The sequence below is a fragment of the Aeribacillus sp. FSL M8-0254 genome (genome assembly GCF_038008845.1).
Classification (GTDB): domain Bacteria; phylum Bacillota; class Bacilli; order Bacillales; family Aeribacillaceae; genus Aeribacillus; species Aeribacillus composti.
In genome coordinates this window covers 350,001-580,686 of the sequence record NZ_JBBOZY010000001.1, presented here as the reverse complement: position 1 = coordinate 580,686, position 230,686 = coordinate 350,001, and the positions used below count along the sequence as shown (strand labels likewise).

The window sequence follows — 230,686 nt, the reverse complement described above, 5'->3', positions numbered from 1 at the left end:
AACATTTAATTTCCTCCTTCCGCCCATGGAAATAATTTTTTATTAATGTAGGCAAAGCATCTGTCAATAATAAGTCCCAACAGCCCGATAACAATGATTCCGACAAAGATGGACTCGGTATCCATGAAACGCTGCGCTTTCATAATCGAATATCCAAGACCGTTGTTTGCCGCCACCAGCTCTGCTACAACTAAATACGTCCAAGCCCATCCCATAATCAGCCGCATAGTTGTCATTAATTTCGGAAGCATTGCAGGGATGATAACCTTTGAGATGACTTGCCAGCGGTTTGCTCCAAGAGTATAGGAGGCATAAAGTAGGTCTTTATGAATCCGGTTTGTGTCATCTGCCACCATTAAAACGAGCTGAAAAAAGCTTCCGATAAAAATCACTAAAATTTTTGCTGTTTCCCCAATTCCTGCCCAAACCATAATAAGTGGAATAAAAGCGGCTGCCGGCATATACCTGATAAACTCAGAGACGGGCAAAATAACCGATTCTGCAAGCTTAAAAGTGCCAGCCAATATTCCGAGCGGAATCCCTAACAGACATGCCAGTAAAAACCCCATAAAAACTCTGTAGACGCTAATCCCGATTTCTCCCCAATACTCCGGACTTGAAAGGGCAGCAAAGAAAGAGCCCACAACAGCTGCGGGAGTCGGAAGAAATACTTCATCCACAAGTTTTAAATTGCTCAGCAAAATCCAAATGAGCAATAACAAGATAAAAGCAGCTGATACCCCAGTAAAATACCATTTTTTCGGAATATCCTCGCGTATTTTGAATAATGTCCATTGATGCCTTTTTCTTTTTTGAAGCTCCATCCATTAATCCTCCTTACTTTGCCCGTTCAATTTCCGCTTTAATAAATGAGGTGTCAACGAAGTTGCTAAAATCAGGAATGTCTTTAATAAAACCTAACTCTTTTAAAAATTCCGCATTTTTTTCAGCTGTGTAATAAAAAGATTGATAGTTATCCCCCTCTTTAAAAGCGTTCAAGCTTTCTTCAGGAGAAAACAGCTTGAATCCTTTCATTCCTACATCCAGCTCTTCTTTTGAAATTCCCGCCTCGTCCGCTATTAGTTGAATCGATTGATCGTAATTTTGCGAAAGATAGTCAACCGCATCAAACCATGCTGCTACGATTTTTTGCACGTCCTCTTTCCTCTCTTTCGCAACATCTCCTCTTACAACAAATAAGTCGGAAATCAAGCCTGGAAAGTCAGCGGATGTCACCAACTTATGTCCTTTTCCCTTATTCACTGCCATGCTTAAAAAAGGCTCCCACAAACCGGCTGCATCCAATTTTCCAGCTATAAATGAATTTCCCGCATCTTGAACAGATAAGTTTGTAAATTTCACATCGGATTCCTTTAATCCCGCTTCATGCAATGCCGTGAGCAGAAAAAAGTGTTCAATCGTTCCTATTTCCGTACCGACTTTCTTCCCTTTTAAGTCTTTAACCGAGCGAATATCATTTGAAGCAACAAGCCCATCGCCGCCAAGTGAATTATCTGTAATAAATACCGCTTTTAAATCAATTCCTTTTTCTAAAGGGGAGATCGAATCAAGCAAAGCTTGGCTGTTTCCATCAATTTCTTCCGTATTTAATGCAGAAAGGGAATCAGCATATACTGGAAACCAAACCAATTCGACATCCACTCCATGTTTTTCGAAAAAACCCTTTTTTTCTACGAGATGCCATAAATACCAGCTCGGCAAGGCGCTGAAACCAATCTTAATCGGTTCTTTTTTGCTGCTATTGCCGCCAGAAGTTTCATTTGCAGATTTACTTCCGCAAGCAGCCAACAACAAGCAAAAAATGATAGAAAGAACAAGTAGTGGAAGCTTCTTTTTCTTCATGTCTTTCACCTCGGCTTTATATTTTTCATCTCATTTTGAATTTAGGTATTTCAAAATAGTGCTTAAAGAAATTCTGTTATATCCCCCTCCCCAGATTTTTAAATTTTCAGCTTTAAAAAAATAAAAGCCAGAGAGAATAGATCTCCCAGGCTTTTATCCTTCCGTGTATATAGAAGTTGCAATCAAACGCAGCTTCTATACGCTCTCTCTCGGACCAGACTTACCGGCGGTGATACAGCCTGCCAGCAACGGAACCCTAGACAGCTTTGATTTCCCACTTATTTCGGGGAACGATATTCACTTTTCATCATTCCAAGATACGCTGGCAAATGTCAGCTTTTCACCTTCTTTTTCCGGTTGACAGAGAATGAGAGATCACTACAAACTCTTTAGGGGGATTTTTTTATTTATTAAGAATTATAGTTTATATGACTATATCTGCAATAAATATGTAATATTATCTAACATAATTTCTCGAAATATTCACATATTACGGAAACTATTATTACATAAAAGAATTGTATTTTTTTTCAAAAAAAACAGCATGAAAAGCTGCAAAACGTTCAAATCTTTTTAAAAAAAGCATCTGCCCTTAATCAGCAGATGCTTTTTTCTTGTGCAAAATCATTCCGAGTCATTTATAAGCGTCAATAAAGGTTCGCCAATTTTGATTTGTTTTTCTTTCGTTTCATTTATTTCTTTGTAGTGACTAGTGTTGGTTATAACAACCGGTGTCGCCAAATCAAAGCCCGCCGACTGAATTCCATTTATGTCAAATTCAATGAGCAGCTGTCCTTTCTCTACACGGGCGCCTTGAGTCGTATGAGCAGTGAAAAATTTACCTTCCAATTGAACGGTATTCATGCCGATATGAATCAAAATTTCCGCACCTTGATCAGATGTTATGCCAATTGCATGTTTCGTAGGAAAAAGAGTCGTTACTGTGCCGGATACAGGCGCTACTAATTTTCCTTCCGAAGGCTCAATGGCTACGCCTGCGCCGAGGGCCCCGGATGAAAATGCTGCATCCTTGATGTCTGATAACGGCTTTACTTCGCCGTTAAACGGGCTGAAAATAATTTCTTTTTTACCTAATAATTCTTCTTCCGCGTCAGCCTCAGCTGTTGCTTGTTGGGATTGCCGATCTGCTTCTGTTGCCGATTTTTGACTGAATCCAAAAAGGAAAGTGAGGATAAAACCAAGGATAAAGGCAACGGTAATGGCAATTAAAGTGCCCCACAAACCAAACGTAATGCCTTCAGTCGGACTGATAAAGGATGGAATACCAAAAATTCCGAGACCTCCCAGCATATACATTTTTGAATCAAATACTCCTATGAGTCCTCCGCCAATTGCCGCAGCAATACAGCTGATAATAAACGGTTTTTTGAGCGGAAGCGTAACACCATAAATCGCCGGTTCTGTAACCCCGAAAACTCCGGAAATAAATGCAGGAACACTAAGCGTTTTCAATTTTTGCTGTTTCGTTTTCACCATTACGGCAAGTACAGCACCTATTTGTGCAAAAGAAGGAGCAAATGCCATCGCTAAAATAGGATCCGCTCCCATTGTGCTCATATTGTTGATGGCAATCGATACAAGCCCCCAATGAAGACCGAAAATCACAAATACTTGCCAGAACCCGCCAAGAAGCAGCCCTGCGATAATTGGCGATAAATCATTGATGGCAACTGTTAGTTGACCTAGAAGCTTTCCTGCCCAAGTTGCAATTGGCCCAATCAATAAAAATGTTAAAGGAACTATGATAATCAGTGTAAAAAAAGGAACTAAAAATGTTTTCACGACATCAGGAATAACTTTCTTAAACCAATTTTCCACCTTCGCACTAAAATAAGCAGCCAAAATAATCGGAATAACGGAAGATGAATACGTCATTAAAATGACCGGAATGCCAAGAAATGTAATATAAATAGGCGACTCAAACATCGTGCCTGAAAACAAAGTGTAAAGCGCTTTTCCGCTAGTAAGATTAGATAGTGCCGGATAAACCAATGACGCCCCGATCGCGAGAAGCTGAGATTTTGTTTAATTACGATTCACGACTCGATCAATATGAATTGTCAAATATAGTTTTTCTTCCGAAGTTATTTCATGGCCATGCACCTTTTGAATATAATCTTTTATTTTTTTCGTGCAGGCATAAGCTTCCGGATGCTTATTTTTTACGATTTCATACAATTCATCATCGTCGCTCTTCAGCAGCATGTTGTTTATGAGCCGTTGCGCGAAAAATTTCAAGTGGGTAAGGAAACGGAAATAATTTAATGAATCCTCGTCAAGCTCAATTTTAAAATGGTATTTTACAATATTCAGTATATCTTGAATAATCTTTGTCATATTGGTGACATCCGTCATTTCTTCATTCAGCTCAGCATTGACGAAATGCATCGCAATGAAACCGGCTTCATCTTCAGGCAGTTCATCGCCAATTTGTCTTTAATCATTTTCAGTGCTTCCAAAGCGATTTGAAATTCATCTTTATATATCCGCTTGATTTCCCAAAGTAATGGATTCACAATCTTTATCCCTTGTTTTTGCCGTTCTATGGCGAAATTAATATGGTCTGTCAGCGATATATAAATAATATCATTCAGTTTTTTGCCAAGTTTATTTTTCGCGTATTGTATCATTTCCTCCGTTACTTTTACATATTCCATCGGAACCTCGTACAATAGCGATTTAAATTTACTGGCCATATCCTGATTTTCCAATTTAAATATCTTTTCAATTCTGTCTTCATCAACCTCATCGCCAGGTCTTTTCTTAAAGGCAATCCCTCGTCCCATGATGACCAGCTCTTGATCATCTTGTATAACGCTGATCACGTTATTATTAATCACTTTTGCGATTTTCACGCGTACCCCCTGCCTTTAGTTTGATGCTATTATACCTATATATTGCAAAATGCACCCGATATTATTTATGAAAGAAGTCCTTAATTAAGAGAATTTACGATTTATTAGGATTTGTCAATACAAAAATTCGATTGCTAAAGCAGATTTTCGTTTTTTTTCATAGTAAGAGTCCGCCATCATGCGTTGGGTACAGCCCGACGATAAGGGGAGGTGAATTCACTTCTGTCCAGTACGCTTTCTATTGGTCAAAATGATAAAAAATAACGGCGAGAACACATGCCCCGCCGTTTTGTCATTTTATTTAAGCGAAATCTTTTTTCCCTGTTTAATCGATTCATAGCAAGCTTCGATTACAGTCATATTTTGGATCATATTTTCGTTTGTGTAGGAAGGATTTTTTCCATGCAGCACCGCATCTGAAAAATGCTCAACTTGAAGAGCGTATTGATCCGCTACAATGCTTTCGATTCTCTGTTCATTTTCTTTTTCAACAATGACTAAGCCTTCTCCTCCTTGGCGGTCAGGTCGATAGGCTCTTGGAACGCGAATAGAACCTTTCGTTCCGACCACTTCATAAACATTTGAAAAACTCGCGTGAAAACTGCAGTCAAAAACGGCTTTGACTCCATTGTCAAGCTCCATATATCCGACAGCCGTCGTATCAACGCGATGAACAGGATCTATTTCGGCATCTACTCTCACTTCAGCCGGTTCGGCTTGAATAATATTTCGAATCGAATGAATACAATAGCAGCCAATATCATAAATACTGCCGCCGCCCATATCAGAATTTAAACGAATATTTTGCGAGGCAGGATCCAAATAAAACGAAAAGTTGGCTCTCATTAATTTCACGTCGCCAATTTCACCTGATGCGATGATATCTCGAACTCTTTGGTGCTGTGGGTGAAATTGGTACATAAACGCTTCCATAAACTTCACATTGTTTTTTTCACAAACGGCTGCCGCTTCTTTCGCTTCCTCAGCTGTCAACGTTGCCGGCTTTTCACATAATACATGTTTTCCTGCTTCAGCTGCCTTCACAATCCATTCTTTGTGCAAATGGTTAGGCAGCGGTATGTATACAACATCGATATCTGGATCCTTTAGCAAGTCTTCATAACTTTTATAGGCTTTCGGAATATTTAGTTCATCAGCCACCCCGATCACTTTATCGGATCGGCTTGCTATCGCCGCCACAACAGCATTTTTAGATCTTTGAATCGCAGGAATCAACTGCTTTTTAGCGATTTGTGCTGTGCTTATTATTCCCCAACGAGTTTTCTTCAATTTCTAAATCCCCTCCAGATCAATTTTGAAAAAACATAATCTTGTCAATTATTTTTGAAATTCTTTTGATTTTACATTAATATTTTTTGGTTATGAAAACGCTTTTTTATATTTTACCACATTTTCACACAGCGTCCATACAACTTTTCAGCAGCTTCCTTCACAAGAATTCAAACCGTTGCTGCCACCGTCACCAGAACATTGACCGCCTGCCAACTTTTTATGTTTGAAGATGTTTGTTTGTGCTTGCAATATTTTTGCCACCGGACCAATTGGAACAATCGTATAAATGTTTTCCCTTGCTTGTGTGAACACATAATGGAATCGGTGCTCAAATTCCTTCAGCAGCAAATACGGCAAATCACTCGGTTGCCGAGGGAATGTTGGCTTTGACATTTGCAAGTTTTTGAAAGAGGAATGTTGCTAGATTTAAATTTTTGTTTATGATTGAATTTTTGTGTTTTTTTCGACTAGTCGGCCCTTAAAAGTGATTTCGTACAGATTATCGTTCATTGTCATTCGCCTCTACTTCATTCGTTGCATTAGACAGTTTAGCTTATTAGATGTATAGTATATTTGGAAATAATGGAAAGAGGCGAGTCCAATGGTATACATAAAAATGAACAGTCCAGAATATGTAAAGGCCAGCATAGCTCTTTTTTTCGGCGGTTTTGTCACCTTTTCCATTTTGTATACAACACAGCCTTTACTGCCTGTTTTCTCAAAAGAATTTCATATCTCTGCCGCATCAGCCAGTTTAACCGTATCGGCTTCAACCGGAACACTGGCTTTTATGATGCTGGTAGCTGCTAGTTTGTCAGATGTTCTTGGAAAAAAGAAAATCATGATCATCTCGATGCTGCTTACTTCCATACTCTCTATGTTTATTGCTATGAGCCCAAATTTTCCTTTGCTTGTTGTATTCCGAACACTGCTTGGAATTTCTTCAGCAGGCATCCCCTCTCTCGCTATGGCGTATGTAGCAGAAGAGTTTCATCCAACTGCAATTGGCAAAGTGATGGGATTGTATATAAGCGGAACAAGCATCGGCGGAATGGCCGGCCGAATAATCACTGGCTTGTTGACAGATTTTTTTTCATGGAGAACCGCTTTATTTTCCATCGGAGCGCTAGCTCTTATTTTAAGCATCGTCTTTGCTTTTATTCTACCGACACCAAAGAATAGCGACAAAAAACCGTTTAATATAGAAGCTGTTATAAAGGCATATACTGTACACTTAAAAAATAAGCCGCTTTTATCTCTCATTTTTTTGGGCTTTTTATTTATGGGAAGCTTTGTGACATTATACAATTATATTGGCTATTTACTGAGCGAGCCTCCTTATTCATTCAGCCAATCATTGCTTGGCTTCCTTTTCATCGTCTACATTTTCGGAAGCTTCAGCTCTGTATTTTTAGGCAAAAAAGCTGATGAACACGGCCATTCAGCCACGCTAATTTTTGCCGTCGCTTTGACTATTTCCGGAGCCATTCTGACTCTTTTTCCGCCAGTATTGGTGAAAATTATCGGCATTTCACTATTTACATATGGTTTTTTCGGCTGTCATTCCATTGCCAGCGCTTGGATTGGAGAACGGGCGGATAAGAATAAAGCTCAAGCATCTTCTTTATATCTTTTATTCTATTATTTGGGATCAAGCTTAGTTGGTACATTTGGGGGCTATTTTTGGATTCATTTCCATTGGGCGGGAGTCATCTTGTTTATCGCTGCTTTATTGCTATCAAGCGTACCTTTTATTCGGTATGCTGAGAAACGTCTTTAACCGTCAGAAAGTATAATAGATTAGTGCAATCGAGTAGGAGGGAGCGATTAACTCCCGTCCTCTCACACCACCGTACGTACGGTTCCGTATACGGCGGTTCAATTAAGATGATTGACGCAAGTCTTTATAACTTCCGTGAATAGCTGTTCTCTTTATGCCAGTGGTCACTCCACCCTCCAAGAGGTCTCCCACGGGATTCACCGCTTCCTTCCTCAAGTGAGGTACTACGTTTTCTGTGTTCATCATGACTCACTGAATGCCAAGGGCTATTCTCTCTTAATTGTTCGGTCCTTCTTAGTTGTTCTAGACCAACTAATACTATGACCTCTGCTGACTTCTGACGGTTCAGCTACTTATCACTAAGTAGGTTATGAAGCGTACTTCACCTATCCGCCAGACCTCCCCGGGTAAGTACATGCACTTTCACACCATCTATCCGCCTCATTTACTCGATATGACCTTCGACAGAAAGAGCTTTGTTTTGTTTTGCAAACTCACTCAATCATACCTAGCCTTATATGAGGTTCGTGTTCCTCGGACCGGTGTTTTGCCTCCAGCTTCCTTCAGATTCCGCGTCACCACGGACACCCTTGCTCTTGGCTAACCTCTACTTCTGTCTTCGGGGTTCGGGACTTACACCCTATAGTTCATGTACATGCCGGGCGCACGAAAAAAACGCTTAGCCCTGTCGGAAGAGCTGAGCGTTTTTTTAAGAAAAAATTTATGGTGTTCGGATTATCGTGCAAAATTCCCATAAAAATTAGAGATGGTTCAGCATGTCATAAGCAGAAAATTGCATGGAATTCCTGTAAACTGTCCACTGTTTTACACAGCTCATTTCACGTAAAACCCCTCAAAAAATGCCACTTTTCAAAATAAAAATATGGCAACCTTCATCTTTAAAAAGTTCCAGAAAATAACATCTTTTTTCTATTGACTTTTACGTTGCGTAACACCATATAGTTGCTAACGCAGAGATGTAATAGGTGACAATGAAGGTAAAAGAAGCAGGGGCTTTTCAAATAATCAAAATTTGCAAGGTGGAAGCAATGAAAATAGTCATCGAAAATACAATCGAACAAGATGAAATTGTTCGATTTCTTTCAAATCTTGCTTGACATATAAAACTTGTAACAATTGATATGTGGAACCCTTATAAACTGTCAATTGTGATAGCTAAAATTCATATTGTTAAGTCAGCAAACAAAACCTGATAGAAAATTCGGCAGGCTGTCAGTTAGAATGGATTAGTCAATGAATGAGTTTATGAAAAAGTGTTAGATGCCGATTTTTCTATTGTAGCTAAAAGCATGGAAGAGGGTGTTTTTACCCTCTTTCCACACTTTTTTGGATATCCAAAATTATATTAATTGAAGAGAAACAAATTTAATTTCAAGGAATTCGTCCAGCCCGTAGTGGCTTCCTTCTCTTCCAAGGCCGCTCTCTTTCATTCCGCCAAAAGGTGCTTGGGCGACAGACGGAAGGCCGTCATTGATTCCGACAATGCCGTATTCTAGATTTTCAGAAAACCAAACAGCCTTTTTGAGAGATTGGGTGTAAACATACGCAGCCAAACCAAATGGTGTACCATTTGCACGTTGGATAACTTCTTCATCATCTGAATATGTGCTGACCGGTGCCAATGGACCAAATGTTTCTTCCTGCATGCACAACATATCATCTGTTACATCAGAGATTACAACCGGCTTCATAAAAAATCCTTTGTCCATATTCACGGCAGGTCCTTCATGGAGTTTCGCGCCTTTTTCGACTGCATCTTCTAATTGATGTTGAACTTTTTTGACTGCATTTTCGTCAATAAGCGGTCCAATGTCTACCTTCTCGTCAAGGCCATTCCCTACTTGCAGTGTTAAAACAGCTTCATGAAATGCTTTTAAAAACGGCTCCTTAATTGACTCATGGACATAAATCCGGTTGGCGCATACACACGTTTGACCGGCATTTCTGAATTTTGATTGCACAACGCCCTTTACAGCTTCTTGAATATTTGCATCTTCTGTTATGATAAAAGGTGCCAAGCCTCCAAGTTCAAGCGATACTTTTTTTACGGTATCCGCTGCTTTTCTCATTAACAGCTTTCCAACTGGAGTAGACCCTGTAAAAGTAACCTTCTTAACGCGTGAATCTTCCATCCAAACATCAACGACTTCAGCTGGTTTTTCAGTCGTTATAACATTGATGACACCTGCTGGAAAACCTGCTTCATGAGCACATTCTGCTAATAAAAGTGCTGTAAGCGGTGTTTGTTCAGCCGGTTTTATGACAACTGTGCATCCGGCTGCAAGGGCAGGGGCGACTTTCCGTGTGATCATCGCCGCCGGAAAGTTCCAAGGAGTTATGGCAGCAACGACTCCAACAGGTTGTTTTTGAACGATAATTCTCTTCGAATGAACAGATGCCGGAATCGTTTCGCCATAAATCCGTTTCGCTTCTTCTGCAAACCATTTCACAAAGCTGTTTGCATATTGTATTTCGCCTTTCGCCTCGGCGAGCGGTTTTCCCTGCTCGATTGTCATCGTGGATGCCAACACTTCCAGCCGATCATTTATGAGCTGATACCATTTTTCCAGCAATTCTGCTCGTTCATAGGCTGTCGTTTTTGACCAAGTTTTAAAAGCTTCGTGAGCTGCATCGACAGCCAGCTTTGCTTCCTTGGCGGTTCCGTTCGGCACATAACCAACTGTTTCAAAAGTGGCAGGGTTTTGAACGGCAAAATTGTCATCCAACTGAACAAATTCTCCGTTAAGATACAGCCCTTTTGTCAATGGTTGTTCTTTCATACTGCTTGAATCTCCTCTCTCTCTTTTTCTTCATTCGAGTGGCGAGTAAATATGCGGTCGTTTTCTCCGCGCAGAAAATCTTTCCCATACAGCAGGATGCATAAAAGGATGCCGGCAGCAAAAGCCATTGTTGCTCCTTTTATGACGAGGATTGCACCAACAATCCCCGCAATTCCAAGATCACGCTGGCTGCGGGACTGCATGACACCGATACGAACGCTTACATAACCTTGCACCAACAATGTCAAAGCTAAAGCAACTCCAAGTATCGGTTGTACTAAACTTACTATAGGCAGCAAAAATAGTCCAGTATTTGTACCCCAACGGAACGATCCTGCTCCGCCGAAAAACGAATGCATCGCTTCTTTACCTTTTTTAAACCGCTCGATCACGACCACTTGCATGGCAGCCCACATCGGACCGCACATCGTAATATCAGGGCCGATCATGCTCATTAGAATGTTTCGGCCACCAAATATTAAGTGGGCGCGGTTCGGATTGTAATCAATTTTTTCATCGGTACGTATGACATCAGATTCAGAAAGGAGAGCTTTCGTTTTCAGCACATCTCCAAACACAACTAAATACGTTGCAAAAACAGCAGGTACTGCCTTCACGAAAAACGATAATGCAGGGAAGCCAAGGCCAAATACCGTATATTCCGCCCAAAGTGTGGCGAAATCTGGTTTACTGAAGCCCCATTGAATGTCCGGCCATTTCGCTTCTCCAACAAGAGGCGCTACGAAAACAGCTAGCAAAATAGCAGGTAAAATCCCTAAATTCCCTAACAAAGCCCAGCCTTTGTTTTTTTGCTTTAATTTTTCGAAATGTTTAGAGAATATTAGATAAAACGCAAAGCCAATGCAAATTGTGATCGTAATCGGGAATAATTCAAACTTTCCTCCGGCTTCAAAAATCGATACGACAGCTCCAATGCCGGCACCCAGTATAATACCTGATTTAATGGCGTCAGGCACTAAACGCACCACTTTGCTGGCAAGTCCCGTTACTCCTAAAATGATGGATAAAATTCCAAGAGTCAACTGAAATGCAATGAGTGCATAGATTCGGTCCTCACCTTCAGGAAATTGTTTAACAAACAAAACAATCAATGGAATCGCAGGAGTGACCCAGCCTGGAATGACCGGGTCACCAAGCAGATGATGCAGTAAATATAAAAGTCCATTCAATACAACAACAGCGAGAGCCACTTCAAACGGCATCCCTAAATGATCCGCTAAAAGAGTAATAGCACCAAGGTCTACCGCACACATGAGCAAACCTTGCACATAATCGGGCCATTCAAACCGATAATGAATGAACGGCAGACGTATTTTAAAGGGGCCTGCAGGGATATATGGCGTTTCAGCGCCGTGCGGACGATTTTTCCATTTCATGATCATGATTTTCCCTCCTATCAATAGGCAGCACGGTATATTTGTTCAATATCTTTTTTGCTTAATTTTCGAGGGTTATTGCGCAGAAGTCGCGTTTGCTTTAAAGCTTCCTCAGCCATTTCAGAAATCGCGGATTCCGGAATATTAAATTCACGCAAAGATTGCGGAATTTCCACATAGCGGCATATCCGGATCATCGCTTCAATCGCTGCATCAGCCGCTTGATCATCGTTTAGATGATCTACTTTTTCACCTAACGCTTCTGCGATATCACGGAATCTTTCTAAACAAGCTATTTTGTTCCATTTCATGACGTATGGAAGCAGCAAGGAGTTGCTTACACCGTGCGCTATATGAAAACGTCCTCCAAGAGGATAAGCGAGAGCGTGCACTGCTCCAACGCCTGCATTACCAAAAGCCAATCCCGCCATGAGACTCGCTGTAATCATCGCCTCACGTGATTCGATGTTTTCCGGGTTTGAATACGCTTTCGGTAAATGGGTGGAAATAAGTTTCATCGCACCAATTGCCAGTGCATCCGTAATTGGAGAAGCAAACTTTGAAATATATGCTTCCACAGCATGAACCAATGCATCCACTCCGCTTGCTGCTGTCACGCTAGGAGGGCACGTAATGGTCATGATCGGCGAAACAATTGCGACATCAGGTAATAAGTACGGACTGACAATCCCTTTTTTCACCTGCTCTTTCGTATCCGACAAGATTGAAATATTCGTAACTTCGGAACCTGTTCCGGCAGTTGTCGGAATGGCTATTAACGGCAGCCCTGAGAAAGGTCGAGTCCAGTAGAATAGTTGATTTCTAACTTCCCGCTTCTAAAGGATGCAAAAAAAAATGAACATTGTTTAAATAAAATCGAATTTGCAAAGACTTGAATTAAAAAAAATGAATCCTTGCATAAAGTTAATCGTAAATTATATCAAAAGCATAAAACATTAACCGTCATATCGAAGATCAAATTTGCGGGGGGAAACTATGTATACACACGCTACGAATAGAAGTCAAATGCCCAGTGTTTTAAAGGCGTTTGCCGTTTCTTTGGCTATCGCCATGCTAGGAATGGCAGCGGGAATATATGTGCCGCCATCACTGTTTTTGCCTCTTGCCATAATTGAACTTGGCATGATTATTTTTGCATTCTTTTTGCGCAGAAAAAAAGCTATTTCTTATACATTTCTATATAGTTTTACGTTTATTTCAGGGATTACAGCCTATCCAATGATCTCGCATTATGTTTCAACAATCGGCGCGCACGCGGTCATTATGGCACTAGCCGCCACAACCGCTGTTTTTACTGGATTAGCTGTATATGCAACTGCAACAAAACGAGATTTCTCATTTCTTGGCGGAATGTTATTTTCTGCCCTGCTCGCTTTTCTGATCATTTATGTTCTTAATCTTTTTTGGCCGTTGAACTCAGGCGGCATGCTCGCATTTTCCTTCATAGGAGTATTAATTTTCAGCGGCTACGTATTATATGACTTTAATCGAATGAAGCATTACGGTGTTCATCCAGAAGAAGTGCCGTTAATAGCCCTAAATCTATATTTAGACTTCATCAACCTGTTCATTCAAATTTTACGAATCTTTGGCATTTTTTCTTCAAAAGATTGAAGGAGAGCTAAAAAAAGAAAGCTGCTTGCAAAAATTTCGGGTATTTAAAAATTTGTAGAACCGGCGCAATTTTTATATCAGAGTCATCTAGTGCCGGTTCTTCTTTTCACTCGTTAGGAAAGCTTTTACGGTTCCTTTTTTTCATTTTACTTTTGCTTGCTGCTCTCCTTTTTTGTCCTTGCAACAAGCCTAATATTTCAGCATGTTTGTTCTTTTTGCCCGGCGTTTCACTGCAAGTTTCAAACGCGTTTGCCCTGTACGGCTGACTGGTGACATGCAGCTGAAATTTGCTGTGATCAACTCTTTTTGACAAATACCCGATTTGAGTATTTTCCAGAATTATTCCAACTTACATTTTTACCTATAATCTTTTATAATAAAAAATATAGTGAAAAGAAAGGAGGCAGCCCTTTTAGTATGGAAGACGTTGCATTAAAAACAATTTTACAGGCGCTGAAAGAGCATTCTGAGCACATTGACTCAAGATTTGATCATCTTGAAAAAAGAATGGATGGCTTAGAGGCAAGAATGGACAAACTGGAATCTAGAATGGATAAGCTGGAATCTAGAATGGACAAGCTGGAATCAAGAATGGATAAACTGGAAAACGATTTGCAATCTTTTAGAAAAAACGTGGATGAACGCTTTACACGCTTAGAGAAAAAATTGGAAGGGATTCGCGCTGAATTAACAGACGCACAAGAAACCCTCGACTTCGTGTCCAGCAAAACATTGAAGCATGAAAAAAAGCTTAGACAATTATAGCTTAAGTTCTCATCTTCCAAAAATCGCTGCAATATTTTTTCCTTTCCTATTCACCTTCAGTTTCTGCATCTTTAGCCTTTTTGACAAAACGTAATAATCAAAAAATAAAAAGGGCGCCAAAAAGAAGCTTTCGGCACCCGTATTATCTAGTTATTTAATTGTGACTTTTACTTGTTTACGTCCGAATTGGATCGCATCTTGTTCAGTAGGCATATGGATATCAATTTTTTTGCCGCGGATTGCACTGCCCGTATCAGCAGCAGTATATGTCCCGTATCCTTCTATATATACTTTGCTTCCTAACGGTATAACACTTGGATCTACAGATACAACTTTTGAGTCTTTTGTTAATACAGTTCCATTTGCTGTTTTATTTCCTACTAAAGAATATGCGGTGGCTTCCATTGTAATCGTTTCGCCAGCATCTTTCGCTCCGTTATCTTCTTGAGCTTTCGTTGCAGTTTCTCTCGCTTGAACTTCTTGCTTGCTGACAGTTTGATTAGAGCTGTTTTCCTCTTTAGGTGAAGAAGACGTTGCTTCTTCATTTTTTAAACTCTTTTCATTCGCAGCATATGTACTGGTTTTATTTGCAGATGCTGTGTTTTTATCATTCGTCGTTGTTTCTTGCTGTACGACTGGTTTGTTCACTTTCTTTTCTACTGTACGTTCCTCTTTCGCTGCTTGATCAATTATTAAAACATCACCAGCAAAAATTAAATCGGATGTTAAGTTATTCGCAGATTTTAGTGACGAAACGGTCACACCGAATTGATCGGCAATACTGCTTAACGTATCTCCAGATTTGATTGTATATTTTATTTTTTCACTTACGACTAATTCTTGATTTGGATAAATCGTTTCAGTCGTTAAGCCGTTCCATTCTTTTATATCTGCCACTGATACATTATATTCTTTAGAGATTTCCCAAAGAGAATCACCTTGTTTTACCTTATATGTTTCAGCAGAAGCTTGACCTACAAATGGAAGCGAAGTCGCTACTGCAGCTGTAAAAGCAATGATTGTTTTTTTCATGATGAAAAATCCCTCCTTTTCCCTACAACGACAATCATAGCAATTTTATGTAACAATAGCTTTGCAAAAAGATATTAAATAGATAACAGTTGCATTTCAAAGAAGAAAAGACTGTAAAATTTCATACTAATATTTAGGAATTTTTCACTTCAGTTACTGTTACGCCAGTGCATTATTCCTTCTCTTCTGATTGCTCAGGCAAAATATAAGCCTTGCCATATTTTCGCTTAAACCTCGCTTCACTGCTATTTCATCCAGTCCTCAAATAAATTTGTCGTGTTATATATGGAGGGATTTTCAGACATGAATTGATAGCTTATCATTCTTGATCTACATTGATTGGACAGTCGATCTTTATCCAAACCGATCTATATGTCATAAAATCTCGAAAACCAATCGTTATACACCATTCTAGAAAAACAAGGAGACGGTGCTCAGACCAACCGACTCAGTGCCATCATCATGGATATCTCTGGTAAAATAACGAAAGACATGAACCTCTATTTTTGCTAGGAGATTCATGTCTATTTCAAAAGGCCGATTTCCCCTTCCTTGACTTCAAAGTTAAATCCCTTTCATGCCGTTTTCGCTTGTTTTGGGTATATGTAGGTTAATTGTTTGATCTCAATCATTCCTCCACCAATCCTTTCGCCAGCCATTTCGCTTGAAGCACTAACGCTTCGGCAAACTTCTCCCCTATCTCATCGCGGTACAAAAGCTGCAAAAAGAAGCTGCGTATGACCGCGACGATTGTACGTGGGTTTTCTTTTACCATAACTCCTTCGGCTTGCCATTTTTCAATAAGAGGCACAAGTGCATCTTCATCCTCTGTCGTATGCTGGTCAACATATTCCGGCGGTAACTTCCGCATTAAAAGTTCATATTCTTTTCGATCAATCATCAAGCGCAAAATTGGTTCTTGTTCGATCAACTTTACAGCTTGTACTAACAAATCTGCCAATCGTTCTTGCGTTAACGGCTTCTCTGTCCACTCAACTAGAAGCATTTCTCTTAATTTTCGTTCCTCCATTTGAAACACTTCATAAAACAACGCTTCTTTGGAGGGGAAAAATAAATAAAACGCTCCTTGTGAAATGCCAGCAGCTTCAGTCAAAGCCGCAACAGTTGTTTTTTGTATCCCGTATTGACGAAACATTGCTTTGGCTGCTTCTAATAATGTTTGACGTATCGTTTCCTTTTCTTCCTCACGAAATTTACGTGGGCATCGAATCACCTTCTTTATGTTTATATGAATATTTTTATTTTATATTCACAGAAAGTGTGAAAAAAATCAAGAAAAATCTTTCTTCAAGAATGGGGCTGTCTAATAAGCGTTTTTTCGGCTTATTGACGGCCCCTTTTATGTTTTAGAAACGTTGATATATCATCGATGTTTATGATTTTTTGTTTTCAATAGGGATTTGACTTTCTAAGACAGCTCCTTCTGTTTTTTTACCATATTTACTAAATTCTATTTCATTTTTTCACCAAAGCATGCAGAAAATTCTCTAAGCTGAATTTGTCCAAAATCTGACTTCTTTTTTTCAAGACTTATTGCACAGCTCTTCTTTTAACAGCTTCGGTAAATAATCGATATGAAATACATCATCTGGAAAGGTGATTCCTAAGTCTTCATCTTCATATAAAAACTCTTGAAGCACCTCATTTAATGCCGTCATATAAAATTCATGCAAAAATTCGTAGCTGAAGGTTTCCCGAGGCATTAAAGATTGCGCACACACATTCGGATGGCAATAATTTAAATACGTGCGGCACGGAGTCGGTCTGACCTCGTAAACTTTGCAAGTATTGGACGACCGATCTAAAAATGGACAGCTCACTTGTTCAGAAATGTACTTGAATTTAAATTGGGGATCTTCATGAAAATCGATGGAGCATACTTTTTCCAATTGCTCCTTGTTCGATTCAAAATAATTGAACAAATGTCCAAGAATATCCTGTTTTTGTTCTTCTGGCAGGCTTTGAATATATTGCAAAATTAATTTTGCTTCCAAGCGAGTGGTAATAATCGGAAAATAACAACAATAAGCACAGCCTTTAAAACAGGAAGGTTGTATATTCACTTTTGTTTCAATTTCTTTAATTTGGGAATCTATTAATTTTAAGAGTGCTGTAAATGTTTCTAAAATAATTTCGGAAGCACTTTCGTTTTCTGGGTTTTCTAAAATATGATCAATCGTGTCATAAAACAGCTGCTCATCCGGAATATAATGTATATTAATTGTTTCACAGATTTTCAACATGTCTTCGTAGGTTAATCGATTATCCAAAAGACGTCGACTCCTTGCAACAATGTCTTTTCAATATCGTAAATCATCGCCTGCAAAAAATCCATCAGGTACATCTTTTAAAATTTCAGCAACCAAAATGCACCTTTAGCCGTCAAACCGCTTCCAATCAGCCGCTTTCTACAAATGATTCGATAATTTTAACATTCGTTACAGTCCCAGTTTGTCTCAAGTACATTCAGGTGCTGAGCGCTGGAATATGTCTAGTTTCAGGAGATCATACCCAAAAGACTTCCTTATTTTAAATATTTCAAAATAAGGTCATAGCAAGTTTTCTTATAAAACTCATGAAGATGATCTTCATCACGCATTAACCACTGAATGAGACATCCATCGATGATCGAGCGAATCATTTTGGAAGCTGTATCGACATCGATGTCAGCTGAAAACGTTCCTTCCTCTTGACCAAGAGCAACAATGTCGCGGCCGATTTTCCAGCAGTTTTCGTAAAACTTGAGATTTATAAGCCGATATTGCGGATTTCGGCTCGCTTGTGCCATAAAATCAAGGTACACTTTGTAAAATTTTTTATTCTTTTTTGGATCGATAAAAACAGAATGGAGATAAGCCTCTAATTTATTTATCGCTGCTGTCTGCTTACTAACTTCTTTATACTCATGTTGATAAATGCGATCCGTCACCCATTCTAGCAAGCTTAAAAAAACATCCTCTTTATTTTCAAAGTAATAATTCGTAACCCCTTTGCTTACACCTGCATAATCAGCAATATCCTGTAATGTTACCGTTTCGTACCCTTTATCTGAAACAGCTTGAAAAGCAGCCCTTAAAATTTGTTCTCGCCTTTCTTCTGCTTTTTTCTTCATACATACACCCCTCGAACTTCGGTCATAACGCTATTATACATGAATTTTTGACGATAAAAATATTTTGACCGGTCAGAATAATTTTGTTATCGTAAAAGCAAGAATATGAAAAACAATAAGGGGGATGTCGAGTGGACCACTTCAAAGCGTTAGTCGTGAACAAAACGGAGACAGATTTTTCAGTGAAAGTACAAACCATTTCCATGAATGACCTTCCAGAAGGAGATGTCGTCATAAAAGTTGCTTATTCCAGTGTCAATTATAAAGATGGATTAGCTTCCATTCCGAATGGGAAAATTGTAAAATCGTATCCGTTCGTACCAGGTATCGATCTAGCCGGCACTGTTGTTTCTTCTAAAGATCCTCGCTTTAAAGAGGGAGACGAAGTTATTGCAACAAGCTATGAAATCGGCGTGACACATTACGGCGGCTACAGCGAATACGCCCGCATTCCTGCAGATTGGATTGTCCCTCTTCCAAAAGGATTGACACTAAAAGAAGCTATGGCTTTAGGAACAGCTGGTTTTACGGCGGCATTGTCTGTCCATCGTTTAGAAGAAAATGGATTAACTCCTGACAAAGGAAAAGTACTCGTTACAGGAGCAACCGGCGGAGTCGGAAGCATCGCAGTTTCCATGTTGGCAAAACGAAACTATCATGTTGTCGCAAGTACAGGTAAAGAAACAGAACATGAATATTTACGCGAGCTTGGCGCAAAAGAAATCCTTTCTCGTGAAGAAGTTTGTCCAGAACAGATCCGTCCGTTAGATAAACAATATTGGGCAGCAGCCGTTGACCCTGTAGGCGGGAAAACCCTTGCTGCAATCCTTAGCAGAATTCAATACAACGGCTCTGTAGCAGTCAGTGGGCTAACTGGAGGCAGCGACGTTCCAACGACTGTCTTCCCATTTATTTTGCGAGGAGTCAACCTGCTTGGCATCGATTCGGTCTATTGCCAAATGGAATTGCGAAAACAAATTTGGGAGCGAATGGCCGCTGATTTAAAACCTGATAAATTACTAGAATCTATTGCACAAGAAATCACACTCGATCAGCTTCCTGACGCATTATCGAACATTCTAAAAGGCAAGCTGCGCGGCAGAACGGTTGTAAAGCTCTCATAATACTCGCAGCACTTTCTGGGTTTTGATTGAAAATAGTTCCCTTTTTGAAACGGGAAATCGGTATTTAAAAAAATTTTTTAGTGAATTGATGGGGGTGTCTAATAAGTCGTTTTTACGGCTTATTGACGCCCCCTTTAATGTATTAGAAACGTTGATGTATCGGTGTTTATGATTTTTTGTTTTCAATGGGGATTTGACTTTCTGGACAGCCCCTGTCAACAGTTCTTAAAAAAAAAGTTTGTAACTCATTACCAGCAACTAATCCGCAGCTTTTTTTAGATAAATTATTTCTTTTAGTTCGGTCTCAGTCTTTTTCGTACATGGTATGCAACAGAAAATTCGACCCTAGCTTTACACCTTTGTTTACACAGTCAACTTGTTTAAAACAGCGGAATAGGTTTAATCAAAAAAAAGCATGTACCTGTCTATATAAACCAAGCTTAAATTCTATATCTAAATTATCTAACAAATCAACTTTTTTTCTGTGAAAATCAATTAACCATGGCTGAAGCGGTATACCCCACAATCAAATTGGATACCCTATTAACGACCAAAAAAAGGCAATAGGAAAGCAGAGCTACCTTATTTTTAGGTATCTCGTATATTTCTGAACCTTTTTGGTTATACTAATTTATTTACTGCTCTCGAAACGGTTCTTTTCGAGAAATGATGCAGTAAATGATGGTAAGCATTCGGTGCGCGATCGCAACGAGTGCTTTTTTCTTTCCCCTGCGTGCCGCCAATGACCAATATTTCGCTGCCAAACGTTGATTCCTACATCGAGACAAAGCCCAAGCCGCCTCACATAACGCCGACTTGATATGCGGATTCCCCTTCGTCGTTCGGGTACTTTTTCGTTTTCCAGCACTTTCATGATTTCCCGGCGCGACTCCCGCCCATGAAGCGAGGTGTTGAGACGTTGGAAATTGTCCCATATCGACTCCGATTTCAGCGATAATCACGGCAGCGGTTTCCTTCTTGACCCCCGGTATGGTCACAAGAAGCTCCATCTCTTGTTTGTATACTTGTAAGAGTTGGTCGATTCGTTCTTCGATGTCTCGAAGTAAACTTTCCAACGATTCGATGTGCTTCCACGATTGGCGAATCATGAACAGTTGATGGTTGGTCAATGTACCAAAGAGAGAATCCTGAATTTGTTGTTTTTTCCTCTTCATACTCCTGTGAATGCAAGCATCGACTTCGGTTTCTTCGATGTATCCCTGTTTCATTAAACGTTCCAGTAGCTTTCGCCCAGATACACCAAATACATCCGAAATCACGGAACTTAACTTGATATTGGAACATTCCAACACTTTTTGAATGCGGTTTTTCTCCGCGGTTAACTGCCCGATCCATTTTTTGCGCAAGCGAGTTAAATCCCGTAATTCTCGAATGTTCTCAGGAGGTACGAAACTCTTCTCGATCAATCCGTAACGCAACAATTTGGCGATCCATTCTGCATCGGAAACATCGGTTTTTCTCCCCGGTACATTTTTGATTCGCTGAGCGTTGGCAAGTGTAATGTCAAAGTAATCTTCCAAAATATTGAACACAGGTTTCCAGTAAACGCCCGTACTCTCCATCGCAATATGAGTGACACCACGATCTTCTAACCATTTCAGAAGACGAAACAAGTCTTTCGTGAAAGTAGGAAATGTTTCAACTTCCTTTTGAACGTGTTCTTCCTCTCCAAGAAGAGCACAAACGACAATTGTTTCGGCATGGATATCTAATCCTGCACAACGATGATAAAGAACATCCATGATTCTTACTCCTTCCATCGATAAATTCGCAAACAGGGAGTCCATTTGCACGTTAGGCATTTTTCTGTTCGTAGTCACCTTTTCACACGAAAAGGGCTGACAATGGGTGGAACACCAAATGGACTCAAACAGTTTTTATTACAGGGTCGAACCACCATTAAAGAGAACGTCTTTCAAAACTGTTTGCGTTCATATCCATTATGGGAAGAAATGATGGATTTTTGGGGAGTAAAATTACTCATGTATGTTTTTATTTCCAAAGAACCTATATTTTGAATACTAAGTTCTTCTAAAGAAATTTCGAAAAATTTAGCGAATTTTTACCTATTAATGAACATTATGGTTCATCACCAAAAGATGTACTTGATTTTTACGTTAAAATGTGATAGAGGTCTCTAGACGGACACGCAAAGTAAAACGCTGGATATTTCGATACCCATATCCTCGCCTTTTGATCAATTTTATTTTGTTGTTGATTCCTTCCATTGGACCATTTGAGTAAGAAAAAACGATGCAAGAAAGCACTGCGTCTCTTCGGGTGATGAGTGCCTTGGCAATACTGCGTACGGCGGCACAGTCGCTAAAAAGGTACCGGTCAAACCATTGGGTCAAACGAGTTTCGGCTTGCTTTCTTGTTTGGCTTTTGGATACGTAACGGAAATGTTGAAGTGCTTGATAGACATCACGTAAATAAGCACTTTCTTGGCACCATTGTCGAACTTCCTGTCTCTCTTCTTCTGTTAATTTTTCTGGACGTTGGCTTAACAATCGGCACACGCGGCGAACGCTTCCATGTTTGGTTCCGCCTTTGGCAAGGTATTTGCGACAACGTTCCAGTGCATCGGTGAATAACTGAATCACATGGAAGTGGTCAAGAACATGGATGGCTTTTGGACATACCTTTTCAATGGCTTTTCTCATGGCAGGAGCCAAGTCGCTGACAACATACTTCACTTTGGAGGCGACGGGTTGAAGCGCCTCCACAATGGCTTCTTCATTTTTTCCAGAAGCAATGGAAAGGACATTCCGAGTCTGTGTGTCCATCACCGCTACTCCGTAATCATGTCCCTTTCGGAAAGCGAATTCATCCACACATACTACTGTAGGATTCGATGTTGGTAAAAGAGCCGGGGCATATTGATAAAACCAGCGTTCTACTGTCGTATAGGCGAGTTGTAACAAGCGAGCGACTTCTTGAATCGTTTTTCCGATGCATAACTGGGCGACCCAATGTTGAAACGATTCCGTCGCGATACTGTGAGACGGAAGTCCCGGATAAGAAACGGTGAACGTCAGAAAACAGGCTTGGCAACGCCGTCTTTCTATGGGAAGTTCAATCCAAAATAAACCGACCGTATTGGTATAGCCATGAATCCATTGTTTTCGTTTCGATGATATTTTGGTTGTCCGTCCGAAGCAAGTCGGGCAGATCGGACAATGAGGAGGGAGGGAAAGTTCAAAAATCCATCGTTCTCCCTCTTTTCGTTCTCCATGAATAAGAAAGCCTGGTAAAGTGATCAAATCTTTGATAAACTGAGATTGCATGCGAAATTTCCTCCATGGTTGATGGTTTGGTCACCTTTACCATACAGGAAATTTCGCATTTTTTGTACCCTTGATCAGAAAACAACCTGATTGTCAAGTACATTTTGTGGTGAAGAGCCAACATTATTCTAATTATGTTAATATTTACAATAAAATTGTTAAAGGGAGAAACTAATGAGAATTTTAATTGCTGGTGACTCTTTAACATTACCAAGACCGTATCGCATTAATGAATTTAACCCGGAGAAAGATAAAGAATTAGCAGTTCAATATCATGAAACATATGGAAGTTTACTTCAAAAAGAATTAAATCGATTATATCCAAATAAATATTTTGAAGTTATAAACAGAGGGCAAAGAGCTTTTACAATAAAACATGTTGTAAACCAGATTTTTGATCACGTTTATTATTTTCAACCAAATATTTTTATATTACACGTTGGTACGGGAACAGGCCTTTTTTATAATAATCAACCAATTCATGGATGAACACTTGCGGTACTGCATCTCCCTCAATCACACCCATCATCGTTTTCCCTTCTGCCATCAGATCATTGTGGACATCGAGGGTCATTTCAGGTGTAACACCTACAATGGCAACTTGTCCAAGCGGACGCAATGCTTGAAGAGATTGGCGGACAACAACAGGTACACCGGTCGTTTCAACGGCATAATGAGTGCCGCCATTCGTAATCTCTTTAATGTTTTTCACAATATCGACTTCTTTGCTATTTAATGAGCAGTAGCTCCTAATTCTTTCGCCATCTCCAAACGATTCGCATGAATATCAATAGCGATGATATGTTTGCATCCGACGATTTTGGCTGCCATAATCGCACTTACCTTTCGTCAACATTCCATATTTTTTATATCTGAATACTTATGATTAGAATCAAATCCTTGATAGGTCTAGGTTTTTGCTATGTTGAACAGTTTACTGGACTCATTTTTCTTGTGGATTTAATGACAAAAGTAAGCAAGCAAAATGCCAGTTTGACTCAGAACTTTCGTAATTAAAACAAAAACAATCAACTTACTAATTTCGTTTTTCGACGCCTGCCCAACTAAATTAGCTTCTCAAAAATTATCAAGAAACTTTAAAGTACAAAAAATAACCCTTTCTGAAAGAGAAAGGATTATGTCAAGTCAGATATGTTTCTATTTTCGCTAGGCATTCATCAATGATTTTATCTATTTCTTCAATTTGTGCATCTTCTGGATTATACTTCTTTAAAATTTTTAGATTACGAGCTTTCCAATCCAATGATTTAATTTGATCAGTTAAAACTACCCCTGTTATTGGATAGCCATCGCCATCAAGGGATATTCCTTCTTTTGGTAAATCCACTTCGAAAGGATAACCCTTCTTTTGATTGGTAATCGGACAAACAGCTATAAATCCTGTTGCTTGATTGAATTTTTTAGGCGACAAAACCATAGCATTTCTTCTCCCAGCCTGCTCATGACCAGCTTGTGGATTGAAGTTTAAAACAACGAAATCGCCTCTCTCTGGTACGTCTGCTGGCATTAAATCAATTCACGCCCTTCTGTTCCGAAATCAATTTCCTCGTGTCGATTTTCAGGTATAATCTGTGATATTAGTTCTTCCAGTGTGTATTTCTTCCGTGTTCTTTTTGGCTTTAATCTGATGATACCTTCATTTTCAATCACGTTTAATTCCATTTCGGAACCTTGTTTGATTCCTATTTTATCAGCAACATCTTTTGGGATACGAATGCCCAAACTGTTTCCCCATTTTTGAGCAACAACTGTAGACATGTAGTCCCCTCCTTTACTTTGGTTTATTTTGCTTTCTAAATGTTCCTTTGAGTTCATTATATCACCCTTAACCCAAAATGTATATACATAGTATATACATTATTCCAAAAAATGATACCCCTGATTTTTCGACAAACAAAGTAAACGTTAAATAGTCTCCACCTTTTTGAAGGCCGGGACTTGAAGTATTATTTAGTTAACTTATTTAAAAAATAAACATTTTTATTTCTTAAAAAAAAATTCACACCATTCAAAATCATTTATATCATCAATATCAATAGAACGATCTTTTGGCATCAAATAGGCAATTGTTTCTGAACTTAAAAAAGAGCGATTTTTTAATAACGCTTCTCTTTGCCCAACATATACTGCACCGTTTAGTAAAAATGGTTTTTTAGCTTTTTGCCTTTGGTAAGGGAAATTGTTATTAATTATTGGTTTTAATATACCTTGTTCATTTATATGAAACATCCATTCTGGAATAGCTTTGCTTTCAGCAACAGATACGCAAAATTTATGATTATTCTTTACACATAAATCAATTGCTCCATCAATATCTTCTGCTAGTCTTAAAGGAGATGTTGGCTGCAAAACAACTATGTATTCATATTCAGGAAAGTATTCCAATGCATGAAGAATTGGATCGATACCTGGTGTGTCATCTTGGGCTAATTCAGCAGGTCTTAAAAACGGGACTTCCGCCCCCCATTCTTTAGAAATCTTAGCAATTTCTGTATCATCTGTTGAAACAATTAGTTTATCAATAAATTTGGATTTCTTTGCTTCTTCGATTGTCCAGGCAATTAATGGCTTATCTATTAACATTTTAATATTTTTTCTTGGAATTCCTTTTGATCCACCTCGTGCGGGAACAATCGCTAAAACTTTGTAATTATTAATCATCCAAATACCTCCGAAAACTCCAAATTTGCTTTTTCAAAATCGGGCATTTTCCCAATATCTAACCAGTATTCTCTTATAGGAAAAACACTTGTTTTTTTCTTTTCTTTTATTAGTAAATTAAAAAGTGAGGGCATATCATAAAATTCATTTTTAGGAATATAATCAAGCACCTCAGGATTCAAAACGTAAATCCCCGCGTTTACAAAGTAACGCTCAATCGGTTTTTCTTCTATTGAGCAAAGCTTTGTACCGTCTGTTCTGACCACACCATATGGTACTTGATGTTGGTATTCTCTTACACACATAGTTGCGACGGAATTGGTTTCTTCGTGGTATTGCAATAACCGCTGAAAATTCACTTTTGTTAAAATGTCCCCATTCATGACGATAATCGGTTTTGATGGTTTTTCAGGAAAAAGAGACAGTGCACCTGCCGTCCCGAGCTGTTCATCTTCATCAAGATATTGGATGTTCACCCCCCATTTTAAACCATTTCCAAAATAATCCTTGATAATTTCACGTTTGTAATTGACAGAAAAATAATATCGATGGAATCCGTATTCAATAAAACTTTCTAATATTGTTTGCAAAATCGGCTTCGTACCGACAGTTAACATTGGTTTTGGAATATTTTCTGTTAACGGACGAAGACGAGTACCTAATCCCCCTGCCATTAAGACGACCCAATTATCGAATGAAACGGTATCCAATAATATATCTGAAAAAATGACATCAACAACTTCGCCTCGTTCATTTAAAAGTGGAAGTTGCCGCAGCTTTTTTTGTTGAAATAATTTTTTTATTTCTTGTTTTGATGCTCCAACTCTCATTGAAATAGGGTGATGATTCATAACTTTGGTTACTTCTTGATCGAGAGAGATTCCTTTTAATATTCCCCTTCTTATATCCCCATCTGTCACTGTACCTAAAAGTCGGAAATCATCATCCACTACTAAAGCGATTTGTGCAGCGGTTTGGTCAATATTTTTCATCGTTTCGATAATAGATGTAAAAGGAGATACTAACAATTGTTTCCAGTCTCTCATTTACTCACTTCCTTAGCAGGATTACCATAAACTTTCTTATTATCGCCAATATCTCTTAAAACCAATGAACCTGCTCCGACTAGCACATTCTTTCCAATTGAGATGTTTTGAATAATTTTTGCACCCGTTCCGATATGAGTACCTTCTCCAATTTTTATACCGCCAGATAAGACGCAACCAGGAGCAATATGGCAATGTTTGTCTATAAAGCAGTCATGGTCTATACAAGTTGAGGTGTTTACAATAGTATTATCGGCAATGTTTACAAATGGTTGAATAACCGCACCTGCCATAATTTGCACGCCTTCACCTAATGTAGCTGTTTCAGAAATCACAGCAGAAGGATGAATTGTGGTAGAAAAACGATAACCTTTTAGTTTAAAAAAGTTAAAAATGTTTGCTCTAGGTTTTGTATCAGATATAGAACCGAGAGCATTAACCAATTCAATTTCTTGCGGATCATATTTTAATATTTCTTCGTCTCCACCTAAATAAGTAATACTGTAAGGATTATTTTCCTCGTTAGGTGCTGTATAACCTATTATCTCTCTTTTCTGCAGTAATAGAATGTCAACCAATACTCTCGCATGCCCACCATTTCCAATAATAATCACCGGTTTTAAGCCCATTACTTTATAACCTCATCTTCTTCATAATCTTGCCCTGCTTTTTGTCCTATGTAATCCCAATAATAGTATGGTTCAATTCCAGTTCCAGGCCGCTTCACCGTTAGATTATCAAAGGTAAATAGTTCTCCTTTTTTAATTGATTTAGCCGCAACTAAACTTTTTCTAGCCACTTCTTTATTTTTCAGCTCTGTCTGTGTCGGTTTTTTTTGCTTTTCACCAAGAGCTTTTTCAATGATTCGAATCGATTGAATCATTTCTTTTAATTCATGTGGATCTAATGATGCTTTATGATCAGGGCCTGGCAATGTCTTATCCAACGTGAAGTGTTTTTCGATGATTTTCGCCCCTTTGGCAACAGCGGCAATCGGAACGACAATTCCTTCTGTATGATCCGATAATCCAATCGAAAGATGAAATTCTTTTTCCATATCATCCATTGCATTCAAATGTACATCTTCGTATGGTGTCGGATATTCAGTTGTGCAATGTAAAATGCTTACTTTTTCTTGCAGTATCATTTTGGCTTCATCTGTTTGATAAAAACGTTTTACTTTATCAAATGAAACATCCGTCTTTTTCGCAAAGCCGTAAGCTAAAAACGCTAGTGCATGATGAATTTCTTCCTTTGTAGCCATTCCTGTCGATAAAATCACATCGACACCATGCAATGCAATTTTATGTAAATAAGGGGCATTCGTAATTTCACCTGATGGTATTTTTATAATATTCAATTTCAATTCTTGAATTAAAAAATCTACACTTTCTAAATCGAAAGGTGTAGATAAAAACATAATACCTTTTTCATCACAATATTGCTTTAGCTTTTTAAAGTCCTCATAGCTTAACTCCAGCTTTTTCAGCATTTCATATTGTGATAAGGATTTTCCAATATTCTTTTTTTGATATTCTGCCTGCTGCGCTGATTTTGTGACCAAATGTTCAGTTTTAAAAGTTTGAAACTTAATCGCATTCGCACCGGCTTTTTCTGCGGCATCAACGAGTTGAAATGCCAAGGTTAAGGAACCGTTGTGATTAACTCCGGCTTCAGCGATAATAAATGTTTGCTTCATATAATCTCTCCATCATAAAACTCTTTTGTCATTGATTTTATATCTATGTTTTTTAAAACTTTTAATATTTGTTGAGAAGTTTCACCGTTTCCAAAAATTTTATATTCACTGTCTTCTTTAAATTCATAATTTAACGCTTTAATTATTGCTTCTGTTATTTCTTTAACATCTGGATTACAATCAAAAACAGAATTTGGTCTAATTCTTCCTTTTTGCCTACTACCAATGTTGACTGTAGGAGTTTCCAAGTAAGGAGCTTCTATAAGACCACTAGAAGAGTTCCCAATTATGACATTTGCATATTTAAGTAAACTCAAATAGCGTAACTGCCCCAATGAATCAAAAAATTTTCGTTTATCGGGCTTTTGACTCACATATGAGCCAATCAAGTTGTTTATCTTTCTCCCATTGTCATCTGCATTGGCTTTTGTAAAAATCATAGTTGCATTGTTAAAATTATTTAGCGCCTCTAAAAGTTCTTCAATACCTTCAATTGGATTGGTACTTAATGTTGTTGGATGGTGGGTTATTAAAAAAATAGGCTCTTCTAAATAAATTCCCAGTGACTCTTCTAATTGTTTTTTTGACAGCAATTGCAATTTCATAATGTTTTCAATTCCCGGTGCTCCCACATTATAGACTCGATTCGGATACTCTCCTAATCGAATCACTCGCTTTCGATGTTCTTCCGTCGTTACAAAGTGAAGATAACTCATTTTTGTTACCGCATGTCGAATTGCGTCATCATATGCGCCATAAGTTACTTCCCCACCATGAATATGGGCAATTGGTATTCTAGCAATCATCGCCGCTTGAGCTGCTGCTAATATTTCAAATCGGTCTCCTAGTAAGACTAAAATATCAGGTTTTAACCGATTTAGAGAATCTGCAAATCCGATTGTTCCTAATCCCAGCGATTTTGCAATTCCTATCGGTGTATCGCTAGATAACAGCATTTCAACTTTTTCATTAATCACAAAACCGTCTTCTTCAATTTGCTTATATGTCAAACCAAACTCTGGGGATAAATGCATGCCTGTCGCAATAATTTGCAGTTCTAAATCAGGATCTGACTGTATTTCTTTCATTAACCAATATAAAAGACCGTATTCTGCTCTCGTGCCTGTTACAACACATATTTTTCTTTTATCCATCCGAATCTTCTCCTAAGTGTGGGCTACTAGGAACATTCACAATTTGATACCGTAATTGTTCTGTTACCGATAAATCAGCTTTTGGACAGTTTTGAAAAGGATTCAAAAGATGCAATGGCTTCCATACAGGCCTTGACATCACGTTATAATTATTTAACTTTTCCAAAACTTCATCTATGTTATAAATTTTTTCATCAAAAATTAATGTTTGCAGCCAGTAATTGCTTTTCGCAAACTTAGGCTCTTTAAATAATTTAAATCCATCATAACCTTCTATCAATTGCTCATATTTATTAACAAGTTGACGTTTCTTTTCAATCAAATCTTCTAACTGTTCAAGTTGTGCACATCCTAATGCTGCATTTATATTTGGCATACGATAATTATATCCTATTTCATCATGTTCATATTTCCAACGATGAGGGAGTTTGGCAGTAGTAGTAAGATGCTTCGCATAATCTGCCAGTTTCTCATCATTCGTCAAAATTGCTCCTCCACCGCCGGTTGTAATAATTTTGTTGCCATTAAAACTCATGGCAGAAGCTTTTCCGAAATTTCCCGTATGAATCCCTTTATAATAAGAACCCAGCGATTCTGCGGCATCTTCAACCATGATTATATTCCATCGTTCACATATATCTAACAATGGATCTAAATCAACAGGATGGCCAAATGTATGCATTGGAACAATCGCTCGAATGATTTTACCGGTTTGTTTATTTACACAAACATTATTTTTTACTATCGCTATATCTTTTAAATAATCTTCCAACTTAAATGGATCAATACCTAATGTTGTTTTGGAGACATCCACAAAATGTGGAACAGCCCCACAATAAACAACTGCATTTCCAGTTGCGACAAAAGTTAAGGAAGGGATTAGTACTTCATCATTTGGTTGAACCCCTACAATCTTTAAAGCAATATGAAGGGCGGCGGTTCCGTTCACAACAGCAACCGCTCTTTTTACACCTGTAAACTCCGCTAACAATCGTTCAAATTTATCTACATACTTTCCGACTGAAGACACCCATCCTGTCTTAATACAATCAGATACATACTTTTGTTCATTTCCTATAAATGTTGGCTCATGCAGCGGTATAAAATCTTTCTCTGGGCACATGTTTTTAATTTTTTTAGCTAATTCTAATAAAACATCGCTCATATGTTATACACATCTGCCTTATATTGAGATAGGTTTCTTTCGTCTGTAAACCATTCAATTGTTTCTTTTAATCCTCTTTTAAATCCTTCTTTCCCACCATATTTAGGCTCCCAGCTCAGTAAAGTTTTGGCCTTCGAATTGTCCGCCCACAATCTTTCTACTTCACTTTTTTCCGGGCGAATCCTCACATCATCTGTTTCAATTTCAATATCGACACCCATTACCTCAGCAATAAGTTTCGCTGTCTCACCAATCGATATTTCGAAGTTGCTGCCGATATTAATAACTTCACCGATTGACTGATCGTGCTTCATGACAGAAATAAAGCCTTCTACCGTATCTTTTATGTAATTAAAATCACGTGTTGGATGAAGCGAACCAAGTTTGATTTTCCGCTTACCAGATGCAAGTTGTGTAATAATCGTCGGGATAACCGCTCTTGCCGATTGTCTTGGACCATATGTATTAAAAGGACGAACAATCGCAACAGGCGTTTCAAACGAACGATAAAAAGCGATTGCCATTTGGTCTGCCCCAATTTTAGAAGCAGAATACGGTGACTGGCCTTGAAGCGGATGATTTTCATCAATTGGTACGTATTGTGCCGTCCCATACACTTCACTTGTGGATGTATGAACAACTTTTTGAATATCTAATTCCCGAGCTGCTTGAAGGACGTTTAATGTCCCCTTAATATTCGTATCGATATATGTATCAGGTGAATGATAAGAATAAGGAATCGCAATTAAAGAAGCTAAATGTAAGACAACATCGCATCCTTTCATCGCCTCTTTTACACCATGCGGATCACGTATATCTCCCGCAAACACTTCAAACTCGTTTTTTAATGGCGAATGATCTAACCAGCCCCATGAATTAAAAGAGTTGTAATAAACAAAAGCTTTTACATCATATCCTTGCCGAACCAATTCTTCTGTTAAATGAGATCCAATAAATCCATCAGCACCAGTAACTAAAATCCTCTTTTCCACTTTACCCCTCCTCTCTATTTCCTTTTATCCCCAATATTTGTTCATATATTTTAGAAATATCCTCCGCCACCAACCGATACGATACAACCCACTCAGCGATTAGGCGTCTATATTCCTTCACAATCACTTTTGCCTTGTGAATGAGATCAGAGCTGTCTCGGACAGCGGTTATTTCCTTTGATGCCATTTCATATTCAAATTGTGTCATTGACCGAAGAAATACTTTGTAAAATAATGTTGCTAAGACTTCATTTACTTTCTCATCCAATATCGTAAATAAACGATGCAGCTTATTCAGCTTTCTTGCATTAACCGTTTCTTCTATTTTATTTATGAAGCTATTAATTTCCTTTATTTTTCCTTCTATTTGTTCCGCATCTGTGATCAACTGCTGCCATTGTTCTTTTATATATTTGAGATTGTAATTAGGTTTTTGATCTGACAGCCAATGATTCATTACAATATTTTGGGGAAGTTCTTGGATAATGGATGTTAATTCTTTATAAATCGTATGCTTGATTTTTGCTCCATTTTTGGTCGTATTATAAACTGTCTTATCTTTCATCCCCGATAAAATAAGTTCCATACTTGTTTTCATCCGGACAAATCCGTCATTTGTGAGGACTTTACCCCCATCCACAGATTCTATTTCAAACACTTTCTCCATTTCTTTTTCGTTCAATTCATTTTTTACAAAATCATACTGAATTCCTGATGCATAACGTTTATTTTGCTGATAGGAAAAATTTTGGCCCACTAAAATAATAGGATTAAAATTCAAATGATTTAGCAATTGTAAAGTAATAATTGAGATGGATGGAGAGTCAACTGCAATATCGATATGATCATATTCGTTATGTTTGATGATATATGCTGAAATATAATCTTGACTTGTAATAAAATGCACCATTTTCCCTGGGTAATTTTCCAATGTTTCAAATCCGACACTGGAACCGAAAACGATCGGAATGGCCGTTATTCCTTTTTCTTTTATTTTTTGGAAAACGAACTGATTCTTTTCAGAAGGGTCGTATGTAAAAGCCGCATCCGGATATATATCATGTTCAATTAATGCATTAATCGCAGAGCCGACAGAAAAAATATAAGCAGAACGATCTTTTTTAATTTTTTTTAAGTTGTCGATTTCTTCATTTAAAGACGGTCCTGCAGAAACTAAAATAGCAGGCTTGTTTTCAAACAAAGACGTATCAAAATCGGTTAATATGTTTGGCGTTTTTAATAAATACGGGAAATTTTTCAAACTATTATATGTCCAGCGTTTTTGAAAGCTGATCGTAGTGATAAATCGACTTTTTTTCTCCTTTAAATATTGTTGAAATGCAGTGAAATATCGATTGACCTCTTCTTTAAAAATTCTATCATAGCTCGGTAACACAATGATTTGCGGGGGGGTGTTTACATCGTTGACATCTTGTAAAATCGCTGGTGCAATGTGTTCTTCTTTTTCAACTAAATGTAAATGTTTGATGTTTGAATAGACTTTTTTCTTTTTTAAATTTATGGCACTGAGTGCTTTTTTTAATATGAAAGGATTAAACTCAATGATAGAAAACCAAGAAGGTGAAAACGCTTCTGCAATGGCTTCGATATGATATCCTAGCCCAAAACCGATAAAAATGATCGGCTCACTCTCTTCTAATTTTGTTTTTATTTTTTCAACGAAAACAGCTGTTTCTTTTTCAGGATTATAAGCACTGTGAATAAATTGCTTTTGGTTGTTTGTTTCGATTTGCAGTGTTTTTTGTCCGTTTTTCGCCTCAATTAATTTTACATTCTCTGATTCGTTTAATTCATCTAACCGTTCTAAAACATTTTTCGCTTTTTCCCGCAAAATGATTCGATTATCAATTAGCATTTGAATCGTCCTCTGCTTTTAATATCTCTTTCATTTGTGCAAATAACGGCAAAAGTTCATATTGAATAAAATCCGCTATAAGGGTAAAATCTAGATTTTCCATTGCTTGAAGGAGCTGCTCAGATACGGATCTTATTCCGGCAACAATGTTTTCATGATTTTCTCCTAATTTGGATTGGGAAAAAATTTGGTACAAATAATTAAGTCCTTCGGAAAGATGGACAAATTGCTGCCATATGTCCCCCGTGTTTTCCCCAGCATACAATTTTTCCGACAGCTGTATTAAAACCTGTTCTGCCCTTTCAATATATTGATAGCCTTCATGTTTCAATTCTAACATCCATTCACGTTCAGTGATTCCAACTATTTCAACAGGAACCTCCTGATTGCTGTATTCATTTATTAAATCTTGTATATCAGAATAAAATGGCGTACCGTTAACAAGAAAATGGCTAAAAACAAGCCCGTTTTCATTTAATCTATCATTTACGTGTTTCATAAACTTTTCGAGCTCATCAAGATTATCTCCGTTAATTTTTAACACTTTATCTTGAAAAATAATATTCATCGCGCTACTCCTCAACTGATGGTTTCTTATATATTATATCGACAAAATCCAACAAAATATAAATATAGAATACAATACGTAATAAGAATAAACCATGTAATCCCTAAATTTTTTATTAAGCTTAAAAGCAGAATTTAACTCAGTTATTTATGCATATATTTCTCAAAATCTTAGCAGTAAACTTTGGCAACTATTATCAATTTATGTTACAATATATACGAACATATGTTTTGTTTAAGGTGATTAAAAGTGAGCTCACAAAATAACTTTTTATCTCGTTTATGCGGAAAATTATTAGGTGATGGTTGTCTTACAAAACAAGAGGGACGAAAGCCTAGGTTTCAATTTGTCCATAATATCCATGATAAACAATGGGCTTGGCATTGCTTTCAATCTCTAAAAGAATATATTCCGTTAAATGAACCAAAGTATAAATTTGTAAAAGATAAAAGAATCAAAAGGGGCTTCACTGAATGTTACATTGTTCAATCAAAAACTGCAGAAAAAATTACGGAACTTGAAAAAATATGGTATAAAAATCGGATCAAACGGATTCCTTTTCCATTTTTGCATATGTATTTAAATGAGGAAGCGCTCGCATGGTGGTATCAAGATGACGGCTATTTAAAAACAGAAAATCATATTCCTAGAAAGATAGTTCTCTCAACAGATAATTTTAGAAATGAAGAAAACAAGCAGTTGATCAAGTTGCTGGAGTACAAATTTTCACTCGTTTTCTCTCTTGATAAGCAAAATCGTCTCGTATTGTATGATCAAGCACAAATTATTTATTTTCAACAGCTAATAAATCCTTATCTCCACCAATCAATGAACAGAAAAATTCTCCAAATACCTATTATTTATAAACATAATGGTGCAAAAAGAACGACTATTTATTTAACCGAAAACATTGATCTGAAAAGGCCTACAGATGAAATTAACAAACAATTAAATTTGCTACCTCAATTATATAAAATAATTGAAACAAGGGAGGGTTATTTATCCTTTTACCGCCAGCATGTTCATATATTTTTGGAAAATGCTCCACAAAAACCATATCAAATAAGGATTGAATCAAGACATTGGAAATATTTGCAGTTGGTCAAATCCAAAACTGGATGGAATATAAGTACAATAATTTTTCTATGCTTTTCTATCTCAAACTAAAAAAATCTAGTTAAAAATTCGCTTTTAAATTGTGATTCATCACCACTTTTTGTGATTTTGGCAAAAAAGAAGAAAACACTTACAAAAACCTGGCAATAATTTTAGCTACCACACAAACATAAGGAGGTTTTGTAAGTGCTTTCTATATCACTAGAATTGCCAGAATTTGAAGTGATTAAACAACTTTCTTTCTCCAATCAATATTTTGTTCATGTTCAAAAAAAGTGTCATGAGGAACGTTGTCCTTATTGTAGATGTATGACTTCTTATGTCCATGACAGGAGGACAAGAAAGGTTCGTAATCTTCCTATTCTCAATCATTCTGTGTATTTATTTGTGCTGGTCAAACGATATCAATGCCAAAATTGTCAATCGATATTCTCGGAGCCTTATGAGTCGATTCAACCTAATAAACACCAAACGAATAAGTATCGTGAATACTTGTTTGAATTATGTCAGGATACAACTATACAAGATGTAAGTCGAAAACAAGATTCCGTATTCGACCTTAGAGAGAATGTACTACTCGGTCGCTCAAGAAAAAGCTGCCCTTCATCAAAAACAAATTCATGAAGCTTTAGATAAGGATGAACTGGTTTTAAGTTTCGATGAGGTGTCTGTACGAAAAGGTCATCGATACGAAACCGTTTTGACAGAGGCGAAATTAGGCTGTATCATCGGAATGCATAAAGACCGAGATTGTGATTCCACGAAAAATCATCTTTTTCCATAAACTATCTAAATCAAAAAATTTTTAAATTCTCACAAATATTTTTCCCATTCGTTTCACAAATATTTTCCCCATTTTGCTTATCTATTTGCTTTAAGTTGTCCATAACTGCTGATTTCGGATGACAATAATGATTTCGGTCACTATAAGAAAGAATAATTTTTTCATAATTAAACTTTTCCCAATCATCTGGCTTAAGTTTACCACTGTTTCCACCATGGTGCGGAACGATCAATATTAATTTTTTATTTTCTTTGTCATGAACATTTGTTGATAAAATATATTGATAAAGCTTATGATATTGTTGATCACCAGTAAAAAGAATATCTACATTATTCCCTTTAACAAATAGGACAATACTATCTAAGTTTCGTGATGAAATTTTCTTTGATCTAGATCTATATAATTTCAAATATTGTGAATCGTAAATACAATTTAGTTCTACCTCTTTACTTGATTTATGAAAACCGGAAATACGAAAAAATTTTATATGATGCTGCTCAATATAATTTACCACCATTCTGGCAGTGTTCGTATGCGGTATGAACTCCGGCGCAATAATTCCCGCTATCTTTTGACAAGTTTCATTTTGAAAAAACAGTAACGATTGATAATGGTCTACATCCCAATGACTAATTATGATAAAAATCACATCATCTTCCTTAATGGCAATCTTTTCAATTAAATTTTGTTTATCTGATAATCTATAATATTTATCAGCTCCAATATCAAAAAATATCCTATTATTTCCAACACGTACCTCATTCCAATTTCCGTGTCCCACATCCCATACAATTAATTTAGCTTCTTCACTCCAAGAAATTTGTGAAAAAAAATCTTTCAAATCTTCCATTCTTTATACACCCTATATTGTACAAAATCCACTTCTTGTTCACTTATGTATTTCGCCGATATACGAAATAAAAGGAATCTATCTTTAGAATGAAAGTTAAATTTTTTTAAGTCATATTTGAAATTTCCCCAAAATTCTTCAGGTAGTTCATACCATTTTCCTTCTCTCGGACATTTTTGCTTAACCCATTTCACATTTTCCAATTCTATTAAACTTCGACTATCTTCTTCATTCCACGGAACGGAAAAACCACGAGATTCCCACCATTCCCTTAAATCATCCAATGAATATACGTCAAAGATTACTAACCCATTGTCATTTTTAGATTCACAATAGACTAGCACATAACCACTCCCGAAAATGTTAAATCACAGTTTTCTTTATTCAACAAGTAGAATAGAAAACTGTTTTCAAAGGGACAGCCTATGCTGTCTCTTTTGCTCTCAGCTTCCCCTCATCAAACCGTACGTGAGGTTTTCCCTCATACGGTTTTCCGACGTTCTTCTTCCTTTGGCTTTCGTTCTTGTCTAACTTGCTAATTTCACTAATAAGCCTTGCGTTAATTTTATAACTTCTTTCATTCTCGCATGTTTCTTCCTTTGGGTCTTCTTCTTATTCCAGTACAGAGTAAGTCTTTCTAATACATTCCAGTCCACTTTATTTAGCCACTTCTTGGCGATGGCCGAAATACTGTAGTAATTCTTAAATCCTTGTAAAATTCGATTGAGCCCTTTCACCAGTTCTTTGATGTCCATAAATCGCTTGTTCCTTGGACTCGTATATTCCTTAATCTTCATTTTCATCTTCTTGGCTTTCTTACTTGGAATGTGAGGCATGACATAAACTTTCGAGCCACCCTTGTTCATCACAGGAAATTTCCGATGGTGTAGATCTAGAAAGTCAAATCCGTTTGTGTCGTCCCATAGGTTGACCAGTTTGGATCTCTGTGTTGATTTCAAGGTCGAGTTTCTTCATGATGGCTTTTAGTACTTGAATGCTCTCCAGCGCCTCGTTTTTCGTGCGACACATGATCACGAAATCATCTGCGTATCGCACCAGTTCTCCTAAGTGTAGGAACTTCTTCTTTCATATCGTGTCCATATAATGCAGGTAGCTGTTCGCTAAAAGAGGCGAAATGACTCCGCCCTGCGGGGTACCCTTTTCGGTGTTATGAAACTGTCCATCTTCCATTACCCCCGCTTTCAGCCATTTCCGAATCAGTTTCAACACTCGGCGGTCACTGATTCTCATTTCCACTAACTTCATCAGTTTTTCTTGATTGATGTTGTCAAATTACCCTTTTAATATCCACATCTACTACCCAGTATTGCTTCCTACACAGTTTTCGAATCCTTGCGATGGCTTGATGAGCATTTCTTTTCGGTCTAAACCCATATGAACAGTCTTGGAAGTCTGCTTCAAAGATGGGTTCCATGACCATTTTCGTTGCCATCTGTACAACTCGGTCTTTTACCGTTGGAATTCGGGTTGGACTTGCACCAACTAGCAGATAACAGCTTAGCTGAGTACGCTGAATATAAAAGAGACTCTAGAAAACTAGAGCCTCTCTTAAGTAATAGAAAATTAACGAAGCAATTGTAATACGCCTTGTGGAAGTTGATTTGCTTGAGCCAGCATCGCTTGCGCTGCTTGAGAAAGGATGTTGTTCTTCGTGAATTCCATCATTTCTTTCGCCATCGTGCGAACATTTGCTTTCACAAATGACTAGACTATCTCTTCACCCTCAGCTTTACCTGTTAGGGGCCGGGCACTTCGGATTGATACAGGACGATGGAAGAATCCTGCACATCCTACGGACTTCATCGCCATAGCATTCGCCTTAGGCGGTATGTCCTAGTCGTTGAACCTTCTCCACTCTTTCGAGACAGGAGCTTGGCTGCTCGGTTGCCCAATCCTTTGGCTTTTCAAGCCATCACGCTTGCCGTTTCCAGCTTCGTTGTGGCACCAAAGGCTCTAAGGGGTTTCCAGCAATTCACCCGGTGATACTCCCAGCCGTTTCCAGCTAGGACGACTGTGCTTGTCGCCGATTAAGCGGCTAAAGCATAATCTACGTCGCGGATACGAGATTCAGCAGCAGTTAAGTTTTCAGCAGAAGCACCTAAGTTGTTGATAGTATGCTCTAAGCGGTTTTGCATTGCACCAAGTTTTGCACGTTCTGAAGAAACTTTATTAATTGCATTATCAATAGTGGTGATTGCAGCATCTGCACCAGATTGAGTATCAATTTTTAAACCGCTAACCCCTATTCCACTAGCTTTCATGTTAGCAATTGTTAGTTCTACATTTTGCCCAGAATTTGCACCAATATGGAAAATCAGTCCATTACCTGAACCTGACAATGTACCATCCAACAAATTTTTAGTGTTGAATTGAGTTGTATTAGCAATGCGATCAATTTCTTCAATTAATTGATCTACTTCTTTTTGAAGTTCGGCACGGTCTGTATCTGTATTTGTATCGTTTGCTGATTGCACAGCTAATTCACGCATACGTTGAAGGATGGAATGAGTTTCGTTTAAAGCTCCTTCAGCTGTTTGGATTAAAGAAATGCCGTCTTGTGCGTTTTTAGATGCCATTTCCAGTCCGCGGATTTGCCCGCGCATTTTTTCAGAGATCGCAAGACCTGCTGCATCGTCGCCAGCGCGGTTGATGCGGTAGCCGGAAGAAAGTTTTTCAAGGTTTTTTGCAGTTTGTGTGTTGTTAAATGAAAGTTGGCGGTAAGTGTTTAACGCCGAGATGTTGTGGTTAATTCTCATGATTTTTTCCTCCTTGAATTGTTGTTTTCCACTTCCATGTGGTATGTAAAGAGCAGCGTCGGCCGCCGCTGCCCTTTACATGTTTTATATCGGATTGTTTTTTTGATGTTTAATAGGCTGAAAAGAAAAAATGGGACTTTTTTAATAGAAAAATAAAATGGTTGAACATCCTTGTTTGATTACGGTTTTTACAGCTTCAGACCTCAGGTTTATTTTTGTTGAGCTTTTCTTGAAAATGTTTTAACAGGTCAAGGTCGGTGCGGGAAGCCGCGCTGTTTTCTGTTTGAATGGCGTCATATATTTCCTTTCGGTGGATGTCGATTTGTTTTGGAGCTTTAATGCCGAGTTTGACTTGATCGCCTTCGATGGCGGTGATGGTAATTTCAATGTTGTCGCCGATAATGATGGATTCGTTCAGCTTTCTTGTTAAAATGAGCACGGCTTCACACCTCCTTCTGTTCCATAAGTGGATGCTTTGTTTTATAAGTAGTGCCTGTTAAAATTACTTGCTTGGCCCTTTTGTTTTTTTGATTGATGATGACCGGAGCAAGCAGATTGGCGGTTGTGTTTTCGAACGGCTCTTCTACCGTCAAAATCACATAGACAGCGACATCTTGTTCCGACTCGATTTCCAGCTGCTCAATCGTCGCATCGTCTAAGTCGATAGCATAGTCTTTGAAAAATAAAAAAGGAATAGTCATGACAAAAGCAAGTTCCTTTGTGTTGATCGATTGCAAAATAAAAAATGGCGATTCGGCGCCAAATGGCAAAAGCACAAATCGCTTTTCATCTAAAAATCCCGGAATGCCCGATGGAAATTGGATGATGCTGTCGCTTGCAGCTTCTATTTCACCATGATATTTTGTCTTTAGTCTCATGCTCTCACAACCTTTATATGTTCATTTCAAAGTTTGGTCCTTTAAAGGTGAGGTTGGCAAAGTCGATTTTTAACTTTTGGTATTGGGCGATTTTTATATCGACTCTGCCACGGTCGTAGTGAATGACCGGCTTATTGGGAATGGCACGAAATTCGGCTTTTTTTAAATGCCAATTAATGTCAAGGTTTCCTGGTTCGTAATCAAATTTCACACTGAACAATGATGGAATCCAGCCGACATTCACTTCATACATCGGGGATTCGCTGTTTTCTTTCGCTTGATCAGCCAGCGGGCTGCCGCCGTTTTCAATTTTCATCAGTTCATCTCCTTGCTCTGCGCGGCGGGCAATACCTTCAAGCCAAGCTTGATAGCTTTCCTCAGCTATTTTTTCAATGAAGCGGAACGTGTCAGCTAAATTTCGGTCTTCCCACGCTTTCGTTTGATCGATTGTCAATTTTCCAGGTGTGCGGTTGATTTCCATCGCTATTTTCGCCGGCTGTAAATCGATATCCGCTTTCGGCTGTTTGATCGACTGCTTTCCAGGAGTAGTGTTGATCGCAATTTTCGCCATTTGGCTTTCCATTCTAATTTGCGGCAGGAGCATTCCTCTCACCTCGACTGACAACAAAAGTTTTAAAGCAGAAAAGAAATTCTCTTCGAAGAAACAAAAATTCAACAGACAATAATAAGCAAGTGCTTCAACTATCCTATGCAAGAAGTTCCTTCAAGGGGGCTCTTGTCAAAAATATGAATGACTCACAAGACTATACCGTTCTAATCAACGAAAAGTGAAATTTCTTCAGTAAACTATGTACCTCTTTTAGCAGTCGGAAAACATGGAACAAAAGCAAGGCATACGATGAACAAAAAGGACCTTTATGCAGGTCCTTTCGCTCTCACATTATCGCAAAAAATCAACTAAGTTTGGCTGAATGATGCGGGCGCTGACAGCAAGCGCTGCTCTGTGCGCGCTTTCTTGCTCTTTCAAGTCGATGATGACCCGTTCGATGTCGGCATCTTCATTGTCTGACAAAATTTTTGTAGAGATTACTTCCTGTTGACCGATGCGGTTTTCCATCTGCTCGATCCGGTTGTAACGGGCACCAAGCTCAGCCCGTTCTGCACTGAGAGCATCAATATGGTCATCAAGCTGGCCGAGCAGGGTGTCCAAGTTCGTTGTGTCGTTGTTTTCCAAAGCATTTTGAATGTCTTGAATTGTATCAAACAATGCTTGGTTAAAGACATTGTCAGGCGTTATATTCACTTGGATTTGAATGTTTTTTGAAAGCTCGATTTTAAACGGTTCATTGTTGTTATTAACGACAGGCGGGTCGCCGCTGACAGGCGCTGAGTCTGTTTTCGTTCCATTAAAAATATAGCGGCCGGCCACTTGTGTGTTGGCGACAGCAACAAGGTCGTCTTTAATTTGTTTCAATTCGCGGGCAACCGCATCACGTTCGTCTTCCGAATTTGTACCGTTTTTTGCCCGAATCAAAAGCTCACGTATTCGTTGCAGCCCTTGGTTGGCCTGTTCTAATCCCGCTTCAGAATTTTCGATCCAAAGGTAAGCCTCTGATAAATTTCGTTTATATTGTTCAACTTCCTTTAAGTTAGTCCGATAGTACAATCCTTTCATTGCTACAACGGGATCTTGGGACGGGCGGTTGATTTTTTTTCCTGTCAACATCTGATCTTGATATTTTCCCAGCAGCTCATAGCTTTTACTTAAATGGCGGAGTGAATTTTGCGCAAGCATCGATTGAGTGACACGCATATGCTGCACCTCTCTTTCATTAAATAAATTTTTTGTATGAATTCATAACGTGCAAATAGTACATTTCTTATATGATTTGCACTTCATCGCCTTATTTCATTTCATACATTCTAAACCCGACAATTTTTGCTTTCATTTTCCACTATGGTTATTCAACAGTCAATTTTACTTTATCTCCCGACCAGTCCCATGCCGTTTATGATTCGGTCTAAAATTTCATCCTGCAAAGTGATCATTCTTGCTGCGGCGTTGTACATATGCTGGAATTGGATCATGTTTGTCATTTCTTCGTCTAATGAAACGGAGCTGACGGATTTGCGGCGTTGTTCAACAGATGAAACTAAGGTTTCTGAATTTTCCTTCATCCGCTCCGCTTCTTGTGTCATAACAGCCATTTCGCCGATAACAGCTTCAAAATAACTTTGAAACGAAGTATTTTTTACTTCTGCAAGCTTCAGCGCATTTTGGCCGTCGCCGATTTCTCCTGTAGCAGAAGCTGCAATTCGATCGCGATTCATATCATCCGATACTTTAATGGCAGCCGCAGCGCCTTTAGGAGAGCTTAAACCTCCGAGATCAAAGAAATCGCGCTGTGTTTGAACACCGTTGTTTATGTCCTCAAGGCTCCATCCGTTTCTGTGGACAGTGTTAAATGCGTTCGCAAAATCATATGCCATTTGATCTAAATCTGACATCATGCTAGGATAGATGCCGCGTTCAATCGTGCTGCCTATGTTCGTATAGCCGTGCGCCTCGATTAAGCCTTTTAAACTTCCATTGATGTTTAAATTTTCAACAAAATCGTCTGCCCCTATCATTCTTCCACCAACAGAAATAGATTCGATGAGACCGTTCGACTTGGATTCATTGAGGCTAAATTGTCTTACTTTGTATCTATTTCCGTCGACAAGGGTGATTGGCGGTTCGAAGCCAGCGAGCTCGACAGTTACTTTTCCTTCGGCTACTTTCAAAGCGTTGCCTCCGCTTTCAACCGGCGTCACTTTAATATCAATATACGAAGAAAGCTCATCCAATAATCGATCGCGCTCATCATACAAATCGTTTGGCAAATAACCATTCGGTTCTACTTCGCCGATTTGTTTGTTAATTTGGTTGATTTGCTCAAGCAAAGAGTTGATTTTCGTTGTTGCGACATCGAGTTCGTTGCGTAAATCTTTCTGATTATGCTTTAATGATTCCGCCAAATAATTGAACGTTTCTGTAACAGCTCTTCCGCGCTCAAGGACAACAGAGCGGGCACCGAGGTTGGAAGGATTGGCCGCCAAATCTTGCAACGATTGCCAAAAGCTATCCATGGTTTCGTTCAAGCCTGTCTCGTTTAGCTCGTTCATCACATCTTCCATTCTCGATAATGCGTTGAATCTAGAGCTCCAGTAGCCAAGCTTAGAATTTTCGCCGCGATATTGTACATCAAGATAGCGGTCGCGGATCCGCTGCACTGTTTGTGTATCCACCCCTGTTCCAAACTGCCCAGGGATATCAGCTCGAAAACGGCCTGGTGTCGGATACGCTTGCTTTTGCACAAGGTTTACCCTCTGCCGCGAATATCCAGGTGTCTCGGCATTTGCTACATTATGTCCAATTGTATATAAAGCGCTTTGTGCGGCATACAATCCGCTTCTAGCCGCTTCCAGTCCAAAAAATGTTGATACCATTGCGAATTCCCCCGTTAAATTTTTGAATCAAACCATGAACGCCGTTTCGATTGCTTCGATTCTTGATTCGGATTCGTGTAATTCGGCGATGCTTCCTCCGGCATGAAAAGATCAAGCGTTAAATTCACAACCTGCAATGCTTGCAATGCCAGTTGTTGATTGACAAAATTCGCGTTTTTCAAATTAGCCAATACGTTTGTCAATTTTTCTTTTAGATTTATCAACCGTTCTTTATCCTCATTTTCCGCTTTTTCAATACAGGCGGAAATCGTTAAATCGTCTTCTCTTTCTAAAAAGCAAGCCGCTGCTTTGATCCGTTCCTTTTCAGCATTTTCAAGCTGCATTACATATTTCTGCTCTTCCTTTAAAAGCTGCATTAATTGATTAACATCATCTTTTTTCAGCAAATCCGTTTTTTTTACTGCCAAGTTATACAATTGTTCATGAATGATTAACTGCTTTTCTAAAACGTTAATTAAATTGGCAAGAGACACGAAAACGTCCTCCCCGCAAAATTCAATACAATCATATTTACCGGGCTTCGTTCCGAACATTGACAAGATGATCCAAAGCCGGACATGAAAAATAATTTTTTGTTGTAAAGATGAAGATGCTAAAAATGCAGAAATGTACAATATAGTTGCCCAGCACATTTTCATTCTGTTCCAAATCAAAAATCGAAACAGGCTGCTTCGTACGCAACCAAATCAAAAACCGAAACGGATTGGCGCAATTTATTCTTCATTTTTTTTCTTATAAAATTGGATCATGCTTTTCGCGATCAGGTCTGGGGCGATTTTGTAAGTCCCGCTTTCAATTTCTTTTTTTATCGCCTGCACTTTTTCTTGGCGCTGAAGATCAAAACCGCTCGTCTGCTGAAGCTGTTTTGCCTGCTTGGATATTTCCACTCTATCTTTTTGGACTTCCACTTTCATCTGCTTGCTGGCATCCATTTGCTTTTGATAAGGATTAACGTTTGATGACCGATAGCTGTGAATCTTCATGGACACCGCCTCCTTTCCTGCTCTAATGGAACGATTGTTTCAGCTGGAAATCTATCTCTATATTCATTATCGGATCGATAGAGGGATTTGTTAACGTTTTTCATTATTTTTCGGTTGGATAGCGTAGTATGTTTGCATCTTCTCTTTCTCCTCCTGAAACTGCTCTTCTCTTTCCATTTGCTCAATTTGAGACTGTATTTCCTTTTTGCAAGAAACACAAAGTTTTCCCTCGCGAATAAATTTGCCGCACCGTGAACAAGGATAACCAAGGTTCGGGAAGTTCGCCAGTTGAATGCGTCCTTGATGAATAAACTTCAGTATTAAGTCCTCTTCCACTCCTGTTTTTTCCACAACTTCAGTAATGGTCGATCTGCGGTTTTCCTTTTTTCTCAAAAAGTTATATACTGTTTCAAATGCCTTTTCTTCCTCTTGGTAGCAAGCATCACATATTGAACGAAGCCGCGTTTTGACAAACAAGGAACCACATTTTGGGCAGTTTGCTAATTCCCCCATAAAAATCCACCTTTCAAAAATCTTCCTATTATTATTATTTTATATCGGAAAAACGGATTTGTCATTTAGCTGCGGACAAGCGTAAATGATTCGACACTTTTCGCACCAGCGTTCATCAGCTGCTTTGCAGCTTGGCGTACCGTTGCGCCTGTTGTGTAAATGTCATCGATGATAACAATATGTTGACCATGTACTTGTTTTGGATCTGTTACCGTAAACATATTTTTCGTCTTCATTCGGTCGATCCGTGATTTTTTTGATTGTTTTGCTGCATCTGTTTTGCGCAAAGGCTCAATAATCGGAAGCTGAAGGAGCTGGGCCAATAATTTTGCTTGATTAAACCCGCGTTCCAAAAGCCTTTCTTCACCTAATGGGATGGGAACGAGAATCATCGATTTGTCGAAGTGATGGCGAAATGCTTTCACAAAAGGTTCGGAAAACATCTGCGCCAATATCGCATCCCCGCGGAATTTAAACCTAGCAAGCACTTCTTTCATAAATTCATTATATTGAAAAACAGAGCGGTTTTTCTTTATCACTCCATGATAGTCAGGATGTTTTTCCCAAGCCGCGCAATCAGTACAATACTCGGCTTTTTCGCTTTGCCTCCCGCACATTGGACAAATGGGGCCTGATATAACGTTTAGCTTGCTGGAGCATTCTTCGCATAAAACAGGGTCTTTTTCGAGGAAAAAAAGCCGCCTCCAAGTCAAGCGGACATCTATACTTTTAAAACAATAAAGACATCTTCTCATAATTCGCATCAAGCCTTTCTATTGTCACATCGTGGGTTTTCTGAAACAATTCTTGCGCATTCTGCCAGGCTGACAAGAAGAGATGTCATTTGCTGCCGATCAAAAAATTCCGCTCTTACATATGTAATTTTATCTTCACTCGTTACATAACGGGGCTGAACTCTATTTAACACTAGAGCTAAAACATCATTGCGGCAAGTTGGGCACGTGCATTCCATATGAAATTGGTCAATATATTCATCTAGCAATTCTTCCATAATTTTTTCCAGAGCGTTTACTATCATGTCCTCACCCCAAATATATGATCTCTAATCTGTATTATATTGGATCATACTGGAAAAAGGAATTTCTTTTTTCATCCAAAATTGAAAAGATCTTTCCAACTTTACACATTCTGTATCGTTTCCTTCATTTTCTAAATACTAACACTTTAACAAATCTTCCTTTGCCGCTTCCCGATTCATAGCAAGAATATGGTGTTTCGCTGCAATCATTTCATTTGTTTTGCCATAATGGAAAAAGATAACGGAGCCTGTTGGATTGTTCATGCTCCGTCCAACACGGCCGGATATTTGAACAAGGGCACTTTCTGTAAAAATGGTTTCTTCTGCTCCTAAAACAGCTGCATCAGTTCCAGGAACTGTTACACCCCTTTCCAAAATGGTAGTTGTGACAATGATCGGAATCCGGCCATTTCGAAATGCCCGAACCTTTTCTTTCCTTTGGGGATCTTCGGCATGTACTCCTTCAACCGCTGAATTCAATTTTTTTAGTAACGGAACGACATCATGAAGCACTTTGATTTCCGGTACAAATAGAAAAGCTTGTCTTTCCTTTTGCATTTGTTCGGCTGCCCATGTGATGATATTTTTCGGCAGCTTTCCTTTCTCCAATCTTTTTTTCCAATTGCCGCACCATTTGAATTCAGGAACAGGTAGGGGATAACCATGGTATCGAGCAGGGATTTTCACAATTTCGGAAGGCTTAAAATGCTGCTTAATTGATGAGGAGGGAGTCGCAGTTAAATAAATAAGGGAGCTGTTTCGTTTGCGTGCTTTTTCAACCGCAAATTGCAAAGCATAATCTACAGAATATGGAAAAGCATCCACTTCGTCAAGAATCACCACGTCAAAGGCTTCTTTATACCGAAGAAGCTGATGAGTCGTTGAAATAGTAATTGGGCTCAGCTTCAAACGATCTTCGCTTCCTCCGTAAAGCACTGCCACATCGATGCTCGGAAAAACGTTTTTCAAACGCGGTCCAAGCTCCAAAACAACATCCGTACGCGGTGCAGCAATGCAAACAAATAGCCCTTTCTGCAAAGCTGTGTTTATGCCGGCAAACAGCACCTCTGTTTTTCCTGCTCCGCAAACTGCCCAAATGAGACAGTCTGTACGCTGCAAAACGGACTCCGCGATCCGGTCAGATGCTCTTTTTTGCGCCGGAGACAGCTCGCCATCCCATTGCAAAAAGTTTGTTTGATCCGATTGAATCGAATGTTTTTCCTCCTTATCTCGTCTTGGAAAACTAACAAGCTTTGAACATTCACTTACTCGCCCCATCATGATACAGTTCCGGCAATAATGACAAAACTTTCCGCACCTTGCACAGTCAAAGCCTGCAAATAAAAAGGGCTGATCATTTCCACATCGATTGCAATAAAAAAAACCGGATTTTTTCACAACACCTTGTTCTATTTCAACGAAGGGGGCATTTTGAACGGCATCCATTGAAAACGGGAGCTCATTTGAAAGGAGATGTCTTCCGAGAAGATGTTTTTGGAGATCATGATCATGCATATAAAACCTCCGTTTGTACATACCATATTGTTTCTTACTATTATTTTTTACCTTATATTTTCTGAAAAATCAATATATTTAATCAATTGCTCTTATTGCTTTTCGTCCGAATGAAAGATGCTAGATGAATCATTTATATCCTTCATTTCTGTAAAAAATAAAAGGTGCTTTTTGCACCTTCAGATGGTCAGACACCGTTCCATTTTTTGGTGAATCGCACCTTTTCTCGTTTTGAAGGGGAAGTTCTTTTAAGAGGATGGATACAGCCATTTATCACAATGGGTTTAACGTTTTCTTGCAATTACTTTTTATACCAGCAGAGACCCATAGCTCCCTCACCTAGATGAGTTCCAATGACAGCGCCAAAATAGCTGATAATAAATTCAGAATTTGGATATTTACTTTCGAGCTCCTCTTTCATTTTTTTGGCATCCTCCGGTCTGTTGGCATGAATGACAGCCGCCCGCACCGGATGTTTGCTTGCAGCTTCGTCAAATAATTGATAGATACGTTGGATTGCTTTTTTGCGCGTACGAATTTTTTCATACGGCACGATCACTTTATCAACAAAATGAAGAAGAGGCTTCAGTTGCAGCAGGTTCCCTATTAAAGCTTGAGAACCGGTTAATCGTCCGCCGCGCTGAAGATGAGAAAGATCGTCCACCATAAAATAAGCATCCATTGATTTTTTAATTTCATCAAGGCGAGCGATGATCTCTTCCGTTTTTTTCCCTTCCTTTGCCATTTTCGCTGCTTCAATTGCATAGAATCCCTGAGCCATACAGCTTATTTCCGAATCGTAAGGATATACCTTAATGCTGTCTACCATTTGACCTGCTGTGACAGCACCATTGTAAGTGCCGCTGATACCGCTTGAAAGATGAATGCTGATGACTGCATCATATTCTTTCGATAAGCTTTCAAACAACTCGACAAATTCACCAACTGGCGGCTGAGAAGTTGTAGGCAGCTCTTTCTGGCGCTTTATTTCTTCCCAAAAACTCTCTGCTGTCATATCTATCTCTTCACGATAAGACTCGTCTCCAAAAATAACGCTAAGAGGAATCATATGTATGCCATGCCTCTTTCGAACTTCTTCAGGAATGTAAGCAGTACTATCTGTTACAATCGCAATTTGCATCATGTTTTTCCTTTCCTTTTAATAATTTCATTCTCTCCTTTATAAGACTATTTTATAAAAAAAGCAAGCTTTTATCATTAACTTTGGCGGATTTCCATGAAACTGCAAGAGGATGAAAAATTTTTTAGCTGCTTCAAAGTCTTTATACTGCCATTTATGCGGATTTCGTTTTGTCGATCGGCTCATTACGATTTTCGTTGAGGTTATTCTTATGAGGTCTACACCTTTTTAAAGGATTTTTGAGCAGCTTAAACGGAGCTTTTATGTGGATTTCAATTGCGGTTACCAATTTTGCTGCATTTTTTCTTGTTTCTGAGCAAACCGGCCTCTTCCCAGCGACTGTTGTTATTTGAAGAGACCGTTATGCTTCCTGTTGATACATTTTCACCTAAGTTGATTCTGCAAAACCGGAACGTTGAATGTAATGCTTCCTATGATTCATTTTCGCCGCTTCTGATTAAAAACAACATTTCTCTGGTCAGGATCCGAATAGATTGACAAGTTGCCAAATGATATTATGTTTCCAGCCGTAATGAAGAAATGCAATTGAATTCATTTATCATCACTGGACAATCAGCCAAGTCGGAAAAAACAATATAGATACACCGGGCAAAATTGGTATTTAGAAATCAATCTCACTTTCACGGTTTGTCGGTTCAAGTCGTTCAAAATTAATCGCCATGGAAAATATGTAACTTTACTTAACTTCCACCCAGCCGTTTTTAATGGCAAGAACTACAGCTTGTGTTCGATCGTTGCAATTTAATTTTTGCAAAATGTTACTGACATGGTTTTTTACCGTTTTTTCGCTAATGAACAGCGTTTCACCGATTCTTCTATTGCTTTTTCCATCAGCAAGCATTTGCAAAACTTCACACTCACGTCGGGTTAAAATATGAAGAGGGCGCCGGACTGTAGCTGGAATTTGTCCATTATTGGCTGATGACAGACGGCGGAACTCATTGACTAGATTGTGAGTTACTTTTGGATGTAAATAGCTTCCTCCCTCTGCCACGATTTTAACTGCTTCTACTAAAGTGTCAGCATCCATTTCCTTCAATAAATATCCTCTCGCTCCGGTCTTCAAAGCATGTATCACATAATTTTCATCATCGTGGATCGATAATATAATAACCTTCGTATCCGGATATGAATTAACCAGCTGCTTAGTAGCTTCAACGCCATTTACACCAGGCATATTAATATCCATAATGACAACATCCGGCATATAGCTTTCAACAACTGTTAAAGCTTCACTGCCGTCATAAGCTTCCGCAACCACTTCAAAATTAGGCTCAAAATCAAGAATGCGTTTTATACCTTCCCGAAACAGAGCATGGTCATCTATTATGACAATTTTAACTTGATTATTCATTTACAATCCTCCCCATTATTATTTTTTCAGTGATGTATGCATGAAGTCAATCAGACCATTTCTCTATTTCATAGATTAGTAGGCAATTGAATAATAATGAACGTTCCTTTTCCGGGTGCAGAATGGACTGCCATTTTCCCATTCAACAGCTCCACCCGTTCTTTCATTCCCATTAAACCGAATGACTCCTTTTTTTCTTTAAACACTTTCTTGATATCAAAGCCTTTGCCGTCGTCTTTTATTGCAACATTTACTTGGTTTGGACGGACTTCAAATTTAACGTCAATTTGCTTTGCTTCCGCATGCTTCAAAGCGTTCGTTACAGATTCTTGAACTAACCGGAACAAGGCCACTTCAAATTTCGGCGGGAGCCGTTTTTCTTCCACATCACTGATGTTTTGAAAATTGATTTTTATGTCTTTTTCATATTCTTGAATAGTAGAAAGGTACTTTCTAAGTGTTGGAATGAGACCTAAATCATCCAAAGCCATAGGTCTTAAGTCGTATATAATGCGCCGAACCTCAGTTAACGCATTTCTCACCATTATTTTCAAACTTTGAACTTCCTGAAACCCTTCTGCAGTCCCTTTTTCCCGAAAAACTCGTTCAATCAGATCAGAGCGCATCAAAACATTGGCAAGCATTTGAGCTGGTCCGTCATGTATTTCACGTGACACCCGTTTCCGTTCTTCTTCCTGCGCTTCTATAATTCTTAAGCCAAAGGCTTGTTTTTTCTTTGCATCTTCCAGCAAATCGCCAACCTGCCGCAAATCTTGGTTTAAATATTGCAGCACAACAGTAATTTGACCTACTATGACCTCTGCTCGTTCAATCATTTCTTTTAATGATAAAAGCCGGAGGTCCAATTCATCCCGCCGTTTTCTTAATTGTTTTTCTTTTTCTTGGAGCATGGCCAGTTCAATTTGAATATTTTGCGCTTTTTCATAGGCATTCAAAATATCTTGTTCTGAAAACTTGTTGAAGTTGCGGCTGACTTCCACGAGGCGCTGCCGTGCGATTTTCGATTGAATCGTCAGCTTATCGGTTTGCTTTATCACCTCACTTACTTGCTCTTTCACTTCTTCCAATTCTTTTACTATTTTCTCATACTCTGTGCGGGATTTTTCACCGATTTCAAAAATTTGATCTTTGCTCGATTGGACGGTTTCGATCATTTTATTTAAAATATCGTCTATTATAGCAGAATCTAATTTTTTGGAGTTCACAGCCTTTTCCTCCATTTTAAAAAAGTTGTTACAAAAACTTTATCAGTTCATAATTGAAGTAAAAATTTTGTCGTTTTATAATATTCTAATGTGAGTGTTTTTTTATAAAAAAGTCGATTTTTGTCAAAAAAAGTTATGCCGTTTTGTTTCTTCTGCGGAGGTGATACACAATTGCTTTCCTCCTATTATACCGTAGCTGGCTTTGGAGAGCATGAAATCGTGATTCAAAAATCACGATTTATCTGCTATATTAATCGTGCCAAAACTGAGAAAGAAGCTCAAGAGTTTATTAATACAATCAAAAAAAAACATTGGGATGCCACACATAACTGCTCCGCATATTTAATTGGAGAGCATGACCAAATTCAAAAAGCGAACGACGACGGAGAGCCAAGCGGAACAGCAGGAGTGCCGATGCTTGAAGTGTTGAAAAAGAAACAACTAAAAGACACTGTCGTTGTTGTCACCCGTTACTTCGGCGGGATTAAACTCGGCGCCGGCGGGCTGATCCGTGCATACGGAAAAGCTGTTTCAGAAGCCATTGACCACGTTGGCATCATCGAACGCAAGCTAATGAAAATTATTCGCACTACGTTTGATTACAGCTTTCTCGGCAAAATCGAAAACGAATTGCGCTCGTCTGTCTATAAGCTGAAAGACATCTACTATACCGATCATGTGGAAGTTGAAACATATGTAGAGGAAGGCCAGGTTCAAAGCTTCAAAGACTGGATGACCGATCTCACCAATGGGAAATGTGTGATCCAGGAGGGGGATTTCGTTTATTTGGAGGAGAAAATCTAATTTTTTTATGGAGGAAATTATATGAAAAGTCAACAATTGAAAAAAACACGAAAGAGAAAAAAGAGAAAATTATTTAAACGAATTGTGCAGCTTTTTATTTTAATTTTGTTAGTGTTTGCCGGCTACACAGGATATACGTTTTGGAAAGTTTATAATTCCGCTTATGACGATTTGGATCGGGTGAAATCAAAACTGCGCGATGAGGAGGTTACGATATCGAATGACCCTGTTTCCATTTTGATTATGGGTGTTGAAGACTACTCCAGCGGCGGCAAAGGCGGGCGGTCGGACACTTTAATGGTTGCCACGTTTAATCCAAAAGATGAAACGATGAAACTGTTAAGTATTCCAAGGGATACAAGAGTTTATATAAAAGAAAAGGATAAGAAAACAAAAATTAACCATGCATATTCCTACGGTGGAAAAGAGTTGACAATCGAAACAGTCGAAGACTTTTTAAACATTCCTATTGACTATTATGTGACAGTCAATTTTGAAGGATTTAAAAATATTATAGATATTCTCGGCGGAATTGAAGTCGATGTCCCATTTGACTTTAAACAAAACAGTGACGACAGAGTCGCAGAGAAGCTTGAATTTAAAGAAGGACCGATGACTTTGGACGGTCGTCATGCTCTTGCCTACGCAAGAATGCGGCTTGAAGATCCGCGCGGAGACCTCGGAAGAAATGAAAGACAGCAGCAGGTCGTAATGGCAGTAATTGATAAACTTTCCTCTATCGGAACTATTACGAAAATTGATAAATTAACAGATGAAATCGGCGATAACGTAGAAACAAATATGAAAGTAGCCGAGTTGCTAGCTTTTTACAAAAAATATTCAGATTTTAATTCTTCCAAAATCGAGCAAGTAAAACTAGAAGGCACACCAGAATATATAAATGGCGTTTCCTATTATATCGTAGACGATGAATCCCTTGCGGAGGTACAACATGATCTGCAAGATCACCTAAATTTTCAATTGAATAATAGGGCTTCCCTCGAATAAATAAAAAAAAGGGACGTCCGAGAAGTCTTAAATAAAGCCAGTGGAAAAAATGAGCTGTTTTTTCCACCGGCTTTTGTAATTTTTTCGATTTTTTGCTGAAAACAGTCGCCGACTATTTTAAGATGTCGGATAACTGCCATAAATCCCAAACTCGACATAGATATTGCCGAGCCGCGCAAACGTATAAGACAGATTTCCCTAAAGGAAAAAGCTGTCAATCTTTTGACAGCTTTTTCTATTTGGCAAAGGTTATGAATTATCTTTTTGCGGTTTATTTAAAGAAAATATTTTTTTCAACATATTAAGAAAAGGTTTTTGATTTTCTCCGATTAACCCAACTATCTCAGCACCGATTTGAATTATAATAATCAGCACAATCATAATGATCAACGATGCCCATAATGTCGCATGAGTAAAGAGAATCGCTGAAACGCCGAAGCATGCGCTTATTAAATAAATGATTAGCACCGATGTCCGATGACTAAATCCTAAATCAACTAAGCAATAATGCAGATGATGTTTATCAGCCATTGTAATGCTTTGCTTGTTCAAAATTCTTCTAATGATCGCAAAAATAGTATCAAATAATGGGATGGCCAGCACAATAATCGGAATGACAAAACTGAACAGTGCAACATTTTTAAACAATCCTAACATCGAAATGATCGCGACCGAATAGCCTAAAAACATTGCGCCCGTATCGCCCATAAATATTTTGGCAGGATAAAAATTATGGACAAGAAATCCTAACGTGCTGCCGATGAGAATGACAGACAGAGCAACAACAACTAAACGGCCATCCATAAATCCCATAATCATAATGCTTGTCAAGGCAATCGCTGTGACTCCTGCCGCAAGACCATCTAATCCATCTATCAAGTTAATGGCATTCGTAACGCCGACAATCCACAAAATTGTCAAAGGATAGCTAAGATATTCTTCTATGTAAACCGTTCCAACAAACGGCAATGTTACTTTATCAATCAAAAGCCCTGATGTCACGACAACGAATGCAGCCAACAATTGCCCGCATAATTTCTGTTTCGGTGTCAAAGTAAAAATATCGTCTAAAATGCCAGTAATTAAAACTATAGTAGCCCCTAAAATAATTTTTAACATGTGAGGATCATCCGGCTGCAAGTACAGAAAACCGATCACCACTGCAAAAAAAATGGCGAGCCCGCCTAAACGGGGCATAACTTTTGTGTGAACTTTTCTTCCTTCTGGATAATCCACTGCATTTATTTTTAAAGCCAATTTTTTTACAAAAGGTGTAAGCAATGCCGCCATTACGAATGTTAAAATAAAGGCTATTATATATTGGGAATAATTCATATAATCCCCCACTCATCGCAAGAAGTATTCACTTCTTTCATCATAGCAGAAATGGCGAAACTTTCAACAATATTATTTTTAAATTTTTATAACTATTTTATGACTCATTTATTTTTGAAACGATTGGTAAAAATCAAGCAGTTTATTCCCTTCACTTTTCCAATTAAAGCTTTTTAAAAATTCGTTTCTCCCTCTTTCCCTCATTTGATTTAACTGGTCCTGACCGCATTGCAAAAAGAACAGAATGGCATCCGCTATTTCTTTCGGATTTTCAGGGTCGACCGCTCTGCCGCTTCCTGCTTTTTTCAGCACCCGATCATAATGCGGAAAATTTGATGCAATCGGAATAACACCGCCTGCTAAATATTCGAAAATTTTATTAGGCAAACAAACAAGATGATTCGGAACAGGCAAATAAGGAATAATCCCTATCGATGCCTTTTCTAAATATGTTTGGATTTGCTCATAAGAAACTTTCCCAGCAAATTGAATTTGGCTCTCAAGTCCATATTGACGGATTTTATCTTTTATTTCTTTCTCAAAAGATTCTGCTTCAAACCCGCCGACAAACAGCAGCTTTGCATCCATTTTTTCAGAAACGATCTTGAATGCCTTAATTAATTCCCGAATGCCTCTTATAGGTGTAATCCCGCCTAAATATAAAATAAGTTTTGGATCCTTTTGATTGATGCTGAGTTGTTCAAACATTTCAAGCAAAGGGTAGTTTTCAATTTTGCAGCTTTTATATTTTTTATATCTTTCCCCTACTTCATCTGTTGTATAGATAACCCCGGAAATAAACTGCAAAGAAATTTTCTCAATAATCTCATATGCGATCCGAACAGGAATTTTTACCCATTTTTTTAAATATTTTTTGCTCATAATCGCATTCGGATAATGCTCATGAACATCAAAAATTACAATTTTACGTGTTATAAGCCTTAACAAAACCCCTACAGGGAGCAATTCCGGATCATGAAAATGATAAACATCTGCGTTCGTTTTTATTGCTTTTTTTATAATAGAAAATGTATGTAAAAAACGTTTCCATTCTTTCTTCGGTTTATCAATCGGAATCAGTTGTATATTATCATGTTCAATTATTTTTTCCGGTTTTGGAGCAATCAGCGTAACCTCGTAGCCGGCTTTTTGCAGCGTTTTGCACTGTTTATGATAAATTCTTCCATCATAAGCATGATGGACTGTTGTTAACACGCACACTTTTGTCATATTCTCCAACCTCTTTATGCATTGTCATTTTCATAATTTTACTTTACACTATTAGATTAGCGAATTCTATTTTCATATAGAGGGAATTAACATGAAAATCATTTACATTACACAGCATTTTCCACCTGAAATAGGCGCTGCGCCTGCTAGAGCATACGATTTAAGTTATTATTTAGGAAAATTAGGACATAACGTTACTATTATAACAGCCTTCCCTAATCATGAAACGAATTTTGGCATTTTTAAAAAAGAAACGATGGATCATGTAAATGTTTACCGTATGTTTCGGATGAAAGATACGAAACAAAGCGCATTGCGGCGTTTAATGAATTATTTTTCTTTTACTTTTTCAAGCTTTATTGGAGGGATTTTTGTTCAAAAGCCTGACATCGTTTACGCTACTACGCCACAGCTTTTTCAAACTTTTTCCGGATGGCTTTTAAGCAAATGGCACAGAGCCAAATTTGTTTTGGAGGTCCGCGATTTATGGGTGGATTTTGCTGAGATTCTTGGCCAATTCAAAAATAAAAAACTTTTAAACCTTGCACGGAAGTTGGAAAAATTTTTATATAAAAAGGCTGATCTCATTGTCGTTGTGACCAATGGATATAAAGACAGATTAGTATCCGAAGGAATTCCGGAAGAAAAAATTATTGTCATTCCTAACGGCGTCAATCCTGCTTTGCTTAATGACACTTATGCTAATTATAAAGATATAAAAACAGAGTACAATCTTCAAAACAAACGAGTGATATTATATTCAGGGAATATCGGCTCAGCCCAAGGACTGGAAACCGTTATTCAGGCGGCAATCAAGCTTAAAGACAATTCTGATTATATATTTTTATTCATCGGTGAAGGGGTCGAAAAAAAACGGTTAAAAGAGTTAGCTGAACAAAATCAGTTATCAAACGTTCGATTTATCGATCAAATTCCGAAAGATGAGCTTATTTCCTATTACAAAGCAGCAGATATCGGTATTGTTAGTTTAAAAAAGCATCCTCTTTTCTCTATTACGATCCCATCGAAAATGTTCGATTACCTTTCCATGTCCATTCCTGTTTTAATCGGTGTTGATGGAGAGGCGAGACAAATTATTGAAAAATTAAATGGCGGTTTCTTCTTTGAACCTGAAAATGCAGACGACTTTATCCGTGCTCTATTCAACGCCTTTGAAAATGAGGCGGAATTAAAACGAATGCGGAAAAATTTGAAAGAACGGCTGCTAGCACACTACAATCGAGAAATGTTCGCAAAAAAACTATCAGATCATATTGAATTACTTCATAAAAAGAAAGAAAGAGGGAATACTTAAAATTCCCTCTTTCTTAATATGGTTGGAAAGATTGTGGTCTTTCTTCTCTTTTGCCAAAATGATATAAAATGGCCTCTACTATGCGCTTAGAAGCATTTCCATCTCCATATGGGTTCGACGCTTTCGCCATTCGTTCATACTCCTCTTTATTTGTAAGCAGCTCTTTGGCCATTTTGTAGATGGTCTCTTCGTCCGTCCCCGCTAATTTCAATGTACCCGCTTCAATACCTTCAGGTCTTTCTGTCGTATCTCTTAACACAAGAACAGGTTTCCCTAATGAAGGCGCCTCTTCTTGTACTCCGCCGGAATCGGTTAAAATAATGTGCGAACGGGCAGCGAAATTATGGAAATCAAATACATCAAGCGGTTCAATAAGATGAATCCGATCGTCGTCTCCTAAAATTTCATTCGCTACCTCACGAACAGCAGGATTTAAATGAACCGGATACACAACTTGTACATCATTATGCTCTTGAACAATTCTTTTAATAGCTCTAAACATGTTGCGCATTGGTTCACCCAGATTTTCCCTCCGGTGGGCAGTTAGCAAAATCATCCGATCCGAACCGATTTTATCGAGAATATCGTTTTGATAAGAATCTTTAATAGTTGTTTTTAAAGCATCGATCGCTGTATTTCCAGTAACAAAAATGGAATCTTCGTTTTTATTTTCTTGAAGAAGGTTTTGTTTTGACTTTGTCGTCGGTGCAAAATGCAAATCCGCAATGATACCTGTTATTTGTCGGTTTATTTCCTCTGGGAATGGAGAATATTTATTCCATGTTCTCAGCCCAGCCTCTACATGTCCGACAGCAATTTGATTATAAAAAGCCGCAAGACTGGCAACAAATGTTGTTGTCGTATCTCCATGTACCAACACAATATCAGGCTTGACATCTTTCATAATTTGATCAAGCCCCTCAAGTGCTCTCACCGTAACGCCTGTCAATGTTTGTCGATCCTTCATAATATTGAGGTCATGATCAGGCTTAATTTCAAACAGTTCAAGAACTTGGTCCAGCATTTGCCGATGCTGAGCTGTTACCGTCACAATCGATTCTATTTCGTCCGAATATTTTTTTAGCTCCAACACTAACGGAGCCATTTTAATCGCCTCAGGTCTTGTACCAAATATGGTCATTACCCTAATCTTTCGATCCATTCTGACGTCTCCTTTTTCGTTAATATGCACCAATTACTAAATTATCATAACCACAATCATTGTACAAACGAATTTCATATTTTTCACCAAATTGCTAGAAACTGTCCAATAAGTTCCTAAAATGAAACAAATGGAGAAAACTTGCTGCTTTTCTCCACTTGTTTTGTATACTTTCGATTTTTGTTTAAAGCAGCTTGGCGGATGACTGTTACTTCACTATGTTGTGAACCAATTCCGCAATTCTAAACTCGATTTGTACCTTGGTGAGTTCCCGCAAAAGTTCTTCGGAACGACCGATTGTCCTTAATGCAACCGCATTACGAACTAATGATACTTGGAACCTGTCACGATCTATTCTGCCCTTCTCCTTCTGCTATAAAAAATTGTAGCACATACCTTGACCGTGGTCTGTGCTACTAATCTTAATAAGTTTTTTGCTTAATATTTTTTCATAGTTAAGATAAAAACTTGGGGAGTTAATGACTTGGGAGGAGAGATTTTAGTAGTGTTTCATTCCTCAAGTTAAGATAAAAACAGAGTTAACGCAGGTATGACACAACAAGATGAAGCTGAGTTTCAATTCCTCATAGTTAAGATAAAAACGTTAACGCCGATGATGTAGTCGCAGTCATCTTGCGTAGTTTCAATTCCTCATAGACCCCCATGCCGTTTGATAACGGCACCAGCAGATGATGAAAATAATAACACATTTATCGTATAATGGAGACACGGCTGGATAAGAAAGGTCGTCTTACCTTGGTGCCTTAAGCACGTCTTATAGACAGACCTCGACGACCCGGTGTACCACTGATTGTTGCTCCCTTTCGGGAAGCACGCGGGATAGAATAGTCTTTGATGGTCGTCGCACCAGCCTTCTATCATTAAGCCACAAGGAGTGTTGAAGAATGGATATGGATGTTGTCTTCTCTCGTGTCTGTGGCCTTGATGTTCACAAAAAGAACGTTGTCTGTTGTATTATCACTCCGGATCATAAAGAGATCCAAACGTTTTCCACCATGACCGATGATTTACTCACCATGATCGACTGGATCAATTCCCATCGTTGTACCCATGCCGCTATGGAAAGCACCGGCTCCTATTGGAAACCTATCTATAACTTACTGGAAAGTGAAAACATTCAACCCATCGTCGTTAATGCCAAACATATCAAAAACGTTCCCGGTCGCAAAACCGATGTCAAGGATGCGGAATGGATTGCCACCCTCTTACGACATGGACTTCTCCAAGGGAGCTATATTCCTAATCGAGAACAACGGGAACTACGCGAACTCGTGCGCTATCGTCGTAGCTTAATTGATGAGCGGGCAAGAGAGATTCAGCGCATTCAAAAAGTCCTCGAAGGAGCAAACATCAAGCTTGCATCCGTCGCTTCCGACGTATTGGGCAAGTCTGGTCGCGCCATGCTTGAAGCTATTATTCAAGGCGAAACGGACCCTCATATTCTTTCAGAATTGGCTCAACGTCGACTGAAAAACAAAAAGGAACTCCTAAAAAAAGCATTGAAAGGCTTAATCGGACACCATCAACGCTTGATGCTTAAAACCCAGCTACAACACATTGACCACCTCGACCAACTCATTAAAGAACTCGATGAAGAAATCAAACAGCGGATGCTCCCTTTTGAACAAGACCTGGAGCGGTTGGACACCATCCCCGGCGTCGGACGCAGAGGCGCTGAACAAATTTTAGCTGAAATCGGAACCGATATGAATCAATTTCCTACCTCTGCTCATCTGTGTTCTTGGGCCGGCATCGCTCCAGGGAATAACGAAAGCGCCGGCAAACGAAAATCTGGGAAAACGAAAAAGGGCAATAAAAAATTGCGTTCCGCTTTAGTTGAAGCAGCGCGAAGTGCCGCTCGGACGAAAAACACTTATCTTTCCAGTCTGTATCGGCGCATTGCCGCTAGACGTGGAGCCAACCGCGCCGCTGTTGCCGTCGCTCATCGCATTCTCGTGATCATTTATCACCTCTTAAAACGCAAACAAACTTATAATGAACTGGGACCTCATTACTACGAAGAACGCAAACATCATCATGTAGCAAGACAAGCCATTAAGAAGTTAGAAACCTTAGGTTATACGGTCACGGTGGAAAAACAAGATCAAACGGCATAACCTCTATTTTCCACTATATACCAATAACTAGTGGAACACATCCCCCCATCCTTTTTTTGCGTTTTTCCCCCTTTAAATTTTCGGGATAGTTAAGATAAAAACCCCCCAAAAAATGTTGTTAGATCAGCATTCCGATTTAAATGGTTGATTGGTTAATTTCATTTTAGCCAATGAGTAAAAATTTATCAATCCTTTGATTTGCGCGGGCTCAATGGAGATTTAAAAGAGTCGTCGATCCCCTGGGATTTTTGCACGATTGGAGGTCGACGACAAATTTTATTATTTTTAAAACAGACGTATTCAGTTTGCGGCTCGATAACTCCATCCTTTATAAATATATGTTTTTCTAGAATGCTTTTACTGCTGCTTCTGTTTTTGTGCTGAATATCCATCGGCTTTTTCCATCCCTTTTTGAACCATTTTCACATTGATCCTTTTAAGACCCAAATATCTAGGATATTTGAAAAGATTGTTTAATTTTGCGATTGTCTTCGAACCAGCTAAAAAATACACCGTCAATCTCAATTTTTTGCGTTTTTTTCAATATAACTATATCTAAGAAGTGGAAAACCTTGAAGTGTTTTTTAAAAAAGGATGTCCCTAATTACTTTTAGGACACCCTCATTGTTTGTTATCGAGTATTTCTATTTTTATATGCTTCGTCAGCTAGCATAATGCCAATGGACTGATTTTTCTTCCAAATGGATGGGAAGTAAGATATCGGAACAGGACGATTGCCAACATATGGCGCGACCTCAGGAGTAAAGGCCGGTTTTTTCTGTGTTGATATAAACCAGTCCGTAAAACCTCCCCCGCTAGGATTATTGCTCGGTGGAACGAGACGATAACCTGTTTTTGATGCTATCATACTCGCTATTTTTCTATCTCTTACTTCATGCTGTTTTGGTGTATTAAAGTGCCAATATATTATCTCGCCAGAAGAATGATAAGAAACCGCCGTTTTAAAATTTCTGCTTAGCGTAAAGTTAACCATTGCCTTTGCTTCCGGTTCATTTAATGGTCTAGGCCCTTTGTAATTTTGAGGGGATGGTCTTCCTGTATTCCCAGCAATTCTATACCAATCTGCTGGGTATTGCCGGTTTAAATCCACTCCCCGAATGTTTGCTTTCCATGCTGCAAAATTCGTGCTGCCACCGTTTAGTTTTAATACATAGGCAGGATTTTTAGCGCTTCTGTGCCCTTTTTGTACTAATGTCACCCCATCCGGATTTACCATCGGTACAAACCAAATGGAGGCATTATTTAAAATGCTTCTTACAGGATAGCCGTCAACACGTAAATTTTTTGAATATGCGTAAGCATATACATCGATCATTTCCATCAGCAAGTTTGTCGTGATATATTCTCGCGCATGATGGGAACCGTTTATCATAATTTCCGTTTTGCCTTTTCCAAGCTTCACTGCATATATGTTTCGTCCATCAACCGATTGACCGATAATTCTCTTACTAATGAGATTAGGATAAGCTTTCTCTAATTCGCTAATATCCCGGACCATCTCTTCATATGTGTAAACTTGATTGGGGTTTACAAGATTCCCAGGTTTCGCCTGTTTTTTTAACGAAACTTTTACATCACTCTTATGGACGTAGCCAACCCGATTAGCAATATGGATTTTTACCCAGTTGCCATATACCCCTTCAATCGGATATTCAATATTTTTTAACAATGTTACAATAGGTACAAGTGTTTTATTTGAATTATCATAAACCACAGCATCTCGTAAAATTGTTATTTTACCATTGTTTTTTAAAGAACTTATTTGAAAGTTTGGGTGGGATAACGGAACAGTTGAAAATTTATAAACATATCCCTTTGATAAACCAAATTGAATTTCATGCCAATTGCCCTTTCCCCCAGTTCTCAAATAGGACTGACCTTTTCGTAATGAACCGACTTTCACTAGCTTCCCACTTTTTTTAATAAATACATTCAAACTATCACTTGTAACTTTAAAATACTTAGTGTTTGAAGGAAACAAAACCTTAGCATTGCTTTTATGAATAAAGCCGATTCTTCCGACATAATCAATCATCCACCAATTGCCTGCATCTTTAATTACTGGATATTCAATCCCTTTTTGTATAACCCCCAATTTTTCCAATTTTCCAGATGAATTGTCGTATACATTAGCATCTTTAGTGATTTTAATAGAATAAGAGTCAAATTTAAGGGCTTTGTTTTCATTTTTTATTGATGGAGAGCTTATACCAACTGTCGAATCATTATGAATATATCCTTGAATTTTTCCAAATTTTACGATATGCCAATTGCCTTTTGCACTAATTCTCGGATATATTTGTCCTTTTTGCAATGAACCGACTTTTGTTAGTGACTTTCCTTTTATGTATAAAGGAACATTATCATCTGTTACTTTAAAATATTTCACATTGGATGAAAATAAAAGCTCTGTTCCATCTTTGTGGATATAGCCAATTCTCCCTAAAAAATCGACCATCCACCAATCTCCTACATCACGAATGACTGGATATTCAATGCCTTTTTGAATAATCCCAAACCTTACTAGTTTTCCAGATGAATTATCATAGACAACAGCATTATTTGTAATCTTAATCGTAAACAAACTGTTTGTAAATTTTTTATTTTCATTTTTCAGGTTTGCAATAGATAATAGAGTAGATGACTTTTGGTCAACATATCCTTGAGTTTTACCGAATTTGATGACATGTATACCGTCCTTTTCACCAACTCTCGGATAAATTTCTCCTTTTTTCAAAATTGCAACCTTTATGAGCTTTCCATTTTTGTCTATATATACAGGTACATTCTCTTCTGACACTTTGAAATAGTTAGCATCAACAGCACTCATCATTTTCATTTTATTTTTTTGTTGTTCATCATTTTCTGCGTTGTAATCGGTATTCTTTATATTTTTACTTTCTTCGTTGCTTCGATTTTCAATTCCAGCGTTTTCTTCCAGATTATCAATTGATTCAGAGTTTTTTTGTATTTTATTTTCTACCTTTTGTTCCTCATTTAATTCCGAACCCATTTCATTTTCCGGTTGTGGATTCTCTTCAAAAGTGATTATTCCTTCACGATTGCCAATAATTATTTTTAACTTGTTTTCATTCTCTTCTATGAATGGAATGTTCTGACCAGGTTCTATGTATGCAATTATTTTGTTCGATGTTGGATCCGAAACTTTCACACGTTCCTTAAAACTTTTAAAATCTACTATACTGCTATTTTCGCCATTCACATTATAGTAATTTAATTGGCTTTCACTCAGTTCAAATTGATCTTGCGGCAGTTCCATTTCTTTTCCGAGCCAATCAAATACATAATTTCCGTTTTCAGTTTTTTTCACAAAAATTTCAGCATCTTTGGAAATAGTGCCTAAAATTTGATTTGTATCATCTGTGATCACAAAATCTTTTTTTAACGAAACGAGAGAAACAGCATCAGTTTTATTAGCATAAACATCGTTTAAAACTGGCTGAAAAAATAAAGAAAATATCATGATAAAGGCTAAAAATATAGAAAAATACCTTTTTGTCACAACATCTCCTCCTGAATAAAAATTGTGCCGCTTAAAAGATCATATCATTATGTTGTATCGGTATAAATAACAAATTTTTTATCACTCAAAAAAATAATGCCCAAAACAATTGGGCAATTCATTCAGCTATATATGTTTACATACTGCTTGCACAACTCTTTCCAATGGCGCTCCCGCTCTACCCATTTTCTGCTTTTTATGCCAATATGCAGATCTGCCTGAGCTTTTTTCATACATTCGTATAATGATTCAACATTCTCCGCTTCAAAGATTAATCCGGTCTCACCTTCGATCACCATTTCCTTCAAAGCTGGAATGTCGCTGACAAGCACAAGTTTCCCCATCGCCATTACTTCGTAAGGTTTTAAAGGAGTAACAAGCCGGCATACTTTCGCATTAATACGCGGAAACGGAAACACATCAATAACAGAATAATATTTTTTTACTTCATCGTGCGGGACTCTACCTACAAACGTAACGTGTTCGGCTATATCAAGTTGTTGAGCAAGTTCTTTCAATTCAGCGACAGCAGGTCCATCACCTACTAAAAGGAAATGAAAATCTTCACCATCCTGTTTCAATCGTTTAATAGCTTTTAAAGCAAAGTCCAGTCCTTCGTATTTTGTCACAGAGCCGATGAACCCGTAAACAATTTTTCCATGCAAATCATACAAGTTCATGAGCTCCTCATCTCGTTCTTCAGGAGTAAAAACATCTGCGTCAACACCATTTGGAACGATGAAAATTTTATTTTTTTCAACTCCTAAAGAGATCAATTGTTGAGCTAAGCTTTCACTTATTGTTACAACTTTATCTGCTAATTGGCAGCAATAGATTTCATATTCTTCATGCATCCGGTAACGTTCGGAATGTTCAAATCCTTTTACTTTGCTCGCTGTCGTATCGTGCCAAAAGCCCCTTACTTCATAAACAGTAGGAATGCCCAGCTTTTTAGCTGCTTGAATAGCCGGCAAAGCATTTTGAAAATTTGACGCTGCATGTACAATTCTCGGTTTTATTTCCATCAATAAATTTGCAAACTGCTCAGCATAATGTTCGAAATACATTGTCAGCGGAACAACGTTTAAACGAATATCTTGCTGCGTGTACAGCCGATAATGTTCAATTCCATCAATGTTCTCTATTTTCGTTTTCTTCCGATTTAGGGGCCATCCGAGTTTTGTCACGACGACCGGTTTGAGCCCAAGCTTCTTTTGATGAACGACAATTTCTCTGCTTCGAATGGTATATCCATTAACCTCAGGCATAGATTTATTTAATACGTGGACAATTTTGTCGCCTAATGCGATCTGCGGCAAATCTTTTTTCCACGTCCACTTTTCCTTCATCCGTTCTTTTTCATCTTTTGCGATCTCATAATCGTTCTTGAGTATTCGTCGAATGAAAAAAGGAAGCTCTTCAAAATATTTCACACGCTCAGAAATGTTTCCCAATCGATGATGAACCCCAATCAATGTTCTTAATACAAACAGACTTCTCGGCCGCAATTGATACGCTTTATTTAGAAGAAGCGATGCTTCAGCATAATACTCATGTTCATAAGCATATTTCGCCAAATAAAAAAGCATCTTCGTTTTATGATGGCTGCTATAGCTGTCGATTTCTTTAAGCAGTTCTTCTTGTTGGCGATGTTCAAGAAGCCACCTTTTTTTCACACATTCAAATTCGAAATCGCCTGCAATAAAATGATTCATTGTTTCTAAATGCTCTTTTGCAATTGGCAATTTTCTGTTTGAATGAAACAGCTTGTGGACGAAAGTCTTTAACATTTTAATCGATAAATCGTGATCTATAGTCCTGCACCAATTCATAAAAACAGAAAAATCATCAAGTGTAATAGAATCGTTCATCATTTGTTCATATAAAGAAATAAGCTGATTGTTTTCTTTTAATGTGTTTAACAGCTCCCTGCTCAATAAATGGATATATTTTGATTCCACCGCATTTCTTAATGAATAAAGCTCTTGTTCTGAAAGGACAGCATTTTGCAAACTTTCGATGAGCATATTTCTTAACAGTTGGGAGCGTTCACCTCTGTTGTATGCTGTCATGCACTGATGAAAAACTGTTTGGTACTTTTTTTGATCCTTCGCTTTTATCGCTTCTTTTAGAGGCAGTAAAATTTCTTCTGAATAAGGGATTGATACCCCTTTTCCCCATAACCATCGCAATACAGTTTCATACTCGTCTCCGTCTTTTTGTTGAAGCAATGCGATGACTGCCTGTGTTTGTTCCAATTCCGGAAGGTTTTCAATGGTTTGAATGGCCGTATGAATATCATAGGAGACACGTTGGAATTCGTCTTCCCATTTCTTTCTTATATCATAAATTTCAACTATGTGCTGATAAACTTCCTCTACATTTTTATTCTGACCCCATTGTAAAAACAGTTCACATAGCTGTTTGGCTATTTCAATTTTTTCCTTGCTGTAAGCGTATTTTACAAACGATAATTGCATCTCAGTCGGCAAAAAATGGCGGTGTTCTGTATTTTCCAAAAGCAGCAGAAGTGGTTTAGTCCTTCTTTCCAAATAGAGCAATTTCCCTTTTAATTTCACTATTTCTTCATTTTGATCAGAAAGCTGGAAAATTTCTTTTAAAGCTTTGGCAAAAAGAGAAAGTGATTCCCAAATAAGAGCTTTTATATAGCGTTTTTCTGTATCTTTCAATTGGTTTGTCCGTTGAATCATGTTCATGTATACAAGATGTTTATTAAATTTTTTTGCCAGTGGAATCAAATCAATTGCCGTTTGCAGAGAGTCCCCTTTTTCTAAATACAGGCGGAAAAGGCGATTTTGCACTGGCTGAGATTTTATAAATAAAGAAAAGAAAACGCCCATTTTTAAGATCCATTGTTTCATTGGTTTCATAACCTCCAGCATATAGAAGAAGAGGCTGCTCAAAGACATTTTTTCAGGAAGATTGCACTCCCCGACATGAGCCAGCCTCTTCATATATTAAAGTTTTGAACCAATTTTTAAATAGTGAAGCCCAGCTTGTTCTACTTTTTCTTGATCAAGCAGGTTCCGTGTGTCATAAACAATCGGAGATTTCATCACTTTCTTGATTGCCGCAAAATCCAAATCTTTATAAGCAGAATGATCTGTTAAAATTACCAATAAATCAGCATCTTTTGCCGCTTCCTCGACCGTATCCACTTTTCCTTCTACATCTGCTTTCACGTGCGGATCATGAATGCTGAGCTTGAATCCTGCTTTTTTCAGTTCCTCAATAATCTCTAAAGAAGGACTTTCCCGCATATCATCAATATTGCCTTTAAATGCCAACCCTAATACAGCAATCTTCGGCTCTTCGATTTCCTTTACAATATTTTGAATGGTTTTCACGACAGTTTTTGGTGTATTGGAATTAATGCTGCGTGCCAGTGTAATAAGCTTAGACTGCTCAGGTGCTTTTTCAATAATGAAATACGGATCAACTGCAATACAATGTCCACCAACACCAGGTCCTGGTTTATGAATGTTTACGCGCGGATGATAGTTTGCAAGCTCAATTGCTTCCCATACATCAAAATTCAATTTTTCAGCAATTCTAGCAAGTTCATTAGCAAAGGCAATGTTTATATCGCGATAAGTATTTTCCATTAATTTAACCATTTCCGCAGTAGTAGCATCTGTCTTATGAATTGTTCCTTTGACAAAGCGTTTATAAAGCTGTACAGTCAATTCACTTGATTTTTCATTAATCCCACCGACAATGCGATCATTTGATACAAGCTCTTCAAACAATTTGCCTGGAAGAACTCTTTCAGGTGAATGTGAAATATATAATTCTTCTCCAATAACCAATCCTGATTTTTCTAAAATTGGAATCATTACGTTTTCAACTGTTTTTGGCGGTACAGTAGATTCAAGAATGACAAGATTCCCTTTTTCAATATACGGAAGAATCATCTCGGTTGCACTGCGGACATAATCAACATTAGCAGAACCGTCCGGATTAACCGGCGTAGGAACTGCGATTATGAATGCGTCAGCTTTTTCCGGTTTCGTGCTGACTGTAAATTGTCCAGCATCAATAACTTCAGCAAGCATTTCAGGCAATCCGGGTTCTTCAATATGAAGTTCTTTATTATTCAACATATTAACAACTTTTTCATTCACATCAACGCCGTGCACCTGCACACCATGTTTTGCAAACATTACTGCAGTTGGCAGACCGATATAACCTAGACCCATTACACACAATCTCATGAAATGTACACTCCTTTTGCACTAATAAACACCATTATATTATACCAAAAATAAAAATACACAACTATTTTTCAAAGTCTTCGATACATTTCGACAAGTTTCATTTTTTCCTTTTGCCATGAATACTTTTCTCGTTTTTGTAAACAGTTGTTTTTATAGAAATCGTAGTTTTCATAAATTTGTAACACGGCTTTAGCAATTTGTTCAGGAGTTTCTTCCGTACAAATGCCTGTTTGTTCATTTTTGACTATATAGCTTTTTCCAGGATGATCGGAAGCTATAGCAGGAATGCCGGCTAACAAGTATTCAAATATTTTGTTAGGTGTAGAAAAATAATTGTTTCGGCTTATGTTTTTATACATAACAAGCCCTGCATCAGCCTGTTTTGTATAACATAAAATATCGCTAGCAGGTACTTGTTCATGAAAAAACACCCTGTTTGCCAAACCGTTTTCCAAAACAGCCTTTTCTAGATCACTCTTGATCCGGCCATTTCCAACAAGCACTAATTTAAAATGCTCAGGCAGCAGCTCCATTGCCTTTAAAATCTCTTCCAATCCTCTGTGAGGATCAATGCCGCCTTGAAAAATTAGCAGGAAATCATTTTCTTTTAATCGGTATTTTTTTCGAAAATAGTCATCTTCTATAGCGCACGTATCTTCTTCCTTATAAATCGGTACGTTTTGAATAACCGTTACTTCCGGCAATTGACCGTATTGTTTCTTAAATTCTTCGGCAACATACGGATTAACAACAATTAATTGATCTACATCCCGCAGCAATTTTCTTTCAAGCCGATAACCGTACCAACGGTCAAGCTTGTTCCTGCCTGACATTTCATTAAACAGTTCATGAGAATCATAGACAACGTGCGCTTGAAATTCTTTTGCCAGTTTTATTCCAGTTTTTAATGTATTCAAGTCATGGCAATGCATAACATCCCATTGTTGCTGCTGTTCTTTCAACCAGCTTCTGCATTTTAGGTAAAATTCATGATAAGAATATAAATCTTTTATCAATTTAATGACCGGACTCCGAATGATGCGGCTTAACGCCTTCTGTTTAACACTTAATTTTTTGTTTTCTTTCGGTTCATTGAGCAATTGCTGTTTATACTTTTTGGAAAATATGCTCATTCTCTCAATTTTAATGTTTTTATGAAGAAACGGGGGCTCTGTGTTAAATTCTTTCAAACAAAGAATGAAAACTTCTTCACCTTGTTCTGCCAAACCGATGGCTTCCCGTTGAACTCTCGCATCAAAATGGATATCTTTGTAAAGAAGCATCACAATCCGCTTCATTTTTTCGCTCTTCCATTCATAAAAGCATTGTATTTTGGAACAACTTCAGCAGTTAATCCGACGGCTTTTTGTTCCCCTAGGTGAATCCAGACAACTCTGTCGCAAATTTTGTTGACCAAACTGGCCGAGTGGGTAACAATAATCACTGTTTTGTCTTGTTTAATTTTTTCAAGGATGGCTTTTTCACTTTTTTCTCTAAATGCTTGATCGCCAACGCCGAGAACTTCGTCAATTAATAAAATGTCCGGGTCCAGCGAGATCGCAATGGAGAATGCCAGCCTTGACCGCATACCCGACGAATATGTTCTGACAGGCTCGTATACAAAATCACCTAGTTCCGAGAACTCAATAATATCATTTAGCTTGGCATCTACTTCTTCTTTTTTATGACCAAGAAGGAGACTGTTTAAATAAATATTTTCGATACCTGATAATTCACCGTCAAATCCTGCTCCGAGCGACAATAAAACAGGACGTTTTCCACGAACAATATATTCGCCTTTATCAGGGAGAATGAGACCGCTCAAAATTTTTAGAAGAGTGCTTTTCCCTGACCCATTTCGTCCGATAACCCCTAATACCTCTCCTTTTTTTACATCAAAATTTAAGTTTTTTAAAGCCCAAAATTCCTTTTTTTCTTTTCGTTTTTTAAACAAGTCGGAAATTCTGCTTTTTTTTCCTAACGGGTAGGAAACCCATAAATTTTTTAATTCAATAATCGATGTACTCAAATCAAATCACCTTTGCATACTCATTTTCATATTTAAATAAAATCTTTAGTGCAAAATATAACAAAATGAAGCTTATTACGATTAAGCCACCTAATAAAAGCCATAATGGCTGAGAATGGTATAGCAAAATATTCCGGTAAGATTCAATCACAGTTGTAAATGGATTTAAATAAAAAAGACCAGCCAGTCGTTTAGGAACATCCGAAATTGTAAATAATACAGGCGATACATAAAGAAGTACCCTTGCAATATACTGCATTAAATTTTTGATATCCCGCAAATAAACTCCTACATGCGCGAAAAGAATCATTAAAGGCAATAAAATGATCGCATGAATAACGGCGATTAAAGGATATAAAAGATACGTCCATTCAAAATCAATGCCGTAAACTAACAAAAACAACATTAACACAATGCTGCTTAACAAAAATTTTATACTATTTACACATAGGCGAACTAGAATAAAAACAATTTTCGGCACATATATTTGCTTGATTATGCTAGCTTTCCCGACAATCGATGACGTGGAATCAACTAAGCAGGCGGTTGTGAATTTAAGCGGAATTAACCCGGTAAATAAAATCACTAGATAATGCGGGCCTCCCCGCCCTAAAATAACGACAACAAGCAAATAATAAATCATCATATAAAGAATTGGATCGATAATCCACCACAAAAATCCCATATAGGTTCTTGCAACGTTCGATTTTAAATCAAAAAAAGTCAAATAACGAATCAAATCTTTATGTTCTTTAATAGAACGAATGAACTTCGCAAATACTGTCATGCAAATATCTCCTATTTCTAGAGTATTCTACACATGTAATCCAAAAAACAAACATTATTTTATCATATTTTTCAACATCTTACATTGCTTTTCCATAACAATTTTATAACAACATATAATGAATAGACATTATACTTAACATTTATTCCTCTTTCAAGTTTAGTCTAAACAAAAAGTTTTTTCCTATAGCAGACGGTTTATTCCCACCTTTAGTAAGTTGTGAGACTTGTTGTCGAGCCTAAACTTAAAATGTTTTTTCCAGATTCCAATAGCAAAAAACTGTTGAAATGCCGATTGCCTTACGAAAGACTCTTCTTAGTGTTTTGCTTTCGTTTTTTAAAACAGAATTTGTAGTTTCCTTTTTCGTTCGTGCATAGCGATTTTAATGATTATTAGTCCGAACCGTCTACACTCAAGTTTGACACCATTTCACTACATGTGGATAACTAAAGGTGATTATACCAATAGTTATCCACTTTTTTTATCGAAAATATAATCATTATGTAGTGTTATGTGGATAACTTTTGTATATCCAATAATATGTAATATATGTTATACTATTAGTGCTATGTATATTCGAATTAATAAGCAAAAAAATAAAAATGGTTCAGTTCGTCAATATCTACAAATATGTCGTACATTTCGAGTAGACAATAAAGTTCGGCAACAAACGCTTTGTAATCTAGGGAGGTTAGAACATTTATTAGAGAATGGCTCTATCGATAACTTAATCGAGGGATTAGCCAAATTTTCAGAGCGTTACTTTGACCGAATTCACGGGCAAGGCTCTTCCTCTTCTGTCTCCGTGCTTTGGACAAAAGAGTTTGGGCCGGTTTATCTGTTCCGAAAGGTATGGGAAAAGTTAGGGCTTGGCCGGCTATTACGTAAAATCATGGATGATTCCGAGGCTGCTTCTCAGTATGACGAAGCCATTTTTGCCATGGTGTTAAACCGTCTCATGGATCCCAATAGTAAGCATTATATCTTCAAACAATGGATCGACACGATTTATGCAGAAGGTCTTTCAGACATCCAACTCCATCACTACTATCGTGCATTAGACTTCTTAAGTGAACAAAAAGAAAAAATTGAGGAACAACTTTATGGACATTTAACCGATTTAACCTCATTAGAAGTAGATATCGTGTTTTACGACACGACAAGCACCTATTTCGAAGGAGAGGAAGCAGACGAACTGCTGGCTCACTATGGTTACTCCAAAGATCATCGTGGAGATCGAAAACAAGTCGTGATTGGCTTATTAATGACCAAAACAGGGATTCCGATTGGGCATCAAGTCTTCCCTGGAAACATGCATGATACGAAGACATTTGGCATGGTGGTTGGAGACCTGAAGAAGCGCTATCCTATTCAGAAAGTCATTCTAGTGGGAGACCGCGGAATGGTTAGTGAAGCCAACTTAGATCAAATTCGTGAACTGGGCATGGAATATATTGTGGGTGTCAAATTACGAAAGTCGAAGAAAGCCCAAGAGCTATTATCCATCCGTGGGCCATATAAGAAGGTTCTCCCGAATCTAAAAGTGAAGTCAAAGAAAATCGATGGCGAAACGTATGTACTCTGTTACAATCCGGACGCTGAAGAACGTGATCGAGCGAGTCGTCAAGTCGTGTTAGAAAACCTTCAATCGAAGCTTGATGAACTCGGTCCATCTGGACTCGTCAAAAACCGTGCGTATTCCAAGTTTTTAACGATAGAAAAAGCATCGGCCAAAATTGATGAAGAGAAGGTATCCAATGACGAAAAGTTTGACGGAAAGTACGCCATTCGGACCAACTCGTCATTAACGGATGAAGAGGCAGCACTTGCCTATAAAGAGTTGTGGAGAGTGGAACAAGCCTTTCGTAACCTGAAGTCGAATCTAGAACTTCGCCCGATGTACCATCGAGTGGAATCTCGTATTCGAGGCCATATCATGGTTTGTTTCCTTGCGCTTGTCATGGAATCCTTTTTGGCCTATAAGCTAAAAGAAATAGGATGCCAAACAAGTGTAAAGGATATTTTGCATGATGTAAGCCAGGTGAAGGCCTCGAAAATACGCGTGAATGGTGAAGAGCAAATCGTTCGTACAGAATTACAAGGTCAAGCAAATCTAGCATTTGAAGCACTTGTCACACAAGCGCCTCCTAGAGTATTAGAAAAAAACACGTGCCACTAACAAGTGTAGTGGTACGTGTTGTGGGTAAAGTCCAAAACACCAGTATTTTCGGGCTTTTCTTTAGTGTACTCTGTCAAACTTGAGCTACACATTCATAGAATTGAAGTCTCTCGTTTTTCCATATGATTCGTAGCAAATTGAGATGAGGGCTTTCATCTCTTCATGAGCACACTTGTAGTTTTATTCACAATCAACCAGGCATAAGTATCGGTAATCCTATTCCTTTCAAAGATTATTTTGACATCATTTTAGAAAGGAATAATTGGTCCTTGCGACCTCTACCTTTAAGAAAAGAAAAATCAACACTCATTTTTTCAATCATGGTTCATAATACGGGATACATAATCTTTCTGAAATGAAATCGTTAATACTTTATTGAAAATATGACTTAACCTAGTAAAAGTGTAGAATAGTTACATTAAAAATTTTTCCCTAGAAAGGATACTTACATTAATAACGGGATAGGCGTTTTTTCGTAGATTTAAAAATAGAGTAGGGTAACCTCTTTCAAGGCTACCCCCTCATCAAACCGTACGTGCCCTATTAAGGCATACGGCTTACCAATGTGTTACAATTAATACGTCGCTAACCTTTGCGCATATTGCATTTTACGGACACGGTCAGGAGTGTAAAACTCTTGACCCTCTTCTTTCGCTCTTTGTTTACGTCTTTCGAGTTCTTTTCGTTGTTTTTCTTTCATACGTTGAATGTAATTTTCTAAAGTAAATCCATAAATTTTATGATAGTAATACCAATATGCTGGTATTAAACCTATCCTCGCAAAGAATTCATTATTCCATTTTGTTTTCATAAGATGTCCTTTTCTTTGATTTGGATGACTGTGTATCATGGCAACTCTTAACCTTTTTCGTATGTAACCATCTATCGCTAATAACTCTTTTCCAAATGCTTGAAAGAAGCAAGAACTTTTAAATCCAAATTGTGCATTTGCCTTAATTGCTTCATAGATCGTCAGAAAATAGTTTACCTTGCCTCGAATGATTGGATTAACCTGCCCAAGCCATTTCTCTTTGCTGAGTGTGAGTGTTTTCCTTGTCTTTGCTTTTATTTTCTGACGAAAATCTTTCCAAGTTGCATCTTTTGGTTTAGCGATATAGTATGGTTTACCATCCTTTTTGCGTTTTCGCCAATGTTCAAATGTAAACCCTATGAAGTCAAAATCGTCATTATTGAAATCTACAAATTTCGTTTTCTCCGATGAGAGTTCAAGACCGAGTTCCGCTAGTTTCTCTTTCGTGACTTCTGCAGCTTTCTTGATGTCTTCCTCTGTTTTAGCAAACACCAGGAAATCGTCTGCGTATCTGACAAATCGAAAATTGTGCTCAGCCCACATCCAATCAAGCTCATTTAGATAGATATTGGCAAGTAGTGGAGAAATGACACCCCCTTGGGGTGTTCCTGAAGCTGTTGCATGGTATTTTCCTTCCTCCATGTATCCAGCTTTTAACCATTTCCAAATCATGTCTAATACCGTTCCATCCGCAATGTATTTGTTTAACACTCTCATTAAGTTCTTATGCGGAATATTGTCGAAGAAGCCTTTGATATCTGCATCATAAATGTAGTTATATCCTTGTTCGATATTAGCCATGATTATTTGTAGGACGCGCTTCGCGCCTAGATTTGGTCTATAACCACATGACCATTTATGGAAAAAGCCATTTTCGAATTTCGGTTGTAGCACATCTACTAGAGCTTGTTGGACAATTCGGTCTTCAATGTTAGGGATTCCTAAAGGTCTAAGTTTGCCGTTCTTCTTTGGAATGTAATGTCTTCTTACTGGGGAAGGTTTATATTCTTTTCTTCTTAACTTTTGTAAAAGTGAGTTTAGATTCTCATCTAAGTTATATCGATAGCTGTCTATCGTTTCACCATCGATACCGCCAGACCCACCGTTCGCTTCTACCTTATCCCAGGCTGCTTTTAATTTCCTGTCAAAGAGAATTTGTCCATAAATACTATGCCATTTTAAAGTTAACGCACGGTTCATTGCATATTCCACACCTTTCATTGTGTACATTCAGTTCGTTTTTACCGCAGTATCGTTTCCTGTTCGCATTACACACCTTTACAGATGTAGAGCCACAAGGTCGTTCCCCTTCCGTTCATACTTGGTTTGGTCCAAATACTACTTCCGTACTATGGGAACGTCTGACTTCTCCATTCACATTCATCATTTCGGATTGCCCTTATAGATGGATGTCCCTAAGGTAGAATGGAGACCTCACGGGGTCATCGTACCTTCCTTATAAGCATACCCAGCACCATCACTTGATAAGCCATCTCTATTCAGCTGATTTATCGAACAGAGACCACTACTCTCAGTAGAGGACTTCCCATTATTTCCGCATGGTCGTCAACTTACCCTGCCGCTGTGCTTCACGCTTATGCATTTGGGTCTGCCTAACCGACTACGGGTCTCTCGACTTTCCGCATCTCCTTCAGACACCACCTCACGATGATGCCCTAGATTAGTCTTCACTGGTTGTATCAGCACTCCAGTGGAAGGACTTTCACCTTCGAGAAAAAAATGAGTCTTCCAGGTTATTCAGAGCCGTGTTTACCATAGGTATCGTGCTCCAGCCTTTAACGACTCATTCAGTGTAGAATCCCTACACAAAGTACGACTGCCCGTCGCACAAAAAACGGGCGTGAAAAATCAACGCCCGCTCTCTTTTATCGTGCAACGAAATCTTGTATTCTCCACCATGAATCTTCTTTGTAATATTCTGGGAATATTTTGCCTCCACATTTTTCACAGGAGTTCAGTATATTTTACATTTACCTGTATTGTGGTATTTCAAATGTCAATGTGTAATTATCCATTTTTTGATATAAATTATATATATCATATACTTGATTGTATGCCCAACGGACATCAGTTGCATATTGGTGAGTACCAGGGTTAGCTGGATTCCATCTCATTTTATATAAAGTATTTTGACCATTATGGATATAGCCCTGCCCAATAAATCTTGCTCCTCCAACTATAGCAGCTTCAGGAGTAAACCAGCCCTCTTTATACGCCCTTTCTGCACCGCATGTTTTTGCACAACCATCATAGGCTCCAATACCATACATGTTATAAACAGTTTTCCCAGGTACAGATTTTCCATCTACTTTATCAACATATATTCCATTAGCCAATTCTGAACGACCGTGACCTGTTTCTAATATCGCATGAGCAATTAAATAGATTTCATTGATCGAATATTTTTTTGCTGCATCTTCAAAAGATTTTCCTTTTCCTTCCAAAATACCTTCTCCAGCCAAAACTTTATTTAACTCTGTAACGGAAATGTTCGCTGGTGATGACAAGTCTAAAAATTGAAACTTCTGTACAGCATGATTTTTGAAGTTATTTGGATTTAGATAATATTCAACTTGTTTAGGCGGTGCCATAACCCAATAAGTCACTGGGCCACGTTTGTGTGCGACATAATCCCCATTACTATTTAGTCTCCATGTGTTGCGATAATCTATTTCATACCATGTTTCCATCTTTTTAGTAGTAGAGTTGTACACTATTTCACTGCTTAAAATTTTTACTTTTTCATTATTTATTAAATAGCCGTTAGAAGTTGCTGCGTTTAATTGAGTGAATTTTGTTCCAGGACCACTTCTTATATTCCAATTGTTTCCTGAAACAATTCCATACCCATCTTGAATAGATTTAAAAGCAGTACTTAAAATATATCCATTAATCTCAGAAGATGCTATTTGAGGCGATGCAGCTATTTGTTTCTGTAAAGCTTCAGAAAATAAGCTATCATATGATTGAATTTTAGTAAACTCCAGGTTTGTAGAAAATTTATAAATATATCCTGTTCTTCCTCCAAATGCTATTTGTAGCCAATTGCCATATATATTTATCACACGAACATTTGTGATGCCTTCTTCTAAGTAACCGAACTGTATCAGATTATCTGACGTGCAATTATTTTTATAATATACAGGAGTTTTTGTAACAGTTTTTACATCTAATTTTCGATTTGTACTAGGAACGTTAAAGCAATAGGATGAATTTGCCGAAGCAGGTGCTGTAGACGGACTCCACACATATCCTGTTTTTCCGGCATAATATATAACAAACCAGTCGCCCTTTCTTCCTTCGATTTTATAAATTTGGTTTTTTAATAGCTCTCCTTCTTTTTTCAATCCATTTGACGTACTATAGTATACATTCAAAACATCAGTTAAAACTCTGAAGTATTTATCAGTTGAAGCAAATGATCTTTTTACATTTGCTTTATAAATATATCCGATTCTATCAAGAAAACTTACTTTCCACCAATCTCCCGATTCACCTATTATTCTATATTCAATATTTGGATTAAACGTCCCAAACTGAACTAATTTCCCCGAAGTGTTATCGTAAATCGGTGTCGGTTTTAACGAAATGAACTTTCCTATTACTTTAGAAGAATTCTTATCTTCATTCCTCAAATCTGCGTTAAATATTGGAGTTGTTCCATTTTTATAAACAAATCCTTTTACTCCATTCAAATCAATTTGAAGCCAATTACCTTGTTCTCCTGTTTTAGGATATATTTGACCTTTTGTCAATTGGGCAACTCGTATCATTCCATTTCCTCTTGGAATATATACATATTGCACATCAGCAGTAACTTTAAAATATTTTGCAGATTGATTTAGTATGGAAACGTTGTTTATATAGATGTATCCGGTTCTTCCAAAAACATCAACTTCCCACCAATTACCTACTCTTTTAAAAGCTTGAAGCTTTACCCCTTCTAATAGGGAACCAAATTTAATAAGTTTTCCGTCACGACTTTCATAAACTGGTGTTTCTACTTTAGTTTGAATTATTGCATTCGGATATCTGCTATTTGCTAAATTACGAAGAGATGAACCATTATCTGGAACCGTACTCGTTTCATAGACAAATGCCTCTTCACCACTAAAATCAATTTGATGCCAGTTTCCTGCACCAGCTACCCGAGGATAAACTTGTCCATTTTCTAACTGTCCAATCTTTTTTAAAGCCCCGTTTTCCTTAACATATACATTTACACCAGGTGCTGTTACTTTGAAAAATTTAACTGAGGAAGAAAATCGAACACTATTAGTTCGAACAGATTTAACACTCGATATAGCAAGTTGATTAACTGTATTTGATGAATTGAGATCGATCTTTTGTTGCACTAACTCCTCATTTAATTCTGAAGTCTTTTCATTAGTTCGTTGTTGAACAGATTTAGTTGATTCAGTAGATTCATTAGAGGTGTTTTCATTCAAACTCTCATTTTCTTGATGGTTGTCTGATTCTTCGTTTTGCTCAGGTTTTTTAGTCCCCAGCATTGTATCTACTTTTTCAGTAGATACATATACTTTGTGTCCAGCAACATAGGTATATAGCCAACTTTCATCAAAACGATAAAGAGTTATTTGCTGGCCTTTTTCTACAAACATAAAAACTTCAGAATTTTCATTTTTATCTACTATCAATGGAAGATTTTCTTGTACACTTACTTTAACCTTTTTTGTTTGGTCTTCTTTGTTCGTTTCATTTTCCTTTATTAAATCATCTAAAACTTTTTCATTTTTCACAATCGAAACGTTTTCAGCAGATACATACCCCGTTTTCCCATCAATTGATAGGCTAAACCATGCGTTTTCATTTTCTACAGGATAAACTAGAATTGGTTCTTTTAAAACAATGGTGCCTATTAACTTTCGGTCTTCTTCGATAGAATCAAAAATTTCCAATTGTTTATCTGTTATAATAACAACGATTCCTTTTTCTAAACTATTCTCATCCTCATTATTCTTCTCTCCAGTATTAAAATCTTCTTGAACCTCTTGACTTCCATTCAATCCCTCATCAACGGTATTATTTGCATTTCCAGATGCAGCATAAACAATTCCTAACTGGAGCTGAGAAAAGAATAGCATTCCTAAAAGGAACCCGACGACGATTTTTTTCAAAATCTGTTCCTCACCCTTTCTTTTTGCTAAAAATTAATGTTTCTTTTTATTTATCGGAACTTCTTTTTGAAATTCCAATATTTAATTGTTAATTTACCAAGTTTTGAAGATGCCAGAGCTTTATACTTTTTCTCGATAATTTCCAATTCTTTAATTCTGTTCTTCAAATTATGTTTTATAGACAAACTGTCGCTATTACTTTCATCTGAATATAAAAGATGACCATGTGTTTTAAGTTGTTGAACATTAAATTGTGAATTTTTTTGAACAGTTATATTTGAAAGTAAATCGTCAAAAATTGAATTTCCTAAGTTTTCAACTAAGTTTGCATGTTCATCATTATCAGTTCTATTAACGAGAGTGAGCACAATATTTCCAACTTTTTGGTTTTTCGACAAAACTCCATATTTACTACACAATAAAATATGTTCTTTAACATTTGCAATTTTATTAATGTAATTAATAATCAAAACGCTTTTACTATCATCCAAATTTTCATATATATATGGAAAATCAGCAGTAGCCTTCAATTGTTCTTCTAAGTTCTCTGGAATTTTCAAATGATTTTCCTGAAAAAACCTTTCATACCTTCCATTAATCAAATAAGGCAAAAATCTTTTTAGTGTTTCTGAATAAGTAAATTTTTTGCTAACTTCAAACATTCTTTCAGCAGCTTGTCTATATAATTTTGGATCTTCAATTACTTTTGAAACACATTGAATAAAGTCATCCATTGTTTCTGCATAAAGTGGATAGTCCTCACCAAATAGTTTAATGTGCATTTTTGTTGGATTCATAACTACAGCCTTCCCTAAACTGCCATATTCTAACAGTTTTGTTGACAATTCAAGACTGGAATCCATTCTTTTATCCCGCCATGTAATACCAATATCAGAAGCCATAATTAAACTCCGAACTTCATTTCGCGGCAAAGCTCCATACCAATCAAGATTTTTCGTATTTTGCAAAAGATATTTCAATTCCTCTACATAATGAGGATATTGCTTATTTATATTAAATCTATCCCCCGCAACTGCTAATGAAATCTCAGGATATTCATCTAATAATTCTCGGAATGCTGTAATCATTGGAATCGAATTCCAACCAACATCGAATTTTCCAGTATAACATAACTTTGTATATTTTTCTTTTTCTTCAAACACCTCAATAAAATCATCTACAGTATCTGGTATCATAGGATTTAGATGGATTATTTCGGTGTTTTTTAAAAAATCCGGAAATCTATGTAACAAATATTGTTTCATTTCAATTGTCTGACAGAGTAAATAAGCACTGTTTTTAAAAACTTTCTCAATCTTTTCCTCTTTTTCTTTTGTAAAAATTTGTCCTTCGTGGGTAATTCCAGTTACATAAGTCATCGTGTTTTTTAAAATTTGTGGATTTGTTTCAGCAAGATGCTCAACTACTTCCATTCCACGAATAATGAGCCAATCATACTCTTTTTGAGTCCAATAATATGAAAGAACATCAGCAGCTTCACGATGTGTCATTCTATTTCTATTTTTCAAATCAGGTTTTAACATCAAAATATTTTTATCACTATATGGTGAAATAATATTTACATTTTCCTTTTCAAATAATGGCTGGATTAATATATCTCTGTAAATTGGGTTAGCTATAACAAAATCAATTTCTAAATTTGGGCTTTGAGATAACATATCTGCAAAACCTGTTATAAAAACAGCTGATCCATCCATGACATTAATATTGATATAGCCATGTAATAAAATTTTTATTTTGTTTTCCTTCATTACTTTCACATCCATTTAAGTCTCGATTAGTTACTTACCTTTAATCAGTGTCTTTACTCTTTTCTTTAATCCTATATATGCTAACGCAAGTTTTCCTATCCATGTTACGCGAATTCGATGTTCAAAAAGCTGAAGTCTTCTTAATTCCTTTTGCAAATCTTTAGGTGCATGGCTGTAAACAGGATGTACCTTCTCTCTTTTAGAATGCCCTTTGTTAGCTAATTCTTTATCAATTAATTCCAAAGTCATCTCCATCATGTTTTTCATTTGCATTTCCAATTCTTCATACATTAATCTCCAATATGAGTCATCCTGCTTCTGGTTAAATTCTTCATAATCTTTATTAGTATGTGCCTCATTTCTCAACTTAATATCAACTCCATTTCCCTTGTAATAACAGAGTCTTCGCCGCACTTTTTTCTAATATCTATAGCAGCATTTTTAGAAAGACGCATAAATAGTGATTCATTAAAATACAGTCTCTCAATCATATATGCTAGATCTTCGGGATCTTCAGGTTTTGCAAGTAGTCCAGTTTTGCGATGTTCAACAAACTCAGGTATTGCTGTAATGTTAGTTGCAACTGGAACTAAACCACTCGCCATGGCCTCACACATTGAAACACCTTGAGAATCTAATCTTGTTGGACATAAAAAAACACCGTAATCTTTGTGTAATTCAGCAATTTCCGCCTGTTGTAAAAATCCTTTCCTAATCTTCACGTTTGGAAAATGTTTGATCGGGCTTAATGTTTCATCAAATAGTTTTCCATCTCCATAAAAAGCAAACTGCAATCGATTAAAAAACGGCTTTTTTGACAATTCAAGAACTGCTGCTACAGACAAATCATTGGCATATTTTCTTGAGGCATATGGTCGGATAGATAGAATTTTGAAACGTTGTTCTGGAGTTTTTTCTACATAATTAAACAATTCTCCATCAACAATATTCGGAATAATACTGGCATTTTGTGTTTTTGCACGAGCATCACATTCAGCAATATGCTCTTTAAACCATTTAGATACATGAACAAATTTTAAATCAAGCTCTTTCGTTTGATAAAGCCAGTTCATTAATTTCATCTGTTTTACATAATAATCATTTGCCATTTCTAATATTTTAGCAAGTTGATCTCGGCTTTCTAAAAAATTAAACCATCTTCGATGCCAAGCTTCAGCTTCAAAACCGTGTATCCAAATTATTAGCGGCATCTTTGGTTTAAGTTTTCGAATTACATCGATCATATCTACGGATACAAAATGGATTAAAGTTTTTTTGAAATTGTTTCCTAATAAAAATTGTTCGAAAATTTCTTTATTACCTCTGCTAACATAAACACCATCAAAATGATAATTTTCTGCTTCTTTATATATAGGACTTAATACAAAAACTTGAACTTTGAGTCCTCTTTTTTGATATGCTTTCACTCTTCTATGAATAAATCCGTTTCGATAAAGCTGGTTTTCAGAAGGGTAAGCATTTGTTAAAACTAGATATCGTGAGTTTTCGACAGATTCATTCATTTAACTTCCTCCAATATATTTTCACACCGTTTTCGATATAGTATAATATCATCTATTTTTTTATATTTAAAGACATATTTAATCGTTACTCTCTTCTTTACAGTATCAATAAATTTCAGAATATTTTATTTCTAAATTAAAGAAAACAGTCGATGTTTAGACAACTTGCTAAGAGTTCCAGCAATCTTCGTGGACTAAAATGAATTCAATGATTGAGTTCTTTCGGCATCAATTGGTCACAGACATATTTTCAAAATCTTCAACTTGGCATATGAACAGTGATCGTATAAAAAAATTATTTCCCAGAAAATTTTCGTTTTTCCGCGTGTTTTGACGGCAAACAGCAAATTTTCCACATGGGAAAAGGAGAATGGACGATCATTGTCCGTCCTTTGCGACAAAATATTTAATTAAATACTCTCCCCATACTTGATTCCCTTTTTCACTCGGTTTGGATCGGTCTTCTGTAACGTATTGCTTCAATTGTTCGTCTTCCTTATCCGGCCAATTTTCCCAATGGTTTAAATAAGTAAAGTGGTTTTTTTCAGCATATTGTTTGAGCGCATCTACTTCCTTAGGATAAAATTTTGCACCAAAGAGCGGGTGTGCAGGCTGCAGCATAATCGATACGTCAGGATTTGCTTCTTGAATTTTCCGCAAGATGTCCGTAATGTTGCTTAGAGTATTGTCAATGCCGACAACGCCGTTATCATTCAAAATAAACGGCTCGAAAAGGAGGATGTCAGGCTTTTTGTCTGCAATTTTTTTATATAATTTTTTATTCAATACACTATGGGTTGTCTCCTCGGCATCGGAAACAATCGAGATGTTAAAGAGCTCATCTCCATATGCAGAAAGAAGCTCCTTTTTCAGTTTTTCCGGCCACCCATTTTGATCGGAAGGAACTGATTCAGATCCCCAAATTACAAAGTTCAATTGTTTCTCTTCTTTTAATGCTGTTTTGATTTTTTTCTGAACATCCTCCGGTAAATTTTTGGCGTAGTCCTCTCGCGTATCATTTTGTTTACTATTGTCTTCCTTTTTATTTTCTGCAGATGATTCCACAGAAGCAGCTGTCGGTTTTGAAATTTTCTGTTTCCAATAAAAATGGCCGACAATAATTGATGCTATACATAAAACGACAACATTACTAACAATAATCCTTTTTTTCACAGATAATCCTCCAAACGACAAATTTCTCACTTTATTATAGCGGAAAATGCCCTGCCGTTCCATGCTGTCAATTCATTTTTTCAAGCGGTGCTGACAAGTGTATACGAAAATATTTTCCTCACAAATATATTGTCTTAATAGAATTGGAAACTTATAATCAGATTAGATAAATTTAGTAATGAGGGATGGAATTATGAGATCAGATAGACAGAGAAAAAAGAGAAAAAAATGGCTCTGGATTTTGTTATCAGTCATTGGAGTTTTCATTATTGCCACGGGATCCTATGCCTTTTACATTTGGAACAAAGCACAATCGACCATTGCCAACATTCAAGAAAACATCGGACGAGATAAGTCAGACAAACGCGATCAGCAAGTCAACTTTAAAAATCGCGATCCTATTTCCATATTGCTGATGGGTGTTGATGAAAGAAAAGGGGACCGAGGACGGTCTGATTCGCTCATTTTGATAACAGTCAACCCAAATGAAAAGTCAATGGAAATGGTCAGCATTCCCCGCGATACAAGAACAGAAATTGTCGGAAAAGGCATTCAAGACAAAATTAACCACGCCTACGCTTTCGGCGGAACAGAAATGGCTATTAAAACGGTTGAAAATTTCTTAGATGTGCCGGTTGATTATTTTGTCAAAGTGAATATGGAAAGCTTTCGCGATATTGTCGATGCAGTCGGCGGTGTGACGGTTGAAAATGATTTAGATTTCACTTACGAGGGCTACCATTTTGAAAAAGGAACCATTCACTTGGATGGCAAAAAAGCTCTTGCGTATTCAAGAATGCGATATGATGATCCAAGGGGCGATTTCGGCCGCCAGGAAAGACAGCGGCAAATTATTGAGGCGGTTATTGAAAAAGGAGCAAGCATTACATCCATTACAAAATTTGGAGAAATGTTTAAAGTTATTGAAAACAATGTAAAAACAAATCTTACATTTGATGAAATGTGGGCAATTCAAGAAAATTACAAAGATGCCCGAAAAAATGTCATTCAGCATCAAATAAAAGGGAGCGGAAAAAAAATTAACGGCATTTACTACTATATTGTGCCTGAAGATGAACGTCTTTCCCTTTCCAACGAGCTGAAAAAACATTTGGAATTAAAGAAGGAAACCGCTGAAAAATAAAAAATAGTGCGGCAGTTCACCATTCGATCGCATTTTTATAAGAACTGCCGCACTTATAATAAAAATCCCCGCAAGCCGAGAATCATTCAGTAGCATTATGATTTTCGTTTACAATCATAACAAGATGGCTTCTCATATAAAATAAAGGAATGGTATTCCTTCCCCTCATTGATCCTTCTCTTATATGTATCATTGATATGAGACGCACTTTTCATTTTGTTGTAAATGATACTCATATGCTTCTCCACTACTACTTTCTCATGATTGATTAAAACGATTGTTGAATGCTTTCCTTTTGAAACGACATGTCGAATAGCCGAATGCGCAATCCATTGGCAGTCTAAATGTTCCATTGATTTAGTAGGGAAAAAACAAAGATCAAGGGCAGGAATGCATACAGGAAGCATGCGCTGGCGCGGCAGGATTTTCTTAGCTGCCTCAATGATACCGTTAAGAGACACACCATAATAGTTGCAGCTCTCCGCCAAAAGATCCTTCGGCTTCTTTTTCACAAGATACTTTTCATACTTTTCAATAACAATTGTCCAACATTCCCCATACGTATTAAAATAAGGAAGCAATGCTAGCGTGTCACAAGTTACAATATAATTTTTGACCTGCTCCACTCTTTCACCCCTTTTTCTTCACTATTTGACAATCCTTGCATGACATTAGACTTTTTTTACTAGTTCTTTCGATGTATATTATACACGAATTTCAAGAAAATTTGGTAAATTTCTAAACTTTTTTGTAAAAAAAGAAAAAATTCCATGATAAAACCAAAAAATTAGTATAATATTATCATTACGAGGTGAACTTATCGTGAGAAAAAAATCGACGATGGGGCGAATGGCATCTATTTTTTTATTTACGTTTTTTCTTTTAAGCGTTTTTTTTATTACGTGGCGCTCGAAGCATGTCGATTCAAACGACTCTTTTGCAAGCATTGAACCTCAAATTCCGACCATCTTTGTCCATGGCTATAAAGGAACAATGCGCTCGTTCCAACATATGCTGCATCGTTTTGAATATGATTACCGCTGGGGAACAAAATCAATGGTCATTCGAGTTGATCGCATGGGCATTGTCCATATTTCCGGAACAATCCCACAAAACTTAAAAAATCCTTTTATACAAATTGTTTTTGAGGAAAACCGCACAAGTATTGAGGAAACGGCAAATTCTCTGAAAAAGGCAATGCGCTTATTAAAAGAAAACTATTCGGTAGACGAGCTATACATTGTGGCTCATTCGATGGGAGGACTCGTTTCGACAAAATATATCGAGGACACGAACAACTTGAAGGATTACCCGATTGTCCGCAAAATGGTGGTCATAGGCAGCCCGTTTCAAGGAATAGAACAGGAATCTTACCATAAGCTGAATACAGGTAAAGCAATCATTGATTTAAAGCCAGATTCTCATGCTTTACTAGAAATATTGAACAACCGGGATCAATTTTCTAAAAAAACGAAAGTTCTCAATATCGCAGGGATCAATCCCGAGTATAAAGACAGTGATGGAGTTGTCTCCATCCAGAGCGCTCTCAGCGCTAGAAATATTGTTCCGTTAGAAAATTATCATGAAATCATTGTTAAAGATAAACTTGCCACACACAGCGGTCTTCATGAGCATCCGAAAGTGGACAAGTATATCGGCGAATTTCTATGGGGGTACAATTGAGTTGGGGAAAGTATTTCTTCAACCGAATGACCTTTTTTCAATAAAAACCCCGATTCTTCTCCCTCCTTTAAAAGGAGAAAGAAGAGTCGGGATAAATGTTTTATACATGAGATACAATGAGAACACATTTTCCTTTTATTGCGAAATCGCCCGTTTGGTTCGGCAAAATAAAATGAGCCCCTTTTTTTAGTGTGTATGAACGGCCATCATGAGTAAGCTCCCCGTCTCCCTCAATCACGCTTGCAAGAAGGAACGGATGATTTTGAACAAACTTCCCTTCGCCGTCAATCTCCCATTTGTAAACTGAAAAAAATTCGTTTTTGATAAATGTGGTAATCGTTGCTCCTTCCTTTACTTCCACAGAACGTTCAATCGTGTAATCTTTATGAGGAACAGTCGCCACCTCTATCGCTTGTTTCAAATGCAATTCTCTTTTATTTCCGTTTGCATCTACACGGTCGTAATCATACACTCTGTAAGTCGTATCAGAACTTTGCTGCGTTTCAAGGATGAGCGTTCCTTTGCAGATGGCGTGGATGGTGCCGCTCGGAACATAAAAGAAGTCGCCCGGTTTTATTTTTACTCTTCTCAGCAATTGATCCCATTTTCCGCTTTGAATCATGGATACGAGCTCTTCTTTCGTTTTGGCATGATGACCGTAAATGATTTCCGCATTTTCTGAGCAGTCAATGATATACCAGCACTCCGTTTTTCCTAATTCACCATTTTCGTGCTTTTTTGCATATTCATCATCTGGATGCACCTGTACGGACAAATCGTTGTTTGCATCCAGAATTTTCGTTAAGAGAGGAAATCGATCCCCTTTTATTCCGCCGAACAATTCTCGATGGTTGTCCCATAATTCACCCAATGTTTTTCCTTTAAACTTTCCTTCTGCTACAATGCTTTGACCATGCGGATGGGCAGAAATCGCCCAGCATTCTCCTGTTGTCTCCGTTGGAATTTTGTAATGAAAATGAGTGCGAAGGTTTGTTCCACCCCAAATTCGATCTTTAAAAACAGGCTTTAAAAAAATTGGAGACTGCACCACCTTGTTCCACTCCCTTTCTGCAATAATTTCCCCATTATTTATATTAAACAGTTCTTGAAATTTTTTCACCTTTTTTCATTTTTTATACAGAGCTCGCTGAAGAGAAACCTTCAATATCAAAACAGAAAAGGATGCCGAATTCTTTAAAGCATCCTTTTCTTTTTGATTTGTTATCAAATTTTCGAATCACTGTTCGTTAGCATATACAGTGCCAGTCGCCTGACTGGAAACCTGCTCTTCTTGAGAAGCTTTTTCCGGATGAAACTCTCCTTCCATTTTTGACACAACAACTGTTGCGACACCGTTTCCAATTAAATTCGTAATCGCACGGGCTTCTGACATAAATCGGTCAACACCGATGAGAAGTGCAATTCCTTCAACCGGAACCATTGGAAATGCAGCCAAAGTAGCGGCTAATGTAATAAATCCGGATCCAGTCACACCTGCAGCGCCCTTTGAAGTCAGCATTAAAATTCCAAGTAGAGTCAGTTCTTGCCAAATGGTTAAATCGATCCCATATGCCTGTGCAATAAAGATAGCCGCCATTGACAAATAAATCGACGTTCCATCTAGGTTAAAAGAATACCCAGTCGGAACAACAAGACCAACAACAGACTTAGAACATCCGTACTTCTCAAGCTTTTCCATCAATTTTGGCAATGCGGATTCAGAGGAGGAAGTTCCTAACACAAGCAATATTTCTTCCTTTATATATGCGATAAATTTTAAAATGCTGAACCCGTAAAATTTTGTGATCAGTCCCAAAACGATCACGATAAATAAGAACATCGTCATGTAGACAGAGGCCATTAATTTTCCTAAAGACACAAGCGATCCCAGACCGAAATTTCCGATTGTATAGGCCATTGCACCAAAAGCTGCAATCGGTGAAATTTTCATAACCATATTTACGATGCCAAAAAAGATATTTGTCAATTGTTCAAACAAATTGATAACAGGTTTTGCTTTTTCCCCTAGTCTTGCCGCTGCTAATCCGAAAAGGACTGCGAAGAATAAAATCGGCAAGAGTTCTCCGTTTGCGAGCGCTCCCACTGCATTTTCTGGCACAATGCTCATGATAAAGTCTAAAGCACCGTGACTTGTTTCCTCTGCTTGTTTCGTATATTGAGAAATATCGCTTCCTTGCACACTATCGGTGTTAAAGCCCTCACCTGGCTTCATAATGTTTACAACAAAGATCCCGATAGCAAGAGCAATCGTCGTAACAATTTCAAAATAGATCAGAGCTTTCCCGCCGATCCTGCCTACTTTTTTCAGATCACCCATTGATCCGATGCCGATGACAACGGTGAAAAATACAATTGGTGCAATCACCATTTTCACTAGTTTAATAAAAATATCTGCCAAAATCTTTAATTTCGCCCCGAACTCAGGGAATAAAAATCCAACTGTAATCCCTAAAATGATACCGATAATAACTTGTACAGTCAGGTTTTTAAAGTTTATTCGCATCTATCTCTCTCCTTTCCCCTTTGATAACGTTTTCAAACGTCCGTACATTTATGTTAATAGAATGTTCAAAAAGTTTTAATATTATGGTTTTATTAATCTTTTTGTTCTTTTTGGTCTCAAAATTAATTTGAATGGCCAAAAATGAGAAAGGATCAGCACCTCCCTAGTCATTCTGGGAAACAGAAGCAGAAACTCTTAATAGATTCATTTTTGCTTTTCAACTACTCCCGCTTAAAGTCTAACGAGCTGGTCACTCCAAAGAAACGTAAACGGCTTCTTCTCCTTCCTTAACAGAGCTGGTTAACTACTGCCCAACGACTCTCATGCTTCAGTCGTAACTCCAACGATGACCATTTTCATAACCGATTGTCCATTTGTAACCCCAAAAAAATCAAAACACAACGGGCGATAAACCATGAAATCGAGTTTCTTAGAATCATTCATTCGTTTCAAATAGTTACTGCCGATAAGCTGAAAGGTTTTATTTCAGCCATTCCTGTAAAGAAAGTGCAGCCGCAGTGATGTCCATGTACTTTATCTTACATCTTTCCACCGAATGCTCGTTGGACTATTTCTTGTGGTGTATCATGCGTAAAAATGGATGAGAGCGGCGAATATAACACCTCTTTTTTTTCTCTCAAATTCCATAAAAAAGACTGCCGCCTCGCGGACAGTCCATTTTTGCTGAAACGATGGCTAGTTCAGCTTGCTGCATTTCTTATTTCTTTTAATAGCTTTCCATATTTCGCTTCATATTCTTGGTAAAGCGGCACAAATCGTTCCTGCCATTTCTTTCGCTCTTTTTCCGTTAACGTATGAATATGTATATTTGGATTTTGCCTCATTTCTTCAAGCTGTCTTATATTTTGCTGTTTCGATTGTTTCATATTCCAAGCTGTCGTTTCTTCTATTGCTTCCATAATTTGTTTTTGAACGTCTTTAGGTAGCTGATTCCAAAATGTTTCATTGACCATTACGACATATCCTAAATAACCGTGATTGCTAATTGTTACATACGGATGAAATTGATAAAATCTTTTTGAATAAATATTCGAAATTGTGTTTTCTTGTCCGTCAAATGCTTCCTCTTCTAATGATTCATAAACTTGATCAAATGAGAGGGCAATCGGTTCCGCTCCTAACATGTTAAATTGTTTTTTTATGACTTTATTAGGCATGATCCGAAATCTTTGGTCTTTGAAATCATCCGGATTCTTCATAAACATTTGACTATTTACCATTTGTTTGAATCCATTTCCCCAAAAAGCCAGTCCTTTAAATCCTTTCGGTTCTAACATACTGAGCAGCTCTTCGCCAATTTTTCCTGTTAAAACCCTTTCAACATTATCATCGTTTTGAAAAATAAACGGTAAATCTAACACTTCCCATTCCGGAACCAATTCTGCCACGTTTGAATAGGAAGGAGCAATCATTTGCACTTTGCCTTTTCTTAAAGCTTCTATTTCATCTTTATCTGAATATAATGAACCGTTTGGAAACACAATCACTTTTACTCGGCCCTTCGTCTTTTCCTCGACCAAATCTGCAAACCTTTGGGCAGCCAAGCCTTTTGGCGTATCCTCCGCCACTACATGGCTGAAATAGATTTTAATTTGCTCTTTTAGCCCCTCTTGCTCATCATCGTAAACCGGTGGATCATTTTGAGATTGTATAATGATATTATAGGAAAATAACGCAAAGGCTAACCCGGCACATACTATAGCCAAATACCTCACGATTTTTTTCTTCATGATTCATCACACCATTTGTTTTTGATCATTTTAACATAAATTATACCAAGCATGCTCTTTCTCTAAAGTAAAGGAAAGCAAATCTGTGATAAAATAAAGCAAGTATGAACGTTTAGCTAAAAGAGGTTGCCTTATGAAGCGATTACCAATCATATGGAAAATAACAGGTTTAATTTTTATTATTGTCTTTTTATCGCTTTTTTTCGGAGGATTATTTATTGTAAACGAATATTTAAACCAAAAAGAAGAAGAGCTTAAACAGCAATCTATATTAGCTGCGAGGACGGTTGCGGCGCTGCCTGAAGTCAGAAACGGGCTCAATGGAAGCATGAAAGATCGCCAGCTGATTCCTTCGATGATTGAACGTCTTCAAATCATTAACGGAACAGAATATATTGTTGTGCTCGATATGGATCGTACCCGCCTTTCCCATCCGGTCAAATCGTTAATCGGAACAAAATCGGAAGGAGAAGATGAGGGTCCTGCCTTTGCCGAACACACATATACGTCAAAAGCAAATGGAGAAATCGGCACTGTTATCCGCGCCTTTGTACCTGTCATGAATAAAGAACATAAACAAGTTGGAGTCGTCATCGCAGCCTATAAGCTTCCAAGCTTATATGAGCTGCTTGCAAATTTAAAATCGCAAATTTTTTCGATTTCTTTTCTTGTCTTACTATTAGGCGGTTTGGGGGCTTGGCTCCTGGCAAGACATATAAAAAAGCAGATGTTTCACTTGGAGCCTTTTGAAATAGCTAAAATGCTAGTTGAACGAACTGAAACATTTAATGCTATGCACGAAGGAGTCATTGCCATTGATAAAAATGAACGTATAACTATTTTTAATGACCGTGCCAAACAAATGATGGGCATTGAAGGAGATGTGATCGGAAAGCCGATTCGCGACGTTATTTCCGACACCCGACTCCCGGAAATATTAGTAATTGACCGTCCTATTTATAACAAAGAATTGCAGGTAAGGAATCTGAGCATTTTAAGCAATCGCATCCCGATCAGAGTGAATAACGAAACGGTCGGAGCTGTCGCCATTTTCCAGGATCGAACTGAAATCAAAAAGCTTGCGGAAGAATTAACCGGAGTGAAAGCTTTTGTCCACGCGCTTCGTGTTCAAAATCATGAACATATGAACAAATTGCACACGATAGCAGGTCTCATTCAGCTTGGACATAAAGAAAAAGCGTTAGAATATGTATTCAAAATAACGGAAGAGCAAGAAGAGCTGACAAACTTTTTAACTGAACATATTAAAGATGAAAGCATATCAGGCCTTTTACTCAGCAAAATCAGCCGGGGCAAAGAGCTCGGAATTAAAGTAGTCATTGACAGAAACAGCCATTTGGAGCGCTTCCCAAAAAATATCGATCATAACGACCTGGTGATCATCATTGGGAATTTAATTGAAAATGCTTTTGATGCCTTTCAAGAGTCGACTGATCCTGACAAAGAAATATTCGTCAGCATCGATCAAAATAAAGAAATTTTCACGATATTAGTTGAAGATAACGGTCCTGGCATAGACGATTCTGTATTACCGAACATTTTTGAAAAGGGTTTTTCCACAAAAAACAAGCAAAATCATGGAATAGGCTTATATCTGGTCAAACAAATTGTTGATCAAGCAAACGGTCACATTCAGGTTGAGTCGCAAAAAGGTACGGGAACTACATTTATCATCACATTTGATATGTAAAAACAAAGGGGGCAAAAAATTTGAACAAAAAAATTAGTGTATTGTTGATCGAAGATGATCCCATGGTTCAAGAGGTGAATAAACAATTTATCCAAAAAGTCGACGGCTTTACTGTGATTGGAATCGCAGGGAACGGAAAAGAAGGCATAGAGCTTGTTCGGGAATTGAAACCTGAACTAGTTATTATAGATATTTACATGCCTAATCAGGATGGATTAGAAACGCTTAAGCAAATCCGGTCAGAGGGTCATTCCATAGATGTCATTGCGATTACCGCTGCGAGAGATATGGAAACCGTTCGCCGCGTTCTGCAAAACGGTGCTTTTGACTACATTATGAAACCGTTTAAATTTGAACGGCTCCAACAATCATTAAAAAACTATTTGCTTTATCATAGCCAGCTGAAGGAAAAAGAAAAATTAACGCAAAAAGATGTAGACACTATGTTGTTAAACAATAAATTCAAGAACAAGCCAGAGGATCCAGACCTGCCTAAAGGGTTAAACCAAGTAACACTTGATAAGATCATCCGTCTCCTCCAAAATCAAAAAGAACCGATTTCCGCTGAAGAAGTTGCGGAAGGAATCGGTATTGCACGCGTTACTGCACGAAGATATTTAGACTACTTGGCGAAAATCAAAAAAGTCTCAATCCATGTTCAGTATGGCAGCATCGGAAGACCTGTCAATCGATATATGTTTCATTCTGATTAAGCTTGGCAAGAAGTGAAAAACAAAGGAAAAAATCATTGAGCTGGACCACTTTTCTCATTTTTATATTGCTAGGACAAATAAGTGCTATGTTGGCTTTATCAGGGGAACAGTCATCGCACGTTGAATACTAATGGTGTCAATTTTCTCTTATCGGATATTTTGCTTTTTCAATCGGGACACAGAAAGGCTTTCGAACCCACATTATGAGTTCTCAATAACAACGATTATTCTAGAAACAAGTTCAGAATTTTTCGCCGACTTTGCCTTTCAATGCGTTGAATTTTCAACTTTTACCCCTCCTCCCTTGCTTTCCTTCAACCTATTGTCCGCTCTTTATCTGTTCCTTCGCCATTACCATTTTCAACTTTGCTTTTAAATTTTTTACCCCACTTTTTTTAGTGGAATAACTGCCTTGTCATGATCCGTTACAAAATGCCCCATGCTAAACAAAGACGCGTGATTTTTTAAAGTAAGCGTCGACGTTTTAAATCGACAAAATATTTCAGCAAAATCAAAAAAAACTCCAACTTCAAAACTTAATGATTTGAGAGTTGGAGCCATGTTCAATTAAATTAAATTTTTTAGTTTGCTTTAGAAACAAAGGATTAGTCCAATTCTATAAAACTATTAGTTTGTTTTATTTGGTCTTTTATTTATATAATAAGCTGTTGCTAAAGCAATTAATGCAATAATGATCAAACCAATATACCCTAATTTTGCACCGAATAAGAAGATGGCAGTCGTTGGAACCGCTCCGTCAACAAGCGATGATATTGAGTTCGCTCCTTCCGGGAAAGAAAACCCCACATTTTTTGCTGCTTGTGTGAAAAGTGGAGAAATATATGTTGCCAACAATAGACCAAAACCTAATGCAATCGTGCTTGCTACAACTGTTCGAACAACGTTCCCTCGGAAAATCGGAACCATCATACTCACAATGAATGGTATTGTTGCCAAGTCGCCAAACGGCAATACTTTGTTACCAGGAACAATAATTGCCAGTAGCAATACAATAGGCACCATGATCAAAGATGAAGCGATCGCTGCTGGATGTCCTACTGCCAAAGCACTGTCCATCCCTATAAATACTTCTCGGCCAGGAAATTTTGATTTTACAAATTCACTGGCAGATTCAGAAACTGGTGCAAGGCCTTCCATTAAAATGGATACCATCCGTGGTAAAAGAAGCATAACAGCTGCAGTTGATACTCCTAAATTCAACACCTCTTTAACATTCCATCCTGCCAAAATTCCGATAATAAGACCTAATATAAGCCCTAATACTGTCGATTCACCTAAAATTCCCAATCTTTTTTGAATTGATTCAGGATCAGCTTTTAAATTTTTAAATCCAGGAATAATGTTGAATAGTTTTTCTAAAGGCCAAGCAAATAAAATATACGGCGTAGACGTTCCATGAGGAAAAGATATGTTAGGATATCCATAAAATTGCTCTACATGTTTTTGAGACATATCAGCAAGGACTAAAAGGACGATTGCATGTACTGCGGCTGTTACAATCCCCATTGTAAAGCTGTCGGTCATAATGCTGACAAGCGCGCCTGTGAATGCAATATGCCATAAGTTCCACAAATCAATATTCAATGTTTTTGTCAAACCTACAATTAGTAAAATTAAATTGACAGCTAATCCGATTGGTATTGCCAATGCGCCTACAGTTGATCCAAAGGCAATGGCAGAAGTAGCCGGCCAACCAACATCAATAATGCTTAAATCGATACCCAGTCTTTCAACCATATCTTTTGCGGCAGGTCCTAAATTGTCCATGAGCAGACCGATAATTAAATTAATACCAATAAATCCAATTCCAACTGTTAAACCTGCCCGAAATGCACGCCCCGGCTTCATTTTTAATACTAGACCAAATAGAAAAATGATGATAGGCAATACGACTGTAGGTCCTAAATCAACAATTTTTTGGATGAAATCCATATACTCCCATCCCTTCATTAATTATTTTAATGCTTCTAATATATCGTTAAATACCTTCTCCTTTCCTACACCTGTTAGTAAAGGAACGGCATTAACAACCTTTGTTTTAATGCTTGGTGGAACAACGGTCGTAGATACGATGACATCATAATCATTTCCTGTTGACAGAACATCCGACACTTTTGATTGATGAAGTTGAACATTTATTTGTTTTTCTTCAAAAAATTCCTTCAGTTTATTCATCACCATTGTTGATGTTGCAACCCCAGTCCCACAAATGACAAGTACTTTTTTCATTTTTATTCCTCCCTTTTAATATTAAAATTGTTTATTTTTAAAATATTTGAGATTCCAAATATGCAGCGATTTCTTTCTCGCTTTTCATTTCTTTTAAAGCAAGTAGTTTTTCTTCTTTTTGAAAAAATTCCATTAATCTTTGAAGGAGTTCTATTTGTTTTTTACCATCGTCCATCGCAAGCATCAAAATAATTGAAGCATGTACTTTATCACCAGGGCTTCCCATTACTGAAAACTCTACAGGCTTCTTTAAAATTGCAACTCCTATGGCAGTTCGAGCAACATGATGAGCATCTGTATGCGGAATTGCAACACCAACTGAAGTTAATGGCAATCCAGTCGGAAATTGGGCTTCCCTCTCTAAAACTGCATTTTTAAAGGTATCCTTAACAAAACCATGTTTATACAAAGTATCAGAGAGTTTCGAAAGAATGTCATTTTGATCATTTGCTTCAATATTTAACAAAACACAATTTTCGTGAATAACTTTTTCAACGGAATTCATGAATCTTTCCTCCTAATTAGGTCAGAAACCCAATTGTATAAAAAAATAAATTCTGACTATTTACATTTGTTCTTTTTTGTTACTTTTGTTTTAATTATATTTGTAATCGCTTTCTTCTGTCAATATATAAAATGAAATTCATGATTGAGATGTTTTTAAAAAATTTTTTTATCAAATTGTTTACCAATTTTCAACAATAGCTGCAGCAGTCTGTTCATCGATAATTAAAACATTGATGAAGCCCCCGTTTAGTGCACCTTTTATACTTTCAAGTTTATGAATTCCTTCAACAACAGCAATCACTTGGTCAACCTTCTTTAATTCGTTTAACGAAACTCCAATGACTTTGTTTGTAAATGAATTAATAATGACATTCCCACTTTCATCAAAAAAGCGAAATCCTATATCACCAACTACACCAAGCTTCCGTAAATAATGCAAATCATTATCTTCTAAATAACCTAGCTTACGAAGCGTGGATGATTTATGCGGGTTGCCGATCCCAATAACCGCCATATCTATATTCCGTCCTTCTTCAAGCACTGCTTCGATATCCGGCATTGCTAATAATCTTTCCTTTAATTCTTCTGTCTCCACAATCGCTGGGGCATATAAATAAAGACAAGTGCAATTCATCTTTTTAGCCAATTCATGAGCAAGTTGGTTTGCATGAATTTCGACAAATTTTCTTCCCATCCCCCCTTCAAGTGGAATAATTTTTAAATCTTCTTTTCGAATATAAGGAAATTCTTTCACAAGTTCTGCGAGCGTAGTCCCCCATGAAATACCTAACCTTTTCACCGATTTTAAATTTTTGGAAAGATAATATGCGCCCGCACGTGCTACAGCTTGCTTAATCATATCAGGTGTTAATCCTACTGTAGGTACGACAATGGCATCCTTCAATCCGTAATGTTTCTCCAATTTTTGCTCCAGTTCAACTGTATGGGCGCTTTCATCTTTAATAAATATTTCTATAATTCCTGCTTCTTTAGCTCGTTGCAGCATTTTTGAAATAATCGGTCTTGACACTCCTATTTTTTTCGCTATTTGTTCTTGCGTCCAACCTTCCATATAATATAAAGTGGCCACTTTAACAAGTTGTCTTTTTTCATCCCACGTTAACATTTCGTCACCTCTTCTTTTTTTCTCAATATCATTTGATCCATCTGATTACTTATATAATTCTATAATAAACATTTCATGAGATGAATAAAAAGCTTCTGTTTTCAAACGAATAAACTTACTCTTTTATAAAGGAAAAAAATAAGAGCTTATTTACAAATTTGTTTTACTAAATGTTAATTAGTATAACAATTGTAAATAAGCCCTTTTTACATCACGCTATTATTTTTTACTTTTGTCTATAATGTTTCTGGCGACGTCAAAAAACGATTCAGATATGGTTGGGTGAGGGTGGATCATATTGGCCAGCTCTTCTACAGTGCCTTCCAGGGATATGAAAGAGGAAGCTTCTGAAATCATTTCAGTCACGTGTGGGCCAACCATTGTGACTCCAATTATTTCTCCATATTTTTCATCATACACTATTTTTATAAATCCTGATGTGTCGCCAGAAACAAGCGCTTTTCCATTTCCGGCAAGATCAAATCTTTCAGCCTTTACTTGCAGCCCTTTGCGCTCGGCCTCCTCTTCTGTCAAGCCAACACTAGCTACTTCTGGAAGCGTAAAAATGCACCTGGGAACAACTTTTTCATCCATTTTCCGTTCACAGCCTGCTGCGTTCGATGCGGCAACAATTCCTTCCATATATGCCGCATGCGCCAGCTGATATCCTCCTATGACATCGCCGACAGCATAAATATTCGGATAGCTCGTTTCCATTTTTTCGTTCACTTTAATAAAAGGCCCGTTTTGTTCTAGCTTTACTGCCTGAACGGCAGATAAATTAGGTTTTCTTCCAACGCTTACTAAAAGCGCCTCCCCTTCTACCGATACCGATTCGCCTTTTTCATTTAGACATTCGACAATGGTTTTGTCTCCGTTTTGTTTCACGCTTGTTACTTTCGCATCTGTTAAAATTTGGACTCCTTTTTTCTGCAGCGATTTAGCAAGCGCTTTGGAGGCGTCAGCATCTTCAGTTGGGATAATCCGTCCGGCCATTTCAATGATCGTTACATTTGTTTTTAGACTGGAAAAAATAGTCGCTAACTCCACCCCAATGACTCCGCCGCCAATTATGGTTAGGGAGCTTGGTATTTTTTCAATATCAAAAATGGTATCGCTTGTATAAAAAGACGCAGAGTCCAGTCCATCTATTGGGGGAACGGAAGGAGATGAACCGGTTGCCACAATAATTTTGTCTGTTTGAACACGTTCCTCTTTTTTATCCGAAACTACTTTTACAATATTTCCTTCTTCTACAAAGCCTTCTGCCTCATATACATCAATTTTTCCTTGCTTTAACAAAAACATAACACCGTTTCTGAGACGGGAGATGACTTCGTCTTTGCGCTTTTTCATTTTGTCTAATGAAATCGTGATGTTGTCCGTTTGAATTCCCCATTCTCTTGATAATTCAATTGCCTCAATAATTTCAGCGTTTTTCAACCATGTTTTGGAAGGGATGCAGCCTCTATTTAAACATGTGCCGCCCAAAAAATCTTTTTCGACTAGCATTACTTTTTTTCCAAACCGTGCTGCATGAAGTGCTGCCATGTAGCCTCCTGGTCCACCGCCAATTACTGCAATATCATACGATTTTGTCAAATTGAGCCCCCTCCTTATAAGATCATTTCATACGGGTTTTCAAGAATGCGTTTAACTTCTGCCAAAAATTCTGCAGCAGGTGCTCCATCTATTACACGGTGATCAAAAGACAGGCTGGCTGTCATCATCGGCCGAATGACGATTTCCCCGTTGACTACTACAGGTTTTTCTTGGGTTCTACCAACACCTAAAATGGCTATTTCCGGCTGATTAATAATCGGTGTAAATACATCTATCGGATACATGCCGAGATTGCTGATCGTAAAGGTAGAGCCTTTAAGCTCGTCAGGCCGGAGTTTTTGTTCCCTTGCACGTTTGCTTAAATCTTTTGCTTCTGCACAAATAGCGGTCAATCCTTTCTGCTCAACTTGTTTAATTACCGGCACCATTAAACCGTCTTTTACCGCAACTGCCACTCCAACATTAACTTCATTTTTATAAATGATTTCATCATGCTCCAAATGAACGTTCACTTCAGGGAATCGTGATAAAGCTGTACCGACTGCTTTGATCATAATGTCTGTATAAGTTAAACGGAATCCAGTTTGTTTTTCGACAACCGGAAGAAGCGCTGTTCTCATTTCGATTGCTTTTGTCATATCAATATCGCTGGCCAATGTAACATGTGGAGCAGTAAAGGCGCTTTGCACCATTCTGTCGGCAACCACTTTCCGCAATCCGGATAGTTTCTTCCGGACTTCAGGCTGCTGAGCTTTCTGACTTGATGCTTGAATGGCGTTGATAACATCCTGTTTCATCACCTTGCCTCCTGCACCTGAACCTTGAAGCGCCTTCAAGTCTATATTCTCATGCTCTGCAATTTTTCTTGCCAGCGGCGATGCTTTCGGTTGTGCCTTTTCTGTTTCTAAATATTGCTTCACATCTTTAAGGTGTATGCGTCCTTTTGGCCCGCTTCCTACAATGTTCCGAAGATCTACTTGCGCTTCTTTTGCTAAACGTCTTGCGGCAGGTGTGGCTCGTACTTTACCATTCTCATTGCTTTTTACTTCGACAGCGTCTTCGTTTGTTTCAGACTGTTCAGTCTTTTCACCGGATTGTTCGCTTGATTCCTCTGATAAAGCCGGCGGCTCGTCAGGAACCTTTTCCCCCGGTTCGCCGATATATCCGATCACTTGATTGACCGGAATTTGGTCATCCGGTTGGAAATATTTTTTCAACAATATCCCTCTGTCATATGCCTCAACTTCAATATTGATTTTATCGGTCATTATCTCAAATAACGGTTCGCCGATATCAACGGATTCTCCTTCTTCTTTAAACCATTGAAGGAGTGTGCCGACTTCCATCGTACTGCTCAGCTTCGGCATAAAAATTTCTTTTGCCATCGGTTCTCCCCCCTTTTTATTTAAATTGAACCGTTTCTTTTACTGCTTTTATAATATCCGGTACTTGCGGGACAGCTGCTTTTTCTAGATTCGGATTATAAGGAATAGGGACAGGTAGCCCGCCAAGACGTTTGATTGGGGCATCGAGATAATCGAAGGCCTCGCTCTCTGCAATGACACTAGCGATTTCACCGCCATATCCTCCGCGTTTTACAGCTTCATGGACGACTACAACTCTACCTGTCTTTTTCACAGATTCGACGATCGTTTCTTCATCCAGCGGGACAAGTGTTCTTGGATCGACAATTTCGACGTCAATTCCTTCTTTTTCAAGCTCTTTTGCCGCTTCTAATGCTTTATGCACCATAATCGCTGTTGCAACAATCGTCACATCTTTACCTTCCCGTTTAATATCCGCTTTTCCTAACGGAATCGAGTATTGTTCTTCTGGAACGTGGCTTTTTGTTTTGTAAAGGAGTTTGTGTTCGTAGAAAATAACTGGATTATCATCGTCAATCGCTGCTTTTAATAATCCTTTTGCATCGTAAGCTGTTGACGGCTGTACGACTTTCAGCCCCGGAATGTGCGCCATCCAAGCTTCTAAACTTTGAGAATGCTGGGCAGCTGCGCCTGTACCTGATCCTGCAGGAGTTCTTACAACCATCGGAACTTTCCCCTTACCTCCGAACATGTATCGGAGCTTTGCAGCTTGGTTCACAAGCTGATCCATAGCGATTGTGATGAAATCTGAAAATTGAAGCTCCAAAATCGGCCGCATGCCTGTCAGCGCTGATCCGACAGCCGCACCTGCAATGGCCGCTTCAGAAATTGGCGTATTTCTCACGCGTTCCGGACCAAATTCCTCGATCATCCCCCGCGTGACACCAAATGCACCGCCGTAAACCCCGATATCCTCGCCTAATATATAAACATCTTCATTTTTTCTCATTTCTTGACTCATTGCTTCTCGAACTGCTTCTAAATAAGTGATCTCTCTCATCGCTTTTCCCCTCCCTAAATTTACGCATAAACGTCTTCAAGCAATGTATCAACAGACGGTTCTGGACTGTTTTCCGCAAATTTAACAGCGTCTTCAATTTCCTGGAATGCTTCTTCTCTCAGCTGTTCAGCCTTTTCTTCTGTTAATACTCCTTTGTCAATCAAGTACTCTTTAAACCGTTTGATCGGATCTTTTTTTCTCCACTCTTGCTCTTCTTCACGAGTGCGGTATTTTTTTGCATCGCTTTTTGAGTGGCCTTTCCATCGATATGTTTTTGCTTCAATCAGCACAGGGCCCTTCCCTGATCTGGCATGTTCAACAGCTTCATAAACTGTATTCATCACTTCAAGCATGTCGTTTCCATCGATTACTTTGCCTGGAATACCGTAAGCCTGTGCACGATCTGCTATATTTTCAATATTGAACATTTCTTTTACAGACCCGCTCATTCCGTATTGATTGTTCTCGCAAATGAACACAACTGGAAGATCCCAAATGGAAGCAAGGTTTAACGATTCATGGAAGCTTCCTTCATTTGCTGCACCATCTCCGAAGAAGCACAATACAACATACCCCTCATTTTTCATCTTTGAAGTTAATGCCGCACCGACTGCCAAAGGAATGCCTCCGCCAACAATTCCGTTTGCCCCTAGGTTTCCTTTCTCTACATCTGCAATGTGCATGGAACCGCCTTTCCCTTTACAGTATCCGGTCACTTTGCCAAACAGTTCGGCCATCATTCTATCGACTGTTGCACCTTTAGCAATGCAATGGCCGTGACCCCTGTGCGTGCTGGTAATTTTATCTTTCTCTTGCAAAACGGCAATTGATCCTGCTGCTGTTGCTTCTTGTCCTACACAAAGGTGAGTCGTTCCATGAATCATCCCTTTTGCAAAAAATTGGTCGACTTTTTCATCAAAATATCGAATCAGCCACATTTGTTTATACAATTCAACTAATCTTTCATCCGTTATAAATGCTGGAAGTACATGATTACTCATTTCTTCCACCTCTCCTTTACATTTGTTCTTTATAGTTACTTTTGTAATAAATATAGAGTTTTTTCCGAAAATAGTCAAGGAATATCTATATAAGCTTATTTATTGGAGCCTTTCAAAATAGTGGAAGTACTCAAGCTTCTTTCTTTTGTTTGGTAAACTAAAGATAATCGAGGGGCTGCAACCATGTTTTATGCAAAAAAAATGGCTGCCAATTTGTAGTTATGGCAGCTCAGCTCTTTTAGACAAAATAGAAAACATACGAAATCAAGCAGAGAAAAACGGTTTATTGTTTTTTACTTGATTTATTTAGGGACTTATCAAACACCATCTTACACATATGATTAATTTTTTTAGGTCAAAGCATTTCCGCTGTTTTTTCATCTGTAATTAACACATTTATTAACTTCCCTTTTAAAACGGCTTTGATCGCATCGACTTTTTCCAGTCCTGCTGCCACTCCAATCACAAACGGAATTTCTTTTAATTTTTCAATATTAAAAGAAATGATTTTATCATTCCAAATATTTGAAGGGGCACTTCCGTTTTCATCGATAAACTTATAGCAAATATCGCCAACAGCATCGAGTTCATTAAAATATTGTCTATACTTTTTTCCCAGCTCTGATCTCGTAATGGTTGAGTGTTTAGGTGAACCGCCGATTCCTACAAGGATGATATCCGCTTTTTCGGCAAGGTTAAAAATGCTTTGTATAGATGTTTGGGTCATAAACAATTCCTTATCTTTTTTGCTGTCAGCCATCACAGGGGCATGGAGAAGCTTATAATTTGCCTTCAATTTTTCAGCAAACATCGAAACAAGAACATTGGCATGTATATCTACCCGTTCATCCCCCATTCCTCCTACAATCGGAACAAAGGTCGTGGAGGAATAATTAAAGTTAGCTGGCATCTGCTTCGCAACAGAAAGCAATGTCGTGCCAGAAGAAACCCCGACAATTTGTTCGTCTTTCAATATCCTTAATAAATATTTGCTCGCATATTCCCCGATATTTTCCAAATCCGGTCCGTTTCCTAGATTCGGAACGCAAATGACTTCCCGAAGTCCATATTTTTTTTCAATTCTTGCTTCTATATTCATGAGAGGATGATTTGAGCCGTCATGAATTTTAATTTCAACAATTCCCAATTCTCTTGCTTTTGATAAATATTTTGAGATCAACGACCGGCTTACACCGAACACTTTTGCGATTTCTGATTGTGTAGCTCCTTCCGTATAATACATATGAGAAATTTTCACAAGCAGCCTTCTATCTTCCAATAATTCCCCACTTCTTTCTATAAAATCTAGGTTCGTATTAAATTATAATGGTAACAGAAAGAAAATTGTTATTTTTCAAAGCGAATTTCTTTTCCAACTTCGATATGTGGGAAAGTAAAAGGCTCGACAAAAACAGCTCCTGGAAGCACATGTTCATTTGGTTTGGAAAAATAGATCGAAATATGGCCTAATTCCTTTAAATTTTTGTTTGCTGCCGAGCCGACTGCTGTGATGAAATATTCTTGATCGCCCCATATAATTTTTCCGCCCTCAACAAGCGGCTCATCCGACACATCGCCTTCAAATTCATGAATAACAGATACTTCTCTAAGCTCTTGAGGAGCATTAGGTCCAAAGAGAATTAAAACTTTTTCTTCTTCAAATGATGGGACTAGAGTACCGATTTCACGAATAATCGTTTTCGACATCTTCTGATCCTCCTTGAAATCCTATTCATTATTGATACATGCCGATGCTTGCTGCATATGCGATTAAAACTGCAAGAACTCCTGTGATTAAACGGCTGTACAATACAGCTGGCACACCGTATTGAATCGTTTCTGGCTTCGCTTCTCCAAGAGACAAACCGACAGGGACAAAATCCGCACCCACTTGACCATTAATGGCAAATAGAGCCGGCAAAGCAAATTGAGGCGGAATGTTGCCCGCTGCAATTTGGCTTCCAATTAATACCCCAATGACTTGCGCAATAACAGCTCCAGGACCTAACACCGGTGACAGAATCGGGATTGTACATACGATAACGATGACGATCAATCCCCATAAAGAACTGGCAAGAGGAGAAAGAGTATTAGCGATCACATCACCGATTCCCGTATAATTAATTATACCTATTAACATACTAACAAAAGCCATAAATGGAATAATATTTTTAATCAACATATCAACAGAATCGCGTCCCGCCTGATAAAAAGTACCAGTTACTTTTCCTATTCCTCTTGAAAACTTCATTAATATATTTTCATTGTTTTCACGGTGTTCCTTTTTTACTTGTTCGTATTGAGCTTTAAATGCTTCCTTATCATTCACATTGAATTTTGGACTGTCTTCTTGCTGCTCCGTTTCCGAAGCATCCGTCTGAATGTTTTGTTCTTCTGCTTCGTCCGCAAGATAAATATCCTTCACAGTAACACCCGATACAAAAATATCTTCAGTAATGTGTTTCGCCAATGGACCAGAAGGTGAAGAAGGAAGAATATCAACGGTCGGGATTCTTTTCATTGGATACAAACCAATTCTGGCTGTTCCGCCGCAGTCAATCACGACACACATCATTTCATCTTCCGGAACTGAATTTTTAAAACCATCTACAGCTTCAGTGCCTGTTAATTCTGCTATTCTCGCTGCTACAGGATGGATGCCGCCGCCTGTAATGGATACAACTTTTTGTTTCTTTCCTTTCGGTTCAATGCGCAAGCCTTTTCCCCAGCCGCCAGAACCTTTTGCAACAAAAACAGCTCGTTTTGACATATGTTCTCCTCCTCTTTAATATTTGAACTCGCTTTCATCTTTGTCCAAAATTTAAGATTTCGCTTCCATTCTGCGCGCCAAAAATTTTGTTATATATTCCGTAATAATTCCGCGCAATAAAATAACTACGATCCCTACGAGAAAATAACGGACAGCAAGCTCTGACATAGAATAGCCGGCTTCTTTTATTCCGTTGGCTATTCCTAAATAGACAAATAATTCTCCTGCGTTTGCATACGGGAACAACGCCGTCACCGGATGAACAAACGATACAGCTGAATCATAAAACGCCGGTTTTTGCTTTTCTGGCAAAAAGCGTCCGAACGTATAACACATCGGGTTTGTTAACAGCAATACTGATAATATCGGCATGACAGTATATCGTAACAGCATATACTTCGAAGCAAATTGTATCGCTCTATTAACCCGCTCTTCACCAATAAATTTAATAACTGCATAAGTAAATGTAAGCAAAACAACCAAAGTCGGGATAATGCCTGTAAACATACCCATAAACGTTTCTCCGCCAGCCTGGAACATTCCGATAAAATGTTCACCAATCCATTTCAACCATTCCATCTTTCACTTCTCCTTTCAGCACATTTTATATTGAAAGCTTTTTCTTTGAAATGGAAACGATAGCATTTTCGGCCGCCATTGATAAAGCCGCCAAAAATGAAGGGGTTTTCCTCTTTTTTCCTGCAGCATTTTCTGTGAATTCATGGTGATCATCCAAAATTTCAGCTACATGATGGCCAATGTATTTTTCATATTTTTTAAACTTTGAGAAAACTGAAATACCTTTTAGAATATAGCAATCTTCTATAACATAATCTTTGTTCACTACAATCATTGCCATAGCGCCGGGACTAAATTTTCGCCGATTCATGCCTGAGTACAAAAAATACCCTTCTTTGCCCTTGTAATGGCTTACAATTTTGTCGACATATTTTTTATAATGTCTGACTTGTATAATCGTCGCCACATATTGAATGAGCAAAATCATGGATAAAATGATTGCAAGCTTCAAAAAGAATCACCCCCTTTGCGCTGCACAAATGCATTTTTTAGTTAGAAAAAAGATGATCTTGAAGAGATCTTAATTTCCAAACGGTTGTAGATGGGTCTAACTCGACATCATCTAATGTTAAAAATTGACCTTGTTTAATGGAACGTTTTGCAACAATGTTTCCACTGATTAAACCGATTGGGATGTGTGAATTTTTCTTCATCTCTTGATGAGTTTCAAGCACGCCTCTTACTGAGTAGCCGCCGATGCCATCAATGGCTTCTCCTGCTTGAATATCGCGCTTGGCAACAGCGACTGTTTCTGAAACTGGCGCCCCTAATGGATGAATCGATGTATCGTGTTGCAATACTGCTTTTGCAATCGTAATAGGAGTTTCTAAACTTGCTAGATGATAAGGCCGGTAAAGAACGTAATGAGGGCCTTTGCCAACTTTCAAATATCTTAATTCTGCATCTACAGGTTCTAATTCGCTTTTCACAATGACAAACACGCCCGGTGCTAATCCGTTTACATATTCAACTACTCCGAATTGACTTAAAACACCGCCGTTTTCTTGTAAATTCAACTTGTCGGCAACCGTTTCCAAATTTGCTTCCACGCCGTGCATACCAACTTTATCTGGAATGAGACCTGTAGCGTTGCTTAATAAATTCATTTCAGCCATTGTTTTTGTGCCGTCTTGGAACGCTGCAAGCATATGGGCGCTCATATGTTTTTGAGCAGCTTCTTCCTTGCATGTATCCGGATTGGCGTTTGGTATGAACGGGTTGTTTTTCCCTTTCCCAGCAACAAGCACTTCAAGACCCATTGTCTTCGCAAACTCATACAGTTCAAGCGTTGCTGCCGGTTCATCTCCCGCAGATCCTGTATAAACTAATCCGGCTGATGTAAACAAATTGTGCATAATTGATCCAATTGTAATATCTACTTCAACGTTAAGCAGTACTAAATGTTTTCTAGATCTTAATGCTTCCAGTGAAATGTTTGCACCAACTTCAGGAACCCCTGTAGCATCTACAATGACTTCTACTTCATCAGATTGAATCACTTTTCGGTAATCACTGCTGACAAGAACAGGATGTTTTTTCGTTAATTTCGATTGATAATAGCTGCTGGCTCTTTCTGCCGCTTCAATATTGACATCACAAATCCCTCTGACTTCCATGCCAGGTATGCGTGAGATTTGGGAAATCAGACTGAATCCCATTTGCCCTGCACCAACAACACCTACTTTAATTGGCTGGCCGTCACGTTCCCGTGAAAGCAATTCTTGATAAATAGACATGTTTCCAGCTCCTTCTAGGCAATTTTTTGTCGTATGTGCATGTACCCTGTAACATTTGTTACGACTTATAACATTTGTTAATCGTTTGTAATCCTTATTATATTCCAGATGTTTAAAAAGTCAATAAATTCTTGAAAGTATTTTTCAAACTTTTTATACTTTGAAATACATATTAAAATTTGGTTATAATGATTTAAATCGTTGAAGATGTTTTATCAATTGTTGGCATTTAGAAACATTTTTATAGAAGGAAATGAATGCAGCTTTGAATAATATACTTAGTGTAGAGAAGGATTTTGGAGAATTCATCCTTCATAAAAAGAGGTGAAGAACGTGGAAATTAAAGAAATGGAAGCAACGTTATTTTGTATTCATTGCAATGAGGAACAAGATCACATCATTACTTACATTAACGATAAAATTTCAAGGATAGAATGTGCAAACTGCCATCACACAGTTGAAATAAAGATTGACTTATTAAACGAATTTTACCATGAGGTGTATGAAAAAATTGTTCATAAACCAGCTGAGATTACAGAAGAATACCGGAATGACCTCAGTAAATTTTTGCTTTCCCTTCCGATCCGGATCATAAAAAAGCCTTACAGCATTTATAAATATATGAAGCAGACACGAGATGTTTTCAAAACATTTAAAGAGAAGCAAAAACGGAAAAAGTAGCTTTTTTCGGCTTTCCATGCAGTTTAAATCTCCGAATCCCTTAAATGTTTACAGCCTCTTTACCTGGATTTATGCCGATTAATTGCCGGTAGTTAATAAAAAAGCAATACGGCAATTTCAACGAAATTTTTCTCCATTTTCCCCCATTTAGCTTGACGAGCAGAAAACGTTAATTTTGAATTAATAAAAAAGGGGTAGCAGCTTTTAGAAGAGAATATAATAAGTATGAATAGCCAAAGATTTATTCGGCATAAGTAGACATGGTTCGACTTAGTGATGTAAAATGATTCTGAATAGGGGAAACATGTTTTCTAGTCATTTCTTCGGAATGGAGCTTTCCCTTATTAATATTTTGTATTTTCATGCATTTGCAAATGAATTTGATTTAAAATTGGACTTTTACGTTTACTTTTTTTAATTGCGATTATGTTGTTTCTAAATAAAAACAAACATTTGGGTTAAAAGGGTTCTATACCAAATGTTGAGGTAGAAGAAATTTCTTAAAAAATAAAAAAGCATTTACGAAATGCTCTCTTTTATAATGAAAGTGGCAAAACCTCATTAAAAAGGAGACTTCGTAAATGCAAGACTATTTGCATCCCAGAGCTGATTGGATTGGAAAATGTAATGGCGTCAAAGATTGTGGAGACAGATACGCACCTTGAATTTTTCTCGAAACCAAACCTTGTTATCAACATGGCCCTCAATGCTGGAAGAGGCAAGATCCATTCATGATTATGTCTGCAGAAGATTCGAGATATCAAGTTTCGTGGAATGTATGCGTACCTCATTCTGAAAAAGCGTCGTTATAAATGTACATCTTGCGGAAAACGTTTCTTTGAATTATATGCCTTTTAGGGCGTTATCAGCGTCATACGAAATTTGTCCTTCAAGCTCTTCTTATCAAAAGGAGAACGGCCAATTTTAAGGAAGTGTCTAAAGATATTGGATGATGATACTCAACGGTTATTCGATATTTTGACCGTTATGATACTTATGAAAGCCACTCATTACCACGAATTTTAGCCCTTGATGAGATCAAGTGGACAACCGAAAAAGGAACATATCAATGTGTCATTGGTGACCCTCAAGGCTACAAGGTATTGGATGTCATTCAAGACTGAAAGTTGGTCCAAGTTAAAAGATTATTTTCGCTCTTTACCGATTTATCGTATTCAAATGGTAGTCATGGATATGTGGCAGCCGTATAAAATTTTGGCCCAACAACTCTTTCAAAATTCGATTATCATCGTGGACCAATTCCATTATGCGCGCCAAAACTTTTGGGCACTCGAACCAAGACAAAGATCGAAACTCGATGAAAAAGTTGCGGTTTCTCTTCCATAAATCGAAAAAGAAGCTCATCACACGTAAACAGGAACTCTCAATATTATTTAGAGTTGCCCCCGATTTAAGGAAAGCTTACCAAGTGATAGAAGTCTTTAAAAAATAGATGACACAAAATAATGAGCGAAATGCAAGGTCAAACTTAGAACTGCTGTATTAAGCTATTGATAAATCGGGACTGAATGAGAAACGAATCTTTAAAAGCTGGGAAAAAGAAATTATCCATTCATTTATTTATCCCTACACCAACGGTTATTTAGAAGGGATTGACAATAAAATTAAAGTGATGAAACGAATTTCTTATGGTATTCGCAACTTTGATCGACTCAGAAATAAGATATTATGCTCACTTATCTAACTTTCATACATATAAAAGAGGTGCTCTTCACATCAAGTACACCCAATAATTGACATAGAACCGTTAAAGGAAGGTGAAATGATCATGATGATTGGTGATCGCATAAAGCAGCTTAGAAAAAACAAAGGTCTTACGCTATCTGAACTGGCTGAACAAGCAGGGGTGGCAAAATCTTATTTAAGTTCTATCGAACGGAATCTTCAATCAAATCCCTCTGTCCATTTCTTGGAAAAAATATCATCCGTTTTAGATGTTCCTGTTAATACATTAATAAATGGGGAAAATGAAGAAAATACGAATGTTCTTGATCCTGAATGGATGTTATTAGTACAGGAAGCAATGAATTCCGGAGTATCGAAAGAAGAATTCCGTCAGTTTTTAGAATTTACAAAAAAATGGAAATTACAGGAAAAGAAAGATCTAAATGTTAACTAAAATTTTTATATTTGTTTAGAAAAATGAACCTCTCTTCGGTTATGATTTTTTTGCTTATATTCCGCAAGGGCGGCAGAATATTTTAATACATTGCGACAGAATATTCCTTCCATGGAAGTAAGATCAGAACGACATGATGGGCACAACCATTTTCTTTCAGAGCAGCTGCTATATGAAAAACGCAGACAATTAGGACAATATTTTTTGTACACCGCTTCCTCCAAGCGCTTCATAACTCATGAAGCTGATCTTTATGTTTATTTCGTTTTTGAAAGAAAAAAATGGCTCCCATCGCGAAAAACATTATCCCAACAAGAATAAATGCATAAAAGTTTGTCGCAGTATTTGGCAAAAGTAAACCTTCATTATTCCCGCTGCCATACGTTTGAATACTGCCTAAAGAAGAATTTGCCTGAAAAACAATTTTAAAAGAAGTTTCTAACCCTTGATATTCATTTCCTAACTGTTCAGGAAATGTGATTAAAAATGTCAACTGGTCTTCTTTGGAACTTTGGATATTTCGCGGTGTAAAACCTTTAAAATCTTTTAACAATCCTTTAAACAAAAGATTTTTTTGCCCATCTTTAACCTCTAAAGTTAAAGCATCAAATAATTTTTTTGATCCTTTTATATTTTCAATTAAAGTATTATATTGTATATCAGCATTTTCAACATTCTCGATAATGACCGTTCTTTCAGCCCAATCGCCTGGTTTCATGTTTTCTGCTTGAAATAGCATATGGTTTGAATGAAGATTTTTTAAAGCGATACCTATTTGTGTTTCAGCGCTGAAATTTTGAACTTGCATTATGAGCCAGACAAATAAAAAACATATGAAACATCGTCCAATTGATTTGACCATGTATTTCCTCCATTATTGATTTTGAGAATGGTTGAAGTCTTCTTTTGCAGTTGATTGCTTCAAATTTTTATCAATTTCTGCAAGTGCCCGAAAAATGCTGATTAATGAGTAGCTGAACAGAATAATGCCTGGTATGATTAAAAGAATAACGCTTCCTTGTTTAGAATTGGCGAAATTCATAAAATAGCCAATATATGGGATGGTAATGCCTGTATATTTAGCAACAACATTTTTACTTAACACAAGTTCGGAATCTGCTTCCTCATTATTATCCCCTTTTGTCTGGTACATAACTTCATTGCCATTTTTGACAACCTTTATAATTCTATGTGTTACAAACACGTTTTCATCTGCTTGAAATGTAATGATGTCGCCTTCTTTGTATTTTTCCGTTTCTTTTTCAGGTTTTACAACGATCACGGAACCAGTCTGTATACTAGGTTCCATTGATCCTGAAAGAACAATTTTTAATTGATGTCCGAAAAATTTAGGCTCCCCGCCTGAAGCTTTTGACGAAATGACTGTGAATAACATGATGATTAATGAAGCCAGCAGCATGACCGATATCGTGTTGCTGATCCATTTAACAACTTTTTTCATTTTTTTACCCATTCCTTTCGCTTTGCTCAAGACACAAAACGTAATGAAATAATTGTAATCACTTTACTGTAAAGGTGGTTCGTTTTGCTCTAAAGCATTTGAAACTTGTTCTTGTTTTGCTGATTGCTGCTCTTTCAGGTGAATGTCATTTGATTTTGTTTCGGTTTTATTCTGTTCTATTTGTTGCGCTCCATTTTCTTTCATTTCATCTTTTGAATGATTTTCTTGATTCTCATTTTCTTTCATTAACGTTTCGTTGGATTGCTCTTTCTTTACTTCGTTTTCTTTCCCATTATTTTCCCGTATAGGTTCTTCCACTGGAAGTTGTTTTTGTTCTTGTTTCGAATGTTCGGATGGTTGAGCTGCCTTATCTTCATTAAGGTTTTGATCTGAGTCATTCGCAGGTTGATCAAGTTGTTCGTTCTTTTTGCAAATTACTTGAATGTTTTTGCTCCAAACATCATCATTTGTATTCATTAAAACGTTAAATTTATAATTTCCAGGTTTTTCGGCATTGTATGCTAATTGGAATTGACTCTTACTTTTTAATGCTGGAATCTTTCCTTGACTTATTTTTTCTCCATTCATTGGATCTCCTTGAGCAATGAAATATATTTCATAATGCAATGCTTCCGCTAAATCATCCCCTTCATTTTGAGCAACAGAAGATATTCGAACTTTCCCGCACGATTGAATGACCTTGTCTTTATCGTCCACAAAGCGCAGCAGAATGGATTTGTCCTCTTCAGGAATTGTTGCAGCAAGAAAACCGGTTATGGCTACTGTTTTATTAAAACTGGCCCCGGTGTAGGAACTAGCAAAGTTGAATGTTATGAAAAGAAAGTAACAAATTGCGACGATTTTGAACATTATTATCAAATGCATTTTCTTTTGCCCAAATTTTTTTACTCGTGAGTACCGAATTTCTCTCACCACCGTTTCAACTTTTAGCAATCAAGGGAAGTTGGCAGTTCCCCGCCTTCTCCCCTATATTGATAGCTATCTTGCTTCACCTGCTTCTTGCTTCGCGTCAAATTTCCAAGTTAGTTTTAAAGAATCGCCTTGGAAACGATTTTGATCTTGATTGTTGTCTACAAAGACGAATTTAACTTTGAACTTATCCGTTTCATTTGGATCTAAACCGCCAATATTCCACCAGAGCCATTCATCCTGCACTAAATCCGGCTTTAGATTTTTAAGCTGTGCCAACGTTTTTTCATAAACAATAACTTCCTTATTGCTCACATTCTTTAAAATTTGCACCTTAATATGATTGCCGAAATCATCGCCGTTATTGTCATTTTTCGCATCCGTTACAGTATAATCTGTCTCAAGAAGAACTTTAGAAATACCCAAACTTCCGCTGTTCTTTAATGTGAATTCACGCTCCATCCAATCCCCAGGCTTTAAGTTGTTGACATTAATAATTGTTTGCGGATCAAGAGTTAAATCTAATGTACCTGCTGCAAATGTGTTATTGGAGGTTTCAACATCATTAAAGTAGGCATATGTACCTCCCCCGATTAAAGATAAACCTAAAACCGCAGTTGCTACACCCATTCCCAACTTTTGTTTAATACCCATTTTTTAAATCCTCCTCATAAGAAATATAATTAAGACTGTGTTCTTTATAACGAACACAACTTAAATATAATTGAACTCTATCATGTTGTAAACCCCTTTTTTAAAAATATTTTTATTTTTTTTACAAATAAATCGTTCTTTATAATGAATTGTTAGAATAATGCAGTTATCTCTTGAATAAAACTATTAAATTAGAAGTATATCAGTAAAAGGTTATTTACTAATTTTTAAGGCTCATTTCCCATTCTGATAATCAAACAATTCAAGAAAAGGATTATAAACGCAGCTTGCGATCTAACTTTCATACGAGGCGCGCTGCAAGGGCACCTCAATAATTCACGTAGAATCTATAAAAAAAATAGTAGCACAAACCATGGCCGTGGTCTGCACTACTATTGTTAGTATGTTTTTTCAACCCTTTTGTTTATGGACTGCCGTTATCCGTTGATTGCTTTTCAGATTGTGATTTTCCGTTCGGATTGGTTGTGCCGGCTCCTTTTCCTGGACCATTATTACTGCTTGATCCGCTGCCATTCCCGTTGCTATTCGAGCCGCCGTTTCCGTTATTATTTGATCCGTCAGTTCCGTTATTTCCTCCTGGTGGTTTTTGGCCGTTTCCTTGGTCGCTGCCGTTGTTAGCTGGCGGTTGTGGCTGCGGCTGTTCATTGGCAGGAGGCTGATTTGGCTGCTCTATTTCTTTATTATCTTCAGGCTGCTCTTTGTTGTCCTCAGAATTTTCTTGCTGCTCTTTATCCATGTCATTTTGATTGTTCTCTTCTTTTGGCTCCTGATTTTCCTCTTCTTGTTTTTGCTCCTGTTCATTATCTTTTACTTGATCCTGTTTTTGATCCTCTTTTTTATCCTTTTCTTTTTGTTTTGGAATTGCTGGGATTGGAGTTCCCCTTACAAATAATTCAGTTCGGCCGCCAACCACTCTTTCGACGACGCTGTCCGGTTTTTCAAAATCAGGTGTTTCTATTTTTTCAGAAACGTGAGACATGATTTCTTTAAAAATAAGTCTTGAAATCTTCGTCTTCTCGTTTGTCACATACGTTTCCTGAGTCGTCTGGTCGTATCCCGTCCAAACCGCAGCCGCATAACGAGTCGTGTAGCCGACAAACCAGGCATCAGATGTTCCATCTCCTCGTATATTTTCCGGCAAGTTGGTTGTTCCTGTTTTTCCTGCTAGCGGAAGTCCTGGGATGTTCGCCAGTCGCCCTGTTCCTTCTTTCACGACGGTTTTCAACATATCGGTCATCATGTAGGCGGTATAGTCGCTCATCGCCTTCACCGGTTTGGAAGAAAGATCGATTTCTTTACCGTTTGGATAGACGACTTTCCTTACCGTAAAAGGCTTATGATAAACGCCCTCATTTCCAAAAGCGGCATACGCCCCAGCCAATTGAAGCGGGGACACACCTTTATTAAAGCCTCCGATCGCATATGAAGGATAGATCTGATCGAGCGGGATTCCGAGTTTTTCCGCAAATTCTTTTGCCCGGTCTTCCCCTACCTCCAAAAATGCTTTTACAGCCGGTATATTGTAAGACCATTGTAACGCTTTTCGCATCGATATACTGCCGCGATATTGACCGTCCCAGTTTTTGATTTCTTTGCCATGGATGGTGAGCGGCTCGTCAATGAACTGTTTATATGTAGACCATTTGAAATGTTCGATTCCCGGGCCGTAATCCAAGATCGGCTTAATCGTCGAACCTGGCTGTCTTTTCGTTTGTGTTGCGTAGTTAAAACCTCTTTGTATTCCTTGATCTGAGTTGCGGTTTCCGCCAATTGCCCTGACGGCACCAGTCTGTGTATCAAGTAGCACGACTCCTGCCCGGAACTGATCGTCTGGATAATAAATGTATTGATCAGTTGTCAGCACTTTTTCTGTAAATTTTTGAGCATCCGGATCAAGGGTTGTATAAATTTTTAAACCGCCCGTATAGATATCCTTTTCCGATATTCCGGCATCAACAATATCTTTGATGACTTGATCGATAAACGCTTGATATTTCGGCCCTTCTTTTTTCTTCTTTAATAATTTCTCAACCGGGATCGCTTTCGCATCTTGCTCTTCTTTTTCGGTAATAAAGCCATACTTCCTCATTAACGACAATACTATATTTCTTCTTTTTTCAGCTAAATCCGGATTTTTAAACGGATCGTATTCGCTCGGTCTTTGCGGCAGCCCCGCCAACAGCGCCGCTTCACTAATCGTCAGCTTTTTCACGGATTTGTTAAAATATGTTTCTGCCGCTGTCGCAACCCCGTATGCTCCTTGACCGAAATACACTTTATTTAAATACATTTCAAGAATTTCTTCTTTTGAGTAGCGTCGTTCCAACTGAACAGCCAAGTAAGCTTCTTGTATTTTTCGCTTGAGCGTTTTTTCAGGCGTTAAGAATGAATTTTTGACTACCTGCTGGGTAATCGTACTTCCGCCTTCAGCGCCGAATCCTTCTTTTACATTCGCAACGGTTGCACCTGCGATTCGTTTAAAATCGATTCCATTATGCTCAAAAAACCGCACATCTTCTGTTGCGATAAACGCATTTTGTACATTTTTCGGTATATTTTCGATTTTGATGATTTTCCGATGTTCGCTTCCTGAAATATCTCGCACTTTTTCATTATACATATCATAAACGGTTGAGGATAACGGATCTTTCAGTAATTTCGGGTCTAGTGCAGGGGCGCTTATAATGTAAGACAATACCACGATACCGCCCGCAGTCATCATTACGATAATCGCAAGAATAAAGGCTGTCATGATTTTTATGAGCGGAGATTTTTTAGAAGCTGATTTCTTTTTTTGACGTTTCTCCATACGCGTCTGATATTGATCTCCCATTTCCGTCTCCTCCTAACCTGTATAGAAGGTAATCTATAAATAATACACGATTAAGATTATACGGATGACGAGAAGATTTTTGTGGTGGAATTTGTCGGCAACAGACAATTTTTTTTACAAAAAAATTATAACACTTATTTGAACTACTCTTAAAATAAAACACTTTTTAGAATAGTACCGAAGGCGAGAAAGAACAAATTTATACAGCCGAATTACTTAAAATAAAACACTTTTTTAAAATAGTATCCCTGTTTTGAAAAAGATTTGCGAACCTTCATAACATTCCTCTTCATTTAGGAAGTGTTTTATCGAACAGATCGTAATAAGTTCCTACTAAATAGAGGAAGAATCGACCTTATCTTTGCTCCGTAAATATCTTCGAAGTTCAAGAGTATTGCTATTTACCATAAATTGTAACAGTTTTATAGCAATGAGTTTTTTCATTATTCTTTGATGAATCGAAAGAATATTATATACTAGAAACATATTTATTTTTTTACTTAAACGCAGAAAAGCGTAAAACCTGAAAAGCGATTAAGTAAAAAAGTATGCTGCCAGTTATTCTAGTATATTTTTCATAATGGACAGAAAGGCATGAACACCATGGAAAAAGATCAAACATTAAAAAAAGGGTTATTACCTCGACATGTTCAGTTTATTGCGCTAGCAGGCATGATTGGAACAGGAATTTTTAAAGGGAGCTCAGATACATTAAATATTGCCGGCCCAAGTGTTGTAATAGCTTACTTATTAGGAGGCCTTTTATTATTTATTGTCATGACGGCACTGGCTGAGATGGCGATTGTTTATCCGAACTTAAACGTTCAGCATCTTGTTTATAAAGCTTTTGGCTTCCATATATCCTTTATTGTAGGATGGCTTTATTGGATCAATTGGATTGTTGTCACCGTTGTTGAAATTTTAGCAGCAGGAAGCTTTCTGAAATATTGGTTTCCAACCGTACCGTTATGGCTTTTAAGCCTCCTTTGTATGGTTTTAATCATTGGAATGAATTTGTTTCAAGTAAAGTACTATGGTGAAATTGAGTTTTGGTTTGCAGGAATTAAAATTTTCGCATTAATCGCTTTCATTTTATTAGGCTTTGGCATTTTGTTTGGAATTATTCCGAGCAATATTGATGATCCTTTTTCTAACTACACGGCACACGGCGGGTTCTTTCCTTATGGAATTGGAGGAATGTTAAGCGCCTTTTTAGTCGTCATGTTTTCATACGGCGGGGCTGAGTTAATCGGTGTTGCGGTCACAGAAACAAAAGATGCAGAAAAGGTTTTGCCAAAAGTCATTAAAGGAACGATGTGGAGAGTTATTCTCTTTTATATGCTTCCTATTCTTATTATTTGTGGTTTAATGCCGTGGAATCAAGTGACAGGGGAAGACAGTCCATTTGTCCAAGTATTGAGCATCACAGGTCTTCCTGGAGCCGCTCATATTATGAATTTTGTCCTTATTACTGCTGTTTTATCAGCGGCGAACTCAGGGATTTACGCAACTTCCAGAACATTATATTCCATGGCTCAAAGCGGTGAAGCGCCAAAAAGATTTTTAAAGATTTCCAAACAAGGAATACCGATCAACTGTATTACCGTTACGGCTATCTGTATTTTATTTGGGGTATTTTTAGCTTATATGACTCCAGACCGAGTCATCAGCTATTTAATGACGATACCTGGTTTTACGATTATTTTATTATGGACAAGCATTTGTCTGGCTCAGCTAAAGCTTCGTTCTCAGTATAAGGAGAAACCATATTTCCAAGTAAAATGGTTCCCATACACAACGATAGTAGCCACCGTTTCATTATTGGTCATCTTTTTCTCTTTTATCTTTAATAAGAAAAATATGATCGGTTCTACTGTTTGCCTTGTCATCTTAGCACTGCTCACCATATTTTCTTTTATGAATAAAAACAGAAAAGAAAAAAGCGATAAAAATAACAAGGATATGGTAGAAAGTCCGTAAAATAAGGACATTAAAAGACTCATTCGTAACTCTGTCAAAAAAATGCAGTGTCTTGAAAAATGCACATGATAACAAATTTTAGGGGGGAACCCTTCCCCTGTCAGACAGTCGATTATAAACGGCTTTAGCCCTTTAGAACACAGGGCTAAAGCCGTTTTTATGATAGTTTTCCCACCGGAAGACGGGAATTGGAAACATTATGATAGGTCAAGATAACAGATTATTTTTTCAACTTCTCGGAAACAAGATATGCTACGAGCACGTATCGTTCCGGCGCGGAGCCGATAAAATGAAACGGATAACATGTACTGACAGTTAACGTAGCCCTCGGTTTCGGAACGATCACGGTCCGGTCGTCTTTATCAACGATCCGAACCTTATAGATTTTATAAGTAAATTCTCCAGCTGAAGTTGTGACGATTAACTCGTCTCCTTTTCCTACTTCCCCCAGCCTACGAAACACGGTGTCGCGATGACCGGAAAGAACCGAATTGTCTGCCTCTCCTGGCAATACGCTTCCTGCAAAATGACCGACCCCTTTTTCAAGCTCTTCTTCGTTCGTTCCATGGTATATCGGAAGTACTGCATTTAGTTTTGGAATAAACAGCTCTCCTATTTGCTCCCCAATTTTAGGTCGTGTCGGATATAAAACCTTTTCTGCCTTCGTATTTTTTTCTGGGGCCGGCTGTGCAGCTTCCGCCTTCTGTTTCGTTTCAGAATGGGTCTCAGGCAGTAGCATTCCTTTGAAAAGTTTATAGCTGTTTGCGGCTGAAAACCATAGGCCGGCTAATATAATCATTGATGCAAAGAAAAGAAGAAACAACCGCTTGTTTCGGCTGCTTCTTTTTGTAGTTTCCAGCATATTAAACCTTCCTTGCTTGCCTAAAAATTAAAAATCCCGCTAAAACAATGAACAATCCTACAATAGCATGCATGCCATAGCCGGAATCTGTTTTCGGCAATTTTGCACCTTTTACTGTTTTATGCTCATTGTCCTTTACAGCTTTTAGCTTTTTTTCTATTTTTTGCGAAACGTTTTTCTCTTGTTTCACACTTTTGGCTTCTTGAGCGCCGTGACGAATCGTTTGCCCAGTTCGATGTAACGTATCTGAATCAACGATTTCTCCGGTAATGAGGAGATCAGCCAAAAATTCTCCACTTTCACTGTATATGTTGATTTTCAATTTTGCATTGATCAATTCTTTCAAGTTAAATAGATCAAACAGCGAAAGCTCCTTTTCAGACCCATCTTTTACAAGGGAAAATGTAACTTTAATTTTAAAAATACGTTGAAAATCTTTAAAAATCGAAATTAACTCCTCGATTTGGCTCTTTGTAAGCTCTGTCGCTTCATCAAACCCTTCAAAAGCCATCATCCGATCCGCCAAGTCCAACAAAGCTATAATTGTCTCTTCTTTCATAAGATGCTCTTCAATTGATCGCAAATGGTTCTTTAACCGCTCGATTTCTTCTTTTGTCAATCCGTATTCCTGCTCAAAAACCGTTAATAAATCGTAAAGGAGCTCGTCTTCTACACCAGCATCCCATTCTTCACTTAAAAATGTTATAACATCCTCTTCCAAATCATCTAGAAAAACGTAATCCTCCAATTTTTTTCCGTGTTCTTGAAGCAGCTGGCGCAACTCCTTTTCATTTAAATCATATTCATCATAAATATAGGATAAATTGCTTAAATCCTTTTTAATAACTTCTCCTAAAAATCTTTCTAAACTTTTAACGGTTTTAAAGTCTTCCAGTTTTCTCTCATATAAACTCAAAGATCTATTAATATGGTCAATCGTCACAGGAAATCCTCTAATACTACTAATTTTCGCCAAATAGTCTTGCAAATTTTTATCAAAATTTGGATCACGCTCTATGTAAAGCATGACGGCATCATACAAATTTTCTACAAACACATACTCATCTAGATCTTCACCGTGTTCTTGAAGCAGCTGGCGTAAACTGGCTTCATTTAAATTAAATTCGTCATATATTTCGGTTAAATTGCTTAAATCTTTTTGAATAACCTCTCCTAAAAAATCACGAAGTTCTTCAACAGAATCAAAATTTTCGATCTTTTCTTCATATTGAGCTAACGAAAATTCGATATGTTCTCTTGTAACTTTGAAACCTCTTTGTTTACTTACTTCCTCTAAATATTGATTCAGTTCTTTCTCAAATGATGCTTGTTGTGCAGCTGATGACGGCTTTGGCATCACTCCTATCCACAAAATAAAAGCTAGTAATATGAATCCCCATTTTTTCATCATAATCCTCTTTTCCTCTTTTTTATATCTCTTGAGAAAATTATAAATAGGAATAACGAATCAATCAACAAAATTTTTACAATTTTTACAGAAATTTTTACATGCACAAAAAAAGCGACTTCTATGATTAGAAGTCGTTTTCTTCATTTTCTTCATTCAAATTTTGCAAACGCTGCAATTCTATAATTCGACTTTTATCTTTTTCAAAAAATTGAATCAGATTCCCTATTCGGTCAATAGCATCCCAGCTCAAATGGTGCTCAATTCCTTCCACGTCGCGATAAATGTTTTCTTCTTTGACGCCAATAATCCGCAAAAATTGCTCTAGCAGATCATGCCGGTAGACGAGGCGTTTTCCGATTTTTTTTCCTTTCGGCGTTAAAACGAACCCTCTATATTTTTCATAAACTAAGTAGTCATCCTTGTCGAGCTTCTGCACCATTTTTGTAACGGAAGAAGGGTGTACAGATAACGCTTCTGCTATATCCGACACTCTCGCATAGCCTTTATTTTCAATTAGCAAATATATTTGTTCAATATAGTCTTCCATACTCGGGGTTGGCATTGGTTATCCTCCATTAATATCTTCATCATACAAAGTTTACTATATAAAAGCACCATAAGACAAGCGTATGGAGGAGATCAACCGTTATGAAAGACAATTTAATAGCCGATTTTCACCCTGTCTTTTTTACAGTTTTATGCAATCGCAAATATTTCGCAATCCATCCATGTTTCGGAGAAAACAAAAAGCTTATGAAAAACACTAATCCTGTGGCAAATGCCATTGAGCCAGAAATAGAAGTGTCGATCCAAGCGGCTATATAATAGCCCGCTACAGCAGATATTACGCCAAATAATCCGCTTAATACTAGCATAATAGAAAGTCTATCTGTCCAAAGATAAGCCGAGGCAGCTGGAGTAATTAACATCGCAACGACCATAATTGCGCCGACCGCATCAAAAGAAGCAACTGTCGTGATCGATACTAAGCATAAGAATACATAATGCATGAGTAAAACAGGAATCCCTAAGCTGGCAGCAAGCGCAGGATCAAATGAAGTGATTTTCCATTCTTTATAAAAAGCGACAAGAACAAATAAAACAACAAGCAAAACGATAGCCAGCAATGCTGTAGCCTTCGGAACCTCGCCAATTAGAGGAAGCGAAATTTTATTCCAAGGTATAAAGGTGATTTCCCCCATTAAAGCATGTTGAACATCTAAATGTGCATTTCCTACAGAAGTCGCTATTAAAATAACGCCAATAGCAAACATCGTCGTAAACACAATTCCTATTGCTGCATCTTGCTGAACGTCTAAAGAATGAAGCCACTGCACTAAAAAAGCTGTCAATAGTCCTGCAAATATAGCACCAATGAGCATATGAGTTCCGCTTAATTCACGCGTAATAATAAAAGCGATGACAATTCCTAACAGAACCGTATGACTAATTGCATCAGCCATCATCGCCATTTTCCTGAGTATCAGAAATACACCAACTAAGCCGCAGGACAGCCCTACTAAAGAAGCAGTTACGATAATCCACATAGCATGATAAGTCATGGTTATTCTACCCCTTTTGTTCTTAAGGCCTTACTGGTATGAATATTCACTAATCTTTTTTGCATTTTCAATTGTAAATACTTGACCAGAATCCCTTTCTCTTTTCCAAAGAAAAGCGATAAGAAAAACAGCGCGGACGCCACAATGACGATAAAAGGTCCTGTAGGCCATCCTCTTCCCAATGCACTGATGAATGTTCCAAATGCGCCAGCCGCTCCCCCAAACAGAGCTGATATGATAATCATCCGTTGAAAAGACTGTGTCCAATAGCGGGCACTTACAGACGGGATAATCAGCAGGGCGGCAATTAAAATAACTCCTACAGCTTGAATCCCAATGACAATCGTTGTGACAAGAATCGTTGTATATAATCCGTTCATCCATTTAAGTGACAGTCCTAATCCTTTTGCAAATTCCGGATCGAAAAGATATATTTTCCATTCTTTAAATACAATGAATACAATCAAAATGACCGCCAAAGCTAGGATTAACATTGTAGTGACATCTGATCTGACCATCGAGGCGGCCTGACCGAAAATAAAACTGTCCAAACCGCTTTGATTTCCGCCTGACGTCCGATTCACAACTGTCAGGAGCATGATTCCTAAGCCGAAAAAGATAGACAGCACCATTCCCATCGCCGTATCTGCCGAAATTCTAGTTGATGAACGTATCCATTCGATAAATGATGCTCCAATTAAAGCGCTGATGGATGCTCCAATGATCATGACAAATAAGTTTTTTTCTCCAAGTAGAAGAAAGGCGATCACAACACCGGGCAATGCTGCATGAGCTAAGGCATCGCTCATTAAGCTTTGCCGCTTCCAATAGGCTAAACAGCCCATTGTTCCAGCAGCAATCCCAAAAATCATCGTGCTAAATAACACCCATTGTGTGTTGCTATTCAATAGGATTGTGAACATGAAGACTCTCCTCTCTCAACCAGCGCAAGTCTCCTCCATAAGTTCGCGAAATATTTTCTCTAGTAAAAATTTGCTTCGTTTTTCCGTACTGAATGACGGTGCGATTTAATAAAAGAACATGGTCAAAATAATCTTCTACTGTTTGCAAATCATGGTGCACGACCATGACCGTTTTTCCTAAAGCTTTTAATTCTTTCAGCAATGCCATAATAGCGCGTTCTGTTGCTGCATCAACACCAGCCAGCGGTTCGTCCATAAAATACAAGTCGGCATTTTGCACTAATGCGCGTGCTAAAAACACACGCTGCTGTTGACCGCCAGAAAGCTGGCTTATCTGACGGTCAGCGCAATCAGCCATCCCTAATTTTTCCAGGGCCTCGAATGCTTTTTGTTTATGCAATCGGGATGGCCGCTTCAGCCATCCGATTTGCCCATATAGTCCCATAGTGACAACATCCAATGCGTTTGTTGGAAAGTCCCAATCAACCGAACCTCGCTGTGGTACATAACCGATCCTTTTTTGGACCTTGTTGAATGGCAATCCGAAAAATTTCACTGATCCCGTTAAGGAAGGGTGAAGATTTAATATTGTTTTTAAAAGCGTCGACTTCCCAGCACCGTTCGGACCGACGATTCCCACTAACGAACCAGCCTGCACTACAAAATTCACATCGAAGAGCACTGTATTTTTTCGATAGGAAGCGGACAGATTCTCTACTTGAAGCACTGCTTCAGCCATGCTATTTTCCTCCTTCGCTTAATGCTTCATAAATCGTATTGATATTATGGCGATACATTCCTATATAAGTCCCTTCTTCTGTTCCTTTCTCACCCATTGCATCAGAGTAAAGCTCCCCGCCTAATGTAACGTTAATTCCTTCACTTTTCGCTCCTTCTATGACAGCCTTGATCGATTTTTCATTAATACTTGATTCGATAAATACGGCAGGAACTTTGTACTTTTTAATAATGTCAATCGTATCTTGAATATCTGTAACACCGATTTCGGATTCAGTGCTAAGTCCTTGAAGACCAACTACTTTAATGCCGTGCATTCGTCCGAAATATCCGAAAGCATCATGCGCTGTGACAAGAACTCTTTGACTTTCTGGAATGTCCGCAAGCTTTTCGGCTTCTTTTTTCAAATCAGCTAATCTAGCAAAATATTTCTTTTTATTTTCTTCAAAATAATCTGCGTCTTCCGGAGAGAATTCTTTTAATTGTTCAACCGCAGCATCCAATGCCTGCTGCCAAAGGTCCAGATCAAACCAAATATGAGGATCAACTACCCCTTTTTCATCCTTTAAAAGAGATTCTTCAGGAATGGTTTCACCTACTGCAAGAACAGGTTTTGATTCAGAGATCTTTTCAAATATTTCAACCATGTTCGCTTCCAAATGCAATCCGTTGTAAAAAATGATATCTGCTTCTTCAAGAGTTTCCATATCACTTTGAGTCGCCTTATACAAATGAGGGTCTACAGACGGCCCCATTAAACTTTTGACATTTAAACGATCGCCGCCGATTACAGACAACGGCTCGCCAATTTGTGCAATCGTTGTGACGACATTAATTTTTCCATCTTTTGATCGTTTGGATGCTTCTTGTCCAGAACTACATGCGCTTAACACCAGCAAGGCACTAATTAAGAATAAGCACCCCATTTTTTTCATAAAATTTTTCATTTTTTCGCACTCTCCTTTTATTTTTATGAATTGATTTGATTTTTAAGTCAGCCCATCTCTCTAGTTCATTGGCGAACGATTTCTATTAAATATCGACAACCATTCTGGCAAATTGTGAATTCAGGAATCAAACATTGTCCGTTTTTTATAGAAAACTCCTATATGTAACCTCAATTTGTTTTTATTCCTGAGAAGAAACAAAACTGAAAAAACGCAATCAATGAATAAATGCCAAAACACTTACAGACATGAATTTCATTTCGCTAGTTGATTTGTTTCAGCTTCGCCATTCAGCTTACCGTTTGGCTTAATACTTTACAGAAAGTTGTCGGCTTCATGTTGCACAAATAGGAAATTTTCCCATTCCTTCACCTACTTTTTTACCATAGTTATAAATATTGCCTAAGGGCAAACTTTATGTTAAAAAAATTCCTTCACACATATTTATTTTATTGAGTTTAAATTTTGTTGTTATTGCATATATTTTTCCTTAATGCAAATTTAATACCATTTTTGAGAAACTGTCAAGCATAAACTATCTGAATGAACGGGAGAAATTAAAACGAAATGGAAGAACCGCATTCGTACACAGTGGTGCAAAGAGATGAGGACCACTCGCACAAGTGTCCTAATGAATGATGATCAAGGAAGGATTTGCTTGCAATTTCTAATACCGGATAACTAAGATACAATTTTCTCTACAATCATAAAGAGCCTTATTAAGATACGAATTATATATAGACCCCATCAGAGCTGTTTGTTTATCGATTTCAATATGGGACTCCTGCAATAAATTTTCTAAAGTCTCGGTCAATCTTGTTGAACCGGGAAATTTTTGATTGAATAAAACCACGCACTTCTTCAAGTACAACGACCGTTACACAAATTTAAAAAGGGACAACAATGAATCTATTGTTATCCCTATTTTTGTTAAATATATTTTTGCGCAATCCTTTTTAGTTTGAGCAGATCCTCTGTGGTGTCAATATCAAATCCCCATTCTGAATTTTCAAACGGTACAGCCATTAAGCTGGAATAATGTTTTTGGACAATTGATTTTCCTCCCTCATCACCTTGAATTTGCTCAAATTCATCAAATAATTCAGCATCAAACAATACAGGGTGTCCAAGCACATTATTATACTTAGGGCGGAAAATGCGGACACCTTCTTTTCGATATTGATCATAAGATTCTAGTAATTTAGTTATAACTATTGGAGGTACAAAGGGCTGGTCTGCCAAAAATACGAAGACTGCATCCGTTCGTCCCTTTAAAGCCTGAATCCCTGCTTTAAGAGAGGAAGCCATGCCGGATTCATAATCCCGATTCTCAATGATTTCTATTTCTGTTAAATCAGATGTGTGTTTGCGCAGCTCTTCGATATGTTTGCCGCCGACCAATACAATTGGTTTTAAGCCAGCTGCGGCAGCGGTGTTCACAGAGTAGCGAAATAATGGCTTCCCACCTAGAGATAATAACAGCTTTGGTTTTCCCATCCGTTTTGACATTCCGGCTGCTAAAATAATTGCTCCAACCTTTTTCAAACCATCTCTCCCCCAGACTCATTGTCACTGTCTCAATTCCTCAACCGCACCCAGCAAATACACTTCCGCTTTCTCACCTGCATTAAATCCTTTTCCCCCAGGCACTTTAACGAGACAATTGCTTTCCAGAAAGCTGGACAGAACATTAGAAGCTTGTTTCTTTGATATTTTCACTCTTAGTTCACCGGTTGGGGAAACGTACGTTAATCCTCGTAAAAACCGGGTGTGAAGCATTTGCTTCCCTTCAATTGCCTCGTCACATACAACCGTTACCCGTTTCGGCAGCGGATCCTTAGAACCGCTCATATAGCGTATAGCAGGCAGCACATAAAGATGTGCATTGACGTAAGACGAAGCTGGATTTCCTGCCAAAGCAAAAATCGGCTTATCCTGCCATACTCCGCACAAAACTGGCATTCCAGGGCGAGCTAATGTTTTCCAGAATATCACTTTCGCATTAATTTTTTCAAATACCTTTCCAAGGAAGTCATATTCGCCCATGGACACGCCTCCGCTTGTTACTAAAATGTCCACCTGCTGTAGAATCTCTAGCATCTTTTTTTCTAGCTCTTCTACTTTGTCCGGGGCAATCCCGAAATAAACCGGTTCACCTCCTGCTTGACTCACTTGACCGGCCAGCATTACGCCGTTACTGTCACGAAGCTTTCCAGGGACGATCGGCTCATCTACGTTTAATAATTCACTTCCCGTTGAAAGAATACCAACCTTAGGCTTCGCATAAACCGCAACAGATGCAATCCCGAATGTAGCGAGCAGACCCAGTTCAATTGGTCCTAAAAGCGTCCCTTGTGTGAGGACGTCCTTCCCTTCTTCAACATCTTGTCCCTTTTTGGCAATAGCGTCGCCAATTTTAACCGATTGATAAACCAAAACGCTTTCGCTATCTTCCATTGCATTCTCAGTTTTCTCTACCATAACGACTGCGTTTGCACCTTCGGGGATAGGTGCTCCCGTCATAATGCGGCTGGCCGTACCTTGGGTAATTTTTTGTTGAGGTAAATATCCAGCGGGAATCTCTTCCAAAACCTTCAGCTTTACCGGGTCAGAAGCGCTGGCATTGATCACATCCTCCGCACGCAGAGCGTAACCGTCTACAGTGGAACGGTCAAACATAGGGACATCGTGATCAGCCCTTACCGTTTCCGCTAGATAGTACCCAAGAGCTTTAGACAGAGGTATGGTAATAACCGGAAGGGGACGTATCACAGAGAGAATAAGACGTTGTGCTTCTTCAAATGGGATAGGGGAAGAATTCGGGATATATAACATGCAATCACCACCTGTATATTTTGAAATGATCCTGCGCCTTTCATTAGTTGAAAAATACGTTCTTTTGTCCCTTTAGTCGACCGACAATTTCGTTGTTATCATAGCGATTAGCTGAAATATATGTTCTTTTCTCCCCCCCGCTCTGTTTTATCCTCCAATATAGTACATCTCTATCTTCTTTTTGTTCGGCATCGTTGTATTGTTAAATCTTTCTTCAGAGTAACGATCAGCTCGACGGCTCCAAACATCCTGAATGAGATTCCTAATTTCTTCATCCTTTGCCCCGCTGCGGAGCTGCGCCCGCAAATCTGTCCCTTGCGAGGCAAATAGACAGGTGTAAAGATTGCCGTCCGCTGAGAGTCGAGCTCTTGTGCACGTGGAACAAAAAGAGTCCGTTACGGAAGAAATAATGCCTATTTCCTCATTTGTGCCGCGATAGCGATAACGAGAGGCTACTTCTCCAAAATAATTGGACGGGATTGGTTCTAACGGCATTTCAGCGTTCACACGTTCGAAAATTTCTTGCTTAGATACCACTTGTGTAAGATTCCAGCCGTTGCTATTTCCTACATCCATAAATTCAATAAAGCGTAAAACATGTCCGGTCCCGCGGAAGTGACGCGCCATGGGCACAATGTCCTGATCATTGATCCCCTTTTGTACAACCATATTCACTTTCACCTTCATACCTGCCTTTGCGGCTGCTTCAATCCCTTCAAGAACTGTTTTGACGTCACAGCGGCCGCCGTTCATTTGGCGAAAAACTTTATCATCTAAGCTGTCCAAACTAACGTTGACACGGTGAAGACCAGCGTCCTTTAACGCTTTCGCATGTTTGGCAAGAAGAGAACCGTTCGTAGTCAAAGCAATGTCAGAAATACCCTCTATAGAACCGAGCATTTCAATTAACTTCGGCAGCTCTTTGCGCAGCAACGGCTCTCCCCCTGATAGGCGAATTTTCTCGACGCCAAGTGAGGCAAAAATGCGAGCCAGTCGAGTTATTTCCTCAAAACTGAGCAACTGATCATTTTTGAGAAATTGAAAATAAGGACCAAAAATCTCCGCTGGCATACAATAGCGGCAGCGAAAATTACACCGATCAGTAACTGAAATGCGCAAATCACGGAGAGGACGCTGAAGGGTATCGGTTATTTTGTTCATATTGCCCATTTTTACACTCTCCTATCATGCTAACATTATTTTGGAGAAAAAGCTTCTCATGAAAATTTCAAGTTGTTCCGAATTTTTGAAACTTTTTGATGCAGGCGTTGATGAATCAGTTCTCACTTGTTTTTTAGTTACCGCCTAAAAATATAAATGGCGGAGGATGGAGAAGACTCCATCTAAAACTCCGTCATTTGTTTCAATTTTTCAAGCAAGCTTATTTTCAAAAACGAGTGATACTCTGGTACTGCCTCCGGTACTGCTTATAAAACCTGCTGACCTTGGTTTATAAAAAGGAGATGGCCGGAAATCCTATTATATGTTTCTATCAAGTTGAAAATTATGTCTAGTCATTCTAAATCTTCAGACAATATTTTCGGTGTGCACCAGCTCCTACTCCTCAGATCAGAGTCAAAGATAGCTTGATTAAAAGCTTTGCTTAATGTCCTTCTCAGAAAAATTGTTTTAATGTTCGAATGCTCATCATGGCAACTTCCTAATGATTTCATTATTTTACTGTTGAAAAGATATTCCATTGATCTGATTGCAGTTGATCACATAATTGAGCGAGAAATCTTCCACCGTAGGCGCCATCAATTGTACGATGATCAAATGAAGCATTTAATGTGATCATCGGCTTTATCAAAGTTTCATGACGATTCGTTAAAACAGGCTGTTCTATTATATTTCCAACTGCTAAGATGCCGGTTTCAGGAGGATTTACGATTGCCACAAACTCGTCAACTCCAACTGAGCCAAGATTGGAGATTGTGAAAGTTCCTCCACGCATTTCTTCAGGCTTCAATAAGCCTTTTCTCGCTTTTTCAACCAATTCTGTTCTTTTTTCTGCAATCTCGATTAAGGACAATTGATCTGCCTGATGGATGACGGGAACAACTAAACCGTCATCAATAGCAACCGCTAGACCAATATTAATATCTTCATGCTCCAAAATATAAGGATCTCCTTCAGAATCTATGAATGAGGCATTTACCCTCGGGAATTTCTTCAATGTTAAAGCCACCGCCTGTATGAGAAAATCATTAAATGATAAACGAACGCCTGCCGAATGTTCAATGCTTGAAACTACTGCCTGCCGCAATTGCACAATGGATGATACATCGACTCTTTTCTTGATTTGGAATTGAGGAACATTCATAAAGCTTGCGGTCATTCGCTGCGCAATCGTTTTTCTCATACTTGTAAGGTTAACCCTTTTCCCTTTAGCATGTATCGATGCTATGACTTTATTTTCTGTTTTAACACTTTGATTCACTACATTTGCAGCTGCTTCCGCCACATCTTTCAGAATCACTCTTCCCCTTGGTCCCGAGCCTTTAATTTTGGTTAGATCTACTCCGCGCTGCTTTGCAAGTCTTCTAGCTGCTGGAGAAACTCGGATTCTTTCAGTCTTTCCTGGTGAGATGTTCTCTTCTTTTACAGGATTATGATCGGAGCTGCCTTTTTGTTCGGTGGAATGTTTACCACTCGATACATATGCAAGAACAGTTCCTACTGGTACAGTTTCACCTTCATCCACAACAATTTCTTCTAACGTTCCCTCTACTTCTGATTCAACCTCAAGACTGGATTTTTCAGTTTCTACAACAATTAAAATTGGGTCATCTATTTTAATGGTATCACCAATTTTGACCTCCCATGAAACTATACGAGCCTCTTCCATTGATGAATCCAATTTAGGAAGTACAATTTCCTGCCGCACCTTTTTTCCTCCTTCGTCATAACACATAGATAGCATCTTTTTGTGTATATAAATTGCAATTATTTATCAAAATGCTTTCAAATAATTGTTGTACTGTGCCATTACACTGTTTCCATTTGTAAATACAAAGATTTTTTTACTCCTTGAATGATATCTTTCGTTTGCGGGAGCATTTCTTTTTCTAAATTTAAGTTATATCAGTAGCGTTGCATAAAAAAATTTAATGTTTGTCAAGCTCAATAAAAATTCCAGTTATTTCATGTAACTGAATATTCAGACATACAATCTTTCTAAGCAAGCTTAAAAGGACAATGACGTCTTAATCGGCAGTCCATTTCCACAATTTGGTAATATATTACAGAAACATTGGATCATAAACTAAATCGTCTAGGTGTTCCACCTCCCCTTCTTCAAATTGGTACACGATGGTTTCAAAATCTTTTTCCCAATCGTATTTTTTCCGACCGTTGGACGTTCGAATTGGCTTTTTAAAAAGGGAGCGAACAAAACAGTCAAAACCTTTAAAAAGCAGATTCTGTAAACTTCGCTTGATCTCTAATAAAGGACCATCGTGATTCACTTTTAATTGGAGCATGGCCTGTAAGCAATAGGTGATTAGGGCGATCCAAATTTGATTGTAAACGGCATTTTGACTTTTTCCATAAAATCTTTTTATCTTAAGGTGCTGTTTCATCCATTTAAAGAAGGTCTCTATCTTCCAGCGATATCGGTATAAATCTGCAATCTCTTCCGCAGAAAGATCAAAGCAATTGGTTATGATGATCACGGGATTCCCTTCGCTGTCGACCGTTTCGATCAATCGGAGAGGATGAGTCATTTTGGTATGATTACGGTCATTTCCTAAAATGACAATCTGATCCCTATAAATCAAACGTTCTGGATTGGGAATCCGTTCCGATAAAACTTCAATCTCTGCGTTCTTTTTAAGCCGGGTAATGAATCGCACCCCTTCTCGGCATAAGCGGTCGAACTGTTTGTAATCGACATACCCTCGATCAAACAAGTAAATCGCATTTGGATCGATTTCAATGAGTTCGTCCATCTGTGTGCGATCGGCATGTTTCGCGGGTAAGATAATCCCTTGATCCGGAACAGTGATATCCTTCGTTACAACAACCTTTAAATGGAGTCGAACACCAGCCTTTGTCTTACGAAAAGTTGCCCATGGATATTGGCTCAAACTCATGCTCATCGTGGTAGAATCAATGACCAGAAGACGACCAATGTTTCGGATGATCGGGGCATTTTTCATTTGCCCTTGGATCTTTAAGACCAGATATTTAAATACTTTTTCAAACAGTTGAGGGGATAATTGGCCTAATTTGCGAGAAAGTTGCGAAGTACTAATTGCATCAAATTCCAGATATGTCTGCAACTCTTCCTTGTCTTTCAAATGTTTGGCCAATTTTGTTAAGCTTTCCAATTCATTTATCTGAGCGATGATACAAAGTTGTAAAAACTTATACACCGTTAATTTTTTAATATATTTGTCAACGTCAATCACATTAATTAGTTTTGAAAAAGTTATTGGATCGATCTCTTTCAATAGTTCATTTATTGTGGATTCTGTGGTATTCTTATCCATAATAGTTTCTCCTTATTCTTAGGATTTGGATAGGACTGCCAATCCTAATTATAAGGAGTTTTTTTATATCCAAAAAGATGAAATTTAACATAAAATTGGGCTTGACAAATTAAAATTAACTTAATGCAATGCTACTGCTTAATTTTGTAATAATTCACTTAGGGATTCTTTAGCCAATTCATTTTTATTATCGAGCTTTAAAATTTCCTTACAAATTTTAATTGCTTCTTCGTCACTAATAAGTTTATCTGGTATGGTATTTAAAAATAGTAAATTTTCTAAACTTCCCACATCTTTTCTATTTGTTAACTCAACAGATCTCAATGCATGATATAGTGCTGAATTATATGCACCTTCCAAATGGCTTAATGGATTTACTAATAGGGAGAATGCAAGGTCATGTATTTTACTAGTCTCATTTTCAATTAATAAGTAATTTAAGAAACTATAATAAATAATACTACAATTATTATACGCATTATAAAGAATTTCTTCAGAAAATGTCTTAAAATCTATTGATTCAACTAATCTTTTGGCATCTTCAAAATTATTCGAAAGTATAAGACTATCTAAATTTTTTATCATTACTTATTCACCCACGCATCACTTATTTTTATTTGCCCACGAATTCGTGTAAAGGTAACAGTAACAGTATGGCCATTCATTTTTAAAGTTTTCTTTCTTACAGACTTATACGAAGATTCTTTCCCATAGCGCATCACATGTGAAATTACTTTTGAAACCTCATTCCAGTTGTTTTTCGTTACCTTATGCCAGTTGTGTTTTGGTTGCATAATGTGATTAATTTTATTTTTATCTAATTTTGAGACAGAAGACAATACTTTTCCGTAACTATGTCTCTTTACCACATTGGTTACTGCTTTTTTTCCGAATTTTTTTATGGCATAGTTAACTCCATATCTTGCAACAGCAGCTATTATTACCACTGGCCAAGCAGACGCTTGCGCTTCTATAGTATTCATATCATATATTTCACCAGTTTCTTGATCAATAAAAGTAGCAGTAAACTCTTCACCCTCTACGTGATGTACTACTACATCAAAGCTTTGAACAATAGTTTCTCCATTTTCCTCATAAGTTCCATCTACAGTAATAACTTCATCATCAGTACTATATTCAACATTTGTTGAAACAGAAATATCTTCTGTTTCAATCTCTGTATTAACTATTATTGATTCATTATTAATAATTTCAGCTTCCATATCTAGCTGTTCAGCAACATCTGTTCCAAAATCTTCTGCTAATTCTTGTTCTATTTCTTCAGTATTTATTTCAGTAATATTAGATTGATAGTTTGATTCTGCATAAATGTTATTAAAATTTGGTAATATAGAACAAAACATCGTTAATATTATTAACCTAATAATGTGTTTTTTCAAAAACATTACCCTCTTTCTTTATTTTATTTGAACTAAACCGTATCCATACTCTTCATCAAACCCTTTTTTACCTAAATCTTTTACATAAGGCTTCAGAAAAGTTTTTAAATTTTTGTTAGTAATTTTTTCTTCTGTATTACTAATTAGAGTCGCAATAGTTCCACTTACAAAAGCTGTTGCAAAAGAAGTTCCTTTAAATTCACTATATCCTCCTTTTGAATCTGTAGTTAAAATATTAATTCCTGGTGCTGCATATTCGATTTTTCCCTTACCTGAAATACTAGATCGTTGAAGATTAGGTTTTAAAGCAGTTACCGATATTACTCCATCATATTTCGCTGGATAATCTACCCGTAACCCTAAAGTGTTACCAGATGAAGCGACAATAATAATACCTTTATTTAATGCTTTTTGAATTATTTGTTCTAATTCTTCGTGGTTAACTTCAAATCCAAAGCTGATGTTAATTATATCTACTTCCTTCTTTATACACCATTCAATACCACGAACTACTGTTTCTACATCACTTTTTCCTTCTTCATTTAAAACCTTAACATCATACAATTTAATAGTCGGAGAAATTCCTGTAATACCATCTTTTATTTCCTTTGCAACTAATATTCCTGCAATTGCAGTACCATGTCCAAGATCACCATAGTCATCTATTACATCTTCATTTGGATTTAAAGCATTGTATGACTCAACAATTCTTCCTTTTAGAGCAGGATGGCTTTTATTTATCCCACTATCTAAAACTGCAACTTTTACATTGTTTTGTTTAAATTTTGTTTTAGTAATATTTTTTGAGAAAACAGTTCTAAAACCCCATGTACCATCGTCCTCTTTTGAATAATTTTCAATATTAGAATTAACTGATTGATTTGAACAGCTTAAGAGTATGGAAATAATTAAAAAAATAGGTAAACATTTAATTATATTACAAATATTATCACCTCCATTGATAGAAAAATAATACAATATAAGTAATAAATAATAAAAAGTAAATACTATTTTAGTAGTAAAATTTAATATCCTCTTATCTTGAAAGGTATTATTATAGTATGAGTAAATTATTGTGGGAGAAAAAACAACCTCTTCATCCAGATAATGGTGGAACCATTATCTGGATGAAGAGGCCACCAAGCGAAAGCAAGGAATACTCTCTTTCCAATCCAATTGTGCTTGTTTTCCTATAGGCATTTCAAAACGTGCTGTGCCTTTAGGAGAAGGAATCTGTTTATCCTCTTGAAAGTAAGCATTAATTCGGGCGTTTTCGCAATATACGCTCGGAACATCGATGCTGCACAATCCAGTCCATGATGATCCTTTAAATACTGCCATAGTACACGACGATAATAAAACTTCTGCTTCGCATCTTCCGAAAGTAGTGCCGCAATGATTTCACAATATTCATAAATTTTGGAAGGCTTCTTTCGTGTACGTTTCGGAAAAAATCCATTTAAATATTTATCAACGGTTCTACGATCTACACCTAGATCTCTAGCTAATTGACTTTTATTCATTTTCATCTTCAAATGCTCCATTAGTTGTTTTCATTTTGGTAAGTCTTCAAGACTCTTAATCTCAAAATCAGATTCGACATTAATCGATATGTACATACTAATCACCTCATGATTAGTATGAAATCTAAAGTCAATTTTGTACATTATTATTCAAGCATTTGTGTACATATTTAAATTATCATTTCTAAACGGATCAGGACTGGGTGGAAGTGTGACCTTTCCAATCGACCGAAAAGGATTGATTTTACGGACTGGAAGTGGAGAGCTGGATACAGTGAGTAAAGAGAAATAGATTAGGAGGTTTTTGAATGTATTTTGTAATTTTTAAAGGGCCATTCGGTGGATGTACATTTACTTGCCACAGGAAGTTCCGATGAAAGTGAAAGTGACGGTTGAGTTTTGAGGTTACGTTTTTAGAAAGGAGAATGAAAATGTTGAAAAAATTGTTAGTTTGTTTAGCAGGCAAATATGGGAGGTAATCTATCTGATACTAGCCCACACATCAACACCCCATCATCATATGATACACGGAAAATGAATGAAGTCCTGCGGTAATATGTCAAGCACCAAAATCAAAGGAATTGGAAAATCTAAACCGCAAAAGTTCTAAAAAAGGCAATACTAAAGAAACCCAGTAAAATGAATTACATTTACTGGAAATTATAGAAGGATTTAGGGTTTTGCTATTCCCCTATTTATTCACCTTCCTTCTAGGCGTGTAAATTTGGTCGTTACGTAGCAGCGCATCGACCAAACGCACAAGTTTTCTTGCGGTTAAGACGAGTGCTCTTTTATGTTGGTGCTTTGGAACTTCATGATACTTTTTCAGGTAATATGCCCGAAATTCAGGTTCATTTCGTTGTACCGAGTTGGCAGCTTCAACTAGGTAGTAACGAAGATAATGGTTTCCTGATCGTATCATGTTTGTTTCCTCTGCCTGAAACTTTCCTGATTGATGTTTGGACCATGTTAACCCGGCATATTTCGCTAATGATGCTTGATTATCAAAGCGTTCAATTTGTCCAATTTCAGCTAATATACCGGCACAATAAACGGGTCCGATGCCAGGAATCGTCTGTAAAGTGTTTGGAATGCCCTCTAATAGCTTTTGAATGGCTTTATCCAATTCCTTGATCTGCTTGGTAATACTTCGAATGTACTCAATGGAAGTCGCCAACAAAAGGTCAATCGAGTCTTCTACACACTTGGATAAGCGATAAGAAGATCTGGCTGCCTTTTGAATAGATTTGGCTATACATTCGGCATCAGTAAAGCGGTTTTTGCCCTTTTCCTGAAGATAATGCGCAAGTTGCTTAAGATCCATGGAGCTGATTTCATCCAGGCTATACTTTTCGAGTAACAGCTCCATCATGGCGTTTCCAAACACGGAGCTTTTCACTTCAACTGTAAAAGAACTACACTTGTAAAAAAGGTTTTGGAGGAAATACTGTTTTTCACGAGTTAAATTGTGAACGAGATGATATCTCATTCTCGTTAACCTTTGAAGGGCAATATATTGTTCCTGCATGACAGCAGAAAGTCGAAGGCGTCCGAAACGGAGTCGATCCGCAATAATCCAGGCATCGATATGGCCTGTTTTATCGAGATCCGTATAGGACTCCTTAAACTTCTTAATTAGTTTTGGGTTAATCGTAAATACTTTTGTATTAAACTTCTTCAGAGATTCATCTTCATGAAAGAACATGGCTGGGTGCCAACTGTAAACCGATGTGGCTTCCATCCCGATTTGAATCTCTTGAATCAAGTTTTTTCGGGCAATATCCACGATTTGATTTCGTAGATAAGATGCCCCAGTTAAATTGTTTTCAACAGTTAGAGAAGATAATGTTTCACCATCTAAATTCATGACACAAGCTTTCATATCTTGAGAGCTGACGTCTATTCCGACAAATAACTTCATGGGAGAAACCTCCCTCTATAAATGTTGATATATCAACGGTTGTAGCCGTTTCAGGGGTGTCAAAAAAATATTTTTCGACAAAGTTTCTAACATTATTTCTTAAATATGTGTATATCTTACATTGACTGGGTACGCTTCGCGGCCACTACTGGTTAAATTTGGTTGTAGTGGGGGGAAGCGTATGGGATGCACCGTGGATCTCTGCATCGCTGATGATGACGAACCCTCCCATGTCTCTTGGCATCCTTGTGCCTACATTCCTTCGTTCGGTCTAGTCATCAGGCAGAGGCCGGCTAAGCTCCTTTAGGGACTCAAGGTCGAATGGATGATATCGCGCCAGCTTCTCCGTGTCATCCTTGTTGTCTAGAGAATCGAGACTATAGGCATCAAGCAGCCGTTTCGAGGCCAAAGATGTCCTGCATCATTCGCTTCGCATCGAACGCTTGGTGCTTCGTACATACAGCGTGCAATACCTTCAATAATTTTCCGCATAACACCACAATCGATTGCTTCTTCCGCAACGGATTATCAGGACGTGTCGTGTAATAGTCGTGCAGCTGCCGAAACGCTTCGTTGTGGCGGATCATCGGCATCATCACGCGGAAGAGGAGGGCGCGCAACCGCCTTCTTCCACGCTTGGAGATCCGTTTTTGCCCTTTGTGTTGGTCGGAGGAATGTTCCCGCAGCGTCAGGCCCGCTAATTTGATAAGCTGCCGCGGATCCTGATAATGGGAGAAACTCCCGATCTCTGATAACAATTCTACGATGGTCGCATCGCCTAAGCCCGGAACGGTCTTCAACCATTCGTACTCGACCGATGTCTGTACGAGTTCAATCAGCTGTTCTGTCAATGCCTCGATCTCTTTTTCCAGCTGGCGATATCGGCGGACAAGCGTGGCGATTTCGATACGGGCCATCTGTTGTCCTTCCGTTACGCCAATGGAGTGTTGGGCCAATTCCATCAACTTCTTCGCTTTCGGCTTTTGTGGCGATTGTAATCCCTCACTTTGCCGGTAAAGGGCCAGCACCTCTTCTAGTTCTTTTCCTGCCAGATCACTCGGAAATGGCGTATATTCCAGCACCGCGAGCGCCATTTTCCCAAATGACGGGAAGACTTGGGAAAACTCCGGAAAATATCGATCAAGCCAGCGAATCATTTGATTTCGAATCGCTCCCTGTTCTTCCACCAATTTGGAGCGAAATGTCGCTCCAACGCGCAGTTCGGCCTCCATCCCTTTCAGAATGCGCGGATAGCTGAATCGGCCGTCTTTCACTAACCGGGCAATGACGAGCGCGTCTTTCGCATCATGCTTGGTTGGAAGATTGTCGTCTAGCTCTTTGGAGCGCTTCACGTGCATCGGGTTTGTCATGACGAGAGGAATGCCCTTCTCGTCAAGAAAGTAAGCGAGATTGAGCCAATAATGTCCCGTTGGCTCGATGCCAACGATCACTTCCGTTTTTTCAAATTCCTCCATCGCTTTCACGATGCACTGGTACAACCATTCCAACCCTTCTCTGGATTGCGGAACGGGAAACGATTTTTTTAGCACCCTCCCTCGCTCATCCACAAAGCAGGCATAATGCTTCTTTTTCGCGATATCCATGCCAACGACGAGCGTTTGATCGGTGACTTGATTAATCTTCTTGTTTGAGATAGAATTCATGTATAGTCCTCCTTGGTATCCAAATTAGGGGTCAATTCGTGCGATTGACACCCCCGAATCATACCAAGAGGGCTTTTTTTATTCAAGTCCCCGAAAAAACTTCTAACAGGAATGCTCCTTTTGGTTTATAAACCATTACTTCCTCTAAATTTTTGAATGCGTCAAGAACCGTATTTCTTCTTAATTCAAGCGCAATTTTTAGTTTTTCCATATGATTTTTCATCCGCTCCGTTCGCAAAATGGGAAGCAACGCTTTTTGCGGTAAGAGCGGGCTTCCGATATCCATCGTCGCTTTCGTACCGTACAGCCAGTCGAATAAAACCCCATCCACAATGACAGCCGCAATGCGAATGCCAGGCGCAATTGTTTTGCTAAATCCTTTAAGGTAAATGACGTGACCGTTTTTATCAAAGAATTTTATTGGCTTTGGCACCGTAATATTGTCAAATGAAACTTCGCTGAATGAATCGTCTTCTAAAATTAAAAAATGGTACATTTCTGCTAGTTCTACCAATTGCTTGCGGCTCTTTTCCGGCATGCATGTTCCAGTAGGATTTTGAAAGGTTGGGTTTACATATAATAGTTTTGGTTGATGCACCTGCAATTTATCCTCCAATTCATCCACTTTCAATCCCTCTTCATCTACTCCAATCGATACGACTTGAAATCCTTTATTGACAAACACATCAATGGCCGCACCATAACAAGGGCTTTCAACCATCACAACATCCCCTGGACTTAACAAAGTTTGCGCCACTAAGTCAATTCCTTGCTGTGCACCGCTTGTAATGATCATTTTGTCGTGTTTAACAGATAAGTGATGGAAGTTAAATAAGTAATTGGCAATTTCATACCTTAATTCTTCATCTCCTTCAATAGGACCATATGTCGACAACACAAGGGGATGCTGCTCCAATATTTTTTTCATTTCTTGAACAAGGAAGTGAGATGGAAGCAGCCTTGGATAAACGACTGCTTGGGAAAAGTCATAAATCTCTTTTTCACGATAGGCGAGATATTGTGATCTTGTTCCATTCATCTTCATCTGATGCTGCCAGCCGAAAGATTCAGAGTGCTTTTCATATGATTTTTTCTTTCCCGCTGCAACAAAAACACCTTTACCTTGCTGAATCTGTATATATCCTTTCAATTCCAGCAGTTTGTAGGCTTTTTGCACCGTCAGAAAGCTTACATTAAGTTCATTTGCTAACGATCTTAAAGAAGGAAGTCTTTCACCGTGAAGAAGCATGCCCGATTGAATCCGTTCTTCGATTTGCCTGCTGATTTGTTCATAATATGGGGTGCCTAATTTTTTATTAATCGATAATTGCATTGTCTCCCCTCCCATTACATAAAAGACAAAAGATAAAAGCGCATAACTGTTATACAGTGCATTGTACTGTTATATACCGTTGTCGTTATAATATCAAAAAACTTAACAAAAAGGAGTTATTCGTCGTGGTTATTTTGAATTACTGTTTTATATGCTTAATTTTTGGAACAACTTTTTTAGCTATCAAAATCGGAATTGAAGCAGGGGTACCGCCGTTTTTTTCAGCGGGAATGCGTTTTTTTGCCGCTGGGGTGATTATGATGGCCGTCTTTAAAATGCGGAACTATCGATTAAAAACCGTTTTATTTTCCTCTTCTCTCGTGTTTAACGGTTTTTGCTTAACTTTTATCACTTTTGCTTCATTATATTGGGCTGAGCAATTCATCCCGTCCGGACTAGCTGCTGTATTATCTGCAACAGGCCCGATGATGGTGCTGCTCCATCAGGCAAGAGAGAATAAACAACCGATCAAAAAAGAACAATTAGCAGGGATGGCGGCTGCTTTAATAGGCGTCTTTCTGATCTCTTCACCGGGGTTCTCTTTGTCTGTCTCCGGCATGTGGGTTTTGGCTTGCTTTATGATCATATTAAGCGAGTGGTTTTATGGACTTGGGACAGTTCGGGCAAAAATGTTTACAAGCAAACATCCGGATATCTCGCCATTTCTTTCAAATGCCGTACAAATGTTTTACGGCGGCATTTTCTTATTGGCTCTATCCTTTTTAACGGGCGAACAAGGCAAATGGCTGCTGCTGGCAAGCTATGAAACGGTGTTATCACTGCTCTATTTAATCATCATCGGCTCCATCGTCGGCCACGGGCTGTATTATTGGCTTGTTTCAAAAACAAATCCGGTTTTTCCGTCAACTTGGCTTTACATTTCGCCTCTTGTCGCGCTAATCGCCGGCTACATAATATTAAATGAAATCATGAAACCCATTACGCTGATCGGCGCCTTCTTGATTTTATTTGGTGTATTTTTAACTAATCGATCAACTTTTTATGAGTATTGGAAAAAGGGAGCGCTATTTCACAGGACCGCTTCAAAAAATTTTGATTGAAAACTCTGGAATATTTTAAAAAAAGCCGTTAAATCCCTGCGACAAAAACTTTCAGTGTGCCATTTCATCCATAGCGATTTAAAAAAATGAGGCCAGCTTGCCTCTCTCATTCAGAGGACAAGCTGGCCGGATTCTTTTGCACAGCTCTCTTAATATGTTTTAAATTTACCCATTACTTGATTTTTTTCAGATCGGCCACGTTGCGGCAAATGAAAGAACGACGACTTATCTAAGTGTAAAGTGGGCTATTTTCAACAATAAAAAAGCTTGCAGAGAAAAAATACTTCTTTCTCCGCAAGCTGATAGGAAAGGAGAGTTCTTTTTAACCCCTCTTCAATCCATTAATTTTTTCTAAAAAAGTCAATAAACGCGTTGAAAATTTCCAATCCTTGATAAGACCATAAAGAGAGAGCTGTAATTGAAAAAAATGCTGTCAATAACATACGTAACCAAATCATGGTACTCATCCTCCTTTGAATGATTTGTTTATGATTCATTCAAGCAGGTGAGACCACATAATTCGATTCGTAAAAGACGGGATTCAGCAAAAACCGTCTTTTGACAGATTGCACAAAGCAATAGCAGAAATAAGTGGTGCTTAACGCTATAAAAATGTAACTGGCAATATCAAACCAAGAGTCTTTTCCTATATCTGGTCCATCAATCGGAGCAAAATTTTCTGCCAAATGATCGATGGTGCTAATTTCGTGTACAGCATTTATAGTATGACTGGAACGATCACTGGAAATGTATAAACAGGTAATACTTATAAAAATAAAAATTGTCAGGGCAACGATTTTTTTCATGTATTCACGCCCCTTTAACATCTTTTCTTCATTATATACTTGGTTTTAATATTTTAAAACAAAAATGTTTTTCTGTGTTCCCCTCTGTTTGATTATTTAACGAACAATTTCTTTTCCTCGATTCTGCCATCTGCTTTAGTTCTGTAAGATTTCACTGTTGAATCCGGGAGGCAATCCGCAGTGCCTTCAAAAAACTTCACCTGTTTCTGTACAAAATTCCGAAATGCTGTCTGTCGGCAGGTTTTATTTTTTGAGACTTATTAAACGGATCAGTGAGGAGACCAAAAAAGCAGCAGCAACGGCTAGAAGAATTTTTCCGACAAGCAATGCTGTTATTTTCAGCACGAATACTGCCAAAACCATGACTAAACTGATTGCGATCATAATGAGAGAATAAGTTTTCATATGAGGTTCATCTCCTTTAGCTGTCTGTTTTCAAGCAGAAAAAATCGGCTGCCTAATTCGGCATAAATATATCGCTGGTGACTTGTAAATAAAATGCATTGTTCCTTGAACGCTTCTTTCAGCATCATGATTGACTGCTTTTGTGAGTTCTCGTCTAATGAAGTAAAAGGTTCATCCAAAATAATCAACTCAGGTGATCTTGCTAACATACTAATAAGGAATAGTTTATATTTCATGCCTAGAGAGTAATGTTTGACCGGCTTTTGCAAAGCATGTGTCAGATCAAACTGTTCACAAAGCTCTTGGAATCTTTCTTCATATGCAGCTCTTTTTTCTTTTTTGATCCTCCAAAGTGAAAGAATAAGCTCCTTATTTTCAAATCCAGTTAATGCATCATAAACAAGTGGTTTATCAGGAATATAGGCCATTGCTTCTTTAAAACGATCTGTTCCAGGCTTATACTGTTCATTAAATAAAATGTTGCCTGAATCCGGTTGGATTAATCCTGCTATTAGCCTTAGCAAAGTTGATTTGCCGCTGCCATTTTTTCCGATGATACATGCTCGGTCTCCTGCATGTAATTGAAAAGAAACATTTTCCAGCAATGCTCCTTTTTCTGCAGTTTGTTCATACTGAAAAGCCAGTTGTGAAACTTGAAGCTTAACCATATAGAAATCCTCCAATAATCAACAAACAGTTTATAATCCAATAAAGCGAGACAATACGCCACAGCTCCTATTCTGCTTCCTTTTAGCGTAAGAAACTATTCCGTAATAAAGCAGAAATATCAAGATAAAGGGATAAGTACTTATGATTGAAAAAATTAATAGTTCCGGTATTTCAAGCACTGTGTGAGAAAAAGGTAAGTCCTACATGACAGCGGTCATATAAGTTGTGATTTCCCTATGAGAATCGTTGTAAAACAAAGTGACTGCGGTCATCTTCCATCAAGTCAACGAACCAATTCCAAACATTGATAGCTCTCTAACATAAAAATAACTGCGAAAGAAAAATTGTTTCCTGGTTGTAAATTTGGAATGCACTCATTGCGAGTATATAGCAGCGATTTCAAACACAAGAAATAAATCAGTCCCAGCGAGGCAATCACTTATTCAGTAATAGAAAGGATTTTAACTTTTTCAACATGGTCAATTCCTTTTTTCATTGTGTTCTTACAAACAATTAGGCAAATGGCTGAAACTATCATAAAATATAGAACAGATATGTAGTTGACAGCACCTGCCGCTTCCCTCAATACACCAATAAATAGTGATGCGAGCAAGTAATAAATAAAAGGCATGACGAGAAAGTTCCTCATAAAAGCTTGGCCGTTATTTACTATGCTTTCCTCTTCTTCTGTTGTTCCAATCTCGTATTCATGAATAAAATGAAACTTAGTGATAAATGGAAACAAGTATAATTGAATAAATGGAAAAACGAAAAAAGAGATAGTTATTCCAATAAAAGGAATGATCATCCTGAGATCAGCTATTTGGAAATACGTAAGAATCATTATATTCCCGATCGTCAAAAAGAAAGATGGAATTAAATATAGGCAATAAAACAATTTCAATTTTGCCCAAAAGAATTCAGTTAACGAAGAAAATGATAGTTGATACATCCATATGTTTCTTTTTTCGGTGCTAAAAGAAAAGAAAGAAGGAGTCAACATTCTCATTTCCATTGCTTGGTTAGCCAAAACCATCAAGTTCAATGTAAATAATAGCTGTATTTGGAGAGCCGTGTTCCCTGTCGCTGACATACATGCAGTAAAGAAACCTATATAAAAAAAAGCTTCGTAAGATAAGACCATATAATTAAAAAATTCTTTTGAGAGCAGCCATCTTTTTTCACGTATGATTTGTAGATCTTTATAAATCAGTGCATTCTTCGGCAAAAAAATAGAACGTACCCAATGCAGCAGCTGTAGATAGAAGTGAAAAAAGTCACGAAATCTCTTAATCTCTCCATGATCTTCAGTTGGAATCATTTTAACAGGCAAGGAAAGTACGCCAACTAGAAGGAAAATCAGAGGCCCTAACATCCATGGAGTCCCAATAAAATGTTCAATCTGCAAATATAAAGAGCCGTCTGAAAATAAACTCTTTTGAAAGGAGTTTATTTTATTCCCATATAGATTGATCAGCTGCTGAGATAGATTGACCCAAGCTGTATCTTCAGCTGCAGCCAAAAAGGATGGAAAATTATCCTTAAATGTTTTGAAAATAGGGACTAGAAGACCTGACACAAGAACGCGCCCCAGCATAAAAAAAGCAGTTGAGACAGCGGCGAAAAATACAAAACGGACCCACCCTATTTTTTTTACTACAATGTTATGAATATAGGCACCTGCAAGTTTATTGCTCGTCATAAACAACAGAGCGCCCAGCAGCAAAATATTCAACTGCTTCATCCAGAATAAAGCATCTAATGATTCCGCAATTCGTGATTGAAATAAAATATAAACAAAAAATAGGCTGGAATTTGTAAAAATGCTCCATACCAGCTCTAAAGCAATAAATGTGATATGTATTGATTTGAACGAGACTGGAGCAGCCTGAATAAGATCCATAAACGGTGGAATATGAGTTCTTCGATAAGCTCCGGCTCCCTTAAAAATTGAATAAAGAAGAAAAAAGACAATGAAACCACTCTCCCATTGCTGGCGATATTGCTGGGAGTATAGCCATTTGTACAAAACGGATACGATGACGAAGGCAAGCAAAATATCAAGAATAAAAGAAAACATCATATACTGTTTTGAACTAAGTTTTCTTAAAAAGGGCGCTTTTTTAATAATGAATTCGATGACAGCAGAATATTGCTGTTCCATTCGAATCGATAGCATAAGTGATAATAGCTTTATTAACATTCTCTCACCTGTATTTCAAAGTATGAAAATTCTTCATCGAAAAATAGTTTGACTTTCAAGCCGATAATCACTTTTCTTGATTTCCTTCTTTAGATATTAACGAATTGCTTCTTAACCTGCTGCAGCGCTCAATGAACGTCCGTCTGAACCAACTGCTGTTGGAATAGAAACGAGTGCAGTAATAGCTCCGCCAGCTTCAACAACATTTAAGACAACCGCCGCTACACTTTCACGATCTGCAGCTGGAAACGCTGAAGAGAGTGAGCACAGTGCAAACGTTAAATTGCCGACTGCTAAAGCACTAAAAGAAAAGACAGCTTGTTTTATTTCTTTTAGCTATTAACAGTAAATTACTTACTAAAATACTTTTTATTACCATCTAAGTTTAAGATATATTCAGACCACTATCAATACATCTTTGTAAATTTTATTCACAAAACTTTCACTCAAGTTTTTAAATTTTTTACAACACTCTAACCCAACAGATCAGGCAAGTATGAACTTCTATCCTGCTTGGCTTGTTAGGGATCTTATTACTATCGCAGATGATTTTTGTAGTCATGGAAGGGTATCATTCCGCTTACGAGGCAGCATTATATCTGATAGGAAATAATGAAGGACAAAAATCTTTTTTATTTATTATATGTCTTTGCATTATAGATCAAAAAATGCCTCTATATAACTTTATTAAGACAAAAGTAGAGCCGATTCTTTAATAGACAGACTCTAAAGTAAATTCATTCAAATTTCGTCTTAACAACTTATACAAAAACAAATTTTCCACAATTTAAGAGATATTCTTCCTTTTTCTAGAGATTTCATATTCTGAAGAAACATCTTTGGATAAGATGTTATTTATTTCTCCGATCAAATCATTTCCTAGCTCCTGAAATTTTTCTCAATCGATATTTTGATACTGAACACGATTCGTTAGTTGGTTAAATACATCATGATAACGAGAAATAAAGAGAGATAATTCATCTTCATTGTTTTCAGCTGTTTCTTCATTTTGTTGTCCTGTATTCGTTGAAGAAAGATTCGCTTCATTACTCTTCCCATTACTAGCTTCATTAGTTGACTCTTGATCTTTTTGTCTGACATTTTCTTCACTGTTTAAAAAATAAAAAGCAGATAGACTGACAAGCAGAAATAAACCGCACAACGATAACACTACTACTTACTTTTTTGACTTCATGTCTTCCACCCTATTCCATTTTTTGATCTATTCTAAATATATAAAATTTTAAATCTATAAAAAATGACAAAAAAGCACCCATCTCATTTGAGAGGGTACTTTCAAGCAGATTAGACCAAACTTAATCTCCATCAAGACAATCAAGTTTACACAGAACTTTGAATCTTTTATGTTATACAAGAACTGCTTCTTTTTTTATTACAGTATTTTGAAGAACGAGATTGACCGGATCTCCAACTTGAAAGCGGGAAGTATGTTGAATCAATTCATGTACCGTCCATTCTTCTTCACCTACTTGTACGATGTAATACATTTCTTTTCCTTGATATTGAACAAATTTTACCACCCCATGCGAAGAACCTTCTTTTGCTTTAGACAGCGCCCATTGATCCGGACGGACAGGATATAGACCCTTTTTTTTCAAATTAATAGATACTCCTATATCCGGCCATTTTTCATTAGGAAATGGCTTCGGAATAAACATTCCTTCCTCCCATTTACCTTGAATTAAATTGCATTTGCCTACAAAAGTTGCAACAAATTCTGTCTCCGGCCTTGTAAAAATCATTTCCGGCCGGTCAATTTGTTCAATTTTCCCACGATTCATTACGACAATTCGATCTGCCATCGCAAATGCTTCGCTTTGATCATGGGTAACATATATAATGGAAGCATTTGTGTGACGATGAATGTGTTGAATCTCCTTTCTCATTTCCATTCGAAGTTCAGCATCTAAAGCACTGAGAGGCTCATCCATTAATAAAAGACCTGGTTCTGCCGCAATTGCACGTGCTAAAGACACCCGCTGTTTTTGTCCGCCGGAAAGTTCATGAGGATATCGTTGGGCTAGCGACTCTAACCCAACCATTCGTAAAACATTTTTCACTCTATCCTCCCGCTGCTCCTTATCAGCCTTTGGAGCAAACGAATGATGCATTAAAGGAAATTGAACATGCTCATATACTGTCATATGCGGCCATAAGGCAAATGATTGAAAAACCATCCCTATGTTCCTTTTTTCCGGCGGGAGGACGGCTTCCGCTGAAGCAACAACAGTATCATTTATCGTAATGGTTCCGCTTGTCGGTTTCATAAAACCGGCCAGTAATTTTAATAATGTAGTCTTTCCACAACCAGAAGGTCCCAAAATGGCGATAAATTCTCCATCCTTGATTGTTAAATCAATGGAATGCAAAGCTGTGACATCCCCATATGATTTTGAAATCCCATCAAGCCGAATCATTTTGTTTCAACACCTTTCGTCTCCAAACTTTTTCAAGGCTGATAAACAAAAAACTGCCGAACAAAATTCCTAAAACAATTAAACTTGAAAATGCTGTGGAATAAGTGGTATATCCAGCCTGTTCGTAGTTAAAAATAACAACTCCCACCGTTTCGGCTCCTGTAGACCATAGAAGGCTGGAAACTGTCAGTTCGGTCAAAGAGGTTAAAAAGACCAACAAGGCTCCGCCAATGATACCCGGCAAAAGAAGCGGCATGAGAATTCGCCGCCATTTGACCAAAGGTTTAGCCCCTGACGTACGAGCAGCTTCTTCAATGGAAGGCTCTACCTGTGTCAGCGCCGTGTAGCTTCCCCTAACCTGTAAAATGATAAATCTTGTAATGTAGGCAATAATTAAAATCCAAATGGAGCCGTAGATACCCGGGTTCCATCCTGGCAACGGCTGCATCCATGAAAAGATCATACTGAGAGCAAAGACAGTCCCCGGCAGTGCGTAAGGTATCGTTACAAACAGCTCCACTAACTTTGTCCATCTATTTGGTGATTTATAGCGAAGATACGCAATGGCCGTTCCGACAATCAATGAGACAATTGTCGTTAAGATCGCAAGCTTCATGCTGTTGCTGATCGCTGACATCGTTTTTGGATCAGAGAATAGAATGTATCGATAGTTTTCCAGTGATAAATTTTCTAATTGAAAAGGGAGCCCGTAAGCTTTTATTAATGATGTCGTACCCATTGAAACGAACGGAACGAAACTCGTGAACAACAAAAATGCCCAAATGGCTATTTCGATCAAACGCTTCCACTTCAACGATAAATGAATGCGAGGTTCTTTATCCCGTTTGACCGTTTCAATTACACGGCTTCGCCTTAAAAGAAGCCATTGAATAGACAGTCCGATTAAAGCAATTGCTCCCAACAAAATCGATAGAACGGCCGCTCTTGCAAAGGCAGCCGGTCCAAATCCGACGACTTCTTCGTAAATATACGTACTTAGCACACGAATGTTTGCCGGGATACCTAAAAAAGCAGGGATCCCAAAGTTATCAAGATTTGATAAAAAAGCGAGCATCCCGCCGCTGCAAATCCCGGGCAATGCTAGCGGAAGGATGACCTTACGTATAATAGTTCCTCTTTTAGCACCGCATGTTTGTGCCGCTTGCTCAAGCTCCAGAGGAATTTTTCTAAACACTTCCACCGTTAGTAAATATACAAGCGGATAATGAGACAAACCTAAAATAAAAATGATTCCACCTATGCTATACAAGTTTGGCAGCTTCCAATCTCCCGGAAGCATATGAAGAACAGCTGCAATTGGTCCATTGCCGCTAAAAAACTGAACCCATGCAAGTGTTGTAATGTATGAAGGAATAATAAACGGAAGAAAGATAAACAGCTGCATCCATTTTTTCCCGCTAATGTTTAAATAGGCGATAACCCATGCCATCGCAATCCCTAAAATAAGTGAAACCAAAGTAGAACCGATGACGATATAAAGCGTATTTTTCACAGTGATCCATGTTTGTTCTTCTTTCAGCACTTCTGAGTAATTCGAAAGTGAGACGGCACCCTCTTCTGTTAAACTTAATAAGATAAGGCGAAAAACGGGAACTATAAAAAATAAAATAATCAGTAAAAACCCGAAACCCATCCACAAGTTTTTCAATGGGAAGAAACGAGAAAACGAGGACGTGCTCCTCGTCATCCCTTTTGTTTGCTCTTTACCAGGAAACATCGTCCTCTCTCCTTTAATTATTGTTGACCAAATATTTCACCAAATTTTGCTTTATCTTCTTCACGAGATTGATAAAGCTCAGATATGTCTGCATTCAGTACGTTCAACTCATCAATCGTTTTTAATCCCTCTGGAGCATTAACGTCTTGGCGAATCGGTGTATATCCAAGTTCAGCTGCTAATTTTTGTCCTTCTTCTGATAAAACGAAATCTACGAAAGCTTTAGCTGCTTCTTCATTTTTTGTATCCTTCATAATACCGATCGGTTCAGTAATGACAGGAACGCCTTCTTTCGGATAGATGAATTCTACAGGGGAACCTTCTTTTTTGGCGCGCGCAGCGAGATAATCAACAACGATTCCGTATGGCTTTTCCCCTGAAGCAACCGATTTTAACACACCGCCATTCCCTTTCGTAACAGCCATTCCGTTTTCTTTTAAACGCTTGAAGAAATCCCATCCTAAATCGTTTTGTCTTGTAAACACTCCAAGATTGTATGCAGCTGCTCCTGAATAAAACGGGCTTGGCATAATTGCTTTTCCTTTTGCGTCGCTTTCCGTCAATACATTCCAGCTATCAGGTATGTTTTGCACACTATTTGTGTTCACTGCAAGAACAGTTGCCATCACTTTTGTGCCTGTGTACATGTCGTCGCTGTCAATAAACTGACCCGGAATTTGTTCTGCTTCTTTTGATTTGTAAGAAAGTAAAAGATCGTCATTTTTTAAACTTTCAAACGTTACAGCGTCTGCAACAAGCAAAACATCTGCTTGAATGTTTCCAGCTTCTTTTTCAGCTTGTAATTTTGCAATCACTTCTTCCGTTCCTGACCGGAAAGTATTGACTTTTACATCAGGATATTTTTCATTAAAAGCTGTCACTAATCTTTGAGCATCTTCATCAGGCTGTGAAGTATAGAAATTAAGTTCCCCTGAGACTTCCTTCGTTTGTTCTGACTGCGTTTCTACATCATTGCTCGATGAGGCATTATTGCTGCTGCCACAGGCAGCTAATACAAAAAGTAATGTGAATATAGTGAAAGCGGACAACCATTTACGCATTGGAATGTTCCTCCTTACCCTCTTTTAAGAAATTTAAAGAGCATTTTCGAAACCAGCGTTCAATCTGTTCCATTTTCCGTTTGTGATGAACGGGAAACTCCACAGGTGAAACGGTAATATAACCTTCCTTTAGCTTTAAATAATCACTGTTTTCGTTGAGGTTTACTAATTGGTTTAATTCATCTTTTAACCAAAAATATACTTGACCGTGCGGATCGTTTAGCCCTACGTATCGATAACGGGAAACTGTCAAATCTAAAGGAACTACCTCAACACCTTTACAAAGATAAATCGGAATATTCGGTAAATTGATGTTTAAAAAAACTCCTTTAGGAATTCGGTTTTGTAAAATAATTTCAACCGCTTTATACAAAAGCTGTTTTGTTTTTAAATAATTTACCTTCGCTTCATCAAATTCGTTCAACGATACTGATACGGCTGGAACGTTGTAAAGAGAAGCCTCAACCGCACCTGCCAATGTACCAGAGTAATATAAATCCCTTCCTAAATTCGGACCAAGATTAATACCTGAAAACAAAATATCAGGCGGAGTCTTTAACAGTACTTCCATCCCAAGTTTGACGCAATCGGCCGGAGTACCGTTTACGGCCCATGCCCCTTTCGTTCCAGAGAATATTTCCACAGGTTTCACTTTTAATGGTGTTCTGAGAGTAATGGAATGGCCGACTGCGCTTCGCTCTTGGTCAGGACAAACGACATAAACTTCACCAAAATGCTGAAGAACTTCTACAAGTGCTTCGACTCCTGGCGCAAAAATTCCGTCATCGTTTGTAACTAAAATTCTCAACGGACGACCTCCTTCAATCGATTTCCGTTCCGTTTTATATACAGTACATTTTTCTTTAACACCATCAAATCTTTTGAAGCATCAAACCCTTCAATAATTACTGGAATATTCTCGATAGTTAAAAATTTGTTTAATATTTCTTCTCCGATATCACCGTCACCTAACGGTAAATGAAGAATTTCTTTTGTTGCATCACTAATATGAATTTTGTTTACCTCCGGCATTTCATTCCAGATAGAAAAAATGTCTGCGTGTAATGGAATGTGGGCGACATCAAATGTCGTTTGAATTTGCGGGAAAAAAGGTACAATCACTTTTTTTACGGCGGCTGGTTTAATAATAAACTCTTTCGCCTTCCATTCCATCATTTCTAACGATAACGTGAGTCCTTCTTGTCTAGCTTTTCGATCAAGTTCTTCCATTGATTCGAACAAAAGCTCTTCATGGATAGAAACGTCTGAATCCGCAAGAGTCAGCTTTCCTGGATGAAATGTAATATTATCAGCCCCAATTTGTGAAGCCAGCTCAATAGATCGAATAATTTCATGAACGGACTGCTTGCGAATGCCATTATTTAGAGAGCTTAAGTTTAAATCCCAGCTTGCTGCGTGCATCGTCAGTTGCATGTTTGTTTCTTCTTTGACCTGCCGGATTCGTTTAGGCATGCTTTCATATTTCCACACATGCTCTGCCCAAACCTCAACACCGACAAATTTTAACTCTTTTGCCAGCCTAATCACTTCCTCAACCGGAAATGCCCATGCAAGTGTAGAAGCAAAGCGTATATTCATCGAACTGATTTCCTCCTTTCTTATTTTTTAATGAAATGGAGAGATTCATTTTTACATTGCCGATTAGAGAAAGATTTCGTGATTTAAGTCCATGAAAATCACTTCCTCCTGAATCAACAATTGATTCTGACAAGCAATTGGAATATGTATATCCACTTCCTTTTCATCTATCTTAAGTTTAGAAAAGATTTGTTAAGGAACACTTAAAGGCGGTTTGAACTTTTGTAAACATTCTGTAAATGAAAAAATAAAAATAAGAAATGAAAAAGCGGCTTCAAATCGTAATTATGCATCATTCCCAACTTAGAATGTAAATTGTTTGTAAATTTTTTACGATTTATTCATATTCTTTGCTAAATACACTCTTTTTTGTTTAGATATCACATGTGTTGTCATATTATAAAAATCATTGCGGACGTGATATTTTCCGAGTTTACTAGCAGTTTCCCACACAGATGAAAAAATTCAGTTTGTTTTTCCAAATGAGATTGATCCCGGAAATAATCGCAAAATATTTTATATGCCCCTTTTGAGGACGCTAAAGGACATTTCGTTCAATGCGAAAATCCTTGCCGACAGTGGAATCTAAAAATTCTCTGCCTTTTCGGTTGTAGTACTTGAACTTAGCCTTCAATGCTGAATTCGCTGCTGATACAGCTTCAAAAAAGACAATGAAAAAGCGCTCAACACAATAAAATTTGACAGGCTCTGTTTGTGCGTGATATAGTTTGTTTTGAAAATACAGAAAATTTTTTAAATAATTAAAATTGTAAGCGCTTAAAGAGGGTAAAGATATGACAAGACAAGCAGTAAAGGATGCTCTCAAGGAAACTCTTGACAAGGTGTTGGATACCGCTGTAGGCAGGGCTGGAGGAGCCCCTGGTGTAGTTGCAATGGTAACTGACCGGGAGGGAAACATCTATGAGGGTGCAGCCGGTGTACGCGATCTTGGAAAGAAAACACCGATGACCACCGATACAGTGTTCGCTCTTTTTTCGACCACGAAGGCCATCACCGGTACGGCATTGATGAAATTGGTCGAGGAAGGAAAAGTCAGTCTCGACGATCCGGTCAAGAAGTATGTACCTGAGATTGCCGAGATTCCAGTTCTCGAAGGGTTTGACAAAGACGGGCAGCCAAAACTAAGGGAAGCAAAAACCGACGTTACGATCAACATGTTGATGCTTCACACTGCCGGCTTCGGCTACGAGTTCTTCAGTCATGAAGATCGAAAATACCGTGAAGCAAAAGGAGTACCTTCCATTCTCACTAGTACATTTGACTCTGTAAAGAGCGTGCTTCTATTCGAGCCAGGTGAACGCTGGAACTATGGCGTCAACATCGACTGGGTTGGTAAAGTTGTTGAAGCCGTATCCGGTAAACGACTGGGCGAAGTGATGGCAGAGCGTATTTTTGCTCCACTCGGCATGTCCGACATCGGTTTCACGTTATCACCTTCGATGATGGAACGCCGCGCAACCATCCACAGCCGCAGTCAGGATGGTCAACTCACACCAAAACCTGAGCTTATTCTCCCGCAATCTCCAGAAATGGATATGGGAGGACATGGTTTGTATGCGAGCATTGGCGAATACACGAAGTTTATCCGAATGATTCTGAATGACGGTGCGGGTGTACTCAAACCAGAAACAGTCGCGCAAATGTCTCAAAACGGACTTGGGGAATTGAAGAGCGGCGGATGGATTTCGTCCGATCCAACGCTGGCTAATGACGGCGAGTTCTACCCCGGCGTACAAAAGTCGTGGTCTTATACATTCCAGGTAAACGATGAACCTACCCCTACAGGTCGTCCAGCAGGCCAATTGATGTGGTCGGGATTGGCTAACCTGTTTTACTGGATTGATCGCAAAAACGGGATTGGCGGATATTGGGCTACGCAAATATTTCCGTTCCAAGATGTGGGTTCATACTTAGGCTTCCTCGAATTCGAGTCAGCAGTCTATAGTACGTTGAAACGGTTCGGTCAGATTACGACTTGATCTAGGGAATGGAGACTATACAGATGACTCCCCCGCTTACTCCGTATCATGTCACAAAGTGCGGATGGATGATCATATAAAGTATTTTCTTTCTAACATACACTTCAGCGGCGGAAGCCATAGCTTAAGAGCTTGTTAGAAATATATTCGATAGCGCTTTCTTTAAGAATCCTTTTATGCACTGCATTTATCAATATCAATCATTGAATATCGGAGATTTTCCGGGCCAATCTTTTTGCCTATCCAGCAAACTGAAACAAATTTTTAAGGGGCTTTCTAATAAGTCGATTTTCCGGCTTATAGACGCCCCTTTAATGTTTTAGAAACTTGATATATCAACGCTTATGATGTTTCGTTTTCAGTGGATTTTGACTTTCTAGACAGCCCCTGTTTGTGCTTCGAGCAGCTTTTATTGTCTTTTACATTATGGCTGCGGCGAAATCTGTCAGAAATGTATATTTCCATCAAAATCACGAATTAGACTTCAATATATTAGATGAAATGAAAATTTGTGAGCGTCATAAGATACAGTCTTTACAACTTTTGTTAGAAATTCAACCTTGGAACCACCATATCGTAACTATAGTTAGAAATAAAAGATATATGAATGATATAATTCGGAAGAGCCTTTTTTTATTTTTAAACGGCGGCTTCCACATTATGACGATAATGGCAGGAGCAAACAGAGTGATTAAAATGAGTTTTATCTCAATAAATGCTATACATAAAGCTAATAATATGGAAACGTAAAAAACGGGTATAAACCATGTGCTTTTTTCATTTTCTTCATCATCTGACCCATTATTCGAATCATTCAGTAATTTTTCTAAGTTTAGTTTTTCCCATAGCATATGCTTTACACCTCCTCATGAAAGTTGGGCCATTAAATATGGAGTGATCTTAGCCTCTACAACTGCAGCGATAAATGTCAAAATGATCATTAGAAAAAAGAATGTAAAGATGTCCTTTAAAAAAACGGAATTTGATTCTCCCCTCATTTTGGCAATGACCGCATCAATCAGTTTAAACCCAATAGAACCCGCAATAATCATAGCAGGAATCTCAAATATACCATGTGGAACTAGGGCTGTTACAATATAAATTAGATCGTTCCCATGTTGAAGACTGTGCATGATAGATACACCAACTAAAAAACGATTGACTAGTAATAAAGCAGCAGTAAAAATTCCAAACGTAAATATAGTAAAGCTTATGAAAACATCCGCAAGTAGGTTATGTATAAAATAATCAAATATAGTACGGCCAACGTTTGGTTCCTGTCTTTCTACAGGTAAGATATTGCTAAAAAAAGTACCCATGATAATTCCAATCACGTATATTATAAACGCTACTGATAAAACCCGCTTATTTCGCAGTAGAACGGTTTTCATTTAACCAATCTCTTCCATATCGTTAATAATCATATTTTCGAAATTTATTATGTTTTTCATGTTCGTGTATTCCTTTAATATTTCCCCATTGATTAAAACTCCTACACGATCGCATAGATTTTGAGCAACATGCACTAAATGAGTAGACATGAAAATAATTTTCCCACTATCTGCGTATTCCCTTAAAAACTTTTTCATAAACATTGTTGTCGGAGGATCAAATGAGCTTAGCGGCTCATCTAGTAAAAGCACATCCGGTTCATGAATGATAGCACCGGCAACAGACAGCTTATGCTTCATACCAAAGGAAAGAGTTGAAATCATTTCATTTTCCTTATCTTTTAGTGAAAAATTTTTTAACAACATTTGAATACGGTCAGTTTTTTGCGAATCGGGTACTTGCTGCAGATCAGCTATAAAATCTAAATATTCCTTTGGAGTAAGATAATTGTAAATAAAAGGTGTGTCCGGCACATAACCAATATATTGTAAAAATTCGGATCGATCATCATCAATTGTCTTACCATCAATAAATATTTTTCCAGAGTCTGGAGTGACCAATCCGATTATACATTTAAGCAAAGTGGACTTCCCAGCACCGTTTGGCCCTAATAATCCATATATTTCTCCTCTTTTTAATGTAATATTAATTGATTTTAATACATCATACTCCTTATACCTTTTTGAAACATTTTTAATAATCATCTGCTCATCTCCCAATGAGAAGTACCGACTCGTTTAATCCAAAAGTAAAAGAATATAAAAAAGCTTATGAGTAGCAAGGAAGAACCTGAGATTGCCAACATATTAAAAAGAATGCTGCTGATATAGTTTTTCCAGTAAAGAACCCCCAACAGCCCATATATTTCTAAATTTAATATTAAAACAATTCCAAGAATCGTGTGTTCAAAAACAGAAGCTTTAACGGAAGAGCCAATATCTTCAATATGTTCCCAATCCAGACGCGGATACAAAAACGTTCCAATAATTTGAGCACTGCTGATGATAATAGCGGTAGTATTTACAAGGACAAATATCATAATGACAGTACTTAGTTTCAGATGAAAAAACGATACAACACATATAAATAAAACGTTCATGACGATCAAAATAGGAATAACATGTAAAATCGCCTTGCTTACGATTAACTGGTTCAAAGAAGAGCCTGACCCTTTATATAAAAGCAAGTTCTCCCTTTCAGCATCAGCTGATGTAATCCCTAATAATCCGTCTCCTAAAAACGAGACATTTATTGATACTGCAAAGATGATCGGATATATTACGAAAAGAGCCGGGAATTCAAACCAATTTTGCATCATTCCTAATCCGAGCAATAAACCGATTTCGGAAGCCAGCATATAGATAGATAAATAAAACCTCTTTTTTATTAAAAAATTCGCTCGAGTGAAAGCGATGAAATCTTTTTTCATAACCGCCAAAACTTTCCTTGATAAAAGCTTTTTTAGTTTTCTATCAATAAAGTTATGAAAAGATCTGTTTTTTATTATTTTGACATTTGTTTTTTCATTGGAAAGCTGCGAAATATCTTTTACGTCTAAATATTTATTTACAATAAGATACGAAATATAAATTAGAATGATTCCAATAATTAGCAACAACGGTTGATAATAGAGAAAGTATTCTACTTCCATTAGTGTATTAAATAACCAATTAGTAGGCAGCACATAACCAGTCAAAATCACATCAAGATTGAATTTAGAAATAGAATGAACGATCGATTCTATAAAGTTTTCCTCATAAAAGTAGCTAAAGCCTAACCAGCCAAATACAATCGTAGACAGAAATGATAGCAGCATAACAAAAACGAAAGAAAGTACACTTTTCACAGCTGACTGAAAAACAACATGCAAAACCTTTGAATATATTATGTATAATCCTGACGAATAAAAACTGACGACCCCAATTAAAAAAAGAACATAAAATGGAAACGATACAAATAACAATAGCCGAGAAGTTATTGATTCTTCTACAAAATTTAAAACGTAGAACAGGATTGGATATAAAAAGAAAAGAGTCGAAAACAGTGACTTGAAAATGATTTGCGTAAAAAATCTTACCAATAATATATCTTTTGGATCTGTTTTCACGGAGTATAGTAAGAGAAAATCTTCCGGATAGACAAACCTTTGCAAAATATCATGAGAAGAACGAAGATTGCTGATTAAATTCCATAATACTAGCAAATTGACTAACAAAACAGCTGCTTGAGAAAAATAAGGAATGATTAGTTCTACTAAATGATATAGGATAAAATTGTATACTCCAAAAATGAAAACAAATAAAACTATATAAGTTGAAACTTTGTTTTACATCCAGTAGAACGCCCGCTGCATTCTATCAAAATGACTTGTTATGAAGGAAAACAGAATCGAACAATCGGAAAATCTTTATTGCAACTTATATAGTAATATTTTTTGATTCAATAAATTTTCCCCAAACGGAAAGAAAAAAAGAAATCTATTGACATAGCGTCTAAAATTTAACTTGAAATTCGAATAAAATAGATTAGACTTTAACATACTGCCCCCTGAATTTAAAATCTAGGGCGATGGCAAAAACTTATTTCACCATCACTCGATTTTTTTAATTTGCCATTTCGAGCCCATTCTTTATCTAGATTGAATATATCATAAATAATAGAAAAAATTCCATATTCTGATAAATTTTATTTTAAGGGAAATGCCCGCGCTTTTTTAATAAGCGTCCATTTTACAGAGATGATTTGACGATTACATGAGAGAGTTACAAAAAGTGAACTGGAGCAGGTTGCCTTTTGCCGTTGAAGTAGCTTCAAGCGCTGAAAGATGAGAGGGAATAGATTGACAGAGCTTCTCTTTAACATGAGATTCTTTTACCAGTAATTTTGTTGAAGCCCTTACAGAAAATCATAATTGAAGGATGAACGCAAAACGGAATGTTTAATAAGTTGTCAGTTTCTGTATTCTATCTTCCAAACCGAAAAGCCGAAAGCCTACTGATAGGGAAAAGAGTAAAAATTGTCAAAAAAGCCGCAGTTATTATTCTCATTTCTGAGGGAGCTCTTGCACGCTGCAATTTGGCAGGAACAATGAAAAGGGAGAAAAGAAATTGAATAAAGGACTTTGTCTCTTCACCATAGTTTGTGATTTAAGCACAATTCTGGCAATTAGTTAGCTAGATTATGGCCCCTCACAATCTCTCCTTCTTCAGCTTACAGACCGGCCAGTTGGTGGAAAGGAAGCGGTCAAGTGCTTTCCTTGACGGCTTCCTTTCCACCAACTATCATCCACCATAATGCTGAAGAAGGAGGGGCTAGGACGCCTGTTCTTGATAAGTTTTTCCTGTACATTCCAAAAATACACGTGTTCTAAATCGATGTAGGTTCCTATATCCATAAGCCCGGCGTTTTATGTTCTTAATTTTATGGTTGGTTCCTTCTGTTCTTCCGTTTGTAAAAGGTGTCTTAAAGTATTGCAGGATTTGCACTTTCCAATTTTCCAGTGTCTTGGCGGCCTCATGAAAAGACGGAAAAGGGCTACTCCATGCGAATTGAATCCACTCGGTTAGGAGCACTTGAGCTGTCTCATAGTCAGGGGATCTATACACGTCCCGAAACAGTTCCTTCAGACCATAGCTGTAAGCCAGCTCATCATGTGTTTCCAAGAGTTCATCTAACTGTTCTTTTTGATATTCTTTTAAGTTTTCATAACTTTTCAAGAGGAGGAAACGACTTTTTTTCAAGCCAGGAATTTTCTTACGGACTTGATCTAAAGCTTGAGTTACCTTTTGAACCACATGATATTTATCAATGACAATATCGGCGCATGGAAAAGCCTTCCGGACAGCCTTGTGGAAAGGGTCCCACATATCCATGACAATGGTTTTTACCCGGTCAGAAGCCACTACCTTTTGGTTTAAAAGCTTCAGCGTTGACTCATAATCGCGGTTCTGGCCCATCCCCATGACAGCACCTAGGTTGGCATCTAAGAGGACCGTTTCGTATTTATGGCCTTTTCGGACGGATACTTCATCCAGACTTAGGGCCATGTCTTGTTGGTCCTGCATTTTTTCAAGATATTCTTCATGAAGGTCCACCTTTTCCTGGGCAACCGTATAAAAAATACGTTCTACAGTGGAATAAGCTATACCATGTTTACGGCTGACATCCTGAATGGTTGTTCCCAAGACTTGTTCATACAGAAAAAGTCGAAATCGATTGGTATAGTGCTGGCGTGACATAATGGATTCATACGTTTCTGTAAAAATCTCTTGACAGTTTTCACATTTGTACCGTTTTACACACACCAAAAGATATAGTGGCTTATTTAGTACGCATAAATCACGTACTTTTCTTGTCCTCCTGTCATGGACAAAAGAGGTGAAAAAGCCACATTGGGGACAGCGTGCCTCCTTCTCTTTTCTTTCAACATGGACGGTATAATGAGTAGAATGCATTTCTTGTTTAATAACTTTAAATTCTGGCAATTCTAGTGGTACAGAAAACATTTTAGAAACCTCCTAATTAATGTGGTGTGCTAGCTAACATTATTGCCAGGAATTCTAAAATGTTTTCTTTTTTACTGTAAAATCACCAAAAGTGATGAAGAATCAGGACTTTTTTATATGTAAGTCCTTTATCCGTTCAAAACGATAATAATCGGAAGACAAAAGGCTGCAAATTGTTGTTAAAATAATCGCCGAAGTAAAGAATCAATTTAATATTCATCTGTTTCCCACTGTTAATGACGGAACATATTTTTTACACACTACAATTATTGAAAAGAGAAGCGTTTTTTGCGCGAATTATATTCCTAACTTGGCTCCAAAAAAATGAAAGTTGAGAGCTTCTTACATTTACGATAATGTTTTCTTACTTTCACATAGCTTTTGATAGCGTTCGAGAAGTTTTTCATATCGAACCATTCCGGCATCTTTGCTGCCTAGTTCAAAATTTCCATAAAAGCCGTGAAAATCAGATCCTCCTGTTTCGATCAGCTCGAATTGGTCCGCATAATATTTGACAAGTTCTTCGTCCTTAGGTCCATGCAAAGGGTGAACTGCTTCGATGCCTTCTAAGCCAATCTCAACCCACTCGGGAATTGCATCAAAATTGTTGAATTGTTTTGGATGGGCAAGTACCGGCAAACCGCCCGCCTCGCGGATGGCAACAATCGCATCTTCCACATCGACATACTGTATAGGTATGTGCGCTAATCCTTGCGGCTTTCCTTCCCCGCCTTTTGAAAAAAGCTTATCATATAGATCGCCATAGATTTTGTCAGCGTATCCTTTGTTTATTAAAGCATGCATAATATGCTGTTTGTATACCCCTGTGCCGTCTTTGGCGAATTGTTCTACTTCTTCCCATGAAATGTTAAAACCTGCTTTCATAATTCTTTTCGCCATTTCATATGATGCTAGGTGTCTCATCTTTAACAGCGGGCTGCACAGGTTTTCAATCGCTTCGTGATGCGGTTCCACAAAAAAGCCTAAAATATGGGCTCTCCGTTGTCTTTTATAGTCATAAGCCGAAATCTCGATCCCTGGAATAATGGTTACTCCGAGCTGCTCTCCTATATATTTCGCTTCCTTTAATCCTTTTGTCGTATCATGGTCCGTAATTGCCAAATGGGTGATTCCTTTTTCTTTCGCAAGAGAAATCAATTCAAATAGACTCATTGAGCCATCTGATATATTTGAATGACAATGTAAATCAATCATTACGGTCAACACCTGCTTTCACTGTTTTTATAAAATAATTAATGAGTTTCACGCAAATTTGCCTTCATTCTTGTCGAAACAAATTCGAAAATGATCGCTAAAACAAGAATGAAGTAAGTAATCATTCCGATTTCCCTTAAATCAAAATAAAATCCGCTCGCCATAAACAAATCAAATCCGATCCCGCCTGCTCCTGCGGCAGCCCCCATCGCAACGGCAACAGAAAAGTTAATCTCAAATCTCATAAACGTCCAAGAAATTAAATACGTCATTGACGAGGGGATTACCGTCTGAAACACAATTTGCCACCAATTGGCCCCGCAGCCCTTTAATGCTTCGATCACACCTTCATCCAACTCTTCGAACGATTCAGAATATGCTTTAATCAAATAGCCAATGGAGTGAAACGTCATGCCAATAACAGCTGCAACACTTCCTAGACCAGCAGCGACGGAAAAAATCAGCACCCACAAAACAGTAGGAACGGCGCGAATAAATGCAACAAAGGCTTTAATGGTATTGGAAACAACTTTATTTGATAAATTTTGCGCTGCCAAAAGCCCTAGAAAAAGTGCAATAACAGCTCCGAACACTGTCGTCAAAAAAGCAAGCCCCAAGGTTATCAACACTTGATAGATTGCTTCTGTTATAGTTAATCGCGAAAAGCTTGCTTCGAAAAACATTGTTTTAAAATTCGCAAACGTTTCTTTTAATCCAGACATGAAATTTGTATCGCCATAATCAAACACGGTAAAACTATAAACAGTAATAACGAATAATGCTGTCAATGTCAGCCGGATGGCAATTGCCTGCTTCGTCAACGGTTTCACTTTTATTTTCGAAGAATGCGTTAATTTTCCGCTGTCTTTCAGAGTGCTTCCAGTTTTCATCAACCATTCATTATTCATATCATCACCCTTTCTTCCTTAAATTTTCATTCATCGTTATAAAATGACCCTTCTTATCAAATTCGAAAGATATTCAATGACAAATACCGTCAGTACGATAGTTATGACAACCAAACTCGCTGCACTATAATTGGAGCTTTTATAATACAAGTCAAAAGAAAAACCAATTCCTGTACCGGTTAAAATTCCAACTAAAGTCGCGCTGCGAATATTCGTTTCAATTTCAAATAATACCCAACTGATCATTTGGGGAAGGCTGGATGGAATGACCGACTGGAAGATGATCGGAAAAAATTGGGCGCCGGTTGCACGCAATGCTTCAACGGAACTATTGCTAACTTCATCGATCGTTTCTATAAATGCTCGCGTTAAAAAACCAAAGGAGGCGAAGAACAAAGCAAAAAATCCGGTAATGGAGCTTTGTCCAAAAGAAAAGAGCAGAATCAATGCCCATGCAGCTACCGGAATATTACGAGAAACAGTTGCAATTCCTCTGCTTATTGCACTTAATAAACCATTCACTTTCGTCGTCTTCGAACCACATATTGCAAAAAAAGTAGCAAAAATAGCTGCAGTTGTCGTGGAAGCGACTGATATTAAAACTGTTTCTTGTAATTTACTTAAAATATCCGGAAGCTTTTCCATCGCTTTTGCATCAGGAAAAAAATTTGTCACTCCCCACTCTACTGCCTTTGCGACAGAGGTGAGTCCTTTCACAAGCTGAAAATCTGTTATAAACATAGAAAGATACGTTAACACAATCAACAATAAAAAAAATAAGGAGAAGCTTCTTCTTCTTTTTACAAAGATATCTGCTTGCATGATCTTCACCTACATTAAAGAATCAGATTCTTTACTTCAGAGCCATAAATATTGCGAACAATATCTTCCGTTATTTCTTTCGGAGGACCATCGTACACTTTCTTTCCATTATTAATACCGATAATTCGATTAGAGTACTTCAAAGCGACATCGACTTGGTGCAGGTTGACAATACAAGTAATTCCGAGTGTAGAAGAAATATTTTTTAAATGATCCATGATGATTTTGGCTGAGTTTGGATCTAAGGAGGCAATCGGCTCATCACACAATAGCATTCTCGGATTTTGAATTAAGGCTCTGGCAATTCCGACGCGCTGTTTTTGTCCGCCGCTTAGCTGATCACACCGTTTATACACTTGATCCTCCAGCCCCAACAATCCGAGAATATGAACCGCCTGTCTTTTCTCCTCCTCGCTGTATAAACCGAATGCTCCTGCCAAAGTTGACTTGTAGCCGAGCCTGCCGTGGAGCACGTTTTCAATTACGCTTAATCTAGTGACAAGATTGTAATGCTGAAAGACCATTCCAATGGTTGCTCTCACTTTTCTTAAGCTTTTTTTGCCAAGCTTTAAAATGTCGACACCATCAAATATGATTTCACCGCTAGTCGCTTCGATCATGCGGTTAATACACCGGAGGAGGGTTGATTTCCCCGCCCCCGATGGACCAATAATCGAAACGAATTCCCCTTCTTTTACAGAAAAGTTCATGTCTTGAAGAGCCATTGTATTGGTTCCATAGCGTTTTGACACGTTATTTAATGTTAAAATGGCTGTCATCGTTTATCCCTCACCAAATCCTTATTTAGACAATTCTCTGATCGGATCAAACCAAGAATCCTCTACTTCAACGAAACGCTCATTAGCTTTTTTCGTAAACAAACCGCTAAAATCAGAATCCTCCGGCACGAAAATCTTCGTATTGTTGGCTACTTCATCAGAAACAAAAGCTTCCACAAGCTTTTTGCGATCTTCTTCAGATACGGTTTCCGTATTGACAACAAACGGAGCATTCAATACCGGTGTGACTGAAATTAAGACAAATTCCTTTCCAGGCACAGTATGAAACGGCTCAGCAGCATCATTTTTGACTTTATATACCGCTCCCGGTTTATTTTGCTCACCGTCAACTAATTCAATATAGTTGTTCACACATGTGTCGCAAAATGCTGCTACATCTACTTTTCCAGACAGTAAGTTAACCGCAGACCCTTGATGAGAGCCTCCATATTGCACTTCGCTGAAAAACTTGCCCTCGCCGCCTTCTAATAAATCTTCAGCAGTTAAATCTTTGTACTCTTCTTTTTTGTTAAAGTACGAAACGATTTCGGTCGATGGAACTTTAAAGCCTGATGTGGAGCTGTTAGACACAAATGAAAATTTCTTTCCAGCTATATTATCAATGGAAAACCCGGAGCCGCTTTTGTACTCGTCTTCATCCCCTTTATTTACGGCAAGCCAGCTGTAGTACATGGCATCATCAAGTGTGCCGGATTCACCGCTCGGAACAACGAGAGGAAGCACTTTTTCATTTTTGTCATGAGCCTCTATGTATCCCTGTGCACCCATAAACGCTAAATCAGCATTTCCGTTTGCAATCGCCTCAATGGCAATAATGTAATCAGTTGTCGTCTTATGCTCGACTTTCTTTCCAGTTGCTTCTTCAATCAACTTAGCGATTTCGTCACGTGCCGCTTTCAAATCTTCACCGGATTCATTCGGGTACCATGCAATTGTAAGCGTATCGTCGCCGCTTTTTTGAGCGGAACCGCTTTCTGTTCCTGCAGATGATGAACATCCTGATAAAAAGATGACCAAGATGAAAGCGATGCTCATAAACCTTATCATTTTTTTCATATTCATTACCCCTTTTCTTGTCAAAATAGATTTTTTTCCATTTATAATTGAATATAAAGGATGAATGTAAAGGAACTGTTAATTCATACCGTTGAATTACTAAATAATTTTTAATGTTTTGTAAAGGGATTTTTTTCTGAATACTTGACGATTTCTCCGTCTATCATCCGGTATTCTACATCACATAAATTTTGCATGAACAACAAATCATGAAAAATTCCCAGCATTGTTGTCCCTTCGCGAACGAGCTGCTCCATCAATACTCTTACTTTTTCCTTCGATTCATCATCTAAACTTGCCGTCGGTTCATCCAATAAAAGTAGTCTCGGACGCTTTACCATTGCTCTAGCGATGTTCAACCGCAGTTTTTCACCTCCGGAAAAAGTAGCAACATAACTATCCCAAAGCTGCGGATCCAGTTCAAAATGCGTCAATATTTTTTCTGTTTCTTCCTCCGCATACTTATCGTTATGCCCCATTTCTAATATCGCTTGTTTGACTATTTCTCTGGCCGTTATACGCGGCAAAGCATTCAAAAACTGTGATACGTATCCGATCTCATGCTTTCGTAAATAAATCATTTCTCTTTCCGTTGCTTCTCGCAAATTGATTAGGCCAAACTTTTTTGAGTTGTACCAGATGTCTCCACTTTCAGGCAAATACGTGCGGTAGATGCATTTTAAAATGGTTGATTTTCCGCTGCCGCTTTTACCGGTAATGCCGACAAATTCTCCTTCTTTTACAATAAAGCTAATCTTGTTAATTGCGTGGATTTCCTTGTTTACGTTGTGCAATCGAAATGTTTTGGACAGATTCTCAACCGTTAAAATGTTTTCCACTGAATTCCCTTCTTCCCTCATACTTATCTAGAAATGTTTCAATATGTTGAGACAAGTCGTCGATTCGTTCTTTCAACGTTTCATACGACCAATCCCACCACTTGATTCGTTCCAATCGTTTAACCGTTTGCTCATCAAATCGGCGCCTTAACGGTTTGGCTGGTATTCCAGCAACGATTGTATAAGGCTCCACATCCTTTGTCACAATGGCTCCGCTGCCGACTACTGCACCATTGCCGATTTTTACACCAGGCATGATGATGGCCCCATGGCCAATCCATGTGTCATGGCCGATATAGGTGATTTGTGCTTTACGCCATGATAAAAACGCTTCATCGTCATGAGTATCAACTCCATACATTTTTCTCCGATACGTAATATGGTGCAAAGTAGGGCGATTCATTGGGTGAGCGGTTGGGCCGATTCGCACCATCGCAGCAATATTGGAAAATTTTCCGACTTCAACATTTTGCAGAATGCAAAACTGCCCTGTATAAGAAAAGTCTCCCATTTTTACATTTTCTAAATAATTGTGAGCTCCTATTTCTGTGTATTCACCTAATTCTGTATGAAACAACTGGCAATGTTCATGGATATAAGGTTTTTTTGACAGCTTTTTCTCGATCATAGAAACTCCCTTTCCATCATCTTTAAATTCTATAATTGGTTTTCAAAATTAAACGGCCGTCCACAAAACAAGACGTGATAACCGGAAAATCTAAGTCTATTTTTTCGATGATGACTATATCCGCTTTTTTTCCTTCCTTAATTGATCCAATTTGATCATCCAGCTTGACAGCTTTGGCCGGGTTAATCGTCACAAGCTTAAACATTTCGACTAGGTCGATATCGCTTTTTTCGCTCATTTTAAAAACAGCATGAAGCAACGATGGAGGATAATAGTCACTACATAAAATATCGATACACCCGTGTTGAATGGCTTCTTGTGCAGATAAATTTCCGCTGTGGGACCCTCCCAAAAGAACGTTCGGAGCCCCGGCTACCGTCAGCATTCCCTTCTTTTTCGCATTTTTAGCAATTTCCAAGGTGATTGGAAATTCACTGATCGAAGCCCCAAAGCTTTGCACAAGCTCAAGTTTTTCCAACGTGTCATCGTCATGAGAAGCGATAGCAATACCTTTTTGTTGTGCCAGCGTTGCAATTTCCTTTATTCCCTCAAGTGTTAATTTTTCCTTATGCTGATGTTTTGTAATGACTCTATCAATCTCTTCATCACTGAGCTCTTGGTAGCCTTTTATCGTTTTTCTGTAAATTTCTAAATCTCTATATTGTCCTTGACCAGGGGTATGATCCATAAACGAAATTAAGTGCACCTTGCTCTCAGCAATGTACGATTTTAAGTTTTCAACTTCTTCGATGCTGTCAATTTCAAACCGTGCATGGAACCGATGTCGTATTAAATGCTTTGTATGATGAGTTTGGTGGATCATTTCAATAAATTTCCGGACATTTTCCGGCTCACGGATCGGTTTATGTGAAAATTCCGAGCTTTTATAAATAGAAAGTGAATGAAACATTGTTGTAATCCCATGGGTGATTAATTCTTTTTCCGCTTCGCGAAGACTTAAATGAAAATTCATTAACGATGTCGGTCTTGGTGCTGCCATATGTTCAATATAGTCAGAATGAAGATCGATAAACCCAGGAGAGACATATCCGCCCGCCGCATCGATTACTTCCATTCCTTCCTTCCAAGCGATTTTCCCTTTGCCATCAATTTTGCTAATTTTATCTCCTTCAATAAGAAGATCGTAACCATCGAGAATGGTTTCTTCCGTTATAATTCTTCCGTTTGTTATGAGATACACGTTTTTTCCTCCATTCTCACAAGTCCAAAAAATTGATCATAATAATGAATGGACGAGCTGCTGTGTATAAGGATGCTGTGGATCTTCCAAAATTTGATCGGTCAACCCTTGCTCGATAATTTTTCCTTCCAGCATGACGAACGTTCTGTCTGCAAGCATTCTGATAACGCCTAAATCATGGGAAACAACGATCATGCTTATCTTCAGTTCCCTCTGTAAATTCCGTATCAAATCTAAAACATTTGCTTGAACGGACAAATCAAGACCGGTCGTTACTTCATCGAGAAGAAGAATCGGCGGATTATTCGACAATGCTTTGGCGATTTGAACTCTTTGCTGCATGCCCCCCGAAAATTTTTGGGGCTCCTCCTTCATCCTAAATAACGGAATGTTGACCTCCTCAAGCAGCACTTGTCCTCTTAACACCATCTGTCCAACATTCCTGTTCCCTGCCGCAATTAATTTTTCAGCAATATTGCCGATGGAGGAAAAGTTCATGCGCAAGCCGAGAAGCGGATTTTGGTAAACTTTTCCCATCAGATGGTTGCGAATGTACCGTTTTTGTTGGGAGGACTCGTTTAATACGTTTTTTTTTCCATCATGATAAAATCGGATATACACTTCACCGCTTGTGGCCTCTTGATCAAAATATAGCTGTCTCATTAATGTTGATTTACCGCTGCCGCTTTCACCTACAATGCCTAATACTTCACCGGGATAGAGATCAAACGAAATATCACGGCAAGCATATACCGTACCGCAGACAGGGCAAAAGTTTTTCACCAAAACGGCGGAATCCGCCTTTCCGCATTGGCTGCATCCAGGTCCGAATTGTTTGTTTAACTTTTTGACCGATAATACTGGATTGCTTAAATCATCCATGTTGAACACCTCTTGATTCTGATTGCTCATTTAATCTTGATAAACAATAGCTTGTATCATTGCATTGGTAATAGGTTTCACCTGTTTCCTCATTAAACAATTCATCCAAATATACTCCCGTAGCGCCGCACAGTCTGCAATGTTTATCTTCAAAGCTCTCCACTTCAAACGGATAATCGTCAAACGCAAGTGAAACGACTTTCGTGTATGGTGGTACAGCGTATATCTTCTTTTCACGACCGGCTCCAAGCAAAATTAATGCCTTTGAATAGTGCATTTTCGGATTATCAAACCTTGGTATAGGACTCGGCGCCATGACATACCGATTTTCCACCATCACAGGATGATCAAAATCCGAAGCCATATGCCCGTATTTCATGATTTGTTCAAAAAGCATCAGCCATGCGCCGCTGTATTCTTTCTCCGCATGAAGCCTTTTCGTATTATATTCGCTCGGTTCATAATCGCGCAGCGGTTCAGGCAGTGGTACTTGTAATACAAGTATCTGGCCTTCTGTAAGAGGAATTTCTGGAATTCGATGTCTTGATTGAATGATCGTTGCTTCTTGCGTCTCCTCCGTCGTTTTAATGCCCGCCGTTTTCATCACCAATTTTTTAATGTTTACCGCATTAACGGATTCATCAGAGCCTTGGTCGATTACTTTTAAAACATCATCTTTGCCAATGAGAGAAAGGGTTAATTGCAGTCCACCTGTTCCCCAGCCGCGTGCAATCGGCATTTCTCTTGATGCAAATGGAACTTGATAGCCCGGAATGGCAATTGCTTTTAATGTGGCTCTTCGAATTTCCCGTTTGGAACCTTCATCGAAAAAAGCAAAATTATAATGGATTTGCATGAATTCCTCTCCTTTTTACATTTCTTGCTTGCTTTTTGATTTGCGTACAATATCAAGCTTCGATTGGAAAGTGACATAGTGAGGCAGCTTCAAATGTGAAATAAACCCGGTGGATTCAACCGAATCAATATGATAAAGGACAAATTCCTCGTCTCCTGTCGGATAGTCCCTATTTCCTTTCTCCAAACTATTGTCTAAAATCCCCATTGCGATTGCTTTCGTTTCGTTTTGACCAAAGCAAAGACCATATCCGATTTCAAACTTAATTTCCTTTTTTCCGTCCCCGACCTCAACTGTTTCCGGAATTAACATTTCGACTTCGGTTGCTTTAATTTCCCCAATATAATAAGCATCGTCTTCTCCATTAAATGAATGAAAAGGGCTATCGATGTAAACCGGCAAATAGCCGACACGCAGTTCACCTACTGTTGGATGAAGACTTCCATATCCGCGAATGACGGCATAAGCTAATGAAGTCACCGCCCCTGTCTGGCCTCTCGTTAAAACTTGGAGACGCTGACTGCGGGTGGAAGGAAACGTCAAGCTTTTTCTCGTTACATCATCAGGCTCTGTATTATCCATTACACACTCCGAGAACAAACCTTCTTTTCTTAAGTAATCACTTACTTTTGGCAGTTTGCCAAAATGTTTTTCATCCACTTCATCGAGCGTTTCCTTCTCATAGGCTGAAAGCCAATTTACTGCATCTTCATCTGTTTCCTCCATGAGGTCAAAGTCGAGCAAACGATGAGTGTAGTCAGTTGTAGCTCCTAAAACTTGGCCGCCTGGTATATCTTTAAAACTAGCTGAAATTCTTCTTTCGATACTCATATCCTTTGTATTAACTATTTGCGAATAATGCTTGCGCGGTAAAGTGGATCGATATGCACGAAGCAGAAAAACCGCTTCTTCAAGATTGCCTTCAGCATGTTTGATCGCTAGCGCCGCAAGGGTTTCGTCATATAGACTGCTCTCTGACATCACCTGATCAATCAATCCCCGCAGGCCAGCTTCAATTCTGCCAATGTCAAGAACAACTCCTTTTTTTAACCGCTCATATTTCAGCCGTTTAATCGACTCCTCAATGGCAATTGTTCCGCCTTTCACTGCCACATAACCCATCAAAGCTTCCTCCCTTCTGATAAAATTTGCGTCGTCCTTGGCAGACATAAGAGATGATGATTTTTGTCCACAAAAATTAAATCAACCCCCATTGGAAATTCAGCGTTTTGTTGCTGTCGAACTTCCATCCAATTCCCATTTACTGAAACATTTACATAATTTGCTTCTTCAATGCCCGGACCTGTTAATTTGAAATCGCACCCATCCGTAACAGCATCTGCCTCAACAATAATGGTTGCTGAATCATGGGGATCGATGAGACTGCCGGTTTTTACTCGCTGTAATATTTGCCCAAGTTCATCTTCAGCTTTGTCATAAAGTACAAAAACGAAATCAGCGCGTTCTGCCGCATCAGCTTTTGCATAGGTTAGTTGGTTTATCCAGCGAGTTGTCTCTTCTTCCTTCTCGGAAACTACCTTAAAGGTCACTTCAGTATCTAGAAGCATTGCAGCCAGAACAAGTGTCAAGGGAAAACAGCCAGCCTCAAGATCTACTTTGGCCGCTTCATCTTTTAAATTTGTTATCAATCCAGGCCTAGACATGGAATCAACAACTTTTCGATATGCACGTTGAATATCGTGAATAAAATCTAATTTCATTCAACCTCTGCTCCTTTTAAACATCCATCGTTTCAAAATTTACTTTTGTCTTCAAAATTTTCATGAAGGAGTTCTTTCTTTGCTCATGAATTGCTGCTTCCTCCTTCAACAAAACTTCATTCCATCGTTCCGTTTCTGGCAATTGTGCATTGTAAGCTGCATCGACCACAGCCAAATGGTATGCTAATTCCGGCTCATGTCCTTTTAATATGCCGATGCCGATATACCCGCTAATTTCCACTTTACATTCTGTTACAAAAACTTCTCCTAAGTAGAACAAACTGTTCTTTGCCGTTTCCCGAACTTTTACCATTACTAAACCGTTGTTCGGCTTTTCAATCGTTTTTACCTCATACTTAGCTAAAATTTGTTGTGCCAATGTGGCGGCAACGTTCTTATTTCCGTTGATTAAAATTTCTGTTCTTCGCCTTCTTTCCATTTCCGCCCCTCCATCATGATTTTTTGCTTCCGTTGATTTAAGCATATCTTGTTGCCAAGTGGAAAAAATTTAAAAAAAAGTAAATTCTATTAATTTTTTGCAAACGCATTTTTAAGAAAATGTTAATGAGCAATCGAGTAGGAGGGAGCGATTAACTCCCGTCCTCTCACACCACCGTACGTACGGTTCCGTATACGGCGGTTCAATTAAGATGATTGACGCAAGTCTTTATAACTTCCGTGAATAGCTGTTCTCTTTATGCCAGTGGTCACTCCACCCTCCAAGAGGTCTCCCACGGGATTCACCGCTTCCTTCCTCAAGTGAGGTACTACGTTTTCTGTGTTCATCATGACTCACTGAATGCCAAGGGCTATTCTCTCTTAATTGTTCGGTCCTTCTTAGTAGTTCTAAACCAACTAATACTATGACTTCTGCTGACTTCTGACTGTTCAGCTATCTATCACTAGATAGGTTACCAAGGTTACTTGGCGTGCCAGCCAGACCTCCCCGGGTAAGTACATGCACTTTCACACCATCTATCCGCCTCATTTACTCGATATGACCTTCGACAGAAAGAGCTTTGTTTTGTTTGGCAAACTCACCCAGTGATACCTAGCCTCATATGAAGTTCGTGTTCCGAGAGACCTTAAAGTTTGCCGCTCGCTTCCTTCAGATTCCGCGTCACCACGGACACCCTTTCGTTGAGCTAACCTCTACTTCTGCCTTCGCAGCTTGGGACTTTCACCCTATAGATTACACCCATGCCGGGCGCACCAAAAAAAAGAGAGATTCCTTGAATGAATCTCTCTGCTGCTTTCAATCCAAAATCGAAAGCATATAAAAACAAGCAGAGAAAAACGCATGTTTTCCTCTACTTGTTGGATTTTAGGGACTTATCGGACATACCCGAAAGCAAAAGTTTTTTATATAACAAAGTTAAAGCAATCACTTCGATAAAAAATTTCTGTATGTTCAAGCACCGTTCCGGTTTTTTTATCGATACATCCTGTCTCCAACACTAAAAGCGGAATTAAGCTCGTGCATTCAAGAATTTCCCATAAAAATTTAGTCGGAAATAAAACCTTTAACACGCTTGACTTCGATTCAAATTCAGTGAATCCTTTCTTTTGATAATAATCAAACATGGACGTGATTTCCTTGCCGTACAAATCAATATCATCAAATACGGATTTCGCCACGTAGGAAATATGCAAGGCAATTGGTCGATTATTGACAATGCGCAGCCTGCCTATTTTAAATACTCGATCCGTTTCCTCAGCACCGAGAGAATGAAAGATTGCTTTATTATAGCCGATTTCTTCGCAGAAAATGTTTTTCGATCGGAAATGGTGCCCAAGTCTAATCATTTTCCTGCTGAAGCTTTCATCCCCGGAAAGAACAAGCGGAATCTGCATTTGCCGATCTTTTACATAGCTGCCCTTTCCTTGTCTTGAATAAATATATCCCATCTCCTGAAGCCTTTCGTATACTTTGCGGATTGTCATTCGCGGAACGTTAAAATAGTCAGCAAGCTCATTTTCGGATGGTAATTTATCATTGGCTTCATACCTGCCAGAATGAATATCTGATATGATTTTATCAATGATCTCCATTTCTTCTGCCATCTGCATTCTACCCCGCTTTGAAATTGACCTGCTATTTTTTCACACGGCAGCTCAAAAACTGCGCTTTGAAAAATATTTTTTGCTACACTTTCTATTGGTTACATTCAGTATAGTTTAAGTAACTAGAACTGTCCAAGCCCATTTTATAGTCTATATAGGATCCATCTGCTAATTTGCTTTAGATGCTGATAAATAAAGTTTTGCTGCATTATATTAATCTAATTTGCGAAGATGCTTGCTAATCGACGGCTGACTTATGTCAAACACTTCAAGTAGCTTGCAAACGCAATGTGTAAAACCCTCCTGGAAAGCATTAAGAACGTTTCAATCGAGTTGAAATACGTTCCTTCCATCCATGTTCCATAAAATTCCTTTCTGTTTCTTGTGTAGAGCCGGATCAGTTTTGGAAAATATGAATCAAAAAATACTAAAATTTTCAAGCTCTTTGCTAAACCTATTCTAGTTAACCCTTATCGGTAAAGGTATTGATCAGTTTTCATCATTTTATTCCACAACTTACCACTATTCTTGAAACAACTTTACTTGATAGTTTTTTATTTCGTTCACCTCTTTGCATATTTTCATATCCAGTATAGTCAACGAATGATTCTATTAGCAAAGAATCAAAAACTTGAAATAGTTTTTATAAAATATGGTGTTAAAATATTCTAAATTGTTGTATTATTATTTTAACAGCTAGCAAAAAAAGACAACAATGTTTCCAAAATGACGCACTTTTTTCTGTAAAAACCAAGAAGGAGGAATCGAAATGGGGGAGTCCGGGAAAGGAGCGGTTATGGAGACGTCCATTGATCACTTGTTGGTTGAAAAGCTTTCAGATCCGCGAACGATGGAGCAGCTAATCCACTTGCTTGATAAGCTGGAGAATGTAACGTTCCTTTTGGATATGCTGGAAAATTTTCTTCGCCGCGGACCGGAATTTGCTGATTCGATCAATGAACTTGTCGTTCTTTTGCGACAAAGCATATCTAGACCAGAATATGTTACGCGTTTTGAGAATGCTTTAACCGCGTTGCATAAAATGCAAGAATTCCTCGATTCTCCGCAAGTTCAAGAGCTGATCAAGTCCGATGTTTTAGACGTGCGCTCGGTGCAAGTAATTGGAAAGGTGTCGCGTTCATTGTATCAAGCCTCTAAAGAAGCAGCGGAAACGGGAACGAAACGTGTGGGAATTATTGGTCTGATGCGGACATTAAGCGATCCGGAAGTACAGCCTGCACTTAATTTCGTCCTTAATTTTGCACGAAACTTATCGAAGGAGATCAGCGATGCATGAGTTGTCTATTGCCCAAAGCTTAGTTGAATTGGCGGCAGAAGCGGCGGAAAATTCGGGAATAAAGAAAGTTAAAGCGCTGTTTTTAAAGCTTGGAGTATTATCAGGTGTCGTAAAAGAAGCCTTAGAATTTTCTTTTGATGTGGTTGTTCAGGGAACTTCTTTGGAAGGGGCTAAACTCATTATTGAAGATGTCCCCGTGACCATTTTCTGTCCCAACTGCCAAGAAGAACGGATTTTGCCTGAACCGCTTCCTATGCGCTGTCCTACGTGCGGCACAAAAACTGGCCAAGTCCTTGCGGGACGAGAGATGGAATTGTACGCTTTGGAAGGTGGAGAAGAAAATGCATGATTTGACCTTAAATCCTCGAATTGTTGAAATTCGCCAGAATGTTTTGAAGAAAAATGATCTCCTTGCTAGAGAATTAAGAAAACGGTTTCAAAATGTGGGCGTTTATGTCGTCAATCTCGTTTCCAGTCCTGGAGCGGGAAAAACGACGCTGCTTACAGAAGTGCTTACCCGCCTTGGCAAACGCTATCGAACAGCCGCTTTAGTTGGTGATTTAGCAACTGAAAACGACGCGGACCGCTTGCGGCAAAGCGGAGCAAAAGTACGCCAAATTACGACTGGCACAGTTTGCCATCTGGAAGCGGAAATGATTGAGCGAACGTTGCAAGATTGGGAGTTGGAAACATTTGATTTTCTTTTTATCGAAAATGTTGGAAATCTCGTCTGTCCCGCAAGTTATGACTTGGGAGAAAACCAGCGTGTAGTTCTTTTTTCCGTGACAGAGGGCGAGGATAAACCGGTAAAATATCCGACTATTGTCAACAGTGCTGATACGGCGATTATCACAAAAATTGATTTAGCGGAAGCGGTAGATTTTCAGCGAAAACGATTTTATGAAGCATTGAATGAGGTGCGCCCAGGCATTCGCATTCACGAAGTTTCTGCTCGCACAGGAGAAGGAATTGACGAATGGATTTCACAACTGGAAGCGGATAAATCAGCATTTATTCATTCGTCCGGCTCTCTATAAGCAAAATTTTAGATGAATAGAACGCTGCGAAAGACTATGATTTTGAGTTGTTTGGTTGAAATAGAAAACGATTTGAATCAAGCCGACAAGTCGCCAAACACCAGTGAGACATCTAAACAGGAGAGCGTCTATACGAAGATGTATTTTAAAATATCAGAACCTTCTGACTTAAATCACTCAAGGTATTGAAATTGAAAAATCTTGCCCAAAACTTTTTGGAGGTGGAGAAAATGGTGAATCTCCTTTGGATGCACGGCGGTGCGTGCAATGGAAACACTCAATCATTTTTAAATGCGGAAGAGCCAACGGTCATTGATTTAGTAACCGATTTTGGCATTAACATTTTGTATCACCATTCTTTGTCGATGGAGTTCGGTGAGCAAGTTCGCCGCCTTTATGAGCAAATTCTCAATGACGAAATCCCGCTGGATATCTTGGTGGTAGAAGGGACAATTATTCAGGGACCTGACGGTACAGGGCACTATGATATGCTTATGGACCGTCCGAAAAAAAACTGGATTTGGGATTTCGCCCATAAAGCGCAATACGTTGTCGCAATCGGTGATTGTGCGTGCTGGGGTGGAATTCCGGCGACAAAACCGAATCCGTCTGAATCGATTGGTCTTCAATATATGAAAGAAGAACGCGGGGGATTTCTTGGTACACAGTTCCGTTCGAAAGGTGGACTCCCAGTCATTAACATTCCTGGTTGTCCGGCTCATCCCGACTGGGTGACGCAAATTCTTGTAGCCATTGCTACTGGCCGTTTGGAAGATGTTGTTTTAGACGATCTTCAACGTCCGCAAACGTTCTTTAAAACGTTTACCCAAACGGGCTGTACGCGTGTGCAGTATTTCGAGTGGAAAGAGCCGGTGGAAGAGTTCGGACAAGGTACGCGAAAAGGATGTCTCTTTTATGAGCAAGGCTGTCGAGGTCCAATGACTCATTCGCCATGCAACCGCATTCTTTGGAACCGTCAATCTTCCAAAACTCGGGCAGGAATGCCTTGTATTGGTTGTACGGAGCCTCAGTTCCCGTTCTTTGACCTAGCACCTGGAACAGTATTTAAAACGCAAAAAGTTCTCGGCTCAATTCCAAAAGAAGTACCACAAGGCACCGATCCGCTCAGCTACTCTGTGAATGCGGCATTGGCACGTGCTGTGGCGCCGAAATGGGCGAAAGAAGATATGTTTGTTCCGTGATATTAACGAAATTCGGATTTTTGTCATCAAGATGAAGTGGAATCAGATATGAGTGAAGCACCAATAAACCGTTTGTGATCTTACTTAACGGAAAAAGTGACATCTCTACAAAGACGTGAAGCTTGTTCCGTGATCATTAACGAAAATCACGACTTTTGTCATCAGCATCTAGTGGGAACCGGATATGAGCGAAGCACCAATAAGCCGTTTGTGATCTTACTTAACGGAAAAAGTGACATCTCCACAAAGACGTGAAGCTTGTTCCGTGATCATTAACGAAAATCACGACTTTTGTCATCAGCATCTAGTGGGAACCGGATATGAGTGAAGCACCAATAAGCCGTTTGTTGATGTTGCTTAACGGAAAAAGTGACCGTCTCGTCTACACAAAGGCATGAAGAAAGTTATTTTGTACGTTTGAAATCGACGATTTCCATTTACTGTGATTCAGATATCTTTTAATGGAAACCATTTTAGAAACGAGGTGCCTAAAGAACATGAAAAAGCAAGAGGCTATTGTAAAAACAAACAAACTGGAAATTAAAGTACATTCCCTCGGTCGTGTAGAAGGAGATTTGGATGTAAAAGTAGCCATTGATGATGGCGTTGTTGTAGATGCTTGGACGGAAGCAACGATGTTCCGCGGTTTCGAGATGATTTTAAAAGGAAAAGATCCGCAGGCCGGTTTGATTGTTACTCCTCGGATCTGCGGCATTTGCGGCGGCAGCCATCTCACGAAAGCAGTTTATGCGCTCGATACGGCCTGGGGCACGGAAGTACCGCCGAATGCTACGCTCATCCGCAATATTGCTCAAGCGGCGGAAACGATTCAAAGCATTCCTCGTTGGTTTTATGCTCTGTTTGCGATTGGCTTAACGCATCAAAATTACGCTTCTTCTAAGTTGTACGATGAAGTGGTTCGCCGTTGGGCTCCTTTTGAGGGAGAGCATTATGAGATTGGCGTCACTGTTTCAGCTAAGCCGGTGGAAATTTACGCGATCTTTGGCGGACAATGGCCGCATTCCAGCTTCATGGTTCCGGGAGGCGTTGTCAGCTCGCCGACATTGTCCGATATTACTCGCTCTATCTCGATTTTGGAATATTATCGGGAAAACTGGCTGGAGAAAGTTCTTCTTGGTTGTTCCGCTGAACGCTGGCTGGAAAACAAGACTTGGAACGATGTTCTTGCATGGCTGGATGAGAAGCCGGAGCATCGCAATTCTGATCTTGGCTTATTCATTCGCTATAGCATGGAAATCGGATTGGACAAATACGGAGCGGGGCCGGGGCGCTATTTAGCCACTGGAAGCTTTTTTAACCCGCAGCAATACCGCTATCCGACGATTGAAGGACGCAACGCAGCGCTGATTTCCCGTTCGGGAATATTTGATGGGGAAAATTTCCATGATTTTGATCAAGCACGGATACGCGAGGATCATACCCATTCTTTCTATCGCGGCAGCGGTTCTTACCACCCATTTGAAGGAGTAACCGATCCGGTGGATCCAATCGAAGGGCAAAAAGAAGGAAAATATACGTTTGCTAAAGCACCGCGGTATGATATTCCAGGCATCGGAGAAACTCCTCTAGAGGTAGGTCCGTTGGCCCGCCAAGTAATGGCTGGCCGCTCTGGTGCTGAGGAGTGGCAAGATTATGATCCTCTCTTTTTGAACTTGATTAAAGAAATCGGGCCAAGTTCAATGGTGCGTGTGTTGGCTCGCCTTCACGAAGCCGCGAAATATTATTTGCGCATGAAGAAGTGGTTGAAGCAAATCGATTTAAACGAAAAATTTTACATCAAGCCGAAAGAATTGCCTGAAGGACGCGGATTCGGAGCGACGGAAGCAGCCCGCGGCGCTTTGGCTGACTGGATTCAAATTAAAGATGGAAAAATTGAAAATTATCAAGTCGTCACTCCGACAGCATGGAACATTGGACCGCGTGATCGTCACGGTCAGCGCGGACCTATCGAAACAGCGATGATCGGCGTACCTATTAAGAATCCTGAAGATCCGGTCGAATTGGCTCATATTGCCCAAAGCTATGATTCATGCCTTGTTTGCACCGTTCATGCTTATGATGCCAAGTCGCATAAAGAGTTAGCCAAATATAAAGTGATAAATATATGCTGATATCTCTAATATGCAACTTTAAGTGACGTGTTTTTCTGCAGTGCAAGCATATCAGCAGACGTTTCATATACAACTGTAAAACTAATAGTCGAGTAAAACAGACAAAGAATGGTAATGGGAACGGTACGCCTGCAGAAGGAGGAATTTTGTATGAACGTTATGATTATTGGATGTGGCAATTTGCTGCGAAGTGATGATGGGGCGGGACCCATGTTGATCCGCAAATTGTGGGAACATGGGGTCCCACCGGGAGTCCGTTTGGCTGATGGCGGAACTGCTGGCATGGATGTAGCTTTTCAAATCGGGGATGCAGAGGAACTGATTCTAGTAGATGCCTGTAAATCAGGAGATGAACCGGGCACGATTTTTGAAATTCCAGGTGAAGAGGTGGAAACTCCTCCGCTAAAAGATGTTAATCTTCACGATTTCCGCTGGGATCATGCGATTGCCTTAGGCCGGTGGCTTTTAAAAAGCCGCTTCCCGAAGAAAGTGACCGTTTTCCTGATCGAAGCCGAAAACATATCGTACGGATTTGGATTGTCTCGAACGGTGGACAATGCCTTAGATCGTTTAGCGGATGAGCTGCTTCAGCGCTTAGGAGGGAAAAAAAGTGAAGCTTGAACTGACACCAACTGGCTATCTTCATATTCCCGCCGAAGAAACGGTGCGGTTTCCTATAGGAACAGCCATCGTTTTAATACGTGACGAAGAACTGTGGGTGATGCCGGTAAGTCATTTGGGAGCGGGCGGATTACTGTTAAAACTGCGCAATTCTCGTGGAGATCGAAGCATGTTTGTCCAAGAAATTTTGCCCGAAGGTGTGCAGCCGGGAATTCGTGACGCTGTATGGGATGAACAATATGGAGCGCTTCGCATACCACTTTTTTGTTCCTGTGCGATGTCGGAGAAGTAAAAGTATATAAGCCGCTTCATCCCTTGACTTGAATGGTCATGATGAAGAAAAAGTTTTGGACCTGGCCGACAGGACGATAAGATGATATCCATACTAAATGAAACGAGAGTGAGTAATTGCACAAAAATCGTTAGTACGTTAGAACATGCCGATCTTAGTTATTTAGAGGTTTCGTTGTCTTTCCAATTACAGTTTTTAAAAGGGGGAATAACAGTGCTCAAGCCACAGCCAATCGGTGTTTTTCCTGGAGCGGCAGGTTTTTTTCTTCTACCACCTGTTCCAAATGCAGATCAATTCATATCCCTTCTTCTCCGCGGACATTTTCCTGATCGTTGGCCGGAGAACTGGCGTTTTTTCGCTGCGGCGATTGAGGGAAAAAGTGAAGACGAGGTGCTAACATTATTGCCGGAAGGACCGGAAGCTGCTTATAACCGTTTTATTTTGGATCCACAAACATATACATACACTTTAGCCAAAGAAGTGCTCCCAGACGATTTCTCCTTGCTTTTGGATGCAGCGGCGTGGCGCCTGAAACTGTTTGAAACTCCCCCACCGCTTGGCGATGCGTCAGGAGAAATACGGGCGTTTTTATTGGCGACTCAAGCGTACGACGCGTTTCAACGAAAAGATTGGCCGACTGGGCTTTCGCTTCTTTCCAAAGCCGCCGCTACAGTAGAAAACGTGTCACCTGTTTTTTCCGCTCGCCTTTACGCGGAATATGCGGCGACAAAACAAATGCTTGGTGATTGCGGGAAGGAGACAGTAGAAGGATACCGGAAAGCCCTCTCTCTTTTAGAAACGTCTTCCTTTCAAGAAGCCAGGGCTGAACTGTGGTTTCAATTAGGCACAGTACATCAAACTGGCGCCGATGGACGGAAAGGTTCTCTTCTAGAAGCAGTCAGATGTTATCATGAAGCACTAAAAGTATATCGGAAAGACACTTATCCAGAAGAGTATGCTACCGTTCATATGAATCTTGCTTTAGCGTATTTAGCCATTCCGTCTTTAGACCGCAGCGCCTATTTGCGCACAGCGACAGCGATCCAGTCATTAAGAGAGTCTTTACGCATTTTTAAAAAAGATAAACACCCTGAGCTTTGGGCAAGCGCCACGGTCAATCTAGCCAATGCGCTGCAACATGTAAAATCCTCTCATCTTGAAGATAACCTTTGGGAAGCAGTAGCTCTTTATGAAGATGTGCTCGAAGTACGCCGCTCTAAAGGCGATCCAATAGCATATGCCCGCGTTTTAGCTAATCAAGGGAATGCGTTGGCACATCTAGGTGCGTTTTCCCGAGCGGTACCTCGGTTGGAAGAGGCCAGTCAATTGTTTCGTAAATATGGAGAGCATGAGGCAGCGAGTGCCATCGAAGACGTATTAGCGGAAATTGCCCTTAAGCGGAAGCAAGCAGCAGTCAATGAAAAAATGGAACAGTAAAATGTGCGAAAGAGAGGAAGGATTGCATGAATCCCCACGAACAGCAATATTTTAATCTTTTGTTGGGTATGGCGGTTGACCGCTTTTGTGAACGTATCATCCAGCGCAATGAAGGAGCTCAAAAAGCTCTGGAACGGCTTCGCGCAAATCCTCAAAGTGAGGGAATTTGGCTGAACGAATTTGTGGACGCTTTCTTTCGCGATGCCCTTCTTGATAATCCAGCGGGCTCTTGCCTCATTTTGCAGGCTTTAGCCAATCATCGCGTCAATGATTTTACTAACATTGTTGACCGTAATACGGTTGAAGAAATGCTGCAGGAGATGGCCAAACAAACATTTGCCGCTTTATTATATCGGAAAACCGAAGAAGCTCTGGAGCAAACATTGGCTTTTGGAGGTGAGTGATCATGAAAGTTCAGCAGGAAGAGGATTTTCAAGCTTTGGCTGGACGGGTGGATCGCGTGCTGGACTCAATAAAGGGTCTGCCAGAAGACGCCCGGATGAAAGCAATGGAATTGAAAAAAGCCATTGAAGCCTTTCACGAACATGCTCTTAGAAAGCTCGTTCGCACGTTTCGTGAAACGGAGGCGGGAAAAGAATTGCTGCTGAAAGCTGCAGAAGACCCTTCTATTTATGCGATGTTTTTGATGCACGGAATCATTAAACAAGATTTATTTACCCGTACCGCCGCCGCGTTAGAAGAAGTGCGTCCTTATATGCGTTCCCACGGAGGTGGCGTGGAGCTAGTTAAAGTGGAAGGAAATACAGTTTATGTCCGCCTTCAAGGAGCTTGTTCCGGTTGCTCGCTATCCGCTATGACGTTGAAAAATGGGATTGAGGAAGCAATTAAAGCCCGCGTTCCAGAAATTGAACATGTTGTCATGGTCGAAGAGGAAGTGACCTCCGGCTACATGCCATTTCACGCTATGAATGATACTGGAAATTTAGAACAAAACGGATGGGTGCAAGGTCCATCCGCTTCGGAACTGGAAGAAGGGAGTCCTGTTCGCTTTTCGCATGAGGAGCTCGATGTTTTGCTGGTTCGCTTAGAAGGAAAAGTAATGGCATTTCGCAATCAATGCCCTCATATGGGGATGTCTCTTGACGGAGGACTGGTGGACAACTCTATTATTACTTGTCCATGGCACGGCTTCCGTTTTGATTTATCCACCGGGGAATGCATGACGGCACCTCACGTTCAGCTAGAACCATTTCCAGTTCGGGTAGAGGATGAAAAAATATGGATACGATTAAGTTAACCGCATATCCCGAACGGTGGTTAGGGGGACCGGCCCCAGGCGGTCTTGTGCTGCCCCCTGCCCATCCAAACAGGATTCATCTTTATGCACCAAGGGGAGTGTATGTAGACGATGATATTGTAGTGGCGGCCGACAGCGGCAACCATCGCGTACTCATTTGGTACAGCTGGCCAGAAAATGATCATGCGCCAGCTGACATCGTGTTAGGTCAGCCTGATTTTGAAACAGAAGGACCAAAGCTGTTTCATCTCCCAACTGGTGTTGCGGTCATTGAAGGAAAGCTATTTGTCGCAGATGCTTGGCACCATCGTCTGCTCATTTGGGAAACATTGCCGAAAATAAATAACCAGCCTCCCGATTATGTCTTGGGACAAGAGGATCTGTCAGGGACATCCCCGAATCGAGGAGGAAAAGTTAGTCCGACTGGATTTTATTGGCCATATAATTTTGCATACATTGATGAATGGTTTTATGTAGCGGATACGGGGAATCGCCGAGTTTTAGGATGGAAAGGTTTACCGGAAGATGGGCGTGTTCCTGATGTCATTCTTGGTCAACCGAATGGTTATGTAAACAGTGAGAATAGGGGAAAAGGCGTAGGAACGGATACGTATCGCTGGCCTCACGCTCTTGCCGGCGACGGAAATACGTTATACGTTGCCGATGCGGGCAATCACCGCATTCTTGGTTATACGCCGCCTCCAGAGACGGACCGCCCAGCTGAGTTAGTTCTCGGTCAACAAGATTTTACTCAGTCATTTGAACTTCCCCATGTACCGCAAGGACCCCGGCGCTTCCGCTTTCCTTACGGGATCGCACAATACGACAATTTGCTAGCGGTGGCTGACACGGCAAACAACCGCATCCTTCTTTTTACTGAGTCGCCGCGAAAAGGAGCGTATCATCCTGCTTCGTATGTTATTGGCCAAGCAGATTTCGAAGGAATGGGAGAAAATCGCTGGAAAGCCGTAACAAGGGATTCACTTTGCTGGCCGTACGGGATTTGGTGTCATCAAAATCGTCTGGCAATTGCTGATTCAGGAAATAACCGCGTCATCATTTGGCGCCTTGAATTTACATGATTGTTCTAAAGAATCTCTAACAAAAGTTTCAGTGTTTTAGTGTTCGCATAAACTTCTAGTTTTCTTTACGGACAATAAAATATCTAAATTTTCACATTTATTGCAAATCGGGGGGAGCGATTCATCCATGTGTTTAGCTATTCCAGGCCAAATTGTAGAAATGTTAGATGGTGACCGCCATTATGCTGTGGTGAATGTCTGCGGTGTGCGCCGCAAAATTAACATTGACTTATTAAAAAATGAACATCTCCTTCTTGGAGATTGGGTGCTTATTCATGTGGGATTTGCGATGAGCAAAATCAGTGAAGAACAAGCAAATGAACAATTGAATTTGCTAAGCATGTTAAATGAATCGGATGAAGCGATCGAGGAAGTACAAGGTTACCAATTTGATAACGAAAAAGTTTAAACATGTTAATACACAGCGCTGGAGACTTAAGGCAACAAAAGGCATATGATTGGTCAATCAAAACCCGTTCCGAAAAAGACGATATGCATGCAGGCGGTCGTTGTTGATCTAATTTTAGGAGGTGCAGTTTAATGACGACGATGAAATATGTTGACGAGTTTCGCAATCCGGAATTAATCCGCAAAATATCGGAAGAAATCCACCGTCTCGTCGATCCAGATTATCACTATCGTTTTATGGAGGTTTGCGGAGGACATACCTTTTCGATTTTTCGATTTGGATTGCAGAATCTGCTGCCTGAAAACATTGAGCTTGTCCATGGACCGGGATGCCCTGTCTGTATTCTTCCAATGGGACGTATGGACAATGGACTTTCGATTGCCAAGCAGCAGAACGTCATTTTTACCGCATTCGGTGATGTAATGCGCGTTCCCGGGAAACATGGAACGCCTCTCGAACTAAAAGCTAAAGGGGCTGATATACGTATGGTGTACTCCCCTTTAGATGCTTTAAACATAGCGATGAAGAATCCTGACCGGCAAGTTGTGCTGTTCGCGATTGGCTTTGAAACTACCGCCCCATCAACAGCATTGACGCTCATGCGCGCACGTGAATTGGATGTGCCCAATTTCTCTGTATTTTCCAATCACGTCCTAATTATACCGGCAATGCAGGCAATATTGGATTCTCCGGATATGCGCATTGATGGGTTTATCGGACCTGGTCATGTTTCATCTGTAATCGGCGCCCGTCCTTATGAAAGCATCGCAAAAAAATACCAAAAACCGATAATTATCTCCGGTTTTGAACCGCTCGATTTACTGCAATCGATCCTCATGCTTGTAAAACAAATGCGCGAGGGGCGGTTTGAAGTAGAAAATCAATATAGCCGCGTCGTTCCTTACGAAGGAAATATGTCTGCACTTGATGTAATGAAAGAAGTGTTTGAAGTTCGCTCTCTTTTTGAATGGAGGGGACTTGGGGCTATTCAGCAGTCTGCGCTCAAATTGCGGCCTGAATTCGCCAAGTGGGATGCGGAAGTTCGTTTCCAAGTCGAGGGAGCTCGTGTGAGTGATCCGCAAATGGCACCTTGCGGACAAGTATTAAAAGGTATATTGAAACCGCATCAATGCCAACTGTTTGGCAAAGAATGCACTCCGGAACATCCTGTGGGAGCTCTTATGGTGTCGTCAGAAGGGGCATGCGCCGCCTATTATCATTACGTTCATTTGCAAGAAGCAGTGGGTGAATAAAAAGGAGGAAATTATATAGATTGGTTTTCCCTGTTAGGTGAAATACAATGCGTTTCGAATTCGGGCAGTGGCAGGGTTCATCAGCTTACTTTCAGACGTTATATGATTTGGGAGACTCTCACTGAACTTCTTAATTAATCGTTGCATCAGGAAGAAAGGAAGGAACAAGCATGAAGACAGCCAAAGTGAATTTTACTGATTCTTATATCGAATTGGCTCATGGCGCTGGCGGGAAAGCAAGCAGAAGACTGATCGAAGGACTGTTGGTTCCCTATATGATGGGAGACAAACCAGCAGAATTAAATGATGCGGCATATGTTGAGGCAAATGGGAGCCGATTGGCGTTTACTGCAGACAGCTTTGTTGTCAATCCACTCGTCTTCCCAGGGGGATCTATCGGCGAACTTGCCGTCAACGGGACTATAAACGACTTGGCGATGGGGGGAGCAAAGCCGTTGGCTTTGGTGACAACACTTATTATCGAAGCGGGATTGGCAACGTCGGAGTTGGAACGGGAGGTGGCGGCTATCGCCAAGGCAGCTCAACGTGTCGGAGTGCCTGTGGTCGGGGGAGATACGAAAGTAGTGGAGCACGGAAAAGCGGACGGTCTGTACATCACGACAGCCGGTATCGGCCTTACCGATCCGCGCGTTTCTCTTTCGTCCAGAAACGTTCAACCGGGTGATCATGTCATTTTGTCTGGTGCAATTGGTGATCATGGGATTACCGTTCTCTTGGCTAGAGGGGAGTTGGATTTAGAAGCTGACCTTACTTCCGATACTCGGGCGGTTTGGCCGTTCGTATCGGCACTTATTGAGGCGGCGGCGCCGGGGCTTAGATGGCTGCGCGATCCAACCCGAGGCGGTGTAGCTACGGCATTAAACGAATTGGCAAGAGACGCTCAAGTAGCTGTTATACTCGATGAAGAGGCAATTCCAGTTCGCCCGGCAGTGCGCGGTGCCTGCGAAATTTTAGGATTGGATCCCCTTCATATTGCCAATGAAGGGCAGTTTCTTGCCGTCATTTCGCCTGAATATGCCGATATCGCATTAAAAACACTTAAAAGCATGCCGGGCGGGGAGAATGCGAAGTGCATTGGTGAAATACAAGCAGAGCCAAAAAAAGCAGTTTTAGCACGTTCTCAATATGGAGGTACACGCTTGATCGATATGCTGATTGGCGATCCGTTGCCTCGCATCTGTTAATCAATCATGAAAATGCTTAATAATAAATCATCTCTTTGGAGGATGAGAAATAATGCTGGAGCTTTATGGTGCGAAAGGATGTCCTTACACGAAGGAATTGCGGGAAAGTTTATTATGGGACGGAAAAGAATTTGTCGAGTATGATGTCGAAGAAGACAAAGCGGCATTAAAGCAGCTTGTTGTTTTGACGGGAGGAGGTACTGTTCCAGTCTTAGTAGAAGACGGGCAGGTCATTCAAATAGGAGTTTCCGGCCGCGGATGCATGGTTGCATTGCCGTCCGCAAAAGAGGAGAAGCCGTTATCTTAAACGGGCGCCCCCTCTTCTCTTTAGGGAAGATACGTGCAAAATAAACGGATACATCTCTAGGAAAGTGGAATATGTCGGCATGAAAGGTTCTGTTATGTATACGCCTTCAGTTCAGAATGCGAGAATAAAGCTAAATGCCAGCGCATTAAGTTCAACGGACAATGTTTTCTTATTCAAAGTTCGGACGGTCCACTGAGCTCTATTTATCTGTTTGAAAGCTCCAAAATCTCCCGTTTTATAACGAAAGCAGGTGATTCATCATGAAAATAGCGCAGCGTATTCTAATATATGGTGTTGTGCAAGGGGTCGGTTTTCGTCCTTTTGTCTTTCGTAAAGCAAAGCGGTGGAAGCTCAGCGGATGGGTGCGCAATGGAGAAAGCGGCGTGGAGATTCATGTGGAAGGGGACGCAGATGCCATTCAACAATTTGTTCAAGACATTACAGATCGATACCCTTCCTCAGCTAAAATAACCAATTTGGAAATTAAAGATGCGCCTTTACAAGAAGCAGCTGATTTCGAAATTTTGGCCAGCACGCTCCATAATCGGCCGACAGTGCAAATTCCTGCTGATCTTGCGGTTTGTCCGAAATGCTTGTCAGAATTGTTTGATCCAGTGAACCGCCGATTCCTTTATCCATACATCAATTGCACGGATTGCGGTCCACGATATACGGTCATTGAGCGGCTGCCGTATGACCGGCCTTATACGACAATGCATATGTGGTCTATGTGTCCGGCTTGTTCAGCGGAATATTATGATCCGGCGGATCGACGGTTTCATGCGCAGCCAACTGCTTGCCCCGATTGCGGTCCTCATTATCATGTGCAGGGACAGGATGGAGAAATACATGGTGATGAAAAAGCGATCAAAAAAACGGCCGAGCTCCTTCGTTCTGGGCGCATCGTTGCGATCAAGGGGCTTGGCGGCTATCTTTTGGCGTGTGATGCTGAAAACGAAGAAGCGGTATGGGAGCTTAGAAGGCGGAAACGACGCGGGGAAAAGCCGTTTGCCTTAATGGTAAAAGATCTCGAGACAGCAAGGGCGTTTATCGATATATGTGCGGAAGAAGAAAATCTCCTTACATCTTCCGCCCGACCCATCGTGTTGGCACGGGCTCGCCGATTGCTGCCGGGAGTAGCTCCTGATAATTCCGATTTAGGAGTAATGCTTCCATACACCCCTCTCCATCATTTGCTGTTTCATTTCGACGCACCAGAAGTGCTTGTAATGACAAGTGCTAACCGTTCCAGTGAACCGATCATCTATGATGATGAAGAAGCGATCAAGGCACTTGAAGGCATTGCGGACGCATGGCTTATTGGGGAGCGCCCTATTGCCCGCCGCGTCGATGATTCCGTCGTTCGCGTCAGCCCATTTGGCCCTACTGTACTTCGGCGGGCGCGGGGGTATGCGCCGCTTCCTGCTGCCCAATTGCCCAGTGATCGGCCTGTACTTGCGGTTGGAGCTGACCTAAAAAATACCATTACATTAGTGGTCAACGGACAGGCGATCATGAGCCAACATTTAGGAGATTTAATGAAATACGAAGCATATATGTCATTTGAGCAAACGGTCCATGATCTTTTGTCGATGTATGATGTTCGATTGCAAGAAACGATTGTGGCGTACGATCTTCATCCCGACTACCAATCTACCGCCTTTGCCCACAATCTAGAAGCTTATCAACATATTGGCATCCAGCACCACCGCGCTCATGTGGCGTCCGTGCTGGCGGAGCGAAATGCATTGGACAAACGGGTGATCGGAGTGACGTTTGATGGAACAGGTTTTGGCGACGATGGAGCGATCTGGGGCGGCGAGCTGATTGTCGGAAGCGCTGCGGAAGGTCTAAAACGGCGCGGACATCTTCGTTACGCCATGCTTCCTGGCGGAGATGCGGCGGCACGCATGCCGCTTCAAGCGCTGGCTGGTTTCTTTGTGGATGATCCGAAATGGGCAATAAATGTCGGCAAGCAGCTTTCGTTTCCTGAACGATTTTTCACGGCAGTGAAGATGGTAGAGAAACAATTGCGCACCTTTCCAACAACGTCCGTCGGCCGTTTGTTTGATGCAGCAGCGGCCCTTTTAGGATTTACCGGTCCTATCTCATTTGAAGGACAGGCAGCCATTTGGCTGGAGCATTTAGCACGTACAGCTCCATTAGAGAAGGTATATTCTTTCCCGTGGAATGGAAAAGAGCTAGACTACCGTCCTTTTTTAAAGGAAATGGCAGAAGACCGCCTAAAAGGAAAAGATGCAGCGGTGATTGCTCGCGCATTTCATCGAAGCGTCGCAGAAGGCATATTTAGAAGTGTTCGTTCCTTAGGAGCGGCTTATGAAATTGACACTGTTGTGTTGTCCGGCGGCGTATTTCAAAATTCGCTTTTGTTAGCTGATTTGAAAGAGTTATTTTTTGAAAGCGATATGCATATCTGGGTCGGTGAAGAAGTTCCGCCTAACGACGGCGGCATTAGTCTCGGGCAGGCAGCGCTTGCAGCTGCAGCGCATTCGAATTTATGAGTCGTTATTGCTTCAAAAGCTGTAAATATTGGTCTATCACTTGCTATGTTTTAATTGTTGTACATTCATTTTTTCCATTCAATGTATTGTAGACCGCTGACTCGAATTCGAGGAAGCCCAAGTATGACCCCACAACAATTTATGTTTCATTCTTCGCATCGTCTATTAAAAATTTTTTACAAGACATCTTTCGGCGACTGCACTTAAAGAAGGAAAATTCCTTTTCCGTCCAATTTGTAAAAATGAATAAAAAAGCAGATTCATCAAGGGCTGCTATGCCAAAAATGCAGGAAAGCTGCTCAGGCTGCTGCTCTAAACGGATGAATCTGCTTCTTATCTATTTATCTTCCTTTTGCATTAGACCCGTTTAAACACCCATCGAAATATACTTAACTTCTAAATATTCGTCTATTCCATGGTGTCCCCCTTCTCGACCTATTCCGCTCTCTTTCACGCCTCCAAATGGCGCTTGGGCGACAGCAGGAATCGAATCGTTCAAACCGACGATGCCAAATTCCAATGCTTCCGAAACTCTAACGGACCGAGAACAGACTCAATAGAAGGTCTTCCGTTATCCGGGCAATACAAATCCTTAACCTTTTCAGTGATATATGTATTGATCTATTTTTCGTAAAAGGTGATCTTCCGGTACAAGTTCCTCAATACAACAAATTTATATTCATTTTAACTCTCTTTATTTGTAGTTCATATGGTTATTATCCTCCTAACTAATATTATAATAAATTAACACGGTAAACTGATAAAGATTATAAATAAATCGAGTAGGAGGGAGCGATTAACTCCCGTCCTCTCACACCACCGTACGTACGGTTCCGTATACGGCGGTTCAATTAAGATAATTGACGCAAGTCTTTATAACTTCCGTGAATAGCTGTTCTCTTTATGCCAGTGGTCACTCCACCCTCCAAGAGGTCTCCCACGGGATTCACCGCTTCCTCCCTCAAGTGAGGTACTACGTTTTCTGTGTTCATCATGACTCACTGAATGCCAAGGGCTATTCTCTCTTAATTGTTCGGTCCTTCTTAGTTGTTCTAGACCAACTAATACTATGACCTCTGCTGACTTCTGACGGTTCAGCTACTTATCACTAAGTAGGTTATGAAGCGTACTTCACATATCCGCCAGACCTCCCCGGGTAAGTACATGCACTTTCACACCATCTATCCGCCTCATTTACTCGATATGACCTTCGACAGAAAGAGCTTTGTTTTGTTTTGCAAACTCACTCAATCATACCTAGCCTTATATGAGGTTCGTGTTCCTCGGACCGGTGTTTTGCCTCCAGCTTCCTTCAGATTCCGCGTCACCACGGACACCCTTGCTCTTGGCTAACCTCTACTTCTGTCTTCGGGGTTCGGGACTTACACCCTATAGTTCATATACATGCCGGGCGCACAAATAATGGCTGTCGAAGTTTCTCGACAGCCTGAGGATAAGGAATTTTCTCCCTTGTCCTTTTCCTCTTCAAGCAGTGCCAGACATCACTTATACTGCTTGTTTTTGGATGTCAGCTCTAGGTTTTTCTCGTTTGACAAGTAACATAAAGAAAGCAAACACAAGTAAGCCGCTTAAGAAATACAACCCGGCACTTGTTCCTCCCGTCAAATCTTTCAATGCTCCTACTGCATATGGACCGATAAAACCGCCAAGATTGCCAATTGAATTTACTACAGCTATCCCAACAGCTGCTTGTGCTGGATTAAGCATTGTTGTAGGCAGCGCCCAAAAAGGACCTTTATAACAATACATGCCTGTAAGTGATAAAGTGATGAATAACATGCCCAATACAGGTTGGAGTGTTACTCCAGCGCCTATCAATGTTATTGCCCCTACCAAGAGCGGCAAGGCAGCATGAAGCCATCTTTCTCCTTTGCGGTCAGAGCGGACTGACCACCAGTTCATGGCAATAGTAGCAACAATATAAGGAATGGTAGCAATTAGACCAATTTGTGTATTAGATAAAGACGCTGACATTCCATCAATAATCTGCGGCATCCAGTAACTGACACCAAGAGTACCGGCAATATAAACAAAATAAATAATGGCAAAGTACCACACTTTTGCATCACGAAGAGCTTCTATATGTCCGCTATGCTTTGCAGAACCCTTTTTGCCATCTGCTTCTTTTACTCTTTCCTTTTCCAATTCAGCAATTAGCCAATTCTTTTCTTCTTCGGTGAGCCATTTTGCATCCTCTGGTTTATCCGCTAAATAAAATAGGGTCACGATCCCAAAAATCACAGCCGGAGCACCTTCAATTAAAAACATCCAGCGCCAGCCTTCAACATTGAACCAATGAATGTTGTCCATAATCCATGTCGAAAGTGGAGCACCGATAATATATGATACAGGAATCGCACTCATTAACATGGCAATGGTTTTTGCGTGATCTTTTGCCCTAAACCAATATGTTAAGTACAAAACAATTCCCGGGAAAAAGCCAGCTTCTGCAACACCGAGCAAAAATCTAATAATGTAAAGATGACTTGCTTCCTGTACAAACCCAGTCGCCATCGATATAATTCCCCATGTAATGAGGATTCGCGCAATCCAGACACGGGCGCCAAACTTCTCCATCAAAATATTACTTGGTACTTCAAAAAGAAAATAGCCGATAAAGAATATACCAGTTGCCAGACCGAAAACCTGGCTGGTCAAACCAAGGGCATCATTCATCTCCAAAGCGGCATAACCAATGTTAGCCCGGTCCAAATACGAAATAATATAAAGGAAAAATACAAATGGAATAATCCTCCTTGTTACTTTTCGCACTGTTTGCTTTTCCAAAGATACTGCGTCATTCATCATACCCACTCCCCCTAAATTTAAAATGAATATAGAAAAAACTGTATAGATTGAATGAAGTAAATGTTCCGAAAATTATTGAAACGAAATTACTTCACTTTATTTACAATTAGGAATCAACACACCTTGAAATACACAGGCTGAAGGCCAAAAAATCTTATAAAAATGTAAGTGTTTACATTTTCAGACTAGAATAAAGGGTCCCTATTTTGTGTTGGATCCTAATGTAAATAACATGTTCTAACAACTTGTTATTTGTAATACAAATTAGTAATACAAATTTCACTGTATATCTTGTGTTTTTTATTTTTTTTGATTATTATAATCATAAAATAGCGTGTTGTAAATTAAAATTTCAAAAAAATTATTATAAATTTGTTATATAAATCAATAAATTTGTTATACAAATTTCATCCATTCCCTATTTTAGAACTACGAAAGGAGAGGGAGTCATGGCCAAAAAAGAAAAAGTTTCGCAAATGATATCTCGTGAATTATTGAAACAAATTGAAATCGGAAAATTTCCACCAGGCTCTAAGCTGCCGACAGAAATGGAGTTGGCTGCTCAATTCGGTGTAAGTAGAGTACCTATTCGCGAGGCTTTAAGTATGCTGCGTGCAGCAGGTGTCATTTCCTCGCGTCAAGGCGGCGGGAGTTATGTAGAAGAATCAACAAATTCATCATTATTACAGCGTATTCGAATTGAGAGCGATGATGTGGACAGCATTAAATATTTATTTGAAATGAGAAAAATTTTGGAGCCGGAAGCAGCATATTTAGCAGCACTCCGACGTACACCTGAACAGCTAGAGCAAATGAAACGAATTTTAAAAACAATGGAAAATGAATCTTTAGAAGAAGGAGACATTTCAACAGAGGCCGATATCGAATTCCATCGTTCGATTATTTTGGCTACACATAATCCAGTTTTAATTCAAACACTTGAAAATCTATCCTCTCTTTATGAAAAAACATTAAAGATTACGTTGCGACCTAACGTGGAGTTAAAACAAAAACGAAAAGCTGTATATCAAGAACATTACAATATTTTACAAGCAATCGAAGCAGAAGAACCGGACCTCGCCAAAATCCAATGTCTCATCCATTTAAAAAATGCTGAGAAAAAATTAAGTCTGCTTTTAAGAGATTATACGATATAGAAAATTGGAAAGTGAGAGATTCATATGAAGGTAGTTACACCGAGTCATATTGAAGAGATTAAATCAATAGTTAAAACCGGTAAAGTACTCACTGATGAGAGCGACCGTTTCAGCTATTCATTCGACGGCTCTTTCGGAACATTTCTGCCGGATGTGGTCATTCAAACAAAGAGCGTGGAAGAATTAGCATCCCTTGTGAAGCTTGCCAATCGCGAGAAAATCCCAGTTTATCCTCGCGGTCAAGCCACATCATTAAGCGGTGGCCCGCTGCCTGTCAAAGGCGGTATGGTATTGGATTTATCGGTATTAGATGATGTACTTGAAATTCATGAAGAAGACTTAATCGCCGTTGTATCCCCGGGAGTATTAACAGCGGATATTCACAAAGCAGCCGAGAAAAAAGGATTAATGTATCCTCCAGATCCAAGCAGTTCACATGTGTCTACTATTGGCGGAAATTTAGCTGAGAACTCTGGAGGTCCAAGAGGATTAAAATACGGAGTAACGAAAGATTATGTGATTGGTTTGGAGGTTATCACTCCTGAGGGTGAAATCATTCATACTGGCGGACGCACTGTAAAAAATGTAACCGGTTATGATTTAACAAAACTCATTGTCGGATCAGAAGGAACCTTAGGCATCATTACAAAAGCAATTTTGCGCCTTCTTCCAAAGCCGCCCGCTTCCGAAACCATTATGGCGGTATTTGACAGCCTTGTTGATGCGGGAAGCGCCATTTCAAAAATTTTATCGTCAGGTATTTTGCCTGCCAAAATGGAGTTAATGGATCAAGCTTCGATTGTGGCGGTCGAAAATTACGAGCCTTTAGGCCTGCCTGTAGATGCAGAAGCGATTATTCTCATTGAGCTCGACGGCCATCCTTTAGCTTTAAAGGATGAGATCAAACAAGCAGCGGAACTATGTTATCTTGTCGGAGCAAGAGCTGTTCGCATTCCAAAAAATGAAGCGGAAAAAGCGGAGATCTGGAAAGCTCGAAAGCTGGTATCTCCTGCTATCGTACGTATAAAACCGACCAAAATTTCAGAAGATGCCACCGTACCACGAAGCAAAATACCTCAAATGTGCGCAAGATTGCAGGAAATTCGAGATAAATATAATATTCACCTCGTCGTATTCGGTCACGCAGGTGATGGCAACCTGCATCCAAACATTATTTGCGACAAAAACGACAAAGAAGAAATGCGCCGCGTAGAACAAGCTGTCGCTGAAATTTTCACAGCAGCAGTTGAACTTGGCGGAACGCTTTCAGGCGAACACGGCATCGGAACTATGAAGGCTCCTTTTATGGAAATGGAATTAGGACCAGTCGGTCTGGATATGATGAAGCGGATTAAAAAAGTTTGGGATCCAAATAACATCATGAATCCAGGAAAAATTTTCCCCGAAAAGGGGCAGAAATTGGAGTTGAGTTAACATGAAAGAATCTCTTGAAGAACTAAGGGAAGAATTTCAATATAATAAAACGAACAGCTGTGTACAGTGCGGTTATTGTCTGCCCGTCTGCCCGACATATGTAACTACGCGAATAGAAACACATTCACCGCGCGGACGTATTAATTTAGTCAAAATGGTTGGCGAAGGAAAAATCACGGATCTATCAGTGCTTGAAGAGCCGTTGGATTTATGCCTTGGATGCCGGGCTTGTGAAACGGCTTGTCCGACTGGAGTGGAATATGGTTCCATCCTTGAATCAGCAAGGGCTGCACTTGTGAAACGCAAGAAATTTAAAGCTCCTGTTCGTCTGCTGAGAAAGACAATGTTTCAGAACGTATTCCCTAGTAAAACAGCCATGAATGTGATCGGCAATACGTTTTGGCTTTATGAGAAAAGCGGATTGCAAAAAGCGATGCGCAAAACTGGTATTATGAAAAAGCTGCCTTATCATTTAGGTGAATTCGAAGCGACAATGTCTCAGGCAGTTTCACCAGCAGAGCGTAAACAAGCTCCTTCCAAAGCGAAAGCAAAAGGTGAAAAAAAATATACAGTTGCATTTTTCACCGGATGTATCATGGATGCTATGTTCCATCGCATCAACCGGTTGTCTGTACAGCTGCTTGCAGAAGCGGGTTGTGATGTCATTGTCATTCCTAATCAGACATGCTGCGGCGCACTGCATGCGCACTCTGGTGAAATAGAGGAAGCCAAGCGTCTCGCAAAACAAAACATCGCCGCATTTGAACAAGAGAACGTTGATTTTATTGTGAATAATGCCGGAGGATGCGGAGCTATGCTGCATGAATATGACCACCTGCTCGCAGATGATCCAGAATGGGCTGATAGAGCGGCTGCGTTCACTGCAAAATCAAGAGATATCAGCCAAGTGCTAGTCGCTTGCGGCGGACTGCCTAATCTTCGGTCAAATCCGGAAGAACGAGTCACATATCAGCCTTCGTGTCATATGACCAATGTTCAAAAAGTGACTGAGGAGCCTTTAAACCTTCTAAAAAGTATTTCAGGAATTAATTTTGTTGAGATGGAGCAAGCAAACATGTGCTGCGGTTCAGCAGGAATCTATAATATTATTAACTATGATGCCTCAATGGACATCCTTGATGAGAAAATGAAGCATACGAAAGCGACCGGAGCATCAGTCGTGATTACGACCAACCCAGGATGTCTCATACAGATGAAGCTTGGTATCGAACGCGAAAAACTGTCTGATTCTGTGCGGGCATTGCATCTAGTCGAATATTTGGCCGAAGCTGCCGGAATTTCATAAATTTTGCTTACACTTATGATGGATACGTGTTTATTGTACATTTGATAGAAGCATTAAAAATGACATTCCGCACCTGAAAGGAAAACTTCCATCTTTTTTTCAGGTGCGTTTTTTAAAAGTTTTCACTTATCATTTAATTCCTTTTTAATCAACTTCTTCCACCTTCATTCTTTTTTCGATAATTTCCATCGATCATCTATTTTACCTGCTCCGACACACGGATGGAAAGGAAAGATTATAGCCAGTCTCAAGTTCAAATAACCCTTTTGATTGTTAGCCGGTGTAATCAAGTCAGCCGGAAAAGAATTCGATCCGCTAATACAATCGGATTTTCTTCACGCTGAAAATCTCCAAAATGTGTCCAGTTAAATTGAATTGGACGATGTTTCAGAGCAACGTTTTTCGTATTGGCATAGAGAATCTGTCTGTAAAAGTAAGAAAATGAAGCTTTATATGACGTTTTATTAATGTTTCTGTTTATTCATATAGGTTTGTAAATTCCGCATATCCGAGAACAGCCAAGTACGATTCATTACGAAGTCATAAATACCTTGATATTGCCATTCTCAGGAAAGTTGGAAAAAAACCCCTAGTTTGGTAACAAACTAAACCGGATATCCGGCAACAAATACTTTAGCCGTTTGTAAATACGACCATACGCCAAATATTTCTCCGTAGTGCATTGGCTCTTCTTTTGGATTATCGCTTAAAATTCCTATAATAAACCTCCCTCTATAAATGTTGATATATCAATGGTTGTATCCATTTCAGGGGTGTCAAAAAAATATTTTTCGACAAAGTTTCTAACATTATTTCTTAAATATGTGTATATCTTACATTAACTGGGTACGCTTCGCGGCCACTACTGGTTAAATTTGGTTGTAGTGGGGGGAGCGTATGGGATGCACCGTGGATCTCTGCATCGCTGATGATGACGAACCCTCCCATGTCTCTTGGCATCCTTGTGCCTACATTCCTTCGTTCGGTCTAGTCATCAGGCAGAGGCCGGCTAAGCTCCTTTAGGGACTCAAGGTCGAATGGATGATATCGTGCCAGCTTCTCCGTGTCATCCTTGTTGTCTAGGGAATCACAAGGCATGCAGGCATCAAGCCGCCGTTTCGAGACCAAAGATGTCCTGCATCATTCGCTTCGCATCGAACGCCTGGTGCTTCGTACACACAGCGTGCAGTACCTTCAGTCATTTCCCGCATAACACCACAATGGATTGCTTCTTGCGCAACGGATTATCGGGCCGTGTCGTGTAATATTCATGTAACTGTCGAAACGCTTCGTTGTGGCGGATCATCGGCATCATCACGCGGAAGAGGAGGGCGCGCAACCGCCTTCTTCCACGCTTCGAGATCCGTTTTTGCCCTTTGTGTTGGCCGGAGGAATGCTCCCGCAGTGTCAGGCCCGCAAGTTTCAATAATTGGCGCGGATCCTGATAGTGGGAAAAACTCCCGATTTCCGATAACAGTTCCACGATAGTCGCATCCCCTAAGCCCGGAACCGTTTTGAGCCATTCGTATTCCACGGATGTTTGCACAAGTTCCGTTAGTTGCTGGGTCAGTGCCTCGATTTCCTCCTCCAATTGGCGGTACCGGCGGACAAGTGTGGCGATTTCGATACGGGCCATCTGTTGTCCTTCCGTTACGCCAATGGAATGTTGGACCAATTCCATCAACTTCTTCGCTTTCGGTTTTTGTGGCGATTGTAATCCCTCGCTTTGGCGGTAAAGGGTGAGAACCTCTTCGATCTCTTTCCCTGCTAAATCCGACGGAAACGGCGTCTGTTCCAGCACAGCGAGCGCCATTTTCCCAAACGACGGAAAGACTTGCGTAAATTCCGGAAAATACCGATCGAGCCAGCGAATCATCTGATTTCGAACCGCCCCCTGCTCTTCCACGAGTTTGGATCGAAACGTCGCCCCTGTGCGCAGTTCGGCCTCCACCCCTTTCAGAATACGCGGATAGCTGAATCGGCCGTCTTTCACTAACCGGGCAATGACGAGCGCGTCTTTCGCATCATGCTTGGTTGGAAGATTGTCGTCTAGCTCTTTGGAGCGCTTCACGTGCATCGGGTTTGTCATGACGAGAGGAATGCCCTTCTCGTCAAGAAAGTAAGCGAGATTGAGCCAATAATGTCCCGTTGGCTCGATGCCAACGATCACTTCCGTTTTTTCAAATTCCTCCATCGCTTTCACGATGCACTGGTACAACCATTCCAACCCTTCTCTGGATTGCGGAACGGGAAACGATTTTTTTAGCACCCTCCCTCGCTCATCCACAAAGCAGGCATAATGCTTCTTTTTCGCGATATCCATGCCAACGACGAGCGTTTGATCGGTGACTTGATTAATCTTCTTGTTTGAGATAGAATTCATGTATAGTCCTCCTTGGTATCCAAATTAGGGGTCAATTCGTGCGATTGACACCCCCGAATCATACCAAGAGGGCTTTTTTTATTCAAGTCCCCGAAAAAACTTCTAACAGGAATGCTCCTAATTGCCAAGTAAGAATAAACATAGACAAAATTAAGGGGAATAAACCTAAATATAGATTTTTAGTTAGTACTATAACGATCAATGCTAAGAAAAAAAGAGCAGTTGATAGAAAATTTGCAAATTTTGCACTCATGACATGACCTCCAATATTATAATGGGGTTATATACCATTCTATTATTGCTGCCAATGTAAGGAAAATTAATATTATACTGGTTAATAGGGCTATTTCAAATAACGTCTGTTTTATTAGCTGTTTTGCACTTAAAGAAGTACGGAAATATTCAATAATAATTGATACGCCTTTTAATCCAATGATTCCACTTATTAATATCGCAGGTATCTCAAATATTCCATGCGGGATTAGCTTTACAAAAATACTTGAAATAGACAATCCAAGCTCCAATTGCTGCTGAATAGAGGAACCGACTATTAACCCATTGGTTATCAAAAATATAACAGTAGGAATACCTAGAGAAAGTAATCCCGAAGCAATAACTAGTGATGCCTTTATATTATTAAAAAGTAAGTCTTCTACATCAGCCTGTATATAGTTTAAGTCTCCTCTTACTGCATCTATTCTAAACAAATACCCCCCTGCCATCCCCCCAAAAAATAAAAGTAAAGAAATGACAAACAATATTTTGTTATTCGATACAAGCTTACGAACAACATCTTTTATACCCCTTCCCTGAAAATTCATTTGCTCATCATTTCTCCAGAATTTTCACCTAAGTAAACTGATGTAATACGCTTTTCTATTGAATCGAGACTTAATTTATTGGTTGAAAATTCCTCGACAATTTTACCTTTATGTAAAATCCCTATTTTATCGCATAGAGAATGTGCCAATTCAAGTAAATGTGTCGTTAGAATGACTGTTTTATCTGCTTTTACAAACTTTTTTATATGTTGTCTTATAATATGTGAATTGATTAAATCGATTCCTGTCAAAGGTTCATCTAATAATAATATATCTGGATCGTTCAATAATGCTGATGCAATAGATACCTTTTGTTTCATTCCGTGGCTATATGTCTTAATCAATTCATCTTTTGCTGATGTTAAATTGAAGAGGTCAATTAAATAAGAAACTTTATCTTTTCGCAACTCTTTCGGAACATCTAAAATAGATGCAAAGAACAAAAGATATTCTTCCCCGCTTAAATATTCATATAAAGAAGCGGAATCAGGAACAAAATCGCTAACGCGACTTTAAGCACGTCCCAAGTGAGTATTAATCACTTGGGACATTCCTCGCTCTGCGCATTGTGCCATTACAAAAAGGACATACTACTTCCACTTCTTCATTATCATTTAAATCATAATGAAATTCTTCAAACACATATTCAGGAACTTCATCTTCTTTTCCACAATCCAAACATTTAAAAATTATTATTTTTATATCTTCATCTAATCCAAATGGATCTTCTTCTAACCACTTTAGAAAATCTTTACTCAGATCATCCTGTTCTTTGTTTTTGGCCAAGATTATACCTCCTGATATTTTTAATACACTCCATGTCCTCCATATAATGATAAAGGAAGCCGTAATCCGCATGCCATATTTCAACTAAATCCATCTCACGATGGCAATGTGGACATATAAAAGGATCTTTATCAAATGATTCAATCATTCGTTGTCTATAGGTTTTCTTTTTCTTTTTTGTTTCGAGTAATAGCGAAAGTTGTCTGGTTCTCATAAATGAATAAAGACTTAAAACCTGATTTGCTTTTTTATATGATCTTCTACTGTACAAACCAAAACGACCAACCATTCGAAAATGCTTGGGTGAGATGTGTTGTAATAGATTAAATAAAAATTTATATACAGGTTGTGTTTCATCAACTCTTTTTCCTGTTTGATGGTCTTCGTACCAAAAGTGAACTGTCTTACCATCGTATTTTACAATGCGATACTCTGCTATAGCTGGTCTCGCTAGGTATCTTCCTATGTATTTCGCTGCTCCTTTGGCATCTCTCATTCTCTGTTCTGCATTCACATAAAACCCTTTTTGATAACGTTGGTATAGATCAATAATGAGGTTTATAACGGACTGATTATTAGGAAACCAAGATTTTAATAAATCTAAAACAACCTTTTGCCAGGACTTTCTCAAATATTCGTATGGAATAAACTCAGTGGGAACCCACTCATTACGGTTATCAATTGCACCTTCAGTTACTAGGGCATGTATATGTGGATTAAATTTTAGATCCCGTCCAAAAGTATGTATCACCGTAATAATGCCAACCTGTAAATCTCGTTTTTTACTTTTACGTTGAAAGTAAAATTGGAAAACTTCAGCCACTTTCTTAGCTAGTTCATTTAACTTTTTACGGTCTTTAAAAAAGACATTTCTCAATTCCTTCGGTATTGTAAACACCATATGGCGATGAGGGACGTTAAAGATCATTTCCTGTTGCTTATCTGACCAATCATCTGTATATTTCTTACCACACTTATGGCAAAAACGACTTTTACAAGTAAAACAAACAAAAACAGGTCTTGGTCCACCTTCACAACCAAGACATTCATAGCGGGCATACCCCAAATCCCGAGTGCCGCATCTTATTGCTTTCTCAACTGTTTCTTTTATGTCTTCACGGTATGACTCCGGAAAAAGATCTGAGTGCATCTTCCAATAACCATCAAAATGATCTTTTAATATACGTTTGATAATTCCGCTGTTAGCCTGACTCATATGACATCTCCATTAATATATATATACGAACATTTTACAGAACAGTTATCCACACGTCTAGAATTTTATAATTTCCTAAACGAGAACAAAACTTATTTTTTTATTGCTTTTATTACCAACAGGATTCATATTATCAATGTATATTTCACCATTATCTGGTTTGGATAAACCTGCAAGGATACGTAGAAAGGTAGTTTTCCCAACACCATTCGTACCAACAATCCCATAGATACAACCCGTATCCACTTGGAAATTAAGGTTATCTAAAACGATATTTTCATCATATCTTTTAGATAAATTTTTCACCTTAATCATTTTTTAAGAAAACCTCCCTGACTGAAATTTGTTTAGTATACGCAGCAACGATGGCATAAGCGCAAAAGAAAAAAGCAACGAGAATTAATATTAGAATACATGCAACCATAGTGTTTAATTTTAATCCGAAAAATTGATCTGCGATCAGTAATCCTCCTATGAAAACCGTGTATAGATAAGTTAGACCATTATTTAAAATGCTTTCTATAAAATTAGCTTTATGGGATTCACCAATTTCATAGGGATGCTCCCAATTTATCCGTGGGTATAACGCTGTTGAGAATATTTGAAATAAACCACTCAGTCCACCATAGGTGAGCATAATAGTGATGGATAAAGCATACAGAAAAATATTTACATTTATAAAAACAGAAGATAATAAGACGACGAAAAAAGTGACTAGAAATGTAAAAATAAAATATATATACCATTTTTCTTTGACAATATCCCACATTGTATATTTGGTATAAACAAGCAAGTGTATATTCTTGGCCTCTGTATCAATCGCTAATATCATTTTTAGTGAGTCGCCAACAATTTGAAATATGGCAAAAGCAAATACTGTTATAATGGATAAAAAAAACAACGGTGATGTTGAATCAATAAAATGTTGTACGACTGGCAAGGCGATTCCGATAAATACTAGCAAGCCTAATATAGTTTTTCCTATATGCCCAATAAACCATGAACTAACACGCTTAATATGAAGTATGTCTTTTACAAAAAAATATTTATTCGTATTTATGAACTTATCTTTATCAGATATAGAGCTTTTACGGGTACGAATTTGGTAATAAGGTATTAAATCTAAATGATTTAATGTTTTGATCCATATCAAAGTGAATACACCAGCTATGAATAGCATGAAAAGAAAAACGATGAAAAGTTTATGAAATTCCAGATTATATATGTCCTTAGGCAGACTAAGTTCCATTAAAAAAGACTGATATTTTATCACAATATCTGCTAATTTAATTCCAAATTTTTGTGAATTGAATAACAGTGAAGTGATTGTGAAGGGTAATAAAAAAAATAAGAGCGCAAGGACTATAAATAGAAAAAAGCGATTTAATAAACGCAGTGATTGTATATAAAAAAAATGGGCAAACAAAAAGCGGAAGTATGAAAAAAACATAGTCATTATTAAAGATTGTATATAAAAAAAATGGGCAAACAAAAAGCGGAAGTATGAAAAAAACATAGTCATTATTAAACTTAATAGACTCAACTTTCGCACACAGAAATATTTAAGCATTGCTTGATATAATTAGGTATAGTGGCCAACCATTTATTCATTTGATTTTTAAAGATGTCCATGTTCAAAGAAACCTCGGCTTCCGCCAAAGTTTGGAAAAGGTCAATAAGTGATTGAAGGGCAGTAATAAAATCTATGTCTTTTACATCTTCGCAAAGGATGTAAAAAAGGTTGCCAATCGTCTTAGGATCCTCCTCTTTTCGCATTTGCCAAGCAATGAGAATATATCGTGTAAAAACAATGGTTGTATGGCTAATTAACATGTCGTAGGAACGTCCCTGGAATTCTTTCTCTAAATTTAAAAGGGATTTATTGCATTTGAAGAAGACTTCAATGTCCCAACGCATGCCGTAAATACGAATGATCTCTTCATTTTCTAATGTTGTATCTGTGCTGAGAATGGCAAGCCATTCGCTCCGTTTATTACGGTTTCGTACAAATAGAATTTTTACTGGAATTCCATTGTCTAAAGTAGCATAAACGGATCCGAGAATGTCTTTTTTACCCATGTGAGGTTTTGCCAATTTGTAAAGTTGATTCAGTGTGAAACGTTCACCATTGTAAACGTATCGCTGCTTTAATTGCTTCACCATGCCAATGACAAATAACCCTTTGTTCGTAATCTTCTCAATTAAAGGCGCTTGTGTAAACCAGGAATCCATGAGAACATAGTCAGCTATAATCCCTTTTTCAAGCGCATGATCAAGTAAAGCTGAAGCCACGTCCGGTTTTGATTTCAGAGCTTCCTGGCGACGCTTATAGCCAGATGTTCGTTTATCAATATTGGTATTGATTTCTTGCAGGCGATTTTCCTTTTTCGGTGAACTTAGAAGAGCAAAATCAACGGGAATAAAAGTAAAACTATCGGTCCAGCCAAGGGTAAGCATTTGAAACCCTTTCAAGTACTGATGGGTAGAGTGATCAAAAACCTTAGCCAACAGTTCAACCGACTTACTACGGTTTCTTGAAAAGACAGAATCATCAATCACAAAAGCTGTGACACGATCTTTTGAAGTTAATGGTTGAAGCAGACGGATCATTTCACTGCTTAATGAAAGTAGAAACTTTCTCCAATGATAGGTTGGTGTATTTAAAAAGCGATAGACTGTATCCTTTCCGGGCAGATCCTGAGATCGTTTACTCATAAAAGCACGAAACCAGTTCTTATATTGGAAGACTAAAAGAAAAATCAGTTTGAAAACAGTAAGACAAGAATACCCGGAAAGTTTCGTAATATTCGCTTTTCTTAAATGATATCCAATATTTAATTCGGAAAATCCTTGTTTAATTTCTTTTGGTAATTGCGCAAAGTAGTCTTTATTCGTTATCATAATGGTGGCACCTTTCTTTTGGATTTGTTTTCGTCACCAATATTTTACCAAAAGAATAGGTGTCTTTCTTTATGTTTTAAAAAATGTCAAATGATAATTTTGTACTTCCCAAAACCATTTACATCAAGCATTTAAACAAGATTTTGGACTGCGAAAGTTGAGTTAATAGACTAAATAGCGGAAAATAGTAAATCAAAAATTTCGGCTCAAAACTTGGGTAATTTATATGTATCCCTAAAACTACAGGCATTAACAAAACGAACCACATTATCACTGTATTTTTCAATGAGTCACCATAAATAGAAGCAATGACTTGCAACACTCTATAACTTTTTAATTGAGACAACATTTTTGTCGTGTCATAATAAAAAACAGAAGATTTTTTATAAAAGAAACTTAATGAGTTGAAGAAAGCAAGAAATATTACAAAGCTCAAAAAGACATTTAACCATGTATTTGCATCTAGATCTTTGATGATATAACCAGTTAAAAATACTGTGAAAAAAAACAAAGCACTCATAATAAAAATCATAATGAGTGTAATCCATCTATATATCTTTCTAAGATCAATTTTATCCAGCTGCCAGTCTGCTAAAAATTTTCGCAGAGCAGATTTTCTGTTATATTTTATTATATTGATCATTTTATCTAAAAAAGAAAAGACAGAATTACTAGTAAACATTATTGAATTGGCACCTCCTGACTAGGTAAACAGAAAAAAGAGAGGGCTTGTAATCTTCCAGCTTTAATTACCAAGAAATGGCAAAGTCTCTTCCTGACTTTTTAATAACGGCTTTAATTGCAGTAATACCTCCAATTGCAATTAATCCGGCGCCGCTAATTCCAGCTACTGCCGCAACAATTGACCAAAGGGTTGAACCTCCAGAAACCAAATCAATAATAAGCCCTGCTGTAGCCTGTTTAATTCCGAGTTTAGTAGCTAATCATGCGAAAGATGAATTTACAGTTCCTATTTCAGTAGTAACTTGAGCTGCCATTAAACCTAATGCAAAAGTTAAAAGACTAGCAAGTAATCCTTTTTTCAGGTCTACACATTGCTTCATTGTTACTACCTCCTAAATTAGCAATTTTATACAAATCCCTCCAATTCCCTATATTACCATATATAGGGTTAATTGTCGATTAAATTCCATATAACACTTGTAAAATAGGAACTGCTAACTATTATCATGCTTTCATCCTGGTACACAATTTTATTAATAGTTACGTGTCCGATTGTTCCATATAAGCCAAATTTTTTTCATATAAGTCCCCATTTCTCAAAGCCTTGTTGTTATAAGACCTTCCATTAACACTGCCAAGAGAAGAAAAAATACATAGAGCACAAACAGTATAGACATATCTTTAAAATCTCTTTTTTGGAAAAAGGGCTTTTTTAATATAATGCACTTAAAAGTCACTACTGCAGGCTTTAGTGCGAATGCCCCAACAAGTATAATTGCTAGGATTTCAAAAACACCATGAAAAAATGTATATTTAAATACAAACCAAAAAGAGAATGGGGGTGTTTAATAAGTCGTTTTTACGGCTTATTGACGCCCCCATTAATGCTTTAGAAACGTTGATATATCGGTGTTTATGATTTTTTGTTTTCAATGGCGATTTGACTTTCAAAGACAGCCCCTACTAGTACTTAATAAATATCCTTGTAAAAGGATATACCAAAAAAACGAAACCAAATGAAAACACACCAATACATGCTGGTAATAAAATCATGAAATTATGAAAAAATATAGACTGCCACGTAAGCTCCTCATCATCGAGGTTTTCTGAAACTATTACTACAGCCTCCTGTTCCATGTCTGTTGCTTCTCTTCATCAGTTAACTGCAAATAAATCATTGGTTCAAAAAAACTTATTAAAACAATTAAAAGTGAAAGTAAAAAAACATCTCGATTTCTTTCCAAAAATGCCATACCAAACGCCTTAAGTCGAAATATATTTTTCACGTTCATTCCAAGTCCTTGATAAAGTTAATTCTTTTTTGGAAGGATGGATGAGTTTCTTTCCACTCTTTCCTTTTGAAGTCAAACTCGTCATTCTCTTTTTCACTGATTCGCTCTAACTTCATTAATGTTTGAATATATAACTCCTTATTCCCCAATTGCCTTACAGCAAATTCATCTGCTTGGTGTTCAAACATTTTACTAATTTTATTCGGAAGCCATTCTGTGAGCCCTATTAAAGCGATTATACCAACTGGAAAAATAAGGATATACTGTCCCCATCCAAATCCTAGCATAATTTTTCTAGTAAAGAACATCAGCAAACTAATAAGCGTCGCTACTCCAAAAGTAATAAACAGTATCCAACGACCATGCTTTCGTTTGATATGTCCAATTTCGTGAAATAACACTGCCTTTACCTCATCTAAAGTAAATTTTTTTATCAAACCTTCTGTCATGTAAATGTTAATGCTTTTTTTAGATGCAAAAGGAGTACTATACACCCAAGCATTCGTCTCATTCTCGGACTCTTTCTTCGTAAATAGGTTAACGTTTATACTACATGCAGCTTCTATCGTTTTTTTCAAAGAGTAAAATTGCTCGGTGAATCCCACATTTTCATAGTTCCCCATGAAACGATGTATTACAGTATAAACTAGCATTATAATAAGGGTTAACGATAAATACCAAGCAGCAAATAAATACCATTTGTCCACAATTTTTACATATAGGGATAGTGGAAAAAGGAAAAATGAGAAAAAGTAAGCAAGACTTCCTATAGTGAGTACAAAAATTATAACTTTTTCCCTTTTTGAAAATTCAAGGAAATCTGATTCCTCCATTTCAGACTCTCCTTCAATATCCTCATCACTTTTTATCGTCCATTGGTATATAGCAGTTGTCAATGAAACTGATAAAAACGTCGGGAGAAAGATACATAACAAAATGCTCCAAATGTATGATTTTGTTAAAAGTAGTGCGTAACCCATCGAAAAATGATAGTTTAATATCAATGGAAGGATTCCAGCTAAGATAAACGGAACAAACAATGTAAAAAGATTGCGCCATGGAAGAACCTTGTTAATAAACAATGCCAAAAGAAAAGGCAATAAAAATGAACAACCATATATCAAAAAAGTAAGAGTTTTACTAAACTCCGTCTTCAATTGGATGGAGAATGATCCATCATTTTTTGCAGCACGTATTGTATATTCATTAAAAAAAAATTTCCTCTTACTAGACTGAATCGTCACTTCCTTACTAAAAGACGGTTCAACCCCTCTTCTCGTCATAACAGTCAGCTCTTCTCCAGCAGGTAAGATAATGTTTTCTGTATTGACTTTGATAAATTGATAATCAATAGGTCCAATATGAAAAGCGAGCGGACGATTGGTAGAGTCTTCTTCAGTATTTTCAATATCTAAAAGATAGTCCCCTTGGTATATGGAATAGCCAGTTAAAAGCTTCTGGACTCCTACATTTTTTTTTGAATCGAGAAGAATAAATGGCGATAAAACAGCTGAACGGATACTTAACTCAACCATAATAACCGAAACTGTAAAAAACGCCGTGACCAATAAAAATATGAGCATTCTTTTTTTCATAATAACTACTCTCCTTAATTTATAGGAAACTTGTCATAATCGATGGAATTGTTTTTAATGACAAGTTTGCTACAAAGATAATACTTACAATAAGTAAAGGAGCAACCCGTCTTTCAGATTTCAATAATGCTTTAACACCAAAATACAATAAAACAAACTGCCATATTAAAAAAGGCTCAACTTGATTAAGAAGAGCAACAGCCACATCATGATCTAGATTTGGAACCAGAACCCGCAGTCCTACCGGTTCAAATACTTCTCCTGCAATTAAAACAAGTGTAGCAAAAGATATTGTTTACAGAAAATGATGAAGAGACGACAATTTTTTTACATGTCCCTTTATTTATCAAATACCATATATAGGGTTAATTGTAAATTTTATTACATGTAAAACAGGAAATATGAACTATTGGAAAGAAAGATGAAATAATAGGCCGGAAGAAGCAGAAAATCTGATATAAGAAGAATTAGACTATCTTGTAAATGAAGTTGGCCATTACTAAAGCTCAAGTTTGACACCATTTCACTACATGTGGATAACTAAAGGTAATTATACCAATAGTTATCCACTTTTTTTATCGAAAATATAATCATTATGTAGTGTTATGTGGATAACTTTTGTATATCCAATAATATGTAATATATGTTATACTATTAGTGCTATGTATATTCGAATTAATAAGCAAAAAAATAAAAATGGTTCAGTTCGTCAATATCTACAAATATGTCGTACATTTCGTGTAGACAATAAAGTTCGGCAACAAACGCTTTGTAATCTAGGGAGGTTAGAACATTTATTAGAGAATGGCTCTGTCGATAACATAATCGAGGGATTAGCCAAATTTTCAGAGCGTTACTTTGACCGAATTCATGGGCAAGGGTCTTCCTCTTCTGTCTCCGTGCTTTGGACAAAAGAGTTTGGGCCGGTTTATCTGTTCCGAAAGGTATGGGAAAAGTTAGGGCTTGGTCGGCTATTACGTAAAATCATGGATGATTCCGAGACTGCTTCTCGGTATGACGAAGCCATTTTTGCCATGGTGTTAAACCGTCTCATGGATCCCAATAGTAAGCATGATATCTTCAAACAATGGATCGACACGATTTATGCAGAAGGTCTTTCAGACATTCAACTCCATCACTACTATCGTGCATTAGACTTCTTAAGTGAACAAAAAGAAAAAATTGAGGAACAACTTTATGGACATTTAACCGATTTAACCTCATTAGAAGTAGATATCGTGTTTTACGACACGACAAGCACCTATTTCGAAGGAGAGGAAGCAGACGAACTGCTGGCTCACTATGGTTACTCCAAAGATCATCGTGGAGATCGAAAACAAGTCGTGATTGGCTTATTAATGACCAAAACAGGGATTCCGATTGGGCATCAAGTCTTCCCTGGAAACATGCATGATACGAAGACATTTGGCATGGTGGTTGGAGATCTGAAGAAGCGCTATCCTATTCAGAAAGTCATTCTAGTGGGAGACCGCGGAATGGTTAGTGAAGCCAACTTAGATCAAATTCGTGAACTGGGCATGGAATATATTGTGGGTGTCAAATTACGAAAGTCGAAGAAAGCCCAAGAGCTATTATCCATCCGTGGGCCATATAAGAAGGTTCTCCCGAATCTAAAAGTGAAGTCAAAGAAAATCGATGGCGAAACGTATGTACTCTGTTACAATCCGGACGCTGAAGAACGTGATCGAGCGAGTCGTCAAGTCGTGTTAGAAAACCTTCAATCGAAGCTTGATGAACTCGGTCCATCTGGACTCGTCAAAAACCGTGCGTATTCCAAGTTTTTAACGATAGAAAAAGCATCGGCCAAAATTGATGAAGAGAAGGTATCCAATGACGAAAAGTTTGACGGAAAGTACGCCATTCGGACCAACTCGTCATTAACGGATGAAGAGGCAGCACTTGCCTATAAAGAGTTGTGGAGAGTGGAACAAGCCTTTCGTAACCTGAAGTCGAATCTAGAACTTCGCCCGATGTACCATCGAGTGGAATCTCGTATTCGAGGCCATATCATGGTTTGTTTCCTTGCGCTTGTCATGGAATCCTTTTTGGCCTATAAGCTAAAAGAAATAGGATGCCAAACAAGTGTAAAGGATATTTTGCATGATGTAAGCCAGGTGAAGGCCTCGAAAATACGCGTGAATGGTGAAGAGCAAATCGTTCGTACAGAATTACAAGGTCAAGCAAATCTAGCATTTGAAGCACTTGTCACACAAGCGCCTCCTAGAGTATTAGAAAAAAACACGTGCCACTAACAAGTGTAGTGGTACGTGTTGTGGGTAAAGTCCAAAACACCAGTATTTTCGGGCTTTTCTTTAGTGTACTCTGTCAAACTTGAGTATAAATAATTAGCCCTACGCAACCTAATATAGTCAGGAGCGGAATTGAATAAATCTGCATTTAATTTTTCCTCCTACCAGTATAACTTTTTACCTTCTAAGTGAATATTCTGCAATATTTTGTAGTTTCTAACCTCTCTATCTATAATGTATCTTGAACGATTAACCTGTTAAGCCGTTGAAAAACTTTTATTCCTTTAATCTTAATAAATCTAATATAGATTGATTTTTTATTATTTTTGACAGGACAAACACCCCTAAGGTAGCAATTATTAAAATAAACAACACAGCAAATATATAATATATTGTATAAAAAGATGTAGGGTATACATGATTTAATACTTTCATAGACAAGAAGAAAAGGATGGTACTAATAACAATTGATATAAAGAAATAAATAAATATTTCAAATGACAGAAGTTTCATTACAAATCTTTTTCTCATTCCTAATGAAAGATAAATACCCCAAGTTCTTTTTTTAATATAATATTTACTTAGTAAAATACTTATAATACTTGTCATAGACAAAAACAATGAAATCAAGAATGACAATTTACCTAAAAAACCTATATAAGAAGATATTTTCATTTCTTCTATTTGTGTAGTTGATATCTTTTGATAAAGACTTCCGGGTATAGATGCAACCATTTCATAAACTAAAGAATCTATTATCTTTTCTTCTATTGAAGATATATTATCTTCTAAATAAATAGTTAAATCCTTATATCCCGTAAAAATTTTGCTATCTACAGCTGTTTTTTCATCTAAAAGAATAGTAATTTCATTATAATTTATGGACATATTATTTTCGTTACTGTTTGCACTCTCAATAACATCAAAAACTTCAAATTCCCATTTTTTTGTTTTTAATTGATCTGACTCTCTATACATTTTTATAAAACTTAATTTTTCGCCTATTAATTTACTGTTATTATTAATCTCTGTTTTGGGCAATATCAATAGTATTTTACCCTTAAAACTTTCAAAATCTTTAAATTTATAAATCTCACCAAATTCAACTTCATTCACTATTCGATAACTTACATTGGGAATAATTATATCTTGTTCATATAAATTATTTAGTGAACCATTTTGTTTTATCCAGTTTTCTATAGAAGATGTTAATAAGTTGGGTTTTATAAGAGGATGAACGTCAATCATAAATGGATTTTTGTCAATGTACTTAATACCTCTAGTTTGTTCAAGTTGTTTTACTTCATGTATTGGAAATGTTAGTCCCTTATGAGCTAAAACGTTAAGATTCTGTATATTCTCATAAGAATATATTTCTTGCGAATCAATATAATAATCCTGCTTAGCGTCCCAGATACCTTCACTTTCTTTTTGTAGAAAAAAGGAAAATAAAATAATCATCGTGCAAATGCTTAAATTGAATATAATTAGCAAAGAGTGTTTGGGATATTGAACCATTTGAATTACTAACTGTTTTTTAATAAATGAGGAAAATTTATATATCAAATAATCTCCTTTATTTTTAGAGTGACTATTGTTGTGTAATATGTTATTTATAGACTTTTTATTAAATTTGTTAATTGATTTAGTTGAAATTATGACAACTATAGTAAATAAAATGATAATCCATATCGATACTGTATTGATTATAGTGCTTAATTGTGAAGGATTGAGTTCTCCTTCAAAAAAAGTTTTCTTAATTATTAGTTTATGTAATGCTATATTTAGCGGAATTGAAAAAAGTATGCTGGATAAAAAGATAATTAAACACTGAAAAAAATGAAGTTTGTACAAATTTAAATTATTAGATCCTGCTGCTTTAAATAGCGCATCTTTTTGCAATTGAAAGAAATTGAAATAATAAAATAAACTCCAAAAACAAAAGGAGGCAACTATTAAAGTAATTATTTGAAAAAAGAATGTTAAGTTTGTGATGTTATCATATTGGTTTAAACCTTTATAAAATAATTTTTCATTAATAATTCCTTGATCATTATATATTTCTAGTAACTTTAACATTTCCTCTTCATTTTCTTTTGGGTCTTTATTGAATTTAATTAAAAAGTTGCTTGTTAAACTGTTGTCTTTGTTTGCCACTAAGATATTCGGAAAATCATTTACCCCTTTTTCTATATTGTATGGCACTGACCATTTAGCCGAATAATTTTCAATAATGCCAACAAGTTTAACTTGAGTAACATTGTTATTAATTAAAAGTTTTTTTGTGTCGCCTAATTTCCAAGTGGGATCTAGCTTTTCTAAGTAGAACGATTCTATTGCAACCTCATTCTCATTAGTAGGGAATTTGCCTTTTATTAGGTTAATATGTCCAATCTTAAATGCGTCAATATTCATCCAACCAATAGTAGCAGAAAGGTCTTCACTAATTTTTAATGTATCTATTAATTGATACTCTCCCGCATCAAAGTTATTATTATTTAGTAACGATTTTGATTCTTTAATACCAATTAATAAACCTGAATGCTCACCATAATTTTTATATGCTTTATTCTTTAGGCTTGTTTTTATTGCTTCAGATGATGTTATTAGTGAGGTAATGAATGCTAAAGTAATTCCGAGAGCAATGGTCATTACTAAAAACCATTTTAACCTCGCGATTAACAATTTTATTGAAAACTTAATCATGTTTGTTTTCCACCTTTAAAACACCATCATTCATTCTATATAAGTAATGGGGTTCTTTAATTAAGTTTTTCTCATGAGTTACGATTATTAGGGAAATATTATATTTCTTACTTAGTTTAATAAGTAATTTGATTACTAATTTTGTAGTTTCCTGATCCAAATTTCCTGTTGGTTCATCTGCAAACAAAATTTTTGGACAAGTTATTAAAGCACGAGCAATAGCTACCCTTTGTTGCTCCCCGCCAGACAGATAATTAGGTTTTTTACTCAGATGCCTTGAAATGTCTAGTTCATTAGCTAACTCATTAACATTTAACATATTCTTGTTAGAAGCCTTTACAAAATTAAATGGTAACTCTATATTTTCTTTGACAGTAAGCTCGGGTATTAATTGGAATGATTGGAATATAAATCCAAATGATTCACCTCTTATTCGTGACTGTTCATTGTCATTTAGTTCATAAAAGGATTTATTTTCAAAAAAAACTCTTCCATTACTTGGCTTTTCTAGTCCTCCTATCATACTCAAAAAAGTAGATTTTCCGGAACCACTCTTTCCCTCTATTACATATATTTCTCCTTTCTTAACACTAAATGAAGTGGGTTTAACAACTAAATAGTTATTATATGTATTAAATGATTTACTGATTTCTTCTGCTTTAAGTATAATTGACATCGTTTTCCTCCCGTATATTAATATAACGTATTTATGTAAATTTCCATGATATATCGTCCGAAATCTTAGTGAAATTTTCAAATTCCTCCAGATTTAGATATATACTCTACCCATAAAATGTGCTAAATTTTTGGCATATTGGAACGGGGGAGTATTTTTTATGATTATTTTACATGATTTTGGCATCAGTCTTGAGGAATATGCCATAAATGGAAAAAAGAATAAATTTCCAACTTTTGACAAGTGTCCAAATTGTAACTGTGTGGCTTCGGGCAATCTACATAGGCATGGCTATTATTGGAGAAATACAATAGCGGAGGAAAAAGAAGTTAAAATTCCTATTTGTAGGATTATTTGCTTGTCTTGTAAAAAAACTTTTTCTATTATTCCAGACTTCCTAATCCCTTATTTTCAACATAGTCTAGAAATCATATTAAAGAGAATTGAACAGTTTTTAGAGAAGAAAAAGTCTAAAGGAAGCCGACAGTTACTTGCTTTTTACTGGAGGCGGTATCAAAAAAAATTAAGATGGATTCATAGCTTTTTTGTGGATTTAGGGGAGGAAATGGGTTTGTCCAAAGATATGAAAAAAGAGGCCATAAAATATATGAAAATGATTCGCGATTTTGGAGAATCCCTCTTCTTACGAAGGTCGTGGGGTCATTTTTCCTCTTACTTTATGGCAAATTAATTCTGCCATATTTTTGGGGATAAAAAATATTTTTAGTCCCACATACCTTTTGCGTGTTCAAAAAATGGAGAAAAAGGTAGAATGAGATTATGGATGACCGGTCGTCCTTCTTAGTAAAAAAAGGAGGATAAATCAATGACTGAAAAAGAAAGAGAACAAGTAGCTTTATTTCGTTACGGAATCATCGCCCCTTTGTTAAATGGTCAGGTTGATTCCAAGCAATACTTTGAGGAATTAGAGGGAAAAGTCCACTCTATCCCCTATTATGGAGAACGGAAAATAGCTGTGAAAACAGTAAAAGAGTGGCTTCTCAATTATCGTCGAAATGGATTTGATGCTTTAAAGCCAAAGAAGCGTGCAGATCGAGGTAATTCGAGGAGATTATCCCCAGATGACCAGGACCATATTTTAGACATAAGAAAAAAATTTCTCCATATGCCAGTGAGTGTTTTTTATGAACAACTCATCCGGCAAGGAGAAATTAACCGAAACCAAATCTCATACTCTACTATAAACCGTTTATTAAAAAAACACAACCTTTCAGGAAAAATTTTAAGTGCAATTCCTGAAAGAAAACGGTTTGCCCACGAAAAAGTGAATATATTATGGCAAGCTGATTTATCTCATGGGCCCTATATCAAAATAAAAGGAAAAGTAAAAAAGACCTTTTTAATTGCTTATATTGATGATTGTTCGAGGCTGGTTCCATTCGCACAATTTTTCACATCAGAAGGCTTCGATGGTTTACGAATTGTTACAAAAGAAGCTCTTATTCGAAGAGGAAAACCGGCCATCATTTATGCGGATAACGGAAAAATCTATCGGTCTGAAACTCTGCAGTATGCATGTGCCCAACTCGGGATTACACTCACGCACACACAGCCTTATGACCCTCAAAGTAAGGGCAAAATTGAACGGTTTTTTAAAACGGTTCAAACACGTTTTTATCCGCTGTTAAAAGCAGAACCCGTGGAGTCCTTAGAAGAATTAAATGAACGATTCTGGAGATGGTTAGAGGAGGACTATCATCGAAGGGAGCATGCATCATTAGATGGAAAAACCCCACATGAAGTATTTCATTCTCAATTAGAGAGTATCACGTTTTTAGAAGACACATCCATTCTCGATTCCATCTTTATGAAGAGAGAACAACGGAAAGTGAAGGCGGATGGAACGATCAGTTTAAACAAGCAGCTCTATGAGGTCCCGGCAGATTTTATTGGCTATTCAGTGGATGTAAGAATTGACGATACCGGGGTTTATATCTTTAAAGATGACAAGAAAGTGGCTGAAGCCAAACCGGTATCCATGACAGATAACGCCCATGTTAAACGAGTTCGGTCTCCTTTTTCTGTTACCCAACTGGCTGAAGAAGAGAGGAAGGAGGAGAACAATCGTGTATAAATCCTTCTACTCCTTAGCTCGGGAACCATTTTCAAAGGATTTGCGACCACAAGATGCTTTTTTATCGACTGATTATAAAGGGGCATTAAATGCTTTAACGTATTTACAGAAATCAAAAGGAATGGGTCTTCTTACTGGTGATCCAGGTGTCGGCAAGACATTTACGTTAAGAGCATTTAAGGAAACGTTGAATCCGTCATTATATCATGTCATTTATTTTCCGCTATCTACAGGCGGTGTCATGGATTTCTATCGTGGATTAGCCTATGGTTTAGGGGAGGAGCCAAAGTTTCGTAAAGTAGACCTTTTTCGGCAGATTCAGCAAGGAATTGAACGAATGGCTGGAGAGAGAAAAATGACGCCTGTATTTATTCTAGATGAAATGCATATGGCAAAGGATGCATTTTTGCAGGATATCGCCTTATTGTTTAATTTTCAAATGGATTCGACCAATCCGTTTATCTTGATTTTGGCAGGATTGACACATCTTAAGACTCGACTAACAATGAATCATCACCGGCCGCTAGCTCAACGTCTCATTCTGAAGTATGAAATCCAGCCTTTGCCGAAAGAGGAGATTATTTTATATATCAATCACCACCTAAAAATAGCAGGGGCGAAAATGCCGATATTTACTGAATCAGCATTGGAAGCTATTGCATTACGTTCTCAAGGTTGGCCCAGAGTCATTAATACATTAACGATTAACAGCTTGTTATTTGGTTTTCAATTAAAGAAAGAACAAATCGATGAGGAAGTCGTCCGATTGGCCATAGAGGATAGTGGGTTATGAAGCGAGGGATTCTAGTTTATAACCATGATGAGTTGGAATGGAGAGTTTGGATTGGGCAACAGGCTTATTGGATTGCGCAGGGATATCATTTTGAACTGCGAATCCAAAATAGATATTTTAAAGCATTCTTGGAAAAAGATTTGGATTGGTTTATTACTTTAGATCAAGATGTGAAGTTTATCCTTCATCCTAATGAGATATATAAAGTTCGAATTAACATTCAGGATTATATACGTTTAGATGCCCCTTTTTAGAGGGGTTTTCTTTTCTCTAAAATTCACTGAAATATTTTGAACTGATTTTTGCACATTCTGAAATAAAGTGGAAAAATAAGCACATTATTTCAGATGATAAGCCGGATTAATTTGAAATTGATGAGCTGAAATAGTGTGCTCGTTTACACAAATAAGACTATTTTATATTAATATTTTATTCAAAAATATACAAATTTGCAAAATAATTATTGAATTTCCTAATATTTGATAATATAATAAATAATGGTAATAAATTAGAAAGGAGTGATAATATGAAAGGTATGAAAGGTAAATTAAAAAATTTAACTATATCAACTGCTCTTCTTGTAGGCGTAATCGCTTTACCGATTACGGCTAGTGCTTATAGCAAGTCCTATACATTTTCAATGACTCACGGATTTGATGGAACTACAGTATTTTCTTTAAAAAATGCTAAAGCCTCTACTACTGTTAAAGCGGACACTTATAAAGCCAAACGGTTCTATAGATTCTAATAAATCTAAATACAGTGTTGCGTTATATGGCGGGTTTTTTAATTACTATAGTAGTGGTGATATTTCTGCTAATGGTTATACCTACACTAAAAGCTATGGCACTGTTGCTAAAAGAGATAATATACTTAGACTTAGCAAAACTAGTTCCATCGGTTATAGGGTTAAAGGTTCTGGTACTATAAATCAGTAACTACATAAATAAAATGATAATCCCCTTAAATACCTCCCGTTGAAGACTTGTCCAACTAGGAGGGTATGGTATTAAGGGTTTGTTGGCAAGTGGTTTTTTTAATTTGTGCAAGCCCTAGGGCTTGCACAAATTAATTGCCTACACTATATTAATAGATTGCCACAAACAATCATGGGTCGCATTCGAGGTTGATGGAACTCGTTACCGTATGCCACTCGTACTTTCTTTTGTGCTCATCGGATTTTTTATATGGATAGCCGAAAATATCGCAACGTTCTTTGGAGCTTGGGAATATCCAAACTAAACCGATGCATGGAGCCTCGTTCATCTAGGAAAGGTAAGTTCGTGGTTCTTATTAGTGATTGTTAGCTTTCTTATAGTAGCGACGTTAAAGCAGGTTAAGGGAAAAATTGTTTCACCCAAGAAGGATAAGGTTTAAAGAGGCGTTTGATAATCATTTAAAGGAACGAGATAGAGGTTCTTTTTAGGCTATACCCACTAATGAAAGCTCACGTGTTATTCAGTTATCGGGCGCCTTTTTGGAGTCACGATAAAAGAGGCTGGCCAAAAAGTCAGGGTAACTGATTTTTTGGACAACCCCGTGGAGGAAACGTCCCTCTCTATTCCAAATCCATTTCAGCGATCCCCTATCTATCTTACATTACACAAAATTGTTGACGGTACCTAGTCAGTAAATATTGTCCCTATTAATTATCATTTCTCTACATCATTATTCTATTAAAAAGAAAATAATGTTGCGCCATTAATGAAAAAGAAGCTCCCCAAAAGCCCAGTGAAACTTATGAGAAGCTTTATAAAAATTTGTGATTTTTTCGTGGTCAAAATGTGGTCAAAAAAATAAGGAACACCAGGAAACCCTGGTGTTCCAAGATTTTTGAGCAATTATTACATCATGCCGCCCATGTCAGGCATGCCTGGGTTGCCGTTGCCTTTGTTTTCTTCTGGTTTGTCAGCAACAACTGCTTCAGTTGTTAAGAACATAGCGGCAACGGATGCTGCGTTTTGAAGAGCAGAACGAGTTACTTTTGTTGGGTCAACGATACCAGCTTCGATCATGTTCACCCATTCGCCTGTAGCAGCGTTAAAGCCGATTCCAACTTCTTCTTTTTTCAAGCGTTCAACGATAACAGAGCCTTCTAAACCAGCGTTGTGAGCGATTTGGCGAACTGGCTCTTCTAAAGCGCGAAGAACGATGTTTACACCAGTTTGAACGTCGCCTTCTGCTTCAATTTCAGCAACTTTTTTGTAAACGTTAACTAGAGCTGTACCACCACCGGAGACAATTCCTTCTTCCACTGCTGCACGAGTGGAGTTAAGAGCGTCTTCGATGCGAAGTTTACGTTCTTTCAATTCTGTTTCAGTAGCGGCACCAACTTTGATAACTGCTACGCCGCCAGCTAATTTTGCTAAGCGCTCTTGAAGTTTTTCTTTATCAAATTCAGAAGTTGTTTCTTCCAATTGAGCTTTAATTTGATTTACGCGAGCTGCAATTTTGTCGCTTGCGCCTGCGCCTTCAACAATTGTAGTTGTTTCTTTCGTTACAACAACTTTTGCAGCGCGGCCTAATTGAGAAATAGTAGCGCTCTTAAGATCTAAACCTAAATCTTCTGTAATAACTTCACCATCTGTTAAAATGGCGATATCTTCTAACATTGCTTTGCGGCGGTCACCGAATCCAGGAGCTTTTACAGCTACAGCATTAAATGTACCGCGAAGTTTGTTCACAACTAATGTTGCTAAAGCTTCGCCTTCAACATCTTCAGCAATGATTAATAAAGGTTTGCCTTGTTGTACAACTTGCTCAAGAACTGGCAAGATTTCTTGGATGTTAGAGATTTTCTTGTCGGTAATTAAAATGTATGGATTTTCAAGAACAGCTTCCATTTTATCAGAATCTGTTACCATGTATGGAGAAGCATATCCGCGGTCAAACTGCATTCCTTCTACAACGTCTAGCTCAGTAGTGAAACCTTTAGATTCTTCAATAGTGATAACGCCATCGTTACCAACACGTTCCATTGCTTCAGCAATTAATTTACCTACTTCATCATCCGCAGCAGAAATAGCAGCAACTTGAGCAATTGATTCTTTTCCTTCAATTGGTTTAGAAATTGCTTTTAATTCTTCAACAGCTGTAGCAACTGCTTTTTCAATTCCTTTACGCACACCCATTGGGTTTGCGCCAGCTGTTACGTTTTTAAGTCCTTCGCGGATCATTGCTTGAGCTAAAACTGTTGCAGTAGTTGTACCGTCCCCAGCAACATCGTTTGTTTTGCTAGCAACTTCTGCAACTAATTTTGCACCCATGTTTTCAAATGGATCTTCTAATTCAATTTCTTTTGCAATCGTAACGCCATCGTTTGTAATTAACGGAGAACCGAATTTTTTCTCAAGAACAACGTTACGGCCTTTTGGTCCTAAAGTAACTTTAACCGCATCTGCTAATTTATCCACACCACGCAGCATTGCACGACGTGCTTCTTCACTGAATTTAATTTCTTTTGCCATGTTGCGAAAACCTCCTCAAAATTTAAATTGTCTATGATATTGGGCTGTCTCTATTAGCCGATCACAGCCAAAATGTCGCTTTCACGCAAAATTAAGTATTCTTTGCCGTCATATTTTACTTCTGTGCCGGCGTATTTTGAGAAGATAATGCGATCGCCAACAGCAACTTCAACTGCAACACGTTCACCGCTGTCTAATACACGACCAGTACCAACTGCTACTACTTTACCTTCTTGAGGTTTTTCTTTAGCTGTGTCAGGCAATACGATGCCGCTTGCTGTTTTTTCTTCTGTTTCAACAAGTTCAATTACAACGCGATCACCTAATGGCTTTAACAAGGGAAACAACCTCCTCAAATATCTTTTGAGATTTTCAAAATTTATTCCTTATTCATTATTAGCACTCATTGCTATCGAGTGCTAACACCAATTATTATATTAAAGAAACTTCCTCTATTTTTCAAGTCTCTTTTAAAAAAATTTTAACATCCTCTATTAAGTGCTTACCTTGTCAAAATTGTTTTTCTTTCTTAAAACCATTGTGTGTTAAAATAGTCATATGAATCTTTTATAAAGGAGAACTATTCGTGAAAAAGCAATATTGGTGGATCATTGAGCATTTGCTGAATTTTTTGTCGGAAAGGATGAAGATTCGTGAAAAAGCAATATTGGTGGATCATCATTACGTACATCATTATGCAGCTCTCATCCTATATAGGAGTTCCCCTTTTTTATGAACTGGGTGTTGGCGTCGATGAAAATCTCAATGCAGGACTTTTTCAAGCGCAAGCATATTGGTCGATTACAAGTTTTACTGCTGCGTTTGTCATTATTTTATTTCTCCTTCGTCATGAACGAAAAAATAATGTCCGGATTGAAAAAGCTTCTTTCGGCGAATCTGCCATATGGGCTGTTTTCGGAGTTTTTTTAGCTTTTTTCATTCAAACAATCGTTGGCAACATTGAAATATATGTACTTAAAGTTAATCCGATGTCGGAAAATACTCAAGTTATTATGGATTTAATTGAAGCAACGCCTTATTTGATTATTGTCACATCAATAATAGGACCGATTCTTGAAGAAATTATCTTCCGAAAAATTATTTTCGGGGTGATTTATCAAAAAACGAATTTTTGGATCGGCGCGCTTGTCAGTTCGCTATTGTTCGGCATCGTGCATGGGGAGCCTGAACTTTTATTGCGTTATACAGCAATGGGATTTACGTTCGCTTTTTTATATTATAAAACAAAACGCATATTAGTCCCTATTTTTGCCCATACAATGATGAATACAATCGTAGTCATCATTCAAACAATTTATCATGATTAGATTGAAAACATGATGAAGCAAATGGAACAAATACAAATCATTATTGGAGGCAGCTAAGATTATGAATTTTCATCCCGTTTCCATGGGACTCTTCTATTTTATCATGGGAGTTCTATTTACATATTTAGCAATTCATCATGCTGAAAATGGTATGTGGACAGCTACAAATATAATTTTAATGATTTTAGCCACGTTTGATTTTGCTGTTTCCATCCGCATGTTCACTTTCTCATATAAAATTCGGAAAGCAAAAAATAACCGATGAGGTGTAATGATATTATCCCTCTTGTGTAGACAGTAGGAAAAAAGCCTATACTGTCTACTTGACAGGGATATGTTTATAACAGCCCATCGGTTTTACTTTTGATCTGATTCTTTTATTTGAGAAGACTGTGCTTTTTTGTAAGCAAATCTTGAAACAATGATACTTATTTCATACAAAATGAATAGCGGAATCGTGACCATTAAATGCGACAAAATTTCAGGCGGCGTAATGATCGCTGCGATAACAAGCAATACAAAATACGCATATTTTCTAACCTTTACCAAAAACGCCGGATTGATGATTCCGAGTCTTGTTAAAAACATAATGACAACGGGAAGCTGAAACAACAGTCCGAAAGGCAATGTTAACTGCAGCAGGAAACGAAAGTATTCATTTATTCCTATCATTTGTTGAATGTTTAAATCATTGGAAAGCCGCCCCATAAAATCGATGACAAAAGGAAACAAAATAAAATAAGAGAAGCTTATACCTAAAAGAAATAAAGCAACCGACAACGGTATATAGCTTAATGTGACCCGCCTTTCTTTTTCATACAGTCCTGGGCTGATAAACGCCCAAAGCTGGTACAATAAAACAGGGAAAGTTAGAATTAAAGCAATAATAAATGTAAACTGCATATAAACGATTAATGGATCTGCAGGACGAAAAGCATTTAAGGCGAATTGCTTTGCTTCATCAGTTTGCTGTAAAAAAACAATAATTGGCTTCGCTATAAAAAAGCCAGTAATCATAGCAACGAAAAAGAAAACGACTACAATAATCAGCCGTTTTCTTAGCTCCGCTATATGCTCCAACACGGACATTTTTTTTTCGCTCATCATTATTCATCCATTCTTCTTGCTATTCATTTTTCTTGTTTTCTTCATCATCGTCTGCTAAGCCCTTCGTGGCACTTTTAAACTCCTTTAATGATTCTCCTATAGCTTTTCCAAGCTCAGGAAGTTTTTTCGGCCCGAAAACAAGCAGAGCTGCAAATACAATCAACAGCAAGCTTCCAATTCCAATTGTTGGCATTTAATATCGCTCCTTCAATCTTCATTCGAATAATGTTTTAAAAAATATGCAAGAGCCTGAAGTTCAACAGATAGATCGATATGATGAATCCGAATTTTATCCGGAACATTTAAGCGAGCCGGCGTAAAATTTAAAATGCCTTTTATGCCTTTTTCCACTAACCGATCCGTTATTCCTTGAGCGGCGGTTGCCGGGACCGTTAATATCGCAACAGGCACATCATCAGGCAATTCACTTTCTAGCTGATCCAAATGATAAATTGGAACTCCACCAATTTCCATTCCTACTTTTCGTTTATTAATGTCAAATGCAATAACAATTTGTGTGTTGTTATTTTTTGTAAAATTGTAATTTAAAAAAGCTGTTCCCAAATTTCCGACGCCAATGAGGGCAACTTTGGTCAACTCATCTTGGTCAAGCGTCTTTCTAAAAAATGATAACAAATAATTGACATTATATCCATAACCTTTTTTGCCCAGCGCTCCGAAATATGAAAAGTCCCTTCTAATTGTCGCAGAATCTACTTTGACTGCTTCACTCAGTTCTTGAGAGGAAACACGTTGTTTTCCCGAGGCATGTAAATTTTGCAAAAACCGATAATATAGAGGTAATCTTTTTGCAGTTGCTTGCGGTATCTTAGATTGATCTTGATTCAATGCTCATCCCTCGCAATCCAAAACAACCTGACTAATTTTGTTTTTAACTATGTTTTCTAGCAAGCGGCTGCTCGCCTGTATGAAACAATATCAGACTGATAACGCTTCCATCCTGATTTTCTTCTCCGTCTACATTTCTTTTTATTTGTTTTTTCTCCAAACTCTCCTTATATAAAAACTATACACTATTTTTTTATTCGTGTCTTTTGAACGATTGTTACAATTTCTTGTCCTTTTGTTCATCAGGTCAGTTGCCTGCAGTCAAATATATAGGCTACACTTATTCTAGCAAAGATTGAGGTGAACTATGGATGATTTTATTGCAGTTAAACAAAATCACAAAATATTATGGTGCTGACCTTATTTTATCGAATATTAAGCTGGAAATCCAAACAGGAGATAAAATCGCCGTTGTAGGCCGCAATGGAGCCGGAAAATCAACATTATTGAAAATCATTGCCGGTGAAATGTCCTTTGATTCTGGTGAAATTGTGAAGCCAAAAGATTTAACAATCGGCTATCTGGCACAAAACACAGGATTAGAATCAACTAAGTCGATATGGGATGAAATGCTAACCGTTTTTGAAGAGTTGCGGAACATCGAAGCTGAGCTGCGAAATATTGAACAAAAAATGGCAGCTATCTCCTCAGCTGGAGATTCTCATGCTTTGCAAAGCTTAATGAAGGAATATGATTCACTCCAACATTTATATAAAGAAAATGGCGGATATCAATATGAGGCGGATATCCGTTCTGTGCTGCATGGATTAGGGTTTGCTGATTACGACTATTCAACTAAAATTTCGGTTTTGAGCGGAGGACAAAAAACCCGGTTAGCACTCGGAAAGCTCCTGTTGAAAAAACCGGATCTGCTCATACTCGACGAGCCGACAAACCATCTTGACATGGAAACATTAAACTGGCTCGAACAATATTTACAGCATTATAATGGAGCGGTTCTAATTGTTTCCCACGACCGGTACTTTTTAGATCACGTTGTCAACACTGTTTATGAAATATCACGAACAGTTTGTACGAAGTATGTTGGGAATTACAGCGCTTATTTAAAACAAAAAGCGGAAGCGTACGAAAGGGAATTAAAACAATTTGAAAAACAGCAAGAAGAAATCGCGCGGATGAAAGATTTTATTCAACGAAACTTAGCAAGAGCATCGACAACGAAACGTGCGCAAAGCAGAAGGAAAATGCTTGAGAAAATGGAAATACTGGACAGACCTGTTGGGGACGAGAAGTCAGCCAGCTTTTCCTTCGAAATCGAAAAGCAAAGCGGCAATGACGTGTTAAAAGCCATTGATTTGTCCCTTTCCTACGATCAAAAAACTCCGATCGTGAAAAATATTAACTTTTCGATCAACAGGAAGGACTCAATTGCCTTAATAGGGCCAAACGGAGTTGGAAAATCTACCTTATTAAAAACGATCATCAACCGCTTAAAGCCGCTGAGCGGAAAAATTCAGTTTGGATCTAATGTCCAAATCGGATATTATGACCAGGAACAAGCGGATTTGTCTTCATCTAAACGGGTTTTAGATGAATTGTGGGATGACTATCCCGAAAAGACAGAAAAAGAAATCCGAACGGTTTTAGGGAATTTCCTTTTTTCCGGAGATGAAGTGCTGAAAACCGTCTCGTCTTTAAGCGGAGGAGAAAAAGCTCGGCTCGCTTTAGCGAAATTAATGCTAAAAAAAGCTAACTTTCTCATCATGGATGAACCTACGAATCATCTGGATCTCGACAGCAAAGAAGTATTGGAAAACGCTCTGATAAATTTTCCTGGAACAATCTTGTTTGTTTCGCACGATCGTTATTTTATCAACAAAATCGCGACCAAAATTTTTGAATTATCCACGGAAGGCATTGCCGAATATATCGGGGACTATGATTATTACATTGCAAAAAAAGCGGAGATGATCGAGCTTGAACAGTTGAAAGAACCAACTATCGAAACCAAAGAGCAAAAACAAGGAAAATTATCTTATGAACAAGAAAAAATATTGAAAAAAAAGGAACGGCAAAGACAGCGCCGCATTGAAGAACTTGAAAACAAAATAGCAGAAATTGAAGAAGCGATCGCTGAAAACAATGAAATGCTTTGCGATCCAAATATATACCAAGATCATGAAAAAGCTCAAAAACTTCATGATCAAAATGTCATGTTAACGGAACAACTAGATCAGCTGATAGAGGAATGGGAATCACTTCTTTCTGAATAACCGGCTCATGCCGGTTTTTTATTTATTTTGTTTCCTTCAGCATGTTTCTCTCAAACAGTTATCCACATCATTAGTTCCTTACCTTATAATATTTTTCTTATTTGTTCACATTATCCACAACAAACCCCTTTAGTTATCCACATGTTTCACCTTATTTTTTCTTCTTCTATTTCAACGTTTCGTCTTATTTATCCAAAATGAAGATTTTCTTTGTGGATAACCTGTGGTTAAAATAAAAAAATAGGGCCGCTGTTCATTCGACCCTACGTTGCCTCTATATATATGACGTTAATTCCAATCCAGGATGAGCATTCATACGATAATCACCGAAAATTCCTTTTTCATAAAGTACATCAGCGAAAGCTGCAATCATGGCCGCATTATCTGTGCATAAGGACAATGGTGGAATGACAAGGTCGATCCCTTTTTTCTTTTTGAATGCTTCCTCCATAGCAGTTCTTAATCCTTTATTCGCCGCTACTCCGCCTGATAAAAGAACTTGCTTAGCTTGATACTTCTCACTGGCACGAACAGTTTTTTCCACTAAAACTTCTACAACACTTTGCTGAAAACTTGCAGCCATATCTTTCGGATCTATCGTGATCCCTCTTTGCGCCGCGTTATGAAGAGTGTTAATCACCGCTGACTTCAACCCGCTGAAACTAAAATGAAACGAGCCTTCTTCAAGCCATGCTCGCGGCAAATCAATGGAAGCAGTTCCTTCATGTGCTAGCCTGTCGATATGAGGCCCGCCCGGGTAAGGCAGGTTTAATGTTCGCGCAACTTTATCATAAGCCTCTCCTGCTGCATCATCAAGTGTTTCCCCAATCACCTCAAAACAACCGTGCTCCTTCATATAGACAAGCTCTGTATGGCCGCCGGAAACAACTAATGCAATCAGCGGGAAAGAAAATTCTTTCACAAGACGGTTCGCATAAATGTGTCCTGCAATATGATGTACTCCGATTAGTGGAAGATCATACGCAAAAGCTAAAGCCTTTGCGGCATTGACTCCAATCAATAATGCACCAACCAGCCCCGGTCCTTCTGTCACGGCTACGGCGTTCAAATCGTGATACGACAGATTCGCCTGTTTTAACGTTTCTTCTAATACGAGAGTAATTTGCTCGACATGATGGCGTGAAGCGATTTCTGGAACGACTCCGCCAAAACGTTTATGGCTTTCAATTTGGGAAGCAACGACTTGTGCAACAATTTCTTTTCCGTTTTTCACAATGGCAGCTGCTGTTTCATCACAGCTTGTTTCAATTCCTAAAATTAATCGATCTTTCATTATAAATTCACCTGCATTAATATCGCATCTTCTTGGTTATCCGTATAATAGTTTTCCCGGATTCCGATTGGTTCAAAATTCAATTTCTTATATAATGATTGCGCAACCGTATTCGAAACCCGGACTTCTAATGTAACGGTTTTGGCTCCTTTTTCTTTTGCTACGTTTAAAACGCTTCTAAGCAGGGTCTCTCCCAGCTTTTTTCCCCGATACGCTGGAGAAATAGCAATATTGGTAATTTGCCCATCATCAACAATCACCCATAAACCGCAATACCCTACAACTTTTCCTTCATATTCTATTACTAAATAAGTAGCAAAATGGTTATGGACCAATTCCCGATAAAATGATTCCTTTGTCCAAGGAACCGAAAATGACAGCTGTTCGATTTCATAAACACGATGTATATCTTCAACTGTCATTTTTCGAACATTTACTTGATTATTAATCATGTTGACGTTTTTTGCTGCTCGATCCATTTCGCTTCCGCCTCTGCTAACCTTAAATAATTTGGCACAAACTGATGAACATTGACTGCTTCTCTAGTCATTCCCAGCAAACCTAGCAATCCCGGACGCGGCTGGTGCAATGACGGATCCCCGATGACTGCCAGCTCACCCATTATTTCTTTGATCAGATCTAAATGAAGAGAAACGTCATTCCCTAAAAAGAGCACCCGCTTTTTGAGCTGTTTTATTTCATTCAACCAATCCTCTAGCAAAATATTTCTGTCTTCTTTCACACAAAGTATGTTTTCTTTAAATTCATACAGCCCGGTATAAACTCGTCCTCTTCTTGCATCAAATAAAGGGCAAATCAACCCGTCAAAAAAACACCCGTTCAGTGCAAGCACTTCAAGACTGGAAACGCCCGTTAAAGGAATGTTTCTAGCCCATGCAAGCGTCTTAGCAATTGTTACACCGATTCGCACACCAGTATAAGAGCCAGGACCTTGGGCAACCACAATCTTTGTTAAGTCGCTGGGCTGAACGTGGCACTCTTTCAAAAGATAATCAACTGCCGGCATTGCACGAACAGAATGGTTTTTTTTCAAGTTCGTCATATATTCGCCAATAATTTTAGTTTCGTCTACTAACGCAATGCCTAAACAGTCGTTTGATGTATCAATCGCTAATACCGTCATCAGTAAAAAACTCCTTACACAGCTTAATATATCTTTTTCCCTTCGGACTAAAAATTAGAGATCTTGTATTGTCCTGGATGTAACGGATGAATACATCCAGTCTTTCCTCCGGCAGTTGATCTTCTATATAATGCGCCCACTCTACAACTGTTACACCGTCTCCATCAAAAAACTCATCAAACCCTAAATCCTCATCGCTATTTTCAATCCGATAAACGTCCATATGATAAAGCGGCAGTCTGCCGTCTGCATACTCCTTCATGATTGTAAAAGTAGGACTGTTCACTGTTCTGCCAATGCCCAAACCTTTTGCCAGTCCTTTCACAAATGTAGTTTTGCCTGCTCCAAGATCTCCTTCAAGCGTAATCACATCGCCCGCTTGTAAGTGCTGAGCCAGCTTCATCGCCATATTCCCTGTCTCTTCAGGATTTGTCGTTTTTATTTCAAATTGATCCAAATGAATCACCTTTTTTAAAATGATTGTAGCCTTTGCTTAATAGCCGTTTGCGAATATTTTTTTCTTGCAAATAAACCGATGGGCTGCCTTCAAATACTTCTCCGATCTTCGTTATGCGTATTCCTTCTTGCTCGCATTTTTTTTTCAACACTTCAAAGGAATGTTTAGAAGTCGTTCCTACCAGTTCAAAATCTTCCCCTCCAGTGATAGCCCACTCAAATTGCTTTTCTAACGGCAATAATTGTATTGAATCACTTAATGGAAGAAGATCTTTATGTACGACGATTTGTACGTTGCTCATGTCAGCTATCTCATTCAATTCGCTTGCAATACCGTCGCTAATATCATTAAGGCTCGCCCGATCCACTTCAGAAATAATCCTGCCCGCCTTTACTTGCGGCTTCGGACGTCTATGGCGAGATACTAAATATTGATAATCGTCCTCCGGCAAATTGAACTCATCGTTTAATAGAAGGTGCAATCCAGCAGCTGAATCCCCCAGAGTACCCGTAACAAAAACCACATCCCCCGGTCTTGCTGAACTTCTCAATTGGGCTTTCCCGCGTTCAACTTCTCCAATCAAGGTGACGGTGATGACGAGGTGATCAGCAATAGAAACAGTATCTCCACCGATTAAATCCACTTTATATTTTTCTGCGGCATCTGCCATTCCTTTGTATATAGATTGTAAGTCTTTCTCGTGCCATCGAGAGGGAATCGCAATGGAAACTAAAAAATACTTCGGAATCCCGCCCATTGCGGCAATATCACTAATGTTCACTGCCAAACATTTAAAGCCGATATCAAAAGGCTCCATTGTTTTACGCAAAAAATGAACCCCTTCGACCATTGTGTCTGTGCAGACTATTTGCTGAAAACCTTTATTCGGTGTGTAAACTGCGGCATCGTCACCTATTCCGACAACAAGGCCTTCATGAAAATAATGTGCTGGCCGAATACTTCGGATAAACTCAAATTCATCCTGAATTGACATATAAAACCTCTTTCTTTAAAAGATGCTCTCCTAAAGAATCCAATTCAATCCTCTTGTATAGTTTACCGCATATGTTTAGCTTATCCAAGATATTCATAAAATAAAAAAACGAAACGTTGAACGTTTCGTTAGTTGTTCGTATATTGTTGTAATGGCGGTCCCGACGGGAATCGAACCCGCGATCTCCTGCGTGACAGGCAGGCATGTTAACCGCTACACTACGGGACCATTGGTTGCGGGGGCAGGATTTGAACCTGCGACCTTCGGGTTATGAGCCCGACGAGCTACCGGACTGCTCCACCCCGCGATAATTTAGAAAGCTTATATTCAAATGAATTGCCTGGCAGCGTCCTACTCTCGCAAGGGACAAACCCTCACTACCATCGGCGCTGAAGAGCTTAACTTCCGTGTTCGGGATGGGAACGGGTGTGACCTCTTCGCCATTGCCACCAAGCAATTTTTTTCTATTCATTGTTCCATTCAGTTCGATGGACAACTAATATTATAACTTTTTGATCGCAGTTGTCAATACTTTTTTGAATATCATTCTTTCAAAACTAGATAACGGTTCCTTCACGAATAGATGCTCCTACTTGGTTAAGTCCTCGATCGATTAGTATCCGTCAGCTCCACGTGTCACCACGCTTCCACCTCGGACCTATCTACCTCGTCATCTTCAAGGGATCTTACTCGCTTTTCGCGATGGGAAATCTCATCTTGAGGGGGGCTTCACGCTTAGATGCTTTCAGCGCTTATCCCTTCCGCACATAGCTACCCAGCGGTGCCCCTGGCGGGACAACTGGTACACCAGCGGTGCGTCCATCCCGGTCCTCTCGTACTAAGGACAGCTCCTCTCAAATTTCCTGCGCCCGCGACGGATAGGGACCGAACTGTCTCACGACGTTCTGAACCCAGCTCGCGTACCGCTTTAATGGGCGAACAGCCCAACCCTTGGGACCGACTACAGCCCCAGGATGCGATGAGCCGACATCGAGGTGCCAAACCTCCCCGTCGATGTGGACTCTTGGGGGAGATCAGCCTGTTATCCCCGGGGTAGCTTTTATCCGTTGAGCGATGGCCCTTCCATGCGGAACCACCGGATCACTAAGCCCGACTTTCGTCCCTGCTCGACTTGTAGGTCTCGCAGTCAAGCTCCCTTCTGCCTTTGCACTCTCCGAATGATTTCCAACCATTCTGAGGGAACCTTTGGGCGCCTCCGTTACCTTTTAGGAGGCGACCGCCCCAGTCAAACTGCCCACCTGACACTGTCTCCCGCCCCGATCAGGGGCGCGGGTTAGAATGTCAGTACAGCCAGGGTAGTATCCCACCGTCGCCTCAGCGCAAGCTGGCGCTCACGCGTCTCTGGCTCCTACCTATCCTGTACAAGCTGTACCCACATTCAATATCAGGCTGCAGTAAAGCTCCACGGGGTCTTTCCGTCCTGTCGCGGGTAACCTGCATCTTCACAGGTACTATAATTTCACCGAGTCTCTCGTTGAGACAGTGCCCAGATCGTTACGCCTTTCGTGCGGGTCGGAACTTACCCGACAAGGAATTTCGCTACCTTAGGACCGTTATAGTTACGGCCGCCGTTTACTGGGGCTTCGGTTCGCACCTTCAGCTACAGCTTAAGCGCTCCCCTTAACCTTCCAGCACCGGGCAGGCGTCAGCCCCTATACTTCACCTTACGGTTTCGCAGAGACCTGTGTTTTTGCTAAACAGTCGCCTGGGCCTTTTCACTGCGGCTCATCATGGCTTATCACCTTGATGAGCACCCCTTCTCCCGAAGTTACGGGGTCATTTTGCCGAGTTCCTTAACGAGAGTTCTCTCGCTCACCTTAGGATTCTCTCCTCGCCTACCTGTGTCGGTTTGCGGTACGGGCACCTCTCACCTCGCTAGAGGCTTTTCTTGGCAGTGTGGAATCGGGAACTTCGGTACTTCCTTTCCCTCGCCATCACAGTTCAGCCTTCCGGCAAGCGGATTTGCCTGCTTGCCAGCCTAACTGCTTGGACGCGCACATCCAGCCGCGCGCTTGCCCTATCCTCCTGCGTCCCCCCATTGCTCAAACGGTGAGGAGGTGGTACAGGAATATCAACCTGTTGTCCATCACCTACGCCTTTCGGC

206 protein-coding genes, 2 tRNA genes, 2 rRNA genes, 11 pseudogenes and 1 riboswitch (2 of these 222 only partly in view) are annotated in these 230,686 nt (G+C 38.5%); of the genes and pseudogenes, 54 read left to right on the top strand and 167 right to left on the bottom strand.

Annotated elements, in window-relative coordinates; all coding sequences use genetic code 11:
- The 7 genes and pseudogenes from NSQ44_RS02865 to NSQ44_RS02835 form a co-directional block, all read right to left on the bottom strand.
- Positions 1–5, bottom strand: the start of a protein-coding gene (locus NSQ44_RS02865) for an ABC transporter ATP-binding protein (protein ID WP_186439255.1). It extends 790 nt beyond the left edge of the window; 5 of the gene's 795 nt are visible here — the first part of the coding sequence; its start codon is at positions 3–5; its stop codon lies off the left edge, out of view.
- The gene (locus NSQ44_RS02860; protein ID WP_340854810.1) at positions 6–824 is read right to left on the bottom strand and encodes an ABC transporter permease; all 819 of its coding nucleotides are present in this window, start codon (positions 822–824) and stop codon (positions 6–8) included.
- 13 nt (positions 825–837) lie between these two features.
- Positions 838–1,863, bottom strand: coding sequence for an ABC transporter substrate-binding protein (locus NSQ44_RS02855; RefSeq protein WP_340854809.1), 1,026 nt, complete (start codon positions 1,861–1,863; stop codon positions 838–840).
- A gap of 140 nt (positions 1,864–2,003) precedes the next feature.
- A riboswitch (guanidine-I (ykkC/yxkD leader) is annotated at positions 2,004–2,134 on the bottom strand.
- A gap of 353 nt (positions 2,135–2,487) precedes the next feature.
- Positions 2,488–3,894 (bottom strand): annotated as a pseudogene (locus NSQ44_RS02850) (glucose PTS transporter subunit IIA); the annotation flags it as partial.
- Between the two features lie 15 nt (positions 3,895–3,909).
- Positions 3,910–4,739: pseudogene (licT, locus tag NSQ44_RS02845) on the bottom strand (BglG family transcription antiterminator LicT).
- Positions 4,740–5,036: 297 nt separating this feature from the next.
- Positions 5,037–6,029 (bottom strand): Gfo/Idh/MocA family protein, encoded by a 993-nt coding sequence (locus NSQ44_RS02840; RefSeq protein WP_340854806.1) that lies wholly within the window; start codon positions 6,027–6,029, stop codon positions 5,037–5,039.
- Between the two features lie 147 nt (positions 6,030–6,176).
- The gene (locus tag NSQ44_RS02835) at positions 6,177–6,425 is read right to left on the bottom strand and encodes a hypothetical protein (RefSeq protein WP_340854804.1); all 249 of its coding nucleotides are present in this window, start codon (positions 6,423–6,425) and stop codon (positions 6,177–6,179) included.
- A gap of 208 nt (positions 6,426–6,633) precedes the next feature.
- On the opposite strand from NSQ44_RS02835, the gene NSQ44_RS02830 reads away from it, so the two are divergent.
- Together NSQ44_RS02830 and NSQ44_RS02825 are read left to right on the top strand one after the other, a co-directional pair.
- Positions 6,634–7,812 (top strand): MFS transporter, encoded by a 1,179-nt coding sequence (locus NSQ44_RS02830; RefSeq protein ID WP_340854802.1) that lies wholly within the window; start codon positions 6,634–6,636, stop codon positions 7,810–7,812.
- Between the two features lie 992 nt (positions 7,813–8,804).
- The gene (locus tag NSQ44_RS02825; RefSeq protein WP_339194261.1) at positions 8,805–8,930 is read left to right on the top strand and encodes a hypothetical protein; all 126 of its coding nucleotides are present in this window, start codon (positions 8,805–8,807) and stop codon (positions 8,928–8,930) included.
- Between the two features lie 243 nt (positions 8,931–9,173).
- Here the strand turns inward: NSQ44_RS02825 and NSQ44_RS02820 are convergent, their stop codons facing one another.
- From NSQ44_RS02820 to NSQ44_RS02810, 3 genes are read right to left on the bottom strand one after another with little or no spacing between them, the layout of a single operon-like run.
- Positions 9,174–10,613 carry an NAD-dependent succinate-semialdehyde dehydrogenase gene (locus NSQ44_RS02820; RefSeq protein WP_340854799.1) on the bottom strand — a complete coding sequence of 480 codons (1,440 nt, stop codon included), beginning with the start codon at positions 10,611–10,613 and terminating at the stop codon, positions 9,174–9,176.
- Entirely contained in the window at positions 10,610–12,010 is a 1,401-nt protein-coding gene (locus tag NSQ44_RS02815; protein ID WP_340858093.1) for a hypothetical protein, read from the bottom strand. The genes NSQ44_RS02820 and NSQ44_RS02815 overlap by 4 nt, the downstream gene beginning before the upstream one ends.
- Positions 12,011–12,030: 20 nt before the next feature.
- Complete coding sequence (locus NSQ44_RS02810) at positions 12,031–12,795, bottom strand: iron-containing alcohol dehydrogenase (RefSeq protein ID WP_340734399.1); 765 nt, start codon at positions 12,793–12,795, stop codon at positions 12,031–12,033.
- 211 nt (positions 12,796–13,006) lie between these two features.
- Here NSQ44_RS02810 and NSQ44_RS02805 point away from each other — a divergent pair, with 211 nt between their 5' ends.
- Both NSQ44_RS02805 and NSQ44_RS02800 read left to right on the top strand, forming a co-directional pair.
- Positions 13,007–13,645 carry a Bax inhibitor-1/YccA family protein gene (locus NSQ44_RS02805; protein WP_340854798.1) on the top strand — a complete coding sequence of 213 codons (639 nt, stop codon included), beginning with the start codon at positions 13,007–13,009 and terminating at the stop codon, positions 13,643–13,645.
- Between the two features lie 417 nt (positions 13,646–14,062).
- Positions 14,063–14,410 carry a coiled-coil domain-containing protein gene (locus NSQ44_RS02800; protein WP_063389277.1) on the top strand — a complete coding sequence of 116 codons (348 nt, stop codon included), beginning with the start codon at positions 14,063–14,065 and terminating at the stop codon, positions 14,408–14,410.
- A gap of 150 nt (positions 14,411–14,560) precedes the next feature.
- On the opposite strand, the gene NSQ44_RS02795 is transcribed toward NSQ44_RS02800, so the two are convergent.
- The 4 genes from NSQ44_RS02795 to NSQ44_RS02780 form a co-directional block, all read right to left on the bottom strand.
- Positions 14,561–15,442: a LysM peptidoglycan-binding domain-containing protein gene (locus tag NSQ44_RS02795; RefSeq protein ID WP_063389278.1), complete on the bottom strand. Its 882-nt coding sequence runs from the start codon at positions 15,440–15,442 to the stop codon at positions 14,561–14,563.
- A gap of 628 nt (positions 15,443–16,070) precedes the next feature.
- Complete coding sequence (locus tag NSQ44_RS02790; RefSeq protein WP_340854795.1) at positions 16,071–16,676, bottom strand: TetR/AcrR family transcriptional regulator; 606 nt, start codon at positions 16,674–16,676, stop codon at positions 16,071–16,073.
- A 310-nt stretch (positions 16,677–16,986) separates the two neighbouring features.
- Positions 16,987–17,733 (bottom strand): YkgJ family cysteine cluster protein, encoded by a 747-nt coding sequence (locus NSQ44_RS02785; protein ID WP_340854793.1) that lies wholly within the window; start codon positions 17,731–17,733, stop codon positions 16,987–16,989.
- Between the two features lie 254 nt (positions 17,734–17,987).
- Positions 17,988–18,575 (bottom strand): TetR/AcrR family transcriptional regulator, encoded by a 588-nt coding sequence (locus NSQ44_RS02780; RefSeq protein WP_340854791.1) that lies wholly within the window; start codon positions 18,573–18,575, stop codon positions 17,988–17,990.
- A gap of 131 nt (positions 18,576–18,706) precedes the next feature.
- Between NSQ44_RS02780 and NSQ44_RS02775 the strand changes: the two genes are divergently transcribed.
- A complete protein-coding gene (locus NSQ44_RS02775; protein ID WP_339194249.1) occupies positions 18,707–19,699 on the top strand; it encodes an NADPH:quinone oxidoreductase family protein in 993 nt (330 codons plus the stop codon).
- Positions 19,700–20,334: 635 nt separating this feature from the next.
- Here NSQ44_RS02775 and NSQ44_RS02770 read toward each other — a convergent pair.
- Together NSQ44_RS02770 and NSQ44_RS02765 are read right to left on the bottom strand one after the other, a co-directional pair.
- Positions 20,335–21,462 (bottom strand): IS110 family transposase, encoded by a 1,128-nt coding sequence (locus NSQ44_RS02770; protein WP_094244858.1) that lies wholly within the window; start codon positions 21,460–21,462, stop codon positions 20,335–20,337.
- A 375-nt stretch (positions 21,463–21,837) separates the two neighbouring features.
- A complete protein-coding gene (locus NSQ44_RS02765) occupies positions 21,838–23,007 on the bottom strand; it encodes an ISL3 family transposase (RefSeq protein ID WP_021292746.1) in 1,170 nt (389 codons plus the stop codon).
- 174 nt (positions 23,008–23,181) lie between these two features.
- Between NSQ44_RS02765 and NSQ44_RS02760 the strand changes: the two genes are divergently transcribed.
- Positions 23,182–23,496 (top strand): hypothetical protein, encoded by a 315-nt coding sequence (locus tag NSQ44_RS02760; protein WP_340854790.1) that lies wholly within the window; start codon positions 23,182–23,184, stop codon positions 23,494–23,496.
- Here the strand turns inward: NSQ44_RS02760 and NSQ44_RS02755 are convergent.
- The 13 genes from NSQ44_RS02755 to NSQ44_RS02695 form a co-directional block, all read right to left on the bottom strand.
- Entirely contained in the window at positions 23,435–23,719 is a 285-nt protein-coding gene (locus NSQ44_RS02755; RefSeq protein WP_340854788.1) for a zinc-binding dehydrogenase, read from the bottom strand. The genes NSQ44_RS02760 and NSQ44_RS02755 overlap by 62 nt on opposite strands.
- A 20-nt stretch (positions 23,720–23,739) precedes the next feature.
- Positions 23,740–23,838, bottom strand: a complete 99-nt coding sequence (locus tag NSQ44_RS02750; protein WP_335643057.1) for a hypothetical protein — start codon at positions 23,836–23,838, stop codon at positions 23,740–23,742.
- A gap of 310 nt (positions 23,839–24,148) precedes the next feature.
- Entirely contained in the window at positions 24,149–24,535 is a 387-nt protein-coding gene (locus NSQ44_RS02745) for a type II toxin-antitoxin system PemK/MazF family toxin (RefSeq protein ID WP_094245114.1), read from the bottom strand.
- The gene (locus NSQ44_RS02740) at positions 24,535–24,843 is read right to left on the bottom strand and encodes an AbrB/MazE/SpoVT family DNA-binding domain-containing protein (RefSeq protein ID WP_094245113.1); all 309 of its coding nucleotides are present in this window, start codon (positions 24,841–24,843) and stop codon (positions 24,535–24,537) included. Before NSQ44_RS02740 ends, NSQ44_RS02745 begins: the two co-directional genes overlap by 1 nt.
- A gap of 165 nt (positions 24,844–25,008) precedes the next feature.
- Entirely contained in the window at positions 25,009–25,689 is a 681-nt protein-coding gene (locus NSQ44_RS02735; protein WP_340854783.1) for an acylneuraminate cytidylyltransferase family protein, read from the bottom strand.
- Entirely contained in the window at positions 25,686–26,735 is a 1,050-nt protein-coding gene (locus NSQ44_RS02730; protein WP_130158779.1) for a nucleotidyltransferase family protein, read from the bottom strand. The genes NSQ44_RS02735 and NSQ44_RS02730 overlap by 4 nt, the downstream gene beginning before the upstream one ends.
- Positions 26,732–27,364, bottom strand: a complete 633-nt coding sequence (locus NSQ44_RS02725) for an acetyltransferase (protein WP_130158777.1) — start codon at positions 27,362–27,364, stop codon at positions 26,732–26,734. The genes NSQ44_RS02730 and NSQ44_RS02725 overlap by 4 nt, the downstream gene beginning before the upstream one ends.
- On the bottom strand, positions 27,364–28,434 hold the full coding sequence (gene neuB, locus NSQ44_RS02720; protein WP_340854779.1) for an N-acetylneuraminate synthase: 1,071 nt from the start codon (positions 28,432–28,434) through the stop codon (positions 27,364–27,366). The genes NSQ44_RS02725 and neuB overlap by 1 nt, the downstream gene beginning before the upstream one ends.
- Positions 28,431–29,588, bottom strand: a complete 1,158-nt coding sequence (gene neuC, locus NSQ44_RS02715; protein WP_340854776.1) for a UDP-N-acetylglucosamine 2-epimerase — start codon at positions 29,586–29,588, stop codon at positions 28,431–28,433. Before neuC ends, neuB begins: the two co-directional genes overlap by 4 nt.
- Positions 29,581–30,753, bottom strand: coding sequence for a LegC family aminotransferase (locus NSQ44_RS02710; RefSeq protein WP_340854772.1), 1,173 nt, complete (start codon positions 30,751–30,753; stop codon positions 29,581–29,583). Before NSQ44_RS02710 ends, neuC begins: the two co-directional genes overlap by 8 nt.
- Positions 30,750–31,745 (bottom strand): NAD-dependent 4,6-dehydratase LegB, encoded by a 996-nt coding sequence (locus tag NSQ44_RS02705; protein ID WP_340854770.1) that lies wholly within the window; start codon positions 31,743–31,745, stop codon positions 30,750–30,752. Before NSQ44_RS02705 ends, NSQ44_RS02710 begins: the two co-directional genes overlap by 4 nt.
- A gap of 1 nt (position 31,746) precedes the next feature.
- Positions 31,747–33,621, bottom strand: coding sequence for a motility associated factor glycosyltransferase family protein (locus NSQ44_RS02700; protein ID WP_340854769.1), 1,875 nt, complete (start codon positions 33,619–33,621; stop codon positions 31,747–31,749).
- On the bottom strand, positions 33,611–34,189 hold the full coding sequence (locus NSQ44_RS02695; protein WP_340854768.1) for a hypothetical protein: 579 nt from the start codon (positions 34,187–34,189) through the stop codon (positions 33,611–33,613). The genes NSQ44_RS02700 and NSQ44_RS02695 overlap by 11 nt, the downstream gene beginning before the upstream one ends.
- A gap of 249 nt (positions 34,190–34,438) precedes the next feature.
- Here NSQ44_RS02695 and NSQ44_RS02690 point away from each other — a divergent pair, with 249 nt between their 5' ends.
- Both NSQ44_RS02690 and NSQ44_RS18940 read left to right on the top strand, forming a co-directional pair.
- A complete protein-coding gene (locus tag NSQ44_RS02690) occupies positions 34,439–35,356 on the top strand; it encodes an endonuclease (protein ID WP_327847943.1) in 918 nt (305 codons plus the stop codon).
- Positions 35,357–35,491: 135 nt separating this feature from the next.
- Positions 35,492–36,068, top strand: a pseudogene (locus NSQ44_RS18940) (transposase family protein); the annotation flags it as partial.
- Between the two features lie 31 nt (positions 36,069–36,099).
- Here the strand turns inward: NSQ44_RS18940 and NSQ44_RS02680 are convergent.
- From NSQ44_RS02680 to NSQ44_RS02585, 20 genes are all read right to left on the bottom strand, one after another.
- A complete protein-coding gene (locus NSQ44_RS02680; RefSeq protein ID WP_327847941.1) occupies positions 36,100–36,939 on the bottom strand; it encodes a hypothetical protein in 840 nt (279 codons plus the stop codon).
- Positions 36,927–37,283: a hypothetical protein gene (locus NSQ44_RS02675; protein ID WP_327847940.1), complete on the bottom strand. Its 357-nt coding sequence runs from the start codon at positions 37,281–37,283 to the stop codon at positions 36,927–36,929. Before NSQ44_RS02675 ends, NSQ44_RS02680 begins: the two co-directional genes overlap by 13 nt.
- Positions 37,284–37,466: 183 nt before the next feature.
- On the bottom strand, positions 37,467–37,694 hold the full coding sequence (locus NSQ44_RS02670) for a group II intron maturase-specific domain-containing protein (RefSeq protein WP_327847939.1): 228 nt from the start codon (positions 37,692–37,694) through the stop codon (positions 37,467–37,469).
- 331 nt (positions 37,695–38,025) lie between these two features.
- Positions 38,026–38,190 (bottom strand): hypothetical protein, encoded by a 165-nt coding sequence (locus tag NSQ44_RS02665; RefSeq protein ID WP_327847938.1) that lies wholly within the window; start codon positions 38,188–38,190, stop codon positions 38,026–38,028.
- A 333-nt stretch (positions 38,191–38,523) separates the two neighbouring features.
- Positions 38,524–38,658 carry a flagellin gene (locus NSQ44_RS02660; RefSeq protein ID WP_395994365.1) on the bottom strand — a complete coding sequence of 45 codons (135 nt, stop codon included), beginning with the start codon at positions 38,656–38,658 and terminating at the stop codon, positions 38,524–38,526.
- A 329-nt stretch (positions 38,659–38,987) separates the two neighbouring features.
- Positions 38,988–39,716, bottom strand: a complete 729-nt coding sequence (locus NSQ44_RS02655; RefSeq protein WP_327847937.1) for a flagellin N-terminal helical domain-containing protein — start codon at positions 39,714–39,716, stop codon at positions 38,988–38,990.
- 196 nt (positions 39,717–39,912) lie between these two features.
- Positions 39,913–40,155, bottom strand: coding sequence for a carbon storage regulator CsrA (csrA, locus tag NSQ44_RS02650; protein ID WP_311066849.1), 243 nt, complete (start codon positions 40,153–40,155; stop codon positions 39,913–39,915).
- A gap of 4 nt (positions 40,156–40,159) precedes the next feature.
- Positions 40,160–40,594: a flagellar assembly protein FliW gene (gene fliW / locus NSQ44_RS02645; protein WP_340854763.1), complete on the bottom strand. Its 435-nt coding sequence runs from the start codon at positions 40,592–40,594 to the stop codon at positions 40,160–40,162.
- Positions 40,595–40,607: 13 nt separating this feature from the next.
- Positions 40,608–41,309: a DUF6470 family protein gene (locus tag NSQ44_RS02640; protein ID WP_340854762.1), complete on the bottom strand. Its 702-nt coding sequence runs from the start codon at positions 41,307–41,309 to the stop codon at positions 40,608–40,610.
- 186 nt (positions 41,310–41,495) lie between these two features.
- Entirely contained in the window at positions 41,496–42,368 is an 873-nt protein-coding gene (gene flgL / locus NSQ44_RS02635; RefSeq protein WP_340854759.1) for a flagellar hook-associated protein FlgL, read from the bottom strand.
- Between the two features lie 170 nt (positions 42,369–42,538).
- Positions 42,539–44,044, bottom strand: coding sequence for a flagellar hook-associated protein FlgK (gene flgK / locus NSQ44_RS02630; RefSeq protein ID WP_340854757.1), 1,506 nt, complete (start codon positions 44,042–44,044; stop codon positions 42,539–42,541).
- 14 nt (positions 44,045–44,058) lie between these two features.
- Positions 44,059–44,538 (bottom strand): flagellar protein FlgN, encoded by a 480-nt coding sequence (locus tag NSQ44_RS02625; protein ID WP_066246862.1) that lies wholly within the window; start codon positions 44,536–44,538, stop codon positions 44,059–44,061.
- 240 nt (positions 44,539–44,778) lie between these two features.
- The gene (gene flgM, locus NSQ44_RS02620) at positions 44,779–45,048 is read right to left on the bottom strand and encodes a flagellar biosynthesis anti-sigma factor FlgM (RefSeq protein ID WP_063386297.1); all 270 of its coding nucleotides are present in this window, start codon (positions 45,046–45,048) and stop codon (positions 44,779–44,781) included.
- A 90-nt stretch (positions 45,049–45,138) separates the two neighbouring features.
- Positions 45,139–45,561, bottom strand: coding sequence for a TIGR03826 family flagellar region protein (locus NSQ44_RS02615; protein WP_063386298.1), 423 nt, complete (start codon positions 45,559–45,561; stop codon positions 45,139–45,141).
- 65 nt (positions 45,562–45,626) lie between these two features.
- Complete coding sequence (locus NSQ44_RS02610) at positions 45,627–46,316, bottom strand: ComF family protein (protein ID WP_340854753.1); 690 nt, start codon at positions 46,314–46,316, stop codon at positions 45,627–45,629.
- An 8-nt stretch (positions 46,317–46,324) separates the two neighbouring features.
- Positions 46,325–46,600, bottom strand: a complete 276-nt coding sequence (locus NSQ44_RS02605) for a late competence development ComFB family protein (protein WP_063386299.1) — start codon at positions 46,598–46,600, stop codon at positions 46,325–46,327.
- 138 nt (positions 46,601–46,738) lie between these two features.
- A complete protein-coding gene (locus tag NSQ44_RS02600) occupies positions 46,739–48,115 on the bottom strand; it encodes a DEAD/DEAH box helicase (RefSeq protein WP_340854751.1) in 1,377 nt (458 codons plus the stop codon).
- 301 nt (positions 48,116–48,416) lie between these two features.
- On the bottom strand, positions 48,417–49,256 hold the full coding sequence (locus NSQ44_RS02595) for a DegV family protein (protein ID WP_340858088.1): 840 nt from the start codon (positions 49,254–49,256) through the stop codon (positions 48,417–48,419).
- 697 nt (positions 49,257–49,953) lie between these two features.
- Positions 49,954–50,631, bottom strand: a complete 678-nt coding sequence (locus NSQ44_RS02590) for a response regulator (protein WP_063386301.1) — start codon at positions 50,629–50,631, stop codon at positions 49,954–49,956.
- Between the two features lie 68 nt (positions 50,632–50,699).
- Positions 50,700–51,857, bottom strand: a complete 1,158-nt coding sequence (locus NSQ44_RS02585) for a sensor histidine kinase (RefSeq protein ID WP_340854749.1) — start codon at positions 51,855–51,857, stop codon at positions 50,700–50,702.
- Positions 51,858–52,028: 171 nt separating this feature from the next.
- Between NSQ44_RS02585 and NSQ44_RS02580 the strand changes: the two genes are divergently transcribed.
- Both NSQ44_RS02580 and NSQ44_RS02575 read left to right on the top strand, forming a co-directional pair.
- Positions 52,029–52,661, top strand: a complete 633-nt coding sequence (locus NSQ44_RS02580; protein WP_340854748.1) for a YigZ family protein — start codon at positions 52,029–52,031, stop codon at positions 52,659–52,661.
- A 21-nt stretch (positions 52,662–52,682) separates the two neighbouring features.
- Entirely contained in the window at positions 52,683–53,669 is a 987-nt protein-coding gene (locus tag NSQ44_RS02575) for an LCP family protein (protein ID WP_340854747.1), read from the top strand.
- Positions 53,670–53,918: 249 nt separating this feature from the next.
- Here the strand turns inward: NSQ44_RS02575 and NSQ44_RS02570 are convergent, their stop codons facing one another.
- Both NSQ44_RS02570 and NSQ44_RS02565 read right to left on the bottom strand, forming a co-directional pair.
- A complete protein-coding gene (locus tag NSQ44_RS02570) occupies positions 53,919–55,004 on the bottom strand; it encodes an MraY family glycosyltransferase (RefSeq protein WP_327847927.1) in 1,086 nt (361 codons plus the stop codon).
- Between the two features lie 108 nt (positions 55,005–55,112).
- Entirely contained in the window at positions 55,113–56,234 is a 1,122-nt protein-coding gene (locus NSQ44_RS02565; RefSeq protein ID WP_340854744.1) for a glycosyltransferase family 4 protein, read from the bottom strand.
- A gap of 91 nt (positions 56,235–56,325) precedes the next feature.
- On the opposite strand from NSQ44_RS02565, the gene NSQ44_RS02560 reads away from it, so the two are divergent.
- Complete coding sequence (locus NSQ44_RS02560) at positions 56,326–57,549, top strand: glycosyltransferase family 4 protein (protein ID WP_340854742.1); 1,224 nt, start codon at positions 56,326–56,328, stop codon at positions 57,547–57,549.
- 13 nt (positions 57,550–57,562) lie between these two features.
- Here the strand turns inward: NSQ44_RS02560 and wecB are convergent, their stop codons facing one another.
- Positions 57,563–58,711 carry a non-hydrolyzing UDP-N-acetylglucosamine 2-epimerase gene (gene wecB, locus NSQ44_RS02555; protein WP_063386309.1) on the bottom strand — a complete coding sequence of 383 codons (1,149 nt, stop codon included), beginning with the start codon at positions 58,709–58,711 and terminating at the stop codon, positions 57,563–57,565.
- Between the two features lie 911 nt (positions 58,712–59,622).
- On the opposite strand from wecB, the gene NSQ44_RS02550 reads away from it, so the two are divergent.
- On the top strand, positions 59,623–60,849 hold the full coding sequence (locus tag NSQ44_RS02550; protein ID WP_340858085.1) for an IS110 family transposase: 1,227 nt from the start codon (positions 59,623–59,625) through the stop codon (positions 60,847–60,849).
- 631 nt (positions 60,850–61,480) lie between these two features.
- On the opposite strand, the gene NSQ44_RS02545 is transcribed toward NSQ44_RS02550, so the two are convergent.
- The 6 genes from NSQ44_RS02545 to NSQ44_RS02520 all read right to left on the bottom strand — a co-directional run bounded on the left by NSQ44_RS02545 (position 61,481) and on the right by NSQ44_RS02520 (position 71,447).
- A complete protein-coding gene (locus NSQ44_RS02545) occupies positions 61,481–64,393 on the bottom strand; it encodes a M14 family metallocarboxypeptidase (RefSeq protein ID WP_340854740.1) in 2,913 nt (970 codons plus the stop codon).
- Between the two features lie 122 nt (positions 64,394–64,515).
- Positions 64,516–67,275, bottom strand: coding sequence for a glycosyltransferase family 4 protein (locus NSQ44_RS02540; protein ID WP_340854739.1), 2,760 nt, complete (start codon positions 67,273–67,275; stop codon positions 64,516–64,518).
- A 96-nt stretch (positions 67,276–67,371) separates the two neighbouring features.
- Positions 67,372–68,628 carry a nucleotide sugar dehydrogenase gene (locus NSQ44_RS02535; protein WP_063386312.1) on the bottom strand — a complete coding sequence of 419 codons (1,257 nt, stop codon included), beginning with the start codon at positions 68,626–68,628 and terminating at the stop codon, positions 67,372–67,374.
- Between the two features lie 71 nt (positions 68,629–68,699).
- A complete protein-coding gene (locus NSQ44_RS02530; protein WP_327873307.1) occupies positions 68,700–69,929 on the bottom strand; it encodes a glycosyltransferase in 1,230 nt (409 codons plus the stop codon).
- Positions 69,926–70,660 (bottom strand): ABC transporter ATP-binding protein, encoded by a 735-nt coding sequence (locus tag NSQ44_RS02525; RefSeq protein ID WP_063386314.1) that lies wholly within the window; start codon positions 70,658–70,660, stop codon positions 69,926–69,928. The genes NSQ44_RS02530 and NSQ44_RS02525 overlap by 4 nt, the downstream gene beginning before the upstream one ends.
- A 1-nt stretch (position 70,661) precedes the next feature.
- Entirely contained in the window at positions 70,662–71,447 is a 786-nt protein-coding gene (locus tag NSQ44_RS02520; RefSeq protein ID WP_340854737.1) for an ABC transporter permease, read from the bottom strand.
- Between the two features lie 568 nt (positions 71,448–72,015).
- Between NSQ44_RS02520 and NSQ44_RS02515 the strand changes: the two genes are divergently transcribed.
- The gene (locus NSQ44_RS02515) at positions 72,016–73,626 is read left to right on the top strand and encodes an IS1634 family transposase (RefSeq protein ID WP_340854736.1); all 1,611 of its coding nucleotides are present in this window, start codon (positions 72,016–72,018) and stop codon (positions 73,624–73,626) included.
- 574 nt (positions 73,627–74,200) lie between these two features.
- Here the strand turns inward: NSQ44_RS02515 and ltrA are convergent.
- The 6 genes from ltrA to NSQ44_RS02485 form a co-directional block, all read right to left on the bottom strand.
- Positions 74,201–75,658, bottom strand: coding sequence for a group II intron reverse transcriptase/maturase (gene ltrA / locus NSQ44_RS02510; protein ID WP_232515578.1), 1,458 nt, complete (start codon positions 75,656–75,658; stop codon positions 74,201–74,203).
- Between the two features lie 770 nt (positions 75,659–76,428).
- The gene (locus tag NSQ44_RS02505) at positions 76,429–79,596 is read right to left on the bottom strand and encodes an N-acetylglucosaminidase (RefSeq protein WP_340854735.1); all 3,168 of its coding nucleotides are present in this window, start codon (positions 79,594–79,596) and stop codon (positions 76,429–76,431) included.
- Between the two features lie 50 nt (positions 79,597–79,646).
- Complete coding sequence (locus NSQ44_RS02500; protein ID WP_340854733.1) at positions 79,647–81,368, bottom strand: glycosyltransferase; 1,722 nt, start codon at positions 81,366–81,368, stop codon at positions 79,647–79,649.
- A 30-nt stretch (positions 81,369–81,398) separates the two neighbouring features.
- Positions 81,399–81,734, bottom strand: a complete 336-nt coding sequence (locus NSQ44_RS02495; protein WP_340854732.1) for a hypothetical protein — start codon at positions 81,732–81,734, stop codon at positions 81,399–81,401.
- Entirely contained in the window at positions 81,731–82,891 is a 1,161-nt protein-coding gene (locus tag NSQ44_RS02490) for a glycosyltransferase family 4 protein (protein ID WP_340854731.1), read from the bottom strand. Before NSQ44_RS02490 ends, NSQ44_RS02495 begins: the two co-directional genes overlap by 4 nt.
- A gap of 378 nt (positions 82,892–83,269) precedes the next feature.
- Complete coding sequence (locus NSQ44_RS02485; RefSeq protein ID WP_340854730.1) at positions 83,270–84,064, bottom strand: SGNH/GDSL hydrolase family protein; 795 nt, start codon at positions 84,062–84,064, stop codon at positions 83,270–83,272.
- 193 nt (positions 84,065–84,257) lie between these two features.
- On the opposite strand from NSQ44_RS02485, the gene tagU reads away from it, so the two are divergent.
- Positions 84,258–85,208, top strand: coding sequence for a polyisoprenyl-teichoic acid--peptidoglycan teichoic acid transferase TagU (gene tagU, locus NSQ44_RS02480; protein ID WP_340854729.1), 951 nt, complete (start codon positions 84,258–84,260; stop codon positions 85,206–85,208).
- Between the two features lie 95 nt (positions 85,209–85,303).
- Here the strand turns inward: tagU and NSQ44_RS02475 are convergent, their stop codons facing one another.
- Positions 85,304–85,834 carry a competence protein ComK gene (locus NSQ44_RS02475; protein WP_340854727.1) on the bottom strand — a complete coding sequence of 177 codons (531 nt, stop codon included), beginning with the start codon at positions 85,832–85,834 and terminating at the stop codon, positions 85,304–85,306.
- Between the two features lie 196 nt (positions 85,835–86,030).
- On the opposite strand from NSQ44_RS02475, the gene NSQ44_RS02470 reads away from it, so the two are divergent.
- Positions 86,031–86,891: an alpha/beta hydrolase gene (locus NSQ44_RS02470; protein WP_082829352.1), complete on the top strand. Its 861-nt coding sequence runs from the start codon at positions 86,031–86,033 to the stop codon at positions 86,889–86,891.
- Positions 86,892–86,991: 100 nt separating this feature from the next.
- Here the strand turns inward: NSQ44_RS02470 and manA are convergent, their stop codons facing one another.
- From manA to NSQ44_RS02455, 3 genes are all read right to left on the bottom strand, one after another.
- On the bottom strand, positions 86,992–87,942 hold the full coding sequence (manA, locus tag NSQ44_RS02465; RefSeq protein WP_066247027.1) for a mannose-6-phosphate isomerase, class I: 951 nt from the start codon (positions 87,940–87,942) through the stop codon (positions 86,992–86,994).
- Between the two features lie 186 nt (positions 87,943–88,128).
- Positions 88,129–89,415 carry a dicarboxylate/amino acid:cation symporter gene (locus NSQ44_RS02460; RefSeq protein ID WP_066246904.1) on the bottom strand — a complete coding sequence of 429 codons (1,287 nt, stop codon included), beginning with the start codon at positions 89,413–89,415 and terminating at the stop codon, positions 88,129–88,131.
- A gap of 701 nt (positions 89,416–90,116) precedes the next feature.
- Complete coding sequence (locus NSQ44_RS02455; protein WP_066246907.1) at positions 90,117–91,166, bottom strand: DctP family TRAP transporter solute-binding subunit; 1,050 nt, start codon at positions 91,164–91,166, stop codon at positions 90,117–90,119.
- A 133-nt stretch (positions 91,167–91,299) separates the two neighbouring features.
- Here NSQ44_RS02455 and NSQ44_RS02450 point away from each other — a divergent pair, with 133 nt between their 5' ends.
- A complete protein-coding gene (locus tag NSQ44_RS02450; protein ID WP_340854725.1) occupies positions 91,300–92,877 on the top strand; it encodes a sensor histidine kinase in 1,578 nt (525 codons plus the stop codon).
- A gap of 20 nt (positions 92,878–92,897) precedes the next feature.
- Entirely contained in the window at positions 92,898–93,590 is a 693-nt protein-coding gene (locus tag NSQ44_RS02445) for a response regulator (RefSeq protein ID WP_340854723.1), read from the top strand.
- A 627-nt stretch (positions 93,591–94,217) separates the two neighbouring features.
- Here NSQ44_RS02445 and NSQ44_RS02440 read toward each other — a convergent pair.
- From NSQ44_RS02440 to NSQ44_RS02375, 14 genes are all read right to left on the bottom strand, one after another.
- Positions 94,218–95,543: a PTS galactitol transporter subunit IIC gene (locus NSQ44_RS02440; RefSeq protein WP_340854721.1), complete on the bottom strand. Its 1,326-nt coding sequence runs from the start codon at positions 95,541–95,543 to the stop codon at positions 94,218–94,220.
- 21 nt (positions 95,544–95,564) lie between these two features.
- A complete protein-coding gene (locus NSQ44_RS02435; RefSeq protein WP_063386328.1) occupies positions 95,565–95,840 on the bottom strand; it encodes a PTS sugar transporter subunit IIB in 276 nt (91 codons plus the stop codon).
- 37 nt (positions 95,841–95,877) lie between these two features.
- Positions 95,878–96,345: a PTS sugar transporter subunit IIA gene (locus tag NSQ44_RS02430; RefSeq protein ID WP_340854719.1), complete on the bottom strand. Its 468-nt coding sequence runs from the start codon at positions 96,343–96,345 to the stop codon at positions 95,878–95,880.
- A gap of 180 nt (positions 96,346–96,525) precedes the next feature.
- Complete coding sequence (locus NSQ44_RS02425) at positions 96,526–97,473, bottom strand: sugar-binding transcriptional regulator (protein WP_340854718.1); 948 nt, start codon at positions 97,471–97,473, stop codon at positions 96,526–96,528.
- 219 nt (positions 97,474–97,692) lie between these two features.
- A complete protein-coding gene (gene lpdA, locus NSQ44_RS02420) occupies positions 97,693–99,075 on the bottom strand; it encodes a dihydrolipoyl dehydrogenase (protein ID WP_340854717.1) in 1,383 nt (460 codons plus the stop codon).
- Between the two features lie 14 nt (positions 99,076–99,089).
- Positions 99,090–100,421, bottom strand: a complete 1,332-nt coding sequence (locus NSQ44_RS02415; RefSeq protein WP_340854715.1) for a dihydrolipoamide acetyltransferase family protein — start codon at positions 100,419–100,421, stop codon at positions 99,090–99,092.
- A 16-nt stretch (positions 100,422–100,437) separates the two neighbouring features.
- Positions 100,438–101,421 (bottom strand): alpha-ketoacid dehydrogenase subunit beta, encoded by a 984-nt coding sequence (locus NSQ44_RS02410; RefSeq protein WP_063386333.1) that lies wholly within the window; start codon positions 101,419–101,421, stop codon positions 100,438–100,440.
- A 20-nt stretch (positions 101,422–101,441) separates the two neighbouring features.
- On the bottom strand, positions 101,442–102,422 hold the full coding sequence (pdhA, locus tag NSQ44_RS02405; RefSeq protein WP_063386334.1) for a pyruvate dehydrogenase (acetyl-transferring) E1 component subunit alpha: 981 nt from the start codon (positions 102,420–102,422) through the stop codon (positions 101,442–101,444).
- 355 nt (positions 102,423–102,777) lie between these two features.
- Positions 102,778–103,680 (bottom strand): sugar-binding transcriptional regulator, encoded by a 903-nt coding sequence (locus NSQ44_RS02400; protein ID WP_340854714.1) that lies wholly within the window; start codon positions 103,678–103,680, stop codon positions 102,778–102,780.
- An 89-nt stretch (positions 103,681–103,769) separates the two neighbouring features.
- Positions 103,770–104,129, bottom strand: a complete 360-nt coding sequence (locus NSQ44_RS02395; protein ID WP_063386335.1) for a PTS glucitol/sorbitol transporter subunit IIA — start codon at positions 104,127–104,129, stop codon at positions 103,770–103,772.
- A 28-nt stretch (positions 104,130–104,157) separates the two neighbouring features.
- On the bottom strand, positions 104,158–105,192 hold the full coding sequence (gene srlE, locus NSQ44_RS02390; RefSeq protein WP_340854713.1) for a PTS glucitol/sorbitol transporter subunit IIB: 1,035 nt from the start codon (positions 105,190–105,192) through the stop codon (positions 104,158–104,160).
- A 51-nt stretch (positions 105,193–105,243) separates the two neighbouring features.
- Complete coding sequence (srlA, locus tag NSQ44_RS02385) at positions 105,244–105,771, bottom strand: PTS glucitol/sorbitol transporter subunit IIC (protein WP_066246929.1); 528 nt, start codon at positions 105,769–105,771, stop codon at positions 105,244–105,246.
- 25 nt (positions 105,772–105,796) lie between these two features.
- Positions 105,797–106,222, bottom strand: a complete 426-nt coding sequence (locus NSQ44_RS02380) for a transcriptional regulator GutM (RefSeq protein WP_340854712.1) — start codon at positions 106,220–106,222, stop codon at positions 105,797–105,799.
- A gap of 37 nt (positions 106,223–106,259) precedes the next feature.
- Positions 106,260–107,507 carry an NAD(P)H-dependent oxidoreductase gene (locus tag NSQ44_RS02375; RefSeq protein WP_340854711.1) on the bottom strand — a complete coding sequence of 416 codons (1,248 nt, stop codon included), beginning with the start codon at positions 107,505–107,507 and terminating at the stop codon, positions 106,260–106,262.
- Between the two features lie 333 nt (positions 107,508–107,840).
- Here NSQ44_RS02375 and NSQ44_RS02370 point away from each other — a divergent pair, with 333 nt between their 5' ends.
- The 5 genes from NSQ44_RS02370 (at position 107,841) to NSQ44_RS02360 (ending at position 110,328) form a co-directional block, all read left to right on the top strand.
- Positions 107,841–108,188, top strand: coding sequence for a hypothetical protein (locus NSQ44_RS02370; RefSeq protein WP_063386339.1), 348 nt, complete (start codon positions 107,841–107,843; stop codon positions 108,186–108,188).
- 741 nt (positions 108,189–108,929) lie between these two features.
- Positions 108,930–109,046 carry a transposase family protein gene (locus NSQ44_RS18935; RefSeq protein WP_144597273.1) on the top strand — a complete coding sequence of 39 codons (117 nt, stop codon included), beginning with the start codon at positions 108,930–108,932 and terminating at the stop codon, positions 109,044–109,046.
- A gap of 174 nt (positions 109,047–109,220) precedes the next feature.
- Complete coding sequence (locus NSQ44_RS18930; RefSeq protein WP_144597200.1) at positions 109,221–109,535, top strand: transposase; 315 nt, start codon at positions 109,221–109,223, stop codon at positions 109,533–109,535.
- Positions 109,536–109,698: 163 nt separating this feature from the next.
- The gene (locus NSQ44_RS02365) at positions 109,699–109,893 is read left to right on the top strand and encodes a transposase (protein WP_094246425.1); all 195 of its coding nucleotides are present in this window, start codon (positions 109,699–109,701) and stop codon (positions 109,891–109,893) included.
- An 87-nt stretch (positions 109,894–109,980) separates the two neighbouring features.
- A complete protein-coding gene (locus NSQ44_RS02360; RefSeq protein WP_094246424.1) occupies positions 109,981–110,328 on the top strand; it encodes a helix-turn-helix domain-containing protein in 348 nt (115 codons plus the stop codon).
- 229 nt (positions 110,329–110,557) lie between these two features.
- Here NSQ44_RS02360 and NSQ44_RS02355 read toward each other — a convergent pair whose 3' ends face one another.
- The 5 genes from NSQ44_RS02355 to NSQ44_RS02335 form a co-directional block, all read right to left on the bottom strand.
- Positions 110,558–111,190, bottom strand: coding sequence for an LPXTG cell wall anchor domain-containing protein (locus tag NSQ44_RS02355; RefSeq protein ID WP_144597198.1), 633 nt, complete (start codon positions 111,188–111,190; stop codon positions 110,558–110,560).
- 12 nt (positions 111,191–111,202) lie between these two features.
- Entirely contained in the window at positions 111,203–111,790 is a 588-nt protein-coding gene (gene sipW, locus NSQ44_RS02350) for a signal peptidase I SipW (protein WP_094245061.1), read from the bottom strand.
- Positions 111,791–111,853: 63 nt separating this feature from the next.
- Complete coding sequence (gene tapA, locus NSQ44_RS02345; protein WP_144597196.1) at positions 111,854–112,723, bottom strand: amyloid fiber anchoring/assembly protein TapA; 870 nt, start codon at positions 112,721–112,723, stop codon at positions 111,854–111,856.
- Between the two features lie 66 nt (positions 112,724–112,789).
- Complete coding sequence (locus tag NSQ44_RS02340; RefSeq protein ID WP_340854706.1) at positions 112,790–113,374, bottom strand: CalY family protein; 585 nt, start codon at positions 113,372–113,374, stop codon at positions 112,790–112,792.
- Positions 113,375–113,798: 424 nt separating this feature from the next.
- Entirely contained in the window at positions 113,799–116,228 is a 2,430-nt protein-coding gene (locus tag NSQ44_RS02335; protein WP_340854703.1) for a PBP1A family penicillin-binding protein, read from the bottom strand.
- 603 nt (positions 116,229–116,831) lie between these two features.
- Between NSQ44_RS02335 and NSQ44_RS02330 the strand changes: the two genes are divergently transcribed.
- Positions 116,832–118,208, top strand: a complete 1,377-nt coding sequence (locus NSQ44_RS02330; RefSeq protein WP_066246937.1) for an amino acid permease — start codon at positions 116,832–116,834, stop codon at positions 118,206–118,208.
- 220 nt (positions 118,209–118,428) lie between these two features.
- Here NSQ44_RS02330 and NSQ44_RS02325 read toward each other — a convergent pair whose 3' ends face one another.
- From NSQ44_RS02325 to NSQ44_RS02235, 19 genes and pseudogenes are all read right to left on the bottom strand, one after another.
- Positions 118,429–119,070, bottom strand: a complete 642-nt coding sequence (locus NSQ44_RS02325) for a class D sortase (protein ID WP_232515652.1) — start codon at positions 119,068–119,070, stop codon at positions 118,429–118,431.
- A gap of 1 nt (position 119,071) precedes the next feature.
- Complete coding sequence (locus tag NSQ44_RS02320) at positions 119,072–120,481, bottom strand: processed acidic surface protein (RefSeq protein ID WP_340854701.1); 1,410 nt, start codon at positions 120,479–120,481, stop codon at positions 119,072–119,074.
- Between the two features lie 124 nt (positions 120,482–120,605).
- A complete protein-coding gene (gene mntR / locus NSQ44_RS02315; protein WP_340854699.1) occupies positions 120,606–121,043 on the bottom strand; it encodes a transcriptional regulator MntR in 438 nt (145 codons plus the stop codon).
- 112 nt (positions 121,044–121,155) lie between these two features.
- The gene (locus NSQ44_RS02310; RefSeq protein ID WP_340854698.1) at positions 121,156–122,043 is read right to left on the bottom strand and encodes a metal ABC transporter permease; all 888 of its coding nucleotides are present in this window, start codon (positions 122,041–122,043) and stop codon (positions 121,156–121,158) included.
- Positions 122,044–122,045: 2 nt separating this feature from the next.
- Complete coding sequence (locus NSQ44_RS02305) at positions 122,046–122,966, bottom strand: metal ABC transporter permease (protein WP_340854696.1); 921 nt, start codon at positions 122,964–122,966, stop codon at positions 122,046–122,048.
- Positions 122,944–123,705 carry a metal ABC transporter ATP-binding protein gene (locus tag NSQ44_RS02300; protein WP_340854695.1) on the bottom strand — a complete coding sequence of 254 codons (762 nt, stop codon included), beginning with the start codon at positions 123,703–123,705 and terminating at the stop codon, positions 122,944–122,946. Before NSQ44_RS02300 ends, NSQ44_RS02305 begins: the two co-directional genes overlap by 23 nt.
- A 1-nt stretch (position 123,706) precedes the next feature.
- Positions 123,707–124,651 carry a metal ABC transporter solute-binding protein, Zn/Mn family gene (locus NSQ44_RS02295; protein ID WP_340854694.1) on the bottom strand — a complete coding sequence of 315 codons (945 nt, stop codon included), beginning with the start codon at positions 124,649–124,651 and terminating at the stop codon, positions 123,707–123,709.
- Positions 124,652–125,581: 930 nt separating this feature from the next.
- A complete protein-coding gene (locus NSQ44_RS02290) occupies positions 125,582–126,196 on the bottom strand; it encodes a nucleotidyltransferase family protein (RefSeq protein WP_340854693.1) in 615 nt (204 codons plus the stop codon).
- A gap of 24 nt (positions 126,197–126,220) precedes the next feature.
- Positions 126,221–127,486, bottom strand: coding sequence for a molybdopterin molybdotransferase MoeA (locus tag NSQ44_RS02285; protein ID WP_066246947.1), 1,266 nt, complete (start codon positions 127,484–127,486; stop codon positions 126,221–126,223).
- Between the two features lie 147 nt (positions 127,487–127,633).
- The gene (gene moaA / locus NSQ44_RS02280; protein WP_066246949.1) at positions 127,634–128,656 is read right to left on the bottom strand and encodes a GTP 3',8-cyclase MoaA; all 1,023 of its coding nucleotides are present in this window, start codon (positions 128,654–128,656) and stop codon (positions 127,634–127,636) included.
- 502 nt (positions 128,657–129,158) lie between these two features.
- Positions 129,159–130,373, bottom strand: coding sequence for a dihydrolipoamide acetyltransferase family protein (locus tag NSQ44_RS02275; protein WP_340854692.1), 1,215 nt, complete (start codon positions 130,371–130,373; stop codon positions 129,159–129,161).
- A gap of 355 nt (positions 130,374–130,728) precedes the next feature.
- Positions 130,729–131,979, bottom strand: coding sequence for an IS4 family transposase (locus tag NSQ44_RS02270; protein ID WP_340854689.1), 1,251 nt, complete (start codon positions 131,977–131,979; stop codon positions 130,729–130,731).
- 138 nt (positions 131,980–132,117) lie between these two features.
- On the bottom strand, positions 132,118–132,564 hold the full coding sequence (locus tag NSQ44_RS02265; protein WP_094245995.1) for a hypothetical protein: 447 nt from the start codon (positions 132,562–132,564) through the stop codon (positions 132,118–132,120).
- Positions 132,564–133,379 (bottom strand): SAR2788 family putative toxin, encoded by an 816-nt coding sequence (locus NSQ44_RS02260; RefSeq protein ID WP_157727991.1) that lies wholly within the window; start codon positions 133,377–133,379, stop codon positions 132,564–132,566. Before NSQ44_RS02260 ends, NSQ44_RS02265 begins: the two co-directional genes overlap by 1 nt.
- 18 nt (positions 133,380–133,397) lie before the next feature.
- Positions 133,398–134,357 (bottom strand): S8 family peptidase, encoded by a 960-nt coding sequence (locus tag NSQ44_RS02255; protein WP_340854686.1) that lies wholly within the window; start codon positions 134,355–134,357, stop codon positions 133,398–133,400.
- A 177-nt stretch (positions 134,358–134,534) separates the two neighbouring features.
- A pseudogene (locus NSQ44_RS02250) lies at positions 134,535–134,998 on the bottom strand (IS21 family transposase); the annotation flags it as partial.
- Positions 134,999–135,593: 595 nt separating this feature from the next.
- Positions 135,594–136,823 (bottom strand): IS110 family transposase, encoded by a 1,230-nt coding sequence (locus NSQ44_RS02245; RefSeq protein WP_340854685.1) that lies wholly within the window; start codon positions 136,821–136,823, stop codon positions 135,594–135,596.
- Positions 136,824–137,209: 386 nt separating this feature from the next.
- Positions 137,210–138,487: an IS110 family transposase gene (locus tag NSQ44_RS02240; RefSeq protein WP_340854684.1), complete on the bottom strand. Its 1,278-nt coding sequence runs from the start codon at positions 138,485–138,487 to the stop codon at positions 137,210–137,212.
- Positions 138,488–138,569: 82 nt separating this feature from the next.
- The gene (locus NSQ44_RS02235; RefSeq protein ID WP_340854682.1) at positions 138,570–139,820 is read right to left on the bottom strand and encodes an aminotransferase-like domain-containing protein; all 1,251 of its coding nucleotides are present in this window, start codon (positions 139,818–139,820) and stop codon (positions 138,570–138,572) included.
- Between the two features lie 125 nt (positions 139,821–139,945).
- Here NSQ44_RS02235 and NSQ44_RS02230 point away from each other — a divergent pair, with 125 nt between their 5' ends.
- Positions 139,946–140,881: a DMT family transporter gene (locus NSQ44_RS02230; RefSeq protein ID WP_340854680.1), complete on the top strand. Its 936-nt coding sequence runs from the start codon at positions 139,946–139,948 to the stop codon at positions 140,879–140,881.
- Between the two features lie 497 nt (positions 140,882–141,378).
- On the opposite strand, the gene NSQ44_RS02225 is transcribed toward NSQ44_RS02230, so the two are convergent.
- The 10 genes from NSQ44_RS02225 to NSQ44_RS02180 form a co-directional block, all read right to left on the bottom strand.
- Entirely contained in the window at positions 141,379–141,687 is a 309-nt protein-coding gene (locus NSQ44_RS02225; RefSeq protein WP_063387892.1) for a hypothetical protein, read from the bottom strand.
- A 243-nt stretch (positions 141,688–141,930) separates the two neighbouring features.
- Positions 141,931–142,092, bottom strand: coding sequence for a hypothetical protein (locus NSQ44_RS02220; protein WP_201108600.1), 162 nt, complete (start codon positions 142,090–142,092; stop codon positions 141,931–141,933).
- Entirely contained in the window at positions 142,089–142,760 is a 672-nt protein-coding gene (locus tag NSQ44_RS02215) for an ABC transporter ATP-binding protein (RefSeq protein ID WP_340854679.1), read from the bottom strand. Before NSQ44_RS02215 ends, NSQ44_RS02220 begins: the two co-directional genes overlap by 4 nt.
- Positions 142,761–143,200: 440 nt before the next feature.
- The gene (locus NSQ44_RS02210; protein ID WP_340854677.1) at positions 143,201–144,964 is read right to left on the bottom strand and encodes a hypothetical protein; all 1,764 of its coding nucleotides are present in this window, start codon (positions 144,962–144,964) and stop codon (positions 143,201–143,203) included.
- An 898-nt stretch (positions 144,965–145,862) separates the two neighbouring features.
- Positions 145,863–146,126 carry a hypothetical protein gene (locus tag NSQ44_RS02205; protein ID WP_340854676.1) on the bottom strand — a complete coding sequence of 88 codons (264 nt, stop codon included), beginning with the start codon at positions 146,124–146,126 and terminating at the stop codon, positions 145,863–145,865.
- Between the two features lie 205 nt (positions 146,127–146,331).
- On the bottom strand, positions 146,332–147,402 hold the full coding sequence (locus NSQ44_RS02200; RefSeq protein WP_340854675.1) for an ABC transporter ATP-binding protein: 1,071 nt from the start codon (positions 147,400–147,402) through the stop codon (positions 146,332–146,334).
- Positions 147,389–149,140, bottom strand: coding sequence for an ABC transporter permease (locus NSQ44_RS02195; RefSeq protein ID WP_340854674.1), 1,752 nt, complete (start codon positions 149,138–149,140; stop codon positions 147,389–147,391). The genes NSQ44_RS02200 and NSQ44_RS02195 overlap by 14 nt, the downstream gene beginning before the upstream one ends.
- A gap of 17 nt (positions 149,141–149,157) precedes the next feature.
- Positions 149,158–150,201, bottom strand: a complete 1,044-nt coding sequence (locus NSQ44_RS02190) for an ABC transporter substrate-binding protein (protein WP_340854673.1) — start codon at positions 150,199–150,201, stop codon at positions 149,158–149,160.
- On the bottom strand, positions 150,194–151,009 hold the full coding sequence (gene surE / locus NSQ44_RS02185) for a 5'/3'-nucleotidase SurE (RefSeq protein WP_066248180.1): 816 nt from the start codon (positions 151,007–151,009) through the stop codon (positions 150,194–150,196). Before surE ends, NSQ44_RS02190 begins: the two co-directional genes overlap by 8 nt.
- Positions 151,006–151,800: a sugar phosphate isomerase/epimerase family protein gene (locus NSQ44_RS02180; protein WP_066248178.1), complete on the bottom strand. Its 795-nt coding sequence runs from the start codon at positions 151,798–151,800 to the stop codon at positions 151,006–151,008. The genes surE and NSQ44_RS02180 overlap by 4 nt, the downstream gene beginning before the upstream one ends.
- A 794-nt stretch (positions 151,801–152,594) precedes the next feature.
- Here NSQ44_RS02180 and NSQ44_RS02175 point away from each other — a divergent pair.
- Entirely contained in the window at positions 152,595–153,800 is a 1,206-nt protein-coding gene (locus NSQ44_RS02175; protein ID WP_340854672.1) for a serine hydrolase domain-containing protein, read from the top strand.
- 554 nt (positions 153,801–154,354) lie between these two features.
- Here the strand turns inward: NSQ44_RS02175 and NSQ44_RS02170 are convergent.
- The 20 genes and pseudogenes from NSQ44_RS02170 to NSQ44_RS18925 form a co-directional block, all read right to left on the bottom strand.
- Positions 154,355–154,651: a hypothetical protein gene (locus NSQ44_RS02170; RefSeq protein WP_063387903.1), complete on the bottom strand. Its 297-nt coding sequence runs from the start codon at positions 154,649–154,651 to the stop codon at positions 154,355–154,357.
- A gap of 15 nt (positions 154,652–154,666) precedes the next feature.
- On the bottom strand, positions 154,667–155,191 hold the full coding sequence (locus NSQ44_RS02165; protein WP_340854670.1) for a stage II sporulation protein M: 525 nt from the start codon (positions 155,189–155,191) through the stop codon (positions 154,667–154,669).
- Positions 155,192–155,896, bottom strand: coding sequence for an ABC transporter ATP-binding protein (locus tag NSQ44_RS02160; RefSeq protein ID WP_094245049.1), 705 nt, complete (start codon positions 155,894–155,896; stop codon positions 155,192–155,194).
- The gene (locus NSQ44_RS02155; protein ID WP_340854668.1) at positions 155,893–157,038 is read right to left on the bottom strand and encodes a hypothetical protein; all 1,146 of its coding nucleotides are present in this window, start codon (positions 157,036–157,038) and stop codon (positions 155,893–155,895) included. Before NSQ44_RS02155 ends, NSQ44_RS02160 begins: the two co-directional genes overlap by 4 nt.
- Positions 157,039–158,503: 1,465 nt before the next feature.
- On the bottom strand, positions 158,504–159,697 hold the full coding sequence (locus NSQ44_RS02150) for an ISL3 family transposase (RefSeq protein ID WP_340854666.1): 1,194 nt from the start codon (positions 159,695–159,697) through the stop codon (positions 158,504–158,506).
- Between the two features lie 348 nt (positions 159,698–160,045).
- Complete coding sequence (locus tag NSQ44_RS02145) at positions 160,046–160,912, bottom strand: PHP domain-containing protein (protein ID WP_340854665.1); 867 nt, start codon at positions 160,910–160,912, stop codon at positions 160,046–160,048.
- 38 nt (positions 160,913–160,950) lie between these two features.
- The gene (locus NSQ44_RS02140; RefSeq protein ID WP_445659487.1) at positions 160,951–161,820 is read right to left on the bottom strand and encodes a PhnE/PtxC family ABC transporter permease; all 870 of its coding nucleotides are present in this window, start codon (positions 161,818–161,820) and stop codon (positions 160,951–160,953) included.
- Positions 161,821–161,856: 36 nt separating this feature from the next.
- Positions 161,857–162,642, bottom strand: a complete 786-nt coding sequence (locus NSQ44_RS02135) for a PhnE/PtxC family ABC transporter permease (protein WP_340854663.1) — start codon at positions 162,640–162,642, stop codon at positions 161,857–161,859.
- Positions 162,643–162,656: 14 nt separating this feature from the next.
- Entirely contained in the window at positions 162,657–163,421 is a 765-nt protein-coding gene (phnC, locus tag NSQ44_RS02130; protein WP_340854661.1) for a phosphonate ABC transporter ATP-binding protein, read from the bottom strand.
- Positions 163,422–163,442: 21 nt separating this feature from the next.
- Entirely contained in the window at positions 163,443–164,498 is a 1,056-nt protein-coding gene (gene phnD / locus NSQ44_RS02125) for a phosphate/phosphite/phosphonate ABC transporter substrate-binding protein (protein ID WP_340854660.1), read from the bottom strand.
- A gap of 110 nt (positions 164,499–164,608) precedes the next feature.
- Positions 164,609–165,337 (bottom strand): phosphonate C-P lyase system protein PhnL, encoded by a 729-nt coding sequence (locus NSQ44_RS02120; protein ID WP_340854658.1) that lies wholly within the window; start codon positions 165,335–165,337, stop codon positions 164,609–164,611.
- Positions 165,315–165,965: a DapH/DapD/GlmU-related protein gene (locus NSQ44_RS02115; RefSeq protein WP_162877053.1), complete on the bottom strand. Its 651-nt coding sequence runs from the start codon at positions 165,963–165,965 to the stop codon at positions 165,315–165,317. The genes NSQ44_RS02120 and NSQ44_RS02115 overlap by 23 nt, the downstream gene beginning before the upstream one ends.
- A 22-nt stretch (positions 165,966–165,987) precedes the next feature.
- On the bottom strand, positions 165,988–167,166 hold the full coding sequence (phnM, locus tag NSQ44_RS02110; protein ID WP_066248156.1) for a phosphonate metabolism protein PhnM: 1,179 nt from the start codon (positions 167,164–167,166) through the stop codon (positions 165,988–165,990).
- 36 nt (positions 167,167–167,202) lie between these two features.
- Positions 167,203–168,048: an ATP-binding cassette domain-containing protein gene (locus NSQ44_RS02105; protein WP_063387914.1), complete on the bottom strand. Its 846-nt coding sequence runs from the start codon at positions 168,046–168,048 to the stop codon at positions 167,203–167,205.
- The gene (locus NSQ44_RS02100) at positions 168,041–168,904 is read right to left on the bottom strand and encodes an alpha-D-ribose 1-methylphosphonate 5-phosphate C-P-lyase PhnJ (RefSeq protein ID WP_063387915.1); all 864 of its coding nucleotides are present in this window, start codon (positions 168,902–168,904) and stop codon (positions 168,041–168,043) included. The genes NSQ44_RS02105 and NSQ44_RS02100 overlap by 8 nt, the downstream gene beginning before the upstream one ends.
- A 15-nt stretch (positions 168,905–168,919) precedes the next feature.
- On the bottom strand, positions 168,920–170,026 hold the full coding sequence (locus NSQ44_RS02095; RefSeq protein WP_340854656.1) for a carbon-phosphorus lyase complex subunit PhnI: 1,107 nt from the start codon (positions 170,024–170,026) through the stop codon (positions 168,920–168,922).
- Positions 170,026–170,625, bottom strand: a complete 600-nt coding sequence (gene phnH, locus NSQ44_RS02090) for a phosphonate C-P lyase system protein PhnH (RefSeq protein WP_340854654.1) — start codon at positions 170,623–170,625, stop codon at positions 170,026–170,028. The genes NSQ44_RS02095 and phnH overlap by 1 nt, the downstream gene beginning before the upstream one ends.
- A gap of 16 nt (positions 170,626–170,641) precedes the next feature.
- On the bottom strand, positions 170,642–171,064 hold the full coding sequence (phnG, locus tag NSQ44_RS02085; RefSeq protein ID WP_063387918.1) for a phosphonate C-P lyase system protein PhnG: 423 nt from the start codon (positions 171,062–171,064) through the stop codon (positions 170,642–170,644).
- A gap of 923 nt (positions 171,065–171,987) precedes the next feature.
- Positions 171,988–172,689, bottom strand: coding sequence for a GntR family transcriptional regulator (locus tag NSQ44_RS02080; protein WP_063387607.1), 702 nt, complete (start codon positions 172,687–172,689; stop codon positions 171,988–171,990).
- Positions 172,690–172,902: 213 nt separating this feature from the next.
- Positions 172,903–172,998, bottom strand: a pseudogene (locus tag NSQ44_RS18925) (ArsR family transcriptional regulator); the annotation flags it as partial.
- A gap of 460 nt (positions 172,999–173,458) precedes the next feature.
- On the opposite strand from NSQ44_RS18925, the gene NSQ44_RS02070 reads away from it, so the two are divergent.
- The 16 genes from NSQ44_RS02070 to hypF all read left to right on the top strand — a co-directional run bounded on the left by NSQ44_RS02070 (position 173,459) and on the right by hypF (position 188,743).
- Positions 173,459–173,986 carry a DUF1641 domain-containing protein gene (locus NSQ44_RS02070; RefSeq protein ID WP_340854651.1) on the top strand — a complete coding sequence of 176 codons (528 nt, stop codon included), beginning with the start codon at positions 173,459–173,461 and terminating at the stop codon, positions 173,984–173,986.
- The gene (gene hypA / locus NSQ44_RS02065; RefSeq protein ID WP_063387609.1) at positions 173,979–174,335 is read left to right on the top strand and encodes a hydrogenase maturation nickel metallochaperone HypA; all 357 of its coding nucleotides are present in this window, start codon (positions 173,979–173,981) and stop codon (positions 174,333–174,335) included. The genes NSQ44_RS02070 and hypA overlap by 8 nt, the downstream gene beginning before the upstream one ends.
- The gene (gene hypB / locus NSQ44_RS02060) at positions 174,328–175,023 is read left to right on the top strand and encodes a hydrogenase nickel incorporation protein HypB (protein WP_063387610.1); all 696 of its coding nucleotides are present in this window, start codon (positions 174,328–174,330) and stop codon (positions 175,021–175,023) included. The genes hypA and hypB overlap by 8 nt, the downstream gene beginning before the upstream one ends.
- Before the next feature lie 230 nt (positions 175,024–175,253).
- Positions 175,254–176,225, top strand: coding sequence for a hydrogenase (locus NSQ44_RS02055; protein WP_117017259.1), 972 nt, complete (start codon positions 175,254–175,256; stop codon positions 176,223–176,225).
- 497 nt (positions 176,226–176,722) lie between these two features.
- A complete protein-coding gene (locus NSQ44_RS02050) occupies positions 176,723–178,357 on the top strand; it encodes a nickel-dependent hydrogenase large subunit (RefSeq protein ID WP_340854650.1) in 1,635 nt (544 codons plus the stop codon).
- 150 nt (positions 178,358–178,507) lie between these two features.
- Complete coding sequence (locus NSQ44_RS02045) at positions 178,508–178,978, top strand: hydrogenase maturation protease (RefSeq protein ID WP_063387612.1); 471 nt, start codon at positions 178,508–178,510, stop codon at positions 178,976–178,978.
- Positions 178,968–179,270 carry a hydrogenase maturation protease gene (locus tag NSQ44_RS02040; RefSeq protein WP_340854649.1) on the top strand — a complete coding sequence of 101 codons (303 nt, stop codon included), beginning with the start codon at positions 178,968–178,970 and terminating at the stop codon, positions 179,268–179,270. The genes NSQ44_RS02045 and NSQ44_RS02040 overlap by 11 nt, the downstream gene beginning before the upstream one ends.
- 213 nt (positions 179,271–179,483) lie before the next feature.
- A complete protein-coding gene (locus NSQ44_RS02035; RefSeq protein ID WP_340854647.1) occupies positions 179,484–180,707 on the top strand; it encodes a tetratricopeptide repeat protein in 1,224 nt (407 codons plus the stop codon).
- 26 nt (positions 180,708–180,733) lie between these two features.
- Entirely contained in the window at positions 180,734–181,111 is a 378-nt protein-coding gene (locus NSQ44_RS02030) for a hypothetical protein (RefSeq protein WP_063387614.1), read from the top strand.
- A 2-nt stretch (positions 181,112–181,113) separates the two neighbouring features.
- Positions 181,114–181,965 (top strand): NifU family protein, encoded by an 852-nt coding sequence (locus NSQ44_RS02025; protein ID WP_066248146.1) that lies wholly within the window; start codon positions 181,114–181,116, stop codon positions 181,963–181,965.
- Positions 181,947–183,047: an NHL repeat-containing protein gene (locus NSQ44_RS02020; protein ID WP_063387616.1), complete on the top strand. Its 1,101-nt coding sequence runs from the start codon at positions 181,947–181,949 to the stop codon at positions 183,045–183,047. Before NSQ44_RS02025 ends, NSQ44_RS02020 begins: the two co-directional genes overlap by 19 nt.
- Positions 183,048–183,174: 127 nt before the next feature.
- Positions 183,175–183,456 (top strand): HypC/HybG/HupF family hydrogenase formation chaperone, encoded by a 282-nt coding sequence (locus NSQ44_RS02015; protein WP_063387617.1) that lies wholly within the window; start codon positions 183,175–183,177, stop codon positions 183,454–183,456.
- Positions 183,457–183,587: 131 nt separating this feature from the next.
- Complete coding sequence (hypD, locus tag NSQ44_RS02010) at positions 183,588–184,709, top strand: hydrogenase formation protein HypD (protein WP_340854646.1); 1,122 nt, start codon at positions 183,588–183,590, stop codon at positions 184,707–184,709.
- A 170-nt stretch (positions 184,710–184,879) separates the two neighbouring features.
- Positions 184,880–185,914, top strand: a complete 1,035-nt coding sequence (hypE, locus tag NSQ44_RS02005; protein ID WP_066248144.1) for a hydrogenase expression/formation protein HypE — start codon at positions 184,880–184,882, stop codon at positions 185,912–185,914.
- Between the two features lie 52 nt (positions 185,915–185,966).
- Positions 185,967–186,221: a Uxx-star family glutaredoxin-like (seleno)protein gene (locus tag NSQ44_RS02000; protein WP_063387619.1), complete on the top strand. Its 255-nt coding sequence runs from the start codon at positions 185,967–185,969 to the stop codon at positions 186,219–186,221.
- A 260-nt stretch (positions 186,222–186,481) separates the two neighbouring features.
- Complete coding sequence (gene hypF / locus NSQ44_RS01995) at positions 186,482–188,743, top strand: carbamoyltransferase HypF (RefSeq protein WP_340854644.1); 2,262 nt, start codon at positions 186,482–186,484, stop codon at positions 188,741–188,743.
- 367 nt (positions 188,744–189,110) lie between these two features.
- On the opposite strand, the pseudogene NSQ44_RS01990 reads toward hypF, so the two are convergent.
- Both NSQ44_RS01990 and NSQ44_RS01985 read right to left on the bottom strand, forming a co-directional pair.
- A pseudogene (locus tag NSQ44_RS01990) lies at positions 189,111–189,275 on the bottom strand (aldehyde dehydrogenase family protein); the annotation flags it as partial.
- A 974-nt stretch (positions 189,276–190,249) separates the two neighbouring features.
- On the bottom strand, positions 190,250–191,572 hold the full coding sequence (locus NSQ44_RS01985; RefSeq protein ID WP_198318584.1) for an MFS transporter: 1,323 nt from the start codon (positions 191,570–191,572) through the stop codon (positions 190,250–190,252).
- 449 nt (positions 191,573–192,021) lie between these two features.
- On the opposite strand from NSQ44_RS01985, the gene NSQ44_RS01980 reads away from it, so the two are divergent.
- The 3 genes from NSQ44_RS01980 to NSQ44_RS01970 are packed head-to-tail and all read left to right on the top strand — an operon-like array spanning position 192,022 to position 195,469.
- Entirely contained in the window at positions 192,022–192,729 is a 708-nt protein-coding gene (locus NSQ44_RS01980) for a FadR/GntR family transcriptional regulator (protein ID WP_063387623.1), read from the top strand.
- Between the two features lie 24 nt (positions 192,730–192,753).
- Positions 192,754–194,163: an FAD-binding oxidoreductase gene (locus NSQ44_RS01975; RefSeq protein WP_339229733.1), complete on the top strand. Its 1,410-nt coding sequence runs from the start codon at positions 192,754–192,756 to the stop codon at positions 194,161–194,163.
- 1 nt (position 194,164) lies between these two features.
- Positions 194,165–195,469, top strand: coding sequence for a (Fe-S)-binding protein (locus NSQ44_RS01970; RefSeq protein ID WP_066248135.1), 1,305 nt, complete (start codon positions 194,165–194,167; stop codon positions 195,467–195,469).
- Positions 195,470–196,083: 614 nt separating this feature from the next.
- On the opposite strand, the pseudogene NSQ44_RS18920 reads toward NSQ44_RS01970, so the two are convergent.
- The 13 genes and pseudogenes from NSQ44_RS18920 to NSQ44_RS01915 form a co-directional block, all read right to left on the bottom strand.
- Positions 196,084–196,188 (bottom strand): annotated as a pseudogene (locus NSQ44_RS18920) (DUF3231 family protein); the annotation flags it as partial.
- Between the two features lie 386 nt (positions 196,189–196,574).
- A pseudogene (locus tag NSQ44_RS01965) lies at positions 196,575–197,852 on the bottom strand (IS110 family transposase).
- A gap of 269 nt (positions 197,853–198,121) precedes the next feature.
- Positions 198,122–198,673 carry a stage II sporulation protein M gene (locus tag NSQ44_RS01960; RefSeq protein ID WP_340854641.1) on the bottom strand — a complete coding sequence of 184 codons (552 nt, stop codon included), beginning with the start codon at positions 198,671–198,673 and terminating at the stop codon, positions 198,122–198,124.
- A complete protein-coding gene (locus NSQ44_RS01955) occupies positions 198,670–199,116 on the bottom strand; it encodes an ABC transporter ATP-binding protein (RefSeq protein ID WP_340854640.1) in 447 nt (148 codons plus the stop codon). Before NSQ44_RS01955 ends, NSQ44_RS01960 begins: the two co-directional genes overlap by 4 nt.
- A 91-nt stretch (positions 199,117–199,207) precedes the next feature.
- On the bottom strand, positions 199,208–199,459 hold the full coding sequence (locus NSQ44_RS01950; RefSeq protein WP_082059605.1) for a hypothetical protein: 252 nt from the start codon (positions 199,457–199,459) through the stop codon (positions 199,208–199,210).
- The gene (locus NSQ44_RS01945) at positions 199,434–200,675 is read right to left on the bottom strand and encodes an IS91 family transposase (protein ID WP_082059606.1); all 1,242 of its coding nucleotides are present in this window, start codon (positions 200,673–200,675) and stop codon (positions 199,434–199,436) included. Before NSQ44_RS01945 ends, NSQ44_RS01950 begins: the two co-directional genes overlap by 26 nt.
- A 75-nt stretch (positions 200,676–200,750) precedes the next feature.
- Entirely contained in the window at positions 200,751–200,990 is a 240-nt protein-coding gene (locus NSQ44_RS01940) for an ATP-binding cassette domain-containing protein (RefSeq protein WP_340854637.1), read from the bottom strand.
- Positions 200,983–201,828, bottom strand: coding sequence for a hypothetical protein (locus tag NSQ44_RS01935; protein ID WP_340854635.1), 846 nt, complete (start codon positions 201,826–201,828; stop codon positions 200,983–200,985). Before NSQ44_RS01935 ends, NSQ44_RS01940 begins: the two co-directional genes overlap by 8 nt.
- A gap of 386 nt (positions 201,829–202,214) precedes the next feature.
- Positions 202,215–203,576: an IS4 family transposase gene (locus tag NSQ44_RS01930; protein WP_328101957.1), complete on the bottom strand. Its 1,362-nt coding sequence runs from the start codon at positions 203,574–203,576 to the stop codon at positions 202,215–202,217.
- A 118-nt stretch (positions 203,577–203,694) separates the two neighbouring features.
- Entirely contained in the window at positions 203,695–204,258 is a 564-nt protein-coding gene (locus NSQ44_RS01925) for a hypothetical protein (protein ID WP_340854634.1), read from the bottom strand.
- A 67-nt stretch (positions 204,259–204,325) separates the two neighbouring features.
- Positions 204,326–204,508: pseudogene (locus NSQ44_RS01920) on the bottom strand (uberolysin/carnocyclin family circular bacteriocin); the annotation flags it as partial.
- A 348-nt stretch (positions 204,509–204,856) separates the two neighbouring features.
- Positions 204,857–205,078 (bottom strand): annotated as a pseudogene (locus NSQ44_RS18915) (stage II sporulation protein M); the annotation flags it as partial.
- Positions 205,079–205,548: 470 nt separating this feature from the next.
- Positions 205,549–207,147, bottom strand: a complete 1,599-nt coding sequence (locus NSQ44_RS01915) for a M48 family metallopeptidase (protein WP_340854632.1) — start codon at positions 207,145–207,147, stop codon at positions 205,549–205,551.
- A gap of 662 nt (positions 207,148–207,809) precedes the next feature.
- Here NSQ44_RS01915 and NSQ44_RS01910 point away from each other — a divergent pair.
- Positions 207,810–209,420, top strand: a complete 1,611-nt coding sequence (locus tag NSQ44_RS01910) for an IS1634 family transposase (RefSeq protein ID WP_340854631.1) — start codon at positions 207,810–207,812, stop codon at positions 209,418–209,420.
- 273 nt (positions 209,421–209,693) lie between these two features.
- Here NSQ44_RS01910 and NSQ44_RS01905 read toward each other — a convergent pair whose 3' ends face one another.
- On the bottom strand, positions 209,694–212,123 hold the full coding sequence (locus NSQ44_RS01905; RefSeq protein WP_340854630.1) for an ABC transporter permease: 2,430 nt from the start codon (positions 212,121–212,123) through the stop codon (positions 209,694–209,696).
- Positions 212,116–212,799, bottom strand: coding sequence for an ABC transporter ATP-binding protein (locus NSQ44_RS01900; RefSeq protein ID WP_327848537.1), 684 nt, complete (start codon positions 212,797–212,799; stop codon positions 212,116–212,118). Before NSQ44_RS01900 ends, NSQ44_RS01905 begins: the two co-directional genes overlap by 8 nt.
- Positions 212,800–212,959: 160 nt before the next feature.
- Here NSQ44_RS01900 and NSQ44_RS01895 point away from each other — a divergent pair, with 160 nt between their 5' ends.
- From NSQ44_RS01895 to NSQ44_RS01870, 6 genes and pseudogenes are all read left to right on the top strand, one after another.
- The gene (locus NSQ44_RS01895) at positions 212,960–213,490 is read left to right on the top strand and encodes a DUF6431 domain-containing protein (RefSeq protein ID WP_094244283.1); all 531 of its coding nucleotides are present in this window, start codon (positions 212,960–212,962) and stop codon (positions 213,488–213,490) included.
- 135 nt (positions 213,491–213,625) lie between these two features.
- Positions 213,626–214,894, top strand: coding sequence for an IS481 family transposase (locus NSQ44_RS01890; protein WP_044898958.1), 1,269 nt, complete (start codon positions 213,626–213,628; stop codon positions 214,892–214,894).
- Positions 214,887–215,687 carry an ExeA family protein gene (locus NSQ44_RS01885; RefSeq protein WP_044898957.1) on the top strand — a complete coding sequence of 267 codons (801 nt, stop codon included), beginning with the start codon at positions 214,887–214,889 and terminating at the stop codon, positions 215,685–215,687. The genes NSQ44_RS01890 and NSQ44_RS01885 overlap by 8 nt, the downstream gene beginning before the upstream one ends.
- Positions 215,684–215,941 carry a DUF5348 domain-containing protein gene (locus NSQ44_RS01880; RefSeq protein ID WP_041846797.1) on the top strand — a complete coding sequence of 86 codons (258 nt, stop codon included), beginning with the start codon at positions 215,684–215,686 and terminating at the stop codon, positions 215,939–215,941. Before NSQ44_RS01885 ends, NSQ44_RS01880 begins: the two co-directional genes overlap by 4 nt.
- A gap of 272 nt (positions 215,942–216,213) precedes the next feature.
- Complete coding sequence (locus NSQ44_RS01875; protein ID WP_340854625.1) at positions 216,214–216,435, top strand: hypothetical protein; 222 nt, start codon at positions 216,214–216,216, stop codon at positions 216,433–216,435.
- A gap of 356 nt (positions 216,436–216,791) precedes the next feature.
- Positions 216,792–217,113: pseudogene (locus NSQ44_RS01870) on the top strand (DUF817 family protein); the annotation flags it as partial.
- Between the two features lie 418 nt (positions 217,114–217,531).
- Here the strand turns inward: NSQ44_RS01870 and groL are convergent.
- Entirely contained in the window at positions 217,532–219,154 is a 1,623-nt protein-coding gene (gene groL, locus NSQ44_RS01865) for a chaperonin GroEL (protein WP_063388690.1), read from the bottom strand.
- A gap of 53 nt (positions 219,155–219,207) precedes the next feature.
- On the bottom strand, positions 219,208–219,492 hold the full coding sequence (groES, locus tag NSQ44_RS01860; protein WP_063388689.1) for a co-chaperone GroES: 285 nt from the start codon (positions 219,490–219,492) through the stop codon (positions 219,208–219,210).
- Between the two features lie 315 nt (positions 219,493–219,807).
- Between groES and NSQ44_RS01855 the strand changes: the two genes are divergently transcribed.
- Entirely contained in the window at positions 219,808–220,482 is a 675-nt protein-coding gene (locus tag NSQ44_RS01855; RefSeq protein WP_340854624.1) for a CPBP family intramembrane glutamic endopeptidase, read from the top strand.
- Between the two features lie 61 nt (positions 220,483–220,543).
- The gene (locus NSQ44_RS01850; protein ID WP_094245005.1) at positions 220,544–220,747 is read left to right on the top strand and encodes a YdiK family protein; all 204 of its coding nucleotides are present in this window, start codon (positions 220,544–220,546) and stop codon (positions 220,745–220,747) included.
- A 92-nt stretch (positions 220,748–220,839) separates the two neighbouring features.
- Here the strand turns inward: NSQ44_RS01850 and tatC are convergent, their stop codons facing one another.
- From tatC to NSQ44_RS01835, 3 genes are read right to left on the bottom strand one after another with little or no spacing between them, the layout of a single operon-like run.
- Positions 220,840–221,586 (bottom strand): twin-arginine translocase subunit TatC, encoded by a 747-nt coding sequence (gene tatC / locus NSQ44_RS01845; protein ID WP_340854622.1) that lies wholly within the window; start codon positions 221,584–221,586, stop codon positions 220,840–220,842.
- Positions 221,587–221,608: 22 nt separating this feature from the next.
- Positions 221,609–221,782 (bottom strand): twin-arginine translocase TatA/TatE family subunit, encoded by a 174-nt coding sequence (locus NSQ44_RS01840; RefSeq protein WP_063388685.1) that lies wholly within the window; start codon positions 221,780–221,782, stop codon positions 221,609–221,611.
- A 14-nt stretch (positions 221,783–221,796) separates the two neighbouring features.
- Entirely contained in the window at positions 221,797–222,438 is a 642-nt protein-coding gene (locus NSQ44_RS01835; protein ID WP_340854620.1) for a redox-sensing transcriptional repressor Rex, read from the bottom strand.
- A gap of 311 nt (positions 222,439–222,749) precedes the next feature.
- Here NSQ44_RS01835 and NSQ44_RS01830 point away from each other — a divergent pair, with 311 nt between their 5' ends.
- Complete coding sequence (locus tag NSQ44_RS01830) at positions 222,750–224,672, top strand: ABC-F family ATP-binding cassette domain-containing protein (protein ID WP_340854619.1); 1,923 nt, start codon at positions 222,750–222,752, stop codon at positions 224,670–224,672.
- 274 nt (positions 224,673–224,946) lie between these two features.
- Here the strand turns inward: NSQ44_RS01830 and tsaD are convergent, their stop codons facing one another.
- The 9 genes from tsaD to NSQ44_RS01785 all read right to left on the bottom strand — a co-directional run.
- Positions 224,947–225,966, bottom strand: a complete 1,020-nt coding sequence (gene tsaD, locus NSQ44_RS01825) for a tRNA (adenosine(37)-N6)-threonylcarbamoyltransferase complex transferase subunit TsaD (RefSeq protein WP_094245002.1) — start codon at positions 225,964–225,966, stop codon at positions 224,947–224,949.
- Positions 225,966–226,445, bottom strand: a complete 480-nt coding sequence (gene rimI, locus NSQ44_RS01820) for a ribosomal protein S18-alanine N-acetyltransferase (RefSeq protein ID WP_063388681.1) — start codon at positions 226,443–226,445, stop codon at positions 225,966–225,968. Before rimI ends, tsaD begins: the two co-directional genes overlap by 1 nt.
- The gene (gene tsaB, locus NSQ44_RS01815) at positions 226,415–227,110 is read right to left on the bottom strand and encodes a tRNA (adenosine(37)-N6)-threonylcarbamoyltransferase complex dimerization subunit type 1 TsaB (RefSeq protein ID WP_340854617.1); all 696 of its coding nucleotides are present in this window, start codon (positions 227,108–227,110) and stop codon (positions 226,415–226,417) included. Before tsaB ends, rimI begins: the two co-directional genes overlap by 31 nt.
- Positions 227,091–227,567 (bottom strand): tRNA (adenosine(37)-N6)-threonylcarbamoyltransferase complex ATPase subunit type 1 TsaE, encoded by a 477-nt coding sequence (gene tsaE, locus NSQ44_RS01810; protein ID WP_340854615.1) that lies wholly within the window; start codon positions 227,565–227,567, stop codon positions 227,091–227,093. Before tsaE ends, tsaB begins: the two co-directional genes overlap by 20 nt.
- Positions 227,554–228,561 (bottom strand): thiamine-phosphate kinase, encoded by a 1,008-nt coding sequence (thiL, locus tag NSQ44_RS01805; RefSeq protein WP_063388678.1) that lies wholly within the window; start codon positions 228,559–228,561, stop codon positions 227,554–227,556. The genes tsaE and thiL overlap by 14 nt, the downstream gene beginning before the upstream one ends.
- 152 nt (positions 228,562–228,713) lie before the next feature.
- Positions 228,714–228,789, bottom strand: a tRNA-Asp gene (locus tag NSQ44_RS01800).
- 2 nt (positions 228,790–228,791) lie between these two features.
- A tRNA-Met gene (locus NSQ44_RS01795) sits at positions 228,792–228,868 on the bottom strand.
- 31 nt (positions 228,869–228,899) lie between these two features.
- Positions 228,900–229,015, bottom strand: a 5S ribosomal RNA gene (gene rrf, locus NSQ44_RS01790).
- A 139-nt stretch (positions 229,016–229,154) separates the two neighbouring features.
- Positions 229,155–230,686, bottom strand: a 23S ribosomal RNA gene (locus NSQ44_RS01785) (it continues 1,437 nt past the right edge of the window).

Excerpts from the sequence above, each read along its gene's own strand:
- NSQ44_RS02860 (WP_340854810.1), bottom strand. The coding sequence starts at position 824 with ATGGAGCTTCAAAAAAGAAAAAGGCATCAATGGACATTATTCAAAATA.
- NSQ44_RS02855 (WP_340854809.1), bottom strand. The coding sequence starts at position 1,863 with ATGAAGAAAAAGAAGCTTCCACTACTTGTTCTTTCTATCATTTTTTGC.
- NSQ44_RS02835 (WP_340854804.1), bottom strand. The coding sequence starts at position 6,425 with ATGTCAAAGCCAACATTCCCTCGGCAACCGAGTGATTTGCCGTATTTG.
- NSQ44_RS02830 (WP_340854802.1), top strand. The coding sequence starts at position 6,634 with ATGGTATACATAAAAATGAACAGTCCAGAATATGTAAAGGCCAGCATA.
- NSQ44_RS02825 (WP_339194261.1), top strand. The coding sequence starts at position 8,805 with ATGAAGGTAAAAGAAGCAGGGGCTTTTCAAATAATCAAAATTTGCAAG.
- NSQ44_RS02820 (WP_340854799.1), bottom strand. The coding sequence starts at position 10,613 with ATGAAAGAACAACCATTGACAAAAGGGCTGTATCTTAACGGAGAATTT.
- NSQ44_RS02815 (WP_340858093.1), bottom strand. The coding sequence starts at position 12,010 with ATGAAATGGAAAAATCGTCCGCACGGCGCTGAAACGCCATATATCCCT.
- NSQ44_RS02805 (WP_340854798.1), top strand. The coding sequence starts at position 13,007 with ATGTATACACACGCTACGAATAGAAGTCAAATGCCCAGTGTTTTAAAG.
- NSQ44_RS02800 (WP_063389277.1), top strand. The coding sequence starts at position 14,063 with ATGGAAGACGTTGCATTAAAAACAATTTTACAGGCGCTGAAAGAGCAT.
- NSQ44_RS02795 (WP_063389278.1), bottom strand. The coding sequence starts at position 15,442 with ATGAAAAAAACAATCATTGCTTTTACAGCTGCAGTAGCGACTTCGCTT.
- NSQ44_RS02780 (WP_340854791.1), bottom strand. The coding sequence starts at position 18,575 with ATGAAGAAAAAAGCAGAAGAAAGGCGAGAACAAATTTTAAGGGCTGCT.
- NSQ44_RS02770 (WP_094244858.1), bottom strand. The coding sequence starts at position 21,462 with ATGGATGTTCTTTATCATCGTTGTGCAGGATTAGATATCCATGCCGAA.
- NSQ44_RS02765 (WP_021292746.1), bottom strand. The coding sequence starts at position 23,007 with ATGCAATCTCAGTTTATCAAAGATTTGATCACTTTACCAGGCTTTCTT.
- NSQ44_RS02760 (WP_340854790.1), top strand. The coding sequence starts at position 23,182 with ATGAGAATTTTAATTGCTGGTGACTCTTTAACATTACCAAGACCGTAT.
- NSQ44_RS02750 (WP_335643057.1), bottom strand. The coding sequence starts at position 23,838 with ATGGCAGCCAAAATCGTCGGATGCAAACATATCATCGCTATTGATATT.
- NSQ44_RS02745 (WP_094245114.1), bottom strand. The coding sequence starts at position 24,535 with ATGCCAGCAGACGTACCAGAGAGAGGCGATTTCGTTGTTTTAAACTTC.
- NSQ44_RS02740 (WP_094245113.1), bottom strand. The coding sequence starts at position 24,843 with ATGAACTCAAAGGAACATTTAGAAAGCAAAATAAACCAAAGTAAAGGA.
- NSQ44_RS02735 (WP_340854783.1), bottom strand. The coding sequence starts at position 25,689 with ATGATTAATAATTACAAAGTTTTAGCGATTGTTCCCGCACGAGGTGGA.
- NSQ44_RS02730 (WP_130158779.1), bottom strand. The coding sequence starts at position 26,735 with ATGAGAGACTGGAAACAATTGTTAGTATCTCCTTTTACATCTATTATC.
- NSQ44_RS02725 (WP_130158777.1), bottom strand. The coding sequence starts at position 27,364 with ATGGGCTTAAAACCGGTGATTATTATTGGAAATGGTGGGCATGCGAGA.
- neuB (WP_340854779.1), bottom strand. The coding sequence starts at position 28,434 with ATGAAGCAAACATTTATTATCGCTGAAGCCGGAGTTAATCACAACGGT.
- neuC (WP_340854776.1), bottom strand. The coding sequence starts at position 29,588 with ATGGATAAAAGAAAAATATGTGTTGTAACAGGCACGAGAGCAGAATAC.
- NSQ44_RS02710 (WP_340854772.1), bottom strand. The coding sequence starts at position 30,753 with ATGAGCGATGTTTTATTAGAATTAGCTAAAAAAATTAAAAACATGTGC.
- NSQ44_RS02700 (WP_340854769.1), bottom strand. The coding sequence starts at position 33,621 with ATGCTAATTGATAATCGAATCATTTTGCGGGAAAAAGCGAAAAATGTT.
- NSQ44_RS02695 (WP_340854768.1), bottom strand. The coding sequence starts at position 34,189 with ATGAATATTATTTTTCAAGATAAAGTGTTAAAAATTAACGGAGATAAT.
- NSQ44_RS02680 (WP_327847941.1), bottom strand. The coding sequence starts at position 36,939 with ATGGAAGATTTGAAAGATTTTTTTTCACAAATTTCTTGGAGTGAAGAA.
- NSQ44_RS02670 (WP_327847939.1), bottom strand. The coding sequence starts at position 37,694 with ATGGACATCAAAGAACTGGTGAAAGGGCTCAATCGAATTTTACAAGGA.
- NSQ44_RS02665 (WP_327847938.1), bottom strand. The coding sequence starts at position 38,190 with ATGAGAATCAGTGACCGCCGAGTGTTGAAACTGATTCGGAAATGGCTG.
- NSQ44_RS02655 (WP_327847937.1), bottom strand. The coding sequence starts at position 39,716 with ATGAGAATTAACCACAACATCTCGGCGTTAAACACTTACCGCCAACTT.
- fliW (WP_340854763.1), bottom strand. The coding sequence starts at position 40,594 with ATGAGACTAAAGACAAAATATCATGGTGAAATAGAAGCTGCAAGCGAC.
- flgL (WP_340854759.1), bottom strand. The coding sequence starts at position 42,368 with ATGCGTGTCACTCAATCGATGCTTGCGCAAAATTCACTCCGCCATTTA.
- flgK (WP_340854757.1), bottom strand. The coding sequence starts at position 44,044 with ATGGTATCAACATTTTTTGGACTGGAAGCGGCTAGAAGCGGATTGTAT.
- flgM (WP_063386297.1), bottom strand. The coding sequence starts at position 45,048 with ATGAAGATTCACAGCTATCGGTCATCAAACGTTAATCCTTATCAAAAG.
- NSQ44_RS02615 (WP_063386298.1), bottom strand. The coding sequence starts at position 45,561 with ATGGGGGAATTAGCAAACTGCCCAAAATGTGGTTCCTTGTTTGTCAAA.
- NSQ44_RS02610 (WP_340854753.1), bottom strand. The coding sequence starts at position 46,316 with ATGAGAAGATGTCTTTATTGTTTTAAAAGTATAGATGTCCGCTTGACT.
- NSQ44_RS02605 (WP_063386299.1), bottom strand. The coding sequence starts at position 46,600 with ATGATAGTAAACGCTCTGGAAAAAATTATGGAAGAATTGCTAGATGAA.
- NSQ44_RS02600 (WP_340854751.1), bottom strand. The coding sequence starts at position 48,115 with ATGCATGATCATGATCTCCAAAAACATCTTCTCGGAAGACATCTCCTT.
- NSQ44_RS02595 (WP_340858088.1), bottom strand. The coding sequence starts at position 49,256 with ATGCAAATTGCGATTGTAACAGATAGTACTGCTTACATTCCTGAAGAA.
- NSQ44_RS02590 (WP_063386301.1), bottom strand. The coding sequence starts at position 50,631 with ATGAATAATCAAGTTAAAATTGTCATAATAGATGACCATGCTCTGTTT.
- NSQ44_RS02575 (WP_340854747.1), top strand. The coding sequence starts at position 52,683 with ATGAAAAGTCAACAATTGAAAAAAACACGAAAGAGAAAAAAGAGAAAA.
- NSQ44_RS02570 (WP_327847927.1), bottom strand. The coding sequence starts at position 55,004 with ATGAATTATTCCCAATATATAATAGCCTTTATTTTAACATTCGTAATG.
- NSQ44_RS02565 (WP_340854744.1), bottom strand. The coding sequence starts at position 56,234 with ATGACAAAAGTGTGCGTGTTAACAACAGTCCATCATGCTTATGATGGA.
- NSQ44_RS02560 (WP_340854742.1), top strand. The coding sequence starts at position 56,326 with ATGAAAATCATTTACATTACACAGCATTTTCCACCTGAAATAGGCGCT.
- wecB (WP_063386309.1), bottom strand. The coding sequence starts at position 58,711 with ATGGATCGAAAGATTAGGGTAATGACCATATTTGGTACAAGACCTGAG.
- NSQ44_RS02550 (WP_340858085.1), top strand. The coding sequence starts at position 59,623 with ATGGATGTTGTCTTCTCTCGTGTCTGTGGCCTTGATGTTCACAAAAAG.
- NSQ44_RS02540 (WP_340854739.1), bottom strand. The coding sequence starts at position 67,275 with ATGAAACAATGGATCTTAAAAATGGGCGTTTTCTTTTCTTTATTTATA.
- NSQ44_RS02535 (WP_063386312.1), bottom strand. The coding sequence starts at position 68,628 with ATGAGATTGTGTGTAATGGGTCTAGGTTATATCGGTCTGCCAACTGCA.
- NSQ44_RS02530 (WP_327873307.1), bottom strand. The coding sequence starts at position 69,929 with ATGAAGCGGATTGTGATGCTTCTTTACAAAGATATCCATTTTGATGCG.
- NSQ44_RS02520 (WP_340854737.1), bottom strand. The coding sequence starts at position 71,447 with ATGACAGTATTTGCGAAGTTCATTCGTTCTATTAAAGAACATAAAGAT.
- NSQ44_RS02515 (WP_340854736.1), top strand. The coding sequence starts at position 72,016 with ATGTATATTCGAATTAATAAGCAAAAAAATAAAAATGGTTCAGTTCGT.
- ltrA (WP_232515578.1), bottom strand. The coding sequence starts at position 75,658 with ATGAAAGGTGTGGAATATGCAATGAACCGTGCGTTAACTTTAAAATGG.
- NSQ44_RS02500 (WP_340854733.1), bottom strand. The coding sequence starts at position 81,368 with ATGAAGGAAAACAAAATAAAAATTTTATTACATGGCTATATCAATATT.
- NSQ44_RS02490 (WP_340854731.1), bottom strand. The coding sequence starts at position 82,891 with ATGAATGAATCTGTCGAAAACTCACGATATCTAGTTTTAACAAATGCT.
- tagU (WP_340854729.1), top strand. The coding sequence starts at position 84,258 with ATGAGATCAGATAGACAGAGAAAAAAGAGAAAAAAATGGCTCTGGATT.
- NSQ44_RS02460 (WP_066246904.1), bottom strand. The coding sequence starts at position 89,415 with ATGCGAATAAACTTTAAAAACCTGACTGTACAAGTTATTATCGGTATC.
- NSQ44_RS02455 (WP_066246907.1), bottom strand. The coding sequence starts at position 91,166 with ATGAAGAAAAAAATCGTGAGGTATTTGGCTATAGTATGTGCCGGGTTA.
- NSQ44_RS02450 (WP_340854725.1), top strand. The coding sequence starts at position 91,300 with ATGAAGCGATTACCAATCATATGGAAAATAACAGGTTTAATTTTTATT.
- NSQ44_RS02440 (WP_340854721.1), bottom strand. The coding sequence starts at position 95,543 with ATGGATTTCATCCAAAAAATTGTTGATTTAGGACCTACAGTCGTATTG.
- NSQ44_RS02435 (WP_063386328.1), bottom strand. The coding sequence starts at position 95,840 with ATGAAAAAAGTACTTGTCATTTGTGGGACTGGGGTTGCAACATCAACA.
- NSQ44_RS02430 (WP_340854719.1), bottom strand. The coding sequence starts at position 96,345 with ATGAATTCCGTTGAAAAAGTTATTCACGAAAATTGTGTTTTGTTAAAT.
- NSQ44_RS02425 (WP_340854718.1), bottom strand. The coding sequence starts at position 97,473 with ATGTTAACGTGGGATGAAAAAAGACAACTTGTTAAAGTGGCCACTTTA.
- NSQ44_RS02415 (WP_340854715.1), bottom strand. The coding sequence starts at position 100,421 with ATGGCAAAAGAAATTTTTATGCCGAAGCTGAGCAGTACGATGGAAGTC.
- NSQ44_RS02410 (WP_063386333.1), bottom strand. The coding sequence starts at position 101,421 with ATGAGAGAGATCACTTATTTAGAAGCAGTTCGAGAAGCAATGAGTCAA.
- pdhA (WP_063386334.1), bottom strand. The coding sequence starts at position 102,422 with ATGAGTAATCATGTACTTCCAGCATTTATAACGGATGAAAGATTAGTT.
- NSQ44_RS02395 (WP_063386335.1), bottom strand. The coding sequence starts at position 104,129 with ATGTCGAAAACGATTATTCGTGAAATCGGTACTCTAGTCCCATCATTT.
- srlE (WP_340854713.1), bottom strand. The coding sequence starts at position 105,192 with ATGTCAAAACGAGCTGTTTTTGTTGCAAAAGGTTCTGGCGGCTGGGGA.
- srlA (WP_066246929.1), bottom strand. The coding sequence starts at position 105,771 with ATGGAATGGTTGAAATGGATTGGTGAACATTTTATCGGAATGTTCCAG.
- NSQ44_RS02375 (WP_340854711.1), bottom strand. The coding sequence starts at position 107,507 with ATGTCTATTTATCAAGAATTGCTTTCACGGGAACGTGACGGCCAGCCA.
- NSQ44_RS18930 (WP_144597200.1), top strand. The coding sequence starts at position 109,221 with ATGAGATCAAGTGGACAACCGAAAAAGGAACATATCAATGTGTCATTG.
- NSQ44_RS02360 (WP_094246424.1), top strand. The coding sequence starts at position 109,981 with ATGATTGGTGATCGCATAAAGCAGCTTAGAAAAAACAAAGGTCTTACG.
- NSQ44_RS02355 (WP_144597198.1), bottom strand. The coding sequence starts at position 111,190 with ATGGTCAAATCAATTGGACGATGTTTCATATGTTTTTTATTTGTCTGG.
- sipW (WP_094245061.1), bottom strand. The coding sequence starts at position 111,790 with ATGAAAAAAGTTGTTAAATGGATCAGCAACACGATATCGGTCATGCTG.
- NSQ44_RS02340 (WP_340854706.1), bottom strand. The coding sequence starts at position 113,374 with ATGGGTATTAAACAAAAGTTGGGAATGGGTGTAGCAACTGCGGTTTTA.
- NSQ44_RS02335 (WP_340854703.1), bottom strand. The coding sequence starts at position 116,228 with ATGGGAGATCAATATCAGACGCGTATGGAGAAACGTCAAAAAAAGAAA.
- NSQ44_RS02330 (WP_066246937.1), top strand. The coding sequence starts at position 116,832 with ATGGAAAAAGATCAAACATTAAAAAAAGGGTTATTACCTCGACATGTT.
- NSQ44_RS02325 (WP_232515652.1), bottom strand. The coding sequence starts at position 119,070 with ATGCTGGAAACTACAAAAAGAAGCAGCCGAAACAAGCGGTTGTTTCTT.
- NSQ44_RS02320 (WP_340854701.1), bottom strand. The coding sequence starts at position 120,481 with ATGATGAAAAAATGGGGATTCATATTACTAGCTTTTATTTTGTGGATA.
- mntR (WP_340854699.1), bottom strand. The coding sequence starts at position 121,043 with ATGCCAACCCCGAGTATGGAAGACTATATTGAACAAATATATTTGCTA.
- NSQ44_RS02310 (WP_340854698.1), bottom strand. The coding sequence starts at position 122,043 with ATGACTTATCATGCTATGTGGATTATCGTAACTGCTTCTTTAGTAGGG.
- NSQ44_RS02305 (WP_340854696.1), bottom strand. The coding sequence starts at position 122,966 with ATGTTCACAATCCTATTGAATAGCAACACACAATGGGTGTTATTTAGC.
- NSQ44_RS02300 (WP_340854695.1), bottom strand. The coding sequence starts at position 123,705 with ATGGCTGAAGCAGTGCTTCAAGTAGAGAATCTGTCCGCTTCCTATCGA.
- NSQ44_RS02295 (WP_340854694.1), bottom strand. The coding sequence starts at position 124,651 with ATGAAAAATTTTATGAAAAAAATGGGGTGCTTATTCTTAATTAGTGCC.
- NSQ44_RS02285 (WP_066246947.1), bottom strand. The coding sequence starts at position 127,486 with ATGTTATATATCCCGAATTCTTCCCCTATCCCATTTGAAGAAGCACAA.
- moaA (WP_066246949.1), bottom strand. The coding sequence starts at position 128,656 with ATGGGCAATATGAACAAAATAACCGATACCCTTCAGCGTCCTCTCCGT.
- NSQ44_RS02270 (WP_340854689.1), bottom strand. The coding sequence starts at position 131,979 with ATGGATAAGAATACCACAGAATCCACAATAAATGAACTATTGAAAGAG.
- NSQ44_RS02265 (WP_094245995.1), bottom strand. The coding sequence starts at position 132,564 with ATGATAAAAAATTTAGATAGTCTTATACTTTCGAATAATTTTGAAGAT.
- NSQ44_RS02245 (WP_340854685.1), bottom strand. The coding sequence starts at position 136,823 with ATGAAGTTATTTGTCGGAATAGACGTCAGCTCTCAAGATATGAAAGCT.
- NSQ44_RS02240 (WP_340854684.1), bottom strand. The coding sequence starts at position 138,487 with ATGAATTCTATCTCAAACAAGAAGATTAATCAAGTCACCGATCAAACG.
- NSQ44_RS02235 (WP_340854682.1), bottom strand. The coding sequence starts at position 139,820 with ATGCAATTATCGATTAATAAAAAATTAGGCACCCCATATTATGAACAA.
- NSQ44_RS02225 (WP_063387892.1), bottom strand. The coding sequence starts at position 141,687 with ATGAAAAAAATCGTTGCCCTGACAATTTTTATTTTTATAAGTATTACC.
- NSQ44_RS02220 (WP_201108600.1), bottom strand. The coding sequence starts at position 142,092 with ATGAAAACTTATTCTCTCATTATGATCGCAATCAGTTTAGTCATGGTT.
- NSQ44_RS02215 (WP_340854679.1), bottom strand. The coding sequence starts at position 142,760 with ATGGTTAAGCTTCAAGTTTCACAACTGGCTTTTCAGTATGAACAAACT.
- NSQ44_RS02210 (WP_340854677.1), bottom strand. The coding sequence starts at position 144,964 with ATGTTAATAAAGCTATTATCACTTATGCTATCGATTCGAATGGAACAG.
- NSQ44_RS02200 (WP_340854675.1), bottom strand. The coding sequence starts at position 147,402 with ATGATTCGGCTTGATGGGATTTCAAAATCATATGGGGATGTCACAGCT.
- NSQ44_RS02195 (WP_340854674.1), bottom strand. The coding sequence starts at position 149,140 with ATGTTTCCTGGTAAAGAGCAAACAAAAGGGATGACGAGGAGCACGTCC.
- NSQ44_RS02190 (WP_340854673.1), bottom strand. The coding sequence starts at position 150,201 with ATGCGTAAATGGTTGTCCGCTTTCACTATATTCACATTACTTTTTGTA.
- NSQ44_RS02180 (WP_066248178.1), bottom strand. The coding sequence starts at position 151,800 with ATGAATATACGCTTTGCTTCTACACTTGCATGGGCATTTCCGGTTGAG.
- NSQ44_RS02175 (WP_340854672.1), top strand. The coding sequence starts at position 152,595 with ATGACAAGACAAGCAGTAAAGGATGCTCTCAAGGAAACTCTTGACAAG.
- NSQ44_RS02170 (WP_063387903.1), bottom strand. The coding sequence starts at position 154,651 with ATGCTATGGGAAAAACTAAACTTAGAAAAATTACTGAATGATTCGAAT.
- NSQ44_RS02165 (WP_340854670.1), bottom strand. The coding sequence starts at position 155,191 with ATGAAAACCGTTCTACTGCGAAATAAGCGGGTTTTATCAGTAGCGTTT.
- NSQ44_RS02160 (WP_094245049.1), bottom strand. The coding sequence starts at position 155,896 with ATGATTATTAAAAATGTTTCAAAAAGGTATAAGGAGTATGATGTATTA.
- NSQ44_RS02150 (WP_340854666.1), bottom strand. The coding sequence starts at position 159,697 with ATGTTTTCTGTACCACTAGAATTGCCAGAATTTAAAGTTATTAAACAA.
- NSQ44_RS02145 (WP_340854665.1), bottom strand. The coding sequence starts at position 160,912 with ATGATTGATTTACATTGTCATTCAAATATATCAGATGGCTCAATGAGT.
- NSQ44_RS02140 (WP_445659487.1), bottom strand. The coding sequence starts at position 161,820 with ATGAATAATGAATGGTTGATGAAAACTGGAAGCACTCTGAAAGACAGC.
- NSQ44_RS02135 (WP_340854663.1), bottom strand. The coding sequence starts at position 162,642 with ATGCAAGCAGATATCTTTGTAAAAAGAAGAAGAAGCTTCTCCTTATTT.
- phnC (WP_340854661.1), bottom strand. The coding sequence starts at position 163,421 with ATGACAGCCATTTTAACATTAAATAACGTGTCAAAACGCTATGGAACC.
- phnD (WP_340854660.1), bottom strand. The coding sequence starts at position 164,498 with ATGAAAAAAATGATAAGGTTTATGAGCATCGCTTTCATCTTGGTCATC.
- NSQ44_RS02115 (WP_162877053.1), bottom strand. The coding sequence starts at position 165,965 with ATGATCGAGAAAAAGCTGTCAAAAAAACCTTATATCCATGAACATTGC.
- NSQ44_RS02105 (WP_063387914.1), bottom strand. The coding sequence starts at position 168,048 with ATGGATGATTTAAGCAATCCAGTATTATCGGTCAAAAAGTTAAACAAA.
- NSQ44_RS02100 (WP_063387915.1), bottom strand. The coding sequence starts at position 168,904 with ATGCAAATCCATTATAATTTTGCTTTTTTCGATGAAGGTTCCAAACGG.
- NSQ44_RS02095 (WP_340854656.1), bottom strand. The coding sequence starts at position 170,026 with ATGGGTTATGTGGCAGTGAAAGGCGGAACAATTGCCATTGAGGAGTCG.
- phnH (WP_340854654.1), bottom strand. The coding sequence starts at position 170,625 with ATGAAATTAGATTTTATTCACGATATTCAACGTGCATATCGAAAAGTT.
- phnG (WP_063387918.1), bottom strand. The coding sequence starts at position 171,064 with ATGGAAAGAAGGCGAAGAACAGAAATTTTAATCAACGGAAATAAGAAC.
- NSQ44_RS02080 (WP_063387607.1), bottom strand. The coding sequence starts at position 172,689 with ATGGCAGAAGAAATGGAGATCATTGATAAAATCATATCAGATATTCAT.
- NSQ44_RS02070 (WP_340854651.1), top strand. The coding sequence starts at position 173,459 with ATGGGGGAGTCCGGGAAAGGAGCGGTTATGGAGACGTCCATTGATCAC.
- hypA (WP_063387609.1), top strand. The coding sequence starts at position 173,979 with ATGCATGAGTTGTCTATTGCCCAAAGCTTAGTTGAATTGGCGGCAGAA.
- hypB (WP_063387610.1), top strand. The coding sequence starts at position 174,328 with ATGCATGATTTGACCTTAAATCCTCGAATTGTTGAAATTCGCCAGAAT.
- NSQ44_RS02055 (WP_117017259.1), top strand. The coding sequence starts at position 175,254 with ATGGTGAATCTCCTTTGGATGCACGGCGGTGCGTGCAATGGAAACACT.
- NSQ44_RS02050 (WP_340854650.1), top strand. The coding sequence starts at position 176,723 with ATGAAAAAGCAAGAGGCTATTGTAAAAACAAACAAACTGGAAATTAAA.
- NSQ44_RS02045 (WP_063387612.1), top strand. The coding sequence starts at position 178,508 with ATGAACGTTATGATTATTGGATGTGGCAATTTGCTGCGAAGTGATGAT.
- NSQ44_RS02030 (WP_063387614.1), top strand. The coding sequence starts at position 180,734 with ATGAATCCCCACGAACAGCAATATTTTAATCTTTTGTTGGGTATGGCG.
- NSQ44_RS02025 (WP_066248146.1), top strand. The coding sequence starts at position 181,114 with ATGAAAGTTCAGCAGGAAGAGGATTTTCAAGCTTTGGCTGGACGGGTG.
- NSQ44_RS02020 (WP_063387616.1), top strand. The coding sequence starts at position 181,947 with ATGGATACGATTAAGTTAACCGCATATCCCGAACGGTGGTTAGGGGGA.
- NSQ44_RS02015 (WP_063387617.1), top strand. The coding sequence starts at position 183,175 with ATGTGTTTAGCTATTCCAGGCCAAATTGTAGAAATGTTAGATGGTGAC.
- hypD (WP_340854646.1), top strand. The coding sequence starts at position 183,588 with ATGACGACGATGAAATATGTTGACGAGTTTCGCAATCCGGAATTAATC.
- hypE (WP_066248144.1), top strand. The coding sequence starts at position 184,880 with ATGAAGACAGCCAAAGTGAATTTTACTGATTCTTATATCGAATTGGCT.
- NSQ44_RS02000 (WP_063387619.1), top strand. The coding sequence starts at position 185,967 with ATGCTGGAGCTTTATGGTGCGAAAGGATGTCCTTACACGAAGGAATTG.
- hypF (WP_340854644.1), top strand. The coding sequence starts at position 186,482 with ATGAAAATAGCGCAGCGTATTCTAATATATGGTGTTGTGCAAGGGGTC.
- NSQ44_RS01985 (WP_198318584.1), bottom strand. The coding sequence starts at position 191,572 with ATGATGAATGACGCAGTATCTTTGGAAAAGCAAACAGTGCGAAAAGTA.
- NSQ44_RS01980 (WP_063387623.1), top strand. The coding sequence starts at position 192,022 with ATGGCCAAAAAAGAAAAAGTTTCGCAAATGATATCTCGTGAATTATTG.
- NSQ44_RS01975 (WP_339229733.1), top strand. The coding sequence starts at position 192,754 with ATGAAGGTAGTTACACCGAGTCATATTGAAGAGATTAAATCAATAGTT.
- NSQ44_RS01970 (WP_066248135.1), top strand. The coding sequence starts at position 194,165 with ATGAAAGAATCTCTTGAAGAACTAAGGGAAGAATTTCAATATAATAAA.
- NSQ44_RS01960 (WP_340854641.1), bottom strand. The coding sequence starts at position 198,673 with ATGAATTTTCAGGGAAGGGGTATAAAAGATGTTGTTCGTAAGCTTGTA.
- NSQ44_RS01945 (WP_082059606.1), bottom strand. The coding sequence starts at position 200,675 with ATGAGTCAGGCTAACAGCGGAATTATCAAACGTATATTAAAAGATCAT.
- NSQ44_RS01940 (WP_340854637.1), bottom strand. The coding sequence starts at position 200,990 with ATGATTAAGGTGAAAAATTTATCTAAAAGATATGATGAAAATATCGTT.
- NSQ44_RS01930 (WP_328101957.1), bottom strand. The coding sequence starts at position 203,576 with ATGATAACGAATAAAGACTACTTTGCGCAATTACCAAAAGAAATTAAA.
- NSQ44_RS01925 (WP_340854634.1), bottom strand. The coding sequence starts at position 204,258 with ATGTTTACTAGTAATTCTGTCTTTTCTTTTTTAGATAAAATGATCAAT.
- NSQ44_RS01915 (WP_340854632.1), bottom strand. The coding sequence starts at position 207,147 with ATGAAAAAAAGAATGCTCATATTTTTATTGGTCACGGCGTTTTTTACA.
- NSQ44_RS01910 (WP_340854631.1), top strand. The coding sequence starts at position 207,810 with ATGTATATTCGAATTAATAAGCAAAAAAATAAAAATGGTTCAGTTCGT.
- NSQ44_RS01905 (WP_340854630.1), bottom strand. The coding sequence starts at position 212,123 with ATGATTAAGTTTTCAATAAAATTGTTAATCGCGAGGTTAAAATGGTTT.
- NSQ44_RS01900 (WP_327848537.1), bottom strand. The coding sequence starts at position 212,799 with ATGTCAATTATACTTAAAGCAGAAGAAATCAGTAAATCATTTAATACA.
- NSQ44_RS01895 (WP_094244283.1), top strand. The coding sequence starts at position 212,960 with ATGATTATTTTACATGATTTTGGCATCAGTCTTGAGGAATATGCCATA.
- NSQ44_RS01890 (WP_044898958.1), top strand. The coding sequence starts at position 213,626 with ATGACTGAAAAAGAAAGAGAACAAGTAGCTTTATTTCGTTACGGAATC.
- NSQ44_RS01880 (WP_041846797.1), top strand. The coding sequence starts at position 215,684 with ATGAAGCGAGGGATTCTAGTTTATAACCATGATGAGTTGGAATGGAGA.
- NSQ44_RS01875 (WP_340854625.1), top strand. The coding sequence starts at position 216,214 with ATGAAAGGTATGAAAGGTAAATTAAAAAATTTAACTATATCAACTGCT.
- groL (WP_063388690.1), bottom strand. The coding sequence starts at position 219,154 with ATGGCAAAAGAAATTAAATTCAGTGAAGAAGCACGTCGTGCAATGCTG.
- NSQ44_RS01850 (WP_094245005.1), top strand. The coding sequence starts at position 220,544 with ATGAATTTTCATCCCGTTTCCATGGGACTCTTCTATTTTATCATGGGA.
- tatC (WP_340854622.1), bottom strand. The coding sequence starts at position 221,586 with ATGAGCGAAAAAAAAATGTCCGTGTTGGAGCATATAGCGGAGCTAAGA.
- NSQ44_RS01840 (WP_063388685.1), bottom strand. The coding sequence starts at position 221,782 with ATGCCAACAATTGGAATTGGAAGCTTGCTGTTGATTGTATTTGCAGCT.
- NSQ44_RS01830 (WP_340854619.1), top strand. The coding sequence starts at position 222,750 with ATGATTTTATTGCAGTTAAACAAAATCACAAAATATTATGGTGCTGAC.
- tsaD (WP_094245002.1), bottom strand. The coding sequence starts at position 225,966 with ATGAAAGATCGATTAATTTTAGGAATTGAAACAAGCTGTGATGAAACA.
- rimI (WP_063388681.1), bottom strand. The coding sequence starts at position 226,445 with ATGGATCGAGCAGCAAAAAACGTCAACATGATTAATAATCAAGTAAAT.
- tsaB (WP_340854617.1), bottom strand. The coding sequence starts at position 227,110 with ATGACGGTATTAGCGATTGATACATCAAACGACTGTTTAGGCATTGCG.
- thiL (WP_063388678.1), bottom strand. The coding sequence starts at position 228,561 with ATGTCAATTCAGGATGAATTTGAGTTTATCCGAAGTATTCGGCCAGCA.